This window comes from Streptomyces longisporoflavus (assembly GCF_014649775.1).
GTDB lineage: Bacteria > Actinomycetota > Actinomycetes > Streptomycetales > Streptomycetaceae > Streptomyces > Streptomyces longisporoflavus.
This window is the reverse complement of record NZ_BMTR01000004.1, coordinates 57377-288062: the sequence shown is the minus strand read 5'-3', so window position 1 is coordinate 288062 and position 230686 is coordinate 57377. Positions and strand designations below refer to the sequence as shown.

Here is a 230686-nt window from a genome sequence, read left to right as displayed (position 1 = left end):
GTCTGTCGACTGGAGCGCGCCCTGGGCCTGGCGCTCTGGCCCGGATCGAATGCGACTCATTGTGCTCATGACTGATCCCCAGTTGCCTATGTGAGGTCAGTCGTGCACGTTCAAGGGCGGGATGACGCAGACGCCCTATAGCGCCACCCGTGGGGGCGCTAGAGTGAACGTGCGTGACGGACCAGAACCCTGCTAGGAGAAGCGTCCGTTCGCGTGTTTGGCGGCCTCCCTCGACCGCTAATCGAGGGAGGCCTGCTTGTTGGGTTAGGGTCGTTCTCGGGTGGATCAAGCAGCCCGGGATGAAAGCACGGCCCGGAACATTCCCGGTGCTACGTTTTCCACCTCGCCAAGTTGCTTCATGCGGTTGAGGGTTTTTCCTACGGATGAGCGGACCGTCGCGTCCGCTCCCGGGCGCACCGCCGCCGCGATATCGGTGATGGACATTGCCTCTTGAGCGGCGCACAGGAGTGTGAGGATCGCATCGCGCATGCTTCCGTTACGCGGTGGCCCCAGGGTCCGAGCGCCCATGCCCGGGTGCGCATCTTCGGACGAAGGATCCTCGTCGGCGACAGAACCTTCAGGCGGAGCCTCCCGGGAGGGTTGGGCGGTTCCCGCGTCCTCGCCAGTGTCCGGCGGCTCTTCGCGAACATCGGTGGATTCGACGCCCTGGCACATCATCGCGTACACAGCTTCCAATGTCGCCAACTCGCCGCGCAGTGAAGTGATCAGCTCCTTCACGGCATGCCGGGCCTGGCCGATGTAGACACCCTTGTCTGACGCAGGTGGGCTGGTCCGGTATCCCGCCATAGCGAACTCCTAAGGAAGGCCGCTGCCAGTGTAGGGACGGCACACTGTGGCACGCACGCCATTCCTGTGAGGCGCTATCAAACGGTCAGCAGTGCGCTCAAGCAGGGCAAGTCCTGTCGGGGTTATCGCAGGAATCGACCTGCCTTGACGCAGAGTTGGCTCGCTGGGTTCGAGCGATGCCGCACCGGAACTGTGAGACGTGCCATCGCAGAATTCTGACGTGTGGATTCTGTCCAAGCTCCCGGTCTCCGGGAACGTTTGAGCGTTACGGTTCCTTCATGGTGGATGGCAAGCATCTGTCGGCGACGGAGGCCTTGGCGTCGGTGACGAAGGCCCTGGATGTTCTAGTCCTGGCGTATGACCGGGGGGAAGTCGGTGTTACCGAAACTGCCCGGGAGCTCGGCATCTCACGTTCCACCGCACACCGCATCCTGGTCACCCTGCAGCGCACGGGTTTCCTCCGCCACGATCCTGGCCAGCACGGATACTCAGCGGGGCCGCAGCTCGTACGCATGGGACTGGCCGCGATCGCCCAGCTGGACGTCCGACGACAGGCGCGCAGGCCCCTGGAGGAGCTCTCCGAGAAGGTGCAGGAGACGGTGTTCCTGTACTCCCTGGATGCGGCCGTCGTCCGACTACTCGACGGAATCGAGTGCCGGCATGTCCTGCGCGTCAGCGTTCCGCTCGGACAGGAGCTCCCCGCCCACGTCACAGCGGCGGGCAAGGCCCTGCTCGCACTGCGTGACCCGGCAGATGTACGCGCGACACTGCCGGCCGCGCTACCTGCCACGGCGGCAGGAAGCATCACTGAATGGCCGCTGCTTGAGGTGGAGTTGGAGGAAGTCAGAGTCCGGGGATGGGCGGCAGACCTCGAGGAAAGTGCACACGACCTGCACGGCGTAGGCGTGGCCATCCGCAACCGCATCGGGGAACCGCTCGCCGCGATCTCCGTGTACGCACCCGCCGTGCGCCTGCGTGAACAGGACATGCCAGCGGTTGCCACGGCTCTGCAGGAGACCGCCGCCACGATCGCCAGGGCACGGTGACAGAGGGTGCCGAGGTGCCGGGGCTCAAGGCCCCAATGTGATCCGCCCGTCCGGGATCCACCCCTCCAGGTATCCCGTCAACAGCCCATCCACATCTGGCAGATCGCACCGTGTGCACAACTCCTGCCACTGTTCAGGCCCCGCCCAGCGTGTCGCTCCACTCCAGGACAGATGCTCCGGCGGAGCACCAGCCTCAGCGAGACGAAAGATGAACACGTGTGCCTCTCGACGGCTCCGGCCTATGGGCACAGGCACCTGAGCCCAACGGCATCCTTCAACGGCGCCCCCGTGCACCGGCATCGCGCCGATCGCATCGCGGAGTACGCGCACTGCCGCCTCACGGTAGGGCTCTGCGGCTCGGACCGATCCTGACGGGAGCACCCACCGGGGAACAGCTCCAGGCAGGTCGTCTGCCACCAGGGCACGCCGCCCGTCCGAGCTCAGCAACGCGACGAACACCACCCGCCGCATCCTTGGAGGCGGCACGGTAGGGCACCTCGAACTTTCAGCGGCGTCCAGGAAAGCAGGCACAGTCCGATCCTGACATGCGGCCGCTTAACCGGCCACTCGTGTCCTGGGAGAAGCAGGTTTCATCTCGGAGCTCAATGCGGCGAATCTGATCTATGTCTGGGGAGCAGCAAGCCGCACGGATACTTCAGGGACCGTTACCCGAGTGCAGCCTGCCACTTCGGTGATGTCACCGATCGCCGAGCTCAGCTTCACGGCGGTGTCCTCCCATTCTCTCGGGGGAAGCCTCCAGCGAGAACGTGCTTGCGCAGGTCGCTGACCTAGCAGGTGCCCAGCAGCCCGGTACGGATCACCGGATCGCGCAGCAGAGCGAGGGTGTCGGACTCGTCCGTGAAGATGTCTTCGGCGCCCGGGACGACTGCTTGGTGGAACATGGCATGAACAACGTCGGCGGTGGGCTGCTCCCAGATGGTTGCTGCACAGGCTGCCACCTCCTCCAGGTCGTCCTTTTCGAAGGCAGTACGCCACTTGTTCAGCAGAAGCGGGGTGATCCGGTAAGCATTGAGCCGTCCCCGGACGAGGATTCTCCGGTTGAGGCCGAAGACCTTGATCGTGGCGGTGCCCCTGTCGGTGAGATCGATGTATTCGCCGGCAGCGAGCGAGAGGTGCAGATGCGGAGCGGGATCCTCACTGCTCGGGTCGATGAGCAGGGGCGTGCCGTCGTTGGCGAGGGGGAAGAGGTCACGTTTGAGGTGGCTGTTGCACAGGGAGCACGCCAGCAGGTGGTTGTTCCAGTCGAAGGTCCGTAACGGATTGACCCGGACGGGCTCGAAGTGGTCAATGTCCGTTCCCTGGTTGTCCCCGCAGTACATGCACCGCTCCAGCCCGGGTGCCATCTCCGCGAGGGCGCTTTTCAGCACGGGGTGTATGTGCCTGCGGACGGACGTGTGCTTCCATAACTGCCCCGCTCGCGTCTTGGGTGCAGCGGCCTGCCCGATGTCACCGGTGTAGCCGGCCATGGAAGTCAGCGTCGTCTGCGGGAGTGACACCCTCGTCACTCGGATCATGAATCGTGCCCTGGACGGCGGGAGTGGAGCCCGGCTGCGATTTCGTCGACGCGGGTTGCCGGTGAACTGGCCAGCTTGCGTTTCAGGTGACGGTAGCGGTTTTTTTCCTCTTCGCTGGCCCGGCCTCGCACGACGTCCAGTTCCAGGGCGAGGAGCTCCTCCCGCTTCTGTTCGGCCTGGTCCGAGTAGGGGGTGTCGAGCCCGAACAGGTCCGAGAGTACGGCGTCGTCGCCGCTGCCGAAGATGATGCGGTCGTAGAGGTGCTGGGGCACGACCTCCACAGGGCTCTCCTCGTCCGGGCCCGGCAGCCGGATCAGTCCGCCCGGGTCCGCTGCCTGGCAGACGTAGGGGCTGTGGGTGGTGACGATGAACTGGATGTTCGGGAAGTGCGCCTTCAGCCAGCCACCGATGCGCTTCTGCCAGGACACGTGCAGATGGGCGTCGATCTCGTCGATGATGACGACCCCGGAACTCGGAACGTAAGGCGTGCCATCCGTCGTTTCCAGGACGAGTTCGCCGTAGGCGTCATGAATCTGCTTGAGGATGTCCACGACCAGGGCCGCCACCGTACGGTAGCCGTCGCTCATCTCCCGCAGCGGGAATCGGTGGTTTCGGTTGACGACCCACAGGCCCTCGGAGTCGACGTTGTCGATCCGGTAATCGTCGGGCAGCAGGTCGTCGCCCAGGATGGCTAGGGCGGCCGCCTTGAGGTCCCGGGCGCCGTCCTTGTCCTCGAATGCGCGCAGGTGCTGCTCGATAAGCCAGCTCACGCCTTCCGCCAGCGACGCGTCCTCGTGGAAGAGGCTCGTCAGCCGGGCGACCGCGCCTGAGCTGGACATCAGCCGCTGGATGTCGCTCGAGCCCCCGGCGAGCCTGCGGAAGGGACCGTACCCCGCGCAGAACCATCCCACCGGATTGTCCGCCCATGGGCCGCGCTGGGCGACGGGGCGTTCCTTCTGGTAGCCGATGGCGTTCAGCGCCGGCTGCCCGGCCCTGCTGGAACCCGGCTTGCCGGAGAGAGACGTCTGCTCCGCCGCGGTCCAGCGCAGCCCGGCCCAGATCGGGCGGACCGGACGCCGCCCGGTGGTGAACTGGTCCTGCTCCGGGTCATGGACCAGGCACACTTCGGCCTTCGCCACCGTCTCGTCCCGCGAGACCCAGGTGTCGAACCCGGGGACGAGACTGCGGGCAACGGCGGGTCCGCTGATCGTCAGGGCGACCGCGCGCAGCAGGGTCGTTTTCCCCGAGCCGTTGCGGCCAGCCAGGACCGTCCAGCCGGCGTATGAGCCGTCGGGCCTCGTCAGGTCCAGGTCCACGTGGCGTGCACCGTGGAACGACCTGATGTTCCGTAGGCGAAGGTTCTTCAGGTACATGTCTCGTCCGCCCGGATCCCGTTCTGAGGTTAGAGCCGGACGACGGCCGGCTCCGTGGTGACTCTAACGCGGCGGCGTTGTGTCGCGTCACCGCAGGTCAGTGGCTTCCCTCCAGGAACGGGCTGCGTGGTCCGGCCCAGGTGATGGAGAGTTGTTCGCGGGCCCTGGTGGCCGCGACGAACAGCAGCGAGCGCTCACGCTGCAGGTCACGGTCGTGCTGGGTACGATCCTCGGAGGCCGGGGTGACGGCGCCGGGCTGCGGCACGTGATCCGCGCCCACTCCGATGATGGCGACCGCCCGGTACTCCAGGCCCTTGATCCGGTGCATCGTCATCACGTGCACCCCGGAACCGATCGCCGGAGTCTGCCGCGGTTTCACCCTGACGGCCTTGATCCCCGCGTTGTGCAACGCCTCCACCGCCGCGTCCGCGAGCTTGTTGGTCCGGGCGGTGACGACGATCTCGTCCTCCTTCAGCCCTTCGCCCAGCCACTCCTCGACCCGTCGGGCCAGGCCCGCGAGTTCGGCGGCCGTGCTCGGGTACTCGGTCAACTCGGGCTTCGCCCCGCCGAGAACAGACCGGTACCCGCCCAGGTCCTCGGTCGCGTCGTCGAGGTCGTCGAAGCTCGCGTCGCCCAGCAGGCTCAGCGACGTTCCGAGAATCTGACGGGTCGTGCGGTAGTTCAGGGTCAGCCGCCTGGAGCGTCGCCCTCGCACGTTGATGCCGTGGGCGCTCAGCGCGGTCCGGTTGTCGTAGATCCGCTGGTGGGCGTCGCCGACGATGAAGAGGTCGTCCTCGCCGACCGGGACGAGCGCCCGCAGCAGCTTCCAGTGCGCGGCGTGCAGGTCCTGGGCCTCGTCCACGACGATGTGCCGGTACGGGCGGGTCTCGTCGCTCCAGCCCGAGGCGATCCGGGCGGCCTGCGCCGCGAGTTGGGTGACGCCGACCTCACCGGCAGCGTCCAGCCGGTGCTCGAAGGCCTCGATCAGCCCCCACACCTGCGCCCGTTCCGGGCGGTTGAGGCGCCGGCCGCGACCGGCCCGGCTGGCGACGAGGTACTCGTCGCGGCTGCGTACGTCCTGGGCGAGCACGACCTGCTTCCACTCGGCCTCCAGGAAACGCGCGTCCCAACGGTGCGGCTGCTGTTCCTCGGCCAGGTCCTCCCAGCGCCTGCGGATCTCGTCGTCACCGAGGGATTTGGGGGTCTTCGCGCCGAAGACCTCCTTGGCGATGCCGTAGGCGACCTTGTCGATGTTGCGGACGTCCACCTTGGCGGTGAGCTGGGTGCCGCCGAGGTCCTCAAGCAGCGAGCGCAGCAGTTCGGCGAGCGTGGTGGTGTAGGTGGTGAGCAGGATCGCCTGGCCAGGCGGCAGCCGTTCGGCCAGGGCCTTGACCCGGTGCAGGGCGACGACGGTCTTGCCCGTACCGGGGCCGCCGGTGACCCGTACCGAGCCCTTGTTGGGGGTCTTGCGCTCGGCCAGGGCGCGCTGGGCCGGGTGCAGGAAGATCCGCCAGGCCGACAGCGGCTCGGACATGATCCGGCCGAACTCGGCGACGTCGCCGGTGACGACGAAGGACTCCTTGGTCGCGGGGCGCTCGTTGGCGGCCTCGTAGTCGTCCGGGTCGACGGTGTCACTGGTCGCGGCGACCGAACTGACGTGCTCCCAGACGTCCTCGACGGTCATGCCGTCGGCGAGGCAGAGGATCACGTCCCTGGCGAGCTTGGGCAGATGCTCCACGAAGCCGAGTATCGCGTCGATGCTGCGGATCTCCCGCAACGCCGGTACGACCGAGGGGTGCACGCCGAGCCGGTCGAAGTCGGCGTCGGAGACGTGGGCGAAGACGGACGGTTGCTCGGTGGCGGGTGCCTGGGCGGGCTGTCCGCTCAGGGTGCCGTGGAGGCTGGCGAGGTTGATCAGCTCGACGCCGCCGGTGACCTTGTTGATGTCGAAGATGATGTGGGACGCGAGGGTGTAGGCGTCGTCGTGCGGCAGTACCGCGACCAGGTAGTAGATGCGGTCGGCGTAGTGCATCAGCACCGCACGGAAGTTGTCGTTGATCCTGGCGGTGCGCACCCGCTTGTCCTCGGCGCCCTTCGGCGGCTTGAGGTTCAGCCCGTTGGCGTCCGGGTCCCGCTGCATCTTCATGATGAACTGCAGGACCTGTGCCTGGACCGACCCGTCGAGCTTGTCGTAGTACTTGCCGAAGACGTCCGCCATGACGACCTGGGCCTTGGACATCACACATTCTCCAAACGCTCGGCCAACTCGGCCACATCAACTGTCCCGGCGTGTACGACGTGCCAGCCGGCCTCCGCGAACGCGGCGTCACGGTGCTCGCCCACGTCGAGGAACACCGCCACCCTGGCGTCTGGCCAGGCGAGTTCCGCCTGCTGCGCGACCCTGTCGTCGAGCTCGAAGCCGACCTCCGGGGCGCCGAAGTGACGGGTGCGAGCTTCCCGGCACAGGGCGAACAGCAGTTCCTCGGCCTGCGAGGAAGCCCACTCGACCGCCTCCGCCCAGGGTTCCGGCAGTTCGTCGGGCAGGCCCGTGGTGGTGGGCAGCGCACCCGCGAGGAGGGCGACCGTGTGCGGGTCGAGCTGCCCGGCCGTGGACATCGCGATCTGGTGGAACGAACGCGGTAGTGCCGAACCCCGGTCGCCCGTCAGCAGCTGCAGCAGATTGGACCACCGCAGCCAGTCGGCCCACCGTGCCCGGTGGCCCGGCTCGGCGACCGCCTCGTCGCGGTCGTCCAGCACGGTGAAGGCCGACCAGGCGGACATCCCGGGCTGCCCGGTCGCGGGCTCGGCCCGCCGGTCGAGCAGCCCGATGACGCGCAGCCCGCCCAGGGTGCGGACGTCCATCGCGATGGCGTCGGCGGCGGCCGGGTTGCCGGCGACCGGCAGGGGGCCGCCCGCGAGCACGTCCGGCAGCCGCTCGCCCACCGAACGCCGCTCGATCGGCTGCCGCGCCGCTCCGCCCCCGGCGAAACCGCTGATCAGCGCCGCCGCCCTACGGGACCACTTCTCCGCGTCGGGATCGGCGAGCACCGCGAGCAGCGTCTCGATCGGGTTGCGCAGTGCCGGGTCCAGGGTGTCGTCGGGGCGTGGGCCGCCCGTCAGCATCTGGTGGATCTGCCGGGCGGTCCGCAGCGCGCCCTCCCCGAGGAGCGGTTCGGCAGGGGTGCGCACCTCGCGGCCGTCCGCGGTCCCCTCCACCGCCGCCTTCCAGGCCATGACGTCCGCGTGCGTGAACTGCCACACCTGCACGCCCTCGGCCCGCAGTGCCTCGCGCTTGGCGTCGTCGTCGGCGATCCGGTTGATGCCGGTGCTGGCGTGGAAGGCGTAGCCGTCGAGGAAGACCGCGATGCGCGTCGACGGCCCGTCGATCCGGGTCAGCAGATAGTCCGGTTCACTGGGCGCGGACGTCAGCTGCCGCACATGGTCCTGGAAGAGCCAGCGGGTGCCGCTCCCGTCCGGGCGGGTGAAGCGCAGCTCGTACTCCATGCCGCGCTCCCCGGCGCGGGGCGTCACCGAGCCGGACTCCGGACGGCGGCTGCCCCAGTCGACGAGGGTGCGGACGAACTGCTTCTCCAGCTCGCTCTCGGCGAGCTGGTCGATGCGCACCCCGGACAGGGTGTCGACCTGCTCCGTGTCCCAGCCCGTGAGGATCTCGTCCAGGAGCTCCCTGGCGACCCGCAGCGAAGCGAAGGGGTGTTCGTTGCTGCTGACATGCGGCAGCAGGCAGCGGTGGCAGGGAGTGCGCAGGTTCTCCTTGCCACAGGGGCAGTCCCGCAGGGCGGTCTGGGCGAGGGTGAGCACTCGGTGCAGCACGGTCGCATCGGCGAGGTGCTCCAGGTAGCCGGTGCCGCCCGGCATGGAGTCGTGCAGCACCAGGAAGCGGCGGCGCAGTTCCCGGGTGCCGCCCGGCATGGTCGCGGGTACGACGCGCAGGTGGTCGGGAGCGCCACCGAAGTGCTTGGTGATGCCCAGCAGCAGCGCGGCCTTGAACGACACCAGCCGGGTCTGCAGTTCCATCGTGGAGACGGGCAGCAGGATCCGCAGTGCCTGTGTGGTCAGCTCGTGCGCGAGGACGAGTCGCTGCATCGACGCCGTCTCGGCGTCGATCCCGTCGTCCTTGTGGCCGCACCAGTACGCGTGCCGGGTACCGATCCGCTGGGCGGACCGATCCCATGCCTGGGGGTGCACGCCGCGTACGGCCCCGCACTCCAGGCACGTATCGAAGCCGGGCACCTGGACGTCGTCGCCGGCGATCTGATGCTCGGGGCCCGCGGCGGCGGCCGGGCCGAGGTTGAGGGTGCGGATGGTGGCCACCCGGGCGAACTCCACACCGAACGGCAGCTCTCCCACCCGCTTCCAGGCGCGCAGTCCCTGCGGCTGTTCCGGGTCGATGTCCACCAGCGTGATGTCGTTGAACCGGCGCCGCTCCCGCTCGTCGCGCTCGTCGGTGAGCCGTGCGTCCTCGCGCCGCTCGCGGGCGGTGACCCGTTCGGGCACGAGCACGGTGTGGAGTGCGCCGGGATCGGCGATCTGCGGCGTCAGGCAGCGCGGGCAGGCGGTGAGGTCCAGGCCGGCCTCGGCGGTGGCGACGTAGCCGCACTCGGGGCACAGCCGCCACTTGGCGTAGGCGGTGTCGCCCTCACCGGCGCCCAGGTCCAGGCCGTTGACGATGTATTTGTAGCCGTCGGTGTGGAAGGTGTTGCCGGGCGCGAGTTCCAGCAGGCCCATGCGTGAGCCCCGCCCGTACTCGGTCAGCTGGTCCTGGAACTCGCCGTCGGCGTCCTTCCACCACAGCGTCGCGTCCAGAAGGGTGGCGTCGTCGTGGAGGGTGTAGTTGGGCAGCAGGCCCAGACGGACCATGGCGTTGACGGAGTTCTCGCCGACCAGGGCGTCCCTGCGCCGGTTGACTGACCTGCGCTCGGCGTAGAGCTGGCGGCGCTGCTCGTCGCGTTCGCGGTCCCCGGAGGCGGTGGACAGGGCGTCGAAGGCCCGGCCGATCTGCCGGGACCGGGAGCGCAGTGCCTCCAGGCGTTTGCGCCATGCGGTGGCGGCCTGGCCGACGGTCTGCTCCAACTCCAGCTGCGCGAACTGCCGCAGGCCCTGCTCGGCCTCGGCCGACATGCCGGGGAAGAGCTGGACGAAGGAGGACGCGAGTTCGGCGTGGCGGGCGTGGGCGACGTCCAGGAAGCGGCGGAACCAGCCGTCCTCGGCCAGCCCCCGGGTGAAGAGGGCGCCAATGCGATGCGGCATGGGCTCCTCGGGCATCATCGTCCCCCGCCACAGGCTGCGGTCGGCGGCCCGGTCCAGCAGGTAGGCCAGGTACTGGCGGCGCAGGATCTCGGAGGCGTCGAGGTAGCAGTCCGGCGGGATGATCCGGCCCGCGAGCATCTGCTCGGGTGCGTGCAGGTAGTACTGGTTGCGGGCGCCGCGCGGTACGAAGGTGACGGTGAGCGAGTTGCCTGTGCTGCGGCCGGCGCGGCCGATGCGCTGCGCGTAGTTGGCGGGCGCGGGCGGCAGGGAGGCGAGCAGCACGGCGGACAGGTCGCCGATGTCGATGCCGAGTTCGAGGGTGGGCGTGCAGGTCAGCACGTTCGGGTCGAACGGCGAGGGGCGGTTCTTGAAGGCCTGCTCGACCTCCTCGCGGCGGGCCCGGCTGAGCGCGCCCGTGTGCTCGGCGGTGAGGACGTCACCGGGCCGGTCGACCGTGTAGAGACGGCGGTAGTAGTCGTCGCTGTAGTCGCGGTCGTCGGTGGTGAACGTGCCGCCGCACTGGAAGCGCAGGCAGGGCGTGCCGAGCCAGTCCTCGCGCCGGCCGGGCGGGACGGTCTGCCGCCAGGTGCAGCTGTCGCAGCGGACGCCGTGGTCGTTGACGCCCGTTCCGTCGGCCCCGGCCACGTCCGCCCCGCTGCCGTCGTCGGAAGACGACGGGCCGGTGGCGAGGCTGTGCACCATGATGGTGCGCGGCCTGAGAGCGAAGACGGTCGAGCCGCCTTCCGCCGGGTAGGTCGCCAGTACCTCGCGCTGCGCGAGCAGCTTCATGGCCTGTTCGGCGAGGGCACGGGCCTCGCGTCGCTCGCAGCCGAGGGTGCGGTGCCCCCAGTCGGCGAACCAGGTGTTGTCGCGGGCCAGCGAGTCGAATTCGGACGTGCCGAGGCGCCCGAGGACCGGAAAGGTCGGTGCGGCCAGGCCGCGCGGGAAGGCGGGCATGCCCGTCGGCCGCCCGCCCCAAATCGGCCAGCGACGGGCGCCGGCCTGCGCGATGTACTCCTTGAGCCAGGGGTGGAACAGCGCCCCGCGCAGGCGCATGCGCTCCAGCAGGCCACGCAGGTAGACGATGTAGTCGGCGTCGTTGGTGGGGAGGGTGATCTGTCCTGGGAGGCGCTGGTGGGCTTCCCGCAGCAGAGTCGCGACGGCGGCGGCGTCGGGGAGGTGCACCTCGGCGGCGGCGGTCCGGGTCAGTTCGAGGGTACGGCCCAGGCGGGAGCGCAGGCCGAACTCCAGCAGCGTCTGGAAGACCATGCGGTCCTGCAGCATGTAAGCGCCCGCGTCGCTGAACCCGTCGCCGCTGAGGAGCGTACGGATCTCCGGGTTGTCGCGCAGGTCGGGCGGCACGATGGAGGCGAGCTTGCTCATCTCGCCCTTCTCGGCCGCCGTCACTACGGCTTCGGCGGCGTCGGTGGCCAGGTCGTGCACGGCGACGGGGGTGCCCGGCTTGAGTTGCTCGGCGAGCAGTCCGCGGAAGGTGAAGCCGAAGCTGCGGTTGGCGATGAACGCGGCCCGGTGGGTGGCGTCCTGCACGGAGTCGGTGAAGACCAGCAGCTTGCGTTCGTCGTCGGTCAGGCCGCGGTCGGAGAAGAGCTGGGTGGTGGTGACGGAGGCGAGGGTGGCGGTGCCCGCACCGAGAAAGCGCATGCCGTCGGTCAGGTCGCAGGAGGGGCACTTGTCGCCCGCGTTGGCGGGGATGGGCCCGGCGACGGTGATGACGGGCACGGTGTCATTGCTCGGCACAGTGCGCAGTTCGGCCTCCTCGGCGTGGAGGAAGACGGGGGTGTGCTCGCCAGGCCTGGCGCGGATCATCCAGCGGACGGCGCGGTTGCCCTGGGCGGAGGCTCGGTAGATCTCCAGCGGCTTGGTCTTCAGCTGCTGCCACTCCAGATCCGTGGAGAGCGCGGCCCAGCCGGAGCGCCCGCAGTGTCGGCAGTACACGGCGGGGAGGTGGGCGCGGTAGGCCGGGCCAACGGGGCGGACGAACGGGACGGGGCTGTCCGGGGTGAGGGCGGAGGCGCCGTCGCCGGGGGCATACGGGTCTGCGTCGGCGTCGGCTGTGCTGTCCACCTCGGCGGAGGGGTAGACGGCGAGGTTGGCCGGGTTGGGGCGGGTGTCCCCGGTGGGGCCGTCGTCGTCGAACCAGCGGAAGTGCGGCGTCGGCGTCGCGGCGCGGATCACGCGGCGCACCTCGCGGACCCAGAGCTGGGCCTCGACGCGGAGGAAGGGGATGGTGCGGTCGGCGATCGGGTCGTAAGCGCGGGCGGTCGAGACCAGCGCGAGGAGCCGCGCGAGGCCGGTCGCGACCAGGTCGATGTCGGTCCGGGCCGCCTCGTCCCAGGCCGCGCCGCCGCCGCGCTTCGCGAACTCGCGAGCGATCTCCGGGACGGTGACGGGAGTGTCGCCCGCGACGTCGAGGAGGGCACGGATCAGGTTGTGCTGGCGGAGCTTCTCGCCGAGTTGGATCGGGTCGGCGAAGTCCATGCCGACGACGAGTTCGGCGAGTCGGTGGATGGCCGACGGGTCGTCGAGGGGGTCGGGGACGGCGGCGAGGGCGGCCGGGGAGGGCACGGGCAGGAGGAAGTCGGGCTCGGCGACGAACTCGCCCGGCGTCTGGCGGTCCTCACCGATGAGGGCAGCGTCCGGGAAGGGGGTGCCGAAGACCTTCTCGGCGAATTCGAGGAGGAGTTCGCGGTCGGACTTCTGGGGGCCGTCGGGGGTGGGGGCCGCTTCGGCGGAGGGGGTGCCGCTGGTGGCTGCGGTGCGGCCGACGGCGCCGGTTCCGCCGGTTCCGCTGGTTCCGCCGCCGAGGGTGGCGGAGGTGGCGACGGGGGTGATCGTGCCGAGGGGGCGGCCCGGCTCGGCCTTGCCGGTGGCCGCGCCCAGGCGGCGCAGCAGCATCGCCACATCGGTGCCCTGGGCGCCGTCGTAGGTGTGGAACTCGTCCAGGACGACGTACGTCAGCCCGCCGTCCTGCCAGAGGGGGACGTCCGGGATGCGTTGGAGGAGGAGGTCCAGCATCTTGTAGTTGGTGAGCAGCAAGTCCGGCGGGTTGGCGCGGATGGCCTCGCGGTCGGTGATCAGGCGGCTGCCCGGGGACAGTTGCGCGGGGGTGATGGTGCTTGCGCCGGACTCGCGGGCGTAGGAGCCGGGGGCGTTCTCGTCCTCGTCGTCCGGGGGGCGGTTGCCGGAGGCGCCGCCGATGTAGATGCCGGCGGTGACGGAGGAGAGGGCGGCGTTCTTGGCGAGAAGGTCGTCGATACGGCGGGCCTGGTCGTCGGCCAGCGCGTTCATCGGGTAGAGCAGCAGCGCCTTGACGCCCTTCACCCCGGCGGCGCGGGCACGGGCGCAGTGGTCGAGGATCGGGATGAGGAACGACTCGGTCTTTCCGGAGCCGGTGCCGGTGGTGACGATCGTCGGCTCGGGGACGTGGCCCGACTTGCTGGACAGCCGCTGCCAGGCGTTCGCCTGGTGGGTGTAGGGGCGGAGGCTGGGCGACCAGTCCAGAGCCTTCTCCCAGCCGGGAGGCGCGTACCGGAAGGGCGTACGGACGCGGAGGTACGGGCCCCGGAAGAGCCGGCTCTCCGGCCGCTCAAGAAACGCCTCGAGCTCCTCGCGGACGTCGTCGTCGGCGAGCGCGAAGCTCGTCGTCAGGTACGCGGCGAGGGCACGGCGCAGATCCTCGGCGGCCAGGGAGGGAAGCATGGCTGGGTGCTACCTGCTTTCCGGGGCGGGGGCGGGGGCGGGCGTGGGTTCGGTGGGCGTGGGGGTGGTGAGGGGGTGCTCGGCGAGGTAGGCGGCGTAGTCGCCGTACTCGCCGGCGTGGAGGCGGGCGGTGAAGTCCGCGTGGGCGCGGGTCATTTCGGCCTCGCGGTTCGGCTTGACCCAGCCCTCGGGGATGGCGGGGGTGGGGTCGCCTGCGCGGGCGGCTTTGGCCCATGCCTTGACGAAGGCGGTCTCTTCGGGGGTCTGGCGGATGCCGACGTTGTGCGTTGCCGCGCCGATCTTGTGTCCGTCGGGCGCGAAGAACATCTCCCACTCGTACTTGCGGAGTACGGCGAACTGGGAGCGGTACATGGCGCAGAGTTGCTCGGCGGTTAGGCCGAGCATGACGGCTACGAGCGCGTCAATCTCGACTAGGGCCATGCGGCGGTCGCACTCCGTGCGGAGGGGAGTCGCCATGGACCAGGTGGGTTCGACGGCCTGGATCGGTGGCCGAGGGGATTCGGGGTCGGTCCAGCGGTCAGCAAGCCAGGCGGGCTCGAAGAGTTCGTCCCACAAGGGGGCGTAGTCGCGGGTCAGGCAGTTCAGGCGGAGGGTGCGCAGTAGGAGCGGAGTGCTGAGGAGGTGTTGCAGCGGTGCAGGGAAGCGGCGAGCCAGCTCAAAGTTGACCGCAGTCGTCCCTGATACTTTGACCAAGTAATCAAGTGCGACTGAAGCCCACAGGCCACCGACAATGGCAGTCTTCCGGTTGTTCTCCAATGCCATGGTGTGCACCGCGTGAACATGCGTTGGTCCGGGCGGCAAGAGCGCGGCATGCAATGACCGCTCGGTATTCGAAGTGACCATGCGACGCCACGCGAGCCGAAAATTCTCACGCGAAGGGGTTCCATCCCAGACACGCTGCGCTGCAACAAATTCATCCGGAGTACATGATCTCCTATAGTTAACTCGAGGGATGACTGTCGTCGGCAGGGATTCTAGTTGCCAGACCGAATAGTCCTTATTGGACTTGCACTCGACATTCGGCTGCTTTGCGAATGGAGTAGCCACAGAGAAATGTGGCCCCTGCAGCACAACTTCATCCCATGAGCTTGGCGTATGCGTATGCCACTCAATCACCCGCTCCCTTTTGGCCTTCCCTTCATCGAGCTCCAAAGACCACCAATATTTGTTATCTTGGATTCGCTCCGGGAAGCGCGACAGGGTCCGGAGAACTTGATTTTCAGCCGTCGTTACAGGACGCAGCGCACGCGCTTCTGACGCTGGCGTCCCCGGCGGGTCCACGAGCGCCGCCCAGTCGGCGAGGGTTTCGAGTGTTACCTTTACGATCCTTCCCACGTGCGGTCTAGTGTCCCAGCCGCCCTCAGGAAATTGAATTCCTGGCAGCTCGCCCCGGCCGTCATGGTTGAAAGAGTGATCTACCAGAGATGGGTGGACCACTCGCGCGACCTGCTCGAACTGGATGCCCCTTTCGGCCCCATAGACACTAATGCCGAAATTCTTATTATTGTCTACGTCCTCAAATAGTAGGATGTTGTTGCCGAACTGAAAGTGGCGCCGGAGTCTTGCGTATGTTGCCGCACGAAACGCGCCTCCAGTTGGAAACGAGAAGTGATTCTCCTCGTGAATTAGGGCCGCGGATCCATTTTGCGCAGTGTTGCGCCAAACCTGTTCCATGAAACTCATGTACAGGTTCGTCTTCATTCCAGAAAGCAATGGATGAGTTGCCGGTGACCCCAGATGCTCGCTAACCCCTGCCCAAGAAGTCAAGTCAAGAAGATACTCTTCCATCGCGGATTGTTCGAGAAGTGCTTTCTCCTTACGATCTGCCTTTACTTGCACTGGCGCGTTCTCGATCAAGCCAAACCAAGCGTCATGTTCCGCGACAGCGAGTTCGTCATCCCACTCGAACTTGACCCAGGGCGGGTTTCCTACCTGAAGGTCGAACCCACCCTGCTCGAAGGTGTGCGCGAACTCCAGCTCCCAGTGAAAGAACCCCTCCCGCCAGGAGATCGCATCGACCTCGCCCAGCCACGGGAACCGCACCATCACCGACGGCAGGTCAACGCATTGGCTCATGACCCGGTCAAACTCGTCATCCATCGCGAGCTTCTCGAACTCGCCGGTGTCGGCGAACAGCCCGAACTCGTCATCCAGCCCGGCCGCGCCGCCACCGACCCGGCCGGAGGGCCTCGCCTTCGCCTTGGCGGCCGGAACGCCCAACACTGCTTCACAGAAGGACAGCCACTCCTCCATGCTTGGCGGTGTAGGGGTGTCGGCCTGCCCAACCGGCCAGAACCACAGGGCGCACCAAGCATCCATGACCAGCTTCAGCCGGCCGCGCGGTGAGCCCGGCTCGTTCAGCGCGCTCTCGATCTGCTCACGCGTAACGTCTCCCGACGCCTTCTCCAGTGGCTGGTCGGGGTCGACCTCCCACACGTCGATCTGGCGCCGCACCTCCCGCTCACTCACGATCAAGCGGCGCCGGGTCAGCTCCCACAGCCGCTCGACTCGCGTTGCCAGCGACAGCAGTCGCTTGCCCTGCGCCACCGACGGCGTCGACGTGACGGCCGTCCGCCACTTCGCCAGCGCGTCGCGCTCGTCTTTGGCCAGTTCCTTGGCCTGCTTGGCGTCGGCGACCGCGCCCCACCCCTTGGCCGGTAGCAGGAAGTGGTGGATCTCCGTGCCCGCCTGAAATTGGCCTTCGTCGGCTCCTGCCCGCAGCGGCCGGTCCGTCGGGACCGTCGTCAGCCATGCCTTTCGCTTCAGCGCCTCCGTCGCGTACACGGCCCGTCGCGCCCCGATCAACGAGTTGCCGCGACGCAGGTGCAGGCCGAACCAGGGAGCCTTCAGGCCCTCGTGCATCGAGTTGAGCCACAGCGAGACCTCGGCTAGCTCAACAGCGGTCTGGTTGAGGTCGACGCCGTAGCAGTTGTGCAGTGCGAGGTACGCCTTGACCTTCTGGAGCTCCGCCTCGTACCGGTCGGGAGGCAGTTGCTCACCGCCGAGCTCCGCCATCCTGCGCTTCAGGTACTCCGCCGCCAGCTGGTTGATGGCCTCGTTGAGGAACGCGCCCGAGCCGAGGGCGGGCTCGCACACCTTCAGGTCGAGAATCGCCCGCGCGGGCGTCGTGACGCCGTCCTGGTCCAGCAGCTCCGCGAGCGCGTGCTTGACCGTGCTGCGGGTCAGTACCTCCGGCGTGTAGTACGACGCCGATCGCTGCCGCTCCCGACCGGACAGGCGGTAGACGAACCTGCCCTTCTTGTGTTCGACCCGCTTGAAAGCGCCCGTCAGCTCGTCCCGCCGCTTGACGAAGACTTCCTCGTCGTAGTTGTCGGCGTCCTTGAAGGGCACGACCCAGGTGCCGCTCAGCCCGTCCGAATCCGGCTTGGCAACCTCGTACAGGTCATCCCAAGCGAAGAAACCGGTGTACGACATCAGGCCCTCGTACACTGCACCGAGCTGGTTGATGCCGAGCTGCGCGTACGAGATGAAGCCCTTGCCCGTGCCGCCGCCGGCCTTGCCGCGGCCACTGCGCCGGCCCTGGGTGAGCATCAGCAGGTTGAGCACCCGCCATAGCACCCGGTTCCGAAGCTTTGTCTCGATCCGCTCGCCCTCTACCGACACCGAGCCGATCAGCGGGGTCGCGTCGGCCTTGAACAGGTCGCTGCGCAGGGCCTCGAAGCGCAGGCCGTCCGCGTCGAGGATGGTCACTCCGTCCTCGGTCGGCGCGGCGTCCGTGCCCATAGGGCGGTGTCCCTGGTCCACCAGCCGGAACAGCAGGTCCAGCGAATCGGCGAAGTGGGTGCCGTCCTGAGCCTCCTCCGGAAGGTCGTAGGAGACCAACTCGCCGATCCGGGCCAGGCCATAGCCGTCCTGATAGGCGTCGTCCTTACTGGGCAGGATGCCAAGCTCGGGCCGGGCCTCCGCGTAAAGCAGGAACAGGATCCGGTACAGATACCGCAGCGACTCCCGAGTGAGCCGACTTGCGAGGTCGGCGGGGTCACCCAGCTCCGCCGGATCGGCGCCGCCCTCCTGGAGCCGGTCCAGGATCTCCTGGGCGATGAGCTCGACCGACTGCCGCAGCCCCTCCCGCAGCTCCTTTGAAACGCCCACCGCGTGCTTGCGGCCCTTGTCGACCAGGCCATCCAAGTACCCGGCGACGCCACCCTCCGTCAGCAGTGACTCCGCGCCGAACAGCGCGGCCACCGCCTCCAGTTCCTCGCCGTCCGCGCTGAGGTTGCGGTCCAGGGCCTCGTCCACGCTCACCGCGAGGAACCGGCCCTCGTGCCAGGCCGTGCGGTCGGCGAGCAGTACCGCGCCGCCCGCGAGGAGCAGGACGTAGCGCGGGGCGTAGCCGTCCTCGCAGCCGAAGAGGAAGGTGACGGCGTCGGCCGCACTGGTGATGAGCTGCTTGCCGTCGAGCTGGATCGGGTCGAGGAGTTGTGCGCCGCCGTCCTCGACGTCCGCGACGACGAGTTCGCCGTCCACCTGCCAGGTGACGTCCAGGGCGACGAGTTCCAGGCCGCCTGGGCCCGTGACGGCGAGCGCGACCGGCACCGACCGTTCCTTGTCGCCCTGCATCACGTCGAAGTCGCCCCGGCGGAGTCGGGTGTGGGTGGAACCCTCGGGCTCCACAGCCGCAGCATCCGCGTCCTTGCCCTCGGCCTCCGGCTCGACATACGCCAGTGCCGCCAACAGGCGGTCGTTGAGCTCCCGTACCTCGGGACCGTCGAAGGTCTTGTTCTCAGTGATGCGGACCTTGGCCTTGAAGTACTCGCGGCGCAGGCCCTTCACGCCCGACCGGGACGACGGGGCGCCCGCCCGGTCGGCGGAGGTCCAGCGCTTGCGCAGTTCGGTGAGGTCCTTGGCGAACAGCTCGGCGAGGTAGTGGGCGGAGATGTACTCACCGCGGTTGGTGATCGCTTCGAATGCCACGGTGTCACGCACCCCTCTGCTGCTGAATTACCTTGCCGCCGGCGGTCGAGGCCGGCGCCAGGACTCCGATCACCCGCACCATCGCCTCGCCCTGTGTGGCCAGCTGCTCGATGAGCTGCTCGACCTCCACCGCGGTCTTCTGCACGCGCGTCTCCTCGTGCTTCCGCCGCATGCCGCTGAAGCTCAGTTGCTCGAACGTCGACAGGCTGGCCTTCCGCCATGCCTCCAACCGCTGTTCGTACTCGATGAGTTGCTCCACCAGCGGAGTCTCCTGCTCGTTGCGCAGCCCGCCGATGTGGTCGCGGCTCGCCTGTACCGCCGCCGGGACCAGTGCCTGGAGGGCAGCCCTGTCGCCGGTGAAGGGGCGGTTGAGCATTCCCGGCTTGACTCCGGCCCGTTCGAGTACGCCCACCAGGTCGTCGTCGAAGGTGGGTGTGCCGCCCGCCAAGCCCGTCACGCAAGTCCACGCCAGGACGGTCGGGTGGCCCTTGGCATTGGAGTACATGCCCTGGGTGAGGAACACCGGTTCGGTGACGTCCGCCGTGATGATCGGGGCGGTGTTGCGGGTGAGTCTGACGAGGACCTTGTCGGTGAGCCACTCCACGACCGGGTGCTGGTCCGTGAGGTAGCTGACGTCGGGCCAGCCGGAAGTCTCGGTGCGCTCCTGCTTGGTGATCGCGCCCTTGGCCCGGTTGCCGCTGCGCTCACGGGCACGGTCCAGCCGGTCCTGGCCGAACTGCTTGTCGAAGGTGACCCGGAGCTGGTCCAGGACCTGCCGTTCGTCCAGGTACGACTTGGGGAGGACCAGCAGGCGGCGCTGGAGTTCCCGGTCCGGGGTGAAGACCATCATCTTGGGGTGGTCGGCGTCCCAGTGCTTGCCGATGCGCTGCTCCGGGTTGTCGTAGACCTCCTCCAGGGCCTCTTCGACGAACGCGCGGGTGGAGGCGAACAGTTGCGGCACCCGATAGCCCGGTGAGTCGCCGTCCGGGGTGTGGTCGGCGAGGAACGCCTCGAAGGGGTCCAGCGGGACCGACGGAACGGCAGCGTCGAACGGTTCTTCGTTCGCCAGGAGCCGTTCCATGATGGCGTTCGTCTCAGCGTCCTCGTCGCGCAGGCCCAGGATGGAGGCGGCCTCGCCGAGGGTGCGGTGGACCTCGTCCTCACGCCTGAGCAGGCGCTCGGAGACCGCTCGGTCGGCCGAGGGGCGGTCGGGGTCCTCGTCGGCGGTGAGCAACAGCAGTGCGCGGATCTCCGGGGAGTGCTGCTGGCCGTAGCGGTCAATGCGGCCGTTGCGCTGCTCGATGGTGATCAGCGACCAGGGCAGGTCGTAATGGATCATCTGGTGGCACTGGCGGTGCAGGTTGACGCCCTCGGCGGCGATGTCGCCGGTGAGCAGGACCCGCAGTTCGCTGCTCGCCAGGCCGAAGTCCTTGACGGTGCGCTGCTGTTCGTCGTCGGAGAGGCCGCCGTGGAGCTGGCGGACGGCGCCGCTGGTCTTTCCCTTGCTCGGTGCGAAGCCGAGGGCCGAGGGCAGGGTGTCCTGCAGTATCTGGAGGGTGGCGCGGCGCTCGGAGAAGATGACGACGCGGGTGTCGGAGCCGGGGCCGACCTCGATCTCGTCCTTGAGGACCTTCACCAGCTGCCGGAACTTGGCGGCGTCCTCGATGTCTATGGCCTCGGCGATGGTGCCGAGGTTGACCAGTGCGTCGCGTTCGGCCTGGCGTTCTTGTGCGTTGGTGCTCCGGTCGATGCTGTCGATCCGGTTGTCGACCGTTTCGACGAGCGCGGAGTGGGAGGAGAGGAAGGACTTCAGCAGGGTGTAGGGGAAGAGCCGGGCGCCCTTGCCGGAGACAGGGGCCTTGCGGCCGTCCTTCGGGTTGATCCAGACGTCGTACAGCTCGTCGAAGACCCGCTGCTCGGCCGGGGTCGCCGTGCAGTCGATGGCGACGGGCGGCCTGCGGGTGGCCCACATGTGGCCGATCTCGGCGGAGACGTCGGGGGACATCTTGTGGCGCCGGATGTAGAGGTGCTGGAGCTGCGTCTCGTCGTAGTCGCTGGTGTTGGGGATGGCCGTCGGGTCGAGGAGGCTCAGCAGCTCGCCGAAGGACTCCCGCTGGCCGTTGTGCGGTGTGGCGCTCGCCAGGATCAGGGCGTCGGTCTTCGGCGCGAGGAGCTGCGCGAGGCGGTTGTTCTTCGTCCCGGTGTTGATGAGCTTGTGCGACTCGTCGATGACGACGGCGTCCCAGGTGACCTGCATGAGGTGGCTGCGCCAGCGGTCGGAGCGCAGGGTGTCGATCGAGATGATCGCGCGCTTGTAGTAGGAGAAGGGGTTGCGGCCGGCGGGGATGTCGTTCTTGATCCGCTCGATACCGGCCGAGTCCAGCCGCACCACCGGGATCGCGAACCGCGTCCACAGCTCGTGCTGGAACTGTTCCAGGATGTGCTTCGGCGTCACCACCAGGATGCGCTCGCCGCGTCCGCGCCTGATCAGTTCGGACAGCAGCAGCCCGACCTCAAGCGTCTTGCCGAGGCCGACCGCGTCCGCGATCAGCAGTCGGGGGCGGAGGGCGCGCAGGGCGGCCTTGGCGGGTTCACGCTGGTAGGCGAGGTCGTCGACGAGGTGGGTGCCCACGGTGGCGAGGCGCTGCTCGGAGAGGGGCAGCGGGGTCTTGCGGATCAACGCGTCGATGAACAGGCGCGAACGGCGGCACTCGGGGGAGTCGTCGGGGACGAGCTCGGTGTCCTCGGGACGCAGCGGGGTCACCTGGTCGAGGCCTTCGTGCGCGAAGAAGACCGCCCGCTGGTCGCGGACCAGGGGCGAGATGCCCCGTACGTCCAGGCGGGTGCCATCCTTGGCGGTCTCGGCGGCCTCCACGACCAGCCAGTCCTCGTCGCGGGCGCGGACCTGCATCCCGGCGGCGAACCGGACGCCACCGGACGCATCGCCCGGGACGTTGCCTGACGCACTGTCGGCGACGGTGGTCATCGGCGGGTCTCCTTCGATTGCTGCTCTGCTGCTCTGCTGCTCTGCTGCTGTGCCGCTGTGCCGTTCAAGCACTGGGCGTTTGTGGTTTGTGCGCGGGCTTGACGGGGTCAGCCGCCGTAGTCGCCGCGGCGGTCCTCGATACGGCTGCGCCATCGTGCGGCCCAGCGGTCCGGCATGGCGTCCGGCTGGGGCCCGGGATCGAGCGGCTCCGCGGGCCTGGGGAACGGCGCGGCCTCGGGCACCGGCTCAGGGGCGATGTCCGGAACGCCGTCCGGCTCGTCGGCAACCGCGGCATCGGGATCCGGTACGGCATCCGGTGCCTCGACCGGTGTGGCCTGCCGCTCCAGCACCGCCGCGAGGAACGCCTCAGGCAGCGGCGGGTACGCCTGCGCCTCCGTCGGCACGCCGAAGTCGAGCAGGCGTCCCATCGCCTCCTCCAGCACGTTCTGTGCCGTCGGCCGGTCCTCGGCGTCGAAGGCCAGCGTGTGGGTGACCAGGTCGAGCAGCGCGGGCGGGAGGCCGGTCAGGTCGGGCTGGATGTCCAGCGTCCGCTGTGCCGGCATCTGTGCGTAGAAGGGGACGTGGCCGGTCGCCGCGTGCGCCAGCGTCGCGCCGAGGCTGTAGACGTCCGACGCCTCGCTGGCCTTACGGGAGTCCGCCGCCTGTTCCGGTGCCATGTAGGAGAGGGTGCCGAGGGCCGCGCTCGCCGTGGTCAGGCCGGTACCGCCGCTGACGTGGGAGATGCCGAAGTCTATGACCCGGACGCCGTCCGTAGCGACCAGGACGTTGCCGGGCTTGAGGTCCCGGTGCAGTAAACGCACCGAGTGGATGTGCATCAGGGCGTCCGCGAGACCCGCTGCCAGCCACCACGCACCCAGCTCGCTGACCGGGCCGTGCTGCTCCACCAACTCCAGCAGTGAGGGCGCGTTGATGTACTGGGTCGCGATCCACGGCGTCGCCGCTTGCGGGTCGGCGTCCACCAGAGCGGCGGTGTGGAAGCCGCCGACGCGGCGGATCGCCTCCAGCTCCAGGGCGAAACGCTTGCGGAAGTACTCGTCCTCCGCGAGCTGAGGTCTGACGACCTTCACCGCGACCGGGCGGGTCGAACGGTAGCCCAGGTACACGACACCCATCGCGCCCTGCCCCAGTCGGCCGACCAGTCGGAAGTTCCCGACTGCCGTCGGGTCGCCCGCTCTGAGCGGCTGCAGCACCTTTGCCCCCGTACTGTCCTGACCTGGCTGGACGAGAGCGAGGTTATCAGCGGGTCGGTTCACTGATCCTTCGCCTCCTGGGACTCGCTCTTCCCCGAAGAGGCACTGATGGCCGACGGCGGCAGCAGGGCACCGTTGGTCAGCCCGTCGTACGCGAGTGCAACGACCCGGTCGCCGATGGCGGCGGCCTCGCGCAGCAGTTCCTCGAAGGCGCCCAGACGCCGGAAGGCCTCGCCGTACTCCCGCTGGCGCCCGATGTCCATCTGCGGAACCTGCGCACCCGAGGCGCTCAGGCGGAGGGTGCCACTGCCGGTGGTGCTGCGGCGGGTGTTGGCGGCGCTGCGCAGGAAACCGCGCAGGTAGTCGGTGTCGAGCTGGTCGGTCCGGGAGGTCGGCTCGGTGCCGTCCAGGTTGACCAGACCGCCCCGGACGAGATCGCCGAGTCCCATCGGCGCGGCCTCGATGCGGCCGGGGCCGGCAGGGAGCTCGGGGAGCAGGTCGAGCAGGTCCCTGGCGAGGCTCTGGACGCGGTCGCGCAGGGCGGCGTACTCGACGGGATAGTCGCCGTGATGGGGGGTGACGTAGCGGCTGGGGCTCAGGTCGACGTCGTCGTCCAGGATGTCGACGGGCGGAACGTCCTCGATCTGCTCCGCCGTCGGTGCGCAGTCCTTCATGCCGATGCCGATGCCGTCCGGGTCGGCGGTGCTGAGGTCGATCATGCGGATGTGTGTCGGGGTGGGGTCGCCTTGGGCCGGTCGCCGCAGGATCCACAGGTGCACGGGCAGTGAGTGGCCGGACATCAGACCGGGCGGCAGTGCCACCATGGAGGCCAGCAGTCCTCGGCGGACCAGTTCGGCCCGGATACGGCGACCGGCCTTGCGGTAGGCGACGGACGAGGGCAGCACCAGCAGCGCCCGGCCGCCGGGGGCGGTGTGGGCGTAACAGTGCTGGACCCAGGCGAGTTCGCTCTCCGAGCGCGGGGGTACGCCCAGCTCCCAGCGGGGGTCGAGCAGCAGGTCGTCCCGCCCCCAGTCGGCCACGCCCACCGGGGGATCGCAGACGACCAGATCGGCGCGGAGGTCGGGGAAGGCGTCCTTGCGCAGCGAGTCTCCACAGGCCAGCGTGGCGGTCCTGCCGTCGAGCCGGGCGCGGAACTCCGCGATGGCGGCGGTCGCCGGATTGAGTTCCTGGCCGTACCGGTGGGCACCCGGGACCGCGGTGAGCAACAGCGTCCCGATGCCGCACGCCGGGTCGTAGACCGTGCTGACTGTGCCGTCCGATGCTCCGGCTGCCTCGCCGGCCGTCCTGGCGAACGCCGCGACGATCCGCTCCAGCGCGAGGGTGGTCATCGGCTCACCGCCGCTGCGGGTGGTGGAGGCGATACAGCGCTCGACAAGGTCGGCGTAGAGGGCGTGTGCGTCACGCTCTGCAGACAAGGCGGTGAGGGCCGTCGCGGCGGGCTCGGCCAGCGGCTGCTCGACGGCGGTTCCGAGCAACTGCGCGCCGACCGCGCCGAGTGCGGTGAGCAGGTCGTCGCCGTACTGAGCGCGCAGTTCGTGCCACAGGTCGACCTCAGCGGAGGTTTCCCGGCCCTTGCCCTGTTGGTCCAGCCACTGCTGGACTTCCGTGAGCGTGAAGAGGGGGCTGGTCGCGGTGCCGGCGGCGGGGCGCGGGAAGTCGGGGTGACGGCGGCGCCAGTTGGAGACGGCGGCACGGGTCACCCCGGCGAGGCGGGCGATCTCGGCAGCCGTGACGACCGCCGCGGGAGCGGATTCGTCGGCGGCCATGACTGGACCGTACACACCTCAAAGGACATAGACAAGATGCCTGCGTTAACACCGCTAACAGCGCGGTGACATTCCTGCCCATTTCGGAATCCAGGGGGCGAGGAACCGCACCTCAAGGGGGACAAACAGTCAGCCGACGAGTGAGAGGGTCACCCCTCGCTGTCGTGGCACGCGGCGAAGCCGATGAAGGCCGCCCATGCGGTGCGGTCCATGGTGAGTGCGGGGCCGGTGACCGCCTTCGAGTCCCGGATGTGGACGGTTCCTGGCGAAGTCGCCACTTCCACGCACTGGCCGCCCTCAGCGCCGCTGTAACTGCTCTTGAACCACCGCAGATCCTGAGCGACGGCAGTGATCTTTCGGGTGTTCATAGCTCCCCCAGCAACTTCTCGATGTAGGCCAGCGACTCACACGGGGTGAGGGCCTGCGCACGGATGATCCCATAGCGTGCGGCGAGTGCGCGGACCTCTTCGCGATCGGTCACCAGTGTGCTACGTCCTTGCGCCTCCGTGTAACCGATCTGCTCCCCTCCCTTGCGTGTGAACAACGTGAACCCGCCGTCCACACCGGCGTTGTCCTCCCGGTCGAGCGGCATCACCTGCACCTCGACGTTCCGTTTTCTGGCCGATGAGGAGGATCTGCTCCAACTGCCCCCGCAGCACCGAGGCTCCGCCGAGCCGCCGTAGCAGTACGGACTCCTCCATGACGAAACTGAACAGGGGCGCGGGCCACTTGTTGAAGATCTCCTGGCGGGCCAGACGCGCCGCGACCCGCTGCTCGATCGTCTCCTCGTTCAGGAGCGGCCGACGCATGGTCAGCAGCGCCCGCGTGTACTCCTCGGTCTGCAACAGGCCGTTGACCACATGGGTGTCGTACGTCTGAAGCTCGACCGCCTCGGCTTCCAGTCGCGCCGCATCCCGGAAGAACGCCGGATAACGCGCCCGCGCCACCTCTTCCTTCATCGCCCGCAGGACGCCGCCCGCGTTCAGTACCTCGTCCGCCCTGTCGATCAGCTCCGGCTTGGGGATGCGTCGGCCGAGCTCGACCGACGTGATCTGGTCCTCCCCGTAACCGAGCCGGGAACCCAACTCGGCCCGGGTCAGCCCGGCCCGCTCCCGAAGCAGCTTCAACTGCTGCCCCAAGCACCGCAGGAAGCCCGCCCCGTCGTCCTGCTCCGCCATGCCCGCCACCTCCGGCAACCTGTCCGCCCACGGCTCTGATACGCGGCTGTACACGGTGAGGCCACCGCACGCAGCGCGAAGGGCACGCTACGCGCGGTGGCGAAAGAGTCGAACCTGAACGTTCGCGAGTTCCCCCGTACGAGGACTTGCCCCTGCCTGTACGTCCATCGCGACGATCTGTACAGACCAGCCCCGTACAGGCGTCGTAGCTGGTCAGCGCCGTGTGGCCTCCGGCAGGCTCGCCGCCATGGAATCCTCCGACACCGCCATCGCGCCGACGCCCCAACCGCCGGCTGCCCTCCACGAGTTCGCCATGTGTTTCACCTCCACACCGCGCGGTGCCCGCCTCGCCCGCCGTCTCGTCTCGCATTGGCTGGACCAGTGGGGATACGCCTACGACTCCGCAGCGAACGAGACCCACCCTCATCGCGGCCGAACTCGCCGCCAACGCCGTGCGGCACGGCCACGTGCCCGGCCGGGACTTCCACCTCCGGCTGACGGCAACCAGCGACACCCTCCGCGTCGAGGTGATGGACACCCGCACTGAGCGGGTGCCGCCCCGGTCCGTTCCCGAAGCGCCCGGCGACGCGGAGTCCGGCCGGGGACTGCTGCTCGTGGCCCGGCTGGCGACCCGCTGGGGCACCGACCCGCGCCCCGCCGCACCCGGGAAGACCGTGTGGGCGGAGCTGACTCCACGACGGAGCGGAACGGCGATGCGCTGAGCCGGCGGGTCAGCGGGCCGGCTTCTCCGGACGCACGGTCCTGCGCTCCGGCGCCCGGAACTCCGCCTGCTCCCGGCGCATGTCCGCGTAGAGGTCGGTGATCCGGGACTTGGCCGCGTCCACCCGGGCGAGGTCTCCTTGCCGAGCCGCCTCGGTCAGCATGTCGCCGGTCTGCTGGATGCGTTGCTGCAACCTGGCGTTGACCCCGTTGTGCGAGGCGAACGCCAGAGCGCTCATCACCTTGTACAGGTCCTCGCCGAGGCGGCGCCGGATGCTCAGCACCTCCTCGGCGATCTTGTGTCCGCGGTCGAAGTCCGCCGCCTCGCGCATCGACTTCAGCGCGCTGCGGTGGCGCAGCATCGCCTCAAGGTCCTCGTCCGGCATCAGCTCGGCCACGTGATGCGGGTAGCGGTAGGCGAGAGCCGTGGCCCAGCGCACGCTCTGCTGACGTTCCAGCAGGACATCCGCGTCTTCCAGGAGCGTGTCCAGGGAACGCCCGGGAGCCTCGCCCCTGACGACCTGCTCCAGGGCGGTCGCCGTCTCTGCCAGGACCGCGGATTCCGCCGGGGTGAGCTCATGACGCCAGTCGGCGAGGAACCTCTGGAACCGTCCGTGTGTCTCCCGCGCCCGCCTGCGGAACTCCGGGGGCAGCGGGTTGCGTCGGAAGACGGCCGGGGTGAACGAGGATCCGTCGAGCCGGGTCTCCAGCCGGATCGAGCGGTCCCCGTCCAGGTGCACGGCGATGGTGAGGGCTTTGGTGCCCGTGCTTCCCTCGGGCAGTTCGTACATGGAGACGCCGCAGAGGTCGTTGCGCTCCGCAGGCTGGAGGTCTCCCTCGTGCAGGGCGATCTCCAGCATGTCCCCGGGATTGGCGGTGAGCTGGAAATCGTGCCGGATCGGCTGCTCTGTCGGGTAGCGGGTGCCCGCCTCGACCAGAACCACCAGACTGCCGTCGCTGGTACGGACGCCGATGGGACGAGGGGTCACATCGGACGGGGCCGCGACGGGCAGCTCCGCTTTGCAGAGTGAGCAGCAGGCGAGGCCCGACTGGTTCACGAATGCGCAGCTCGGGCATTTCAGACCGCCGCTGTCGCGCAGTTTCGCCCCGCACAGGTCGCACTCCATCGCGTCTGGACCGTTCTCCTCTCCGCACTCACCGCAGACGGACGGGGCGGGCGGTGCGGGTTGCTGGGCCGAGAGCGCGGAGAGGTCCGTCGCGCAGACGGGGCACGAGCCGGTGTTCTCGGGCGCAGGGACGTAGCAGACCGGGCATGCGACTGTCGGAGTGCCGACGAGCGGGGTGGCGCAGTCGGAGCAGGTGTCGGAGTCCAGCGGGCAGGTCGCGCGGCAGTCGGGGCAGTCGAGGGTGTCGACGAGCGCCGACTGGACGGCCGCACCGAGGGCGACGCATGTCATCGGGTCCACGTCCGTGCGCAGTTTTTCGCGGCCGAAGAGCTCCGCGAGTCGTTCCGCCACCAGGGGGATGGCGCTCGAGCCACCGACCAGGAGGACCTGGTTGATGTCCTCCGGTAGCAGGGACGCCTCCGTCACGGTCCGCCGGGTCAGGTCGACGGTCTCCTCGATCCGCTCGGCGATCAGGTTCTCGAAGTGCTTCCGGTCGACGGTCTCCGAGAGGACGGCGCCCGACTCGCCGAGCGGAGACACGATCACCTCGGTCGAGGACGCCGCCGACAGGAGGATCTTGGCGTGCTCCGCGGCCTTCCGGATCTTTGAGGCGTCACCCGGCAGGGGTTCGTGTCCGGGGCTGCGCTCGTTGAGGAGTCCCTGCAGGTGATCGGCCAGGCTGCCGTCGAAGTCCGTACCGCCGAGCAGGTTGTCCCCGCCCACGCCGAGCACATCGACGAACCCGGGCATCAGCGTCAGGATCGAGACGTCGAAGGTGCCACCGCCGAGGTCGTAGACGAGGACGGTTGCCTGGTCGGCATCATGAGCGCGTCCGAGGCCGTGCGCGAGCGCTGCCGACGTGGGTTCCATGAGCACCCGTACCACGTGATACCCGGCCAGTCTGCCCGCCTCACGGGTGGCCGCGATCTGCCGTTCGCCGAAGTACGCGGGCGCGGTGATCACGGCGCGGGTGAACGCCGTACCGAGGCGTTTCTCGGCGTCCCGCTTAAGCCGCCTGAGGATGATCGCGGAGATCTGGACCGGGGTGTAGTCGTGGTCTCCGAGTCTGATCAGGATTCCGCCGTCCGGCCCCTCGGTGATCTCCGGACCGCCCTGCCCCATACGGAGGACGGCCTGCTGCACCTTCGGGTCCTTGAACTGGCGGCCCATGAGGCGCTTGACCGTGGCGATCACCCGCGAGGCGTCCCGCTCCAGCCAGTTCAGTGCCTCCCGCCCGACCAGGAGGGTTCCGTCCCCGGAGAGGCCCACGACCGACGGAGTCCCGCTCTCGTCCGGTGCGGTCGCGATGACCTCCGGTTCGCCGTCCTTGATCCAGGCCATGACCGAATTGGTGGTGCCGAGGTCGATTCCGAGTGTCCTGTGCACTTCAGGCTTCCTGTTCTTGGAGTGGGCGGGCTGTGCGGTACCGGGCAGTGGAGGGGTTCCGCAGTGGGCGGGTCAGGAACGGCGGCGAGTACGGCGCTTGTGCCGCGGCAGCCGCCGAGGCTGCCGTCGTGCCGTCGTCGACCGGCCGGGCTGCTCCGGCTCCTTCACCGGTTCCTGAGACGGTTCCGGGCCAGGGCCGATGTCACGGTCGGAGCCGGGGACGGCGACCACGACCTCGGCTGTCCGCAGCACCTGCTGCCCCAGGTAGAAGCCTGGTACGCGTTCCTCCAGTACCAGGTTGGCGGGGTGTCTGGATGTGGGTCGGGCACCCACGACCCGTGCGATCCCGGGTTCGGCGCGCTGGTGCACGAGGTCCATCGGCCTGACATCGGCGGCCAGCAGCTGGCGGCGCAGCAGCCTGTGCGCGGCGGACACCTGTTCCGTCAGGCTCGCCAGGTCCGCGGCGGCGTGGTGCGGCACCGTGGAGTGCCGGCGTGCCGTCCAGCGCAGGGACTCCGCGAGCGCGTCGTCGACGTCGAGCAGGCCGGTGAGCAGGCGGCGGAGCGACGTCTCCCACTCGGCGTCCTTCCGCGCCAGTTCGTCCTCGTACTGGGCACGCCGCCGCTCCAACGCCTCGCACCGTCTGCGCAGTTGCGCTATCAGACGTTCGGAGTCGGAGTCGGGCTGTGCGGAGGACGGTGCGGTCAACGCGGGCTCCCGGAACGTTTGAAGGGGCGTGAGGCGTATAGAGGCGGATGACCGAGCGGTCGTGGGGCGTCAGTCGGACGGCGGGGCGAAGCTCGCCGGGTTGGGCATCAGGGGGGCGACTCGGGACATGTGCCGACGGGCCTCGGCGAGCAGCGCACCGCTCGCATCGGACGGCAGTGCGCCGGGCAGCGGTGTCAGCAGCTCCGCCACCCGACGTTCTCCGGGGCGGGAGAGGGCGTTGCGCGCCCGGGAGAGGCGGTCGCGCAGTTCACGATCGCGCCGGGCGGCCTTCGAGCACCGTTGGTAGGCGGCGAGGACGTCTGTCCTGGACGCGCCGACCTCCAGACCCAGCACCTCGTAAGGAGAATCGCCGAACATGGACATGGTCACCCCGTGTCTTCCTCTCACCACAGCTGATCGGCATCGCCCGGCCCGAAAAGAGCCAGCGGATGCGTCGGGTCGTACTTGCGAACCGCCCGTACGTCGGAGTGGGCGGCGGCGTCGCCCTCGGAGAGGCGTCGACGGGCGCGTCCGGCGTAGGCCTCGGCGAGGGCCCTGTCGAGTCCGCTGCGGTCCTCGGCGTCTCGTGGGCACCGGCGGACGAGCTGTATGGCCTCGTCGTAGTCCTCGTTCCGGCACAACAGTCCGATGAGGTGGGACAGGAGCCACGCCTGTTCGTCGGCGATACCCGGGAGGACTTCGTAGGTGCGGGCGACGGCGATCACGTCGAGCGCGTTCCGCAGCTCGTCCTCGTCGGACACGTCGACCGGAAACGCTCGTTCGCAGAGTCCGTTCGCGACGGCCCCTTTCGGCCCTCGCCCCGGAGCCCAGTCGTCCGAGCCCGGCTCCAGGAGGCCGCCGGCCTCCCTCATCAGACCCATGGCCTCGGCGCGGGCGCCGGTCAGGGCCACATCGAGGGAGTGCTCGTATAGAGCTGTTGCCAAGGCCTTGCGGACGGGCCGGAGGGTCGCGTCGCGGTCAAGGATCCTGCGCAGCTCCGTGATGGCACGTGTGAGCACGGACACGGGCTGTTTCTGGAGGAGGTCTTCGGCCCACCGGGTGTCGGATTCGTTCAGCGCTGCGACGACGGATTCGTTCGAAGGATCCAGCTCGTACGCCTGAGCGAAGCGGGCACGTGCCCTGTCCTGGTCCCCCTGCTGCTGGGCCTGCCGGCCCAGGTGCACGCACCCGACAGCCAGGTTCCGCTTCAGTTCCTCGTCTTCCGGTGCCAGGTCGAGGGCGCGCTGGAGAAGGCCGGTATACGCCTGCCAGTCCGGCCTGACACGGTTCTGCACCAGAGCGAGTCCGGCCTGCCGGCCTGCCCGACCGATCTCCTCCTCGTGGAGGGTGAGCGAGGCGCCAGCGCTCGCCGCGTCCTCGAAGTCCCGTACTGCGTCGGACCAGCGCTTGGCCTTCAGATGGTCGAGCGCCCGAGCGACCAGTGCCGCGCCGAGGACGCGCTGCGGGCCGTGCGGAGGGCCGGCGTCCCCCGGGGCCCGGGGTTCCGTCGCCGTCCCGGCCTCGAGTGCGGCGATGACCTGGTCGAACCTGCCGGTCCCCAGGAGCACCGTGTAGCGCCCCTCGGGTGACATCAGATCACGGAGCCGATCGCCGCTCGCCGCACCCGAGCGGCCCGCGTCCGACACCCAGCCGTCGACCTCCTCGGCCAGGGCCTTCCATGGGGCTCCGGCCGACCGCAGGAGGTCGAGGAAGCCGGGGCCGAAAGCGAGGTCGCCGCCGGCTTGAACGGGCCATCCGCAGTCCGTCGTGGCCAGGACCCCGGCCAGGCAACGGGCAGCGGCGAGCTCGACATCCCAGGCCAGCTCCAGGCTGTCCACCACCGGCCGTTCCGCAGCCCTGTCGTCGTCCCGCAGGACCTGGCGGATACGCTCGGCTACCTGGTCCGAGGCGTCCTTCCGCTCGGCGGGCGTCCATGGGTGCCCGGAGCGCCGTGCCAGTTCCTGCCAGTAAGAGGCGGAGTGCAGAACCATCGCCCAGCAGGCCATGGCCTGCCGTACGGACGCCAGACGCCTCCGGCTGTCCGTCTCGGTGTCGTCCGCGAAGACCCGGAGAGCCTCGACGGCCAGGGCGTGCACGACCACGGTGTCGACCGGTCTCGCCAGCCAGTCCTCGTACCGGACCTGCCACGCCTCGGCGTGCCGACCCGCACGGCTCAGCCCCCGGGCTCTCCAGGGGCGCAGCCACCCGTACCGCGCCGGGAACGACGAGGACGCCGTGTCAGGCACCGGGGCACTCAGCCGTTCCAGGTCCACGCCGGCGAGCGTCACGGACGCGCGGAACAGCGCAAGCGCCTTGCGCCGCTCCGGAGCGAACGCCTCGAGCACGTCGGTCTGTTCACCGAAGCCCACGGTATGTTCCGGGGCGAGGCACGCCAGCAGTGCCTGCGCTGTGGCCGAGTTCGCAGCGCCGGCCCATTGAGCGAGCGCCTCTGCGGCGGCCTTGACACGGTCGGCCAGAATCGCCGCATGCACCAGGTTGTGCACTGCCACATCGAGGCACGGGCCGCAGCGGGAGACCTCGTCCATGCTTTCGGCGCCGTGCGCCGCGCAGAACCAGCGGGAGCACTGGCCACACCGGTTGTCGGCAGGTGAGGTGCAGTCGTCGTTGTGGCAGGGCTCGGTCGACTCGGGCGGACGGGCACCGACGGTTCCTGAAGGAACCAGCGACCGGATGTACCAGTCACAGCACTCCGTCCAGTTGCCGGCGCGAGCCGCGAGTGCCCCGCGCAAGGCAGCGTGGCGGGCGTCGATCACCGCGTGGCCGGTGTCGGCGTCGCGTTCCAACAGCCGCAGATGGCTGACGGCAAGCGCGAAGTTTCCGTGGGCGTAGGCGGCAACGGCCCGCTCGAACGCAGCGGATGGCCTCTCGGCCGTTCCCCCGTTTACCCCGCCCTCGTTCGGCGCGGAGTGTGACACCACCGTTCCCCTCCGGTTTTGCCGTCGGCACGGACGCCGTCGCCCAAGGCCCCCTGTTGACTCTGCATATGCCTGTGCAGCATAGAGTCTCAGGTGGCGTCCTCGAACAACTGCCGCATCAACTCCGTCTGGAAAAGGCCCACTTCGGCCCGGACTTCCATCAGTCCGCAGATGGCCCGCCGAGGCGATGTCGGGCACCGGTGAGAGATCTCGCTGGCTGAGACAAGCGCCGACCGGCGCGAGTTCCGACGGCGCAGTGGCGAGCGGTACGGGCGGCGGAGTGCGATCGCGCCTGCCCGCCTTGCGCAGCGGCGTGACGGTGGGACGAGGTCGACCGAGGGAAATCAGCCGCTCGACGGTCCGTCACCGGTGGCGTCACGGCACTGATCGCTTCCCTCCCCGTCACGTGTCGAGTGTGAACAGGCGACTGACCAAATCCGGGTAACTGAGGCCTGCTTCGGCGAGAATCTTCCTGAGAGCTTCCGGCGGGCCCTTCTGCAGCGGGGCCGGGGAACCGACGCGGCCGGGTACCGCGGAAAGGTCGCCGCCGCTGAACCGTGATTCCGGTGTGGCGGGGAGTCGTACCTGGTAGGTGCGCCAGACGCGTGCCGGGGGATTCAGCAGGACCAGGTAGGGGTCCGCCCATGCCATGAAGGCCCAGCGGTTCTTGCTGCGGGCCCGTACAAGCACGCCGTCGGCGTGGTGCCGCCCGAGTCGTTCGGCGGCCTTGGCCACGACCGGAAGCGGATTGCCGAAGGAGCCCGTGATCTCCCAGAGCCCGTCCTCGCACACGACCGACCAGCCGGCCGCGGTGAGCCCCTCGATCGCCTCCGCGTAGGGGTCGTCCTCCTGCGCCAGCGCGATGAGTCCGTCCACCTCGCTCCAGGGCGCGACGCGGGCGAGCGCCCGCTCCGGCGGGATCATCAGGTCCTCCGCCTCGGCGGGCTCGGCACGCGCGATCATCGTCTTGCTGCCGTGCCAGGCGCGGGCCGCCAGTACGTCGTGCTCGGCGCCGCCGGTGAAGGTGGCGTCCTGGGCGAGCAGTGTCATCACCACGGCCGCCACCGCGTCCAGCCGTCGCCGGGTCTCGGGCGGATCATCGTGGTCCGCCTCGGCCGTCAGGTCTTCGGAACCGAGTGCTTCGAGGAGGCGGCTGAGCCCGTCGCGCCAGCTCTGGTCCTGCTCGTCCCAGACTCCGGCGGCCAGGAGCTGGACGTACAGGCCGGCCACGAGCAGCCGGACCGGAACCGGTGCTGCGGCTGAATCGTCAGGGCCCGTGAGCGCCGCGACCCAGCGCTGGGCCCAGGCGCGGAAACGGGCACGCTGCTCCGGCGCGACGTACGGGGCGACCGGCACGCTCGTGGTGGGGAGGTCCACCTCCTCCGTCTCGTCCTCGTGCTCTTCGTCGTCCTCCTCGCGCACGCCAAGAGTGACCGCCGACACGATCCACCGCGACGACGGTGCCTGCGGCAGGTCGAGCGGCGAGGTGCCGAACGCCAGATCCGTCAACGGTGCCCCGATCATCCGGCGGCAGTCGGCGAGGTAGGCGTCCCAGCGGTCGACGCCGCTCGATGTCACCGAGCCCGCTGTCGTCTCTCCCGCCGGGCTCACCCGGGGAGCGGACGTTCCGGCGGTGAGTTCGCGCAGGCGCAGCAGATCGGCTTCGAAACGGCGTGCGGCACGCTCGTCGGCGAACAGGGTCTGCACCGTGTAGTCGTATCTCAGCCGGGGACCGCTGTCGGCGCTGTGGCGCCGTGCGCAGTGCACGGGGCTGTAGACGAAGACGACGGCGGATTCGGCAGTGGTGCCGTCAGGACGAGCGCACGTGGCGCGAACCGCCGCACCAGGAACCTCGGGCAGCGGGAAGGAGCAGGCCGCCGCCCCCGCCGGAATGGTTCCGGTCCGTGTCCAGGAACCCGGTGAACCGTCCGGAGACGTGCTGATCACCACGGGCAGGGGCTGGGGGTGCGCCAGAGAGACGTGCAGGCCTTCGCTGTCCGCCTTCGCGCCCAGCAGGACGAGCGTGTGACCGGTGGACTGGAAGGGCCGGATGGTGCGGCCCGTCAGGCTCGCGAGTGAGGTGACGCGCCCCTGTTCGGGAAGCAGCGGCGCGGTGTCGGCGGCGAGTACGGCGAGCTCGCAGTTGCCGCCGTCCCGGGTGCTGGTGCACAGCGCGGCGCGGGTCAGATTCGGGCTCCCGGTGAGAGCGTATCGGCGGCCGCCGGCCTGCCACTCGACGAACTTGCCGTGCCGCATCCGAGTCTCCTCGAGAAAACGGATCTGCGCGTCGAAGCCGCCGAGTGCCCTCTTGATCGCTCCGGCGTCATAGCTGGACCAGCGAGGCTGGAGCCCGAGGATGGTGCGGCGGGGTGTCAGACGGCCGACCAGCTCGCTGAGGGCATGACTGGCCTCGTCGACGAACGGGGCGTACGCGTGCAGTTCGTCGACAGGACCGAGCGGCAGTTGGTCCAACAGACTCTCCTGGAGATTGTGCAGAAGCCGGGCACCGGATTCCGGTCCGGCCGGGGCGTTGACATGCCGTTCGGTCAGAAGGGCAGCCAGTTCCGCCAGATGACTCGCCGACCAGGGGGCCAGTTCCACGGCGGAGGGCAGTGCGTCCAACCAGTCGGCGAGGTCGGCCAGGAGGGCGTGGGAGTCGTCGTCCTCGGTCTCCACCACCGTCCACAGCTCGTCGTTGGCGCCCCAGCCGGACAGCGTCGGGTTCCCCGAACCCACCGCGAGCCGGCAGGCGTGTTCTCCGATCAGAAGGACGACCTTGGGATGGAACGCACGCCGGCAGGAGGCTAGGCCGTGCAGATAACTGCGGCCGGCCATGCGCACATCCACCGGGTCGTACAGCCCTTGGGCCGCATCACCGATCACCGCGGTGCGGGCACCCAGACCACGGGCGACGGGTATGGCGACCTTCTCCAGGAAGGGAAGATCAACTGTGAAACCGAGGAAGAGCGCTTCGTGCAGCGCCTGCTGATCGCTGCGTTCGCTCCAATCCCTCAGCAGCGTGACGGGAGATGCGAACCGGGTGTGCTGTGCCGCGCTCATGGGTTTGTCTCCAGGATTCGCCGTCCCTCCGCGGTGACGGTGTGGCAATTGTCGCGGACGGCGAAAAGCCCCAGCTGCGCCGCCAAAGAGCCCAGTTGGGGGATGCGGGTGCCGATGTCGGAGTCTCCTTCGTCACCGGTCTTGAAATAGCGCTCGTTGCGAAGGTGCAGACGGGAGAAGATCTTCAGCCCGCCGGTCGCGGGGTCGGTGCGCAGCTTCGCGAGGGCGACTCTGCGGGACTGGGCGAGCATGCCGTCCACCAGCCGCGCGGCCAGGTCGCGGACCGGCCGGTCGGCGTAGTCGTCGATGAGGCCGTCGACCCACGTCGGGTCGAGGAACTCGGCCCAGCGCCGCTGACGGCCCAGGAAGACGGCCCGTACGTCGTCCGGCAGATGACCCTCCCGGGAGCGCAGCGCACCCACCATCAGGAGCAGCACATTGGTCATCGGGGCATCGGCACCCTGCGTCAGGAGTTGCCGTTCGGCCGGCAACAACTGACCTGCCGCGTCCTTGAGCGGAGGCAGGTCGTCCAGGACCCGCCGTACATTCGCGTCCGGGGCCTGTTGCGCCAGCCAGTCGCGCAGTTCCTCGGCCGTCCGGTCGGCCTCGCCGTCCTTGGAGCCCACATCGGCCACCAGCGCCGCCCACAGCCGACGCCAGGCGCCGACGGAGTAATGGCGCAGCAGCACTCCCCGCCAACCGGCCGTCTCGGGAATCGCCGCCAGAACGGGATCCGTTGTCGCCTCGCCACCGAAGGCCACCGCGGAGCGCAGCGTCTCCTGATACCCGTCGCCCTCATGACCGTGGAGATCGATAGCCCGGCCGAGGATACGGAGGGTCGCAGGCCGAGTGCGGTCGGACGCCTCCCAGTCCCCGTGCGCGTCGATACCTCCGCCACGGGTTGCGGTCAGGACGTCCGTCAGCCATTCCCGCTCGGCCGGACACGGGACACCAAGAGCCGCCTGCCCCGTTGTCTCCAGGTCGGCGAAGGACACGACGTCCCGCTCCGCGAGAGACAGCAGAGGGGCGAACAGCTCCTTGACCGCGGGCGGGCACGGATGCCGGCCGGGTCTGAGCACTCCGTCCCGGACGTCCACCGTGCCGAGCACCGTGGCGGGTCCGCCGTACTGGTCCCAAAAGCCCCAGCGGCGGGGTGAGTACGACTGGCTCAGCTGCTCCTCGTCGGCGGCTCGCGCGAGTTCCAGTTCCTCTGTGCAGAAACGCCGCACCCCATCGACCCCGTGGGCAAGCCACGCCGGATCCGTCTCCCTGTGGTGCTGGAGCGCCGCCAGCAGGACCTCGCTGCGGCGGACCGCCCGGCGGCACGCGGTGATGTCCCACGCCTTCCGTTCCGCGTGCGCCGCGATCGCCGCATACAGCGAGTGGTAACGGATGTAGCGGGTCACCGTGGACACTCCAGGAATCAACCGGTCCACCGCCCGCATCACCGGGCCCTCCACCGCCAGGGGATAGCGCCCGGACCGCAAGCCCAAGCCCTCGAGTGCCCATGCCGGCCCACGGACATCCGCTGTCACTTGCCACTCCTTGTCGGCTGCCGGAGCGTTGCATCGGCAGAAACTACCTGACCCTGCTTCAGGGTAGGTGCTGATTTCGGACGAGAGGCCAGTACGGTCGACTGGATTATGGAAGGCGCCAGGACACGCCCGATCCACCCTCAAGGCGGTCCACGACTGGACTTTCCGCAACGCCCGGGTTAAGTGTGGCGCTGGCGCAGGCGCCCGCTGTACCAACCCCCTGGGGCAGCGCCGACAGACAGCGCATCAACGGACTCCCCCCCCCGTGTTCTCCCCACCAGGGCGGCTGCGAGTTCCCAGAGCACATGAGGTCTGGCCGAGTTGGTGCGGCGCCATCGGGACGGCACTGGTCCTGCTCCGGAGTGCGCCGCCTATTATCACCGATCTGGGGCCGTGGGCCGCGAGGCCCGACGCCAAGGAACTGCGCCTCGAACGCTCTGACATCGAGGCCTGCCTCAGGCGCCGGTAACCGGGGTCAGAAGGCTCGCAGCCTCTCGATGTGCTGTCTCTGTTCTTTTTCGTCCTGTTCGATGTGCACACTGACAAGCACCCTTTGACCGTCCGGCTTGTAGTAGATGCGGCCAAGTCGCTCGCTTCCCGCGATGCCCGTCGCCAATTCCGTCACCTCAAACCAGCCACGCATTTCCGAAAGTTCATTCCCGGCAAGGCGCCCAGAGTCGATTTCAGCAAGTGCTTTCATCGTGGACGCTAACGAGTCGAGGTTGGCGATCACATCGACTGCATCGAGAATGAACTCGAGGCGGCTGAACGCCCGAGGCAGGAAGTCAATGGCACCCCCGCGCCGCGGCCGTTGCGCGGTCGCGGCGCGAAGTCGTTCCGTCTCCAGGCTCTCAAGTTCTGACACTCTCCCAAGGAGTGTGTCTACCTGCACCGCCAAGTTGTCAGCGCGTGCTCCGCTTTCTGCCGCTTCCGAGTCGGCCGCTCGCACACGCTCCAGCAGCAAGGAGTTCTCGGCAAGAGCGAGTTCTCGAAGTTCCTCGGCGTCAGCGAGGTTCTTCACCAGTTCCGCCGTGTCAGCCATGCCTCCCAGGCCTTGTCGAAGCACGGCGAGTTGCTCTTGCAGATCTGAATGACGGCGTTCTGCGAGGGCAACGGATTCTCGGTATCGATGCTCGCTCGCTTCCGCGTTCGCAAGATCGTGACGGAGCTGCGCGACCTCACGCTCAGCCGCCTCGCCCTTGCATGTCGCGACGTACAGTTGGTTGAGCAGCTCCTCGATCCGAGCCTCGGCATCAGCAAGGCGAGCTGTGGTCGGATTCGTGACTGGCACCGTCGGCGCGAGAGACGACGGCGGTGCGATGACATCCCCGACGAGCGCAAGTGCTTCGGCCTGGCTGCCCTTGAACCGAAGGCGCGCGAACCAGTCGTAGAAGGTGCCGTTATCTGCTGGACGATGGCTGACGTCCCAGCGCTGGATGCTGAGACCCGCGTCCTCAAGCGCTGACACCAAGCTGCTGGCAACGTGCTCCGACGCGTTGAAGACGACGGTATGCCCGTACTGGTTGGATTCGAGGTGCCACTCGATGTCGACACCGCTGGTCTTCTCCAGCGGTTTACCGGTAATGGGAGCGTACGGAACCTCTGCTCCGATAAACAGGAACCGATCGCAGTCCGCGAGTTCCCAGCTCGTTCCGTCCAAGTCGATCAGATCACCCTGCCGGAGTGGGTAGACAGAGCCCGCATACGCGACGCCCGCGTATCCATCGGGAGTCAGACGAATCGGACGGCGGACTCCAGACTCGACTTCCGTTCCGTGGTCAAGCACTCGCACGAGTGCCTTGGCGCTCGCCATGTCACGCCGTTCCGCATCGACACTCCGGGTGCCCCCACTGGCGCTTGCAGGCGGCACACGGCTTGTAGTAAAGGTGTTCCCGCAACTGGGCCTCTGTCGCACCGTCGCGCACGTGCCGGGTGAAGGCCCTTAAATTGTGCCGATACAGCACGTCGCCGGGAACGGTCGCCTGGTCCTTGTCCCTCGCCACATTCGCACGGACGACCAGTCCCGCCTGTGGCACGACCACGGACTCCTCAGGTGCTTTTGGGTGCGCGGCTGCACCTCCGGGCATAGCGGAAGCCGGGAGGCCAAGACCGAACTCCAGGTCGTAGTACGACGCCGTGACTCGATCGTGCTTCTGGCTTGATGACGCCTCGACCGACAACACCAAGTCGTCGTCGAGAACGACCTTCAGCTCGAGGCGCTCGTGCAGTGGCGGCGCGGTCTCGTCGACGCCGAGTGTGATCATTCCCAGCGACGTTCGCCGCTCGCTCGCCTGCGGGTGTGATGACAACGCGGTCGGAGTGGCGATCGGAAATTTCGCCTTCCCATCCGTCGGATCCGCGCAGTACAGGTGGAGGGTTTCGTGCTTGACGTCTCCACCGAGAGGCATTTCAGTGCCCGCAGCGAGGAGTGGCATCAACGACCCACGGGCGAGCTCGAGTTCGATGGGCTTTGCCAGTCGGAGCCTCTGCCTGTCATGCGCGATCCACGCAGCTCCTTGTGAGATCAACGTGGCACAATTCGTCGGCACCTCAACTCGGTCCGGACCGAACAGCTCGTGCAGCCGGCTCCGAATCGCGGGCATGGCCGCCATGCCACCGACCACTACGACCAGCGAGACCTGCCCGGGCGCCATCGACAAGCTGCCGAGCAGCGACTCGATCTCATCAATACCTGCCGTCACGAGCGGCCGCGTGATCTCCTCCAGCTCCTGACGAGTGAGCCGGTACTGCAACGTGGCACCTGATTGGAAGTAACTTGGCCGGTAGAACGTCACGTCAACACGGTCAGCCGAGAGCTCGATCTTGTTGCGCTCCGCGTCCTGGAGGAGCCGGAGCTCGGCCTCAGGGATCGCAAGGTCGTCGTCAGTGGCACTTCCGCGAGCCCGAGCGCGCTTCACGACCTCGTCGCGAATTACCTTGTCGAACTCGTCGCCGCCGACCTGGGTCGAGCCACCGTTACGAAGTTGTCGAACCTGGTCTTCGTCGACTCGGCAGAGAGTCAGGTCCAGCGTTCCGCCGCCCCAGTCGACAACCAGGACGTTTCGTCGTGCAAGCCGCCGTGCCATCTCTTCTGGGTCGGTTGCTCCCCGGATGAATCCGTACAGGGCGGCGAGCGGCTCGTGGACGAACTGGGCTATACGCATCCCGGCCCCGGCGAACGCCTCTCGCAGCGCCGCGCGGCGGTGCCCATTCATGGTCACGGGGATCGTGACCACAGCGTTGTCGAGGCTGCCGAGCACCTTCCGCTGCGGACTGCGCAGGGACTCCGACCGGACGTGCCGCACGACGTCCGCAACGATGTCCACAGGGCTCCGGTCGACGCCTCCGACTGCGATCGCCTCCTCGCCGAGGAGGAACTTCGGCGATTTCACCGTGTTGCCGTGCACCCCAATGCCCGCGGCACCCAACGCGTCCTTGGCATCGCGGCCGACGACTACCTGCTCGCCCTCGTACCGGACGATCGAGGGATGTGGCCGGCCAGTCTCGACGTCCATCACGTCGATCACGCGGTCACCAACTACCACCGAAACAAGGCTATTGGTCGTTCCGAAGTCGAACCCGACGATCACGCGAAGCCTCCAGCCGCGTCCTTCAGCTGCTCGACCTCACGCGTGAGGGCAAGCAGAGAACGGTCGAGGAACTCCTCCGCGACGTCGGGCGCACGGTTCCGGAGTGCGTGCAGACCATCGGTAAGCAGATCGATCTCACCCCCGAGACGCCGGATGATGCGCGTTCGCAGCGTTTCGTAGTCGTCCGCCATATGGCTCTTGTCGACCACTCTGTTATCGCGCTCGGCCGCGAGCTCCTTCTGCAGTCGCACCACGTCGGCAGAGAACGCGTCGGCGCGAGCCAGCGCAGATTGCTCACGCTCCTCGACGGTCGAAAGCTCATTGCGGAGCCGAGTCTCGCGATTCCGAGCAGCGGCAGCCTCACTCTCGAGATGTGTGACCTGCCGTTCCAAGCGGGCGATCCGGGCGAGGTAGTTCGCGCCGACGATCCCGAGCACCTTGTGATCGCTGCTTGCCCCGACCTGGCTGGCGGCTCGCTCCAGCCCTGCTGCCTCCGGGGCCTCGTACCTCCAGAGGGAGTCGTACGACGCATCGATGAACTGATCCAGGGTCCACTCACGTTGGAGTGCGCGGAGGAGTCCGTAGCACGCGATCGCATGCCTGACGAGGCGCTCACTGTCTGCGGCTTTGAACTGCTTCGGGGCCGCTCCAAGTTCGTCGGCGACCCGCTGAGCCGCGGCACGCACGTGTTCGATCGAGAGCTGCGGATCCTTGCGGGGATCGACCAGCTGGTCCACCCTGCCCCCGAACACCGGGCTGTGGCCCAGTGCGACTACCGCGAGGTCAACGAGCCGGTTCAACGCCGGTGCGAGGCCACCGTCCTCGGCGCGCTTGAGCGGGACCCCTTGGCGCGCCGCGTACTGAAGCAGCTTGAACGGGGCCGACAACGTTGGGTCTGTCGGCGCGAGAGACTCGACCAGCGCACTCTGTGACGCGATGCCCTCATCGGTAATCGCCAGCTTCTTGAGGTCCTCCCTCGAGATCTCAAGCAGTCGAGCGTTCGACTCGTAGGCGAACGTCAGCAACTCCTCGATCGAGGTAATGATCGGCTTCGGTTTCGTCTTGGACTTGGCCCGCTGTGTCCCCTTCTCCGCAGCGGGTGCCGCTGACGCATTGTCAGTAGGCGCGGCCGAGCCGGTGCCATCGCCGATAGCGGTAGCCGATGCGGGGTCGCTCGGCCCCGACTCCGCGCCGGGCTCTGGAATGGTCTCGTTGCTCAACGTCCTACCTCTTGCAATCGGGTCCGAAATCCTGCGTACCAGGCGCCGGTCTCCTTGGAGTGCCTGAGCGCCTCGCCGTGTCGTGATGCACCATCGATGTCTCCCACAGCGAGCAGCGCCTCAGCCGCGATGAGTCGGACCTTGAATTGGTCCTGGGGCCGGAGCTCGCCCAGCGAGGGCAGTAGCTGGGTGACCATGGATGACTGTGTCCCGTCCAAAGCCGTCGCACCGAGGTCCAGGAGGTCCTCGGTAACGGAATCGCTCAAGGCCCGATCGAAGCTTCCGTGCGACCGGTCGGCCAGGCTTGTCGTGACGAATGCGCCGCCTGCGAGGAGGGATCGGAACCGCGCCGCGACATCGGAGACACGGTGGCTGTTGGTCTTGCGCACCGCAAGTTCGAACTGGTTGTAGTGCAACGCGACCAACCCGCAGATCGCCTCCGCTGCGGGGCGGTCGAAGGTCGACAGCAGAGAGACCGCACTGTTGTACCGCTGCTCGTAGATCGTCGCGCCCGACGCATCTACCCGGCCGGGGTCCTCAACCGCTTCACGCGCGAGTACGCCGTACAGGTATGCCGCCACACCTTCGCGGTAACGGCGGGCCGTCACCCCGCGGCCGGCACGCATGATGAAGGTGTCGATTGCGTTGAGACTCAACTCGCGGCTGGAGATGAGCTTCTCCAAGGCCTGGTCGACGAGGCAGAGGTCCTCTTCCTCGGCAAGGCAGAAATCGAACTCAAACGTCCGCTCCAGCGGGCCATTGGAGACGGCCACTGTCTGGACGCCGACCTTCACCGACGCGAGGAAGCCGGCGGCTTCAGATGTGGAGGTTTCGCGGCCGTTGACGGTGATGGATTCGACATCCGATGTCACCCAATCGGCGGAGCTGCTGGAGCTCGTGACCATCAAGCGCGTGCGCCCGCACTCTCGTCCCCTGAAGAGGAGGATCGGCCGCTTGGTCGCATGACCGTCGAAGCGGTGTGCTCGGCGGGCGCGCTCGGACGAGAAGACGAGTCCACACTCAGCGCAGGGAAACCGAGGGGGCTTTGGCGGGGCTGGCGGTCCGGCCGATTCGAGTCCGGTCGGCTCATGGAACTCCATGTAGCCGGTGTGCCAGAACCCCACGTACCCCCCTGTCACTTGCTGATCCGCGTCCCCTACACCTTCGGAAGGCTAGTCCGAGCGCACGAACTTTGCGAGGTCGCCGGTTGAGTGAGACCGACCTGTGATGGGCGGTCATGTCGCGTTTGTGTGGGTGTAGATGCCGGTGCGAGGCCCCTGCACCGTCACAACGGCCGATGATCCGCGGGTACCTGGCCAGCCAGTCCGATGCGATGTGCTTGCTGGTGCGGTCCTGCTAGTCCGGCCGGAAGGCGTACGAGTCTGCCGAGATGTGGGCGGCTTCCGCCAGCAGCAGTTCCTCGTAGGCGTACCGGCATACGACAGTGCGCGGACGGCGCCCGTGCACCTTGACCAGCGCCCGGCCGGTGGGGCCCGCGAGGATATCCCGCCCCTGAACGTACACAAGATCCTCAACGGCGAGCCCCCAGCCGACACCGAGACAGAGCAGCAGGCAGCACCTGAGGATTCGGGTCTGAGCCAGCTGACTGGCGCAATGTCCGGATTATGTATCGGCCGAGGATCTCGGCCGTCCGTTCGGGAACAGTGATCAGGCCCCGTTTCGACTCTCACGCCTCCAGCGCGGGCGCTCCGAGTTGATCGAGCATTGACTGGGCTTCGATCTGGATCGCGCTGATTTTGCGGTCCAGGTCGGTACGGAAAGCCCTAGAGTCGCGAACTGACCGGTTCACCTCGTCGATCGCGCGGAGCGCCTTGCCGAACTCGTCGTCGAGTTCAAGACGCACCTGGATAAGCGTCTTGCTCGAGATGTCATCGCACTGCGCAAGGACGCGGCCGACCAGGGCGTTCCGGCGGCGCATCTTTTCCTTTGCAGCATGCACCTCCTGACGCTCCTCTTTGACGACCGCATAGGCTTCAAGGGCAACAGGGAGTACAGCGCCGCCGATTTTGGCAACCTTTCCGATGTTGTTCGCCCAGCGCACGGCCTGGTACGGCTTGAACTTGATGTCGACGAGCTTTCCAGCCTTGTAGACGATCTTGTGCCCCGCGCTGCCTGCCGACTTCTTAATGCCGTCGCCTGCGCCCCAGACTTTCTGGAAGGCCTTCAGATGCTCGATCGACTTCGGACCCCAGGCGGGGACGCGGGGTTGCTTCCGACCTGGCTGGCGTGCCAGGCCTGGGTCTACCGGGATGTTCTGCGTCTCGATGTCCCCTTGGACATCAAGGGCGAGCAACTGGCAGGCGTACGGCGACGCCTCGATCTCCCGTACCTCGGAGGTCAAGTCGGCAAGCTGAGAGGCCAGGACGGCGCGTACCCCGTCCAGGAACCTCTGGTTCGCCGAGCTCAGCTCGTCGTTCAGAGTCACGGAGGCGGCGTCGACCCTAGACCAGTCGCGGTTCGGCGACTCCTGGATCGACTCCACCGTGTCGGCGAGGTGCTCGGCTGCCCGGATACACGCTGTGCGGAACTCGGTTGCCTGCCGTTCGAGGGCCGAGTCCAAGAGCCCGCGGCGCGTTGTGAGCGCACTGCGCTGGCGTGCGAGGACAGTCAAGACTGCTTCCTCGTCGGGGTCGTCTGTGAGCGCGGCGAGTGCCTCGCCCGCGACGAGGGCGACCCGCTGGAGCGCCACACGGAAGCTGGCCAAGTCGCCGCGGGCCCGCGCGATCCGGTTGATCGCGTCCGTGACCTTGTCCATCCGGGACGCCGCGATGCGGCGGGCGGCCCGCGACGGGTCCACCTCTAGCGCTTCCAGGTAGGTTTTGGCGTCGCACTCGACCCATGGCACCTGGTCGGCGAAGCTGCCGAGAGCTTCACGGACCTCGGCCTCCCGCACTCCTTCGGCCGCGCGAAGGCTGCGGCACTTGGTGAGCACCACAAGCAACTGCGGCGCCTTTCGCAGATCCTCGGTGACGTGCCGCAGGTGTTCGACCAAGCGATCATCGAACAAGTCAACAGTGACGGTGAACAACACAAGATCTGCGGAGCGCAGAGCCTCCTCCGCGCGTTCGTCGTGCTCCGGCCGGCCCGCCTGCACGCCCGGGGTGTCGACCAGGTCGACCATGCCGTCCCAGTTGAAGACCTCGACCCTGTCCGTCGTGACCGCCGAGCCCCTCGGAACCTGATACTTGCCATCCGTGAGTGCCTCGATCAAGGTCGACTTGCCGCTGCTGTACTGCCCGGTGAGGACCATCTGGGGACGATGGTGTTCATCCACTGCCAGCATCCGCTGGAGCCTCGACGCATCATCGGGTCGAAGGTTTCGGATCAGCTCGACGAGCCGCTCCGAGAGGTCGCGCGTCACCGCGGGGGCGGAGTGATACAGAAGGTCATTCACGTTGGCACGCTCCTCGGTGCGCTTGGTCGGACAATCTTCACCGGGGTGCCCAGGTGGTCAGACAGGGTTGCGGACCATGCCTCCAGTACCTGGTTTGGCGCTGGAGCAGTGGTGGTAACGATGGTGCCGTCGGGGCGACAGCGAATGAAGGCCGGTACCCCTTCGGTCAGGCCGAGGACGTATGACATCGCGGACGCGCCCGGCAGGTCAGGTGACGGTGTGCGCCCGAAGGCCAGGAATTCGGGCGAGGACGGCGGGAACAGCCGTGTATCTGCTAGAGCCTCATCAGGCACCTCGACCAAGATGCAGACCCCGGGAAGCCGGGTCACCTTCCCAACGGACGCAGCTAGGCGAGGCCGGCCGTCTACGCGCAGCAGGCAGCGGACTGTCTCGTGGTCGAGGGTGGAGACCGCGGAGTCAATCACCTGCTGCTGACTAGCCAGAAGGTCGGCCACGACCAACGCGGCGGCCTCGGCCTCTGCGCGTCGCACGTGGGAAGTGGTGAGTGTCTCCAGAACCCGCGCGATGGTCCCAGACACCTCGGCCAGCACCTGGGCCTCCAGCTCATTGAGGACCTTGCTGATCTCGGTCCGCAGCAGATCGCGGTTCGCCTCCAAGATTTCCGCTCTGCTCGTGAAAAGTGACTGGACCTTCTTGCGCACCGGAGTGACGAGGAACGAACCGAGGCTCATGACAACGGCGCCGACGACTGTGCCGGCTGGACCTGCCAAAGAACCCACGTACGCGCCAAGCGCCATGGAGGCGAGCGCTCCGCCTGCCCCAACCACAACCCCGGCTGCTTTCTGCTTCCACAGCCCCCTGAAGTCACGCATTCCGCTGACCTTAAGGTGCGGGCGGACAGCCGTCGTCCATTCGTGCTCGACGGCGACAGACGCTTCCTCGATCGCTCGCGCGAGGTTGCTGAGCCGTGCTTCCAGCCTCTCGTCGAGTTCGGCGACCAAAGCGGCCTGTTCCGTGTCCCATTGCTCGACGATCTGCGGGCCGAAGTCAGTGACATTCTGGGGCCACCCCTGCCGTCGGCCGACGAGGCGAACAACGTCGTCCTCCATCCTCTGCATGCAGGCATCGACCAGGCGTACGGTCCGTCGTTCCTGGTCTTCGCGCATCCTCCGGCCGACATCGACGATCTCTCGGGTCTCCCGCTCCACAGCGGCGAGAGCTTCGCTCAACGCCTGTGCCTGCGAGCGAACCTCGTCGGCCTCGCGCAGTACCCGCCGGGCGGTGCGGCGCTTGCGGCTTTCCTGTTCCAGGACGGCGAGCAGGGCGCTAAGGCGGCTCGCTTCCCAAAGGTCGGCACCGTAGTCGCCGTCCGCCCGCGCCTGGCGGGCGGCCTCGGCATGGAGCATTACCTCGGCGACGGGGCGTACGGCGGCAGCGGATAGATGGGAACGGATCATCTTGAAGTGACCCTCGTGCTCGGCGAAGACTGAATCCGGTTCCTCCAGGAACTCCTCGTGGTCCAGATCGTCCACGAGTGGTTTGCGGCAGTTCAATGCCACAACGACAGGCTTACCGCGCGATGCCACGGCACGTAGCGCCTGTGCAGTCTCCTCCTGAAAGGAATCGTTGCTCGCAACCCACAGCACGAGGTAGGCACCGGGGACCTCAGCCATCGCTTGGGCGACGTCATCCATACTGTCCCTGGCACCCACTCCAGGGGTGTCGACGATCTCAACGTCGTGCAGGTCCACCGCCGGGGCCGCGAAGACGTCGCGCGAGTACCGCTGCCGGCCGTCCCCAATCCGCTCCACAGACCCGCCGGTGAGCGCCGCAAGGAGGGTACTCTTGCCGGCCATCGTCCGCCCCATCAGGACGATCCTCATCGGCGCGCCGACTGGCGGTGCGTCGGTGACCTCCACTGACATAAGGAAGTCGACAAACTGCCTAGTCGTCTTCTCTGCCGAGGCCCCGTCCCGAGACAGCCGGTGAACCCTTGCCAGGGTCGCTCGGCAGGCAGCGACTGCCTCCGCATGCGCGGGAGAGGGGTTATCGCAAGGCGGTTCGGGACCGCGCAACTGGTCCCGAGCGGCAGGACTCCAGCCGTGCCTGTTCTTGCTCGTCAATCGCCCCCCTTGAAGCGCACCTGTCCCCTCGAAGGGTGTCGTGCCAGCGTCATGTTAGGCCGTATGAAGTGCGGTACTTGCGGTGCCGGGCCTGCCCGGCCGGGGAGGTTCCCGGTTTCGCGGGTGGTGTCAAGGTCGGCCGCTGCGCGGTCGCTTCGCAAGCCTTAACACCGCCCGTTTGAACCGAGAGTGATCGGCCTTCTCTCCGGGCGGGCCCGGGGAGAAGGCTGCGGGACCGGGAACGAAAGACCGGGGCCTTGCACGCAAGTTACTGCGGATTGCCGCCACGGAGGACCGTGAGCGGTAGTGCCGCAATCGCGGGTACTGCGGTTGGGCTGGACGTTCACGACCGATCGACCGTGGCCTGGGCCCTGGACGGCCTCATCGGCGAGGTCGTCGCCGAACACTTGGTCCCCGACACTGCGGCGGTGGTGGGCTGGCTGGAGCGGTTGCCGGGCCCGGTGGCCGTGGCCTACGAGGCCGGCTCGAAAGGGTTCGGCCGGGTAGCTGGTGGAACGCTTTTGAGGATCTTCGTCTTTTCGACTTCGAAGACGGCATAAAAGGACGACCGTACTTGCCGTCGCGGTCGCGAAACTCCCAGGTCAGGGGGTGCAGGTCGCGGGATCACCGCGACGCTCATGCATGCATGCGCATATTGCTGGGGAGTGATCTTGAGTCCGACGGGATGTTCGTGAGTATTTAGGCACGCTGTGCCTGGCCAGGGGATTTCGTGAACGACCCACCAGTTGGTCAGCTGAAACCCCTGTTCATCAGGGGTTTTCTGCATTTCTGGGCGCAATTCCAAGCAGCCCTGATACGGGCGTGTCAGCGGGCTGCAAGCCCGGGGTGCCATCGTCTTCACGTCGGTCGGCGGATCGTGCGGCGCGGATCGCGGAGGCCGACGAGGAGAGATACCCATAGCGGCCCAATGGGGGCCGGGGCCCGTCTCCGGTCAGGGGTGCACGCCCCGCGCAGGTTCGAATCCTGCTCTCTCCGCCCACCACCACAGCATTCAGCCGTCACAGCACCACCCATCACGGCATCCTCCAGCAGGGCCCCGCTCCTCGGGGCGACTCCCGGCGAAGGGAGCACGGCATGAGTCACTGGGCACGCACCGCGGTGATGGTGGCGAACGGCCGGGCCGGAGGTGCCGCTTCCGTTCCGGTCCGGGAGGTCGCCGAGACCTGTCGGGGGCTCGTCGGAGAGGTCAGTGTGGTCCGGACCGGCTACCCCGGGCACGCACGGACGCTCGCCGCGAAGGCCACAAGGGACGGCGCGGACGTCGTGCTCTCGGTCGGCGGAGACGGCACCGCCGGTGAGGTGGCCGGCGGCATCGTGACGGCCGTGGAGGCCGACTCGCGACTCGTCGGCCCGGCCCTGCTCGGCGTTCCGGCGGGTACGGGCAACTCCTTCTACAAGGAGATCTGGCAGGACCGCCCCTGGTACGAGTCGATCGCCACCGCCCTCGGCGGGACGCGACCGCACATCCGGCAGCTGGATCTGGCACGCGTCGAGGAGACGCGGGACACGGTCTTGCTGGGCGCCTGCTCCGGCCTCGTCGCCGAAGCGCTGGACGCGGCGGCGGACCTCACGCGGCTCACCGGCCGAGTTCGCTACCAGGAGGCCGTGGCCACCACCCTGCGTGACTTCGTGCCGCATCCGGCCAGGATCGTGGTCGACGGTGAGGTCGTCCACGACGGCAGCGTGATCCTCGCCAACGTGGGCGGGGGCCGCTACCGGGGCGGCGGGTTCCTCCTGCTGCCCCGATCGGTCCTGGACGACGGGCTGCTCGACGTCTGTGTGGTGACGGGCGACCTCGATCCCCGCGAACTCCCGGGGCTGACCCGGAACGGGCGGCATCTCGAACGGTCCGAGGTGCTCTACCGGCGCGGTCGGCGCATCGAGATCGAGCGCACCGACGGCGCCCCCCTGACCTTCGAGTGGGACGGCGAGGTGCAGCGCGGGCGGGCCCGCTACGCGCTGGACGTCCTGCCTGCAGTGCTGCCCGTGCTGTCTCCGACCGGCCCGCCTTAACCACATGCGGGGCCGCGCGGGGCCATCATCCGTCCTACGTAAAGGGAGTGCTCATGAGCGGAACCGCCGACGACCGGCAGGCGGACACCGGCGCAGCCTGGTCGTTCCCGATGCGGGGGCGGAACACGTTCACCTGGGAGTACGACACGGACCGGGAGCGATTGCTCGCCCTCTACCAGAAGGGCAAGGACAAGCAGTGGGACAGCACGAAACGGATCGACTGGTCCCTGGAAGTCGATCCGTACGACGTCCTCGGCACGCCGGAGAACACCCTCGCCCTGTACGGCTCCCGGCAGTACTCCCGGCTGAACGAGCGGGAGAGGCGGGAGCTGCGCCGGCACATGGCCGCCTGGGAGTTCAGTCAGTTCCTGCACGGGGAGCAGGGCGCGATGATCTGCTCGGCCCGGATCGTCGAGTCGGTGCCGCACATCGACTCCAAGTTCTACGCGGCGACCCAGGTCATGGACGAGGCGCGGCACGCGGAGCTGTTCACGCGCTTCGTGCACGACAAGATCGGCATGAGTTATCCGATCAGCCCGCATCTGAAGTCACTGCTTGGGCAGGCCCTGAGCGACTCCCGCTGGGACATGCCGTACCTCGGCATGCAGGTGCTCATCGAGGGTCTCGCGCTTGCGGCGTTCGGCATCCTGCGCGACAGGACGGACAAGCCCCTGCCCAAGCAGATCCTCTCCTACATCATGCAGGACGAGGCGCGGCACGTGGCCTTCGGGCGCCTGGCGCTGCGGGACTACTACAAGGAGCTGACCCGCCGGGAGATCGCGGAGCGCGAGGACTTCATCGTCGAGGGCTGCTATCTCATGCGGGACCGGCTGCGCATGCAGGAAGTGTGGGAGACGCTCGGCTTCGACATGAAGGAGTGCATGGAGTACATGAACCGGGGCCCTCGTATGCGGGCCTTCCGGTCACGTCTCTTCACCCGGATCGTGCCCTGCGTCAAGGACATCGGACTGTGGGGGCCGAGGGTCCAGCAGGCCTACGCCGACATGGGCGTGCTCGAGATGGCCGATCGTGACCTGCTCAAGCTTATGGAAGCGGACGAGGCACAGGCGGAGGCGCTGGACGCCGAGCGCCGGGAACTCCGAGAGCGGCAGAACGAGGTCCATGGCGCGATCGCCGAGGGTCGGCTCACCGCCGCCGCCGACGACGACCGGACTCGGTGAGTGATGGTGCTCAGTTGGAGGCAGGGGGCGGACGGCATTGGACTCTGCCGGCCCCCTCACAAGGGTCGGCAGAGTCCATTGCCGTCGTGACTCAGGGACGGGTGAGCAGCACCACCGCGTTCTGTCCGCCGAATCCGAAGGAATGGCTGACGACCACCTCCACATCGGCGGGGCGTGCCTCCTTGGTGACGACATCCAGGTCGATCTCCGGGTCCTGGCTGTCCAGGTTGGCGGTCGGCGGGATGATCCCCTGCTCCACGGTGAGGACCGCGACGGCCGCTTCGACGGCGCCCGAAGCCCCCAGCGAGTGGCCCGTCACGCCCTTCACCGAGGTCACGGCGGGCCGGTCGCCGAGCACCCGGCGGATCAGGCGGGCCTCCATCAGGTCGTTGAGGGGGGTCGAGGTGCCGTGCGCGTTGACATGGTCCACCGAACGCGGATCGACCCCGGCGTCCTTGAGCGCGGCCCGCAGCGCCAACTCTGCCCCGGCACCCGAGGGTTCGGGTGCGGTGGCGTTGTAGGCGTCGGCCGAAGCCCCGTATCCGCTGACGTGGGCCCGCACGCGTGCCCCGCGGGCCCGTGCGCTCTCCGGGCGTTCCAGGATCAGGACGGCGGCGCCCTCGGCGGGCACGAACCCGTCGCGGTCGACGTCGAACGGACGTGACGCCGCCGTGGGTTCCCCGCGGCGCACGGAGAGCGCGCCCATCTGCTGGAAGCCGGAGATGATCGAGGGGACGAGACAGGCCTCGGCGCCGCCCGTGATGACCACGTCGCAGTGCCCGCCCCGCAGCAGTTCACGCGCCGCTCCCACGGCCGTGCTGCCCGAGGCGCAGGCCGTGGCGGTCACGAAGTTGGGTCCGCGGGCCCCGAACTCCATGGCGACGTAGCCCGCCGACATGTTCACCGCGAGCATGGGGATCAGCAGGGCGGACACCTTCTCCGAGCCTTGTCCGAGCAGTACGTTGTGCTGCTTCTCCCAGGTCGCGGCCCCGCCGATGCCGCTGCCGAGGACCACGCCCACCCGGGCGCCGTCCCATGCAGCCGGGTCGAGGCCCGCGTCCGCGAGCGCTTCGGCCGCCGCGGCCACCGCGAACTGGCTGCTGCGGTCCAGGCGCCAGGCCTTGCGTTTGCCGACCGTGGCGGCCGGATCGAAGCCGGGTATCCAGCAGCCGATGTCGGCAGGGATCCCGGAGAGCGCGGGCACCCGCTGCGCGGCCGTGCCGTTCGCGGACTTGATGCGGTCCCAGGACGCGGCGGTGCCGAGACCAGCGGGGGTCACCATGCCGATGCCCGTGACCGCCGCGTCGTAACGGCCACCGGCCGCTGTCATCGGACGGTCACCTGCTTGGCGTCGAGTACCCCGGCCGCCTCGGTCATGGTGTTCTTGGCGTGCAGGTCGTCGTCGGTGAGGGGGATGCCGAACTCCTCCTGTGCCGCCAGGGTCAGCTCCACAAGGGCCAGCGAGTCCAGTTCCAGGTCCTCGAAGGTGTTCTCCGGTGCGACCTCGTCGGCCTCGACGCCGAATCCCTTGGTCAGCAGGCCTACGAGACGGTCGTACGTGCTGCTCATGTCGTGCTCCTCAGTGGTGAGTGCGGTGGGTCAAGTGGGCGTCGGGAAGCGGTGGTCGGGCTCACATGGGGGTGAGTGCCGGCCAGCGGAGGGCGCAGGCGCCCCAGGTGAGGCCGCCGCCGAACGCCGTGAGCAGGGTGCGGTGCCCCGGCGTCAGGCGGCCCGTCGCCGCGGCGTGCGAGAGGGCCAGCGGGATGGAGGCGGCAGCGGTGTTGCCGACCTGGTCGAGGTGGACCGGGCAGCGGTGGCGGGGCAGCCGCATGCGGTCCGCGACCGCGTGCAGGATGCGCAGGTTGGCCTGGTGCGCGACGAGCCGGTCGATGTCGGCCACCTCCCAGCCCGCCCGCCGCGCCGCCGTCAGCGAGGCATCGGCCATGCGCTCGACGGCATTGCGGAAAACGGCCTTGCCCGCCATCCGGAAGTACGGGTCCGGCTGCGGCGCGTCGCCTGCGTCGTTCGTGTCACCCGCGTCGCCCCCATCACCCGTGCCGATCGGGCCGGTCGTGTGCAGCGGTTCGCGCGAGCCGCCCGAGCGGACGGTGATGAGATCGCTGCCGGTGCCGTCACTGCCGAGCACGGGCGGACCGAGCGCGCCGGGTTCGTCCGCGCCGCCGGATCGCAGCACCACCGCGCCGGCCCCGTCGCCGAAGATGGCGCGGGTCGAGCGGTCGGCCGGGTCGAGGATGCGCGAGTACGTGTCGGCGCCGATGACGAGGACGCTGCCCGCCGTACCCGTGGCGATCAGTCCGGCGCCGGTGGCCAGGGCGTAGAGGAACCCGGTGCAGACCGCGCCGACGTCGAAGGCGGGCACGGTTCCGAGTCCGAGCTGGGCCGCCACCAGGGGCGCGGTGGCCGGACAGGGGTGGTCCGGCGTGGTGGTGGCCAGCACGACGGCGTCCACGGAATCGGCCTCCGCGGACTTCAGCGCACGCCGGCCCGCCTCCACCGCGAGGTCCGACGTGGCCGTGGACGGGGCGGCGATGAAGCGCGTCCCGATGCCCGTACGGCTGCGGATCCACGCGTCGGAGGTGTCCAGTTCCCGCGCGAGGTCGTCGTTGGTGACCGCGTGCGGCGGAAGCCACGTACCAAGGCCGCACAGCACGGCGGCGGTGCCGCTCACCCGACGTACGGCGGCGCCGCTCATCGCGTTCCCCCGGTCGCCGCGCCGCTCTCCAGCGTGGCCACCTCCCGGCTGACCTCGCCGAGGTGGTCGGCCACGCTGAGGTAGGACCGCAGCAGCCGTTCCTCGGCGTACGGAAGTCCGCCCCGCAGCAGGTACTCCTTCACCAGCGGCTGGGCTCGGCGCAGATTCACGCGGGGCATGGACGGGAACAGGTGGTGCTCGATCTGGTAGTTGAGCCCACCGAAGAAGAAGTCGGTGAGCCGGCCCGGCGCCAGATTGCGCGAGGTGATCACCTGGCGCGTGAGCCAGTCGAGGGGCTCGTCCTCGCCGTCCCGCACGGGAAGGCCCTTGTGGTTGGGCGCGAACATCACGCCCATGTAGAAGCCGAAGAGAGCCTGGTGGACGACGAGGAAGGCCACGGCGACACCGGGGGAGAGAACGGTGAACACCGCGGTCAGGTACACCGCCAGATGGAGCGTCAGCAGGCTGAGGTCGAGGGTCGCGTAGCGCTTGAGTGCTCCCTTGCGGGCCGCCACGTAGCCGGAGATGTGCAGGCGCAGGCCTTCCAGCAGGATGAGCACGTAGAACATCCACGCCTGGTGGCGCACGATGAACCGGCCGACGGGTCCGGTGCGTTTCGTCCGGTCCGCGGCGTCGAAGATCACCTGCCGGCGGAGGATGTCCGGGTCGAGCGAGAGGTGATTGGGGTAGTTGTGGTGCTTGGTGTGGTGACCGACCCACCAGCCGAAGCTCACGCCCGTGAGGAGATTGCCGTGGGTGTATCCGAGCACGTCGCCGGGGCGTCGCGTACGGAAGATCTGGCGGTGGCCCGCGTCGTGTCCGATGAGGTCGGTCTGGCCGAAGCAGACCGCTAGGAACGCCGCCACGGCCAGCTGCCACCAGCTGTCGCCGACGAGCGCGAACAGGGTCCAGCCCGCGGCTAGGAGCAGCAGGTTCGTGGTGATCTTGAACGTGTAGTAGACGGGTCGGGAGTCCAGGAGACCGGCGCACCGCACCAGTCGCGTGAGCTCCTGCATGGTGGCACCGCGTTCGTTCATGTCGCTTCCTCCAGGCCCATGTGGGCGAGCCGGGTCCGCTGCAGGCGCGCCGCCCACTCCTGTCCGGTCTCCATGCGCTCGCGCGCGGTGGTGTCCGCGAGGCGGCGGCCGGGCCAGATCTCGTAGTCGCCCAGGAGGTCTGCGTGCCGCTCGACGCCCTGCTGGAAGAGCTCTTCGCGGCGCGTCAGCTGCTCCGTGGTCGGCAGCTTGTTCCACAGGGCGTATCCCTCCCCGATCAGATCGAGGAGGCGTTCCTTCTCGTGGGGGTTCGCGCGCAGGTGATCGCGGATGATGGCGCTGCCGACCGTCAGATGCCGGATCTCGTCGATCGCGGCGCCCCGCTCGATGTCGGCGGCGGCCGGGTCGAAGACCCGCCACTTGCGCTCGCTGAGCTCGGCGGCAGGTGCCAGTACGCCTTCGACAAGCACCGTGAGGACCAGTACGCCGCCGATGAAGTCGCGCTCGTCGCGCAGCACCCGAAGGCCCAGGTTCTCCAGGGGTTCGAGGATCTGCTCCCGGTCGGTGGCCGCCAGGCGGGCCACTGTGGTGGGTAACTGCGCTCCCGATACGCCAAGTTGGAGCAGGTGAGTGCGGAAAACCATCGCGTGCCGGGCCTCGTCGATCAACTGGGTGGCGTAGAACTCCATGCAGTCGTTGTCGGGCGCGAGCGCCGTCAGGTAGCCGATGGCCCGGGTCGCCTTCTCCTCGGCGACGGAACGGTAGGCGAGCTCCTGCGTCAGTGCGCTGTTGAGCGGTCCGGGCTCCCTCACCACGTCCAGCGGCCGTACGTCCGCCGCGTGGCCGAGGACGTCGCCGCGCAGGGTGCCCCGCGGTACGGCATTGAGCCAGTACCGCAGATCGCAGACGGCTGGGGTGAGTTCAAGGTTCTCCGCGCCGTCCAGGAGCCAGGGGGCCTTGTCGGGGTCGGCCTCGACGGGAATGTCCGCCGGCGCGGTCGTCGATGCCGTCGGGGTCCTCGATGCCGTTGCAGTCGTCGTTGTGGTCGATGTCGTCATGGGGACGTCCTTTCTGTGGAGGGAGCGGAGGCAGCGGAAATCGCGGGGCCGGAGTGCAGGTCGTAGGCGAACGTGAGCAGAGGGGTGCCGCCCGTGTGGCATGCCGAGACGACCTCCGCCACCACCAGTTCGTGATCGCTGAGCGGAACGATGAGTTCCGGCTTGCACTCCAGCCACGCCACCGCGCCGCTGAGCCGCGGTACGCCGTCGCCCGGGTCGCCGGACCAGGCGTCCGGCGGCAGCTGTGCCAGGCCGCGGGGCCTGCCGCGCCGGGCGAAGTGCCGGGCCAGCGGTTCCTGCGCCGCCGCGAGGCCGTTGGCGACGAAGAGCGGGCAGTTCGCCAGGGCGCGCAGCCCCCGACTGCCGCGGCGCAGCGCCACGCAGGCCATCGGGGGATCGCCCGGCACGGTGCTGAACGTGCTGACCGTCACGCCCTCGGCCGCCTCGCCCGTCCCGCAGGTGAGCACCGTGACCCCGGCGACGAAGTGACGCATCGCGGCGGCGACGGCGGTGTCACCGAGCGCGCGGCCCGCCGCGCCGCCCGCCGCCCCGCCCGCCGCACCGCCAGCCGCGCCTTCCGCCGGGCGTGTGCGTCGGGTGGCTAGGGCCATGGCAGCCGGCCCGGACTCGCGGGATCGCGCCCGGCGGCCGTCGCGCTCGCCGCCTCGAACTCGCTGCGGAAGCGGCGGTACGCCCGGTGCGTCTCGGGCTCGAAGCGCAGACCGAACGGCTTGAGATAGTTGCCGAACAGAGCCCTGTCGCCGAAGAGGTGAATGGGCAGGGCGAGCAACGCCCACTCGAAGCCCCACAGCCAGATCCAGCCGATGGTCAGCAGTCCCTGGGTGACCAGGGAGTGCATGACGTTGTAGGCGACGTAATAGCCCTTGTGGATCTGGCCCTTGTGGAGCCTGCCCTTGTGGCGGCGGTACTGAACGGCCCCCGGCAGATAGCCGATCAGGTCGATGTAGACGAACAGCACCAGGGCGGTCTGCCAGTGCACCTGGCCGAGGTGTGTGAAGAAGAGGACGAGGGCGACGACGAGGCCGAGCCCGTACTCCGCCCGGACGAGCCATGAGGTCACCGGTGTCATGAACAGGTTCTTGGTGTCCATCAGGCGACCTGCGCGGGGGAGTCGGGCGCCGCCGGCCCGGCGGGTACGGCTTCGACCGCGCGGGCCAGGGACTCGTCGCCCACCACCCGGCCCGAGGCGAACAGTCCGAGCACCACGCGGGCGATCGTCTCCTTGATGACCCGCTCGGCGACCGGCTCCAGGATCCCCGCGAGACTGGGAATGCCGAAGTCGAACTCGGCGTGGAAGCCGACCCGTACCTCGTGTCCCGAGCCGGTGATGTGCCAGGCCCCCCGGAACACCTCGAAGTCGCCGTCGAGCTGGACGAAGGTGATGGTGAGCGCGGCCCGGTCGAAGTGGTCGGACTCGGTCCAGCGCAGGATGCCGTTGCGGAAGTACACCTCCCAGGAGCTCGTCTCCCGGTCCTCGCCGATGTCGTGCACGGTGACCGAGCGGACCACCTCGGCGAGTTCGGGGTAGCGGGCGAAATCCGTCACCCGGTCGTACACCGCTTCGGCGGCGATGCCGGGTACACCGATGGTCACGTCAACGCTGCGCACGGGCGGCGCCACCTTCCTGCGTCGGGACATGGCGGGCTGCCTGCACGCGGCAGGCACGTTCGAAGGCCGCAAGGAGGAAGTCCACCTCCGGAGGGCTGAGGACGGCGGGCGGGGTGAAGCGAAGGACCATGTGGGAGTTGAGCGAGTGATTCGCCACCACGCCCTCCCTGATCAGCTCGACGAGGAGGTCACCGGCCACCCCCGGCTCGGCGAACTCCACACCGATGAGCAGCCCCCGGCCCCGCACCTCCCGTACGAGAGAGCCGAGCCGCCGCTCGGCGATCCGGCGGATGCCGTCGAGCAGTTCGGCACCCAGCTCGCGGGCCCGGCGCACCAGGTCCTCCTCCTCGATGGCTTCGAGGGCCCCGCGCACGGCGGCCATCGCCAGGGGCATGCCGGAGAAGGTCGAGGTGTGCAGATACGGGTCCCGGTCGAGGGCGCCGAACACCTCCGGGGTCGCGATGACCGCGGAGACGGGCATGATGCCGCCGCCAAGGCCCTTGCCGGTCAGGAGCATGTCCGGGGTCAGCCGATCCTCGTCCGCGCCCCACCAGGAGCCGAGGCGGCCCAGTCCGGTCTGGATCTCGTCGAGGACGAAATGCGCGTCGTGGGCGCGGCACAGCTCCTGGACCGCCCGCAGGTAGCCCGGCGGCGGGATGATCACGCCCGCCTCGCCTTGGACCGGCTCGATCACCACACAGGCGCGGCCTGCCGCCACCCGCAATTGCTCGGCCAGCGCGTCGGCGTCGCCGTAGGGCACGTGGGCCGTGTGGGGGAGCAGCGGGCGGAACGGCTCCTTGAACAGGTCCTTGCCGGTGAGGCCGAGCGCGCCCATGGTCTTGCCGTGGTAGCCGCCGTGGGTCGCGATCAGCCGGTCCTTGCCGCGGGTGCGCGCGATCTTGATGGCGGTCTCCACGGCCTCCGCACCCGAGCAGGCGAAGTGCACCCGCTCGAGTCCGGCCGGGGCCCTGGCCACCAGGGCATCGGCGGCCAGGGCCGTCAGGGGTTCGAGCAGGACACGGGTGGCCACCGGGTTGCGGTGCAACTGTTCTTCGACGTGGCGTACGACGGTGGGGTGCCGCGCGCCCATGAGGAGGACGCCGTAGCCGCTGCAGTTGAGCAGTCGTCGGCCGGTCGCGGTGGTCACCCGGGCGCCTTGCGACTCCGTCTCGATCTCACCCCCGAGCAGCTCGCCGAGGGTGGCGCGGCCCCTGCTCAGGCGCGTGCGGTAGAGCCGGCCGATGTATTCGCGGCCGAAGTGTTCGCGGCCGGGGTCCGCCGGGTCGGGGTCTGCTGGGCCAGGCACTGCTGGGCCGGTCGGTGCACGGCCGGTGTCTTGAAAGCCGATGTCAGGACGGCCGGCCTCTTCTCGGCCCGGGGTCTGCGAAGTCGTGCCAGTGGTCATGACGCTCCTCATGCAAGGCTCCTCACGCAAGGCGCAGCGGATGGCCGTCGACGTGGTCCAGGAAGGGTTCGGCGAAGCTGGAGCGCGACGGCGGGTGGAAGGACAGGGCGTGCGAGGCGGCGGCCAGATAGGCGATGTCGCCCGAGCCGATGAAGGCCATCCCGCCGAGCAACTCCACCGCTCGGCCCACGGCGTCGCGGATCGCGTCCTGCGCCCCGTACCGCGCGACCAGCGCCCGCCCGAGCCCTTCGTTGCCCACCGACCCGTCCATGATCATGCGGGCCGTGCCCTCGGTGAGGAGCGTGGCCGTCTCGTAGCGGGCGAGCAGTTCGGCCCGCTCGGTCTTCGTGCCGCGCCCGGAGTCCAGGACGCGTTCGACCAGCGCGCCGGTCATTCCGACGTAGGAGGCGGTGATGAACAGTTCGAACCAGATGAGGCCGACCGTCTGGAGCTCGTCCAGTTCGCCCGCGTCGCCGAGCTCCGTGCGCATCACCTGCTGCTCGTCGACGAACACGTCATCGAGCCGCACCTCGTCGCTCTCCGCCCCGGCCAGTGCCCAGCTCGACCAGAACGGCCGCACGGTCAGGCCCTCCGTCTGCCGCGGTACGAGAAGCACCGCCATGTCGCTCGTGCCGTCCGCGTTCGGCAGGGAGGCGCTCGCGGTGAGCAGGTCCATGGAGCGCGCGAGGCTGCAGGGCTTCTTCGATCCGCTGACGTGGTAGCCCTTCTCCGCCGGCCTGGCCTCGACCGTGGGGCTGAGGATGCCGCGGCCGGGGCGTCCCTCGGCGAAACCGGAGGCCACCAGGAGCCGCTGCCCGACGATCCCTTCGAGCAGCGCCCACTCCACTCCGCCGCTCCGCTGTCCGTCGGCCAGCGAGAACAGCGTGGCCACGGAGAAGTGGTGCATGGTGGTGGCCACCGCGAGGGACGGTGCGGCGGCGGCCAGGGCGCGGGTGACGGCCACCGCCTGGAGGGGCGTGGCGCCGCTTCCCGAGTAGGCCAGGGGGATGACGAGGCCGGGGCCGCCGTGCGTGCGGAAGAGTTCGACGGCCGGGCTGCCCGGCTTCTCCAGGTCGGCCAGTGGGACCTTTCCGAGCTCCCCGAGGAGTCCGGGCAAAAACTCCTCGCAGGTGTGTCGGGCCGCGGTCATCGAGCGCATGGCGTCGTCTCCTTGTGCGCGTTCAGCTTCTGCCAGGCGCCGAAGACCGCGTCCCCTGGCCGGGACCCGGGGCTGATGCTCACGCCCTGGAGGTGCGAGGTCCGCAGGATGGGGTAGTTGGCCTCGCCGAAGATGCCGCCGGTGAGCCCGGTCCCGCCGTGCGTGGGCAGATAGGGCAGGAAACCGATGTGCGAGTCGTTCACCTTGAACAGGCCGCCGGTACGGACACGGGCCACGAACTCGTCGATGACACCGGGGGCCTTGGCCCACAGGGAGTTGCGCAACCCGTAGGGATTGGAGTTCACGAAGGCGATGAACTGCGCCGTCAACGCGGCATCCGTACCGGATTCGGCGACGATCAGGGGCAGCAGCGGGAAGAACGTCTCGTGCCGTACGGCTTCGAGCTCGCGGGCCCCCTCGACGCCGTGCACCTTGATCACGGTCGGTTCGAGGAAGATGCCGTGGGGATCGCGGGTCTCGTCGAGCCGCATGGCGTGTCCGCCGCACACCACTTCGGCGCCCTTGGCGCGTGCGTCCTTCAGACAGTCGAAGAACTTCTCGTTGCGCAGTACGGGAGTCAGCAGCACATCGGGTTCCCACGGGTGGCCGGGCCGGATGTGGCCGATCTGCTGGACCAGGGACACCACGAGCGCGTCCGCGACATCGGGGTGCACGAGCACCTGATTGGGGATCATGCACAGCTGCCCGGAGCCGTAGAAGCTCTCCGTGAGCGCCTCGGCGGCGAGGGCGATGTCGGCGTCCTTCCATACGACGACGACGTCGTTCCCGGCCAGCTCCAGGATCGGCTTCTTGCCCGCCGCGATGCAGCGCGTCTCGAATTTCCGGCCGTTGTCGCTGCTGCCGAAGTAGATGATGTCGTCCACCGCGGGATGTTCGAGCCAGCAGTTCAGCATCGGCGCGGGGTCGCCGCAGACGACGTTCAGCGTGCCGGGCGGGGCGCCGACCTCGGCCAGGACGGGCGCCACGATCTCCTGCATGACGTACATGACGCCCAGCGGGGCGCTGCGCGGGGCCCGCACCACGAGCGCGTTGCCGCCCATGAGGGCCGTCACGCCGAGGAGGGCACTGGAGAGGGGCGCGTTCTGCGGGGGGTTGAGGCAGACCACGCCGTCGGGCCGGCGGCGCACCTGGAGGCGGCGCTCGTCGCGCCGGAACTCCTGGAGCATCTGGGAGCGGTAGAAGCTGATCGACTCCGGGCCGAAGCACTCCAGCATGCCCGACACCTGCCATCTGGCCAGGGCCAGCGGGTGACCCTCCTCGACCAGGATCTCGGCGATGTCATCGGCGTGCCGGGCGAGGCGCTCGTGCAGGAGCCGCCCCACGGTGTCGATGCGGGTGCGCGGATGGACGGCGCCCCAGGCGGGGGCCGCGTCGGCAGCGGCCTCCACGGCTTGTTCCACCGTGGCGCGATCGGCCTTGGCGACCCGCCCGACGACGGTCGCCGGCAGGTCGTCGGGGGCCGCGCACCCCTGTTCCAGTTTCCGTTTGAGGGTGAGGTTCGCGAATACGTCGTCGAGGAGGGAATCCGCGTCGAGTACGTAGACCCAGTCCTCGCCGGGTATGTGTCGCGCGTTGACGTAGGACTGATAAGAACGCAGGCGCGGAGGAACCTGGCGCGTGCCGTCCCGGGACCGGCGTCGTGAATTCGCTCGGGCCATATGCGTACTTCCCACGCTCACTCCTTGGCTCCTTCGGAACGAACCGGATCCGGACGGCCGGTGAAGGTCACGTCGGGGAGCATTACAGCGCCGACTGAAAGCCCGCTGAAAATCGACTGACACGTTGTCTTCAGTCGAACGCGGCGGGTTGCGGGCACATTGCGGGAGATGTGGTCGGCCGTTGTGTTCAGCCGACGTGTTCAGTCGATCGGGAGCGAGCGTGCGCAGCATGAGCCGAGTTCGGGAGACATCGCAAAAGAGCGCGGCGGCCGCACTGGCCGCGGTGCAGCGGTACGCGGACAACCCGAGCGCCTTCTTGGCCCTCAATACCGGCAACGAACTGTTCCTCGGCAGCGGCGGTGAACTCATCGCATACCGGGAAGCAGGCCGGTTCCTCGTTCAGTTCGGCGGGATATTCGGGCCCGAGGACCGCCAGGAGGCGGTGTTACGTGAATTCAGGAAGTACGCGCGCGACCGACGGCGTACGATCACCGGGATCCAGTTGCAGCGAGCCGATGCCGAGTTGTACGAGGCGGCGGGGTTCGTGCTCAACCAGGTGGGCTCCTCCTACGCGGTCCACCTCCCCGAATTCACGCTGCGGGGACCGCGGTTCATGAAGCTGCGCAACAAGATCTCCCGGGCCACGCGCAGCGGCCTTGATGTCCGGGAGGTCGCGTACACCGATCACCGGACCGGCATCGAGGAGATCGACGCCGCCTGGCTGCGCGCCAAGGGCCGGCACGTGAAGGAGATCGAGTTCCTGGTCGGAGAGATCGGCGGCCCCGCCCAGCGATATCGGCGGCTCTTCCTGGGAATGCTCGACGGCCGTCCGGTGGCCTACATCTCCTACTCTCCCGCATACGGAGCGCGCCCCGGCTGGCTGCACGATCTCAGCCGGCGCCGGCCGGACGCCGGGCCCGGTGTGATGGAGGCCGTCAACGCCACGGCCATACAGGCCTTTTCGCGAGAAGGAGCCGAGTGGCTGCACTTTGGCTTCACGCCCTTCACCGGTCTGGATACTTCCCATGAGTTGGCGTCCAGGAGCGCCCTGACGGGGAAGTTCCTGCGCTTCCTCGCGGAAAAGGGGGAGGCCGTCTATCCGGCCGGCAGCCAGCTCGCGTACAAGGAGAAGTGGGGTCCGCAGCTGGTGCTGCCCGAGTATCTCGCCTTCGAGGGGTCAGCAAGTTTGCGCGCTGTGTGGCACATTCTGCGGGTGACCAAATCCATTTAGGCCCGTCGCGGTGTGTGCGGCCGCGGTGGTGAGACCGGTGGGGGCATCGCCCGAGGGTCCACGCAGTAGATTCTCCGCCTGCTGGAGGACTTCCCTGAACTTCCGCTGCGTGCCGGGGCCCGGATCGATCCCCAGCTCCGTGGAGAGATTGTGCTGAACCCTGCGATAGGCGCTGATGGCGTCCGCCTGCCGGCCGGAGCGGTAGAGCGCCGTCATCAATTGCTCGCAGAAACGCTCGCGCAAAGGGTGCTGCGTCAGGAGCTGTTCGAGTTCGGGAATGACCTGTTGATGCCGGCCCAGTTGCAGGTGCGCCTCGATGAAAAGCTCCCGGCCGATCAGCCTGGTTTCCTCCAGGCGGGCATAGGCGATCCGGCAGATCAGGCCGTCCCCCGCATCGAGCAGCGCGGGGCCGCGCCAGACGGCGAACGCGTCGGTGAGCAGCTTGATGGCCAGCGCGTGATCCACGCCCATGTGCCGGCCGGCCGTGTCCACGGCTCGGGTGAACCAGAGGGCGTCGACGTCCGCGGGGTCGACGTCCAGGAGGTATCCGGAGTGCGAAGTGCGTATGAGCCCGCGGGCGCTCGGCTTCCCGGTCTGCTGGGCGAGAATGCGGCGCAGCCGCGCGATATGCGACTGCAGCGAATTCCCCGCGGTTTTCGGGAGCTTGTCCCCCCAGAGTTCGTCCAGGAGGTCGACGGCCGGTACGGGGGTGCGGGGCGTGAGAGCCAGGGCCGCCATGATCGTTCTGAGCTTCTCTCCCGGCAGGACGACGGGAACGTTCTCCTCGATCAACTGAATCGGACCGAGCAGCCTGATCTGCATGCGAGTCCCCCGTCTCTCCGACGCGTCGGAGGCTTACGTGACGATATCCGCCTGTTCTTCGTAAGCGGGGCGCATCCGGATTGCTTCTGCCGCACACCGCTCATGTCGGCGGGTTTCCGTGTTTGCGGGAAGGCAGCGAAGTGTTCTTGGTGCGGAGCATCTCCAGGGAGCGGACCAGCGCGGATCGCGTGTGCGCCGGGTCGATCACCTCGTCGACCAGACCCCGCTCGGCGGCGTAGTACGGGTGCATCAGTTCACCCTCGTACTCCTTGATCTTCTGGGCCCGGAAAGCCTCCGGGTCCGCGGCGGCGGCTATCTCACGGCGGTGGATCACGTTCGCGGCGCCTTCGGCACCCATCACCGCGATCTCGTTCGTCGGCCAGGCCAGTGAGATGTCGGCGCCGATCGACCGGGAGTCCATCACGATGTACGCGCCGCCGTAGGCCTTGCGCAGGATCAATTGCACGCGGGGGACCGTGGCGTTGCAGTAGGCGTACAGCAGTTTCGCGCCGTGCCGGATGATTCCCTGGTGTTCCTGCTCGACACCCGGCAGAAAGCCCGGCACATCGACCAGGGTGACCAAGGGAATGTTGAAGGCGTCGCAGAACTGCACGAACCTGCCGGCCTTTTCGCTCGCGTGGATGTCGAGCACTCCCGCCATGACCGCGGGCTGATTTCCGACTACGCCGACGACATGCCCGTCCAGACGGCTGAGCGCACAGATGACATTGGTGGCCCAGGAAGGCTGGATCTCGAAGTAATCCCCCTCGTCGACGATTTCCGCAAGTACCGCGCGCATGTCGTACGAATGGTTGGAGCCGGCCGGGACCAGCTCCAGAAGCCGGTGCGTCCCGCGATCGGCGCGGTCCGTCGGCGGCTCCCACGGGGGCGGCTCCTGATTGTTCGAGGGGAGCAGCGTCAACAGGAAACGGAGGTCTTCCAAACAGCTCTCCTCGTCGTCGTACGAGAGAGAAGCAACCCCGGAAGCCGACGCGTGCACATCGGCGCCCCCGAGCCCGTCATGTGTGATCTCGGCTCCGGTGACGGCCTGTACGACGTCCGGGCCCGTGACGAACATCTGCGACGTGCCGCGCACCATCAGGACGAAATCGGTCAGTGCGGGGGAGTACGCGGCGCCTCCGGCGCAAGGGCCCAGGATGACGCTGATCTGCGGGATCACACCGGAGTTCCGGGCGTTGCGCCGGAAGATGCCGCCGTAACCGGCCAGCGCCGACACGCCTTCCTGGATTCGCGCGCCGGCTCCGTCGTTGAGGCTGATCAGCGGGGCTCCGGTGGCGGCGGCCAGGTCCATCAGTTTGTGGATCTTCTCGGCGTGCGCCTCGCCGAGAGCCCCGCCGAAAATGCGGAAGTCATGGGCGTACACGAAGACTTTCCGGCCGTACACCTTTCCCCAGCCGGTGACCACCCCGTCCGTGTGCGGTCGTTTGTCCTCCATTCCGAAACCCGTCGCGCGGTGCCGCCGAAACGCCTCGATCTCGGTGAAGGTACCCGGGTCCAGGAACAAGTCGATGCGCTCGCGCACCGTGAGTTTTCCTTTGGCGTGCTGCGCCCGGGCCGCACGCTCGCCGGGACCCGATTCGAGCTGCTTCACCAGGTCTCGAAGTTCGGAGACTTTCGCGTGGACGTTGCTGCTGCCGTCCACGGCTTCCCCGTCCGGAATTGCCATGAGTCATCCGTCCGACCGTCGGCAGTAATTGCCCGCAACTTCGCACGGCGTACTGGTGGCCCGCTGAAACGGAGTCAGCCGAGGACTGTGCTAAGCGGCGGACTCCGTCGCGTCGAGGTGGTTCGCGAGGCGGCGGATGACGGTGGCGGCTGCTGCGGTCGGCGTCGTCATGTCGACGTACAACGCGCCGTGCCGCAGGGCCAGTTCGCGGATGCGCCGCGAGAGGAGCCGCAGCCGCTGCTGAGGGTCGCTCCTGTGCTGCGGGCCGTTCCTGTGCTGTTCGGCCGCCGATGTCAGGAGGCCGGGGCCGAACGGGCCCAGGGCGAGCACGTCGGCGCCGGAAGCCCGCAGCGGTCCCACGATCCTGCTCAGCTCCGCCTCGGTGGCGTCCACGTCGAAGGGGTCGCGCAGTGCTTCCCGGCCTCCGGCGACGACCGCGGCCAGATCGCCCCGGAACGCCAGGGCCTTGGCCAGCTGCCCCGCCCTGACCCGGGCCGCCGAGTGATCACGCCGGCCCAGATTGAGATAGGCCAGCTCGGGGCGGACCGTACGCAGCACCTCGGCCACGTGGTCCGCCCAGGGGCGGCAGCCGGGACTGCTCCCGGGCTGCGGGCACTTGGCCCCGCTGTCACCCAGGACGACGAACCGCCGCCACGGTGCGCGGACGAGGGCGGGGACGGGGGCGGGGGCCAGGGCGCGGGAGTCGTCGCTCCCGGCGTCGCGATGGCGGTGGTGCGGCTCGTTCTGCTCGTGCTGGGCGGTGGCGTTCACGTTGGTCTCCTGAACAAGGGCAGCCGGCGCGAGGGAAGTGGTTCGGCGGCGGCCGGAGTCTCGGGCAGGGCCGCCCCCTGGCCCCGATCCCCATCCAGACCCCGGTTCCGGCCCCGGCGCTGTGAGAAGCCGAGTCCGAGCAGGCCCGCGACGGCCGCCGCGGCGCAGCTGAAGAACACCACGTGGCTGTAGGGGCCGGGCTCGGACGCGGTCCGGGCGGGCAGGATCGCGGCCAGTACCGCGACACCGAGGGCGCCGCCGATCTGCCGTACCGCCATGTTGAGGCCCGTGGCGCCCGCGAAGTCCGCCGGTTTCACGGACAGGGCCGCCGCGCTGTTCACCCCGGTGCTGATGGCGCCGATCCCGGCACCGCCGAGCAGCCCCACCGGAATCCACATGCTCCACAGGGCGGCCTGCGAGGAGAGCGTGATGCCCAGCCAGAGTTCGGCCGCCACCAGGGCCGTAGCGCCGCAGAACACCGCGATGTGCGGACTGCGCCTGCCCAGGGACCTGCCGACCAGGGCCGCGACGGCCGCGGAGAGCAGCGCCGACGGGATCATCGACACACCGGCCGCCATCCGCGAGTACTGCCAGACCTCCACCAGGAAGAACGCCCCGACCAGGAGCCAGGAGTACAGCGCCGCACCGAAGAAGAACGAGACGAGGTTGGCCAGCGCGAAATCCCTGCTGCGCCACAGTCTGGTCTGCAGAGCGGGACGCGGGTGCCGCCCCGCCCGTACCAGTGCCGCCGCAAGCAGACCGAGACCACCGACGAGGCACCCCACTACGCGCGGGCCGCCCCAACCCCACTCCTGCCCTTGGGTGATGCCGAGCACGACGAGCCCGGTGCCTGCCGCGAGAAGAGCCGTGCCGAGCACGTCCGGAAGGCCTTGCTTGCGGGGGACCGATCGGCGGACGGCCCTGATCCCCAGGAGCAGGGCGATGCCGAGGGGGAGATTGATGAAGAACACGGAGCGCCAGCCGACCGTGTCGATGAGAATGCCGCCGACGCTCGGCCCGACCGCCGCCGCGGCGGACGCGGCGGCGCTCCACAGTCCGATCGCCGCCCCTCTGCGCAGCGGGTTCACATCGACCAGGAGCACGGCGAGCGACGCCGGAATCATGGCCGCGGCCCCCAGCCCCTGAAGTCCGCGCGCGACAAGGAGCGTGGGGAGGCCGGGGGCCACGGCGCACAGCAGCGAGGCGGCGGTGAACAGGCCCATGCCGAGGGTGTAGAGACGACGTCGCCCCAGCACGTCCGCGAGACGGCCCGCGGGTGCGAGGAAAGAGGCGAACACGATGGCGTACAACGAGATGACCCAGGTCAGATCGGTCACCGAGGCATCGGGAAAGCTGGCGTGCATGTCCGTCACCGCGAGGTTCGCCACGGTGGCGTCGAGGATCGAGAGGAAGATGGCACCCGCGGCGAGCGTCACCACCACCGGGTAACTGGGCGGCGCAGGGTGACTCGGCTCCACACCCACACCAACAGCTGCCGGGTCTCGTACCATTGGCCCACCAATCCTTCGCCGTAGGGACGTCCCTCACTCTCGCGAGGTCCGGGGGCGCGCGCTGGCAGGAATACGACGAGGCCGCGGAGTGCCGGTACGGGTGCCGGGGCCGGGGCCGGTGCCGGCTTCAGCGCCGGGCAGCCGCCGCCAGCCGCCGGCCTCGGCATGCCGGAGCAGCACCGGATCCGTGCCCACCACCACGGGGTGGCCCACGGCGCGCAGCATCGCCAGGTCGGACGCGTGGTCGCCGTACGCATGACAGCGCTGACCGGAAATCCCGCGCTCTCGGAGCAGCGCGCGCACCGCGACGGCCTTCTCCTCGCCGGTCATCGTGCCGTCGACCACGCCGGTCATGACGCCGTCGACCGTCTCCGGCCGGGCGCAGAACACCGCGCCCGCATCGACGCCGAGCCGTTCCGCGACGGGGTCCAGGCAGGGCGCGAAAGACCCCGAGACGAGAACGACCGCCTCGCCCCTGCGCCGGTGCTCGCGCAGTGCCGCCACGCTGTCCGCAAGGAAAAGCCCCTCGGCGGAACTGAGTTCCTCGGCGAACCAAGCCCTGCCCAGGGCTGCGAGCTCCTGTTCGTCGCAGCCCGCGTAGAGGCGGTAGTAGGCGCGCGCCACCTCGGCCCGCGACGCACCGCGCTCCCCGAGGGCCCGCAGCCCGTGCACCGCCTCGTCGAAGGCGGCGCGCGGCAGCCCGCGGGCCCGCATCTGGTGGCGCAGGAACCGGGCCATGCCGTTGACCGAGATCAGCGTCTCGTCGACGTCGAAGAACGCGACCGCGGGCGGGATCGTGGAAGGGATCGCGGGAGGCGCCGATGAGGAGAGTGTCACGCTCGCTCACCCCCACGCGACAGGCACTTCTTCCCAGCCCCCGAGAGCCGCGAAGTCCTTCCAGCGCAGCTGCTGCTCCGGCACCGTGAGCCGCAGCCTCGGGAGCCGGTCGAAGAGGGCGCGCAGTCCGATGGCCAGTTCGGCACGGGCGAGATTCGCGCCGATACAGAAGTGCGGGCCCTGCCCGAAGGCCACCTGCGTGCGGTTCTCGCGCCGGATCACGAAGCGGTCGGGATCGGGGTAGACCTCGGGGTCACGGCTCGCGGTGCCCACCGACGCGAGCACCGCCGAGCCCTCGGGGATGACCGTGGCGCCAAGGCGCACGTCGCTCGTCGTGATCCGGATGGAGGTGCCGCCGCCGGGGCCGTTGAGGCGTACGACCTCTTCGACGGCGTCGGGGTAGAGCCCGGGGTCCTCACGCAGCAGCGCGAGCTGGTCGGGATGGCCGAGCAGGGTCACGGTGCCGCCGCAGAGCACCGTCACCGTGGTGTCGTGGCCCGCGAGCAGCAACAGCGCCCCCAGGCCCACGATCTCGGGCTCGGACGGCTCGCCCTCCGCGTCGTGGATGCGTACGAGAGCGCTCATGAGATCGTCGCCGGGTTCCTCGCGCCGCAGACGGACGAGGCGCGCGAAGTAGGCCCGCATCTCCTCGTTGGCACGGTTGATCTCCTCGGGCGGGTACTTGGTGAGCGACATGAAGCGGTCCGTCCAGGCGCCGAACTCGTCGTGGTCCTCGAACGGCACCCCGAGCGTGCGGCAGATGACGCGCAGCGCGAACGGGCGCGCGTACCTCTCGGCGAGGTCACCCTCGCAGGGCCCGGCCTCCATGGCGTCGAGCAGGTCCGCGGCGACCTGCTCGATGTACGGCCGCAGGCGCTCGACGCGCTGCGCACCAAAGGCCCGGTTGGCGAGCTTGCGCAGCCGGGTGTGTCGCGGGGGGTCCATGGTGAGCATGCTGTGCGGATCGGGCTCGACCACCTGCGCGCGGGCGGCGCCGGGGCGGAACAGTGCCTCCCTGCTGAAACGCCGGTCGGACAGCGCGGTCCGTACGTCGTCGTGGCGGGCCACGAACCAGGCGGGGTCGCCGGTGGCGAGGGTGATGGGACACACCGGCTCCTCGCGCAGCGCCTGCGCGTACTCGGCGGGCGGCACCAGCGGGTCCTTCCGCCGGGTCGGATAGGTGAACCTGGGCGCGTGGTCGGACATGGTGGGGTGTCCCCTTCCTCCGACCGCCTTGTCCTGTACGGCAGTCGGAGTCGGATCGGGTGTCGTCCGGGCCGCTCAGGAACTTCGCGGCAGACCGGACTCCAGCAAGGGACCGGAACCGGGCGGCGGTTCGGTCGCGGGCAGCGGCTCGGACAGCGCCCTGTTCACGAGGGCGTCGACCTGCCGTGCGTCCAGCGAGGCGAGACGGTCGAGGCCGTCGATCACCTCGCCCGATGTCCCGGACGAGGCGAGCTTGTCCCGGACGAGTTCGCGGTGCGTGCGCCGGGTTTCGGGTCCGGCGGCCCCTTTGGGCCGTTCGCACGAGGCGTCGAGCACCCGGCCGTCGCACAGGGTCACCCGCAGCCGGGCCCCCACCGCCTTGTCGGCCTCGCGGAACGTGGTGCTCGGCGGCCCCGTGACCCCGGCGGCGGCCGTGTTCTCGCCGGTGAAATCCGCGAGCCACTGCCGGCCCCTCGCCCCGGCCTGCCGCAGTGCCTCGCCCAACGGGGCGGTGGCGCGCAGGACGTCGCGGCTGAGACCGGCGTCGTACTCAAGCCGGACCCGGTCCGCGAGGGACCAGCGCACGGGGTCCGCGGTGGCCGGTTCGGCGAGGTCAGAGGGGGTGACAGTGCCGGTGGTGAGGGCGGTGGCGACGTTGTAGGCGACGGAGACGTTGAGCGCCATGATCGCCGACCGCTCCCGGTCGACGTACGGGGAGCCCTGCTGGTCCATGGCGATGGTCAGCCGGGGCGCCGAGACGACGATCTCCGCGATGCCGCGGATGTCCTCGCGGGAGAGCCGGGTGTGCAGTTGGGCGGCGCAGTCGACGGCCGCGTCCACGTACGCGCCGGCCGGGCGCGTCTTGAAGGTCAGTGTCTCGGTGTGCCAGCGGGTGCCGAGCCCGGACGTGACCGCTTCGGGCGACGGCACGTGGGAGAACTTGGCCAGCAGTCCGCCCGGATGCTCCAGGATGTCCTCGGCGCCCCGCAGTCCCGCGACCGCCGCGTCGCACGCGTCGAGCGCGGTCCGCACCGGGACCGCCGCCGAGAGCACCTTGGCCTCGCTGCCGAGGAGCGCCCGCCGCAGCGGCCACGGCGGCATCGCGAGGGCGAGCCCCCAGGCATCCGGCCACAGCCCGGCCGGGGACCCCGCGCCGTGCAGCCGGGCCGCCACGGCGCCCACGAGCTGGGTGTACGAGGTGCCCTGCCCGCTCAGCGGACCCAGCGCGCCCGCCGCGGTGACCCGGGCGGCGCACTCGTTCGCGGCGACGACCGCGGTCAACAGGGCCCTGCCGTCCAGGCGTTGGTAGCGCCGGAAGGCCAGCGGGACCCCGACGGAGGCGTGCGTGACGTGGCCCGCGTACATGCTGTCCTCGTAGTAGAGGCACGAGGACAGTGCGGCCATCACCTGCGCCGCCCGGCACGGGTCGTGCGAGAGCGGACTGCCGAACGCCCGGACCAGCTTGCGGCCCAGGGGGTGGCCGAGGCTCGCCCGCAGCACCGCGAGGTGCGACATGACCGCACTGGTCGCGTACGCCTCGATCCGTTCGGGCAGGTCCGGATGGCGCAGGCCCGCCGCCCACTCGGCGAGGTGCCGGGTGAGTGAGGCGCCGGGCTCCCGGCGGTGGTCAGTCGTGTCAGCCGTGTCCGCCGCGGTCATGCCCGGCCTCCCGGGAGGCCGCGCCGCCTGTCCTCGATGGACCGGACCGCGCAGGTGGCGGCGACGACCGAGGCGCGGGCGGCGGCCAGGGCCTCGCGCGCCTCGCGGCCGAGCGTCTCGTCGTCCGGCACGTGCCCCGCCCGCTCGGCGATCGCCGCGAGTTGCAGTGCGCACTCGACGGAGGCGATGCAGGCCTCCGCCAGCGGGGCCTCGCGGCCGGGCGTGCGGGTCAGCCCGGAAAGGGCCGCTTCGAGCAGGGTGCCCACGGAGTGGCGGCCCGTCCCGTCCTGCTGTGTCCTGTCGGCGTCCGTCATTTCTTGACGACCAGGAAGCGACCGAGGACCAGGCAGTCGATCTCGGTGTGCAGGAAACAGGCCAGCGCGTCGGCGGGCGAGCAGACGATCGGCTCGCCCGCGATGTTGAACGACGTGTTCACCAGACACGGCACGCCGGTCAACTCCGTGAAGGCGGAGAGAAGTTCGGCCAGTCTCGGGTTCGAGTCCGCGGTGACGGTCTGGGCCCTGGACGTGCCGTCGACGTGCATGGCGCCGGGGATGACGTCGTGGAACTCGGGCCGCACCGCGAAGACGAACGTCATGTACGGGGACGACGCCTTCTTGCCCATGTCGAAGACGCGCGGCGCCTCGGATTCCAGGACGACCGGTGCGAAGGGGCGGAACGGCTCGCGGTGCTTGACCCGGGTGTTGATGATGTCCTTGATGTCGGCGAATCCGGGGTTCGCCAGGATGCTGCGGTTGCCCAGGGCGCGCGGGCCGTACTCGGCGCGCCCCTGGAACCACCCGACGACGGTCTTCTCGCTGAGCAGCTTGGCGGTCTGCCCGGCCACCGCGTCCTCGTCGAGCTCGGTCCACTCCACCCGGTCGGCGTGCTCGTGCAGGGCGCGCAGCAGCTGCCCGTCGTCGTACGAGGGTCCGAGGTAGGGGGTCGCGGGGGCCGGGCGCGGTCGCGGCTCGAGGCGGGCCGCGTAGACGGCGGCGCCGATGGCCACGCCCGGGTCGCTCGCGCCGAAGCTGACGTGGATGTCGGTGAAGCGGGAGTTCTCCAGGAGCTTGGAGTTGTTGACGCAGTTGAGGGCGAGGCCGCCCTCGTAGACGAGCCGGGTCAGGTCGGTGCCGCGCTCCAGGGCGCGCAACTGGTGCGCGGTGACCACCTCGACCATCTGCTGTGCGGCGGCGGCCACCGTCGCCCGGAACTCCGTCTTCTCGCGGAGCTCTTCGTCGCCGCCGAAGAGCTGGTCCAGAAGGGGGTAGTAACCGCGGGTGCCGCTGGGGTCGTTGGCGAGCGCGAGGGCGTAGCGGCCCTCCTCGCGCAGTTCGACCACGTGCCGCAGCAGGGGGTTGTCCGCGGGGGACGGAGGCGGGGCGAACGCCGCGAGGCCCATCACCTTGTACTCGTCGTTGTTGGGCATGAAGCCGAGGTAACGGGTGATCTCCCCGAAGAGCAGGGCGAGGGAGTTGTCGACGCCGATGGCCGACCTCTCGAAGAGCCGGACCTGCCCGTCACGCACCTCGCCCGTGACGGAGGAGAGCCGTTCGGCGCGGCCGTCGCTCACCATGAACGCCGTGTCCCGCTCGCCGGAGAGGTGGTAGCCGCACATCAGATGGGCCATGTGGTGCGGCACGAGGAGAAGCTTCTCCGCGGGCAGGTCGTGGCCGGTGCGCTGTCTGAAATCGGCGTGGATGGCTTCCTTGCTGACCAGGCCCGCGTGGAGCTCGCCGAACCGCCTGAGCCGGTCGAACTTCTGCTCCACGGACAGTTCGCTGCGACCGACGTCCTGGATCATCGTGTGCACCAGGCCGGGGGTGAACGCCCAGGGGAACGCGACGGCGTCCACCTGGTCGAGCCGTACGCCGGCGGTGTCCAGACACCAATCGAGGGAACGGGCGGGGAAGGCGGAGGTCTTCTTCTCCCGGTTCAGCCGCTCCTCCTCGACGGCGGCCACCAACTCCCCGTCGACCAGGAGGGCGACGGCCGCGTCGTGGCCCAGGATGCTGTGTCGGTCGATCCCGGTCGCTCCGTAGAGCCGCCCGAATGTGTCGGCGCCGTGGGTGAAGCCGTTGTAGCCGAGGACGATCACACCGGGCTCCTTCGATGGCTGGGTGACTGGGGAAGCGCACGCTCATCGTTCAAGTCCCGCCTTGCACGGCGCTGAGACGGTGCTGACATGAGCTGAGATGACGGACCCCCGCGAGGGCGCGGTGCGGATGCCGCGGTGATGTCGTATTCCCGCCAGCGCGGCGCCGCGGGCGGGTGCCAGTGTCGGGCGGCATGACACGCGGCTCACGGAAGGACACGGGCATGGGAACGATCGACGTGGCGGAGTACAAGGACCCGTACACGGAAAAGAACGACCCCTACGTGGCATTACCGGCCGAGGGAGCGGCGCTGCTCAGGGGCGCCCCCTGGTCCCGCCTGGTGATCGTCGGGGACAGCGTCGCGCAGGGCATCAGCGAGCCCCGCCCCGGCTACCGCGACGAGCCCTGGTCGACCCTGGTCGTCGACGCCCTCCGCGCGGTGCGGCCGGACCTGGTGCACCTCAACCTGGGTCGGCGCGACCTGATGACCGCGCAGGTGCGCGAGAGCCAGCTGCGGCCCGCGCTGGACTTCCGGCCCGATCTGGTGATCGCGCTGTGCGGGGCCAACGACGGCCTGCGCAAGGCCTTCGATCCCGAGGCGGCGCAGAGCGAATTCGAGGCGCTCTTCACGCCGTTGAGCGCGGTCGGCACGCTGGTGACCTCCGGCTTCTTCGACGTCATCGGCAACCCGCACTTCGACCCGCGCTACCGGGACGTGGTCCGTGAGCGCCTGGCCGTCCTGTCGCGGCGCATGCGGACCGTGGCCCAGCGCCTCGACGCGGTCCACATCGACATGCAGAGCCACCCGACGGGCCGCGAGGAGTCGATCTGGAGCACCGACGGCATGCATCTCAACGCCCGGGGCCAGGCGGTCCTCGGCACCGAGATCATCCGCGCCCTGGCCGCACGGCTCGTCAGGGACAGCGCCTCGCTCGATCTCGGCGGGGAGTGAACGGCCTCGCCCGGGAGTGAACGGCGTGGTCGCGCCTGCGGATCCGAGCTATGCGCCATGCACATAAAGTGCATTATGCATATACCGCGTAGAATGGCTCCATGGAAAAGCCCGGTCGCCGCAAGGACAAGCCCGCTGGCCGCACGGAGAAGCCCGTCGGCCGCGTCGAATTCGAGACGATGCTGCTCGGACGGCATTCGCATCTCTTCAATCCCCGCACGCGCTCCTCCGGCGGGCGCCTCGACCGCAGCGCGTACATCCTGCTCAGCCGCATCCAGATGGACGGCCCGATGTCCATCGGCCAGCTCACCGAAGCCTTCGGCCTGGACGCCTCCACCCTCAACCGGCAGACCGCGGCGATGATGCGCTCCGGACTCGTCGAGCGCATCCCCGACCCCGACGGCGGCATGGCCCGCAAGTTCCGCATCTCCGCCGAGGGCGCGCGGCTGCTCGACGCCGACCGCTCCGAATACGTCCAGGGCCTGGAGAAGGTCATGGACAACTGGTCGGCGCAGGACGTCGAGACGTTCGCCGGCTTCCTCCAGCGCTTCAACAGCGACATCGAAACCCTGGAGGGACACCCGTGGCCGCGCCCCTGAACCGCCCGGCGCGACCCCGCCCCGGGATCAGCCCTTCTTGAGCCCGGCCATCTCCGCGCGAACGTCGGTCTTGAGCATCTCCTCGACCTCCGCGGCGGTCGGCGGCTCGATCTTGTCGTCCGGGCCGCCCCCGTAGAAGCTCCAGCGCATCTCGACGGTGAACCAGCCCTCGCGCACGGCGAGGGTCATGCCGTTGAGGGACTTCTCGTCGGTGCCGCTCGTGTCGGTCACCAGGTACGCCTCGTCGCCGATGCCGCTCACGGCCTTGGTCTTGTAGGTGTACGTCTTCTGGGACTGGTCCTCGTAGGCCTTCTGCTCCGAGGCGAACTCGCCCGCGGGGTCGGTCGCCTTGTGCCAGCGGGCCGTCGAATAGACGTAGATGCTCGTGTAGGAGTCGGCGGTCTCCTCCGGGTCCTTGAGCTTGCGGCTGCAATAGCTCAGGTCGAAACCCTTCTGCCGCGAGCCGTAGTGCGTGGTCGACGTGGAGTCCGTGTCGACCTCGTACTTCTTCTTGAAACCGTCGAGCGGGGAGACGTCGCAGAGGTTCTCCTTGTACTGATATCCGGCGAGGTCCGCCTTCGCGTCGTCGTCCGAGCCGAGGTTCCCGGTGGCGAACAGGCCGCCCGCCCACAGGGCCGACGCGACGACGACACCGCCGATCCCCCACACCCAGCCCGGCGTGGGCTTGCGCGGTCCCGCCGGGGGAGCGGGCGGGGCGGGCGGCTGGCCGTAGGGGCCCGGCTGCTGTCCGTACGGGCCCGGCGGCTGGCCGTAGGGCTGGGGGGCCGTCGCGCCCGGCGGCTGCTGATAGGGATTCGGGGTCTGCTGATACGGATTGGGCTGGCCGGGCTGGTTGGGCTGGGGATTCGGTATCGACATAGGCGGCAATGTACCGGTGGCCCCCGCGCGTGAGGAGGTGGCCCGCCCCTGGTCATCACAGGGGTGGCCGACTCAAGTAAGGTCACCCTTATCTATACGTACGCAGTAACCCCCGGAGGCCCCCGATGCCGCACACCGCTCCTCCCGCCGGAGCGACCCGCAGGCCGCCCCGCATCCCGCGGCCACGACCCGTCGAGCGTGCGGACAGTGCGTGGCTGGCGCGGGCCGCGCGCGGCGGCGACTTCTGGGGCGCCGTGCGGGCAGCGGGCGGCACACCGCTCGTCGAGCCCGATCCGCTGGGCGACGAGAAGCAGCGGGTGGTCACCTTCCTGTGGCGCGGCACGGAGGCGACCCGCGCCGTCCTGGTGATGCCGAACAAGATCGTCGACCCGCGTGACCTGTCCGGCAATCTGATGGAGCGGGTGCCGGGCACGGACATCTGGCACTGGTCGATCCGGATGCGCGCGGACTGGCGGGCCACCTACGGCCTGTGCGTGGACGAGGGGGACGGGCCGCGGACGGACGAGGCCGCCTACTGGCCCTGGCTGCGGCGCCAACACCGGACCGACCCGCTCAACTCACGTACGCTCGCCCGCCGTTGGGGCGGCGAACCGGTCTCGTGCGTAGAGCTGCCGCAGGCCCCGACCGGCGACGACTGGCGGCGCCGTGACGGAGTGGCGCGCGGCACGGTCAGCACCCACACCGTCCGCAGCGAACTGCTCGGCAACGAACGGCGGGTGCATCTCTACGAGCCGCCGGGCGGCGGTCGCGACCTGCCGGTCCTGGTGCTCATGGACGGCGAGATGTGGCAGCCGGGCCTGGATGTCGCCGCACTCCTCGACAACCTCATCGCCGACGGCCGCGTCCCGCCCCTCGCCGCCCTGCTGCCCGAATCCCTCGGCGCCGACCAGCGCTGGGAGGAACTCGCCTGCAACGAACGCTTCGTCGGCTTCCTGGAGACCGAGCTGCTGCCCTGGGCGGGCGAACGGCTTTCGCTGACCGCCGATCCGGCGCGGACCGTCGTCGCGGGCCAGAGCCTAGGCGGCCTCACCGCCGCGTTCGCCGGTGTGACCGCGCCGGGACGGTTCGGCCGCGTCCTCGCGCAGTCGGGTTCCTTCTGGTGGCCCGACGGGCCCGACCTCGAACGCTCCGAGTGGCTGACCGGGCGCATCGCCGCGAGCGAGAGGCTGCCCGTGCGGTTCTGGCTGTCGGCGGGCGAGCAGGAGTGGGTCGCGCTGCCCGCCATGCGCAGGCTGCGCGCCACGCTGCGGGAGAAGGGGTACGAGGACGCCGTGTACCGCGAGTTCAACGGCGGGCACGACTACCTGTGCTGGCGCACCGAGCTCGCGGACGGGCTCGTCGGGCTGCTCGGCGACCGGTCCCCTCGATCCGCGACGGCGACCGCCGCCGCGTAGCCGTCCGGGACGGCCACGTCCCGCACCGCCCAGCCCGGGACGTCGAGGGGCACGGGCCCCGTTCCCACCAGGAGCGCCGCCATCCCGCCACCGGCGAGGCCCTCGCCGGTCCCCTTGAGGCACGCCTCCTTGCGCGTCCAGCAGCGGGCGAAGGCCAGGGGTCGCTCCGCTACGGGGAGTCCGGCAAGTTCGTCCTGCTCCCGCGGGTGCAGGGACGCCGCCACGTCGGTCATGACCTCGGCGGACGGCAGCCTCTCGACGTCGGCGCCTACCGGCCGGTCCGCGAAGGCGAGCAGGGCGAGGCCGTCCGTGTGCGAGAGCGAGAAGTGCGGGCCCGACCCTCCTGCGACGGCGGGGCGACCGTGCGGGCCGCCGCACAGCGGGCACGGAAGACGCACCAGCTCCACCGCCGCCGGATCGACGGACAGACACGCGCCGAGGTGACGACGCAGCGCCGAGTGCGCCGCCGCGTACAGCTCCTGGTCCGCGGGGCGCCGCAACGCCGCCGCCCGGCGCCGCTCGTCCGTGTCGAGGAGCGACACGTCGAGCGGGGCCGGGCGGACGAGCTTGATCTCCGTCACGCGGGCGGATCCTGGAGGCGGGCCACGCAGCGACCGTACGTCTGCGGTCCGTACACCGTGTGCCAACCCTCGGGCACGCGGCGGAAGAGCGGCCACAGGGAGTACTCGCCGAGCGCGTTCTCCAGGACCAGATGGGTCGGCTCGGTGTCGTCGACGGCCGGGTCGAAGGGGCCGGGCGTGGTCGTCATGCGTGGTCCAGCTCCTTGAGGCGGGCGGCGAGTACGGCACAGACCTCGTCGAGACGGCGCGGCTGGGTCAGCTCAGGATGCAGGCAGTCCACGTCGTGATTGCTGATCGAGCCGCTGACGTACGGTGCCCAGGCCTCCCTCGTCAGCCAGTCCTCGGCGCGCGGCGCGGCCGCCGTGAAGAACAGGGCGTCGCCCTCGAAGGGACGGTGGTCGTGCTCGCGCATCAGACGGGCGTTGTTGACCACGATGTCGAGGACCGCCGTCAGCGTCCGGTCGGGCAGGCCGGCCAGGGCGCTGCCCTCACGCTGGAGCGTGGCCAGGACGTCCTCGCGGGTGAGTTCGTCGGTGCGGTCGTAGCCGGCCATCCGCAGGAGGGCCCCCAGGGCGTCCGCCTCCTCCGGGACCGCGGCGTCGCGCCACTGGTCGGACGGATAGGCGTCGAGCAGTGCGAGCAGCTCGACCTCCTCGCCCGCTTCCTGGAGCAGTACGGCGACCGTGTGGGCCAGTACACCGCCGACCGACCAGCCGAGCAGCCGGTAGGGGCCGTGCGGCCTCACCGCGCGCAGTGCCTCGACGTATTCGGCCGCCATCTCCTCCATGGTGGAGGGGAGCTCGCCCTCGCCGTGCAGGCCGCGCGCCTGGAGCCCGTACACCGGCTGGCCGGGGTCGAGCCGCGAGAGCAGCCCCGAGTAGCACCAGCTCATGCCGCCCGCCGGATGGAAGGCGAACAGCGGGGTGCGGTCGCCGCCCGCGCGCAGCGGAAGCAGCACGTCCAGGGCGTGGTCGGCCTCGCTGTGGTCCGCGTCCAGGTGGGCGGCGAGCGCCGCCGGGGTCTGCGCCTGGAACAGCGTGCCGATGGTGAGCTCGGCGCCCAGCGTGTCGCGGACCCTGGAGACGAGGCGGGCCGCCAGGAGCGACGTGCCGCCGAGGTCGAAGAACGCGTCGTCGACGCCGAGTTGGGGCACGCCGAGAATCTCGGCGAAGAGCCGCGTGAGTGTCTCCTCGCGGTGGCCGCTGGGCACCCGGCCGCCGTCGCCCGAGCCCTCGAAGGAGGGGGCGGGCAGCGCGCGCCGGTCCAGCTTGCCGTTCGGGCTGAGCGGGAAGTCGTCAAGGACGAGGATCGCGCCCGGCACCATGTAGTCGGGCAGTGTTCCGGCGAGCCGCGCACGCAGCTCCTCGGGGTCGGGGACGGACCCGGTGTCGGAGGGCGTCACGTACCCCACGAGCCGCTGGTCGCCGGGCCGGTCCTCGCGGACCAGGACGCTGGCCGCGCCCACTGCCGCGTCGGCGGCCAACTCGGCCTCTATCTCGCCGAGTTCGATGCGCAGGCCGCGCAGTTTCACCTGGTGGTCGGTGCGGCCCAGATACTCGATCTCGCCGTGCTCGGTCCAGCGCGCCAGGTCGCCCGTGCGGTACATGCGGGTACCGGGCGGGCCGTAGGGGTCGGCGACGAAACGGGCGGCGGTCAGCTCGGGCCTGCCCAGGTACTCGGCTGCCAGCTGGGTGCCCGCGAGGTACAACTCGCCCTGTACGCCGGGCGGGCAGGGCTGGAGCGCCGCGTCCAGGACGTACAGACGGGTGTTCCAGACGGGCTTGCCGATCGGCACCGGGCCCGTCGCGTCGGTGGCGCACGGGTGGTACGTCACGTCGACGGCGGCCTCGGTCGGACCGTACAGATTGTGCAGCGGTACGCCGTCGAGGACGCGCCCGAACTCCCGCACCGTCTCGCGCGGCAGGGCCTCGCCGCTGCAGAAGACGTGCCGCAGACCCTTGCAGCCGGCGGCGGCCGGCTCGGACAGGAACACCTGGAGCATCGACGGCACGAAGTGGCAGACGGTGACGTCCTGTTCGCGGATGACGCGCGCCAGATACGCCGGGTCCTTGTGGCCGCCGGGCTCGGCGACGACGAGCGTCGCGCCCACCCGCAGGGCCCAGAAGAACTCCCAGACCGACACGTCGAACCCGGACGGAGTCTTCTGCAACACCCGGTCACCGGGAGCGAGTTCGTACTCGGCCTGCATCCAGCGCAGCCGGTTGTCGATCGCCGCGTGCGGCACGACGACGCCCTTGGGGCGGCCGGTCGACCCTGAGGTGTAGATGACGTACGCGGGGTGGTGCGGGGTGAGCGCGCGCGGCGGGTCGTACGTGCCGTACGGCGTCGTGTCCAGGCTGTCCAGGGCGACGAGCGGGACACCCGACGCGGGCACCCGGTCGGCGCGGTCGGCGATCACACAGGCCGGACCGGCGTCCTGGAGCATGTACGCGAGACGGTCCGCCGGATAGTCCGGGTCGAGGGGCAGGTAGGCGCCGCCCGCCTTCAGCACCGCGAGGAGCGTGATCACCAGGTCCAGGGAGCGGGGCACGGCGACCGCCGCGAGCGCGCCCGGATGCACGCCGATCTCGACGAGGTGGTGGGCGAGCCGGTTGGCGCGGGCGTTCAGCTCGGCGTACGTAAGGTCCTGGTCGCCGAAGACCAGGGCGGTGGCGTCCGGGGTGCGGACCGTCTGGCCTTCGATCGGGCCGATCAGCGTGGTGGGCGGTACCGGGTGCGCGGTGGCGTTGAACTCGTCGACCACCAGCGTGAGTTCGGCGTGGCGGGCGATCGTGTGCTCGGCGAGCGGCGTGTGCGGCTCCGTCTCGGCGATGCGCTCCAGAAGCTCCATGAACCGCGCCTGGTGGGCGCCGAGTTCGTCGGGCTCGTACAGGGCGGGGTTGCCGTCGTAGTCGATGCGCAGGCCGCTGCCGTCGGCGCGGTCGTAGACGTTGACCGTGAGGTCGTCGACCGGGCCGGCGGACAGGTTGTGGGCCTCGGTGCGGGCGCCCGCGAAGGTCAGGCCGTAGTCGAACGGCATGACGTTGACCAGCGGCCCGACCAGGGACCGGCCCTCGCCGAGGAGGCCCAGGTCGCGGCGGATGTCCTCGTAGCGGTAGCGCTGGTGGCGGCGGGCGGCGCGGATGCCGAGCACCACCTGCCGGGTCAGCTCGGCGAACGTCGCCTGCGGGGTCACGGTGAGCCGCAGCGGCAGCACGTTCATCACCATGCCGGGCACGCGGAGCGCGACCGAACCCATGCGGCCCATCATCGGCAGGCCGAGCACCACCTCGGCGGAGCCGGTGGCCCGCGAGACGTACAGCGCCTGCGCGGCGACGAGCACCTCCGGCCAGGTCGCCCGCATCGAGGACGCAGACTCCCGCAGCCGCGCGGTCGCCTCGGGGGAGAGGCGGGCGCTGCGCCGGTGGAAGGTGCGGGAGGGCAGCGCGGTGCGCCCGGCCAGGTTGGGGGCGTCGGGGCGGTCGGCGAAGGCGCCGTCCCAGAAGCGCCGGTCCGTCTCGTACGTCTCCGACGCGCGGTACGCGGTGTCCTCGGCGACCAGGTCCGCGAGCCGACCGAAGGGGCTCTCGCCGGGCTCCTCGCCCGCGGCGAGCGCGGTGTAGACCTCGGCGGTGCGGCGGGCGAGGAGCGAGTAGCCGAACCCGTCCATCACGATGTGGTGCACCCGCTGGTACCACAGCCAGCGCTCGTCGCCGACGCGGAACAGTGCGTGCGCGAACAGCGGCCCGGCCGCCAGGTCGAACGGCGTGGCCAGGTCCTCGCGCATCCACGCCCGCGCCTCGGCGTCCGGGTCGGACGCGGCGCGCAGGTCACGCACCTTCAGCGGGAGCGTCGGTTCGACGACCTCCAACTGCTGCGGCCCGTCGGCCCCTTCGATGATCCGTACGCGCAGGGCATCGGCCTCCGACACCACCTGGCGCAGCGTCCGCGCGAACAGGGACGGGTCGACGGGACCGTGGATCTCCAGGCACTCGGCCGTGTTCTGGGCCGGACTGCCGGGGTCGAGCGCCTGCGCGAACCACATGCCCGACTGGGCAGCGGTGAGCCTCATGCCGAGGCCCCTAGGATCTTCACCCAGGCCTCGATGGCGGGCTGTTCGGCCAGGTCCACGAAGGTCGCGGCGATGTCGTGCTCGCGGCGCCAGCGCTCGATGAGCGACATGATGCGCACCGAGTCCAGGCCGTAGTCCACGAGGTTCTCGTCGACGGGGATGTCGGCCGGGTCCTCGCCCAGGACATCGGCGACGTCGGCCCGTATCAGTTCCACGCTGAGCGCCATGTCAGATCCCCTTCAGAACCGTGTCGGTGGTGGTGACGACCGCGCAGCGGCCGGCCGCGTAGCGCAGCGCCATGTCGTGGTCCTCGCGGGAGAAGTCGGCCACGGCGTCCGCGACGACGAACGCCTGCACGTCCCGCATCCACGCGTCGGCGGCCGTCATCAGGACGCCGATGTGCGCGTACACGCCGACGATGACGATCTGGTCCCGGCCCGCCGCGCGCATGCGCTCTTCGAGGTCGGTGCGGACGTACGCGCTGTACTTCCACTTGGTGAGCACGGTGTCGCCGGGCTCCGGCGCGACCGGGCCCGCGATCGCCTTCGCGTGCTCGTCGTCCGGCAGCCCCGGGCCCCAGAAGTCCTGCTGCAGGCCGCGCTCGGCAGGCGACTGGCCGCCGGGCTGCGCGGAGTACAGGACGGGGATGCCGGCCGCGCGGGCCGACTTCGCCAACTCGCCGACGTTGGCGAGCAGTTCCGTGGTGGGCGAGGTGTCGGGGGTGTAGGCGGTCAGGAAGTGGTTCTGCAGGTCGTGGACGAGCAGCACCGCCCGCTGCGGGTCGATGGTCCACGCGACCCGGTTGGCGGGCAGCTCGTCGGACGAGGGCATCGGGTAGGGCGTGACGGCGGGGAGCGCCATGGTGGGGGCCTTTCGGGTAACTCAGGAATGCGGGGGTGGACCGGAGGGCCGTCGCACACGGACAGGGGTAGCTGCGCGGAGGTCAGCTGCCGGGAGCGGCGGCGGTCGTCCGCTGGTCCTTCTTGCTGATCTTGCCGATGCCGGTCTGCGGGAAGGCGGTGACGAACTCGACGCGGTCGGGCACCTTGTACGCGGCGAGGCCGCGCTCCCGTACGAATTTCTTGATCACGACGGGCTTCAGCGGTTCGGCGTCCGCGCGCAGGATCACGTACGCGAGAGTCCGCTCGCCGAGGTACTCGTCGGGGACGGCGACGACCGACACGTCGTGGACGTGGGGGTGGCCGAGGATGATGTTCTCGACCTCCTCCGGCGCGATCTTCTCGCCGCCGCGGTTGATCTGGTCCTTCGCCCGGCCCTCCACCACCAGATGCCCGGTGGGGGTGCGGCGCACGATGTCGCCGGTGCGGTAGAAGCCGTCCGCGGTGAACGAGCGGGCGTTGTGCTCGGGCGCGCGCCAGTAGCCGCGGATGGTGTACGGGCCGCGGGTCAGCAGGTGGCCCGCCTCGCCGTCCGGCACCTCCTCGTCGAGGTCGTCGACGATGCGGATCTCGTCGTCCGGGGAGATGGGGCGGCCCTGCGTGGTGACGATGGTCTCCGCCGGGTCGTCGAGCCGCGTGTAGTTGACCAGGCCCTCGGCCATCCCGAAGACCTGCTGGAGGGTGCAGCCGAGCGCCGGGGCGACCCGCCGGGCCGCCGACTCGCTGAACTTCGCGCCGCCCACCAGGAGCACTTCGAGGCTGGAGATGTCGTACGGCGTGGTGCGGCCCGCGTCCGTCCACACCAGCGCGAGCGGCGGGACGAGACCGGTGATGGTCACGCGCTCCCGCTCGATGAGGGGGAACGCGGTGTCCGGGTCGGGCTGCGGGCACATCACGACACGGCCGCCCGCGTAGAGCAGACCGAGCGAACCGGGCGACGAGAGCGGGAAGTTGTGCGCCGCGGGCAGCGCCACGAGGTAGACGGAGTCCTCCGTCACCCCGCAGAGCTCGTTCGAGCCCCACAGCGAGTACATGTAGTCGTCGTGGGTGCGCGGGATCAGCTTGGGCACGCCGGTGCTGCCGCCCGACAGCTGGAGGAAGGCGAGGTCGGACGGCTCGGGTCCGTCGATCTCGATCGGCTCGCGCGGCACGTCGGCGAGCGCGGTGTGCTCGCCCGGGTCGCCCACCACGAACACGTCGCGCAGGGTGGGCACTTCGGCGCGCACCTTGGACGCCAGATCGCGGTGGTCGAAGCCGCCGGTCTTGTCCGGGATGACGTAGGCGACGGCCTCGGTGAACTCGCAGAAGTAGTGGATCTCAGTCTCGCGGTGCGCGGGCAGCGCGAAGACCGGCAGGGCGCCGATCCGGAAGAGCGCGAAGATCACCTCGAAGAACTCGGCGATGTTCGGCAGCTGGACGACCACCCGGTCACCCTTGGAGATGCCGCGGGCGGCGAACCCGGCCGCCAACTGGTCGGCGCGCACGTCGAGTTCGCCGTACGTCCAGTTCCGGTCCCCGTCCGTGATCGCGACCCGGGCGGGGTGCGCGTCGGCGCGCTCGCGGAGCATGCCGCCGAACGTCTCGCCGCGCCAGTACCCGGCGGCGCGATACCGCTCGGCGAAGGCCTCGGGTATCGGTGGCGCGTCCGTGCGGCTGTCCGCCTGACCCTCTGCCGTCGTCATCGGTCGACCCCCACCGCGTCCAGGAACGTACGGAACTTGGCGCCCGTCTCGGCGCGTTCGGCCTCCGGCGACGAGTCGGCGACGACGCCCGCGCCCGCGAAGAGCCGAAGGCGTCCGCCGTCGTCCGTCTCCTCGGCCTCCGCGCAGCGGATCGTGACGACCCACTCGCCGTCGCCGCGCGCGTCGCTCCATCCCACCATGCCGGTGTAGTGACCGCGGCCGAACGGCTCCAGTTCGCCGATGACGCCACGGGCGTGCCCGGTAGGGGTACCGCAGACCGCCGGGGTCGGGTGCAGGGCGGTGGCGAGCTCCAGGGCGGAGGTGGCGGGGTCGGCGAGTTCGCCGGTGACGGTCGTCGACAGGTGCCACATGGTGGCGGTGCGGACCAGAGTGGGCCGCTCCGGCACGTCGAGGTCGCCGCAGAACGGGGCGAGCGCCTTGTGCACGGCCTCCACCACGACGGCGTGCTCGTGCAGGTCCTTGGCCGATTCGAGCAGCGCGGCGGCCCGGCGCACGTCCTCGGCGAGGTCCGCCGAACGGGGCGTCGAACCCGCCAGGGGGTTGGCCGTCAGGCGGTTGCCGTGCCGGGAGACGAGCAGCTCCGGGCTCGCGCCCAGGAGAGTGCGGCCCGCGCCCGTGGGCACGGCGAAGGAGTAACCGCGCGGGTCGCGCCGTGCCAGGCGCTGAAGCATCGCGGGCAGGTCGAGCGGGCCGTCGGTGGACAGTTCCAGGGTGCGGGCGAGGACGACCTTGTCGAACTCGCCGCTCTTCATGCGCGCCACGGCGGCCTCGACCGACGCGGCGTACTCCTCGCCCGAGGGAACCTCGCGCAGCTGCCAGCCGCCCGCGGTGGCGGGCGGCGGCGTGGGCAGGGCGACGAGCGGGTCGGTGCGCAGGGCGGGCGCCCAGCGCGCCGCCTCGGGCACGGTGAGCACGGCGGGCTCGGCGGGGTCGAAGGGGATGGAGCCGACCACGACGGGGGCCTGGTTTCCCGCGCGCAGCTGGGCGTCCAGGGTCGCGGCGACACGCTCCGCCAACGGCCGCTCGCCGTGCGGCACTTCGGCGGCCGTGCCGTGGGCGAGGAGGGTGCGGGTGGGCGACGCGAAGAACCTGGTGTCGCCGGGTCGGTAGGCGTCGAGCAGCGCGGTCGCCGCGCCGACGGCCCCGGGGGTGGTGGGGGCGTCGAGTGCGACCACGTCGTTGGGGGGTGTCACGGATGACTCCTCGTCAAGTAGGGGAGAGCGGCGCGGGTTTCAGGCGCGCAGGGTGGCGCCGCCGTCCACGTACAGGTCGTGCATGGTGATGTGCCGGGCCCGGTCGGAGACCAGGAAGGCGACCGCTTCGGCGATGTCGGAGGGGTCGGCGATCCGGCCGAGCGGAATGCCGACCCGGTACGAGGCCGGGTCGCCGCCGATGACGCGGGCCTCGGCCTGCTCGTGATCGTCCGTCCACAGCTGCCGCTGCATGTCGGTGTGGGTGGAGCCGGGCGAGACGACGTTGCAGCGCACGCCGTCGCGGGCCACCTCAAGGCCGAGGCATTTGGTGAACATGGTGGCGGCGGCCTTGGAGGCGGCGTACGCGGCCATCTGCGTGCGGGGCACGCCCGCGGCGTTCGAGCCGACCGTCACGATGGAGCCCTTGCCCCGCGCGGTCATGCGGCGGGCCGCGGCGCGCGAGGTGTGGAAGACGCCGTTCGTGTTGACGGCGAAGGTCTCCGCCCAGTCGGTGTCGGTGAGTTCGACGACCGGGGCGGGCCGCAGGATGCCCGCCACGTTCACGACGATGTCCAACGGCCCCACGGTGCGCTCGACTTCCTTGAACGCGGCGTCCACGGCAGCCGCGTCGGTGACGTCGAGGACCATGCCGGTGACGCGGCCGCCGCCCGCGGGCCGCTCTTCGGCGCCCTGCTCCTTGACCTCGGGCGACCGGTCGGCGGCCACGACCCGCGCGCCGCGCTCGGCGAGCGCGCGGGCCACTGCCTGGCCGATGCCCCGGCCCGCGCCGGTGACCAGGGCCACCCGGCCCGCGAGCTCGGGGTCGGTTATGCCGGAAGTCACTTGCCCATCGCCTTCTCGACGTCCTCCAGGACGGAGACGGCGGCCTGCGCGCCACCGAGGCTGGTCCACTTCGATCCGTCGATCTCGGTGGTGTGGTCCTTCTTGACGGCGTCGAGCTGCTTGTACGCGGCCTTGCCCTTCAGCTCCTTGAAGAGGTCGGCGTCCGGGCCCTTGGAGCCGAGCGTGCCGATGAACAGCCAGTCGGCGTCGATCTGCTTGAGGTCCTCGTCGCTGAGCGGCGTCGAGTGGCCCTCGCCCTTCTTGTTCTGGATGCCGGGCCGCTTGAAGCCGAGGTCCTTCAGGACGTCGGAGATGAACACGCCCTGCTGCATGACGGCGGTGCCCTTGGCGGAGTAGCGCGCCACGGAGACGCTCGCCCCGGCGTTGTCGCCGAGGTTCTTCTTCACGTCGGCGGCCTTGGTGTCGTAGTCCTTCAGGAACGCGCTCGCCTCGTTCGACTTGCCGAGCACCTTGCCGGTGAGCTCCAGGGACTTCTTCCAGTCCTTGGTCCGGTCGATCGTGACGACCGTCGGGGCTATCGCCTGCAGCTGCTTGAGCACCTGCTGGTCGGCGAGCTGGCCGGCGAGGATGACGTCCGGCTTGGCCTGGAGGACCTTCTCGATGTCCGGCCCGGTGACCGCGCCCACGACCGGGATGCCCTTGGCCTGGTCGGCCAGATACTCGGGGGCACCCTTCTGGCCTCTGCCCGCCGAGAGCCCGACGGGCTTGACCTTGAGGGCGAGGGCGGAGTCCAGGTCCATCTCGCTCAGCGCGACGACCTTCTCGGGATTGGCCGGAATCTTGACCTTCGCACCGGAGGCGTCGGTGACGGTCACGCTCTTGCCCGCGTTTTTGGCCTTGTCGCTGGAGCCGGAGTCGTCGGACGAGTCGGAACCGCAGGCGGAGAGGGCGAGCGCGGAGGCCAGAGTGAGGGCCGCTACCGCGGTCAGCCGGGTGCGCGGGGAGTGGTTCGAGGACATGTCCGTGATCTCCATGCTTCTGTCGTCCGGGGGTCAGACCGGACATAAGGGTTATCCCTGGCCGTGTCGGGGCATGACGAAATCCCCCTGAGGGAACAGGGAGTTCGCCCGCACCCCGACTCGGGGCTCCAGGTCAAGGTTAGGTTAGGCTAACTTCATGTTGGTTGCGCAAGGGGGGCCGGTCCCAACGTCCGGATCCAGACCTCCGATACCGGACTTGGCGAAGATGCATCGCCCCACCCTGTGGGCGGCCGCCGGCCTCGTCGTCCTGCTCCTTCTGCTTGGCCTCCTCTCGCTCCTGGTCGGGTCCGGGTCGACGCCGATGGGCCGGGCCTGGGACTTCATCGTCGGAGACTCCTCCGCGCGGGCCGACGCCCAGATACGGCTCGCCGTCTTGGACGTACGCCTGCCGCGTACGCTCGCCGGCGTCCTGGTCGGCGTCGCCCTCGGCGCCGCGGGCTGCCTCCTCCAGGCCGTCACCCGCAACCCGCTCGCCGAGACGGGCCTCCTCGGGGTCAACTCGGGGGCGGCGCTCGGCGTTGTGATCGGTCTCACGTATTTCGAAGTGACCTCGGCCTACGGCGTGTTGGTTTGGGCCCTCGTCGGCGGCATGGCCGCGAGCGGGGTGGTGCTGCTGCTCGCCGCGTCCGGGCGGGCCGCCGGCTCACCGCTGCGGCTCGTCCTCGCCGGATCGGCGCTCGGCGCCACCTTCCACGGCATGACCTCGTACGTCCTGCTCGGCGAGCAGGCCACCTTCGACACCTACCGCTACTGGACCATCGGTTCACTGGCCGGCATCAAGACCTCCGAGACCTACCCCCTGATCCCGCTGATCGCGCTCGGCCTCCTGATCGCCTTCTGCTGCGTACGGCCCCTTGCCGCCCTCGCGCTCGGCGACGACAGCGCACGCTCCCTGGGCCACCACCCGGGGCGCATCCGCCTGATCGTCGCGGCGGCGGTGACACTCCTCGCGGGCTCGGCGGTCGCCCTCGCGGGACCCATCGCCTTCCTCGGCCTGCTCGCCCCGTACGCCGCCCGCGCGGTCACAGGACCCCGGATGGCGGGCCAGCTGGTGCTCTCCGCGCTGGTCGCGGCGAACGTGATGATCGCCGCCGACCTCCTCGCCAGGATCGTCATCCGCCCCTGGGAGACCCCCGTGAGCGTGCTTCTCGCCTTCATCGGCGGCCCGTTGCTGATCTGGATCGCGCGATCGCAGCGGATGTCCACGGCGGGGGTCGCCTCGTGAGTGCTCCAGAGATACCGGAGGCCGGGGCCCCGGAGGCTTTGAAAGCGGCGCAGGCCGACATCACCCCGCCCGACTCCACCGCCGTGCGCGCCGGGGCGTTCTCCTGGCTCTTCCCCTATCGCAGCGCCCTCGCCGCGGTCGGCCTCACGCTGGTGATCGGAGTGGTCGTCGCGCTCGCCACCTTCGCGAGCTCCACCGGGATGAGCTTCTCCGACAGCCTCTCCGGCCTGCTCGGAACCGGCGACTACGCCACCGTGATGCTGGTGCAGGACTTCCGGCTCCCGCGGATCGCCGTGGGGCTCATGGTCGGCGCGGCGCTCGGCATCGCCGGGTGCCTGACCCAGACGCTCGCGGGCAACCGCCTCGCCACCCCCGACATCATCGGCGTCAACGAGGGCGCCACCGCTGCCGTCGTCGCCTCCGTCGTCGGCTCGTCCACCGGCATGATCGGCGACTGGTGGCTCGGACCGCTCGGCGCCGCCGCGGCGGCCATGGTCGTCGTCGCCTGCGCGGGCGGGGCGGGCAGCGGGGGATACCGCATCCTCGTCGTCGGCATCGGCGTCTCCACCGTCATCGGCGCCGTCACCGACCTCGTCATGTCCCGCGAGAACGACAACACCGCGGGCGGCGTCTTCCTCTGGACCGTCGGCTCGCTCAGCGGCCGTGACTGGAGCGTCGGCACGCCCCTGTCCTTCGTCCTGCTCGTCCTCGTACCGCTCTCCCTCGTCGCGGGCAGCCGCCTGCAACTCCTGCGCTTCGACGACGACATGGCGGCCACGCTCGGCGTCAACGTCCGCCGCGTGCGCGCCCTGACCCTCGCGCTCGCCGTCGCCCTGTCCGGCGTGGCCGTCGGCATCGGCGGCCCGATCACGTTCGTCGCGCTCGCCGCGCCCGTCGTCGCAGGCCGGCTCAGCGGCCCGACCCGCGTCCCGGTCATCGGCTCGGCCCTGGTCGGCGCGGCCCTCGTGGGCGCCGCCGACGCACTGGGCCGAGTCGTCGCCCCCGTGGAGATCCCGGTCGGCGTCATCACCAGCGTGCTTGGCGGACCCTTCCTCCTATGGGTCCTCTTCGGCAAGAACTCCGAGCAGACCGGAAAGGCCTGACCCCGTGCAACTGACCGTCGAGGCGCTCACCTCCGGCTACCCCGGCCACACGGCCGCCGTGGACGGCGTCGACCTGACCATCCCCAGCGGACAGGTCGCCGCCATCGTCGGCCCCAACGGCTGCGGCAAGTCGACGCTCCTGCGCTCCATCTCCCGGCTGCACAAGCCGAGTTCGGGCACGGTGCGCGCCGGTGACGAGGACGTGTGGCAGCTCACCCAGCGCCGCGCGGCCCACCGCATCGCGCTGCTCGCCCAGTCCCCGCAGGCCCCGGAAGCGGTCACCGTCGCCGGACTCGTCCGCTACGGCCGCCACCCCCACCAGGGCCTGTTCCGCCAGTGGTCGCGCGAGGACGAGGCCGCCGTACGCGAAGCCCTCGAAGCCACCGGCACCACCGACCTCGCCACGCGCCGCCTCGACCACCTCTCCGGCGGTCAGCGCCAGCGCTGCTGGCTCGCGATGGTCCTCGCGCAGCAGACGCCGATCGTGCTCCTCGATGAGCCGACCAGTGCGCTCGACCTCGGCCACGCCGTCGAAGTCCTGTCCCTGGTGCGGGAGGTGGCCGCGGCGGGCCGCACCGTCGTCATGGTCCTGCACGATCTCGCGAGCGCCGCCCGTTACGCCGACACCGTCATCGCCATGAACGCGGGCAAGATCGTGGCGAACGGCCCGGCCCGCGATGTGGTGACGGCCGAGCTGGTCAAGGAGCTGTACGGGATCGACGCGGACATTCTCCGGGCACCGGGCGACGGCTCCCCGGTGGTCGTACCGTCCGCGAAGGCGAGGTCTGTGCGGGCTCCCGAAAAGACCGCGCAGGCCGCCGAGGAGACCGTGCAGGCTCCCGGGGAGACCGCGCAGGCCCCCGAGAAGACCGTTCAGGCCGCCGAGGAGACCGCGCAGCCCCCCGAGAAGCCGGTCAAGCAGTCCGGCTGACCGCGAAGTCCGCCGCCGTCCACGCGAGCCCCACCGCCCCGTCGATCATGGTCTGCTCGGCGACCGGCGTGGCGGCAGCGGCGGCGAACTCAGGCTGGTGCGGGCCGCAACCGCCCCCGCTGACGTCGAGCACGGGGTGGATGGACGGCACCACGTGCGAGACGTTGCCCATGTCCGTGGAGGCGAAGGGCCCGCGCCGCTGCGGCTCGGGCCGCCCGAGGGCGCGCGCGTTCGCCTCCCACAGCGCGACGAGACCGGCGTCGGACCGGAAGTCGAGATAGTCGGGCGCGGGCTGCTCGAGCTCCACCGCGCACCCGGCGGCGAGCGCCCCCGCCCGGAAACAGTCGGCCACGCGCTCCCGCAACTCGCGCAGCTCTTCGACGGAAGGCGTCCGCAAGGCGTAGGCGGCACTCGCCCGCTCGGGGATCGCGTTGAGCGCGGTCCCGGCCTCGGTGGTGATCCCGTGCACCTTCCACTCACCGGGCAGCTGCTGCCGGAGCAGCCCGAGAGCGACCTGCGCGACGGTCAGCGCGTCGGCAGCGTTCCGCCCGTCCTGCGGGGCGAGCGCGGCGTGCGCGGACTTGCCCGTGTACGTCACCGACAGCGCCGCCATCGCGTACGAGTGGAAGTCGGCCACCTCGAACGGGCACGGATGGATCATCATCGCCGCGTCGACACCCTTGAAGGCCCCGGCATCGAGCAGCAGCGCCTTCCCGGCGCCGCTCTCCTCGGCGGGAGTCCCAAGGACGCGCACGGTGAGCCCCAGCCGATCCGCGTACGGCGCGAGCCCGAGCGCGGCCCCCACGCCCGCCGCCGCGATCAGATTGTGCCCGCAGGCGTGCCCCATGCCGGGCAGCGCGTCGTACTCACAGGCGAGCGCCACGGTCACGGGACCCGAACCCAGGGTCGCCTCGAAGGCGGTGTCGAGCCCGTACGCCGGAGCGGTCACCGCGAAACCGTGCCCGCGCAACACGTCCGCGCACCACCCGGCGGCCCGCCGCTCCTCGAAGGCGATCTCCGGATGCGAGTGAATGCGCCGACTGAGCCCGACAAGCTCGTCCCGCACCTCACCGATCCGAGCCCGGATCTCCTCCTTGAGCCCGTCGCCTGCCACGCGTCCTCCTCGCCACTGCCGCCGACCCCCCGCCCGGACAGCTTACGGTCGACCGTCCGGCGGGTTCGGAGCGGCGATCAGATCGGCAACAACCGCCCGATCAACGCGCTGAGCTGCCGCGCATTGCGGCACTCGTACATGTCCACGAACTCGGCGTACGTGCCGGCCGCCGAGTCGCCCGTCTGCCACTGGGCGCGGTTCTCCGGGTTGAGCCAGTACAGCTTGCGGGCGCGGGAGGCGATGGTGCGCAGGGCGGGGAGGTTCGGGTCGCTCATGTTCGTGCGGGCGTCTCCGAGCACGAAGACCGTCGAGCGTGGCGTGACCGCTTCGGCGTACCGCTCGGCGAACTCGCCCAGGGAGGTGCCGTAGTCGCTGCTGCCGTGGTAGCCGGTGACCGCCGCCCCCGAGATGATGCGGCTGCCCAGGCCCTCGGGGTCGGCCGTGCCGCGCGCGATCAGGTCGGTCACCTCGTCGACGCGGTTGACGAAGGCGAAGACCCGCACCTTGCTGAACTGGTCGTGCAGTGCCTGGACGAGCAGCATCGTGAAGTTGGCGAAGCCCGCGACCGAACCGGACACGTCGCAGAGCAGGACCAGATCGGGGCGCGCGGGGCGGCGTCGGCGCAGGACGGGGCGCATCGGGATGCCGCCCGTCGAGAGGGAGCCGCGCAGGGTTCTGCGCAGGTCGATGTGGCCACGGGCGGCACGGCGGCGGCGTGCGGCGAGGCGCGTCGCCAGTTTGCGGGCCAGCGGCTGGACCGTCCTGCGCAGTTCGTCGAGCTGGGCTCGGCCCGCGACGAGGAAGTCGACCCGGTCGGCGGTCGTGGCGACGGCGCGCCGCGCGATCACGTCCGCGCCGCGCCGCTCGGCGACCCGGCGGCGCGCCTCGGCGCCCACCTGGCCGCGGAAGTTCTCGATGCGGCGGCGGATCTCGTCGGCGGTGAGACGGTCGGTGAACTCGCCTTCGGCCGTGCCCTGGCGGATACCGGCCAGGATGCGGGCGAGCAGGGTCTCCGGGCGTAGCCGCGACAGGGTCTGGTGCGACGACCAGCCGTCCGAACCGCCGCTGCCGGACCCGGACCCGGGCCGCGTTCCGTATCCGCCCAGGGCGTCGACCGCCTCGGCGGCCAACCGGGCTAGCAACGCCTGGTCGTCAGCGGCGAGCGCGGCGGCAAGGCGGTCCCGGAGGTCGTCCCTGTCGAACTCCCGCTCCGGGCCGGAGCCGGACACTGAGCCGTCGAGCAGGTCAGGAGCGCCGACCCCGCGCGGAAAGTACAGGTCGAAGACGGGGTCGAACACCGGCCGCTGCCCCTCGCCGTGCAGCAGGGCTGCCGCAAGGCCCTCCCGTATCCGCTCCCGGTCGTCGAGCCCGAGCGCCTCGAGCGCCTGGCCGGCGTCCACCGTCTCGCCCGTACCGATCCGGATGCCGTGCGAGCGCAGCGCCTGCACGAGTGCGGTGAGCCGTTCCGGAACCCCGGCCTGGTCCGGAGCCTCGGCTCGCTCAGGGACCCCGGCCCGGTCCGGGACCCCGGCCTGCTCGGGGACCCCGGTGGACGGCGCGTTCACACCGCGTCCAGGTCCAGTTTGGCCGCCGCCTTCAGAACGTCCTCCTGGTGCTTGAGTACGACGCCGAGGCTGTCGCGTACGACGTTCTCGTCGAGGGAGCCGGCGCCGAGCGCGAGCAGCGTACGGGCCCAGTCGATGGTCTCCGCGACCGACGGCGCCTTGCGCAGGTCCATCGCGCGCAGCGCACCGACCACGCGGACGACGGAGCGGGCGAGCTCCTCGTCGAGTCCGGGCACCTTCAGGCGCACGATGCGGCGCTCCAACTCCTCGTCGGGGAAGCCGATGTGCAGGAAGAGGCAGCGGCGGCGCAGCGCCTCGGAGAGCTCGCGGCTCGCGTTCGACGTGAGGACGGTGAAGGGGCGGGTCTCCGCCGTGATGGTGCCCAGTTCGGGGACGGTGACCTGGAAGTCGCTCAGGACTTCCAGGAGCAGCCCTTCCACCTCGACGTCCGCCTTGTCGGTCTCGTCGATCAGGAGCACCTTCGGATCGCTGCCGCGGATCGCGGTGAGCAGCGGGCGCGGGAGCAGGAACTCCTCGCTGAAGATGTCCGTACGCGTCTCGTCCCACGACTCGTCGCGGCCCGCGGTGATGCGCAGGAGTTGCTTGGCGTGGTTCCACTCGTAGAGCGCGCGGGACTCGTCCACGCCCTCGTAGCACTGGAGGCGGACCAGGCGCGCGTCGGCGACCTCGGCGACCGCCTTGGCGAGCTCGGTCTTGCCGACACCCGCGGGGCCCTCCACGAGCAGCGGCTTGCCCAGGCGGTCGGCCAGGAAGACGGTGGTGGCGACTGCCGTCGAGGCCAGATAGCCCGTCTCGGCGAGCCGCGTGGCGACATCGTCCACGGATGTGAAGAGCAACAGGGCCTCCGGCTTGTGCGGGCGAGCGGTCTGAGCTGTCTGGGCGGTCTGAGGGGTCTGAGGGGTCTGACGGGTCTGGGCGGTCTGGGCGCATGAGCCTGCGCGGGTCGTGCGGGTAAGCGGCTGCTTATGCCACCTGATCAGTCCGCCGGGCCGCTCCACAACGGTGCCGCCGCGTTTGCGTCGAACGTCACGTACGGCGTGATGCCGGGGCCCCCGGACCGGCCGCGGCCTGCTGGGTCCAGTTCCGAGACCCACCGGGCTCCGCGGCGTCCTCTCGTATCCTTACGGCATGAGGCGGACCTCCTTTGCCGACTGGCCCTGCTCCATCGCCCGCACCATGGATCTGCTGGGCGACTGGTGGACGCCCCTCGTGCTGCGCGAGGCGTTCTACGGGATCAAGCGGTTCGACGTCTTCCAGCAGGAGCTCGGCATCGCGCGCAACACCCTGACCGACCGGCTCCGCCGCCTGGTCGACGAGGGTCTGATGGAGAAGCGCGCCTATCAGAGCGAGCCCGTGCGCTACGACTACGTGCTCACCGAGAAGGGGCGTGACTTCTTCGGCGTGCTCGCGGTGATGAACAGCTGGGGCAACCGCTGGCTGAGCGGCGACGAAGGCGCGCCGGTCGTCTTCGAGCACGACCGCTGCGGGCACGAGGCCGAGGCCGAGGTCGTCTGCGGCCACTGCAAGGAGCCGATGTCGGCGGCGGACACACACGCGCGCCTCGGGCCCGGCTACCCGGCGAGGCTGGCCGAACGACCTGACATCCGAAACCGCTTCAACCGCTGAACCGCCGCCGCTCCCTCTGCTCCCTCCGCTCCCTCCGCGCGCCTGCCTCACCCGGCCCTTGACGAGTGAGTCTATCTACGCAACTCTCGTGGTCAGCGACCATAAGAGCTGCTGATAGAAGCTGCTACGTGCTGCTACAGAGAGGCGAACCCACGATGGAGTGGACAGGCGCGCGCTACGCGGACGGGCCGACGGCCGAGACACACACCCGGATCGCCGCGTCACCGGAACGCGTGTGGGAGCTCGTCTCCGACATCGGCCTGATGCCGGAGCTGAGCACGGAGCTCCGGTCCGTCGAATGGCTGGACGGGGCGGCAGGACCCGCGCTCGGCGCCCGGTTCGCCGGCCGCAGCGAGCACCCGTCGTTCGGCGCCTGGCAGACCACGTCGTACGTCGTCGAGTGCGAAGCCCCGCGCGTCTTCGCGTGGGCGGTCGAGGACCCCGAACAGCCCAGCGCGCTCTGGCGGTTCAGCCTCGCGGCCACGGACGACGGCTGTACAGAACTCACCCAGTGGGTGCGGATGGGGCCGGGCCGCTCGGGCCTCTCGCACGCGATCGACCGGATGCCGGAGAAGGAGCAGAAGATCGTGTACGTACGGATGAGGGAGTTCGAGCAGAACATGGCGGCCACGCTGGAGGCGATCAGGAAGCTGGCAGAGGGCGCGGCCTCCGGGGAGGCGGACGCGTGATGCGTACGTCGACGACCATCGAGGCGTCCGAGGCGAACTGGCGGGAGACCGTCGACTTCGTCACCGAGGCCGAGAAGCTGGGGATGGACATCTGCTGGGTCGCCGAGGCGTGGGGCTCCGAAGCGCCCTCGCCCCTCGGCTACTTGGCCGCGCGCACCGAACGCATGCTCCTCGGCTCCGGCATCATCCAACTCGCGACCCGCACCCCGGCGGCCATCGCCCGCGCGGCGATCACCCTCTCCAACATCTCCGAGGGCCGCTTCATCCTCGGGCTCGGCCCCTCCGGGCCGCAGGTGATCGAGGGCCTGCACGGAGTGCCCTTCGCGAGGCCGCTCACCCGGATGCGGGAGACCGTGGAGATCATTCGCATGGCGGCCACCGGCGAGAAGATCGCCTACGAGGGGCGGGAGTTCACCCTTCCGCTGCCCGGCGGTGACGCGAAGCCCATGCGTCTTTCCATGCGCGCCGAGCACGAACTGCCCGTCTACCTGGCCACCCTCTCGCCCATGATGCTGCGTCTGACCGGCGAGATCGCCGACGGCTGGCTCGGCACCTCCTTCGTGCCCGAGGGCGCCAAGGAGGCCTACTTCGACCACCTCGACGCGGGCCTGGCCGCCTCCGGCCGCTCCCGCGGCGACCTGGACATCTGCCAGGGCGCCGAAGTGGCCTTCGCCGACGACGAGGACGCCCTGCGCGCGATGGTCGCGGGCCGCAAGAAGGAACTCGCCTTCAGCCTGGGCGGCATGGGCTCCGCCTCCACCAACTACTACAACAGTGCCTACAGCAGGCAGGGTTGGGCCGATGTCGCGGCCGAGGTCCGCACCCGCTGGCAGTCCGGCGACCGCGACGGCGCCGCGGCCCTGGTCACCGACGACATGGTCCTCGCCACCACCCTCATCGGCACCGAGGACATGGTCCGCGAGCGGCTGGGGGTGTGGCGCGACGCGGGCGTGGACACGGTCCGTTTCTATCCGGCGGGCGAGACCCTGGACGCGCGGCTCACGACTCTGGGGCGGGCGATCGCTCTCGTACGGGAAGTCGAGCGGGGGGAGAGCGCTCCGCAGGCCCGGCCGTCGGGTGCCACAGTGATGTGACCTGCGTCCGACCCCGCGGGCCCCTGCCCGCGGAGATCCGTAAAGGCCCTGACCAGCGGGCCCGATGATCGTCAACTACCCATGTACGAGGCGCTGTTGGCTCGGGGAGTCCTCTGATCTAACCTGATAGCCGCCTGAGGGGGTAGCCGGATGAGGAAAGACTTCGAGCACACCCGGGACAGCAAGCGGCCGGCTCCGGCCGGCAAGGGGGAGCGGGTCGCCGACTGGGCCGACGGCCGCCTCGGTATCCACACGCTGGCCAAGAGCCAGATGCGCAAGATCTTTCCGGACCACTGGTCCTTCATGTTCGGGGAGATCTGCCTCTACAGCTTCCTGATCCTGATCCTCACCGGCGTCTGGCTGACGCTCTTCTTCGAGCCGAGCGGCTCCGAAGTCGTCTACGACGGCGTCTACACGCCCCTCAAGGGCATCCAGATGACCCGGGCGTTCGAGTCCACCGTCGACATCAGCATGGAAGTGCGCGGCGGACTGCTGATCCGGCAGATCCACCACTGGGCCGCGCTCGTCTTCGTCGCCGCCATGCTCGTGCACATGATGCGGGTGTTCTTCACCGGGGCGTTCCGCAAGCCGCGCGAGGTCAACTGGCTGTTCGGCTGGACGCTGCTGTTCCTCGGGATCATCACCGGCCTCACCGGCTACTCGCTCCCCGACGACCTGCTCTCGGGCACCGGCATCCGTTTCGCGCAGGGCGCGATCCTGGCCATCCCGATCGTCGGGACGTACATCTCCTTCTTCCTCTTCGGCGGGGAGTTCCCGGGAGACGCCATCATTCCGCGGCTCTTCAGCGTCCATGTGCTGCTGTTGCCGGGGATCATGCTGGGGCTCGTCGTCGCCCACCTGATCCTGGTCTTCTACCACAAGCACACCCAGTTCGCCGGGCCAGGGAAGACCGAGAAGAACGTGGTCGGGGCGCCCTTCCTGCCCATCTACGTCGCCAAGGCCGGCGGCTTCTTCTTCCTCGTCTTCGGCGTCCTCGCGCTCATGGGCGCGGTCGCCACCATCAACCCCGTGTGGGTGATCGGGCCCTACCGGCCGGACCTCGTCTCCACCGGCGCTCAACCCGACTGGTATCTGGGCTTCTCCGAGGGCCTGATCCGGGTGATGCCGACCTGGGAGATCAACGTCGGGGGGTACACGGCCGAACTGGGCGTCTTCATCCCGTTCATGCTCTTCCCGCTGATCCTGGCGGCGATCGCCGTCTATCCGTTCATCGAGGCCTGGGTCACCGGCGACAAACGCGAGCACCACATCGCCGAACGGCCGCGCAACGCCCCGGTGCGCACCGGACTCGGCGTGGCGTGGCTGACGCTGTTCGGCGTCCTGATGGTCGGCGGCGGCAACGACATCTGGGCCACGCAGTTCCATCTCTCCATCAACGCGATCACCTGGTTCGTGCGGGGCGCCGTCTTCGTCGGGCCGGTGCTCGCCTTCTTCGTGACCCATCGATGGTGCATGGGGCTGCAACGCCGTGACCGCGAGAAGGTGCTGCACGGCCGGGAGAGCGGCACGATCAAACGGTTGCCGCACGGTGAGTACGTGGAGGTGCATATGCCGCTCGAGCAGGGCGAGTTGTACCGCCTCACCGCACACGAGCAGCCCAAGCCGTACGAGATCGGCCCGCTGGTCGACGAGCACGGCGTGGCGCGCAAGGTCACGCGCGGCGAGCGGCTTCGGGCGCGCCTCGGGCGCGCCATGTTCGGACCGTCGGCGCAGATCCCCAAGGCGACACCCGAGGAGTACCTGGAGATCCAGCGCGGCGGCAGCGAAACGCACCACTGACGACAGTCCTGCGGTTAGCCTCACGGAGTGACACAAGTACGCGCGAAGAAACCGAAGTTGTACGCCATCAGCGATCTGCACGTCGCCTACGACGACAACCGGAAGTTCCTCGAGTCCCTGCACCCGGAGACCGACGAGGACTGGCTGATCGTCGCGGGCGACACCGCCGAGCGCATGGCCGACATCGAATGGGCGCTGCGCACCCTCACCGAACGCTTCGCCAAGGTGGTGTGGGCGCCGGGCAACCACGAACTGTGGACGCCTCGCGACGACCCGATCCAGCTGCGCGGCGAGGAGCGCTACCGCCATCTCGTGGACCTGTGCCGCTCCCTGGGCGCCGCGACCCCGGAGGACCCCTATCCCGTGTGGCGCGGCGAGGGCGGCCCGGTCACCGTGGCACCGCTCTTCCTGCTCTACGACTACACGTTCCGCCCCGAGGGCACGTACGCGAAGAAGGACGCCCTGGAGGCGGCCCACGAGGCGGGCATCGTCTGCACCGACGAAGTGCTCCTGCACCCCGAACCCCACCCCGGCATCGACGACTGGTGCCGCGCCCGCGTGACGGCCACCGAGGAGATGCTCGCCCGGCGGACACCCGGCATCCCCACCATCCTGGTCAACCACTGGCCGCTGGTGCGCGACCCCACCCGGATCCTGACCTACCCGGAGTTCGCCCTGTGGTGCGGCACAGAGCTGACCGCCGACTGGCACGTGAAGTACGACGCGACGGCGGTCGTCTACGGCCATCTGCACATCCCCCGCACCACCTGGCACGACGGAGTCCGCTTCCAGGAGGTCTCGGTCGGCTACCCACGCGAGTGGCGCCGCGAGCGGCATCCGGACCCCCGACTGCGCCAAATCCTGCCGGAGCCACGGAACACCGGGTGATCAGCCGGTCCGGGGGGCGTCGAGGCGGTGGGCGAGTTCGGTGAGATCGGCGAGGCGCAGCGTCCGGCCGGGCTCCGCGGCGCCGGGAAGGGGGACGTGCAGGGGAGCGGTCCAGCCGGCGGGTATGGCGGCGATACCGTGGCGGGCACCGGCCAGGGCGCCGGTGACCGCGGCCACGGTGTCGGTGTCGCCGCCCAGGTCGACCGCCGCGCGCACGGCTTCCTCGTACGAAGCCGTGGTGCGCAGGGCCCAGACGGCCGAGCCGAGGCAGGGCCAGACGGCGCCGTTGAACTCGGTGGCGTCGTCGGGGTGCCAGCCGGGGGCGAGGACGGTGGCGTAGCGCTCGCGGTGGTCGGGGTGGACCAGGGCGAGGGCCCGGGGGATACCGGCCAGTGGGTCGGCGCCCTCCAGCGCCAGGCGCAGCAACTCGTGGAAGAGCGCCGTGCCTTCCCAGGCGGCGCGGTCGCCGTGGGTGAGGGCGGCGATGCCGCGGGCCGCGTCCATCGTGGCCGCCCGGCCGTCGCGGGCGAAGTAGAGGGCCGCGGTGGTGGCCCGCATCAGCGAACCATAGCCCGCGGCACGGTGGTTGACCTGGAAATGGAGCTGGGCGGCGCGGTCCCACGGCATGCCGTTCGTGAGAACGTCCTCGGTCTGGAGACCGATGTCCTTGGGCTCGGCCGCCGCCCACCGCTGGAACCGTCGGAAGATGTCGGGCAGGTCAAGGCCCGCGTTCGCCAGCAGGGAGTCGGCGACATGCAGGGCCATCTGCGTGTCGTCCGTCGCCTCCCCCGTGTCCCAGCCGGCGCCCCCGCACATCTCCTCGCCCCGGCCGGGCACCGGGAATCGCGCGGAGAAGTCGCCCGCGAGCCCGAACTCGAAGGGCGCCCCCAGCGCGTCACCTACGGCGGACCCGACGAGGGCGCCCGCGGCGCGCTGGGCACGGTCGGGGTCGGAATGCATGCGGGCAGGCTAGCGGGGCGGCGTTCAGCTCAGTCGGGCGGCCTCGCCGAACTGCCGCAGCCAGTGCGGGCGTACGGCCGCCGTGCCGAAGCCCGACGGCGGGGGGCGCAGCGGGCCGTGCGACAGGTGCTCCTCGCGGTAGCGGCGGCAGTCGCGGTGCCAGGTGTAGATACCCGCCATCCAGTTCTCCAGCTCGCGCACATAGCCGTCGAGGATGTCCCGCGTCTCCTGCGGGAGGTCGAAGTCGTCGTACAGAACGGGCAGTTCATGGGTGACGACGTGCTGGAACTGGCTCAGCCGCGACTTCATCAGGTCGTCGATGATGCCGAGGGCCGTCGGGTAGTCGCAGCCGAAGAAGTTCTGGACGACGAGGATGCCGTTGTGGATCTCGCCCTCGTACTCGATCTCCTTCTGGTACGAGAAGACGTCGTTCATCAGCGCGGAGTAGTCGCCGGCCGAGTTCTCCAGGCTCCGCATGGGCCCCGTGCGGTAGATCTCCTGCGGGACCTGCGGGCCGTGGCCGAGGCGGCACAGGCTCATCGTCAGCGGGGCGCCGAAGGTCAGGCGCCGCATCTCGATGTAGTCGACGGGGTCGGGGATACGGTTCAGCGCCTGGTTGTCCAGCTCCCAGAGCCATGCGGCCGTCATGACTTCGATGGCGGTGCGCAGCGTGCGGCGCGCCGCACGGTCCATCGGCTCCGCCGTGCGGACCCACAGGTCGGCCAGGCCCCGCTCCAGGGCGTTCACCGGCACCGGCATCTCGGCGAAGTCCAGCGGCATGAAGAGCGAGAGCCGCTCGTTGCAGAGCTTGGCGCCCGCGAGATCACGGGGCCTGCCGAAGACCACGGGGAAGTAGTCGTCCCCGTACGTCCCCCAGGTCAGCCACTGCGAGCTCAGGTCGAGCGCCGCGAGATCCGCGTCCGGGTCGATGCCCGCCGCGCAGAGCGGGAGGTCGTAGCCGTACAGCTTGTGCGCGTCCCAGACGTCCGAGGCCGGCACCCCGGGCTGCGGCCCGAGCATGCCCATCCGGTCCGCCCACTCCACGGTGCGGGGGCGGGCCGCCGCCAGGTGGGGCGAGAGTGTCGTCTTGAACGGCAGCTCGAAGTCGGGTAGTTGGGACGGGCCCACCCGCTGGTAGGGCACGTGCGTGTGGCTGCGCAGCCGCTTCGCTCCCGTGGCGGCGATCAGCGCCTTGATCCCGGCGGCAGACGTGCCGGGGCCGGTGGGTCCCGCGAGCGGCGAGGGGGCGGCGCCGCCCTTGTTCATGTACCGGCTGGAGACCATGTGCCACTCGTGCCCGCCGGACTGCCAGTCCTGAAGGCCCTTGGCGTACGCGAGAACGTCCGCGCACTCCTCGGGCGGCAGCCCGGTCTCCGCGAACAGTGGTGCGAGCTCGGTGAGGGCCGTGTTCTCGAACTGCTGCATCCGCGAGGTCAGCAGGTCGTTCACGGCGTCCGCCGCCTCCTGCGTGGTGCAGCGGAGGAACTTCTCGAGGACCAGCACGCCGTTGGAGAGCTCACCCTCGTCCTCGATCTCCCGCTGGTACGAGAAGAGGTCGTTGCGCAGGTGGACGGCGTCGGAGAACGACTCCTTCAGGACACGCAGCGGCCTGGAACCGGCGACGGCCGGGGGGACCTCCGCGCCCGTCGCGTACTCGACGAGCCCCGCCGACCAGGGCGCTCCGCCCACCTTGCGACGCATCTCGATGTACTCGACGGGGTTGGCGATCCGCCCCTCGTTGATGTTCGAAAGCTCCCACAGCGATTCGTTGAGCAGATTCTCGGTGCTCTCGGCGAACCGGGCCCGCCAGTCCTTGGACATGTGCGGCACCGTGCGCGCCCAGAGGTCCGCGAGTCCGGCCTCGACCGGATTCTCGGGCTCCGGCACGGGCGCGGCCAGATCCATCGGCATGAAGGCGGGCAGCCGCTCCAGATAGGCCTTCCCGCCCACGCGGTCCCGGGTCCGTTTGAACAGTTCGAGGAAGTGGTCGTCGAAGAAGAACACCCACACGTACCAGTCGGTGACCAGGGACAGGGTGGGGCCGTCGCAGTCGGGGTGGGTGTACGCGCACAGCAGCGCGTAATCGTGGGCGTCCAGGTCGCGCTGCTCCCAGACGCCCGATCCCTCCAGCATCCCCATGTCACGTGCCCACTTCCCGGAGTGCTCCCGCGCCTCTTCCAGATGGGGGTTGAGGCTCGCGGGGTGCGCAAGGTAGAAGGCGGGCAGTTCGAAGGGCTGCGGCATACGGCGGTCTCCTAGCGCGGCGGCTTTCGGGCAGCGGAGCACTACCCGCGCGAGGACGGCCGATGCGGAAACCGCCGCAGCGTCACACCATCGCGTGACACCGACGCCCCCTTGTACATGACATCTTTCTCGATCTAGCCTGCTCGCGGCTCAAACGCTTCTGCCCGGACGACGTTGTCTGACGGACCGGCTCCCGGGCAACGTCGTCGACCGGACACACGTCGAGGAGCACCGCCTGTGATTCAGCCGTGGTTCACGGACTCCAAGCTCGGCATCTTCCTCCACTGGGGCATCTACAGCGTGGACGGAGTGGCCGAGTCCTGGTCCTTCTTCGACGACCGGGTGCCCTACGACCGCTACATGGCGCAGCTCGAAGGCTTCACCGCCTCCGCGTACGACCCCGACGCGTGGGCCGACCTCTTCGTCCGCGCCGGCGCGCGCTACGCCGTCCTCACCGCCAAGCACCACGACGGAGTCGCCCTCTGGGACACCGCGGCGAACGACCTCTCCGTCGTCAAGCGCACCCCCGCGGGCCGCGACCTCATCACCCCGTACGTCACCGCCCTGCGCGCCCGTGGCATCAAGGTCGGCCTGTACTACTCGCACCTGGACTGGTCCCACCCCGACTACGCCTCCGTGCGCCCCGAAGGGCAGGACCCCGCCGAACGCGGCAACCCCTACTCGATGCCCGCCGCCGACGAGGAATCCGAGGAGAGATGGGCGGACTTCCTCGCCTTCCACCGCGCACAGGTGCGGGAACTGCTCGAACGGTTCGAACCGGATCTGCTGTGGTTCGACGGCGAGTGGGAACGCAGCCCGGCGCAGTGGCGGATGGCGGAACTCGCCGAGGAGATCCGGGAGCTCTCCCCGCACACCGTCGTCAACGGCCGCCTCACCGGACACGGCGACTACGCGACGCCCGAACAGGGCGTACCGATCGAACCACCCGCCCAGCCATGGGAGTTGTGCCTCACCGTCAACGACTCCTGGGGCTACCAACCGCAGGACACCCACCACAAGTCACCGCGTCAGCTCGTCCGCATCTTCGCCGAGACCATCGGAGGCGGCGGCAACCTGCTCCTCGACGTGGGCCCGAAGGAGGACGGCACGCTGCTCCCCGAACAGACCGAGCGCATCGAAGCGTTGGGGGAGTGGACGTCACGGCACTCCGAAGCGGTCTACGGGACGGTGCGGGGACTGCCGCACGGCCACTTCTACGGCCCGACGACGCTCTCCGCCGACCGCCGCACCCTGTATCTGTTCCTCTTCGACCGGCCCAACGAGTACGTGGTGCTGCGCGGCGTACGCAACGGCGTGACGTCCGCCCGCGTGCTCGGCACGGACACCGCCGCCCGGCACGAGCGGGTCGGCGGCCTCGGTGACGTACCCGGCTGGGAGTACGTGCGTCTCGCCGACGACCAGCTCGATCCGCTGTGCACGGTCATCGCCCTGGAACTAGACGGCGACCTCGACCTGTACCGGGAGCACACGCGGGACTAGCCCTCCACACGCATCAGCGTGCACACCCGCCCGCACCCATGACCCCACCCCGGGCTCGCGGCGCTGTCCCTCGCGGGGGAGGGGGATGACGCCGGGGCGGCGCGGGAGCGCGCGGCGATGGAGTCCCTGGCGGGACAGGCGCGGGCGATCTCCGTGGACCCGGCCGAGCATCACCAGCTCGGTCAGGTGAAGATCGCCGCCCCGTTCCTGGGCGAGTTCGTCAAGGGGGTCCAGGACAGGACCTGACCCGACCTGGCCGCCGACCGCAGTGCAGGGGCGTTGCGGTGACTGAGGCGTCAGTCAGGATCGCAACACCTGTCTCTTACTGCGTAGATCCCGCACATCCCGGCCCTGAAGATTGCGATCAGCGCAATGCTCGGGTAGCGTCACCGCCCATGCAGCAAGACCCCGAGGTCGCGGACAGGGTCCGCAAGGTCATCGCCGACGCGGGAGTGACCCAGCGCGAATTCGCCCGCCGCGTCGTGATGGACCCCTCCAAGCTCTCCCGCTCCCTCGGCGGCACCCGCCGCTTCACCGCGGCGGAGCTGGCCCGCATCGCCGACACCGGCGGGGTGGACGCGGGCTGGCTCCTGGGCGCCGGCGGCCGGGCCGAGGCCCGTGACGTGACCTCACCGCCCCGCCGGGAACGCGCCCCCGCCGCCGCGGCGGAAGGCGGGCGCCCCCTCCAGATCGTCCGCGAAACCGTACGGCTCGTGGCCGAGCGCGGTTTTCATGCCGTACGCGTCGCGGACATCGCCGAAGCCTGCGCCACCAGCACCGCCGCCATCCACTACCACTTCCCCGGCCGCGACGACCTCCTGGAGGCCGCCGTCCGCTGGTGCATGGACGAGGACACCGCCCGCCGCGCGGCCCGCGTCGCCGACGCGGCCGACGCCGCCGACGAGCTGCGCCAGCTGATCGAGCTCCAGATTCCCCGCACCCCGCAGCAGCGCTGGCAGTGGAGCGTCTGGCTCGACCTGTGGGCAGAGGCGGCCCGCTCCACCGCCGTGGGCCGGCTGCACGCCGACTACTACCGGCAGTGGCGGGCAACCGTCGCCGACGTCATCCGGCGCGGCGTCGACCAGGGCGTCTTCCGCCCCGTGGACCCGCAGTCCGCGGCGCTGCGGCTCACAGCGCTGATCGACGGCCTCGCCACCCAAGTGCTCGCCACCACCCCCGGTACGGACGGCGCCGCCCCCGGCACCGACAGCACCACCTCCGACGACATGCACGAGGCGCTGCTCGTGTACGTGGACGCGACGCTCACCGCCTAGCCCCGTACGTCCGACCCCGTACAGCTGACCCCGTACGCCCGGCCCCGTACGCCCAGTCCCATAGCAGTCCCATTGCGAAGCAACAACACATCAACACCCCACCCCAGAGGGAGAGTTCAGCATGCCCGTAAATCAAGACGTCATCATCACCGCGGCCCTGACCGGCGCGGGCGACACCGTGCGCAAGAGCCCGCATGTCCCGGTCACCCCCGAGCAGATAGCCACCTCCGCGGTGGAGGCCGCCGAGGCCGGCGCGGCCGTCGTGCACATCCACGTGCGGGACCCCGAGACCGGCGACCCCTCGCGCGACCCCCGGCTGTACCGCGAGGTCGTCGAGCGCATCAAGGAGACCGGCACCGACGTCGTCATCAACCTGACGGCCGGCATGGGCGGCGACCTGGTCATAGATCCGGTCCAGCCGCTGAAGGAGCTCGGCGAGCTGCCCGGCACCGACCTCGTCGGCGGCATCGACCGGCTGCCGCACGTCGAGGACCTGCTGCCCGACATCTGCACCCTGGACTGCGGCTCCCTCAACTTCGGGGACAACCTCTACATCTCCACGCCCGACATGCTCCGGCAGGGCGCCAAGCGCATCCAGGAGTTGGGCGTACGGCCCGAGCTGGAGATCTTCGACACCGGCCAGCTGTGGTTCGCCAAGCAGCTCCTCGCGGAAGGGCTGCTCGACAACCCCACCGTCTTCCAGCTCTGCATGGGCATCCCGTGGGGCGCCCCGGCCGATCCGGGCGTGCTCCAGTCGATGGTCAACATGCTGCCCGACGGTGCCCAGTGGGCCAGCTTCGCGCTCGGCCGCATGCAGATGCCGTGGGTCGCCCAGTCCATCCTGCTCGGCGGCCAGGTCCGCGTCGGGCTCGAGGACAACCTCTACCTCGGCAAGGGCAACAAGGTCAGCAACGCCCAACTCGTCGAGCGCGCCGTGCAGATCACCGAGAACCTCGGCTCGCGCGTCGCCACGCCGGACGAGGCGCGCCAGAAGCTCGGCCTCAAGCCCCGCTCCTGAACTCCCCCCACCCCCCCCACATACAAGGACCTGCACCCTCATGACTGACACCGTCACCACACCCCCATCCCCCTGCGCCCCCGAAGACGTACGCCGTATCGCCTGTGTCGGCGCCGGAGTGATCGGCGGCGGCTGGGTCGCCCACTACCTCGCCCGCGGCTACGACGTCACCGCCTGGGACCCGGCCCCCGACGCCGAGCAGAAGCTGCGCCGCCTGGTCGACGCCGCCTGGCCCGCGCTGACGCAGCTCGGCCTCGCCGAAGGTGCGTCGCCCGACCGCCTCACCGTCACGCCCACCCTCGAAGAGGCCGTCGCCGACGCGCAGTTCGTGCAGGAGAGCGCTCCCGAGAAGCTGGAACTGAAGCGCGACCTGCTGGCTCAGCTGGACGCGGCCGCGCCCGCCGGAGTCGTCATCGCCTCCTCCACCTCCGGCTACCCCATGACCGACATGCAGACCGAGGCAGCCGACCCCGGCCGCCTCGTCGTCGGCCACCCCTTCAACCCGCCCTACCTGATCCCGCTCGTAGAGGTGGTCGGCGGCGACAAGACGGCGGCGCACGCGGTCACGTGGACCTCCCGCTTCTACGAGGTCGCGGGCAAGTCCGTGATCACCATGGCGAGCGAGGTCCCCGGCTTCATAGCCAACCGCCTCCAGGAAGCCCTCTGGCGCGAGGCCCTGCACATGGTGGCCAACGGCGAGGCCACGGTGAAGGAGATCGACGACTCGATCACCGAAGGCCCCGGCCTGCGCTGGGCGTTCATGGGCCCCATGCTCACCTTCGCGCTCGCCGGCGGTGAGGGCGGCATGGCCCACATGCTCGACCACTTCGGCCCGTCCCTGAAGTCGCCGTGGACGCGCCTCGAAGCCCCCGAGCTCGACAAGAAGCTGTACGACGCGGTGGTCGCCGGTTGCGACGACGCGGCGGACGGCCGGACCATCGCCGACCTGGTGGCCGAGCGCGACCAGGGAGTCATCGACGTACTGCGGGCCACGGGCCGCCTGCCGCAGCAGCGCGCGAAGGAGGACACCAAGTGAGCGAGTCCGTGCCCACCGAGCCGCTGCCCCTCCTCCACCGGACCGTACGACCCGAGTGGATCGACTACAACGGCCACATGAGCGAGGCGTTCTACGTCCTCGTCTTCGGCTACGCCACCGACGCGATGATGATCGAGACCGGCCTGCACGCGGGCTACCGCGAGTCCACCGGCTGCTCCCTCTACACGGTCGAGGCGCACATCCGCTACCTGGACGACGTGGCGGAAGGCGCCCACCTGGCCGTCCGCACCCGGATCCTGGGCGCGGACACCAAGAAGGCCCGCTTCACCCACGAGCTGTACGTGGTGGAGGAGACCGACACGGAACTCCCGCCGAACGCGACCCCCGCGGCAACCACGGAACTCCTCGCCATCCACGTCGACCAGAACGCGGGCAAGTCGGCCCCCTTCCCGGACGAGATCCGCGAGCACCTCACGTCGCTCGCGGAAACCGCCCCGGAGTGGGCGGGCCGCTCGATCGCCGAGGTGCCGAAGAGGAGTTAGCGCTCCAGCTCCTTGTGGGCGGTTTCCGGAAGCCTGAGATACACCGCCGAAGACGCGAGGCAGAGCACGGCCACGTACCAGGGGAAGAGGCCAGCGTGGCCGATTTCCTTGAAGAGGGTGCCCATGTACGGGGCCGTGCCGCCGAAGAGTGCGACGGTGAGGGAGTACGGGAAGCCGATGCCGGCGGCTCGTACGCGGGCCGGGAACACCTCCGCGTTCACCGCCGCCGAGATCGACGTGAAGCCGGTGAGCAGCACCATGCCCGCGCACTGCACCAGCAGGAGCGAGCCGAACGAGCCGTTCAGGGAGCGGAGGAGCGGCACGCTCAGTACGGCGAAGCCCAGGCCGAAGAAGAGCAGGAGCGGCCTGCGGCCGAAGCGGTCGGAGAGCAGTCCGCCGACCGGCTGGAGCAGTGCGAAGAACGCGAGCGAGAGGGTGCCGGACAGCAGGGCCTGGCTCTTGCTGATGTCGGTGTTGAGCTCGGCGTAGGTCGGAAGGTACGACGTCCACGTGTAGTACGCGATCGTGCCGCCCGCCGTGATGCCGCAGATCAGCAGGGACTGGCGCGGGTGCTTGCGCAGCGCGTCGAACAGGCCGGGACGCTCCGACTCGTCCCGCGGTGCCTGATGGGTCTCGTACGCGCCCTGCCTGATCCAGAAGCCGACCAGGCTGAGCACCGCGCCGACGACGAACGGCAGCCGCCAGCCCCAGCCGTCCATCTGCCCGTCGGACAACGTGCTGACCAGCAGCGCCGCGACGCCGGACGCGGCGAGTTGGCCGGCGCTCGTCGACACGTACTGGAAGCTGGAGAAGAGACCGCGGCGGCCGGGCCCGGCGGACTCGACGAGGAACGTCGTCGACGCCGCGAACTCACCGCCCACTGACAGACCCTGGAGCAGCCGCGCCAGGACCAGGACGACCGGCGCGAGCACCCCCGCGGACGCGTACGTCGGCGTCAGACCGACCAGCAGACTGCTGCCGCCCATCAGCAGGATGGTGACCGTGAGCGCCGCACGCCGCCCGCGCCGGTCGGCGACAGCGCCCATGAGCAGACCGCCGACCGGCCGCATGAAGAAGCCGACCGCGAAGACGGCGAACGTGGAGAGGAGCGGTACGAGGGAGTTGTCGGCGCCCTTGGGAAAGACCTGGTCGGCGATGTACGTCGCGAGAAACGTGTACGCGTACCAGTCGTACCACTCCACGGCGTTGCCCACCGACGCGGCGAGCAGCTGCCGGACGGGCCGGCGGGTCCCGGCGGGGAGGGTGTCGGGCACGGAATCGTGCCGGTGTTGCTGTGTCATGATCACGACCATCCCCCGCAGGGCCCGCCCGCACACGTCGGGTGCGCCGGAGCCGCCCGGGGGTCAGCCTGTCGTCGGCTTGTACGAGTAGACCGACGTCGTCACCAGGCACGGCACCGGCGGCACGACCTCGGCGCGCAGCGTGCGCCGCCCGGCGTCGTAGTCGACGCCCTCCGTCTCGAAGGTGCCCGCGCAGATGCTCCGTTGCGGGACGGCGAACAGGCTCGTGACCTTGCCCGTGACCGGCTTCCCGTCGAGCGCGTGCTCCAGGTCCACCTGGAGGACGGGACGGTCCTCGGGCCACAGCTGCCTCGACCCGTCGTTGGACGCACACACGAGGCGGGTCCCGGAGACGAAGTCGCAGCCCTGGATGTCGCGCACCGGCTTGTCGAGCGAGATCTGACCTGCCTGGGGGAGCGCTCCCCCGGTGGGCGGGGTCGAGGAGTTCAGGAGCGGGGCGGGGAAGACCTGGAGGCGGTTCTGATCGCCCCACTCGCCCGACACCAGCCACTGCTTGTCCGGCGATACCGCCGCGAAAGAGTTGTTGAGCTTCTCGCCCGCGTCGAGCTTGTGCTCGTAGAGGTAGCGCTTCCCGGCGGGGGTGGTGACCGCGAACATCTTGGACTTCGCGTCGTCGCCGCCCTGATAGGCGTCGACGGTGTGGCCGTCGGCTATGTCCGGGTCGCCTATGTGGGTCCAGCCCTTCACCCGCAGGTCCAGCGGGATCGAGGCGAGACCCCGGTAGAGGAGGCTGCCGTCGGCGCGGCTCGCCAGGCCCTGGCTGCCGGTCAGGGAATTGACGGACGAGACGCCGGACTCCTGCCAGCCGCCGGGCGATCTCGGGGCGCTGTCGGCCGCCGCGCCGGTGCCGGTCGCCAGCGCGAGCGCGAGGGCGCCGAGCAGGGCGGTGGACGCCTTCGCGGTCGTCTTGAGGGGTGTCATCGGTGCGCTACCTCCGTGGGGGGTCGATCGCTGCCGGGCAATCGTACGTAACGTGGCCTCTGTCCACGGGTGAGTTCTGACAGGTCGACAGGTGCGGGTGAGGGCGGCCGCAGATGTTCCGACAGAAGGTGGTTGAGACGTGAAGCTGGTCATTCTCGGTGGCGGCGGATTCCGTGTTCCGCTCGTGTACGGCGCGCTGCTCGGCGACCACGCCGAAGGCCGGGTCACCGAGGTCGTACTGCACGACCTGGACGCGGGCCGCCTCGGCGCGGTCGCCCGGGTCCTCGCCGAGCAGGCGGAGGCGGCCGGGGTGCCGGACGCGCCCGCCGTCACGGCCACCACCGACCTCGACGAAGCCCTGCGCGGCGCGGACTTCGTCTTCTCCGCGATCCGGGTGGGGGGTCTGGAGGGGCGCGCGGCCGACGAGCGGGTGGCCCTCGCGCAGGGGGTCCTCGGCCAGGAGACCGTGGGCGCGGGCGGCATCGCGTACGGTCTGCGGACCGTGCCCGTGGCCGTCGACATCGCCCGCCGGGTCCGGCGGCACGCCCCGGACGCGTGGGTCATCAACTTCACCAACCCCGCGGGCCTGGTCACCGAGGCGATGTCCCGGCACATCGGCGACCGCGTCATCGGCATCTGCGACTCGCCGGTGGGCCTGGGGCGCCGGGTGGCGCGCATCCTCGGCGGCAACCCCGACGAGGCGTTCATCGACTACGTCGGGCTCAACCACCTGGGCTGGCTGCGGGGCCTGCGGATCGCGGGCCGTGACGAGCTGCCTCGGCTCCTGGGGGACGCGGAACTCCTCGGCTCGTTCGAGGAGGGGCGGCTGTTCGGCGCGGAGTGGCTCCAGTCCCTGGGCGCCGTCCCGAACGAGTACTTGCACTACTACTACTTCAACCGCGAGGCGGTACGGGCCTACCAGGAGGCGGAACAGACGCGGGGCGCGTTCCTCCGCGACCAACAGGCGCGTTTCTACTCGGAGTTGAGCAAGCCGGCGGCCGGCGTATCCGCGCTTGCGGCGTGGGACGCGACGCGGGCGGAGCGTGAGGCCACGTACATGGCCGAGAACCGGGAGGCCGCGGGCGTCGGCGAGCGGGCCGCCGAGGACCTCGAATCCGGCGGCTACGAGAAGGTCGCCCTTGCCCTGATGCGGGCGATCGCACGGGACGAACGGACGACGCTGATCCTCAACGTCCGCAACCGCACCACGCTCTCGGCCCTGGACGCCGACGCGGTGATCGAGGTCCCGTGCTCCGTCGACGCCAACGGCGCCCACCCCATGGCCGTCGACCCGCTGCCGGGGCATGCGACGGGGCTCGTCTGCGCGGTAAAGGCGGTGGAACGAGAAGTCCTGTCCGCCGCGGAGAGCGGCTCACGCGCGACCGCGGCCAAGGCGTTCGCGCTGCATCCGCTGGTGGACTCGGTGGCGGTGGCGAGGCGGCTGGTGGAGGGGTACCGGGAGGTGCATCCGGGGCTTGCGTATTTGGGCTGAGGCGGGTGCGCGAGGCGGGGGCGTCCGTGTGCGCGGGGCGGCGTCGGTATGCCCTTTCCGTCCTCGCCTCCTCGCTTCCTCGTCTCCTCGCCCTCAGCTCCCGGGGGCTGCGTTGTTCCGGCTCCGGAGTTCTGCGGACCGTGCTCCGGGCGTCGACGGTCCGCACAGCACGTTCGGTCCGCACAGCACGTTCGGTCCGCTTCGCACCGAACGTGCTGTGCGGAGCCGGATGCGGTGCTGCGATGATCAACGGATGAGTCCCGTCATTTCCATCGGAGCCACCGCCGCCCGTCCCTGCACGCTCGTCGTGTGCCGGGGCTGCTGCTGCGGCGACGCACGCAAGCACCCCGGCGTCGACCACGACTGGCAGCTGGCGCGGATGCGGGCCGCAGCCGCGGCGTCGGCGGGGAAGTTCGCGGTGCGTACGAGCGAGTGCCTCGGGCCCTGCGGGCAGGCGAACATCGTCGTCGTGCAGCCCTCGCGAGAAGGCCGCAGGAGAGGCGGCCGGGCCGTCTGGGTCGGCTTCGCCATGGACGACGAGTCCATCGACGACATACTCGCGTGGGCCGAGGCCGGCGGCCCCGGCATCGCGGAGCCAGCGGCGGCACTCACGCTGCAGGTGGTCGACCCCCGGGCGACCTGAGTCTCAGGCCGCCGACTGCGAACCTTCGAGGACCTTGTCGATGAAGCCGTGCAGATTCGCCACGGTGCGCGCGTTCTGCTCCTCCAGGGTGAGACTCTCCTCGAAGCGGCGGGCCAGCGCCGTGGTCTTTTTGCCCCGTACGTAGAGGGAGCAGGCGAGGTCCGCGCAGATGTAGATGCCGACCGAGTTGCCCTGCCGGCCCGCCGGGCCGGAGAGGGGCGCCACGAGCAGCGTGATGCCCGAGCCGGACTGCGGGGTCACGCAGACCGAGCAGATGCTGGACTTGAGCAGGCTCTTGCGCGCGCCGGTCGACGCGCGCAGCGCGATGCCCACGTACTTCCCGTCCCGCTCCGTCACGATGTAGCCGCGGTCCGGGGCCTTGGGGTCACGCCAGCCGAGAAAGTCCAGGTCGGACCAGGGGGTCTCCGGGAAGCCCGCAGGGAGAGTGAGCCTGCGGGCCTCGCCCTTGGAGCAGTTGACGAAGGCCGCGCGGATCTCTGTCTCGCCGATAGGTTCCATGATCCGAAATTACCAACGCAACCTGAGCCCCGTCCTCCCATTTTGCGCGGGCCCGGGACGCAGTGGCTCACTCCGCCGCCGGAGCAGAACCGCACCGCTCACCCCGCCGCCGGAACCCGAGCTTTCAGAAAGCGAACTCTGTGGCGGGCTTGAAGGCCGGCCCCCGCGCCGCCCCGGCCCCCAAGACCACCCCCCGCCCTCACGCCCCCACCTCGATCACGACCTTGCCCCGTGCATGCCCGCCCTCCACCGCGCGCAGCGCCTCATCCGCCCGCTCCAGCGGATACGTCGCCGTCACCTGCGGCCGCAGCACCCCGTCAGCGGCGAGTCGCGCCACCGCGTCCAGGACCTCACTCGTCCGTGCCCGCGCAACCGCGGCCCCGCCCAGCTCAGCCACCGTCTCCTTGGCCGCGGCGGTGATCAGCTTCCCCCGGCGGTCGGGGAGGAGCGAGGCCACCGCCGCCAGATCCTCGCCGCCCACCAGATCGAAGACCGCGTCGACCCGCCCGCCCGGCGCAGCCGCCCGCACCCGGTCCGCCAGGGCCGGCAGGTCAGCCACCCCCGACTCGGGCACCCCCGACTCCGCCACCCCCCGTCCCGCCGGCACATGCACCGCCCCCAGAGCCTCGACAAAGTCCTTCTTGCCGGCGCTCGCCGTACCCACGACCCGCACTCCGTAATGCCGCGCCAACTGCGCCGCCGCCACGCCCACACCGCCACCGACCCCGGTGATGAGCAGCGTCGCCCCGGCAGGCAGATCCAGCTGCCGCACCCCGTCGTACGCGGTCGCCGCCGCCACCGGCAGCGCGGCGGCCTCCGTGAAGCTCAGGCCCGCCGGCTTGTGCGCGGTGAGGGAGGCGGGCAGCAGGGTGTGCTCGGCGTAGCCGCCGGTGTCCGGGTTGCCGAACACCTCGTCGCCGACCGCGAACCCGTCGACGCCCGCGCCGACCGCCTCGACCACGCCCGCGACCTCGCTGCCGAGCACCTCGGGGAACTCGGCGGGCGGCGCTCCCGGCCTCCGCTTGCCCGCCCGCAGCTTCCAGTCGACGGGGTTGACCCCTGCCGCCCGGACCGCGACGAGGAGCTGACCCGGCCCGGGCTCCGGCGGGTCCTGTTCGACGAAGGCTTCCACTTCAGGGCCGCCGAACCGGGTGAATACGTACGCCTTTGACATGTGCTCCCTCACTTCTGACCGTGATCCGCGCTGCAATCTCCGCCGTGCCTCGTCGTGCCTCGCCGTACAACCTCCTGCCCCGCCCCGCCCCGCATCGCCGTGGCCGTCACCATGCACGACCCTCATGATCGCCCCGCTATTCCCCGTACTCCGCAGCGTTCACATGGCCGCAACGACCGGCCCGTCCAGAGAGCGCGGGAGTACTCGGACCAAAAACTGAACGCCCCACAAAGTTTTGCCGACGCGAGCCTTGACCTTGCGTGTTCAACCAATCAAGACTCAGGCCCCGTAACACCGCACTGGCGCGGATGACGCATTCAGCTCTTGGCGTCGTCGACCCAGTTCGGCATGCCCAGAGCCGCGTTCGGAGGCCATTTCGCCATGCCTGCCACCACACGTCGTGAACTCATGAAGCAATTGGGCGGCACCGCAGCCGCCTTCGCCTTCGTGGCCGCCGCAGGGCCGATCGCCGCGGCGACGCCCGCCGCCGCCACAGGTGCCGCCGCCACAGGCACAGCCACCGGCACAAACCCCCCGGCCGCGGCCGCCGCCACGCGCCGCGTCCGGGGGCTCATCGCCCGCCTTACCCTCGACGAGAAGATCAGCCTCGTCCACGGCGCCACCGACCCGCGCAGACTGGGCCAGGCGGGATATCTGCCGGGCGTCAAGCGCCTGGGCATACCGGAGTTGCGCCTGAGCGACGGCCCCGCGGGCGTGAACGTCACCCGGTCAGCGACCGGCCTCCCGCCGGTCGCCACCCTCGGCGCCTCCTTCAACCTCGGACTCGCCCGCGAGTACGGCGAGGTCATGGGCCGCGAGGGCCGCACCCTCGACATGGACGTGCTGCTCGCCCCGCAGATCGAGCTCTCCCGCACGCCCTTCTTCAGCCGCAACAAGGACCAGTCCGGCGAGGACCCTTACCTCAACGGCCTGATCGGCGCCGCCCAGGTCGAGGGCATCCAGGCGCAGGGCATGCTCGCCCAGGCCAAGCACTTCCTCGCCAACAACCAGCGCCTGCACGAGTTCGACCGGGAGAATCCGGAGAACTCCTACGACTTCGTCGTCGACGACCGGACGCTTCACGAGCTGTATCTGCCCGCCTTCGAGGCCGTCGTCCGCGCCGGGGTCGCCTCGGTCATGTCGGCGTACAACCACCTCAACGGCGAGTGGAACTCCGAGCAGAGCACCACCCTCACCGGCATCCTCCGCGGCGAACTCGGCTTCCAGGGCTTCGTCACCTCCGACTGGGGCGCCACCCACTCCACGGCCGCGCTCGAAGCGGGCCAGGACATGCAGATGTGGGACGGCTCGTTCTACGGGGAGCCCCTGAAGAAGGCGATCAAGGACGGTTCCATCCCCGAGTCGGCCCTGGACACCGCCGTCTCCCGCATCCTCGGCCGGTACGACGCCTTCGGCATGCTCGACGGCAGCCGCGTCCCCGCGCGCAAGAAGATCGACGTCAGGGCCGGCGCCCGGGTCGCCCGCGAAGTCGCCGTCCAGGGCGCCGTGTTGCTCGCCAACGACGGCGGGCTCCCGCTGTCGCACGCCGCGCTGCGCGACCTCGCGCTCATCGGCCCGACAGCCGGCCAGGTCGCCACATCGGTCTCGGGCGAGCGGGCGTACGGCTTCGAGGAGCGCCTGGTCAGCCCGCTCGACGCGCTGCGCCGCAGCACCAAGCGGAAGATCGCCTACGAGGTCGGCGTGGACCTCACGGGCACGGCCGTCCCCGCGTCCGCGTTCCCCGAGGGCCTGGCGCGCGGGAGCGGCGGCGCGGGCACCCCCGTCCGCACGGACAGGACAGTCGACTTCGTCGGCGACAAGGCCCTCCCCGTGGGGACGACGGCCGAGTGGACCGGCACCTTCGTGCCGCCCGCCACCGGCGAGTACGCGCTCAAGATCCAGGGCTGGGGCGCGGCGGTCTCGCTGAGCCTCGACGGCAAGGAGCTGACGACGGCAGGCGGCGCCCGCGACAGCTTCGCCCGCAAGTGGTCCTCCATCGTCCCGACCACGGACGGCCTCGACAACGGGCAGGCCGACCCCGTCGAGCTCACCGGCGGCAAGTCCTACCAGGTCGTCGTCAAGGCCACGGGGTGGGCCGCCACCATCGCCGAACGCGGCCCGGTCCAGGTGCGGTTCGCCTGGGTGACACCGGAGCAGCGCAGCGCTTCGATCGCCGCCGCCGCGAAGCTGGCCCGGCGCGTCCACACCCCGGTCGTCTTCGCCTTCAACGGCTCGGGCGGCTCGGTGGGCGGCAGCGGCGACTTCACCACGCTGACGCTCCCCGCCCAGCAGGACGAGCTGATCACGGCGGTCGCCCGGGCCAATCCGCGTACGGTCGTCGTCCTGACCACCGGCTGCCCGGCGACCATGCCGTGGCGCCGCGAGGTCGGCACGATCCTGCACACCGGTTACGTCGGCCAGGAGGGCGGCTGGGCCACCGCCGACCTCCTCACCGGCCGCGCCAACCCCGGCGGCAAGACCACGGTGACCTGGCCGAAGAAGGACACGGACCACCCCACCCTGGACCCGGCACACCCCGAGCGCTACTACGGCGTCGACGGCGTGGTCACGTACAGCGAGGGCATCTTCACCGGCTACCGGGGCTTCGACAAGGCGGGCACCGAGCCCCTCTTCCCCTTCGGACACGGCCTGTCCTACACGGAGTTCGGCTACCGCGATCTGTCCGTGCGGCGGGCGGGGGAGGGGTACGAGGTGTCGTTCACCGTGACCAATCGGGGTCGGCGCCGGGGCGCGGAGGTCCCGCAGGTGTACGTGGGCGCACCGCGCGGCGCCGACGTGGAGATGGCCCCGAAGACGCTGGCCGGCTTCGACCGCGTGGAACTCCGCGCGGGGGAATCGCGCCGGGTCACGGTACGAGTCGCCGAGCGGCAGCTGTCGTACTGGGACACGGACCGAAGCCGCTGGGTGCGGCCCGAGGGGCGGCGCGCCGTGTACGTCGGTTCGTCGTCGCGCGACATCCGGCTGACGGGGGTGGCGCGCTAGCCGGCGACGGGGGAGGGAGACGCACGTCACTTCCGGGCGTGTCACAGTCGGCGGGAGCAGTTCCGTCGTAGGGGTGTAACCCGTACCCACGACACAGGAGCACATCATGGAAGCCCGGCTGAACCTCATGAGCAACCCCGTCGCGGGCAAGGCCCTGAAGCACATCGTCGCCGCGGGCAAGGCGCTCGGGGAGTCGACCCTGTCGGACACGACGCGCCATCTGGTGATGCTCCGTGCCAGCCAGATCAACGGCTGTGCCGGATGCATCGACATGCACACCAAGGACGCCGAGCACGCGGGCGAGACCTCGGTGCGCCTCAACCTCGTCGCCGCCTGGCGCGAGGCGACGGTGTTCACCGAGGCCGAGCGTGCGGCCCTGGAGGTGGCGGAGGAGGGCACCCGCATCGCCGACGCGGCCGGCGGGGTCTCGGACCAGGTGTGGGCGAACGCCGCCAAGCACTACGACGAGGACCAGCTCGCGGCGCTGTTGATCCAGGTCGCCGTCATCAACGCCTTCAACCGCCTCAACGTCATCAACCAGCAGCCCGCGGGCAGCTACCAGGTCGGCCAGTTCGACTGACACCGGCTGACACCGGCGCCTAGGGGCACTGCTCTTCCCCGGCCGGCTCGTCCAGGCCCTTTCCGTCCACGGTCAGGGCCCGGGTGAGCCGGTCCAGGTGTGTGCGGTACAACCCGACGAAGTCCAGCCGCCCGTCGGTCACGGCCCACTGGACCTGGAGCCCGTCGGAGACGGCGAGGATCTCCCTGGCGATGCTCTCCGGGTCGATACCGGCCCGCAACTGCCCGCGATCGACGGAGCGTTGCAGCGCCGAGGCAAGATGGCGCGCGACGCGTTCGTACCGCTCGGCGAAGTAGGTGTGCGCCGGGTGCGCGGGGTCGCCGGCCTCCGCGGACAGCTTGGTGTAGAGCTGGATGAGCCCCGGCTGGGTGAGGTTGTACGCGGCGAGGGCGAGCACCTCGCGGAAGAGCGCGCGCACGTCGTCGCCGGAGTCGCCCCCGGAGTCCGGCCCGAGCCGCCCGAACGTCCGGACCGTGCGGTCCTCGCGCGCTTCTAGGACCGCCATCAGGAGGCGCTGCTTCGACCCGAAGTGATGGGTGATGACGGTGGCGGAGGTGCCCGCCTCCTCGGCGATCTTCGCCAGCGAGGAGTTCAGATAGCCCGCCTTGGCGAAGAACAGGAGAGCGGCGTCGATGATGGCCGCTCTACGGGAGTCGGCGGCGGCGTACTGCCCTGACGGGCGGTGGCGGGGGGTGTGCTGCTCCATGGGGGCAGACTACGTTTCCCCGTCGCCAAGCCCGCATCGCCAAGCCCCCGTCGCCATGCCGTCGTTGTCCCGGCCCCGCTGCCCCCTGCCCCAGCCCTCATCGCTCCCTACCCCAGTCCCCGGTACAGCGCCCCCACCAGATGCACGCTCCGCAGATCCTCCCCGGAGGTCCCGCCGCCCATCCGGTTCATCACGTACGCGTAGGAGACCCGGTTCTCGGGGTCGGCGAACGCGTAGGACCCGCCGGCGCCCCCGTGCCCGAAGGCCCGCGGGTTGGGCCCGGCCTGCCCGTACCGGTTCAGCATGTAGCCGAGCCCCCAGTCCCATTTCTCGCCCCACGCCGTCCCCGCCGCGAGCATCAGGTCGGGCTCGTCGGGCTCCCCCTGGCGCGTCCGCAGCCGTTCGAGGGCCGCGGAGCTCAGCAGTTCCCCGCCGCCGAGCGCCGCGTACACCTTCGCGAGGCCCCGTGCCGACGCGTGCCCGTTGGCCGCGGGGATCTCGGCGGACCGGTAGGCCGCGCTGTTCACGTTGCCGACGGGCAGGTACCGCAGGGCGAGCGTGACGACGGCCATCGGGTGGTCGTCGATCGACCGCACCGGCGGCTCGGGCGGGGGCGCTGAGCCGAGCGCGCTGCGCGGCCCGTCCGAGGCGAGCGGCCTTGCCATGTCCGCGCACCGGCCGTGCTCGCTCTGCGGTGTGCCCACGAATACGTCGGCGTCCAGCGGGCCCGTGACCTCGCTGCGCAGGAACGTACCGAGGGAGACTCCCGTGATCCGCCGGACCACCTCACCGACCAGATAGCCGTAGCTCAGCGCGTGGTAGCCCTGCGCCGATCCGGGCTTCCACCACGGCGCCGTCGCGGCCAGCGCATCGCAGACCTTCTCCCAGTCGTAGAGATCGTCCGACGTCATGGGCTCGCTCGGCGCGATCACACCGGAGCGATGGCTCAGCAGCCAGCGCACCGGGATGTCCGCCTTGCCCTGCCGGGCGAACTCCGGCCAGTAGCGGGCGACCGGTGCGTCCAGGTCGAGTTCGCCCCGGTCGGCGAGCAGATGCGCGCACAGCGCGGTCATGCCCTTGGTCGTGGAGTACACGTTCACCAGCGAATCGGGCTGCCACGCGCGCGTGCCCCTCTTGTCCGCGTCGCCGCCCCACAGGTCGACGACGAACTCCCCGTCGACCGTGGCCGCGACGGACGCCCCGAGGTCGCCGCGCTCGGCGAAGTTCCGCTCGAACTCCTCGCGTACGCCCTCGAACCCGGGGGCACAGGTGCCGTGGATACGTTCGGTCATGACTCTCCTCGATCGCCGGAAGCGCGGGCCCGGCACATCCTCGCGCATGGTTGCCCGCGGCACCTAGAGTGCGGCGGCAGGAGAGACCTCGGAAGAGAAGGCCGGAAGAGAACCTCGGAGGAGAAGCCCGGAGGAGAAAAAGAAGAGGCAAGGAGGTGTTCCCACTCCTTGCCACTCTTAACTTATAGCGCACGGGGGGCCTTGCGGCAAGGCCCCGGTCTTGCCGCACAATCGCAGGCCGAAGCCACTGCCTGCGGAAACAGGAGATCCACCACGTGCCTGCGTTGCTCTCTGCGTTCGACCTTCCCGCCAACCTCGCCGCCAAGGCCGACCCGACACTGATCGCCCACGACGAGAAGCACTTCGCGGCCATCGCACAGAGCCTCGAGCAGACGATCGCCGAGGTCTCGGAGCGCCTCGACGTCCGGCGCAAGGCACCCGGCGGCATCGGCCGCGAGGCGATGGACCGGGACCTGGAGATCCACCGCCTGACCGGCCGCCTGCGCGCCCTGAGCCGCTTCGGCCTCGACCTGTGCCTCGGGCACATCGTCACCGAGGACGACCCCGAGCCCGTGTACATCGGACGGCTCGGTCTCACCGACAGCGAGGGGCGCCGGCTGCTGCTCGACTGGCGCGCCCCGGCGGCCGAGCCGTTCTTCGCGGCGACCCACGCCGACCCGATGGGCCTGGCGAGCCGCCGCAGATACCGCTGGACCCGCGGCCGTATCAGCGACTACTGGGACGAGGTGTTCACCGCCGACGGGCTCGAAGGGCACGCCGCGCTCGACGACCAGTCCGCGTTCATCGCCAGCCTGGGCGGCAACCGGTCCTCGCGGATGCGGGACGTGCTCTCCACCATCCAGGCCGACCAGGACGCCATCATCCGGGCGGGCTCCCGGGGCGCCCTCGTCGTCGACGGCGGTCCGGGTACGGGCAAGACCGTCGTGGCCCTGCACCGTTCCGCCTACCTCCTCTACTCCGACCCGCGCTTGGGCCACAGCAGGGGCGGCGTCCTGTTCGTCGGCCCGCACCGGCCCTATCTGAACTACGTCGCCGACGTCCTGCCGAGCCTCGGAGAGGAGGGCGTGCAGACCTGCATCATCCAGGACCTCGTCGAAGAGGGAGCCGACGCGCCGGCCGAGACCGACCCGGAGGTGGCCCGCCTCAAGTCGTCCGCGGACATGGTCAGGGCGATCGAGAAGGCCGTCGGGTTCTACGAGGAGCCGCCCGCCAAGGGGATGAAGGTCTCTACCGACTGGGCCGACGTCTGGCTGAGCGCCGACGACTGGGCCGAGGCGTTCGGGGCGGCGGGGCACGGCACCCCGCACAACGAGGCGCGCGAGCAGATCTGGGAGGAGCTCGTCGCGATCCTCCTCGACAAGCTCGACGGCGACGTTCCCGGCGAGCTCTTCGAGAGGTCGCTGCGGCACGACGAGGATCTGGTCACCACCCTGCACCGCGCGTGGCCACTGCTCGAAGCGGCGGAACTCGTGGGAGACCTGTGGTCGAACTCCGCCTACCTGCGGATGTGCGCGCCCTGGCTCACCCCGGACGAGGTGCGCGCCCTCATGCGCAAGGACGCGCCCCGGGCCTGGACGGTCTCCGATCTGCCGCTGCTCGACGCGGCGCGCCGACGGCTCGGTGACCCGGAGGCCGCCCGGCAGAAGCGACGCCACGAGGCCATCCTCGCCGCCCAGCGCGAGCAGATGGCGCAGGTCGTCGACAACCTGATCGACGCCGCGTCCGCCTCGGGCGCCGACGGTGACGACGGTGAGGGTCTGGTGACGATGTTGCGCGGTCAGGACGCCGCGGTCAGCCTGGTCGACGAGTCCGAACTGCCGCCGGCCGCCCCGGACCGGCTGGCAGGGCCGTTCGCGCACATCGTCGTGGACGAGGCGCAGGAGCTGACCGACGCGGAGTGGCAGATGCTGCTCCTCCGCTGCCCGTCGCGGAGCTTCACCATCGTCGGGGACCGCGCCCAGGCCAGGCACGGCTTCACGGAGTCGTGGCAGGAGCGGCTGGAGCGGGTCGGGCTCGACCGCATCGGCGTGGAGTCCCTGAGCATCAACTACCGGACGCCGGAAGAGGTCATGACAGAGGCGGAGCCGGTCATCCGGGCCGCACTGCCGGACGCCAACGTCCCGACGTCCATCCGCAGCAGCGGCATTCCGGTCGTGCACGGGCCGGTGGCGGAGCTGGACTCGATCCTCGACACGTGGCTCGCCGCCAACGCCGACGGGATCGCCTGTGTCATCGGTGCTCCCGCCTTCGCCGGGACGCCGCGCGTGCGGTCGCTGACCCCGGAGCTCGCGAAGGGGCTCGAGTTCGACCTGGTCGTCCTCATCGACCCCGACAACTTCGGCGAAGGGATCGAGGGAGCGGTCGACCGCTATGTCGCGATGACCCGCGCGACCCGGCAGCTGGTCGTCCTCACGAGCTGAACGGAGGGTGCGGGGACAAGAGCGGAGACGGCGGTCGGGAAGGGCAAGGCGGGCACAGCGCAACATATATGCCGAGTTCAGGACTTAAGGCCTCATAGGCTCGGGCTTGTGTCTTGCCCACCAGGGGTTGGACTTCTCTTCACGTCCAGGTCACAGACCCTTCCCTGATCCTTGCTCCCCTTGACACACTGCACCCGCTCACGTCCCCCACACCACATCACGAGGTCGAAAACACTCATGCCAGAACTCAATCGGCGCCGGTTCATGCAACTCGCCGGCGGCACCGCAGCCTTCGCGACGCTCTCCCAGAGCATCGCCCGCGCCGCCGCCCTGCCCGCACAGCGCCGCTCCGGCTCCATCGAGGACGTCGAGCACGTCGTCGTCCTGATGCAGGAGAACCGCTCCTTCGACCACTACTTCGGGACCATGAAGGGGGTACGCGGCTTCGGCGACCCGCGCCCCGTGACCCTGCCCAGCGGGAAACCCGTCTGGAACCAGTCGGGCGGCGGCAAGGAAGTGCTGCCCTTCCACCCCGACGCCGAAGACCTGGGCATGCAGTTCATCGCGGGCCTGGACCACGACTGGGCCGGCGGCCACAGCGCCTTCGCGGGCGGGAAGTACGACAACTGGATCGCCGCCAAGTCCGAGCGGACGATGGCGTACCTGACGCGTGACGACATCCCGTTCCACTACGCACTCGCCGACGCGTTCACCGTCTGCGACGACTACCACTGCTCGTTCATGGGGGCCACCGACCCCAACCGCTACTACATGCTGACGGGGCACGTCGGCAACGACGGCAAGGGCGGCGGCCCCGTCCTCGGCAACCAGGAGGCGGGCTACGACTGGACGACGTACGCCGAGCGCCTTGAGCAGGCCGGGGTCTCCTGGAAGGTCTACCAGGACATCGGCGACGGCCTGGACAAGGACGGGCACTGGGGCTGGATAGACGACGCCTACCGTGGGAACTACGGCGACAACTCGCTGCTCTACTTCAACAAGTACCGCAACGCCAAGCCCGGCGACCCCCTCTACGACAAGGCCCGCACCGGCACGAACGTCAAGGCGGGCGACGGCTACTTCGACCTTCTCAAGGCCGACGTGAAGGCCGGCAAACTGCCGCAGGTCTCCTACATCGCCGCCCCCGAGGCGTTCTGCGAGCACCCGAACTGGCCGGTGAACTACGGCGCCTGGTACATCGCCCAGGTCCTCGACGCGCTCACCTCCAACCCCGAGGTGTGGGCCAAGACGGCGCTGTTCATCACGTACGACGAGAACGACGGCTACTTCGACCACGTCGTCCCGCCGTACGTCCCCAAGGACGCCAATCAGGGCAAGTCCACCGTCGACACGGCCCTCGACTACTTCCCGGGCAACGCGCAGTACGCCGCCGGACACTACGGGCTCGGGCAGCGCGTCCCGATGGTCGTCGTCTCGCCGTGGAGCACCGGCGGCTACGTGAACTCCGAGGTCTTCGACCACACCTCGATCATCCGGTTCATGGAGAAGCGCTTCGGCGTGCGCGAGCCCAACATCTCGCCGTGGCGCCGCGCCATCTGCGGCGACCTGACCTCCGCGTTCGACTTCAGCGGCAGGGACATGGACCCCGACGAGATGCCGGACACCTCCGCCTACGAGCCGCCGGACAAGGAGCGGCACCCCGACTACGTGCCCAAGGCGCCCGCGAAGGCGAACCTGCCCAAGCAGGAGTCCGGCTCCCGGCCCGCGCGCCCGCTGCCGTACGCCCCCCTGGTGGACGGTAAGGCAGTGCCCGCCGACGGCAAGTTCACGCTCACCTTCAGCGGCGGTGACGCGGCGGGCGCCTGCTTCCACGTCCGCTCCGGCAACCGCACGGACGGCCCCTGGACGTACACGACGGAGGCGGGCAAGCAGATCTCCGACACCTGGAACACGGCGTACTCGAAGGGCGCGTACGACCTGTCGGTGTTCGGCCCGAACGGTTTCCTGCGGGTGTTCAAGGGACCCGGCAAGACCGCGGGACCCGAGGTCACCGCCCGCCACGACAAGACGACGGGCAACCTCAGGCTGACCCTGCGGAACGCGGGCAGCGCCGACGTGAACCTCAGCGTGTCCAACGCCTACGGCGGCGGCGCCCAGACGTTCAAGGTGAAGGCGGGCAGCACCGTCGAGCACACCGTCGACCTGCGCGCGAGCAAGCGCTGGTACGACGTGACGGTGAAGTCCGACGCGGACACCGGCTTCTTGCGGCGCTTCGCCGGGCACGTGGAGAACGGCCGGGCCGGGGTCAGTGACCCGGCGATCATCTCCGCCTGACCGTGTGACGAGGCCGCCGCCGGACTACAGCTCCGGCGGCGGCCCCCACGCGCCGAGGTCCGGCCGCCCCCACGGCAGCCCGGTCCGCTCGCAGGCGAGCCGCAATTCCTCGGCGTCGGGGACGTTCAGGCTCTCCTTGCGGATGACCTGGCCGGTCGGCGACCAGACGAGGAGCGTCTCGACGCTGTCGTCGTGGTCGTCGACGCCCACCCCGCCGATCGTCGCCCGCGCGTGCTGCCACTCCGCCTTGCCCTGGCCGCCGCCTGCCGCCATCCGGATGCCGTGCCCGCCGAGCACGAGCGCGGGGCGGCGCCGGTCGTACACCCACCCGCCGAGCGCGCCGGCCGCGGCGCCCGCGGGGACGCCCCAGGCCGCCCAGCTCAGGCCGCTGTCGAAGAGATAGCGCAGCTTGAAGGCGAGCACACCCATGACGATGACTCCGGCGACCACACCGGTGATGTAGTACCACTTGCGGGTGCCGCCCGGCATGCCCACGGTCACCTCGGAGGCGGGCGCAGCCGGTGCCGGGGGAGCGGTCGGCGCGTACGCGGGGTGGGGCGACGCAGGCGGGGCCGGAGGTGCCGAGAGGCCTGCGAACGCCGCCGACTCGTACGCGTCCCGCTCCGGGTCGCTCACCGGGTAGCCCAATGCCCTTGCTTGGTCCCGCAGTTCAGTGCGCGAGATCCGCAGCGCGCCGAGCGGTGCGTGCAGCAGTTCCCCGCCCCGTGTGTCGCGCAGCCGCAGCCACGGATGCCCGGACACGGTGTGCAGTTCCAGGCCGCCGATCTCCGTGCGCGGGATGCGGATCGCGCCGTGCTCGCCCTCCCAGCCCACGTGGTCGACGCCGAGCGTGAAGCGCGCCTCGGGCAGCATCCGGTGCGGCAGGAAGTTCGGGTCCACGTCGTAGGCGTTGCTGCGCGGCTGGTCCTGGATCACGCGGTAGCCGCGCGAGCGGAGCACGGCGAGCAGCTCGTCCGGCGGGATGTCCCCCGAGTACGAAGTGCCGATCAGCGCCAGGTCGTGGCCGTAGAACTGCAGGATGAGCGAGACGCTGACCTTGCCGTCGCCCGTCTCGCGGGTCAGTTCCGTGGGCACGATCCCGGCGATCGCGGACGCGGGCAGCTCCGTCGTGCCGAACCACGGGTCGCGTGCGGTGATGCCCTGTGGGCTGACGGTCCAGTGCGCCGGAGGGGTGCGCAGGACGCGGTAGAAGGAACCGGCGGCCCACACCACGACCATCGTGGCGAGCGACGCGATCAGGGTCACGCGCCCTTCGATGCTGTCGTCCGACGGCACGAGGACCGCGCCGAGACCGACGAGCCCCACGACGCAGAAGCCGATCCGGCGGCCCAGCTTGCGTGACCGGACCTCCGGTTCGGGCCGGGAGAGCTCGACCGGGCCGGCCGCCCGGGCGGGCAGCGGTCCCTCGGCCGATGCCGCGAGCAGCGCCGCCTCGCGCCGGGAGAAGCCCGCCTCACGCGCGGCCGCGTTGCCCTCCGGTTCGCCGGGCCCGTCGAAGAGCCGCAGCGGGGCGCCGATCCGGCGGGTGGTGACCCAGAAGGGGAACATGGCGATGGCCATGTCCTCCAGGCCCATCGCGCAGAGGTTGCCGACCTTCGTCGAGCCGTAGTCGGTGGGCGCGCGCACTTCGAGGGCCATCGCGCTGAGCAGCAGGGGGCGCTCCCGAGAGAAGGGATACGTCGCCGTGGCCCGGCCGCCGCGCAGCCGCTGAAGGCCCGCGCCGCTCAACCGCCAGACCGTGCGCACGCTCAGGCGCGGCCAGGCGGCGCCGAGCAGCCAGCACAGGAAGGCGACGGCGAGCGGGAGCAGCGTACGGACGAGGGTGTCGTCGGCGCACACGTAGGCGAGCACGCCCGCGACGACGCCTGTCAGCGGCGGCATCCACCAGGGAGCGAAGACGGACCGCGGCCGGTTCGACTCGATGTACGGTCCCGCGACCTGGCTCGTCGGATCCTGCCGTGCCGCGGACGCGCGTGCTGATTCCATTGTCATGCCCTCTCCGAGATCCGCACGAGCCTGCCGCCGGAAACAGGAAGGCGTCAAATTCCCCGCGCGCTTAGCATGCACAGGCATGACGCTCCCTTCCTCTCCCCGTCGCGCGAGCGCGGACGGCGTTCCCGAGAAGCCCGTTCTCGACGGCCTCGAAGAGAAATGGTCGAGGCGATGGGACGAGTCGGGCGTATACGCCTTCGACCGGTCGAAGACGCGTGAGGAGATCTTCTCCGTCGACACCCCGCCGCCCACGGTCAGCGGCTCCCTGCACGTCGGCCATGTCTTCTCGTACACGCACACCGACGCCGTCGCCCGCTATCAGCGCATGCGCGGCAAGGAAGTCTTCTACCCGATGGGCTGGGACGACAACGGCCTGCCGACCGAACGCCGTGTCCAGATCCACTTCGGCGTGCGGTGCGATCCGGCACTGCCGTACGACCCTTCCTTCGAGCCACCGGAATCAGGAACGGGCCAACTGCCCGTCTCCAGGCGGAACTTCATCGAGTTGTGCGAGCGCCTCACCGTCGAGGACGAGAAGGTCTTCGAGGAGTTGTGGAGGACACTCGGCCTCTCCGTCGACTGGTCGCGCACGTACCGCACGATCGGCACGGAAGCACGCGCGACCGCGCAGCTCGCCTTCCTGGGCAACCTGGCGCGTGGCGAGGCGTACATCGCCGAGGCGCCCACGCTGTGGGACATCACCTACCGCACGGCCGTCGCGCAGGCGGAACTGGAGGACAGGGAGCGGCCCGGCGCCTACCACCGGCTCGCCTTCCACGGCCCGGACGGATCGCCGGTCGAGATCGACACGACCCGGCCCGAACTGCTCCCGGCCTGCGTCGCCCTGGTCGTCCACCCCGACGACGAGCGCCACACGAACCTGATCGGAGCGACGGTCCGCACCCCGCTCTTCGGCGTCAAGGTGCCTGTCGTGGCCCACCGTGCCGCGGTCCCGGACAAGGGCACGGGCATCGCGATGATCTGCACGTTCGGTGACACGGCCGACGTCACCTGGTGGCGTGAGCTGCGGCTCGCCACGCGCCCGGTGATCGGCTGGGACGGGCGCTTCCTCGCGCAGCCGCCGAGCGGGATCGAGACGCCGGCGGCCGTCGCGGCGTACGCGAAGCTCGCGGGCGCCACGGCACACACCGCGCGGGAGCGTGTCGTGGAGCTGCTGCGGGCGAGCGGTGAACTCCGGGGCGAGCCGCGGCCCGTCACGCACGCCGTGAAGTTCTACGAGAAGGGCGAGCGGCCCCTGGAGATCGTCACGACCCGGCAGTGGTACCTGCGCAACGGCGGCCGTGACGAGCGGCTGCGGGACGAACTCATGTCACGCGGCGGCGAGTTGATCTGGCACCCGCCGCACATGCGGGTGCGCTACGAGAACTGGGTCGGCGGCCTCAACGGCGACTGGCTGGTCAGCCGGCAGCGCTTCTTCGGCGTGCCGATCCCCGTCTGGTACCCGCTGGACGGCCACGGCGAGCCGGACCACGAGCGGCCGATCGTCCCGGACGCGTCCGCCCTGCCCGTCGACCCGAGCGCGGAGGCGCCGCCCGGCTACGAGGAGGACCGGCGCGGGGCGCCGCACGGATTCACGGGCGACCCGGACGTCATGGACACCTGGGCCACCTCCTCGCTCACCCCGCAGATCGCGGGCGGCTGGCGCTCGGACCCGGACCTGTTCGCGCGGGTCTTCCCCATGGACGTCAGGCCGCAGGCCCACGAGATCATCCGGACCTGGCTGTTCTCGACGGTGGTGCGCGCGCACGCCGAGCAGGGGGAGCTGCCGTGGCGGCATGCCGCGATCTCCGGCTGGATCCTCGATCCCCACCGCAAGAAGATGTCGAAGTCCAAGGCGAACGCGGTCACGCCGGGGGACCTCCTGCGACAGCACGGCTCGGACGCGGTCCGCTACTGGGCGGCGAGCGGACGGCCCGGCACGGACACGGCGTTCGACGTCGGGCAGATGAAGGTCGGCCGCCGCCTGGCCATGAAGGTCCTGAACGTCGGCAAATTCGTGCTGAGCCTCGCGGGTGCTGCCGGGCCCGCGGACCAGGACGCCGTCACCGAGCCGCTGGACCGGGCGGTGCTCGCCGAACTGGCCGCGACCGTCGAGGAGGCGACGGCGGCCTTCGACGACTTCGACTACGCGCGGGCCCTGGAGCGCACGGAACGGTTCTTCTGGCGCTTCTGCGACGACTACGTGGAGCTGGTCAAGGCGCGGGCGTACGGCAACCAGGGCGAGGGAGCGGGAACGGAGTCGGCGCGCGTGACGCTGCGGACCGTGCTCGACGCGCTGCTCCGCCTCCTCGCGCCGGTCCTTCCCTTCGTGACGGAGGAGGTGTGGTCCTGGTACGCGCCGGGGTCGGTCCACCGTGCGGCATGGCCCGTCCCGGAGAGTCCCGCCGGGGCGGATGCCGGGGTCCTTACGACGGCCTCGGAGGTCATCGCGGCGATCCGCGGCGCGAAGTCCCGGGCGCGGCTCTCCATGCGGGCGGAGGTGGCCGGGGTGGTCGTCTCGGGGCCGCGTGCGAGCCTTGACCGTTTCGAGCTCGCGGGGGCCGATGTGCGGGCGGCCGGGCGGGTCGGCGCGGTGGAACTGAGGGAGGCGGAGGGGCCGTTGGGGATCGAGGTCCGCTGGTAGGCGCGGCCCGTGCGGCGTCTGCGGCAGGAGTGACCGGTGAGTCCGACGTCACAGGTCCCGCCAAACGCTGGCGAACCTCCCGACCCATCGGGGTAGTGTGCCCGGGTGACAACGCATTCGAACACTCCTGCAGGCTGGTATCCGGACCCCCAGGGCGCACCCCAGCTGCTGCGCTGGTGGGACGGTTCCCAGTGGACCCAGCACACCAGCCCGGACCAGCAGGCCGGCGGCCAGCAGGCCGGCGGTCGGCCCGCGCAGGCCCAGCAGGTCCCGCAGCAGGTCCCGGCGGCTCAGCCGCAGCAGGCCGCCCAACAGCAGGCGGTCCAGCAGCAGGCGCAGGCCCCGTACGGCCAGCAGCAAGGGCAGTTCGGCCAGCAGCAGGGCCAGTTCGGTCAGCAGCAGGGCCAGTTCGGTCAGCAGCAGGCCCCGCAGCAGGGCTCGTACGGTCACCCCCAGCAGGCGGCCCCGCAGGCCGACCCGGCCAAGGTGCAGCGGCAGGTCCAGCAGCAGGCGGGCGTCGCGACCGCGGCCCAGGGCGGCGGCACGCTCTTCACCGAGCCGGTCCTCGTGGTCAACCAGAAGGCCAAGCTCATCGAGCTGACCAACGAGTACAGCGTCATGGACCAGTCGGGCAACACGCTCGGCTCGGTCGTCCAGGTCGGCCAGAGCACGCTGAAGAAGGTCGCGCGCTTCGTCTCAAGCATCGACCAGTTCATGACGCACAAGCTCGAGATCCGCGACGCTTACGGCCAGCCGGTGCTCCAGCTGACCCGGCCGCGGAAGTTCATGAAGTCGCGGGTCATCGTCGAGCGGGCCGACGGCCAGCCGATCGGCGAGATCGTCCAGCAGAACGTGATCGGCAAGATCAACTTCGCGATCATGGTCAACGGCCAGCAGGCCGGCGCGATCAAGGCCGAGAACTGGCGCGCCTGGAACTTCTCGATCGTCGACCACGCGGACAACGAGGTCGCCCGGATCACGAAGACCTGGGAAGGCCTCGCCAAGACGATGTTCACCACCGCGGACAACTACGTCCTGCAGATCCACTACCAGCTGCCCGAGCCGCTCCTGAGCCTCGTGGTGGCGACGGCCCTGACGGTCGACACGGCGCTCAAGCAGGACTCGCGCGGCTTCGGGTGAGGTTGTTCCTCCCGGAAACGGCATCGGCGGCGCCCCAAATCCGGGGCGCCGCCGATGCCGTTTCCCTTACGGGGCGCCCACGTTCAGCGGCCCGAGAGGTGTAGGGCGGCGGGTTCCGGTTGGCCGGGGACGGAGGGCATGAAGTCCTCCGGAGACAGCCCCGAGGGCAGGTCCGGAGACAGCTCGGAAGACAGCTCCGAAGGGACCTTCACGTCCGCCTCGTCCCCGGGCGACCGGGTGAGGACCACCACGCCGTACGCCGCGATCGCCGCGCCCCCGGCCGCCAGGAAGAAGCCGGCCACGCCTCCCTGCAGGCGCTCGCCGAGCAGCGCGAGGCCGATGGCCGCGGCGGCCACCGGGTTGGCCAGGGTGACGACGGCCAGCGGGGCGCCCAGGCCCCCGCGGTACGCGGTCTGGGAGAGGGCGAGGCCGCCCACGGCGAACGCGGCGACGAGCACCGCCACGACGAGCACCTGCGGGCTGAGCAGCGGACCCGAGCGGTCCGTCGCGGCGACCGTCACGGTCTGCGTGAGCGCGGACGCGACACCGGACGCGAACCCGGAAGCCGTCGCGTGCCGCAGCCCCGGCCGCGTACCCGGACGGGAGAGCACGCCGATGACGGCCATCGTGGTGCCCGCGACGGCGAGGGCCTCCGTCAGGGTCAGCGTGTCCTCGGGGGCGGGCCCGGACGCGGTGAGGAGCAGGGCGCCGAGGCCGATGAGCGTCAGGCCCGTACCGCGCCACTCCAGCCGCGTGACCCGGCGCCCCGCGAGCCGCGCGCCCAGCGGCACGGCGGCGACCAGGGTGAGCGCGCCGAGCGGCTGGACCAGGGTGAGCGGACCGTACTTCAGGGCCGCCACGTGCAGCAGCGCCGCGGAGGCGTTGAGCCCCACGGACGACCACCAGGCGCCGCTGCCGAGCAGCCGCAGGAAGCCGTTGCCGCTGACACGCGACGCGAGACGTTCCTGGGCCACGGCGGCACAGGCGTACGCGGCGGCCGACACGAGGGAGAGTGCGACGGCGAGGAGCGTGGAGTTCATCGTCGTACCCCCGGGGCGGCCAGCTGGTGTGCGGGAGCGTGCCGTCGTACGACGCGGGAGCGCGCGGGGTCCGGCAGCTTGATCACGGCGAGCGCGATGCCGAGCAGCGCGGTCACCGCGATGGCGTCGAGCCAGTAGTGGTTGGCGGTCCCGACGACCACGAGCAGGGTGATCAGCGGGTGCAGCAGCCACAGCCACCGCCAGCGCGACGAGGTCGCGACGATGAGCCCGACGGCGATCATCAGCGCCCAGCCGAAGTGCAGGGACGGCATCGCGGCGAACTGGTTGGCCATCGTGTCCGTCTGAGGGGCAGCGCCGTAGACACTGGGCCCGTACACCTGCCCGGTGTCCACGAGCCCCGCCGCGTGCAGCATCCGGGGCGGCGCGAGCGGGAAGGTCAGGTGCAGCACGAGGGCCGCCGCGGTCAGCGCGGCGAGCACCCGCCTGCTCCATACGTAGTGCCGGGGCCTGCGCAGATAGAGCCAGACCAGGAACAGGACGGTGGCCGGGAAGTGCACGGTCGCGTAGTAGGTGTTCGCGATGTGCACGAGGGTGTCGCTGCCGAGCAGCACGTCCTGTACGGCTCCCTCGCCCGGCAGCCGCAGGGTGCGCTCGGCGTCCCACACGTGGTGGGCGTTGCGGAAGGCCTCGCCGGTGTGGCCGTTGGCCAGCTGCCTGCCGAGTTTGTAGACGAGGAAGAGTCCTACGACGAGGAGAAGCTCGCGGACGAGGGGCGGTCGGGCAGATGTGTCCGGCTCCCGGACGGATATGTCCGGTTCCCTTTCTGCGGGCTCGGTTCGGGATTTCATCCCCCGGCCCCTTTACGTGACGACTGGGTGGTGCGGGTGTGTGGTGGGAGTGCGTGGTGCGAGGTGGAAGTGCGTGGTGCGGGTGCGTGGTGCGGATATCGAGCGGGGGAGCGAGCGCTCCGTTCATCGATACGCCAGTGTACCGATACGCCAGTGTACCGATACGGAGCCGTACCGGTACACTGGCGTATCGATAGCGCCGGTCGAAGCCGCCGCACCGAGGAGAAGAGTCATGACGTCGCCGGAGCAGGCACCGGACCAGGCAGTGGACACAGCGGCAGTGGACGCAGGGGCAACGGACTCCGTGGGCTCGTCGCGCCGCTCCAAGATCACGCCCGAGCGTGAGCAGGAGTTCTACGACGCGGTCCTCGACCAGCTCCGCGAGTGCGGTTACGACGCCGTGACCATGGAGGGCGTGGCCGCGACCACCCGGTGCAGCAAGTCCACGCTCTACCGCCAGTGGAAGACGAAGCCCCAGTTCGTGGCTGCGGCACTGCGGGCCAACCGCTGCGTGCGTTTCGCGGGCATCGACACCGGCACGCTCGCCGGGGATCTGCGCGAGGCGGCGAAGGCCGCGGGCGAGTGGTCGACGCGTGACAGCATGCTCGTGCAGGCGCTCAGCCACGCGGTGCTGCAGGACGAGGACCTGCGCAGTGCGCTGCGCGAGGCGCTGGTGGAGCCGGAGACCAAGGCGCTCGACGACCTCGTGGAGCGCGGAGTGGCCCGGGGCGAGATCGCGGCGGACCATCCGGCCACGAAGTTCATCACGGCCCAGCTCATGGGCGTGGTCCGGGCCCGGCCGGTGCTCGAGGGCAAGGCCGCGGACGAGGAGTACCTGTCCGACTTCGTGGAGGCGTGCGTACTGCCCGCGCTGGGTCTGACCAGACCCACCTGATCGTGGACCGGGGTCCCATGGATGACGGGCCCCGATCTGCCTGCGCCGCGTCGCACCGTGGGGACGGGGGTGGCGTGGCCGCTCCGGGCCGGGCGGGCGGAACCCCTGAGGTTCCGTCCCGCCCGGCTCCGACGTTTCCGGCCCTCGGCGGAATCCCGCCGGCGCCCGTCCTCGGGGCGGCCCGTCGGACTGCTCGCGGTTCCGTCAGACTCCTTGCGGTTCCGTCAGACTTCCTTGCCGTTACCGCCTCCGCCGCCCGACGCGACCTTGATCCCCTTGGATATCTCGTCCATCACGGACAGCTTCGGTGACTTGTCGTTGACGTCGATGCCGAAGCGGACGATGACGAGCTCGGACTTCATGACGGGGGACGGGAAGGCCAGCGACTGGACATAGCCGTCGTCGCTCTTCTCGGTGACGGCCTTCCAGCGGACGAGGTAGCCCTTCTGCCCCGCGACGGTCACCGCCTTGGACTCCAGCTCCTTGTGCGAGGTGATCTTGCCGTACGTCTTGCCGCCGTAGGACTCCTTGGCGTTGGCGGCTATGTCGGCCTTGGCGGCTGCCTCCGCCGTCTTCTCGTCGTTCTCGAAGCCCTTGGCGAGCCCGAGGTACGCGCCGCCGCGGGAGCAGGTCTTGTCCGTCTCCCCGGGGCACGGGTAGGGGCCCGTGGTGACCGCCGCCCCGCCCTGCTCGCCGCTCGACCCGGTCCAGTCGTCCGGTACGGGGAGGCTGAGGCCGCTGAGCCTGTCGGGGACGTACTTGCCGTCCCCGCCCGGTATGTCGGAGGGGCCGCCGCCGGGCGGCTGGGACTGCTCGGGGTCCTGCGGGTTCTGGGGGTCCTGCGGGTCACCGGGCTTCGCCGGGGCCGAGGACGACGGGGGCTTGGCGGCGTTGTCGCTGCCACCGTCACCGTCCCCGTCGTCGTCGGAGGTCAGGAAGTAGACGCCGCCGCCTATCCCGGCCAGGACCACGAGGGCGGCGCCGATGGCTATGCCGGTACGAAGGCCGCGCTTGGGGGCGGTGGGCTGCCCCGGGTAGGAGGGGTAGTCCGGATACGCGCCCGGGTACGAGCCAGGGGCGCCGGCCGGGACGCCCGTGGGGACGCCCATGGGAGCGGTGGGCGGATAGGCGGGGGGAGTCGTCGGGGCCGCCGGAGTCGTCGTGGGCGCCGGAGCCGTCGGAGTTGTCGGACCGGAGCCCCACCCGGCGGCGGAACCCACCGCGCGGACCTGGTCCGTCCATACGTTCCCGTCCCACCAGCGCTCGGTACGGGGACCGTCATTTGTCTGGCCGGGGTCGGGATACCAGCCGGGAGGGGTTACCTGGGTCATGGGCGCCAGGGTATGAGCATTCGGTGAAAGAGGGATGAGAGGGGGCGGCTACTGGGCGACTACGGCACGGCTACGGAGGTCCCGGTTCATTTGGCGGGCCCGCAAGGCGAGTGGCGCGCCCGCAAGGCGAGTTCTGGGTTCACCCCAGTCCGTCCACCACCAGGCGCGTCGGCCCGGCGCCCGCCGGGGCGGGCACCTGGATTCCGGCCCGGCCCGGAGTGATCGACCCCAGCACGCTCGCATGCCGGGCCCCCGTGCTCTGCGGCACCGTCCCCGGCAGTCCGTGTGCGCTCAGGAAGCCGAGTACCGCGAAGGCGTACGCCTCTTTCGCGGCGGACGGCAGTCCGAGCTCGTCTGAGGTGCGCACCGGGATGCCGTCCCCCAACTCGGCCCGCAGGAAGGCCATCAGCGTCGGGTTGCGCGTGCCGCCGCCGGATGCGATGACCTCGGAGGCGCCGACCGTCCGGACGGCGTCGGCGACCGTGCGGGCGGTGAGCCGGGTCAGCGTGGCGACGACATCCTGCGGGGCGAGGGCCTCGTGCCCGGTGAGCGCGGCCCGGAGATAGGGCAGATGGAAGAGCTCCTTGCCGGTGGTCTTCGGTGCGGGCCTGGCGTAGTACGGCTCGCCGAGCAGTTTCGCGAGCAGCCCGTCGTCGACCGTGCCGCGCGCGGCCATCTCGCCCTCGGAGTCGTACGTGAGCCGTCCGCGCGTCAGTTCGCGTACGGCGGCGTCGATGAGGGCGTTCGCCGGGCCCGTGTCGAAGGCGGTGCCGTCCGGGGCGGTGATGTTGGCGATGCCGCCGAGGTTCAGCGCGGCGGGGGAGCCGGGCCTGCCGCGCAGCCACATCCTGTCGACGATGCTGACCAGAGGGGCGCCCTGGCCGCCCGCGGCGATGTCGCGTGGCCGGAAGTCGGAGACCACCGGGAGTCCCGTCCGCTCGGCGATCCACGCGGGTTGCCCGATCTGCAGGGTGCCGTGCGCCTGTCCGTCCTCCACCCAGTGGTAGACCGTCTGCCCGTGCGAGGCCACCAACTCGGCGCGTCCGTCGCACAGTTCGCGGTCCGCCTCGGCCGCCGCCGCGGCGAAGGCCTGGCCGATGCGGGTGTCGAGGCGGCAGACGTCCGCCAGCGTGGTGGCGGCGGGCGGCAGCGCGGCGCCGAGCGCCGTCCGCAGCGTCTCGTCGTAGCCCCTGGTGATGAGACCCAGCGGAGAGAGCAGCAGCCGGTCGCCGTCCAACGTCAGGTCGGCCGCCGCGGCATCGATGGCGTCGTACGAAGTCCCCGACATGAGCCCGATTACGCGCACGTGCTTGCCCCTCTCGCTCTCCTGGCCAGTCCCGCTCCTGGCCAGCCCGCTCTCCTGGCCTGGTCGGTGTGTTTGATCATCGCAGCGATGACGCGGCACGCGCACTCGCACGTACGATCCAGTTTCCATGGCGGGGGAGCAAGGGAGGTGACTGGTCCATGTCTCCTGCGGGCACATCCGCCGGGGGAGCGTCCGGTCCGCGCAACGGAGCGCGACGCACGAACCTCACCCGATCCGGCGGCACCTGGAACGGCTTGCTCCTGGAGGTACGGGACCGGCCGCGGCCCGGGCTGTGCCTGCGGACCGCGGACCACCGGCTGCTCCTGACGCAGGGAGCCGCCGCGGACCCGCTGCTCCTCGCCTCGGTCGACCCGAACCGGCAGGGCGTCGACTTCTACCGGACCGGCCGCTACCGACCCCCTGTGCCACCTCTGCGTGCGCAGACGGCCCGCGAGTACGCGGGCTCGGCGCAGCGCTGGGCCCACCGTTTCGCGACCGCACTCACCACATCACCCGACAGCCCTCTGCATGACGGGCGCTGGGTGCTGGCTCCGGACCCACTGCTGCTCCTCCGGCCGAATCACCGCGGGTGGCCGCACGGAGAGTACTGGCGCTCGCTGCTCGTGGAGGGCGACCCCGACGGATACATCGACTGGTGGATCCACAACGGCTCGTGGGAGATCTTTCCGCTGCGGGCCATGCCGGAGGCGGCCGACCCCCGGGTCAAGGCGTACCGCAAGCAGGCGAGGGACGGCACGCTGCCGCCCGTTCTGCTCTGGTGGGTGAGCGGGCTCGACAGCCACGTGATCCTGGACGGCCACGCCCGGCTGGCAGCGGCGATCGCCGAGTCCGTGGAACCGGCCGTCCTGGAACTGCGGCGGGTCGCCCCGCAGGACGAGGTGGACACGGGCACGGAACGGGCCGTGCGGACGTACGAGGCAGAACTGGCGAGGTTCACCGAACTGCGCGCCGCGCAGGGCCCGCACGTCCCCGACGGCGCCGAATTCGCGGGCCCGGCCTTGGCCCGCCGCCTCGGACAACTCCGCACGGCCCGCCGCCCCACCTGGGCCTGGCCGCTCACGGGCGGCACCCCGGAGTGGCGCCGGATCGCCCGCGAGCAGGTGGGGGACGGGGGTTGGGAGTACGCGTGAGGGGCAGGGCAGGGCAGGGGTCGGGGAACATGGGTGAGAGAAAGGCCGGGTCGGGAGTGAGCGTGAGGGGCAGGGCGGGGCTTCCGGCGCGCGTCAGTCGCCCCCGAAACCCCCTGCCAGCACCAGCCGCCGGCACTCCGCAGGACTGCCCCAGGCAGTTCGCAGCGCCCGGGCCTTCGTCAGCCACAGGGACAGGTCGTTCTCCGCGGTGTAGCCGATCGCGCCGTGGAGTTGCAGTGCCGCCCGCGCGGCGGCGTACGCGGCCTCGCCTGCCGCTGCTTTCGCCGCCGCGATGTCTGCCGTCCTCAGGGTCAGCGCCGCCCCGTACAGCAGGGGCCGGGCGAACTCCAGGCCTGTCAGGACGTCCGCCAGGCGGTGCTTGACCGCCTGGAAGCCGCCGATCGGCGTGCCGAACTGGGTGCGTTGTTTCACGTACGCGACCGTCCTGTCCAGCAACGCGAGCCCGGCCCCCAGCGCCTGCGCGGCCGTCGCGAGCGCGGCCCAGTCGGCCGCGCACCGCGATGCCCCGGCCACCGAAGGGCCCGAGGCGAGGAGTTCGCCGGGCCCGAGCCGGGCGAGGCGCCGCACCGGGTCCAGCGAACGCTCCACGCGCGCGTGCCCGGCAGCCAGGCGCAGTTCGCCGTCCGTGGCGGTTAGCCGCACTGTCGCCACGTCCGCATCCAGCGCGAATGGCCCCCCTTCGGGGAGAGCGAGCGTCGCGAGGGTCTCCCCGGTGGCCAGCGGTGCGAGGAGCCGCTTGGCCGGGGCCGCCTCGCCCAGTTCGGCGAGGCGGGCGAGCAGCGCACCCGCCGCCACCGTCTCGACCACAGGGCCCGGCACCGCATGCCGCCCCAGCTCCACGAAGGCGACGGCCACCTCTACGGGGAGCAGCCCCGCCCCCTCGTACTCCTCGGGAACGGCCAGCGCGAACACGCCCGCATCCGCGAGGCGCCCCCATACGGCACGCCCCGGCGCGTGGTCGCCTGCGGCCCACGCCCTCGCGACCGCCGGAGTGTCGGCCGCCGACAGCATTGCGTCGAGCGAGCGCGCGAACTCCCTCTGCTCGACATCGAGGAGGAACCTCATCAGCGGCGTCCCTTCGGCAGTCCGAGCAGCCGCTCGGCGATGATGTCGCGCTGGATCTCGTTGGTGCCCGCGTAGATCGGTCCTGCGAGCGAGAAGACGTACCCCTCCGCCCATTCGCCGCCGTCCGCCAACTCGCCCTCGGCTCCGAGCAGATCGAGCGCTGTCTCGTGCAGCGCGATGTCGTACTCGGACCAGAAGACCTTGTTCAGGCTCGACTCCGCGCCGATCGTCTCGCCCGCGGCGAAGCGCGACGCGTTGGCCCAGGTGAACAGCTGATAGGCGCGTGCCCCGATCACGGCGTCGGCCACGCGGTCGCGCAGCGCGGTGTCCGCGGGGTCGCCGTGTGTGCGCCACTGCCGCGTCAGGCGCTCGGCCGCGGCGACGAAACGGCCGGGGGAGCGCAGCGTCAGACCGCGTTCGTCGCCCGTCGTCGACATGGCGATCCGCCAGCCCTGGCCCGGCTCGCCGATCACGTCCTCGTCCGGCACGAAGACGTCGTCGAGGAAGAGCTCGGCGAAGGCGGGCTTGCCGTCCAGGCGCCCGATGGGGCGGACGGTCACGCCGTCCGCGTCGAGCGGGAACATCAGGTACGTCAGGCCCCGGTGCGGTTTGGCGGAGTCGACGACGGGCTCGCTGCGGAACAGGCCGAACGCGCGGTCGGCGAACGCGGCCCGCGACGACCAGGTCTTCTGCCCGCTGATCAGCCAACCGCCTTCCGTGCGGCGCGCGGCGGAGCGCAGTGACGCCAGGTCGGAGCCGGAATCCGGCTCGGACCAGGCCTGCGCCCAGATCACTTCGCCGCTCGCCATCGGGGGCAGCACCCGCGCGCGCTGCTCGGCGGTCCCGAAGTCGAAGAGGGTCGGCGCGAGGAGGTTGATGCCGTTCTGCGAGACCCGGCCGGGGCCGCCCGCCGCGAAGTACTCCTCCTCGAACACCAGCCACTTGACGATGTCGACGCCCTGCCCGCCGTACTCCTCGGGCCAGGAGACGACCGACCAGCGGTCGGCCGCGAGCTCGCCCTCCCAGGCGCGGTGGGCCGCGAAACCCTGCCGGGTCTCCAGCGAGGGCAGCGGCCGGGCGGGCACATGCCCGGCGAGCCAGTCGCGTGCCCGCCGCCTGAACTCCTCTTCCCCGGCGGTGAAGTCGAGGTCCATCAGTGGCCCACCTCTTCGGTCGGTTTCGGTCGGTCTGCCGTGGCTTCTCCGCCGGCTCTTCTCCTGCGGCCTTCCCTAACAAGTGTTTGGTAGATTACCCTGAGTTCGAGTCAGTCGTCGAGAGCGAGTCGAGAGCTGAGGGGGCCGAGCATGGACGCACCCGCGTATGTGCCGGGGCACGGTCTGCTCGCGGGCCGCACCGCCGTCATCACCGCCGCGGCCGGAGCCGGCATCGGCGGCGCCACCGCCCGGCGCTTCCTGGAAGAGGGCGCGCGCGTCGTCATAGGCGACGCCCACCCGCGCCGCACGAAGGAGACGGTGGAGGCGCTGGCCGGGGAGTTCGGCGCCGACCGGGTCGACGGGACGCCGTGCGACGTCACGGACGAGGCCGCGGTCCAGGGGCTCTACGACTTGGCGGAGCACTGCCACGGCGGCCTGGACGTCGTCGTGAACAACGCGGGACTCGGCGGCACCGCCGAGCTCGCCGAGATGACCGACGAGCAGTGGGACAAGGTCATCGACGTGACATTGAACGGCACGTTCCGCTCCACCAGAGCCGCCCTGCGCCGCATGCGGGCCGCCGGCCGGGGCGGCGTGATCGTGAACAACGCCTCGGTGCTCGGCTGGCGCGCCCAGGCGGGCCAGGCGCACTACGCCGCCGCGAAGGCCGGCGTCATGGCCCTCACCCGCTGCGCCGCCGTTGAGTCCGCCCCCCATGGCATACGGATCAACGCGGTGTCGCCCAGCCTCGCCATGCACCCGCACCTCGCCAAGGTCACCTCGCCGGAGCTGCTCGAAGAGCTCACCGCGCGCGAGGCGTTCGGGCGCTGTGCCGAGCCCTGGGAGATAGCCAACGTCATCGTCTTCCTCGCCAGTGAGTACTCCTCGTACATGACGGGGGAGACGGTCTCGGTCAGCAATCAGCACGCCTAGGCGGAGAATGACCGTGTGTCGAAACCGAACCAGAACAGCACGAGCACCGGCCCCACCACCAGCACGCAGAAGGCACCCGCCAAGAAGTCACCGGCCAAGCAGGCTCCCGCCACTAAGGCCGCCGTCAAGCAGGCTCCCGCCAAGAAGGCCGCGGTGAGTCCCTCGCCGGAGCGCCGCGGTGAACTCCTCGCCATCGCGGCCGACGTCTTCGCCGAGCAGGGGTACAACGCGACCACGGTCCGCAAGATCGCGGACGCCGCCGGCATGCTCGCCGGCAGCCTCTACTACCACTTCGACTCCAAGGAGTCGATGCTCGAAGAGATCCTCTCGACCTTCCTCACCGAGCTGTGGGACGGGTACGACACCGTGCTCCAGTCGCGCCTCGGCCCCCGCGAGACCCTGGAGGCGCTCGTCACCGAGTCCTTCCGGGAGATCGACCGGCATCGCTCCGCCGTCGCCATCTACCAGAAGGAGTCCAGGCACCTGGTCGCCCAGGCCCGCTTCCAGTACCTGACGGACTCGCAGCAGCGCTTCGAGAAGACGTGGCTGACGACACTGGAGCGCGGAGTGGCGGAACATGTCTTCCGCGAGGACCTGGACATCCGGCTCGCCTACCGCTTCGTCCGCGACACCGTCTGGGTCGCCGCGTCCTGGTACCGCCCCGGCGGCGGCCACAGCCCCGAGGAGATCGCCCGCCAGTACCTCTCGATGGTCCTGGACGGCATCGCCGTACGCACCACGTAGAGCGCGCGTCGTCGACCGGCGACCGCACCGACCGAGGAGCACGAGGAGTACGCAGTCATGGCCGAGGCCTACATCGTCGAAGCGGTCCGTACGCCCGTCGGCAGGCGCAAGGGCGGTCTCTCGGCCGTCCACCCCGCCGACCTGGGGGCCCATGTCCTCACGGCACTCGTCGAGCGCACCGGAATCGACCCCGCCGCCGTCGAGGACGTCGTCTTCGGCTGCCTGGACACGGTCGGCCCGCAGGCCGGGGACATCGCCCGGACCTCCTGGCTCGCGGCAGGGCTACCCGAAGAGGTGCCCGGCGTGACGATCGACCGGCAGTGCGGTTCCTCCCAGCAGGCCGTGCACTTCGCGGCGCAGGGCGTCCTGTCCGGCACACAGGACCTCGTCGTCGCGGGCGGCACCCAGAACATGTCGATGATCCCCATCGCCTTCGCCTCCCGGCAGGCCGCCGAACCGCTCGGCCTCACCGAAGGCCCTTACACGGGCAGCGAGGGCTGGCGCGCTCGCTACGGAGACCGGCCCGTCAACCAGTTCCACGGCGCCCAGCTGATCGCCGAGAAGTGGGGCATAACCCGCCGTGACATGGAGGAGTTCGCGCTCCGCTCGCACCAGCGGGCCGTCCGCGCCATCGACGAAGGCCGCTTCGACCGCGAACTCACCGCCTATGGGCAGGTGGCCACCGACGAGGGCCCGCGCCGCGACACGACCCTGGAGAAGATGGCGGGCCTCAAACCGGTCCTGGACGAAGGCACCATCACCGCCGCCTGCTCCTCACAGGTCTCGGACGGCGCCGCCGCGCTGCTCGTCGCGAGCGAACGGGCCGTGCGCGAACACGGGTTGACGCCCCGCGCCCGCATCCACCACCTCTCCGTGCGCGGCGAGGACCCGATCCGGATGCTGTCCGCCCCCATCCCCGCCACCGCATACGCCCTCAAGAAGACCGGCATGAGCATCGGGGACATCGACCTCGTCGAGATCAACGAAGCCTTCGCACCCGTCGTCCTGGCCTGGCTCAAGGAGACCGGTGCCGACCCGGAGAAGGTCAACGTCAACGGCGGAGCGATCGCTCTCGGCCATCCGCTCGGCGCGACCGGCGTCAAACTGATGACCACGCTCCTGCACGAACTGGAGCGCACCGGAGGCCGGTTCGGGCTCCAGACCATGTGCGAAGGCGGCGGCCAGGCGAACGTGACCATCATCGAGCGCCTCTGACCGGGCCCCGCTCCACGGGCCCGCCCCCGGCCACTTCCCGGCTCTTCCCTCACTCGTTGCGGGAGTTGCCTGCCGGACCCCGCACCGTGAGGCGCCATCCCCAGCTAGTCTCGATGTCTGTACGTCGATTGAGCGACCTCGGGAGGTAGCGCGATGACACAGGGACGGCCCGGAGGTGCCACCTGGGCCCCGCTGTGGGAGCGCGACGCGGAGCTTGCCGCGGTCGCACGCGCCGTTGACGAGCTGTGTTCCGACTCGACGACCGCGGGCGGGCTGCTGGTCTTCCAGGGCGAGGCGGGCATCGGCAAGACGGCCCTGCTCGCCGAGGTGCGACGCATCGCACAGGGGAGGGCCACCGTGTGGTCCGCGCGGGGCGGTGAGACCGTGACCTCCGTCCCCTTCAATGTCGTACGACAACTGCTGCAGTCGGTGCTCGTCGCCCTCACGCCCGAAGAGGCCAGGGAGTATCTCGGCGACTGGTACGCCATCGCGGGCCCCGCGCTCGGCATAGCCGAGCCGGGCGGCACGCAGGCCGATCCGCAGGGAGTGTGCGACGGCCTCGTCGAGGCGGTCGTGCGGCTCGCGGGACTGCACTGGCCGCTCGTCCTGCTCATCGACGACGCGCACTGGGCCGACCAGGAGACCCTGCACTGGCTGGCCGCGTTCGCCCAGCGCCTGGGCGAACTGCCCGTCCTCGTGGTGGTCGCCCACCGCCCGGACGAAGCCACCGGCGAAAGCGCCCGCCACCTCGCGGCGGTCGGCGCGGCGGCCCGCCCCTCGCCGCCCCTGCGCGCGCTCACCCCGGACGCGGCGGCCGGGCTCACCCGCGCCACCCTCGGCGAGCACGCCGACGCCCCGTTCTGCCGCGAGGTATGGGCGGTCACCGGCGGCAACCCGTACGAATCCGTGGAACTGCTCGCCAAGGTGCAGGACAGCGAGCTGGAGCCGGTGGAGAGCTCCGCAGGCGAACTGCGCGCCCTGAACCGAACGGCGCGCGGCCGCGGCCTCGTCGCCCGCCTCGAAGGACTCGGCACGGACGTCACGCGGTTCGCGTGGGCGGCGGCGATCCTGGGCACCGCCATCTCGCACGACCTCGCCGCCTCGCTCGCGGGGCTGCCCCGCGAGAAGGCCGAGCGGTGTGCGGAGCGGCTGCGCGCCGCGCGCATCCTGCTCGGCGGGGAAGAGGGCCTTGAGTTCGTCCACCCGCTCATCGCCAGCACCGTCTACCGCTCGATCCCGCCCGCCACCCGCACCGCCATGCACGGCCAGGCCGCCTGGGCCGTCACGCTGTCGGGGCGTGGCCCGGCGGCCGCGTCCCGGCACCTCCTCGAAGTCCACCCGGACGACGACCCCGAACTGGTCGACCAGCTGCGCGAGGCGGCGGCCGAGCATCTCGCCGTCGGTGCGCCGGACGCGGCCCGGCGCTGCCTCGAACGCGCCCTGCGGGAACCGCCGCTGCCCGAGCTCCACGCGCGCGTGCTCTATGAGCTGGGCTGCGCCACGCTCCTGACCTCACCCGCCACGACCATCGGCCACCTGCGCGAGGCCCTCCAGGCGGCAGGGAACGACCGCAGGCTGAGAGTGGACGCCGTCTGCCGCCTGTCCCAGGCACTGGTGCACAACGACCAGCTGGAGGAGGCCTTGCGCGTCGTGGACGCCGAGGCTGCGCGACTCGAGCCAGGGCCTGACCGGATGCGTCTACAGGGCGTCCACTACATGTGGGAGGGCATCCACCCGCGCGAGGAGGACGCGACGGGACGCTCACGCCGCCTTGCCGCACTCGCGGGGCCGCTGCAAGGACGTGACAACTCCGAGCGTGCGCTGTTGATCCTGCGTGCCTTCGACGCCATGACCCGCGGGGAGAACGCGGAGGAGATCGTCGAACTCTGTGACCGCGTCCTCGTCAACGGCCGCCTCGCGCCCGGCCTCGGCTGGACCGACACGGAGTGGGGCTTCGAGCTCCTGACCATGCTCGGCGGCTCGTACATCTTCACCGACCGCCTCGACCGCGCCGAGAGCGTCTTCGCCGAAGGGGTCCGCGCCTACGAGGCCGCGGGCTGGAGCGGCGGTCATCTGGCCGTCGCCAAGGCCTGGCTGGGCCTGGTGCACCGCAGGCGCGGCCGTCTCAACGAGGCGGAGGCCTCGCTGCGGGAGAGCCTGCGCCTGTCCGACCGTGTGGGCAGCGGGCTCCCGATGCACTGGGACGCCGCGTGCAAGCTCATCGAGACGCTGCTCGCCCGCGGCAAGGTCGGCGAGGCGCAGGAGATCGCCGATCACTACGGCATCGCGCCGCCCTACCCCTCGACGATCTTCCTGCCCGACATCCACTCCGTGCGAGGCCGGCTGCTGATCGCCACGGGACGGCGGGCGGAGGGCGTCGCCGAACTGGAGGTGGCGGCGAAGACGGCGAACGAACGCGGTCGCTACAACACGATCGTCGCCCCCTGGGCGAACGACCTCTCCCGCGTTCTCGCCCTGGAGGACCCGCGGCGTGCCGCCGAGCTGGTCAAGGACGTACGGATCCAGGCGGAACTCTTCGGTACGGAAACCGCGATCGGAGAAGCGCTGCGGTGCGCGGCGGCCCTGGAGAGCGGGCCGCGTGCGGTCGAACTGTACGCACGCGCCGTCGCCTGCCTGGAGGCGTCGCCGTGCGCCTACGAGCACGCGGTCGCCAGGGTCGAGTACGGAATAGCGGCGGGGGCCGCGAGCGAACTGGCGCGGGGCCTGGCCCTGGCCGAATCCTGCGGCGCGGACGGCCTGGCCGCCAGAGCGCGGGCGTCCCTGGAAATGGTGGGGGTGTAAGCAGCGCAGCCTTACCCCACGCGCACGCGATTCGGACGCGGCCGCTCCTGGGTTTCCGGGGCGGGCACTCAGCTCTTCTCGCGGGCGAGGCGAGGCGAGGCTCGGCGCCGGGGACGGGGATTCGGTGCTGGGAACGGGGATTCAGCGCTGGAGAGGGCGTTCGCTGGAGAGGGTGAGGGATGGCAGGCGGGCCAGCACCTCGATGGCCTCTGCCATCACGCCCGAGATCAGCTCCTCGCACGAGGGCAAGTCCTCGATGATCCCCGCCACCTGGCCGGAGGCCATGACTCCCGCCTCCGGGAGCCCGTCCACCATCGCGGACTTCAACATCATGGGCGTATTCGCGGCAAGCAGGACCTGACTCCACGTCATCCCCTTGCCGTGCCGCATCGCGAGGCCGTCCCGGATCATCTCCCGTCGGCTCATCCCGGACAGCTTCCGGAACGCGGCGGCATGCCGGACGGCCCGCGCGAGGGACGCCGCGCGCCCCGACTTCTCCAGGGAAGCGACCAGCTCCGTCCGCAGCATCCGGTGCGGGAGGCCGTCCACCCGCGTGGTCACCGTGACGTCCTTGACCGAAGCGGCCAGATAGCGCGCCTTGACCGCGTCCGGAACCGTCGAGTCCGACGTCAGCAGGAAACGCGTGCCCATCGCGACCCCCGCCGCACCATAAGCGAGCGCGGCGACGAGGCCCCGTCCGTCGAAGAAGCCGCCCGCCGCGATCACCGGAATGTCCACGGCGTCCACGACCTGCGGCAACAGCACGGTCGTCGCGACCTCGCCCGTATGCCCGCCGCCCTCACCGCCCTGCACGACGACCGCGTCCGCACCCCAGGCTGCGACCTTCTCGGCATGCCGGCGCGCGCCGATGGACGGGATGACGACCACCCCGGCGTCCTTCAGCTCCGCGATCAGTTCCTCGGAGGGGGCGAGCGCGAAGGACGCGACGCGCACTCCCTCGTCGACTATGACCCGCACCCGCTCACGGGCGTCGCCCGCGTCGGCCCGGAGGTTGACCCCGAAGGGCTCTCCCGTACGGGACTTGACCTCTCGGACGGCGGAACGCAGCTGCTCCACGGTCATCGTGGCGGAGGCCAGGACGCCGAGGGCGCCCGCGTTCGCCGTCGCGGAGACCAGGCGGGGGCCCGCCACCCAGCCCATGCCGGTCTGCACGATCGGGTGCCGGACGCCGACAAGACGCGTCAGCGCCGTCTCCATGCGTGCCGCAGCCGACGTCATGAACGCACCTCGCGCTCGCGCAGGCCCTTCGGGTCCACCACCTCACGGATCAGCCGCAGTTCCCGCGGGGTCGGCTCGCGGGTGCAGGGCACGTCGTCCGCCGCGACTAGCGGGAATCCGGTCGCCGCGCGTACTTGCTCGGCCCGCACGCCCGGATGCAGGGACACCAGGCGCATCGCGTGATCCGGCGCCCCGAAGTCGAAGACGCCGAGGTCCGAGACGACCCGGCGCAGATCGTGGAAGCGGGTCGCGGAGGGGCCGGCCGCCGCGGCACTGTCGTATCCGACGCCGCTGATCATGTCGACCTTCTCGACGAACACACGCTTCGAGTGCCGCGGTATCCAGTAACTCACCGGGTTGTTGATCGTGTTGACCGGCGCCCCGCGCACCCCGAGCAGCTGGCGCGCGGGTCGCTCCCAGTCGCCGATGCAGGAGATGTTCTGGTTCCCGAAGCGGTCTATCTGGCTCGCGCCCATCATCACGTGACGCCTGCCGCCCATGACCATCGTCAGATGCCTGCGGTACGGCAGCCAGCCCTCCGTCACCGCCGATGGCGCCCCCACTGGGGGCACGTCGCCGATCAGCAGCGCCTCCCCGTCCGTGAGCAGCAGGTCCGGCGAGAAGGTCAGCTTGGCCAGGCGGGCGGCGATCGACGGGACCGTGCCCATGGGAGACGCGAGGATCTCACCGGCGTCCCGCCAGGCCTCGGCGCAGGCGATCACGCAGTACTCGGCGCGGGTGACGGCGGTCGCGTCGGAAGTCGCGTCAGAAGGCGCATCAGAAGCGGTGCTCGCCGCCGTCGGGTCGGTCTGCGTCATAGCTGCTCCTTGTGCCAGGTCTGCACAGCCGCTTGGTAGTCCTGCTCGGTGCCGAGCAGGAAGCGTTCCTCGAATTCCTTCCAGGCATCCGGGTCACCCGCCGCGGTCGCGTATGCCTTCTGGAAGGCTTCGTCGCGGTCGTAGTCCGGCACGCACGAGGTGAAGTGCGCGCCCTTGGGTGTCTCGGCCACGCCCGTCACGGCGTGCCGGGATATCAGCATGCTCTGCGGCGGCGCTTGCCCGGTGAGCTCGCTCGTCTCGACGACGCGCTCGCACGACACGTACGCCGTGTCGGCCGCCTCGCAGAACAAGTCGTCGAAGTACGGATCGGGGCCCAGGTACCGGGCGTTGCCCAGGCGGTCGGCGCGGTTCAGGTGGACCAGTGCCGCGTCAAGGCGCAGGGCGGGTACCGCGACCAGCTCCTCCCCGTCCTCGTACGGCGAAGTGATCGTGCGCAGCCGGGGGTTGACCCGCAGGACGTCCGAGCCGAGGCCCGCGCGGATGGGCAGGAACGGCAGCCGCTGGGCGCCGGCCGTCAGGCCCTGCATGAACATCGCCTCGTCCAGCTCGACGAGTTCGAAGGCGCCACGCTCGCGTGCCGCGCGGAAGTGCGGCTCCAGGGGGATCGAGTCGAGCGTCGTGAACGCCGTGACCAGTTTGCGGATCTTGCCGGCCGCGGCGAGCAGGCCGACGTCCGGGCCGCCGTACGAAACGACGGTGAGGTCCGTGATCCCGGACCGCAGCAGGGCCCGCACCAGCGCCATGGGCTTGCGGCGCGACCCCCAGCCGCCGATGCCGAGCGTCATCCCGCTCCGCAGCCGCCCCACGATCGCGTCGGGCGTCATGGTCTTGTCCCTCATGCCCTGCCCTTCGCTTCCTCGCGCTCTTCCTTGAGGGATTCCTGCTCCTTACGGGGGTCCTGCTCCTGACCGGGTTCTTGCTCCTTGCCGGGGCCCTGTCCGAAGTCCTCGCGGATGCGGTCGGCCAGGCCGCTCAGGTTCGCCTCGAAGGTGAAGCCCTGCTCGAAGCGGTAGCTGCGGTGTACGTCGACGGGGTCGATGCCGTTGATCGCCGCCTTGGCCAACCTCAGCAGCGTCCCATCCTTCCGGGCGATCTCGCGGGCCAGCTCCAGTGCCGCGTGGCGCAGTTCCGCCCGAGGAACGACCTGCCACACCGAGCCGTGTGCGTGCAGCTCGGCTGCCGTGGCGGTGCGCGAGGTGTAGTACAGGGCGCGCATCAGATGTTGCGGCACCAAGCGGGCGAGGTGCGTCGCGGCGCCGAGCGCGCCGCGGTCGAGCTCGGGCAGGCCGAAGGTCGCGTCCTCGCTCGCCACGATCGCGTCCGCGTTGCCCACCAGGCCGATGCCGCCGCCCAGGCAGAAGCCGTGCACCGCGGCCACGACCGGCACCTCGCAGTCATACACCGCCGAAAACGCCTCATAACAACCGCGGTTGGCGCCTATCAGCGCGCTGTGGCCGCTGTCGCGCTGCATCTCCTTGATGTCGACGCCCGCGTTGAAACCGCGGCCCTCGGCGGCGAGGACGACGCAGCGCGTGCCGGGATCGCGGCCCGCCTCGCGCACCGCGGCCGCCAGGTCATACCACCCCTGCACCGGCAGGGCGTTGACGGGCGGGAAGTCGACCGTGACGACGGCGACGCCCTTGTCCGGGGTTGAGGTGGAGACAGACATCAGCAGATCCGCTACCTTTCAACCAGGCCCTTCAACCAAACATTTGTTAGTTGGAAAGGTAGCAGCGATGACTGACACCCGACAGGTGGTCGTCGTCACCGGCGGCACCCGAGGCGTGGGCGCCGGCATAGCCCGCAGCTTTCTCGCCGTTGGGGCGCGAGTCGTCGTCTGTGCCCGCAGACCGCCGGAGCGCCCGGTCGAAGCGGCGGGAGCAGTAGCCGAGTTCCGGCCCGTCGACCTGCGTGACGCGGAGGCGGCGCACGCGTTCTTCGCCGGGGTGGCCGCCGATCACGGGCGCCTCGACGCGCTGGTGAACAACGCGGGAGGCACGCCCTTCGGACTGCTCGCCGAGTCCGCGCCCGCCCGCCAGGCCAAGATCGTCGAACTCAACCTGCTGGCCCCGCTGTACGCGTCCCTGGCGGCGTACGAGGTGATGAGGGGTCAGAAGACGGGACCGGAAACCGGCCGGGGGGCTGGCGCGGGTGCGGGCGTGGGCGCAGGCGCGGCCAGCATCACCATGATCGGGAGCGTCAGCGGCTCCCGGCCCTCACCCGGCACCGGCGCCTATGGCGCGGCCAAGGCGGGCCTGGAGAACCTCGCGCGCACGATGGCCGTCGAATGGGCGCCGGAGGTGCGGGTGAACACCGTCGTGCTGGGCCTGGCCCGCACCGAGAGCGCCCATCTGCACTACGGCGACGAGGACGGCGTCGCGGCGGTCGCCCGCACTGTTCCGCTGGGGCGCCTCGCCGATCCGTCGGACGTCGGGGACGCCTGCGTCTTCCTCGCCTCCGAGGGCGCGCGCTACATCAGCGGGGCCGCGCTGCATCTGCACGGAGGCGGCGAGCGCCCCGCGTTCCTGGACGCCGCGCCCGCCAACCACTGAACCACCGCACGCATCCGAGAAGAGCGTCACGACCGAGAAGTTCCGCACGACCGAGAAGATCCGCACGGCCGAGGAGTGGAGTTCTGCATGACCGCAGCCAACAAGCCGGGCACGGGCATCTGTGCGGGCCGCGTCGTGATCGTCACGGGGGCGGGCCGGGGCCTCGGCCGTGCGCACGCGCGCGCGTACGCCGCCGAGGGCGCCAAGGTCGTCGTCAACGACCTCGGCGTGGGGCCCGACGGATCCGGTGCGTCCGGCGGGCCCGCGCACGACGTCGTCGGGGAGATCCACGCGGCGGGCGGCGAAGCCGTCGCGCACGGCGGTGACATCGCCACCTCCGAAGGCGCGGCATCCCTGGTCCGGGCCGCGATCGACACGTACGGCCATCTGGACACCCTGGTCAACAACGCGGGGTTCCTGCGGGACCGCATGCTGGTCAACCTCGACGAGGACGACTGGGACGCGGTGATGCGCGTACATCTGAAGGGTCACTTCCTGCCGCTCAAGCATGCGGCGGCGTACTGGCGCGGGGAGGCGAAGACGGGGCGCGCGCGGCACGCGTGCGTGGTCAACACCAGCTCCGGTGCGGGCCTTCTGGGGAGCGTCGGGCAGGGGAACTACAGCGCGGCCAAAGCCGGGATTCTCGGCCTCACCATGGTCGCCTCCGCCGAATTCGCCTCCTACGGAGTGCGGGTCAACGCGATCGCGCCCGCCGCGCGGACACGGATGACGGAGCAGACCTTCGCACAGACCATGGCCGCGCCCGAGGACGGCGGCTTCGACGCGATGGCTCCGGAGAACGTGTCACCGGTCGTGGTGTGGCTCGGCTCCGAGGCGTCCGCCGGTGTCACGGGCCGTGTCTTCGAGGCCGAAGCGGGCCGCATCACCGTCATGGAGGGCTGGCGGCCGGGCCCGACGGCCGACAAGGGGGCACGCTGGACCCCCGCCGAGGCGGGCGACACGGCGCTGAAACTCCTGACAGAAGCGGAGGCACCGCAGCGCGTATACGGGGCCAGGTGAGGGGGAGCGCCGCAGGAGGGCCCCGCTACCGCAAAGAGGCCCCCACCCAGAAGGCCCCCGTCAAACCCCGGTCCTCACCCACACCGGCGCCGTACCCGCCGCGCTGTGCCGCGCAGTCCACGTCTCCAGGGACGTCCGGCAGGCGTGGTCCAGATGTCGTAGTCCCGCGAGGTCGAGTTCGATAGGGCGGTCCCGGGGCAGGGATTCGAGTGCGTCCAGGAGCTTGGGGAGGCAGAGGAACGTGGCGTGGCCCGTCAGGGATACGCGGATCGGGCCCGTCCCCTTGTCGGCGACCTCCACGCGCGCGTGCGGCGTCTCCCAGGCAATCTTCATGACGGCGAGGACAAGGCCGATCAGGACCCCCTCGAACATGTTCACCGAAACGATCGCCACGGCCGTGACGACCAGGACGACGGCCTCGCCGCGGTGCTCGCGCCACAGCTTCGCCAACTGCCGTACGGGGACCAGCTTGCTTCCGGCGTGCACGAGAACGCCCGCGAGGGCCGCGACGGGGATGAGGCCGAGCGCGCCGGGCAGCAGCGCGGCGAACAGGAGCAGCCAGACTCCGTGCAGGACGCGGGACGCCTTCGTGCGTGCGCCCGCCCGCACGTTGGCCGAGCTGCGGACGATGACGGCGGTCATCGGCAGGGCGCCGAGCAGCCCGCTCACCGTGTTGCCCGCGCCCTGCGCGATCAGCTCCTTGTCGTACGAGGTCTGCGGACCGCCGTGCATACGGTCCACCGCCGCCGCGCTGAACAGGCTCTCCGCCGACGCGATCAGGGCGAAGGCGAGGACGGTGCCGATGGCGCCGGGGCTCAGGAGGCCCCCGAACGCGGCGGCGTCCGGAGGCTGTACGGCCGCGACGAGCCCCTGCACGTCGACCGTGGCCACCGGCAGGGAGAAGAGCAGCGAGGCGGCCATGGCGAGCGCCACCGCGGCGAGCGGCGCCGGCACCACGCGGACCTTCGCGGGGAGCCTGCCCCAGAACACGAGCACGGCGATGGTGCCGGCGCCCAGCCCGAAGGCGGTCAGGGCGCGCTCCGAGCCGATGATCCCGGTGAGCATCCCCGGCAGCCCCGCGATCTTTGCGAGGCCGCTCGCCGGCGCCTCGCGGTCGGCCATGGCGTACAACTGCCCGGCGATCAGGAGCAGCCCGATCCCGGCCAGCATGCCCTCCACGACGGCCACGGAGATGGCGCGGAAGAAGCGGCCGAGCCGGAGGGCGCCCATGGCGAGCTGGAGAATCCCGGCGGTGAACACGAGGGCGCCGAGGGCCGCGAGCCCGTACTCCCGTACGGCTTCGTGGACCAGGACGGTCAGTCCCGCGGCGGGACCGCTGACCTGGAGGCTGCTGCCGGGCAGCAGGCCGGTGACGAGCCCCCCGACGATGCCGGTGACCAGGCCGAGTTCGGCGGGCACCCCGGAGGCGACGGCCACGCCGAGACAGAGGGGCAGGGCGACGAGGAAGACGACGACGGAGGCGATGAAATCGGGCCGTGCGCTGTCGCGTGCCCTGAACACGGAGCGGGCGCGGTCGAGTACGGAGGCAGGGAAAGGCTGCATGTCGGTGACTCCTGAGCGCCGTGGGGGCGCATCGGTGTGACGTGGACCGGTGTCCGGGTCCGGCATGGCGTACGCGTCGGGCGGGATGGCCTGACGGAACGGACGTGCCGGAGGAGCCGATCAGCAGCGGAAGACCTGGAGGAGGGCCGGCAGCTCGCGGCCCGCGGGTCTCGTCTCGCGGTGGGCGACGGCAACGGGGCGCCACGCGCGCGTGCCGTCGTCCGGGGCCGTGACCGTGTCCGCGCGCAACTGCGGTGCCGTATCGGGCGCGAGGTCGCGGCAGTGCGGCCGGCCGCGGGTCCGGAAGCGCTCGGAGGTCTCGCCGGGGTGGGTGTCCTCGCCGCACTGCGCGTACGGAGCCGTGGCCGGCGGTGTACGGGACTGCGCGCCGTACGCGGGTTCGCTGACCCCGTACGCGAAGCGCTGGACGACCACCAGAAGCACGGCGATCAGCGTCAGGGGCAGCGCCCGTCCGGGTGCTCCGGCTCCCGTCACAGTGGCAGAGTCCTCACTGGCCGCGTAACTCGATACATCGCATGGTCACCGGGCAACTTAACCGGCCAAACCGGGCAGGATGCGCACGCCCCGCCCGGACAGCCGCCCCCGGACAGCCGTGCGACGGCGGCGCACACCATGAACGCGTCGGAGAACCCGCCGCTTGTCCCGCCGCCGATCCCCGCGGCGGCGACCGTCGAGACCACGGCGACCCCCACCGAGCCGCCCACCGCAGGTCTTCCCGCACTTGGTCTTCGGCTCGTACGGAACGGACATCGGCGACGACCTGACGGAGCGTCTGGTCGTCGCCGATATCGTCATGTCCCTGGGGTTCTACGAGGCCGCATAGTCTCTTTCGCGGTTACGTCCGTATTGCGCCACCCGAAACCCATCCGAAACCACTCATCGGCGCCGTCCGCCTACACTCCGGCCCATGGCGCGGATCCTGCCCTTCCAGCCCAGGCGGCTTCCCACCGGCGACGAGAGCGAGGCCGCCCTGCGGTTCTGCACCGTGCACGGCTACCGGCGGGCGTACCGCATCGCCGGTGAGGGGCCCGCGATTCTGCTGCTCCACGGCATCGGCGACTCGTCGGCGACGTGGTCCCGGCTGATTCCCCAACTCGCCCGCAACCACACGGTCATCGCCCCCGACCTGCTCGGGCACGGCGCATCGGAGAAGCCGCGCGCCGACTACTCGGTGGCCGCGTACGCCAACGGCGTCCGGGATCTGCTCGGCGTCCTCGGCGTCGACCGGGTCACCCTGGTCGGGCACTCGTTCGGCGGCGGCGTCGCGATGCAGTTCGCCTACCAGTTCCCCGAGCGCGTCGACCGGCTCGTCCTGGTGAGCACGGGCGGCGTGGGACCGCAGGTTTCCCCCGTACTGCGGGGTGTCTCGCTGCCCGGTGCCGCGCTGCTGCTCTCGCTGCTCGGACTGCCCGGCGCCGGACTGCCGGTACGGGCGGTCGTCGCGCTGCTCCGGCTGCTCGACACCAGCCTGGGGCAGGACGCGCCCGAACTCATGGGCTTGGTCGACGCGCTGCCCGACGTATGGGCGCGGGCCGCGTTCATCCGCACGCTGCGGTCCGTCGTCGACTGGCGCGGCCAGGTGGTCACCATGCTGGACCGCTGCTACCTCGCCCAGGGCATGCCCACGCTCCTCGTCTGGGGCGACCGGGACGGCGTCCTGCCGGTGGACCACGCGTTCACCGCGCACGAGGCGATGCCCGACAGCCGCCTCGAAATCTTCGAGGGCGCCGGGCACTTCCCTTTTCACGCCGACCCGGCGCGCTTCCTCTCGCTCGTGGAGGAATTCATCGGCGCGACGGAACCGGCCAATTGGAGCATCGACCAGTGGTGGCGTCTGTTAAGGGCGGGCCGGCCGGGCGACGACCCGTTCGTCGACGCGATGGAGCGGCGGTTCCGCGAGGCGAGCGAGCGAAGCGCCACCTAGGTGCGGGCGGGGCCGGGCACCCGGTCGCCGGACCCCGCCGGCGTCCGGCTAGCGCGCCCGCCAGACCGTCATGTCCGCGGTCAGGAAGCCGACCCCGTCCTGCGGCATCGCGGTCGACTTCACCTGGACCACGAGCAGCGCGATGTCGCCCGCGGGGTTGCGCACGCAGATCTCGCTGCCGGCCGCCACCGCGGCCAGCGGCAGGTCGTGGCTGTCGGCGCCCTCGAGGAGGGTGCGGCAGGAATCGAAGGTGGCTCCCGGCTTGCCGAACAGCGGGGTGATCAGGCTCTTGTCGCTCTCCAGCGAGCAGCTGTCCTGGCCGCACGTGAAGCGGATGTCGCCCTTGCGATCCTTGCGGTTGACCGGCTCTCGCAGGCTCACCGAGTTCTTCTCGTCGAACCATTGCTGGGGGTACGCGACGGCCTGCGGCTTCGTGGACGCGCTCGACGAGTCGTCGGAGGAGCTTCCGGAGGTGCCGTCGGAGGATTCGTCCGAGGAGGAGCGCGATCCGTCCGCCGCCCGGCCGCCCTTGTCGCCGGAGCCTGAACTCCCGCCGCCGGACGAGGAGTTCTCGCCCTCTCCGGAAGTCCCCCCGGACGCGGAGCCAGACGTCGACGACCGGTCGGACGACCCGGAACCGGACTCCGAGGACGCGCCCTGCTTGCGCAGTACGTCCGTCGCGTCCACGACCGTCCACGTCATGCCCGCGAGCAGCAGCGCGCCCGCCGTCACGCCGGCCGTGATGAACGCGTTGCGTCTTCGGCGGGCCCGCCGCTTGTCCGACTCCGTCGGGAGCGTCGGCTGCGGCGGCGCGAACAGCAGAGGCGCGGACAGCGGCGGTGCTGACAGCGGCGGCGCGTACGGCGACGGTGGGGCCATCGGCTGCGTGTGCGGCCGGGTCGGGTGGGGGACCGGCGCCGGGACCCGCACCTCCGGGCCGGTTATCTGACGCCAGACGGCGGGCCCCGCGCCCGCGGCGGTGTCCCCGCCGAGCCGCTTCCCGCACCAGTCGACGATCTCCGCCAGGGTCGCCCGCTGTGCCGGATCGGCGGCCAGGCAGCGGGCGAACAGCGGGCGGAGCTGCGCCGGCAGCAGCGAGAGATCGGGCTCCGAGTGCACGATCCGGTACAGCACGCTCACCGAGGGGCCGTCCCCGTACAGCGGCTCGCCCAGCGCGGCGAACGCCGCCGTCTGGCCGAGCGCGAAGACGTCGGTGGCTGCTGTGACCTCGCCCACGGATGCCTGCTCGGGGGCCATGAACTGGGGCGTTCCCGCGGCGGTGCCCGTCACCGTGTGCGGCGATGTGGCACTTGAGGTCAACGAGATGCCGAAGTCGATGACGCGCGGTCCGTCGGAGGCGAGGAGCACGTTCGACGGCTTCAGGTCCCGGTGCACGATGCCCGCACCGTGGATCGCTTGCAGCGCCTCGGCGACGCCCGCCATCAGCCACAGCACCGCGGGCACCGGCAGCGGACCGCTCCGGGCGACGGCGTCCGAGAGGGAGGGGCCGGGCACGTACAGGGTGGCAAGCCAGGGCGGTACACCGTCCGCGTCGGCGTCGATCAGCTCGGCCGTGTAGGCGCCGCGGACCCGCTGGGCCGCCTTGATCTCCCGGCTGAACCGCCGCCGGAAGGCTGGATCGTCGGCCAGCTCGGGTCGCACCACCTTGATCGCGACCGGCCGGCCGCCCTGCGTGTGCGAGAGATAGACCCGGCCCATGCCTCCCGCGCCGATCCGGGCGGCGAGGCGGTAACCGGCCACCATGGGCGGATCGTCCGCCTGCAACGGCTGGAACACCTCAGACGCGTGATTCATCGGCTTTCGTCCCCCCTGCTCCCCTGATCCCCTTGCCCCCTGATCAGCAGCAGCCTAAACGGTGCCCGTGACAGCTACTCCTCGGCGAGCACCCGCTGCGCCACAGCGAACGCCGAATTGGCCGCGGGAACGCCGCAGTAGACCGCCGTCTGGAGCAGCACCGCGCCGATCTCCTCCGGGGTGAGGCCATTGCGGCGGGCCGCCCGGACGTGCATGACCAGCTCGTCGTAGTGGCCGTGCGCGACGAGGGCGGTCATCGTGATCATGCTGCGTTCGCGGTGCGCGAGGGTCGGGTCGGTCCAGATCTCGCCCCAGGCATAGCGCGAGATGAAGTCCTGGAAGCGGGCCGTGAAGGGCGTGGTGTTCCCCTGCGCGCGGTCCACGTGCGCGTCGCCAAGGACCGCGCGCCGTACGGCCATCCCGCTCGCGGCCGCCCCCGTCAGATGCGTGCGCAGCGCGGCGGTCACGGCCTCAGGTCGCTCCGCCGGGGCCAGATGGGAGGCGCCCGCGAGTTCGGTGAGGGAGGCGCCGGGCACCGCGTCGGCGATCTCGCGGGCGTGGGCGGGCGGCGTCGCCGGGTCCTCGCGGCCCGCGACGACGAGCGTCGGCGCGGTGATCGTCGCGAGGGCGTCCCTGATGTCGTACGCCGCCAGCGCGTCGCAGCACGCGGCGTACGCGCCGGGATCGGTGTTCCGGTGGTCGTCCACCAGTCGCGGGACGGTGAAACCGGACGTGAACCAGCGGTCGGGCGCGCTCTCCGCCAGGGTGGCGAGGCCTTCGCGGCGCACGAGCGCGGCGCGCTCCTCCCAGCGGGCGCTGCCGCCGAAGTGTGCCGACGAGCAGATCACGGCGAGGCTCTCCACCCGCTCCGGATGGTGCGCGGCCAGGTGCAGGCCGACGGCGCCGCCGAGGGATACGCCGGCGTAGGCGAAGCGGTCGATGCCCAGGGAGTCGGCGAGCGCGAGGACGAGTGCGGCCAGGTCGGCGACGGTCGCCCCGGGGGCGATCAGATCGGCGGGGGACTTGCCGTGACCGGGCAGGTCCCACCGTACGACCCGGTGGGTGGCGGCGAGTTCGGGTGCCACCGCGTCCCACAGGGCGGTGGAGGTGCCGACCGAGGAGCCGAGAAGGAGAGCGGGCGCGGCCGGTGCGCCCTCGGTGGTGTGGTGCGGCAGCTTGGCGGTCATCGTCGCTCCAGGGCTCGGTCCGTGAGGGTTCCGGCGGAGCCGGTGTATCGGGCGGGGTCGGTGAGTTCGGTGAGGTCGAGGGCCGCGAGGCCGGGCTCCTCGGCGAGGACTTCCGCGAGGGAGCGGCCCTCGTCGCGGGTGCGGCGGGCCGCCGTGGTGAGCAGTTCCTTCGCGCGGGCCCGGCCCAGGAGCGGGGTCAGCTCGGCCGTGAGCCGTTCGGAGACGATCAACCCGTGGGTGAGGCCGAGGTGTTCGAGCATCGCCTCCGGGCGGACCCGGAGATCCCCGGCGAGCTCCGCCGCGTGGTGGCTCGCGCCGCCCGCGATGCGCAGGAGGTCGCGCAGGGCCTCCCACTCGGCGTGCCAGGCGCCCGCCGGGCGTTCGTCCTCGGCGACCATCGACGCGTGGAGCGTCGCCGCGAGGGCCGGGGCGCGGCGGGCGGCGGCCACGACCAGGGTGGATCGGACGGGGTTCGCCTTGTGCGGCATGGCGGACGAGCCGCCCCCCGCACCCTCGACGAGCTCGGCGATCTCGGTGCGGCTCAGGGTGAGGACATCCACGGCCACCTTGCCGAGCGCCCCGGCGGTGAAGGCGAGAGCGGCGGCGAGGTCGGCGATGGGGGTACGAAGGGTGTGCCAGGGGAGGACAGGCGCGACAAGGCCAAGCTCGCGGGCATAGGCAGACACGAGCCTGTCCCCGAGCATGCCGTCGGAGCCGTCGGAGCCGTCGGAGCCGTCGGAGCCGTCGGAGCCGTCGGAGCCGTCGGAGCCGTCGGAGCCGTCGGAGCCGTCGGAGCCGTCGGAGGGGTGCGCCCGGTACGCCCCGAAAGCCGCCAACGTGCCCGCCGCTCCCCCCAGTTGAGCCGGGAGCGTCTCATGTACCCGCCGTACCCTGTCCCGCGCGTCGAGCACCACGGACCGCCAGCCCGCCGCCTTGAGGCCGAACGTCGTCGGGACCGCGTGCTGGGTCAGGGTACGGCCCGGCATCGCCGTGTCGCGGTGTTCCGCCGCGAGGCGGGCGAGTGCTGACTCCGTGCGGGTCAGGTCCGCGAGGATCAGGTCCAGCGTGCGCCGGGCGACCAGCATCATCGCCGTGTCCATGATGTCCTGGCTGGTGGCGCCCCGATGGACGTACGGCGCCGCGTCCGCGGACACCGCGGCCGTGAGGTCCGCGACCAGCGGGATCACCGGATTGCCGCCGGCCCGCGCGCGCAGGGCGAGATCGCGTACGTCGAAGCGATCGGCGTCGGCAGCGGCGGAGACGGCCGCTGCCGCCGCTGCCGGGGCCAGGCCCACCGCCGCCTGAGCCCGTGTCAGCGCCGACTCCGCGTCCAGCATCGCCCGCAGGAACGCGGTGTCGCCCGTCGCCGCCTCGGCCGGTGAGCCCGCTCGCCCGGGGGAGAGCAGGCCCGCGTCCGTAACTTCACCACTCACTTGAACTCCAGGAACACCGTTTCGCCCTCGCCCTGAAGGCGGATGTCGAAACGGTACGTGCGGTCCGCCTCGGGGCGGGTGACGAGCGTCGCGCGCCGCGCCGGGTCGAGGGCGCCGAGGAGCGCGTCGCCCGGCTCGTCGACCAGGTAGGCCCGGGTGTACAGGTGGTGGAGCAGGCCGCGCGCGAACACGGCCACCGCGATGTACGAGACGCCGCCCGGCGGCAGCGTACGCACCGCCCAGTGGCCGTCCGCGTCGGTCGGGACACGCCCGAAGCCGGTGAACGCGACTCCGTCACGGCCGATGACCTCGCCCGTCACGGGATCGTGCCGCAGCGAACCCGGCGCCCCCGCGCGGGAGCCGTCGGGCGCGGGCTGCCAGGTCTCGACGAGGGCGTCGGGCACGGGGTTTCCCGCGCCGTCGTACACGTACCCGTGCAGGGTGATCGTGTCCGGATGGCCGGCCGGGGCGACCTCGCCGCCCCGCGGGAAGGGCAGCGCGTAGCCGTAGAACGGGCCGACGGTCTGGGAGGGGGTGGGAGCGTACGACATCAGAGCTGGTCGCCTTCCTCGAAGAGCGTCGCGGACGGGCCGTCGAGCACGATGTCCCAGCGGTAGCCGAGCGACCACTCGGGGGCGGAGAGATCGTGGTCGTAGGCGCAGACGAGGCGCTGACGCGCCGACTCGTCGGTGACCGAGCGCAGGACGGGGTCGTAGGCGAACAGCGGGTCGCCGGGGAAGTACATCTGCGTCACCAGGCGCTGTGTGAACGCCGTGCCGAAGAGCGAGAAGTGGATGTGCGCGGGACGCCAGGCGTTGACGTGGTTGCGCCACGGGTACGCGCCCGGCTTGATCGTCGTGAAGGAGTATCCGCCTTCGTCGTCGGTCAGGCAGCGGCCGAAGCCCGTGAAGTTCGGGTCGAGCGGCGCCGGGTGCTGGTCCAGCTGGTGGGCGTACCTGCCGGACGCGTTGGCCTGCCACAGCTCGACCAACTGCCCGCGCACGGGCCGCCCTTCGCGGTCGAGGACACGGCCGGACACGGTGATCCGCTCGCCGAGCGGCTCGCCGATGTGCTGGCGGGTCAGGTCGCGGTCGAGGGCCGTGACGTCGGTGACGCCGAACGCCGGACCGCTCAGCTCCACCGCCTCCGGGTCGCTCAGCGGGATCAGCGGTTGCCGGGGGAAACGGAAGTGACTGCTGCGGTACGGGGGATAGTCACGCGGCGGGTGATCGGACGGGGCGGCCGAGGCCTGCGCCTTGGCGACCTCCGTGTCTATCTCCTGCTGGCTCAGCCCGTCGGGCAGGGGTTCGGTGAGGGGCATGTCTCTCGGCTCCGTGAGTACGGTGTGCTGCGGGGGAAGAGGTGGTGATGGGCGACGGTTCGAGCGCGACGTGCCAAGCGCCACGCGTCAGCGTTCGAGCACCAGGGCCAGGCCCTGGCCGACGCCGATGCAGAGGGTGGCGACGCCCGTGCCCGAACCGCGCCGGGCGAGCTGGTGGGCGACGGTTCCGGCGAGTCGCGCGCCGGACGCGCCGAGCGGGTGCCCGATCGCGATGGCGCCGCCCTGCGGGTTCAGGACGTCCGGGTCGAGGTCGGGCCATTCGGCCACGCATCCCAGCACCTGCGCCGCGAAAGCCTCGTTCAGCTCCATCGTGCTCAGGTCGCCGTAGGACCTGCCGGCCTTGGCGAGGGCGCGGTTGACGGCCTCGACCGGCGCGAGCCCGAAGTAGTGCGGCTCGATCGCGGACACGGCGGACGCCGAGACGCGGGCCAGCGGCTCGCGACCGGTCGCGCGCAGCCCCTCCTCGTCGACCAGGAGCAGTGCGGCGGCCCCGTCGTTGAGCGGCGAGGCGTTGCCCGGCGTGACCGATCCGTCGACGACGCGGAAGGACGGCTTGAGCTTGGCCATCGCTTCGAGCGACGCGTCGGCGCGCACGGACTCGTCGCGCTCGAAGCTGACGGGATCGCCCTTGCGCCGCGGGACGGCGACCGGCGCCACCTCCGCGTCGAACAGGCCGTCCTGCCAGGCCTGCGCCGCCTTGCGGTGCGAGGCGAGTGCGTACGCGTCCTGCTGCTCACGCGTGATCCCGTGCTTGTCGGCGATGAGTTCGGCGCTCTCGCCCAGCGGGACCGTCCACTGCGGCTCCATCCTCGGGTTGACCATGCGCCAGCCCAGAGTGGTGGAGTACAGCTCGGTGTGCCCGGCGGGGAAGGGGCGGTCGCTCTTCGGCAGGACGTAGGGGGCGCGGGTCATCGACTCGACCCCGCCGGCCAGGGCGATGGAGACGTCGCCGAGCGCGATGGCCCGCGCCGCCTGGATGACGGCTTCGAGCCCGGAGGCGCAGAGCCGGTTGACGGTCACGCCCGGCACCGTCACGGGGAGACCGGCGAGCAGGGCGGCCATGCGGCCGACGTTGCGGTTCTCCTCACCGGCGCCGTTGGCGTTGCCGAAGTAGACGTCGCCGATCCGGGACGGGTCCAGGTCCGGTGTGCGGGCGAGCAGTTCGCGGATGGCGTGGGCGCCGAGGTCGTCCGGGCGGACGCCCGCGAGCGCGCCGTTGTACTTGCCGACGGGGGTGCGTACGGCGTCGACGATGTAGACGTCACGCAGGCTCATGAGGAGGCTCCTCCAGGGGCGGCGTCGGAGGCGGGGACTGAGGCGGAAGCGGAGACGGAAACGGAGTCGACCGCGGAGACGGAGACCGCTTCGGGTACGCGCACCTGTGCGGCGGTCCTGGCGATGACCTCGTCCGCGCCGACGCCGGGAGCCAACTCGACCAGTTCCAGGCCGGTTTCGGTGACGTCCAGGACGCAGAGGTCCGTGATGATCCGGTTCACGCAGGCCCGGCCCGTCAGCGGCAGCGCGCACTCGTCGAGGATCTTGGGGGAGCCGTCCTTGGCGGTGTGGGTCATCGCCACGATCACCGTGCGCGCCCCGTGCACCAGGTCCATGGCCCCGCCGATCCCCGTGATCATCTTGCCCGGGATCGCCCAGTTGGCCAGGTCCCCGCGCGCGGAGACCTGCATCGCGCCGAGCACCGCGACATCGATGTGCCCGCCGCGGATCATCCCGAAGGACAGCGCGGAGTCGAAGTAGGAGGCGCCGGCCAGGACGGTGACCGTCTCCTTGCCCGCGTTGATCAAGTCCGGGTCCACCTCGGCTTCCGTGGGGTACGGGCCCACGCCGAGGATGCCGTTCTCGGACTCCAGGACCACCTCGACGCCCTCGGGGAGGTAGTTGGGGATCAGTGTGGGCAGTCCGATGCCCAGGTTCACGTACTGGCCGTCGCGCAGCTCGCGGGCGGCGCGTGCGGCCATCTGCTCCCGGGTCCAGGCCATCAGCCGCTCACCGTCCCCTGTCCGGCGGCCGCCGCGGAGACCGTGCGCCGCTCGATTCCCTTGTCCGCCGCCTGCTCCGGGGTCAGCTCGACGACCCGCTGGACGTAGATCCCCGGCAGGTGCACCGCGTCGGGGTCGATCTCGCCCGGCTCCACGAGCTCCTCCACCTCGGCGATCGTGACCCGGCCCGCCATCGCGGCGAGCGGGTTGAAGTTGCGGGAGGACTTGTTGAAGACGAGGTTCCCGTGCCGGTCGCCCCTGGCGGCCCGTACGAGCGCGAAGTCGGTACGGATGCCGTGCTCCAGGACGTACTCCTCGCCGTCGAACTCGCGCACCTCCTTGGCGGGCGAGGCGAGCGCGACGCCGCCCGAGCCGTCGTAGCGCCACGGAAGGCCGCCGTCGGCGACCTGGGTGCCGACCCCGGCCGGTGTGTAGAACGCGGGGATACCGCATCCTCCGGCCCGCAGCCGCTCGGCGAGCGTGCCCTGCGGGATCATCTCCACCTCCAGCTCACCGCCGAGGTACTGACGGGCGAACTCCTTGTTGGCGCCGATGTACGACCCGGTCACCCGGGCGATGCGGCCCGCCGAGAGCAGTACCGCGAGCCCGGACTCCATCGCCCCGCAGTTGTTGGACACCACCCGCAGGTCCGAGACACCGGTCTCGTGCAATGCCTCGATCAGCACGCCGGGCACGCCGCTGAGACCGAACCCGCCCACCGCGAGCGACGCGCCGTCCGGCACGTCCGCCACCGCGTCGGCGGCCGAGGCCACCACCTTGTCCATCCGTCGAGCCCCATCTCTTCCAGGCCTTCGATGCCCCACCCATTAATCAGGACACTGACTATTTATTCGAGGTTCTTGCGAGGTGGAACTTACGCTGCCACTCGTTCCCCGGGCCGTCAAGGGCGAGTACTGTTCAGTGCACCTACGAAAAATCTGCCGCACTCGGCGGCGAAGGCAGTGGAGGAAATCATGGCCGCGGTGGACCTGACCACCCACCCCGGGCACCTGGCCCGGCGTCTGCAGCAGGCGCACCACCTGCTGTGGAACACGATGGTCTCCGAGGAGATCACCTCGCCCCAGTTCGCCGTCCTGAACACGCTCGTCGCCGAGCCCGGCCTCGACCAGCGCACCGTCGGCGAGCGGGTCGGTCTCGACAGGTCCACCATCGCGGAGGTCATCAGCCGCCTCATCCGCCGCGAGCTGCTCGACAAGGTGCGCGACCCGCAGGACGGCCGCCGGTATCTGCTGCACCTCACGGACGAGGGCAAGCGCACGCACCGCAAGCTGACCGTACGGACGGCCCGGATGAACCAGGTCTTCCTCGGGCCGCTCTCCGCGGCCGAGCAGAGCGTCTTCTTCGACCTGATCCAGCGGGTCTCGGACGCGGCGGAAGGCCTGCGCAATCCCGCGGAGGCCGTCGGCGCGGCGGGCGGCTGACCCGCCCGGCCGGGCTCACGCCTTCGCGTACACCACCCACACCTGCCCCTTCGCGAACGGCAGCCGCTTGCCGCCGTCCGCCGTGGTGAACTCCGTGCCGTCGTCCGGGGACGGACGCTGCCAGCGCGCCTTGTAGGCCCGGCCGTCCCGCAGGACCCGTGCCTCGCCCGAGCCGACGGTCTCGGTGAACGGCGTGATGTTGCCCGAGCGGTCGTGGAAGCGGGACTGGCGCACCTGCACGTACTGCACGACGACCGTCGACGCGGCCAGCGGCTTGCCGTCGGACGTGCGGGACCGCTGACCGTCCATGGACACCAGCCAGCGCTCCTGCCCGGCCGACCAGGTGAAGGTGAACCGCGCCGCGGGGAAGCGGACCGTGCGTTCACGTTCCGGGGTGCCGCCCTTCGGACGGGGGCCGAAGACGAAGCCGGTGCTCTCCAGGCCGCCCCCGCCCGGACGGGCGTCCAGGGCCTTCGGGCGTACGAAGAGGTTGTGCGGTGCCGGCTTGGCGCCGCCGCGGAAGTAGGCGTCGCCCGGCGCCTTGCCAGGCGACAGCGGGCGCAGGGGAGCGTCCGAGATCAGCGGCAGGAGCTTGGACTGCGCCCCGGAGAAGGCGAGAGCCGGATCGTCGAACTGCCTCAGCAGCTCCAGATCGGTCTCCCGCGCACTGCGCACCGGGCCGATGACCGGCGGCAGCCGGCCGGCGTACACCGCCATCAGGCGGCTCAGGCCCGCCTCGACCTGTTCCGCGTACACCACGTCGGCCGCGTCCAGGCCCGTCTGCGGGCGTGCCGGGCCTACGTTGTCGATCTTCACGGCCAGTACGCGTCCGCCGGCGGAGGGCGCCTTGCCGTCCCCTGCGCCGGTGATGGTGCAGCCGGGCGCCAGGCCCAGGACGGCGGCGACGGCCGCCACCGCCGCCACCGTCGTGTGTCGTGTCCGTACCCGTACCCGCGTCCGCGTTCCCATACGGACTCCCTACCCCGTCCGTTCCCCTTCCGCCCCTGCCCTCATCGCGCCCCTCAGCCCAGATCGAGGGCGTTGCGCAGGCCGAGCCGGTAGCGGGTGCGGTCGTGGCGCTTGAGGAGTTCGATCGCGGGAGCACGGAACAACGAGGTCACCTTGCACGGTTCGGCATCCGAACCGGCCCTCTCCAGCAGGGCGTTCACCGCCTGGCGAGCCGAGGTGTTGGCGCCCTCCATCGTTGCGAGGTCGATCGGCACGGCCACGTAGTCGCCCGCGAGATAGAGGTTGGGGATCTTCGTGGCGGCCGACGGGCGGTTGTGGAGGGTGCCGACCGGGTGGATGAGCAGCTCGTCCTCGTTGGTCGGGTTCGGCGTCCCGATGCCGTCGACACCGGGGTCCAGGAACCACGAATGCAGCTTGCCGTCACTCAGGACGACCTTGCCGGTGTCGTTGAGCGCGGCCTTGAGCTGCGCCCACACCTCCTTGGCCACCTCCTCGCGCGTGCACTGCTTGGCCGTCTTGCCGTACAGGATTCCCGGCTTGTCCCACTCGGAGATGTCCACGGAGAGGCACTCGACCGCGACGCCGTCCCCGTACTCCGCCGGGAAGTCGCGGCCCCGCCAGTGGCCCGCCTGCGCGATGCCCGTGAGCGACCAGGGAGAGTCGATGCAGTTGAAGTGTCCCTTCACCAGGGGCGGGCGCTCCGTCAGATAGAACTGGATGCCCGTCATCCAGTCGGTCTCCAACTTGTCGCAGCGCGCCAACTGCGGGTCAGCTCGCTTCAGTTCGGCGCCCCATGTCCTGCGGGCGTGCTCCACCGGCATGGCCTGGACGTAGTGGTCGGCGGTGACGTCGCGGCGCACCCCGTCGGGATCCTCGATGACGGCCTTGGTGATGCGCCCGGCTGCGAAGCCCAGCTGCCGCACGGTCCAGCCGATGCGGAACTCCACGCCCAGGGACTCCAGATGGGTCACCCAGGGGTCGATCCACGCCTCGTTCGTCGGCGCGTCGAGCAGCCGGTCCGGCGGGCCGTCCGCGCCCTGGCCGAGCGCGTTGAACACGAAGGCCTCACCGAGGGTGCCGACGGTGCGGGTGCTCGCCTCCTCCGCCTTGGTGGCGACGATGTTGCGGGTGACGCCTATCGCGAGGATGCGCTGGTAGTCCTCCGACATCCGCGCGGCGCGCACGAACTCCCACCAGGGCGTCGACTCCCAGGTGTCGTCGCGGCGCTCGTCGCAGCTGGTGAGGAAGACCAGGGCGCGGTTCACGAAGTACGCGACCTCGTGCGCGGGCAGGTTGAAGGCGGTGTCCAGGAGTGCGGTGAGCGCGCGTGCGATGTCGTCGAGGGTGAGCTTCTCCGGCTCGCTGCCCGGCCAGGGGATCGGCATCCGGATGTCCTCGCGGCCCGTCCGAGCGAAGGACATCTCGCGCGGCGCCGCGAGGTTGTCCCAGACGCCGTTCGCGTTGCCGGGGAAGGGGATGCGGCGCATCGTGTCGGGGAGGTTGTGGTAGATCCCCGGGATGAACCGGAACCCGTGTTCGCCGGGCAGCGGCCTGCGGTTGCCCTTCGCGCTGTTCGGTACGTCCATGCTGCGGGCCTTGCCGCCGAGCGCCCTGCGCTCGTAGACCGTCACGGCGAAGCCGCGCTCGGCCAGCTCGTGCGCGGCGGTCAGGCCCGCGACGCCGCCTCCCAGCACGGCGACGGACTGCCCGGCCGGGCCCACTCGCACGCGTTCACCGGCCGCCGCCGGCAGCGCTCCCGCTCCGAGGGCCGCCATGCCGCCTGCCGTGGCCGCCCCTGCGACAAACGTCCGCCTCGTACTGCCCGCGGCTCCCGAGTACCCCACGCACCCGCCCCCTTACCGTAAGTAACTCCCGTGTCGGGCGCTGGAGCTTACGTTCACCGCCGATGACCCGGAAGCGGCGCGGGGCCGCGAGCGGGAACATTGGCGTGAATGCGATCGGCGGGGAGCCGCGGCGTGGTGTGTCGTGCGTGTGGCCGGAGTACGAAGGCTGCGTTTCCTGAAAGCCCGGCAATGCGAGATGGCTTGACCCTCTCTTGTAGGCGTGGCTAGTTTCGACGCCATGCGAATATCCCGGCGGTTCAAGCAGCGGCGCGCTGTCGATCTGATGCGCGTCGCCGCCGCTCTGTGTAGCTGACCTTCTCCTGACGCGTTCCGTGTCGTGTCGTGCGACGTCGCCGGGAATTCCTGCTCCGCCGGTCTTCCCGCCCCCTCCTCGAAGGTCCACACTCCGGGAAAGAACCCATGCCCACACATGTACGGGCGGCGCTCGGCGCTGCCCTCATCGCTCCGCTGCTCCTCGCAGGCTGCGCGGGGAACACCTCGTCGACCACGACCGTCGACGCCAAGCAGGTCTCCGCGAAGATCCCGGAGAAAGTGGATCCGGACACCACCCTCACCATCGGGGCACCGGACGCCCGGATCGCCCTGAAACTCTCCGGGCAGCTCGACAAGCTGCCCTTCAAGGTGAAATGGGCCAACATCAGCGGCGGCCCCCAGTGCTCCGAAGCTTTCCGGGCCAATTCCCTCGACGTGTGCTCGGCGGCCGAAATACCGTCCATTCACGCGCATTGGACGGGACTCGACACGAAATTGGTGGCGGCGAAATACCGCAAGGACCCGCTGAATCATCCCGTGTACGAACTCGGCATCGCACCCGGCGCGGACATCGACACGCTGAAGGACCTGCGCGGCAAGAAGATCGCCTACAGCCCGGGGCAGGCGCAGGGCGCCCTCGTCCTGCGCATCCTCGCCAAGGCCGGGCTCACCAAGGACGACGTGCGGCTCGTCGAACTGCCGAGCACCGGCGACGTCTACCCGTCCGCGCTCGGCAACGGCCAGGTCGACGCGGCGCCGCTGGGCGGGGTCAACATCAAGCGCTACCCCGCGAAGTACGGCAAGGACGGTGCGAAGACCATCCAGCACGGGCTGCGTGACGACCCCGCACATCTGTGGGTGCCGACCGAGGCGGTGGAGGACCCGCAGAAGGCCGCGGCCATCCGGGAGTTCGTGAAGTACTGGGCGCGCGCCTCCAAATGGGCCGACACGCACCCCGACGAGTGGATCGCCGGCTGGTACGTCAAGGACCAGGGCCTGACCCGCGAGGACGGCGAGTACCTGGTCAAGGGGGTCGGCCACCCCGACTTCCCGGCCGACTGGACCTCCGCCGTCGCGCGCCAGCAGAAGACCGTCGACCTGCTGGCCAAGGAGACCGGGAAGAAGACCTTCGACGCGGAGCTGCTCTTCGACCGGCGCTACGAGTCGGTCGCCGCCGACGCACTCAAGTCCGGGACGGGGGAGGGGGCATGAGCGCCGAGGCAACCACCTTGACCAAGGCCGCCACCGCCCGTCCCGAGCCTGCGGCGCCCCGCGCGACGCGGCGCCGCAGGCTCGGACCGGGCAGGGCCATTCCGTACGGCCGGGCGATCGGTCCCCTGCTGCTCCTCGCGGTCTGGTCGGCGGGGTCGGCCGCCGGGTTCATCGACGCCCGTAACCTCTCCGCGCCCTGGACCGTGGTGAGCACCGCGGGAGACCTGATCGCCGAGGGGCGGCTCCAGTCGAACCTCGCCACCTCCGCCGAACGCGCCCTCCTGGGGCTGCTGTTCGGCACCGCGGCCGGAGTGCTCCTCGCGATCGCGGCCGGGCTCAGCAGGATCGGCGAGGGCGTCATCGACGGCCCCGTGCAGATCAAACGGGCCATTCCCTCGCTCGCACTGATCCCGCTCCTGATCCTCTGGTTCGGCATCGGCGAGTCGATGAAGGTCATCACCATCGCGCTCGGCGTGTTCGTGCCCGTCTACATCCACACGCACAACGGGCTGCGCACGATCGACGGCCGTTACGCCGAACTGGCCGAGACGGTGGGCCTTTCGCGCACCGGGTTCGTGCGGCACGTCGTCCTGCCGGGAGCACTGCCGGGCTTCCTGCTCGGCATGCGGTTCGCGGTCACCGCGGCGTGGCTCTCGCTCGTCGTGGTCGAGCAGGTCAACGCGACGAGCGGCATCGGCTACATGATGGAGCTCGCCCGCACCTACGGGCAGACCGACATCATCATCGTCGGCCTCGTCGTGTACGGCCTCCTCGGTCTCGTCTCCGACGCACTCGTCCGGCTCGTGGAGAGGAAGACGCTGTCATGGCGACGCACACTGGCGGGCTGACGCACGCGCGCCTCGCGGACGAGGGGCCCGCGGTTCGTATCGAGGGTCTCGTCCGCTCTTTCGGGGACCGGGAAATCCTGGCAGGACTCGAACTGGACATCGCGGCAGGCGAGTTCGTGGCACTCCTCGGCCGCAGCGGATCAGGGAAATCCACACTCCTGCGGGCCCTCGCGGGGCTCGACCACGAGGTCGCGGGCAGCGGGCACCTTTCGGCGCCCGCCGATGTCTCCGTGGTCTTCCAGGATGCCCGGCTGCTGCCCTGGAAGCGGGTCCTGGACAATGTCGTACTGGGCCTGACCGGGCCAGGGGCGCGGGACCGCGGCCGGGCCGCCCTCGACGAGGTGGGCCTCGCGGGCCGCGAGGACGCCTGGCCGGCGGACCTGTCCGGCGGTGAACAGCAGCGGGTCTCGCTCGCCCGCTCCCTGGTGCGCGAACCCCGGCTCCTGCTGGCGGACGAACCGTTCGGCGCTCTCGACGCGCTCACGCGCATCCGGATGCACGCCCTGCTGCGACGCCTCTGCGAGGCACACCGGCCCGCCGTGCTCCTGGTCACCCACGACGTCGACGAGGCGATCGCGCTCGCCGACCGGGTGGTCGTCCTGGACGAGGGGCGCATCGCCGCCGACGTACGGGTGGACCTTCCCGCGCCGCGGGGCCAGGGGACTCAGCGGTACGCGGCACTGCGGGCCGGGCTGCTGCGACAGCTGGGGGTCGATCAGGACGGGGGCGCTCCCGTACGTGCCGATGACGTGGTGACGCCGGTCGGGGGTTAGCGCAGCACGTCCGCCAGGTCGTACCGGACCGGCTCCTCCAGCTGGGCGAACGTGCAGCTGTCCGGAGTGCGGTCCGGTCGCCAGGTGCGAAACCGTGCCGTGTGCCGGAAGCGCTGCCCGTTCTCCATGTGGTCGTACGCCACCTCGCAGACGCGCTCCGGGCGCAGTGGCACCCAGGACATGTCCTTCTTGCCCGACCAGCGGCTCGGCGCGCCCGGCATCCGGGACTCCTCGTGCGCGGCCTCGTCGCCCCAGGCCGCCCAGGGGTGGCCCGCGGCCGACTCCATCAGGAGTGGTGCGAGCTCCTCCACCAGCTCCGCGCGCCGCCGCATGGAGAACGCGGCGCAGACTCCGACGTGCTGCAGGACGCCCCCGTCGTCGTACAGGCCCAGGAGCAGCGAGCCGACGATCGGGCCGCTCTTGTGCAAGCGGTAGCCCGCGACCACGCAGTCCGCCGTGCGCTCGTGCTTGATCTTGAACATGAGGCGTTCGTTCTGCCGGTAGCGCAGGTCGAGCGGTTTGGCGATGACGCCGTCGAGCCCCGCGCCCTCGTACTGCTGGAACCACGTTTGCGCCAGCTCCGCGTCCGTGGTGGCGGGCGCGAGATGTACGGGGGCGCGCACGCCCTCCAGGGCCGCGGTGAGCAGCTTGCGGCGTTCGGTGAGGGGCGTGTCGACGAGAGGGACGTCGGCCAGGGCGAGGAGGTCGAAGGCCACGAAGGAGGCGGGCGTCCGCTCGGCGAGCGTCCGCACGCGCGATGCGGCGGGGTGGATCCGCTCGCTGAGCGCGTCGAAGTCGAGCCGCCCGTTCCGTGCGATGACGACCTCGCCGTCCACGACGCAGCGGGCGGGCAGCCGGTCGAGCAGGGCCGCGGCCAGCTCCGGAAAATACCTGGTCAGCGGCTTGCCCGTGCGGCTGCCGATCTCCAGCTCCGGGCCGTCACGAAAGACGATCGCGCGAAAGCCGTCCCACTTGGCCTCGTACTGCATGCCCGCCGGGATCCTCGCCACGGGTTTGGCGAGCATGGGCTTGACGGGGGGCATCACCGGCAGATCCATGACTCGATTCTGATCCCATACGCTACTCTCTGCCCGGTATGCGCCTCTCGTCCGTTGCGCCTAGCGTGGCCGCATGGGTGGAAAAACGGTCGAGCTCGACGCGGGCGGGCGGGCGGTGCGGCTGTCCAGTCCGGACAAGGTCGTCTTTCCGGAGCGTGGGTTCACCAAGCTGGACGTCGCCCGGTACTTCCTCGCGGTCGGCGACGGGATCGTCCGCGCCCTGCGGGACCGGCCCACGGCGCTGCAGCGCTTCCCGGACGGGGTCGCCGGCGAGTTCTTCTACCAGAAGCGCGTCCCCAAGAATCACCCCGACTGGATCCCCACGGCCACCATCGCCTTCCCCAGCGGCCGCACGGCCGACGAGATGTGCCCCACGGAGATCGCCGCGGTCATCTGGGCGGCGCAGTACAACACGCTGACCTTTCACCCCTGGCCCGTACGGCGTGCCGACCTCGACCATCCCGACGAACTCCGCATCGACCTGGACCCGCAGCCCGGCACGGACTACGCGGACGCGGTGCGGGTCGCGCACGAACTCCGCGCGCTCCTGGACGAGTACGGGATCCAGGGCTGGCCCAAGACGTCCGGCGGGCGCGGCCTGCATGTCTTCGTGCCGATCGAACCGCGGTGGGACTTCACGGGGGTACGGCGGGCGGCGATCGCCTGCGGCCGCGAGCTGGAGCGGCGCATGCCGGACGCGGTCACGACCGCGTGGTGGAAGGAGGAGCGGGGCGAGCGGATCTTCGTCGACTACAACCAGACCGCGCGTGACCGGACCATCGCCTCCGCCTACTCGGTGCGACCCCGGCCGAACGCCTCCGTCTCGGCGCCGCTGCGCTGGGACGAGGTCGACGACGCGGTGCCGGAGGACTTCGACATCGCGACGATGCCGGAGCGGTTCGCCCGGGTCGGCGACGTGCACGCGGACATGGAGGAGCACGCCTTCACCCTGGACCCGCTCCTCGAACTCGCCGCCAGGGACGAACGAGACCACGGCATGGGCGACCTGCCCTACCCACCCGAGTACCCGAAAATGCCGGGCGAGCCGAAGAGGGTGCAACCGAGCCGGGCAAAACACGAGAAGTAAGAGGCCGCCGATCTCCACCGGATCGGGAATCTCCTCGCCCGCGATGCTCCGCAGCAGACCGACGACCGTGCCTCGACCCCGTTGATCAAAAGCATGCCGCACGCCACTGACAACAGCCCCCGCGCCCCTGGTCGGGGTGCGGGGGCCGCAGCGGGGCCGCTCAGAAAGGGGCTGAAGCCGTGACTACAGCTCCTTGATCCTGATGTCCCGGTACGAGATCACGTCAGTGACCCCGTGCACCTGCACCCCGACATAGCCGGACGAGTAACGCCGCCCGTCCGTGCCCGGATCGTCGCCACGCGGCGGCGTGAACTCCTGGCCGCCGGTGTTGTCGAACTCGTTGATCAGGACGCCGTTGCGGTAGATCGAGTAGTGCTGGTCCACCACCTTGATCTCGTAGTCGTTCCATGTGCCCTTCGGGGTGACGCCGGCGCCGGCGAGACCCACCCGGTCGAAGCCGTAGACCGACCCCGTCTTGTACATGTCGCCGTCAGGCCGGTCGAGCGCCTGGATCTCGTGCCCGTACTTGATGGCGACCCACTCCGGACGAGACTCCTCCGGGTGGTCGTGGACCTGCGGGAAGCGCACGAAGACACCGCCGTTGGCGTTGCCGTTGCCCGGCGCGTCGTCCCGCCACTGGAGCTTCAGCGAGAAGTCGCCGTACTTGCGCTCGGGGAACCACAGCATGCCCATGCCCTCGACGGTGGTGCTGCTGGTGATCGAACCATCCGCGTTCAGGCCGAACTTGCCGCCGCCGACCTGCTCCCACTTGTCCAGGGACGCCTGGGTGCCGTCGAAGATCTTGCGGTAGCCGTCCGTCTGGCCGGGCTTGCCGATGCCGGACTGCTTGGCAGCCTTGTTGATCTTGTTGTACTCGCGCTTGTCGATCTCACCGGCCGCGAGGAGCTTGTCCGTGACGTTCTTGACGTGCTTCAGGAAGAGCGCGTGGGACGTCCACTCCTTCTCGTCCTCGATCAACTCGTTGATGCGGCAACGGTTGTTGGTGACGCGGTTCGGGATGCCCGTGTCGACCGTGCCGACGATGACCGTGAGGCGCTCGTCGAACTCGGCGCAGTTGGGCGACGGGACGCCGCCGCCCTGGGCGACGGTGAACGAGACGTCCTCGGCCGCCGAGACGTTGCCCGCCTTGTCGCTCGCGCGGTAGGCCACCGTGTGCCGGCCCACGCGATCGACGACGACCGGATCGGCGTACGCGAGATACGGACCGCCGTCGAGCGAGTACTCGACCTTGTCGACACCGGAGTCGGCGTCGGTCGCGGTGACCGTCACCTTCGCCTTGCCGACGTACGCGCCGTCCGAGTTCTTGTCGCCCTCGACCTTCGCGGTGGTCTCCGGCGGTGTCTTGTCCTCGACCGGCGGCGTGACCACGGTGAACTCGACGGCCTTCTCGGCCGCCTGGTTGCCCGCCTTGTCGGCGGCCCGGTAGCGGATCTTGTGGGCGCCCGCCGCGTGGACCATGACCGGCGCGGTGTACGCCGTCCACTCGCCGCCGTCGCCGACCGCGTACTCGATCTTGTTGACGCCGGAGCCGGTGTCGGACGCCGTCACGGTGACGGTCGCCATCCCGACGTACTCGCCCTTGTCGTTCTTCTCGCCGGTCACCGTCGCCGAGGTCTCCGGCGGCGTCTTGTCGTCGGTCGACGGCGGTACCACCGTGAAGTCGACGGCCTTCTCCGCCGCCACGTTGCCCGCCTTGTCGCTCGCGCGATAGCGGATCTTGTGGGTGCCGACCTGGTCGACGACCACGGGCGCCGTGTACGGCTGCCAGGCGCCGTCCGCCCCGACCGCGAACTCCGTCTTGTCGACGCCCGAACCCTCGTCGGTCGCCGTCACCGCGACGGTGGCGGAACCGACGTACGCGCCGTCCGCGTTGGTCTGCCCCTCGACCTTGGCGGCCGTCACGGGAGCGGTGGTGTCCTCGCCGCCGCCCTCGGTCACCACGAGGATGCCCTGCATCGAGCCGTGGCCGGGGATCGTGCAGTGGTAGCGGTACCGGCCGGGCGTCAGGGTGACCTCGGCCGTGTGCTTGCCGCCCTGGTCGTCGTTCGGGTTGGCCAGGATGTTCAGCGGTACGTCGTTGTTGTACTCGGGGTCCGAGACGTCGAACGTCAGCGTGTGCGGCATGCCGGTGGTGTTGCCGGTCGCCTCACTGTTCTCGAAGACGATCGTCGTCGCGCCCGCGACCGCCGTGGTGGGCGCGGAGGCGTACTTGTCGATCGCGTTGTCGGCGGTCCAGGTCAGGGTCTGGGCCGCGGCGGCGCCCGGCCGGTCGGGCTGGCTCGCCGCCGTCGACGTCAGGCCGAGCACCATCAGGAGCGACGCGAACAGCGCCGTCCAGAGTCTTCGCTTGTTCACGGTGGGCATCATCCGGTCTTCCTTGCCAGGTCCTTGGCGGCCGGTGTGGCCTCGCCGCCCGAGTAAGTGACGCGCCAGAGCGCCGACTTGGAGTCCGAGGTGAAGAAACCGCGGCCGTAGTCGAGGACGTAGAGCGAACCGTCGGCGGCGAACTTCCAGTCCATGAGGTTCTTGATGCCGTCGTTGCCGATCGGAATGATCTTCTTCAGGGACTCGGCGTGCACGGGCAGACCGCCGCTGCCGACCGTCTTCGGGTCGGTCAGGACCGCGTGCCGGGGCTGGTCGGCGTCGTAGAAGTCACCGACGAACCACTTGCCGTCCCAGTACGAGGGCCACTTGTCCGCACTGGTGCTCGCGGCGTCGTAGCGGTAGACCGGGCCGTTCATCGTGGCTTGGCCGCCGCCCTTGAGCCACGGCAGGAGGATCTTCTGCTCCTCCGTCTTGTAGCTCGGCACGCCCTTCGCGTCGCGCGGGTAGTCGACGCCGCCGCCCTGCGGCGAGTACCAGATGTTGTTCGGCTCGGCCGGCGGGATGTTCACCAGACCGTCGTTGTTGGGCGACTCGTTCTTGAGGTTCTTGCAGTCGTACCAGCCGAGCGGCTTCGTCGGGTCCGGCAGATTGCGGTCGCGGTAGGGCTGGTTGTTGCCCATGCAGTACGGCCAGCCGCGGTTGGAGGCGTGGGTGATCGCCGCGAACGTGTCGTACTTGGCGGGCCCCCACGTCGTCGACGGAGCGCCCGCGTCCGGGCCGACCCAGCCCGCGTACAGCGTGTCCGTCTTCTTGTCGATGCTGATGCGCGCCGGGTTCCTGACGCCCATCACATAGATCTCGCCGCGCGTCTTGCCGCCGCCCTCGTCCGGCTCCTTGCCGGTGAAGAGGTTGCCCGAGGGGAGGGTGTACGTGCCGTCGTCCTCGGGGTGGATGCGCAGGATCTTGCCGTTGAGGTTGTTGGTGTTGCCCGCGGTGCGGCGCGCGTCGGCGAAGGAGACACCCTTGAAGTTGGGCTGCGGGTTGTTGCCCGAGTAGCCGTCGCTGAACTGCGAGGAGTTGTTGTCACCGGTCGCGATGTAGAGGTTGCCCTTGGAGTCCCAGGCCATCCCGCCGCCCGCGTGACAGCAGCTGTGGATCTGCACCGGCCACTTCAGGAGCACCTTCTCGCTGGCCATGTCCAGCTTGTCGGTGGCGCGGTCGAGCGTGAAGCGCGATACGTGGCGCTCGGCCATGTGCGTCTCGCGGTTGATCTTCGAGTGGGGTGTGTAGTGCAGGTAGACCCACCCGTTCTGCTCGAACTTCGGGTCCAGCTCGATACCGAGCAGACCCTCCTCGACCTTGATCAGCTCGTCGCCGCCGCCCTTGTTGCCGAAGACGGTCAGCGCGCCCGCGAGGGTCGACTTCTTGGTCTTGGGGTCGTAGACGTGGATCTCGCCCTTGCCCTTGCCGATGTCCGGGTTGTTCCAGTCGGTGATGACCGGCTGCGAGGAGTCGGCGCCGCCGCGGCCGATGTAGAAGACCTTGCCGTCGGGCGCGGTGACCAGGCCGTGCGGCTCGCCGATCTGGTCGTTCTTGCCCGGCTGGTTGGCCTGGGTCAGGCGCTGCGCCTTGTAGTTGGCGGTGATAGTCGACTTGCAGTCGGCGCGCGAGATGCGGGTCGTCCAGTTCAGGGCGCCGCGCAGGTGCTGGCGGAAGTCGGTCTCGTCGTACGAGGCCGCCGTGCCGCCCATGCCGGTGTAGAAAGAGCGTCCGCCGTCGTAGTCACGGCACCAGGAGACCGGGTGGTCGGCGCCGTTCTTGCTCTCGCCCGGCTGGTACGTCGACTCGCGGACGCGGGCCACGGTGTGGACCTCGCCGGACGGATTCTTGGTCCAGTTCAGCCACTGGTCGGGGCGCTTCCACTGCAGGGGCAGGTCCTTGGTGGCCGGGTGCTCCCGGTCGCCGACCTCGACGGTGGCGCGCTGCACGTTCGTCGGGCTGGAGTCGGCGGGACGGGCGCCGACCAGGCCGGTGAACCAGTTCGAGTACGGCTCGGCGCGGGCCGCGTCATGGATGCCGAGGAAGCCGCCACCCGCCTCCATGTAGGCCTCTAGGCCCGCTTCCTGCTCGGGGTCGAGGATGTCGCCGCCGCCGGTCAGGAAGGCGACGGCGTTGAACTTGCCGAGCTTGGCCTCGTTCGTGAAGACCGCAGGGTCGTCGGTCGCCACGATCTTGAACCGCTGGTCGGCAGGACCGGTCTGGCCGATCTTCTCGATGGCTTCGATACCGGCGTTCACGACCGGTGACTCGTCGCCGCCCGCCGCCGATCCGTGGAAGACGAGGACGCGTACGTTCGCCTGGCCGGGCGGCGAGGGAAGGGACATCGTTGTCATCGGCGGTTCGGGATAGGGCCGCGCGGTCGCGGACTGTGTGGACAGCGCGCCGGTGACCATGGCTCCGGAGAGCAGGGCGGCGGCCCAGGCCCGGCGCGAGCCGGTCCGGTTACGGTTCCGGTCCGGGCCGCTGCCCTGGTCCCGGGGGTTCGATCTGCGTCTGACTCTGCTCAACCCTCGTACAGCCAAGGGCTCTTGATGCGGTGTGAGCCGCATGAGTACACCCACCCCTCGTCGGTCACAGCAACAGGCGCGGACGAAGCTAGACCTCTTTTTGCCACTCGCCAATAGGTACGGACGGAATTCCGCGAACTTTGTCCTGCGTGTGGATAAACGAAGATCCCCCCGATACCGTGTGGCCGTCTCGGGGGCCACCTGCGCCCCGTCAGTCTCCGTACCGCAGTGGGGAGTTCGGCATGGACCGACGCAGCTTCAACCGGCGGATGCTCGTGGGCGGCGTGGCCGCGACGGCCGGGGTGACATCGTTGTCGCTGGCCGCCGCGCCCGAGGCGAGCACGGCCGAAGGGCCGAAGACCGCGCCGGCCGGTGGCGAGGTCCGCCGCATCAAGATGTACGCCGAGAAGCTGCCGGACGGGCAGATGGGCTACGGCCTGGAGAAGGGCAAGGCGTCCATCCCCGGCCCGCTCATCGAGCTGAACGAGGGCGACACCCTGCACATCGAGTTCGAGAACCTGATGGACGTCGACGCCAGTCTGCACGTGCACGGCATGGACTACGAGATATCCAGCGACGGCACCAGACACACCAAGAGCCACGTCGAGCCGGGCGGCAAGCGCACCTACACCTGGCGCACGCACGCGCCGGGCCGCCGCAAGGACGGTACCTGGCGGCCGGGCACGGCGGGCTACTGGCACTACCACGACCATGTCGTCGGCACCGACCACGGCACGGGCGGCGTGCGCAAGGGCCTCTACGGCGCGCTGATCGTGCGCCGCAAGGGCGACCTGCTGCCCGACAAGACCTTCACGATCGTCTTCAACGACATGACGATCAACAACAAGGCGGGCCACGACGCCCCCGACTTCGAGGCCACGGTGGGCGATCGGGTCGAGTTCGTCTCGATCACGCACGGCGAGTACTACCACACGTTCCACGTGCACGGTCACCGCTGGGCGGACAACCGCACGGGCCTGCTGACCGGCCCCGACGACCCCAGCCAGATCCTCGACGACAAGATCTGCGGTCCGGGCGACTCCTTCGGCTTCCAGGTCATCGCGGGGGAGGGGGTGGGCGCGGGCGCCTGGATGTACCACTGCCATGTGCAGAGCCATTCCGACATGGGAATGGCGGGCCTCTTCCTGGTGAAGAAGGCGGACGGCACGATCCCGGACTACGAGGCGCACCATGCTTCTTCGGCGAAGAAGTCTTCCGGGGACGCGAAGAAGTCTTCCGGGGACACGGAGAAGTCTTCGGGAGACGCGAAGACGTCTTCCGGCCATGAGCATCACGGCTAGGCGTTGCGCGGGGTCTTCAGGAGCGCGGCGAGCAGCTCTGCCCGGTCGTCCGCCGTGAAGTCCGCGTCCGCGTCCGCGTCGCGCTCGGCCCAGCCCGTGGCGCGCAGGGCTTCGAGGCGCTCGATGAGCGCCTCGCGCTGGGCGCGTGACGGCAGGACGAACCCGTGCCCGCCGGGTACGTTCATCAGCCCGAGCAGCAACTGCCGGTGCGCGCCCGGGGGTTCGGGTGCGGCCAGCAGGCGTTCGTACGCGTCGGGGGCGCCGCGGCGCAGGGCGTCGGCGACGCTGTGCGCCCGGATCTCCGGATCGGGCGATCTGGCCTGGCGCTCCAGGGCGTCGGCGGCGATCCCGGCGTGGTGTTCCTCTTCATACCGGAGCCACCGCAGCGTGGTGGCGGCCTGACGGCGGACGCTGATCTCCGGGTCGTGTTCCAGGAGGCCGACGAGGCCCTCGACGGCACGGCCCTCCACCGGCGAGCCCGTAGCGACCGGGTCGAGGGCGTCGGCAGCGGAGGCGCGGACGGCGGGGTCGGGGTGGCGCCGTCCAGGAGGAGGCCGCCCCGGCGCTCGGCGGGCCGTTGCCGTCATCCGCCGACCGCGCTGATGTCGAGCACCGTCCAGGCGGTGTACGGCTTCTCCTGTACGTAGATGCGCGGACCGCGGCTGACCGTTCTGCAGCGGCCGAGCGGGGCGCCGTCGGGGCCGGTGAGCCGGCCGGAGGCGTACGGCCGGACCTCCTGGTGGCGGAGCTCGGCGTCGACCAGCCGGTCGTGGTCGTCGCCGTAGCCGCCGAGGAAGGTCACCCGGCCCTGGTGCACGGCCAGGGCGGTGGCTGCCTTCGTGCCGTTCGCGCGCTGCCGCACCGAGCCGTCGGGGCGGACCTCCAGGAGGGTGAAGTCGCCGTAGGCGCAGACCCAGACGGACTCCTCGGCGACGTTGAGCGCATAGCAGTCCCAGATCTCGCTGCCGCCCTCCGCCGCCTTGTAGGCCCACAGCGGTTCGCCGCCCGCGGACCAGGACCGCAGACCCGGATGGCTGAGCTCGTCGTCCCCGAAGACGCCTTCGTCGAAGTAGCCGACCCACAGGCGGCCCGCTCGGTCGGTAAGGAGGTCCTCGACGGCGTCCCCGACGCGGAACGCCCATGACTCCCGTCCGAGTACGTCGAAGACCTGGACATGCTGCTCGGACCGGCGGCTGCGACTGTCCGCCACGACGAAGCCGCCGTCGGGCAGTGCGTCGATGCGCGGATACCTTGCTCGCAGCGCGTTCAGCTCCGTGGCGTGGTCACGGCCGTCGGTGTCGACGGTGACCACCAGCGCGTCGTAAGGCTTCATCGCGCCGCGTCCGCGCCCCGGCTCGCGTGCGGTGAGCAGCCAGTGGGCCTGCCCGAAGGCGTCGACCGTGCTGTGCGCGATGTGACGGTCGTGGTGGCGGCGCGGCAGCCGGGCGTACGGGGTGAGGTGTGTCTCCGGCGTGCTGCTCTGCTGCGTGTGCTGGGTGAGCTGGGTGTGCTGCGTGGGCTGTGGCGCGGGCGGCTGGACGGCGTGTTCGGCATCGGCCTTTCTGGTCGTCATGTGGAGATCCTGTAGGACACTCCGCTCCACGCGCCATCCCTTTACCCAGAGGTCCACGTCGGGTGTATTTCTGGTACGGCTCATCCACGCGCAACGCCCCCACGTCCCCTGTGAGCATCCTCCGCGAACAGCCATTCAAGGGAGTCGAGTTGAGCAAGGACAGCGTGTACGACTACGTCATCGTCGGTGCCGGCTCCGCCGGATGTGTCCTCGCCGCCCGGCTCTCCGAGGACCCCGCGGTGCGGGTGGCCCTCGTCGAGTCGGGGCCGCGCGACCGGAAGCCCGAGATCCGTATTCCGGCGGCGTTCCCGAAGCTGTTCAAGACGCGCTACGACTGGGACTACTCCACCACGAAGCAGTCCGCGCTCGGGGGCCGTGAGCTGTACTGGCCGCGCGGCCACACCCTGGGCGGCTCGTCCTCGCTCAACGCCATGATGTGGGTGCGCGGTCACCGCGACGACTACGACGCCTGGGGCGAGGCCGCGGGGCCCGAGTGGTCCTACGAAGCGCTCGTGCCCTACTTCCGGCGTGCGGAACGGTGGACGGGCGGGCCCGGCGGAGCAGGTGCGCGGGGCACGGCGGGTATGGCAGGTACGGCGGGTATGGCAGGTACGGCGGGCACTGCGGGCATGGCGGGCATGGCGGGCACGGACAGCGTGTACGGGAGCGAAGGGCCGCTCTGGATCTCCCCGCCCCGCGCCGCCAACCCGTCCACCGCCGCGTTCCTGGACGCCTGCCGCGAGGCGGGTCTGCGCGAGCTGGCGGAGCTGAACGAACCCGATCACAGCGGCTTCGCGCTCACGCCGGTCAACCAGCGCCGCGGGCGCCGCTGGAGCGCCGCCGACGGGTATCTGAAACCGGCGAGGCGCCGCCGCAACCTGCACATCCTCACCGAAGCACGCGTGCGCAGACTGGAGTTCGACGGGACGCGCGTGGCCGGCGTCATCGCCGACGGTGTTCCCGGCAGGCTGATCGCCCGCCGCGAGGTGATCCTCAGCGCGGGCGCCATCGGCTCCCCGCAGCTCCTGCAGGCCTCCGGAGTCGGCGACCCGGACGATCTGTCGAAGGCGGGCATCGAACCACGCATCGAATCCCGAGGCGTGGGCCGCCACCTCCAGGACCACCTCTCCTACGTGGTCACCATGCGCTGCCCGCAGCCCGTCACACTGACCGGCGCGGACTCCCTCGCCAACGTCGGCCGCTTCCTGCTCGGCGGGCGCGGCCCGCTCACCTCGAACGTCGGTGAGGCTGTCGCCTTCATCAAGACGAGGCCCGAACTGGCCGCCCCCGACATCGAGTTGATCTTCGCCCCCGTCCCCTTCATCAATCACGGCCTGACCCCGCCCACCGAACACGGCATCACCATCGGTGTGGTGCTGCTCCAGCCGGAGAGCGAGGGCCGCATCACCCCGAAGGGCCCGGGCGTCGGCTCCGCGCCCTACATAGACCCCGGCTATCTGACGGCGGAGGCCGACCTCAGCACCCTTGTCGCCGGGGTGCGCCGCGCTGAGGAACTGCTCGCGGGCCGCGCGCTGGCCCCGTACACCGCCGGTCCGATGGGCCCGCATCCCGGCACGGTCGACGACGCGGCGCTCGCCCGGACGATCCGAGGGGCGTCCGAGACGCTGTACCACCCGGTCGGCACCTGCCGGATGGGCAGCGACGAGGGCTCGGTCACCGACCCGGAGCTGCGGCTGCGGGGCGTGACGGCGCTGCGGGTCGTGGACGCGTCGGTCATGCCGCGCATCACGCGCGGCCACACGCACGCCCCCACGGTGGCGCTCGCGGAGAAGGCGGCCGAGCTGATCAGGGCGGATGCCCGGAGGTGACGCGGGCGGGGGGTGCCTTCCCGCCACGCCCGCCGGCCGTATCCTGACCGGCGCACACCCGCAGGACCGCCCCGAGGAGCCCCACGTGACCGAGCCGAGCGCCGCACCGCGCCCCACCCTGGAGGCCGTGGCCGCCCGGGCCGGGGTCTCCAGGGCCACGGTGTCCCGCGTGGTCAACGGCGACGCGGGCGTGCGCGAGGTGCTCGCCGAGAAGGTCAGGGAAGCGGTCGACCAGCTCGGCTACGTGCCGAATCGCGCCGCCCGGAGCCTGGTGACCCGCCGGCACGACGCGGTGGCCGTAGTGATCGCCGAGCCGGAGACGCGGGTCTTCGCGGACCCCTTCTTCGCCTTGCAGCTGCGAGGCATCAGCAAGGAGCTGACGTCACGCGACGTGCAGCTGGTGCTGCTGCTCACGGAGGGGCGTGACGATCATGAGCGGGTCGGCCGCTATCTGTCGGGGGGCCATGTGGATGGCGCCCTTGTCTTCTCCCTGCACCTGGACGATCCGCTGCCCGGCATCATCCAGGGCGCGGGGGTGCCGACGGTGTTCGGCGGCCGTCCGGGGTGGCCGGAGGGGACGGTGACCTCTCCGTACGTCGACTGCGACAACCGCGGCGGAGCGCGGGACGCGGTGCGCCACCTGGTCTCGCTCGGCCGCACTCGCATCGCGCACATCACCGGAGAGCTCGACCAGACGTCGGCGGTGGACCGCCTCGACGGCTTCCGCGACGTCCTGCCGGACGCGGGGGAGAGGTTCGTCGCGCAGGGCGACTTCACCCCGGCGGGCGGGGAGCGCGCGATGCGCGAGCTGCTCGACCGCGTTCCCGACATCGACGCGGTCTTCGCGGCCAACGACCTGACGGCGTCGGGGGCGCTGCGGGTGCTGCGGGAGCGGGGGCGCCGCGTGCCTGAGGACGTCGCGGTGGTGGGCTTCGACGACATGCTGGCGGTCGCCGAGCAGGTGGACCCGCCGCTGACCACGGTGCGCCAGGACATCGAGGAGATGGGCCGCCTGATGGCCCGCATGCTCCTCGCCAAGGGCGAGCTCCCGACGGAAAGCGTGGTCCTGCCGACGAAACTGGTACGCCGGGGCTCGGCGTAACCGCCTCACGGGCTTCCCGCCCGCCTGCTTCCCCGCTTCCCCGGCTTCCCCCGGGTCTCCCGCTTCCCCGCTCGCCGGCTCCTCGCTCGACCGCCTCCCCGTTTGTCCGCCCGTCCGCTTCCCGCTCCCCGCCTCCCTCCTCCCTGCTCCCCGGCCCGCCTGCGCGGCCGGGTCCCGGCGGCCTCTGCTGTGCCGGACGGCTCCCTGGCGTCTGCTCGGGCGGGTCCGGGGCGGGAGCCCCGCGTCTGCCTCGGCGGCTTCGGAGCGGGGCCTCGCGTGTGCCCGGGCGGGTTCGGGGGTGGGTGGCTTGCGTCTGTCCAGGCGGGTTCGGAGCGGGAGCCCGCGTCTGCCTGGACGGGTCCGGAGCGGGGGCCCCGCGTTTGCTCGGGTGGGCCGGAGGTCAGGGGGCGCCGTTCCGCGGATGTGGCGGTTCTGGCCCGCCCCGCGCGGCTCCCCGCTAACCCGATTCAGCTGTTTATCCCACTAACGGGTGTCCTCGTTCCCCCGCCCGGGTCACCCGCGTTTCTGTCCTGCGGTGACCGGGTGAGGCTCGGTGCAGCACTTCTCCCCATACGGAGGTATCACCATGCGCAAGCGCGCAATCCTGGCAACAGCGGCCTTCGCCGCGGTCACCGTCATCGGCGGGGCGAGCACCGCCGCCGCCGCCGACCCCGACCCCGGCGCCAACGCCGACGGAACGGCCGCGAACTCGCCCGGCGTCCTCAGCGGAAACCTCCTGCAGGTGCCTGTGCACGTCCCCATCAACGTGTGCGGCGACTCCGTGAACATCGTCGGCCTGCTCAACCCCGCATCGAACAACACCTGCGAGTAGGTCCCGCCGAAACGGCACACCGCCCCGTCGCGACCAGTGCGCGACGGGGCGGTCCGGGTCCGGGTCCGGGCGGACGAGGCCGCGGCTAGGAGCCCACGCTCACCGTGAACCTGCGCGGGTTGCCGTCATGCGCCGCGCCGGAGACATCGGGCTCCCCGTCCGGGCGGACATCGTCGTACGGGAACGCGTACCCGATGGGCGAGTTCGCGTGGACCACCCGGGCCCAGTGATTGGTCACGTCGCCCTTGTAGTAGTCCCCGGCGCCGGCTCCGTTCGGCTGCTCCGGGTGCGACAGCATGATGCTCCGGTTGAACCCCGCCGCGAGCCGCGCGAGCAGCCCCTTCTTGTCGTCGTTGTCGCCGGGGTTGTTGGTGAAGGGGCCGTGGTTGCAGGTGAAGATGTCCTTCGACGTCGGCTTCGGGAACGTGTGCCCGCCGTTGAAGGTCAGCGTGTCGCCGCTCACCCGGCCGGTGAAGACGCCCCGGCCGCCCTGGAGGTCGATCTTCAGGTCGGTGCCGCGGTACTTCTCCCACGTCTCGTCGATGTAGCTGTTGAACACGTCCCTGAACGGCATCTCGTTCGGACGGTCGAAGTACGGGGCCATGAGGTTCTGCGGCGAGATGACCCGCAGCACCTTGCCGTCGTCACCGCGGATCACCAGGTCTCCCCAGGGCTGCCCGTCCTTGCCCTGCTGGGCGACGAGATCGGAGGCGATCTTGTCGACGGCTCCGTCCGGCAGCGGAGCCACCGTATGCGTGCCGTCCCCCTCCAGGGTCAGGCCGATGGGCAGGGCCGTGACGAGATCGACGTAGCTGATGTTGGCGTACAACTGCTGGGTGTTGAAGGTGAATTCGCAGAACGACCAGGTGCGCCCGTAGTTGGGGTCCTCCTCGGTCGCGAAGGCGGGCTCCACCAGAGAGGGGCCGGGGTTGAGGAAGAAGTCGAGCTTGTCGTCGCGGACGAAGTAGACGCGGGCGCCGTACATCTGAGGCAGCGTCAGGATTTTGGGGGCCGACCCCGCCGCGCCGAGGGGAATCGCGCAGTCGACGGGCAGCGGGGTCTCCGGGGCCGACGGCGAGTCGGGACGGTAGACGCCGCCGTCCGGCTTCAGCAGGACCCAGCGGTCGGTGCCCTGCTCGTGCCCGGTGACATAGGCGTTCACCTTGCCCGGCAACGACTTGTTCTGCAGGGCGAGTTCGCAGGTCGCCGGGGCGGCCTTCGCGCGGGGGCTGAGGGCGCTTCCCCAGACGGGGTAGGTGAGGGCTCCGGCGGCAGCGGTGGCGGTGGACAGGAACACTCGACGCGATATCACGGAAGGTCTCCCGGGATGTGTGGGGGGATGTCGTGCAGCCGTGGGGGGTGGCTGGCGTTGTGGTGCGACCACTGTTGCGTCGGCCAATTGGGGCGTCAAGAGTTGTGGCTGAGAGCGCTCTCAAATTCCTGCTTCTTTCACAAGGTGGCAGCAGGCGCGCACTGTCAGTGCCGGGTGCCAGACTCAAGGGGACGGAAGAGAGTTGCGACAAAGGAGTCGATCATGCTCAATACCCGTTATGTCGCAGGAGCCCCCGCGTGGGTCGAGCTCGGCACCCCGGACCCGGAAGGTGCCCATGCCTTCTACCGCGCGCTGTTCGGCTGGGAGTTCCAGCCTGGCGGAGCCGAATTCGGTGGTTATGGCATGTATCAGGCGGGCGGGAAGACCGTGGCGGGCGTCATGACCGTCACCGCCGATCAGGCACCTCCTGCCTGGACGCTCTACTTCAAGACGCCGGACGCCGCCGCCACGGCCAAGACGGTCGAGCAGGCCGGCGGCACCACGGTGTACGAGGCGATGGACGTCGGCGACCTCGGACGCATGGCGGTTTTCAATGACGCCCAAGGGGTCGGCTTCGCCGTATGGCAGTCCGGCACGCTGAAGGGCCTCGACCTGGTCGACGCCCCCGGCAGCCTGTGCTGGACCGAGCTCTACACCCCGGACATCAAGGGCGCCCGGGAGTTCTACGGCTCGGTGTTCGGCTGGGGCGCCTCCACCCAGGCCTTCGAGGGCGGTTCGTACACGATGGTGCACCCCGCGGGCGGCACCGAGAACGACATGTTCGCCGGCCTGTGGCCGCTGTCCGACGCCCCGGAGGAAGCCGAGGCCGGTCCGTACTGGACTCCGTACTTCCAGGTGACCGACATAGACGCGGTGCTCGCCAAGGTCGAGCCGGCCGGGGGCGCGGTGCGGGTGGCCCGCATGGACCTCGCGGGCGTCGGCAGCTTCGCCAAGCTCGCGGACCCGGCGGGGGTGCGGTTCGCCCTGATGCAGCCGGAGGCGCCGAGCGCGGGCTGAGCGCGGACTGAGGGGGGCGTTACCGAACGGGACGGAACGGAATGCGGGGCGCCGCAAACGAAACCGTCCCGTCCGGCAACCGCGCCTGCACCCGCATCTGCGCCCGCAACCGCAACCGCAACCGCAACCGCGCCCGCATCCGCACCCCCGCCCGCGTTTCGCCGAGCCCCTCCAGGGCAAGCAGCAGGAGCCCGAAACAGCGCACGTAGTAGCGTTGATCGTTCGTTGATCCCTTGTTTCGCGCGCCCTGCAAGCATCGGTGACATGCAGATCCACACGACAGCCGAGCCGGAACTCGCCTGGCAGGAGCAGGCCCTGTGTGCCCAGACGGGATCCGATTTCTTCTTTCCCGAGCCGGGCAGCTCCGTGCGTGAGGCCAAGTACATCTGCCGGCTCTGCGAAATGCGTCCGGCCTGCCTCGAGTACGCCCTGACCCACGACGAGCGGTTCGGCGTCTGGGGTGGACTCTCCGAGAAAGAGCGGCTTCAGCTCAGGCGTACATGACCGTCGGCCTCCTCAGGCGTACGTGACCGTGAACCTCCTCGTCCCCGCCGGGATGTGCACGTCGTCCCCCGCCACCGTCAGGTCGCGGCCGTCAGCCGTCACCGCCTGCACGGGGCCGAAGCGGCACGGATAGACGTACCGCACGCGCTCCGGCGCCCGCGTGATCTCCACGGTGACCTTGCGGTCGTCCGCGTCATGGGTGAGCCGGTAGCCGAACGGCGTGCCGAACAGGTTCGGGGCGTCGGCGACGGCCACCGAAGCGCCGTCCGGCACCCAGTGCGGACGTACGCCCGGAGCGATGTAGAGATGCGGGTCGCGGTCCTCGTCGGCCTCGAAGAAGAGGATGTCGCGGATCAGGAGCAGGTACTCGGCCGCCGCCCAGCCGTGCGGGATGTCCCCCATGTACCAATGGCGCGAGGGGACTTCGTGGTAGTCGGAGGCGATGGGAAAAGCGTGCTGCTCGTTCCACGCGCCGAGCGCCGCCGCCCGCTCGTCGGACCGCGGCAGCGAAGCGCCCATGATCCAGCCGAGCAGCGCGTCCATCCGGACGGTGTCGCCGGCGAGCAGGTAGGCGTGCGCCAGCTGCGTGGTGAGGTAGGGGCCGTAGGCGTTCCAGGCCGCCTCGTGCCGGTAGCCGCCGGTCACGAAGTGCGCGTACATCGTGTCGAGTGTCCAGCGGGCCGCCCGGTCGATGTCCTCGCCCAGTTTGCTGCCCATATGCAGCCGCAGCGGATGGAAGAACGCCGCCGTGCCGATCATCGTCGAGTCGAGCCGGCCGACGTCACCGGGCCCGGTCGGGATGTACGTCTCCCAGGCGCCGCGCCTGCGCTGCTCCTCCAACACCCAACGCACCGATGCCGCCGTGGCCCGCTTCAAGTCGTCGAAGGCACCCCAGAGTTCCGGCACGTCGGGCGAGCCGATCCGCTCCGCGAGGCGCGCCGCCTCGTACAGACCCGCGAGCCCCCACAGGTCGTCCCAGTAGTGCGGCTTGTCGCGCTCGCCCAGGTGCTCGGCGCTCCAGCCGCTGTGCAGCAGGCCGTACTGATCGCGATTGTCACGCAGCCACCGGGCGCCGTCGATGACGTACGGCGTGTAGAGCTTCGCGCCGAACGCGGTGGCGCGGCCGTGCGTCCGGTCGAAGCGGCCGATCGCCCACAGAGCCTGGCCGTTGCTGTCCCACTCCCGGTCGTCCTTCTCGTGCGGCCCGCCGTAGAAGCCGTACTCGGCGCACGGCCCGATGCGGCCCGAACCGCGGTTGAACTTGAGCGGATAGTGCGTGCCCAACTGGCGCTCGGCCAGAGCCGCGTCGCCGACCAGCGAGCATGCCGTGGCCTCGACGGACGAGTCACGGATCCAGAAGGAGTCGTACACCGTCGGGCCCGGGTGGATCTCGCCGTGATCGGAGAGAATCAGGAGCTGCGAGCGGCACTGACGGAACTGGTCCGCCAAGTGTGAGACAGAGCGCGGCAGTTCGGGCTGCACTCCCTGCGCGATCAGCTTTTCCGTCCAGAAGACGCGGTTGGCCTCCTCCAGAGCCGTGGCGGGAGTGGCCCTGATCTCCGCCAGATCGGCGGCACCGCTGTAGAGGTCGACGGGAAGCCGTACGTCGAGCTCGAACAGCTCGTCGTCCACGACGCGATAGGGCCAGGCGAACGCCGCGCTGCACAGCCCGGCGATCTGGTCCTGCGCCTGCGGAGCACCGTTCAGCTTGCCGCCCGTGACCAGGTCGTGGAACGGATTGCGGGTCAGATAGGAGCCAGGGTCGTACGTGAAGTCCGGATTGCCGTACACGCCGTACTGCTCGGGAGGCGTGTCGAACACCGGGCCCCAGCCACTGTTGGTCTCCACCCGCCCCTCGTCCGGCAGATGCCGCAGATAGGTCAGCCGCCGGTCCGTGATCTGACGGCCGTTGCGGTCATGCCGCTGGAAGCCGCTCGGCCCGGCGGGCATGACGGCCGCGCACAGCCAGCCCTCGCGCGGCTGCCCGGTCGCGCTGCCCACGGTCAGGCGGGTCACGACGAGGTCCCGCTGCCGCGGGCCGATGGCCGTTCCGAAGGTCCGCTGCACGAACTCGGTGCCGTCGGCGGTGCGGAACGTCGTCAGGACCACCGGAAGATGCGGCGCCTCCATACGCTGGCCGACGGCCCCGGCGTCCGTCAGCTGCGGCAGGCGCACGGCGCCGGTCGACGGCGAGTAGAAGAAGAAGGACAGGCAGTACTTGTCGTAGACCGGCTCGATCTCACCCGCCTGTCCGATCAGGGACTCCTGGCGGTGGTCCTTGACGCCCACCATGTGCCAGTAGCGGTACAGGGCGTTCGAGGCGAAGGCCGCCTCCTTCGACTCGTACGTTCCCCGGTCGAAGTCGTCGCTCCAGCGCCGGAAGGCCGCCTGCGCCCACCACGGGACGGGGTAGGGGATCCGCGCCCGCCCCGCCCAGCCTCGCCACATGACCTCGTAGAACATCCACTCATGGGTCTGTGCCATCTGTGCCATGGGTTCCACCCCCGTGCCCACCGTTGCACCGGGGCGGGCGGTCGTAAATCGGTTCGGCACGGCGGTCCTGCCGTGGTTAAGATCCGGGAGCGCGGGCGGACCGAAATCTCCTGGTCCACGCGTGTGCGCGGTCCTGTAGAGCAGAGGCAGACTCGCCGCTATGCCATGGCGGATACGCCGGTTCGAATCCGGCCGGGACCACGAGCGGACGGCACGGGTGGGGCGGGACGGATGAGCGAGGGCGGCGGTATCAGCGAGGCGGACCTCGCGGTCTTCCACGACATGGTCGGCAAACTCCGCGAGCTGCCGGTCGACGACCCGGTGCGGCTGCGGGCCGAGCAGGTCGCCGCGTCCTTCGCCCGCGACGGCCGGCTGCGCAGGCGCAAGGCGCGCGGCGCCGAACTCTCCGCCGCCGACGCGGCCGTGATGGCCGCGACCGCCACCGGCTCCGGCGACCGCCGTGAGGACGCGCCGCTGGTCGCCGAGGGGGCCGGCGCTTCTGCCGGGGTGTTCCGCAAGCCGCGGCCCTGCTATGTCTGCAAGACGTCGTATCGACAGGTCGACTCCTTCTACCACCGGCTCTGTCCCGACTGCGCCGCCGACAATCGCGCTCGGCGCGCGCTGCGCACGGATCTGGGCGGACGGCGCGCGCTGCTCACCGGGGGCCGGGTGAAGATCGGCTTCCAGCTGGCCCTGATGATGCTGCGCGACGGCGCCGAGCTCCTGGTCACCAGCCGCTTCCCGCACGACACCCGGCGCCGCTTCCGTGCGGTGCCGGGCAGCGAGAAGTGGCTCGACCGGCTTACGGTGCTCGCCGTCGACCTGCGTGATCCGCGTCAAGTGCTCGGCCTGTGCGAGGAGTTGCGGCAGGAGGGCGAGCCGCTGGACATCCTGGTCAACAACGCGGCGCAGACGGTACGGAGGCCGCCGGAGTCGTACGCGGCGCTCACGGCGGGGGAGTCGGCGGAACTGCCCGCGGGTTCCCGTGGCGCGCCCGGGTTCCGGCCCATGCGGGCGCTTGACGCTCCCGCCGCCGGGGGCGCGCTCGCCCTTGTCCTGCCTGAGTCCGATGTCCCGCGCGACTCCGATCTGCTCCGTGCCGCCGACGAGGCTGGTCTGCTGCGTGATCCCTCGCCGGAGAACTCCTGGTCAGCCCGGCTCGGGGACCTCGACCCCGCCGAGGTCCTGGAGACCCAGCTGGTCAACGCGCTGGCCCCGGCCCTGCTCTGCGACCGGCTGCTGCCGCTGCTCCTCGCCTCGCCGCGTCCCCGTACGTACATCGTCAATGTCACGGCGGTCGAGGGCCGCTTCGCGGTGCGCAACAAGATGGCAGGGCATCCGCACACGAACATGGCCAAGGCAGCCCTGAACATGCTCACCCGCACCAGCGCGGCCGAACTCGCCGAGCGGGGCGTGCACATGTGCGCCGTCGACACCGGCTGGATCACCGACGAGAATCCCGCCCCCAAGAAGGACCGCATCGCCGACGCGGGCTTTCGTACACCGCTCGACGTGGTGGACGGCGCGGCCCGGATCTACGACCCGATCGTGCGGGGCGAGGCGGGCGCGCCGGTCTCGGGGGTCTTTCTCAAGGACTATCGGGAGGCGGAGTGGTAGGCGTGGAGCCCGGCAGCGGGCCGTTCGCGGGGGTACCCCCGGTCGTGCCGCGTCCCGCGGCCGAACTGGGGCCGCTGCTCGACTGGTTGCGTGGCGGGCGACCGGCGGGGGAGCGGCTCGACTTCGCGGCAGGGACGGTGCTTCCGGACGGGCGGCTCGACCTGTGCAAGCAGTCCCTCGGAGCAGAGGGCGCCGCGCTGGTCGCCGAGGCACTCCGGGGTGACGGAGCTGCCGGGGCGGAAGGCCGTTCTCCTGTACGGCACTTGCTGCTCGGCACGGACGGGCTCGGGGACGAGGGGGCGGCCGTCGCGGCGCAGGCGGCAAGCGGCGACGCGGGCCCCACCGGCGTCGAGACGCTCTATCTGGGCTGTAACGGCATCACCGCCGGTGGCGCCTGCCGCATCGCCGACCAGTTGCGGGCCTCGCCGCAGGTCGTGACCGGCGTCTGGCTGAAACGGAACCCGCTGGGGGCGCAGGGGGGCGCCGCTGCCGGCGAACTCATCGAATCCGTACGGGCGTTGCGCACGCTCGACCTGGTGCAGACCGGGCTCGACGCGGCCGGGACGGCGGTCCTCGTCGACGCGCTGCTCGCGGCGGCGGATGCCGGGCGGCGTGTCGAGCGGGTCTTCCTGGGCGGCAACGCGCTCGGGCCGCGGGGCGCGGTGCCGCTCGGCGAGCTGATCGCCCGGGGCGGAGTGCGTGAACTGTACGTATCGGCGGCGGGGCTTGGTGACGGGGGAGCGCTGCTGATCGCCGAGGCGCTGGAGCGTGCGCCATGGGGGGCGCTCGAACGCCTCTCCCTCGCGAGCAACGGCGTCGGGCCGCGGGCCGCCGCCCGGCTGGTCGCGGGGGCCGTGACCGCCGGCGTGGAGTTGCTGGACCTCGGCAGGGTGCGGGCCGCGGGGGCGCTTGGTGCGGCGGACAATCGCCTCGACGAGGCGGGGGCTGCTTCCGTCGCGGAGAGCCTTGCCGCGGTCGAGCACCGCCTGGCCCACCTGGTGCTCAGCCATACCGGTCTGCGCAGCCGGGGGGCCCACCGGCTCCTGGACACCGCCGGGCGGGCACTTACGCCCACGCGGTTCGTGCTCGGGCAGGGGATCGCGGCGAGCGTCAAGCGACGGCTTGCCGCGTTCAGCGCGGGGGTCGCGGTGCTTTCGGTGCCGGGGGATGTTGCTGCTGTGCGCAGCGTGCATCGCTGAGGGGGGGGAGGGCGAGGGCTGGGGCTTACGGGGCTTGGGGGTGCGCTCATCGACCTGCGGGCCGGTGGGGGCTTGTCGCGCAGTTCCCCGCGCCCCTTACGGGGCCCAGCTTCGCGCGTCGGCCCGCAGCGCCTGCCCATGTGCTGTGGGGCGCGGGTACGATTCTTTGCAAGGCGGGGTGTAGCGCAGAGGCTGTCGCGTCGGTCTCCAAAACCGGAACACGCTGGTTCGAATCCAGTCGCCCCGCCCCTTCTCGCCTCATCGTTCTCACGTCATCAATTCGCTGTCCTCGGACGGCGAACCCTGCTCAATTCCCGGGTGATCGGGCGGGTGGGCGGGAGAGGATCTGCCGCGTAACGGCGGTCCAGTTCCCGCCCACCCGCACCGCACCCCGCAGGGAACCCCCTGCTACTTCCCCCGCGCCGCCATCCGCGCCTTCCGCGCCGCCAGCTTCTCGTCGAACTTGGACGCCTCGGTGTCGAGCCCGTTCATGTACAGGCCGAGCTCCTCCTGTGCCTTGAGACCCTCGGGGCCGAGCCCGCCGATCTCCATGACCTTCAGGTAGCGCAGGACGGGCTGGATCACGTCGTCGTGGTGGATGCGCATGTTGTAGATCTCGCCGATCGCCATCTGCGCGGCGGCCCGCTCGAAGCCGGGCATGCCGTGTCCGGGCATCCGGAAGTTGACGACGACGTCGCGCACGGACTGCATGGTCAGGTCGGGGGCGAGTTCGAAGGCCGCGCCCAGGAGGTTGCGGTAGAAGACCATGTGCAGGTTCTCGTCGGTGGCGATACGCGCCAGCATGCGGTCGCAGACCGGGTCGCCCGACTGGTGACCGGTGTTGCGGTGCGAGACGCGGGTCGCGAGCTCCTGGAAGGCCACGTACGCCACGGAGTGCAGCATCGAGTGGCGGTTGTCGGACTCGAAGCCCTCGGCCATGTGCGCCATGCGGAATTCTTCGAGCTTGTCCGGGTCCACGGCGCGCGAGGCCAGGAGGTAGTCGCGCATCACGATGCCGTGGCGGCCCTCCTCGGCGGTCCAGCGGTGCACCCAGGTGCCCCAGGCGCCGTCGCGGCCGAAGAGCGAGGCGATCTCGTGGTGGTAGCTGGGGAGGTTGTCCTCGGTCAGGAGGTTCACGACCAGGGCGATCTTGCCGATGTCGGTCACCTTGGACTGCTCGGGCTCCCAGGCCTCGCCGTCCTCGAAGTAGCCGGGGAAGTTGCGGGCGTCGGAGAACGGGACGTACTCGTGCGGCATCCAGTCCTTCGCCACCTTCAGGTGGCGGTTGAGCTCCTTCTCGACCACTTCTTCCAGGGCGAACAGCAACCGGGCATCGGTCCAGTCGTCCGTGCTGCCGAGATGCGGAGAGGTGATCGTCACGGGGGCTCCAGGGGGACGGGAGTTTTTTTGCGGATTACGTGCGTAGGGGTTACGCGGAAGCACGAGCGAGTGCTACCTACCTACGGTGTCGTAGGTTACGTTGCCGTAGGTTAAGCCCTCCGTAAAGTGGTCGAGTCGCCGGGCCCCAAGAGCCCCTCGCGCCCCACCCGCCCCAGGACTGGTCAGGCGTACAGCTCCCTGAGGCGTACTGAGAGGCATGTCACACAGCCTTCGAGCTTCTCGAACTCGCTGATGTCCACTGCCACCGGATCGAAACCGAGGTCCGCGAACAGTTCCGCGCTCTTGGGCGCGCTCGCCGCCAGGAGCAGTTTCGCGCCGCCGAGCAGCACCACGTGCGCCCCGGACTCCTCGGGCACCGGCAGGAAGCGCGGGAAGAGCGAGGGAGTGTCCACGAGCGGCGGGTACCCGATGACGGTGCCGTCCGGCAGGGCCGTCACCGCCGATTTCAGGTGCAGGACCTTGCTGACGGGAACGGCCGTGATCCGCGCCCCCAGCGGCTCGAACGCGGCCCGCAGTTGCCGGACCCCGTCGGCGTTCGTCCGGCCGCCGCGCCCCACGTAGATCGTGTCGCCGACCTTCAGGATGTCGCCGCCGTCGAGCGTGCCGGGCTCCCACACCCAGTTGACGGAGGCGCCGAGCCGGGCCACCGCCTCTTCCACGGCCGCCGTCTCCGCGCGCCGGGACTCGGCGCCGGGCCGCGCGATCAGCGCCACGTTGCGGAAGACGACGACCGCGTCCTCGACGAAGACCGAGTCGGGGCAGTCGTCGGCGGGCTCCACCTCGACGGTCTCCCAGCCGTGCGCACGCAGCGCCTCGGCGTACGCCACCCACTGGTCGAAGGCCAGACCCGCGTCGACCGGGGTCCGCTCCACGTGGGTGACCAGGCCTTCCGCGAGACGTGGTCCTGGCCGGCGGATCAGCGCTTTCCTGCTGGGCACGGGATGTTCTCCGTAAGGGTGCAGCGGCGGGGGCGCCCCCGCCCGGCACACGCCGGGCCGGGGTGTTGCCGCACATCATGCAGCGTGCAAGGGGTCCAGGCCCAGGTCTCGGCGCAGATGAGCGGCGGTGAACGAGCCTTCGGCGTCGAGCAACGCGCCCGGAGTGCCCTCGAAGACGACGCGGCCGCCGTGCTTGCCGCCGTCGGGACCGAGGTCGATCACCCAGTCGGCGTGCTTGACGACCTCCAGATTGTGCTCGACGACGACCACGGTGTTCCCCGCGTCGACGAGCCGGTCCAGGAGGGCGAGCAGGCCGTCCACGTCGGCCATGTGCAGGCCGGTCGTCGGCTCGTCCAGGACGTACGTCGTGCCGGTGCGGTGCAGTTGCGTGGCCAGCTTGATGCGCTGCCGTTCGCCGCCCGACAGGGTGCTCAGCGGCTGCCCGAGGGTCAGATAGGTGAGCCCCACCTCGTGCAGCGCCCGCAGCCGGCGGCGCACGCCTGTGTCGTCGGCGGCGTCGACCGCGGCGAGGAAGTCCAGGGCGCGCTCGGCCGTCATGTCGAGCACATCGGCGATGGAGTCGGAGCCGACGGTCAGCCGGAGCACCTCCTCCTTGAAGCGGCGCCCCTCGCACGCCTCGCAGGTCGTCGTCACCGGGTCCATGAACGCGAGGTCGCTGTAGATGATCCCGCGGCCCTGGCAGCTCTCGCACGCGCCGGCGGAGTTGAAGCTGAAGAGCCCCGCCTCCCGGCCGGTCTCGCGCGCGAACAGCTTGCGCAGCGAGTCCATGATCCCGAGGTACGTCGCCGGGGTCGACCGGCCCGAGATGCCGATGCCCGACTGGTCGACGACGACGGCGTCCGGGTGTTCGGCGACGAACACCCGCGACACCAGCGTGCTCTTGCCCGAGCCCGCGACGCCCGTCACCGCCGTCAGCACACCGGTCGGCACGCGCACGCTGACGTCCTTGAGGTTGTGCAGGTCGGCGCCCTTGACCCAGCGGCCGCCGATGGCCTCGCGCGGGCTCTCCTTGACGCCCGTGGAGCGCCGCAGGTGGCGGCCGGTGAGCGTGTCCGCACGGCGCAGCTCCCGCGGTGTTCCCTCGAAGACGACCAGGCCGCCGCCCGTGCCCGCACCGGGGCCCATGTCGACGACGTGGTCGGCGACGGCGATCACGTCCGGGTCGTGCTCGACGACCAGGACGGTGTTGCCCTTGTCGCGCAGCCGAAGCAGCAGATCGTTGAGCCGCCCCACGTCGCGCGGGTGCAGGCCGACGCTCGGCTCGTCGAAGATGTACGTCATGCCGGTCAGGCTGGAGCCCAGGTGCCGCACCGTCTTCAGGCGCTGGCCCTCGCCGCCGGACAGCGTGGACGTCTCGCGGCCGAGGCTGAGGTAGCCGAGGCCGATCGCCTCGATCCGTTCGAGCGCCGCCACGGCCGCCGCCGCGATCGGCCCCGCCACCGGGTCGTCGATCGGTTTCAGGGCGGCGATGAGGTCGGTGACCTCCATGCGGGCGCAGTCGGCGATGTTCATGCCGCCGATCCGGGTGGCGAGCGCGGCCTCGTTGAGCCGCGCACCGTGGCAGACGCCGCACTTGCCCTCGACGAGGAAGCGCTGCACCAGATCGCGGGTCTTCTGGCTGAGCGTCGACAGGTCGCGGTTGAGGTAGAGCCGCTCGAAGCGGTCGGCGAGCCCTTCGTAGTCGATGTCCCGTGCGCCACCGGTGTTGTCGACGCTGACCTTGCCGCCGTGCTTCCCGCCGCGCATGAGGAACTCCCGCTCCCGCGCGCTGAATCGCCCCACCGGCTTGTGCGTGTCCAGGTCGGGGGTGTTGGTGTACGTCTGGCCCTGCCAGGTCCCCGCGGCGAACGGCGGGAAGAGGATCGCGCCGTCCGCCAGGGACTTGGCCGGGTCCAGGATGCGGTCGTAGTCGGGCCGCACGGTCTTGCCGAGGCCGTGGCACTCGGGGCACATGCCCGACGGGTCGTTGAACGAGTACGCGGTGGCCGGACCGGCACTGGGTGTGCCGTGCCGTGAGAACAGCACGCGCATCACCGAGTAGATGTCCGTCATCGTGCCCACCGTCGAGCGGGAGTGACCGCCGATCGGCCGCTGGTCGACGACGATCGCGGGCGAGAGATCCTCGATGGTGTCCGCGTGCGGCCGCTCGTACTTCGGCAGCCGGTTGCGGACGAACCACGTGAAGGTCTCGTTCAGCTGGCGCTGCGACTCGACCGCGATCGTGTCGAACACGACCGACGACTTCCCCGACCCCGAGACGCCGGTGAAGACCGTGAGCCGGTCCTTCGGAATGCGCAGGCTCACCTCCTTGAGGTTGTTCTCACGGGCTCCGGTGATGGTGATGTATTGGTGCATACACGCGAAGCTAGCCGGAATACCGGACACCTTCTGTCGTGATTTCCTTCATCTCGCCGTCGAGGAGCAGCCAGCGTGTGATGCCGATCGACTCCAGGAACGGCACGTCGTGACTGGCCACGATCAGCGCCCCCTCGTACGACTCCAGGGCCGTGGCCAGCTGCTTGACGCTGGCCATGTCGAGGTTGTTCGTCGGCTCGTCGAGCATCAGGAGCTGCGGGGCGGGCTCCGCGAGCAGCAGCGCGGCCAGGGCCGCCCGGAACCGCTCGCCGCCCGACAGGGTCGCCGCCCGCTGGTCGGCCCGCGCACCCTTGAACAGGAAGCGGGCCAGGCGGGCCCGGATCCGGTTGTTGGTGGCGTCGGGCGCGAAGCGCGCCACGTTCTCGGCGACGGTCAGTTCCTCGTCGAGCACGTCGAGCCGCTGCGGCAGGAAGCGCAGCGGTACGTGCGCGAGCGCCTCTCCTTCCTCGGCGTCGAGCTCCCCGGCGATGGTGCGCAGGAGAGTGGTCTTGCCCGCGCCGTTGCGGCCGACCAGCGCGATCCGTTCGGGGCCGCGCAGCTCGAACTCGCCCCGCACGCGCGCTCCGTGGCGCAGGGAGAGCTCCCGCAGCGTGAGCACGGTGCGGCCCGGCGGCACCGCGGTGAACGGCAGATCGACGCGGATCTCGTCGTCGTCCCGCACCGCCTCGACGGCGTCGTCCAGGCGCTCCTTCGCCTCGGTGAGTTTCTCCTCGTGCATGACGCGGTGCTTGCCCGCGGACACCTGCGCCTGCCGCTTGCGCTCGGCCATGACGGCCTTCGGCTCGCGCTTGGTGTCCCACATCTTCTGGCCGTAGCGCTTGCGCCGGGACAACTTCACGTGCGCGTCGGCCAGTTCGCGCTTCTGCTTCTTCAGGTCGGACTCGGCGACACGCACCATGCGCTCGGCCGCCTCCTGTTCGGCGGCCAGTGCCTCCTCGTACGCGGTGAAGTTGCCGCCGTACCACTTGACCTCACCGTCCCGCAGATCGGCGATCTGGTCGACCAGGTCAAGGAGTTCACGGTCGTGGCTGACCACGACCAGGACCCCGGACCAGGCGTCGACGGCCGCGTACAGACGCCGACGGGCGTACAGGTCGAGGTTGTTGGTGGGTTCGTCGAGCAGGAGCACGTCGGGGCGGCGCAGCAGCAGCGCGGCGAGGCGCAGCAGCACGGACTCGCCGCCCGACACCTCCCCGGTGGTGCGGTCCAGGCCGATATGGCCGAGGCCGAGCTGATCGAGGGTCGCCAGAGCGCGCTCCTCGACGTCCCAGTCGTCGCCGACCGCCGTGAAGTGCTCCTCGGCCACGTCACCCGCCTCAATGGCGTGCAGGGCGGAGCGAGTCATGCTGATGCCGAGCACCTCGTCGACGCGCAGAGTGGTGTCGAGGGTGACGTTCTGCGGCAGATATCCGATGTCGCCCGCGACGCGGACGGCGCCGTCGCTCGGGCCGAGTTCACCGGCGATCAGCTTCAACAGGGTTGATTTCCCTGATCCGTTGACCCCGATGAGACCCGTCCTGCCCGGTCCGAAGGCCACCTGGAGTCCGTCGAAGACGCCGGTGCCGTCGGGCCAGGAGAAGTCGAGCGACGTGCACGTGATGGAGGTGGGGGTAAGAGACATGTGGTCCTCGCGGTTGCGTGAGATGAAGCGCGGTCAGGGGCAACGCGTTTCGGGACACCGCGGGGCACGACAGGAGGACGGGAGCAGCGTCGTCAGGGGGCGAGGGCAGAAAAAAGGGCCCTGTGCCGGGGGACGGCTCGTACGCCGAGGTCGCACGCTACGCACACGGCAGAACCGTGAGACGCGGTGACACCAGACCTCAGACGAGCAACGTCCTACTCCTATCGGCGACAACAGAACCTTATACACCGTAGGTTGCGGTCTCGGGACTGTCAACGCTTTATCGTGACCGCGGACGCCGCAGACGAGGAGGACCCATGTCCTATGGCTCGCTCTCATTGCCGACGCGGATCTACCTGCTGGCCTGGGACACCGGTCGCAGCAGGATCATCGGCGCCCCCGACCTGCACTACGCGGTACGGGCCTGCGCGCTCGCGGAGCTGGCCCAGCGCGGGCTCCTCTCCGACGCGGGCGGCATCGTCACGCCGGTCTTCGGCGCGCGCACCGGCGACGCGACCCTGGACAGCGTCCTCGAACTCATCGAGGAGTCCCGGCCCCGCAGATGGCGCGGCTGGATCACGCACAAGGCCCGCCACACCCTGGACCGGGCGCGCGACCAACTGGTGGCCGAGGGCTATCTGCGCACGGAGCGCACCCGGGTGTTCCGGATCTTCCCCTCCCGGCGGTACGAGCTGGAGCGCACCGGGTACGTCGAGGTCCTGCACGCCGAGGCGCTCGCCGTCCTGCGCGGTCCGGTGCCGGTGTCCGAGGTGCCCGCGGGCGACGCGGCCCTGGTCGTCTGCGCGGCGGCGGGCAAGCTGCGCGGCATCATCTCGGGCAAGGACCGCAGACAGCACAAGGACCGCCTCGACGAGCTCACCGAGCGCAGCGGGGCGCCGGCGCCAGGACTGCCCGAGCTGATGTGGGGCCTGCGCAAGGCGCTGGCCTCGGCGGTCACGGCCGCGGAGGCGGCGAGGTCCAGCGGCAGCGGGGGCGGCTGACAGGCCCCGCCTAGAGGGCCGGTGGAGGGGCCGCGCGGCGCGGACGTACCTGTCGGATTCTCGCCGGAACCGGGCCGTGCGGCGCTGATTGAGTGTGCGCATGACGACGACGAACCTCCGCGATCACGCTCTCTCCTTCCGCGCCCTGCACGTCGCGGGCCGACCGCTCGTGCTGCCGAACGCGTGGGACGCGGCGAGCGCCCGCCTCATCGAGGCCGCCGGCGCCGCGGCCGTCGCCACCACGAGCGCCGGTGTGGCGTGGGACCTCGGAGCGGCGGACGGCGACCGGCTCGGCGGGGACCGCGCGCTCGGCGCGGTCGCCCGGATCGCGGCGGCGGTCGCAGTGCCGGTGACCGCCGACATCGAGAGCGGCTACGCGGCGGACCCGGCGGGAGTCGCCCGCACGGTGCGCGGGGTGCTCGCCGCGGGCGCCGTCGGCGTGAACATCGAGGACGCGCTGTACGAAGGGGACGCCGAGTACGAGGGACCCGCGTCGCTGCGCACGGTCGCCGGGCAGGCGGAGCGCATCGCGGCGGCCCGTGCCGCCGCCGACGCGGCGGGCGTGCCGCTGTTCGTCAACGCCCGTATCGACACGTATCTGCGGGGCGTGGGGAAGCCGGCCGACCGGGCGGGCGTCACCCTGGAGCGGGCCGCGGCCTTCCTTGCCGCCGGAGCGGACGGGATCTTCGTGCCGGGGGCCGTGGACTCCGGCACGGTCAGCACACTCGTCGAGGGCATCGACGCACCGCTCAACGTGATGGCGGGCCCCGGTGCGCCGACGGTCGCCGAGTTCGCCGGTCTCGGGGTCGCGCGGATCAGCGTGGGTTCGGGCATCGCACAGGCCGCGCACGCGGTCGTGCGCGAGGCCGCGCGTGAGCTGCTCGCCGAGGGCACGTACGCGTCGCCGGCGGGCGGCCTCGACTACGGGGAGCTGAACACGCTGTTCGCCGGGTGATGCCGGGTGATGCCGGGTGATGCAGGGGTGCCGGAAAGCCGAGTGTGCTGCCGGGGGTGTCGCGGGGGACGGCTCAGCAGGCGTCCCGCATCAGCTCGGCGAGGTCATGGTCAAGGTCGACGTGCAGATGCTCGTCGCCCACGGGGACCAGGGCAAGCGTGCGGTGCAGGAAGCTGCGCAGCTCGCCGGTGCGGATGTGGACGATCGCGGTGCCCTCGGGCGCGTGGAACTCCACGACCGTGCGGTCGAAGCCGTACGGCCGCACGCGGACGTCGCCGTCGCCCACCGGCTGCTCCATGCCGCGGGTGAGCAGTTCGCGGGCAAAGGTCCAGAAGACCTCGATGCCCTCCAGGGTCGCCGGGGCGGGGAAGCTCATGCGGACGGCGAACGGATCACTCCGGTCGTAGTGCAGCGACGCGGGGATCGTCGACATCCGCGGCGCGGCGGCGACAAGGCGGGCCTCTACGGCTTGATCGATGCTGGTGGACAAGGCCTGCTCCCTCAACTACAGCTGGACGACTCGGGCCGACACTTGGATAGACGTCGGAATGACGGAATCCGTGCACGCGAACACAGAGTGACCTCGGTCACCGTGTGCTCTTCACCGTCTTCACAGAAATCTCGGAAGGAATCATGCGTTCCGGTGGTAACTTCGCCGGCCATGAAGTCCTTGGGGAAGACGAAACGGTCGCGGCCCGTGGGTCGAATGGTGTCGGCGGGGCTGTGCGGGGCCGCTCTCGCCGCGACGGCGCCGGCCGCGCCGGAGGCCGCCGGAGCAGTCCCCGCAAGCCCTGTAGGCCCTTCGCAGCATCGCGGCGGCTGGGAACTCAAGGACAGCGGCACCGACGCGCGCCTCCGCGGTCTCGCCGCCGTCAGCCGCGAAACGGCCTGGGCGGCGGGCTCGAAAGGCACCGTGCTGCGTACCTCGAACGGGGGCGGCAAATGGCGTAACGTCTCGCCGCCCGGAGCCGGGGAACTGGAGTTCCGCGACATCGAGGCGTTCGACGGGCGCCGCGCGGTGGTCCTCGCGATCGGCGAGGGGGAGGCCTCGCGGGTCTTCCGCACGGCGGACGGTGGGGCCACCTGGACGGAGTCCTTCCGTAACACCGACCCCAAGGCCTTCTACGACTGCATGACGTTCTTCGACCGGCGCCACGGCCTGGCGATGAGCGACCCGGTGGACGGCAGGTTCCGCATCCTGTCCACCGCCGACGGCGGCCGCTCCTGGAAGGTCCTGCCCGACAAGGGCATGCCCGCCGCGCAACAGGGCGAGGCGGGCTTCGCCGCGAGCGGCCAGTGCCTGGTGAGCAACGGCTCCCGTGACGTATGGCTGGCCACCGGCGGCGCGGCACGCGCGCGTGTCCTGCACTCCGCCGACCGCGGCCGCACCTGGAAGGCCGCCGACGCCCCGATCCCCGCGGGCGACCCGGCGCGCGGAGTCTTCGGCCTCGCCTTCCGCGACCGTACGCACGGCATCGCGGTCGGTGGCGACTACCGCGCCGACCAGCCCTCCCCGAAGGCCGCGGCCACCACCGGCGACGCCGGGCGCACCTGGACCACGGCCGGGCAGCCCCCGCCCGCCTACCGCTCCGGGGCGGCCTGGCTGCCGGGCAGCCGCGGGGGAGCGCTCGCGGTCGGGCCGACCGGCACGGACGTCACGTCGGACGGCGGGCGCACCTGGCGGACGGTCGACACGGGGTCGTACGACACCGTGGACTGCACCCGGGACCGGGCCTGCTGGGCGTCCGGCGAGAAGGGCAGGATCGCGCGCTGGGAGCGGGACTAGGCAGCCCTCGGCGGGGCGCCTAGGGCAGTTCCTGCCGGTAGGGGGCGAGGGCCGGGGCGGTCTTCGTGGCGTAGAACTCGGTGATGCGGTACTCGCAGACCTCCGCGATGACGAAGGGGTCGCTCGCGGCGATCTCCTCGACCGCCGCCCGGTCATCGGCCACGGCGAGGATCACGCCGCCGTCGCGCGGGTTCTTGCGACCCGACGCGATCACGACGCCCTGCGCGTAGAGCTGGTCGAGCCAGGCGACGTGGGCGTCGAGCTCCTTGTCGACGGCGGACACGGGGGCGGTATAGGTCAGCTCCAGAACGAACATGATCGCGAGGCTACCGCCGCGGCCCGCAAGGCGTCGCGGCGGCCCGGTGCGGGCGCTTTATCCTGAACGTTCAACCGGTCGCTCCATGGGGCGACTTCGTGACGCGTGGCCGCCCCATTTCTGCCGGGAGTTCGCTTTGCTGTACAGGAAGACCGCTTTGCGCGTCGCCGCGCCCGTGGCCGTGCTCGCCCTCGCGCTGACCGCCTGCGGGGGCGACGAGGGCAAGAAGGAGGCCACGGGCAAGGCGAAGCCCGGCGCGCGCGCCACCGGCGAGAGCGCGACCGGTGAGTCGAAGGAGGGCCTCGTCTCCGCCACCTACGACGTCACCGCGCAGAAGGTCGAACTGGGCACCGAGGCCGAGACCGCGAAGATGGTGTCGGACCCCAAGGCGGCCAAGGGCCTGATCCCGGCGGTCGCCCACGTGAAGTACACCTACAAGTCCGCCACGGCCCTCGCACAGAGTCCGCGCGTCAGCTACTCCACCCGGATCTGGGCGGACGGCAGGCGCGGCACCCTGATCGTCGGCGCCGCCGACGGCAAACAGGGCTGCGAGAACCCCCGGTCCATCAAGGGCTGGAAGAAGGGCGAGTCCCACGTCCTGTGCGAGACCTATCTGGTCCCCGAGGACACGAAGAAGCTCGAGGTCCACTGGTCCGATCAGGCCGGCGAGGCCTTCGTCTGGAAGTTCGCGGCGGACAAGTGACGACGAACAGGCCCGCCCCCGCGCACATACCCGCCGACTGGCCCGCCGACGAGCCCGCCGCACGCGCCGTCCAGGACGAACTCCGCGCCCGGACCGTGCTCGACGAGACGGGCCCGCCGCCGGGCACGGGACAGGTCACGGGAGTCGACGTCGCCTACGACGACGAGCGCGACATCGTCGCCGCGGCGGTCGTCGTCCTGGACGCCGCGACGCTCGACGTCGTCGAGGAGGCGACCGCGGTGGGCCGCGTCGCCTTCCCGTACGTGCCGGGGCTGCTCGCCTTCCGGGAGATCCCCGCCGTCCTCGCCGCCCTGGGGCAGCTCGCGGCCGATCCGGGCCTTGTCGTCTGCGACGGCTACGGCATCGCTCACCCCCGCGGGTTCGGCCTCGCGAGCCACCTCGGTGTCCTCACCGGTCTGCCCACGATCGGCGTCGCCAAGAACCCCTTCACGTTCACGTACGAGGCTCCCGGCGCACCGCGGGGAAGCGCGGCCTCCCTCCTCGACGGAGCGCGGGAGGTCGGCCGCGCCCTGCGCACCCGCGACGACGTCAAGCCGGTGTTCGTCTCCGTCGGCCACCGCGTGAGCCTGGACAACGCCTGCGCCCACACGCTCCGCCTGACGCCGCGCTACCGCCTCCCGGAGTCGACGCGGCGCGCGGACGCCCTGTGCCGTGCGGCGCTGCGCGAGGCGACGGCTAGCGCTCCGCCGCCACCCGGAACCTGATTCCCGCGGCCTGCAGCCGGGCCGTCAGCGCATCGCCCATGGCTACGGCGCTGGTCACCTGCCCGGCCACCGGCGGCAGGTCGTCGACCGCCAGGCACAGCGCCGCCTCACCCAGCATCTTCGCCGTCTCGTCGTATCCCGGGTCGCCGCCCGAGACCTCCGTGAACACCCGCTTGCCGCCGCCCTCGCCGACGAACCGCACGGAGAACCAGCTCCTGGCCCGCCGCTGCTCGCTCGGCCCGTCACCCGGCTTAAGGCGCGAGGACAACCACCGCCGCGCGGGCGGCACTTGCGCCACGGCCGCCAGGCCGCCGACGGCCGTCGCGCCGCCCACGGCGAACGGCAGGGTCTTCACGGCGGCGTAGTGGCGGTAGCGGAAGTCGGGTCCGTAGCGATCGAGGGCCCGCGCCGAGCGCTGCACCACCTGCGGGTCGATCGTCGGCAGGGGCAGGGCCCAGGCGCCGACCTCGCCCGCGTACCGGGGTGCGGCCGGCGGCGCGTACGCCTTGCGGCCCACCACGCGCGGCTCGTGCCGGCGGCGGTCCCGCGCGGCGGCCATCATCTGCGGCCCGCGTGCGAACTGGTTGAGCGCGGAGGCGAAGGTGCCGCCGGAGAACGTCGCGTTGGTGCGCACGAAACCGTCCACGCGCAGCGGCACGCCCTCCGGGAGCTGCCGCACGGTGAAGTACGCGCCCAGGTCGTGCGGGATGGAGTCGAAGCCGCAGGAGTGCACCAGGCGTGCGCCCGTCTCCCGGGCCGTGGCGTCGTGGCGCACGTACATGAGGTCGACGAACTCGGGCTCACCGGTGAGGTCCACGTAGTCCGTGCCCGCCTCGGCGCACGCGGCGACGAGTTCCTGGCCGTACGTGAGATAGGGACCGACGGTCGTGGCCACCACGCGCGCGTGACCGGCCATCTCGCGCAGGGACTTCGGGTCCGCCACGTCCGCGCTCACGAGGGGGAGCTCCGCGCACGCCGGGTGGTCGGCGGCGAGCTTCTCCCGCAGCCGCTCCAGCTTCCCCGTGTCACGCCCCGCGATCGCCCAGCGCAGCCCTTCGGGCGCGTGCGCGGCGAGGTACTGCGCGGTGAGCACGCCGACGAAACCGGTCGCTCCGAAGAGGACGATGTCGTACGTGCGGTCCGCCGCACGCTTCTTGCCGTTGCCGTTGCCGTTGCCGTTGCCGTTCTGACTGGTCATGGCACCTCTCTGCCGTGGGCCCCACGTCGATGTCGGACGCCGAGGCTAGCGCGCGACGCGGGGACGGCCGCACGGCCCGTCCCCAATTTGTCTAAGCGCTTGCTTGCTAGGGTCTTGTGCGGAGTGGAACACGTTCTTAGCATCACTGGTGTTACATCAGTTGTGTCATAACGCTGGGGGCTCAATGGCAGTTCCGGACAAGGGCGTTCTCGGGCCGCTCGCAGGGGTGCGCGTGGTCGAGCTGGCGGGGATCGGTCCCGGCCCGTTCGCGGCCATGCTCCTCGCCGACCTCGGCGCCGACGTCGTACGCGTCGACAGGCCGGGCGGCAGCGGTCTGGCGATCAATCCCGAGTACGACGTCACCAACCGCAACAAACGCTCCGTGATCGTCGACCTCAAGGCGGCGGACGGCGCGGACCGCGTCCTCGACCTGGTGGACCGCGCCGACGTGCTCATCGAGGGCTACCGCCCCGGCGTCGCCGAACGCCTCGGCGTCGGCCCCGGCGCCTGTCACGCCCGCAACCCGAAGCTCGTCTACGGCCGGATGACCGGCTGGGGCCAGGAGGGGCCGCTCGCCCAGCGCGCCGGGCACGACATCGCGTACATCGCGATCACCGGCACTCTCGGCATGATCGGCAATCCCGGCGAGCCGCCCACGGTCCCCGCGAACCTCGTCGGCGACTACGCGGGCGGCTCGCTCTATCTCGTCGTCGGCATCCTCGCGGCCCTGCACCACGCGCGCGAGAACGGCATCGGCCAGGTCGTGGACGCCGCGATCGTGGACGGCACCGCCCACCTCACGTCGATGATCCACGGCATGCTCGCGGGCGGCGGCTGGCAGGACCGGCGCGGCGCCAACCTCCTGGACGGCGGCTGCCCCTTCTACGGCAACTACGAGACGTCCGACGGCGGTTACATGGCCGTCGGTGCCCTGGAGCAGCAGTTCTACGACGAGTTCATCGCGCTGCTCGGCCTGGCCGACGAGGCGCCCGCGCGTAAGGACCTCGCGCGCTGGGGCGAGCTGCGCGAGGCGGTCGCCGCCCGCTTCAGGACGCGGACACGCGAGGAGTGGACGGCCGTCTTCGAGGGCTCCGACGCGTGCGTCGCGCCCGTCCTCTCGCTGTCCGAGGCCCCCGGCCACCCCCACCTCGCGGCCCGCGGCACCTTCGTCCGCCACGGCGGCATCACCCAGCCCGCACCCGCGCCCCGCTTCTCCGCGACTCCGACGCACGTCCGCGGCGGCCCCGCCCAACCGGGCGCGGACACCGAGGCCGTGGCCCGCGACTGGGACGTGCCGGCGCTCGTCCGGCATTGCGACACCACCACGAAGGAAGACAGCTGATGGAGATCTCCGCACCTCTCGCCTACGCGGGCGACCCGCGGCAGGCCGCCGACGATCTGGCCGTCCTGGAGTCCGCGGGCCTGGACGCCGTCTGGGTGGCGGAGGCGTACGGCTTCGACTCGCCCACCATCATGGGCTACCTGGCCGCGCGCACCGAGCGTATGAAGATCGGCGCCGCGATCCTGAACGTCTACTCGCGCACCCCCGCCCTCATCGCCCAGACGGCGGCCGGACTGGACGCGATCTCCGGCGGCCGGGCGATCATCGGACTCGGCGCCTCGGGCCCGCAGGTCGTCGAGGGCTGGCACGGAAAGCCGTACGACAAACCCCTGGCGCGCACCCGCGAGGCCATCGAGCTGACCCGCCGCATCCTGCGCCGCGAGGTCATCGACCACCACGGCGTCACGGACATGCCGCTGCCCGCGGAGAAGGGCGGCAAGCTGGGCAAGCCGCTGAAGATCCTCACCAAGCCGGTCCGCTCCGAAGTGCCGCTGTACGTCGCCTCCCTGGGCCCGGCCAACGTCCGCATGACCGCCGAGATCGCCGACGGCTGGCTGCCCACCCTGTTCATCCCGGAGAAGGCCCACCAGGTGTGGGGCGCCCCGCTCGCCGAGGGCAAGGAGAAGCGCGATCCGGCGCTCGGCCCGTTGCAGACGGTCGCCGGCGGACTCCTGTCCATCGGTGACGACGCGGCCGCCGTACGGGATCTGGCCCGGCCCCAGATCGCCCTCTACGTAGGCGGCATGGGCGCACCGGGGAAGAACTTCTACAACGACCTCGCGGTCGCGTACGGCTACGAGAAGGAAGCAAAGCTCATCCAGGAGCTGTATCTCTCGGGCAGGAAGAAGGAAGCCGAGGCCGCCGTCCCGGACGAGTTCTGCGAGCTCATGACGCTGTGCGGGCCCGAGAGCTACGTCCGCGAGCGCGTCGAGGCCTTCCGTGAGGCGGGCGTCACCATGCTCAACGTCATTCCCGTCGGCCCCGAGCCGGCCAAGTCGATCGAAACCGTCAAGGGCTGGCTCTAGGGCTCCAGGAGGCCGTACGTGAAGCGTCAGATCTTTACCGCCGAACACGAGGCGTTCCGCGAGACCGTCCGCACCTTCCTGGCCAAGGAGGTGCTGCCCCACTACGAAGAGTGGGAGAAGGACGGGATCGTCAGCCGTGACGCGTGGCTCGCCGCGGGCAAGCAGGGGCTGCTCGGGCTCGCCGTGCCCGAGGAGTACGGCGGCGGCGGGAACACCGACTTCCGCTACAGCGCCGTACTCGCCGAGGAGTTCACGCGTGCGGGCGCCTCCGGGCTCGCACTCGGCCTGCACAACGACATCATCGGCCCGTACCTCACCTCCCTGGCCACCGAGGACCAGAAGCGGCGCTGGCTGCCCGGCTTCTGTTCCGGCGAGATCATCACGGCCATCGCGATGACCGAACCGGGCGCGGGCTCCGACCTCCAGGGCATCCGCACCACCGCCACCGATCAGGGCGACCACTGGCTGCTCAACGGCTCCAAGACGTTCATCTCGAACGGCATCCTCGCCGACCTGGTGATCGTCGTCGCCAAGACCTCCCCGGAGGGCGGCGCCAAGGGCCTTTCCCTCCTCGTCGTCGAGCGCGGCATGGACGGCTTCGAGCGCGGGCGCAACCTCGACAAGATTGGCCAGAAGTCCCAGGACACCGCCGAGCTGTTCTTCAACGACGTACGCGTCCCCAAGGAGAACCTCCTCGGCGAGCTCGACGGCGCCTTCATCCACCTGATGACGAACCTCGCGCAGGAGCGCATGGGCATCGCCGTCGCGGGGATCGCCGCCGCCGAACACCTCCTGGAGATCACCACGACGTACGTCAAGGAGCGCGAGGCCTTCGGGCGCCCGCTCTCCAAGCTCCAGCACATCCGCTTCGAGATCGCCGAGATGGCCACCGAGTGCGCGGTCACCCGCACCTTCCTCGACCGCTGCATCGTCGATCACTCCAACGGCGAACTCGACGCCGTGCACGCCTCGATGGCCAAGTGGTGGGCCACCGAACTCCAAAAGCGCGTCGCCGACCGCTGCCTGCAACTTCACGGCGGATACGGCTACATGACCGAGTACCGCGTCGCCAAGGCCTTTACCGACGGCCGCATCCAGACGATCTACGGAGGCACGACCGAGATCATGAAGGAGATCATCGGCCGCTCCCTGCTCGCCTGAGTCCGCCCCACCCTCACCTGCACAGTTCTTTGCGAAAGGCTGCTGTCTTGACCACCGAAGCGTACGTATACGACGCGATCCGCACCCCGCGCGGACGCGGCAAGGCCAATGGCGCCCTGCACGGCACCAAGCCGATCGACCTCGTCGTCGGCCTGATCCACGAGATCCGGGCGCGGTTCCCCGACCTGGACCCGGCGGCCGTCGACGACATCGTCCTCGGCGTCGTCGGCCCCGTCGGCGACCAGGGCTCCGACATCGCGCGCATCGCGGCCATCGCGGCCGGTCTTCCCGACACCGTCGCGGGCGTCCAGGAGAACCGCTTCTGCGCCTCGGGCCTCGAAGCGGTCAACATGGCGGCGATGAAGGTGCGTTCGGGCTGGGAGGACCTCGTCCTCGCGGGCGGCGTCGAGTCGATGTCGCGTGTCCCGATGGCCTCGGACGGCGGCGCCTGGTTCGCCGACCCGATGACCAACTACGAGACGGGCTTCGTGCCGCAGGGCATCGGCGCCGACCTCATCGCCACGGTGGAGGGCTACTCCCGGCGTGACGTCGACGAGTACGCGGCCCTGTCCCAGGAGCGTGCCGCGGCGGCCTGGAAGGACAACCGCTTCGAGAAGTCCGTCGTGCCGGTCAAGGACCGCAGCGGCCTGGTCGTCCTGGACCACGACGAGTACATGCGGCCCGGCACCACCGCCGACTCGCTCGCCAAGCTGAAGCCGTCCTTCAAGGACATCGGCGACCTCGGCGGCTTCGACGCGGTCGCGCTGCAGAAGTACCACTGGGTCGAGAAGATCGACCACGTCCACCACGCGGGCAACTCCTCCGGCATCGTGGACGGCGCGGCTCTTGTGGCCATCGGCACCAAGGAGGTCGGCGAGCGGTACGGTCTCGCGCCGCGCGCCCGGATCGTCTCCGCGGCCGTCTCGGGCTCCGAGCCGACCATCATGCTCACCGGTCCGGCGCCGGCCGCGCGCAAGGCTCTCGCCAAGGCGGGGCTGACCATCGACGACATCGACCTCGTCGAGATCAATGAGGCCTTCGCGGCGGTGGTGCTGCGGTTCGTCAAGGACATGGGCCTGTCCCTGGACAAGGTGAACGTCAACGGCGGCGCGATCGCGTTGGGCCATCCCTTGGGCGCCACGGGGGCGATGATCCTGGGCACGCTCGTGGACGAGCTTGAGCGTCAGGACAAGCGGTACGGCCTGGCCACCCTGTGCGTCGGCGGCGGAATGGGCATCGCCACGATCGTGGAACGGGTCTCCGGCTAAGCGCCGCCGGGGCTGTCGTCCGTCGCCGACCGCGGGTGCGTCGTGGCTGGTCGCGCAGTTCCCCGCGACCCTGAGGCAGCGGCTTCCCCGCGCCTCATGAAGGCGCGCACGAAGTGCGCCCTTCAGGGGCGCGGGGAACTGCGCGACCAGCCCCCACCGGCGTTCAGTCGGCCATGTGCCGCAGCCACCCTCCCCGGGCCCCGCCCGCCCCGCCCCGCCCACAACAGACTTCACGGAGAACGTCATGACGCAAGAAAGCACCACCATCCGCTGGGAAATGGACGCCACCGGCATCCTCACCCTCGTCCTCGACGACCCCAACCAGTCCGCGAACACCATGAACCAGGCCTTCAAGGCCTCCATCGCGGCGATCGCCGAGCGCGCGGAGGCCGAGAAGGACTCCATTCGCGGCATCATCTACACCTCCGCCAAGAAGACCTTCTTCGCGGGCGGTGACCTGAAGGACATGATGCAGGCGGGCCCCGAGAACGCGCAGGACGCGTTCGAGGCGGGCGTGGCCATCAAGGCCTCCCTGCGCCGCATCGAGACCCTGGGCAAGCCGGTCGTCGCCGCCATCAACGGCGCGGCCCTCGGCGGCGGTTACGAGATCGCCCTCGCCAGTCACCACCGCGTCGCGCTCGACGCGCCCGGCTCCAAGATCGGCCTCCCCGAGGTCACCCTCGGCCTGCTCCCGGCGGGCGGCGGCGTGACCCGCACCGTACGCCTCATGGGCATCGCCGACGCGCTCCTGAAGGTGCTGCTCCAGGGCACCCAGTACAACCCGCGGCGCGCCCTGGAGAACGGCCTCGTGCACGAAGTGGCCGCCACCCGCGAGGAGATGATCGAGAAGGCCCGCGCCTTCATCGACGCCAACCCCGAGTCGGCGCAGCCCTGGGACAAGCCCGGCTACCGCATCCCCGGCGGCACCCCGGCCAACCCGAAGTTCGCGGCGAACCTGCCCGCCTTCCCGGCCAACCTCAAGAAGCAGATCAACGGCGCCCCCTACCCGGCCCCGCGCAACATCCTCGCGGCCGCCGTCGAGGGCTCCCAGGTCGACTTCGAGACCGCGCTGACCATCGAGGCCCGGTACTTCACCGAGCTGGTCACGGGCCAGACCGCGAAGAACATGATCCAGGCGTTCTTCTTCGACCTCCAGGCCGTCAACTCCGGCGCCAACCGCCCCAAGGGCATCGAGCCGCGCCAGGTCCGCAAGGCCGCCGTCCTGGGTGCCGGGATGATGGGCGCGGGCATCGCCTACTCCTGCGCCCGTGCCGGTATCGAGGTCGTCCTCAAGGACGTCTCCGCCGAGGCCGCCGCCAAGGGCAAGGCCTACTCCGAGAAGCTGTGCGCCAAGGCGGTGCAGCGGGGGCGTACGACGCAGGAGAAGGCCGACGCGCTGCTCGCCCGCATCACGCCGACCGCGGACGCGCAGGACCTCGCGGGCTGCGACGCCGTGATCGAGGCGGTCTTCGAGGACACCGCGCTCAAGCACAAGGTGTTCCAGGAGATCCAGGACGTCATCGAGCCGGACGCGCTGCTGTGCTCCAACACCTCGACACTGCCGATCACCCAGCTCGCCGAGGGCGTCACACGGCCCGTCGACTTCATCGGCCTGCACTTCTTCTCGCCCGTCGACAAGATGCCGCTCGTCGAGATCATCAAGGGCGAGCGGACCGGTGACGAGGCACTGGCCCGCGCCTTCGACCTCGTACGCCAGATCAACAAGACGCCGATCGTCGTCAACGACTCGCGCGGCTTCTTCACCTCGCGCGTGATCGGGCACTTCATCAACGAGGGCGTCGCGATGGTCGGCGAGGGCATCGAGCCCGCCTCCGTCGAGCAGGCCGCGGCCCAGGCGGGCTACCCCGCCAAGGTCCTCTCCCTGATGGACGAGCTGACCCTCACCCTGCCGCGCAAGATCCGCAACGAGACGAAGCGCGCCGTCGAGGAGGCCGGCGGCACCTGGGCCGGGCACCCCTCGGACTCCGTCATCGACCGCATGGTCGACGAGTTCGAGCGCCCCGGCCGCAGCGGCGGAGCGGGCTTCTACGACTACGTGGACGGCAAGCGCGCCGGGCTCTGGCCCGGCCTGCGCGAGCACTTCACCAAGCCGGGCACCCAGATCCCGTTCAAGGACATGCAGGAGCGGATGCTCTTCGCGGAGTCGCTCGACACCGTGCGCCTTCTCGAGGAGGGTGTCCTGACCTCCGTCGCGGACGCCAACATCGGCTCCATCTTCGGCATCGGCTTCCCAGGCTGGACCGGCGGCGTGCTCCAGTACATCAACGGCTACGAAGGCGGCCTGCCCGGATTCGTGGCCCGCGCCCGTGAGCTGGCCGACCGCTACGGCGAGCGGTTCACGCCGCCCGCGCTGCTCGTCGAGAAGGCCGACAAGGGCGAGAAGTTCAGCGACAACTGATCTGTCGCCCGTCCGCGGGAGTGGCTCAGCTCTCCTTGAGCCACTCCCGCAGCTCCTCCTTGAGGGAGCGCTGGAACGCCGTCACCAGGGCCTGCACCACCATCGGCTGCATATGGGCCGACAGGGACCGCATCGCCGCCACGTGCTCCGGGTCCGACTCCCGCTCCCGGTAGGGGCCCCACACCTCGTCGCGGAAGAGCCGGGACAGCTCGACGGCCGCCGAGCGCGTGTGTTCCACCAGAACCGTGCGCGCCGCCAGGATGGTCTCGTGCGCGATGGGCACGCCGAGCAACTGCACACCGAGGCGCAGCAGGCCCGGATCGACGCTGTAGACCCCCGCGGACTCCGCGGGCGCGACGACGCCCATCGCCGAGAGCCGGTCCAGATCCGCGTCGCTCAGCGGCCGGCCCGCCCTGCGCTCCAGCTCCGCGCGGTCGGTCTCCTCGGCCGAGTCGGGGGCCCAGGAAGCCACCACCGCGCGGTGAATGGCGAGGTCGTGGGCGCTCAGGTCGGGCGGCAACTGCTCCAGATACCGCTCGATCGCGGCCAGCGTCATGCCCTGGTGCTGGAGCTCCTCGATGAGCCCGAGCCGGGACAGATGCTCCTGGCCGTAGTGACCGACACGGCGCGGCCCGATCACCGGCGGCGGCAGCAGTCCCTTGGTGCTGTAGAAGCGGATGGTGCGGACGGTGACGCCCGCGCGCGCGGCCAGTTCGTCGACCGTGAGCGTCGGCTCGTCGGTGTCCGACGTCTTCGTCATCGTCATGGCAGCAGTTCGCCTTCCCGTTCGCGCACCGGCAGTTGTGCACCGATCCAGTGCAACAGTATTGCTGTCTCACCACTGTTGTGAAAGCGTCCCGCCCAGTCACTTGAAAGCGTCCGGACCGGTCACGTGCTTCGTCGATGACGCCAGGAGGCGGTCATGACCACGATCCTGCGACTTCCCGGGGAACCCGCCGACATCACGCTCCCCGCCCTGCTGCTCCGCAACGCCGAGGACCACGGCGACCGCCCCGCACTCTCCTGGCGCACCACCCCCGAGGGCGAGTGGACGACACTGACCTGGAGCGAAGCCCGCCGCAAGGTCGCCGTACTCGCCGCCGGATACGCGGCGCTCGGCGTGCGGCGCGGCGAGCACGTCCTGATGATGATGGGCAACCGCCCCGAACACTGGCTCAGCGACCTCGCCCTCGTGCACCTCGGCGCGGTCCCCGTCACGGTGTACGGCACATCGGCCCCCGAGCAGATCGCGCACATCGCCCGGCACAGCCGCGCCCGCTTCGCGATCGTCGAGGGCGCCGGCGAGCTGGCCCGCTGGGAGCCCCTCCTGCCGGACGTCACGGTCCCGCTGGAGCGCCTGGTGGTCGTCGAGCCCGCCGACGCGGGGACGCACCGTACGTACGGCTCCCTGCACGCGTCGGGAAGCCTCCTCTTCGACCAGGACGGCTTCGAGAAGGCGTGGCGGGAGTCCCGCGCCGGGGATCCGCTCACCGTCGTCTACACCTCGGGCACCACCGGCGACCCCAAAGGCGTCCGCATCAGCCACCGCAACGTCGTCCTCAACGCCGTCGCCCTGGACGGCGTCGTCGAGGTCCCGGACTTCGTGGAGCACATCAGCTACCTCCCCTTCGCGCACGTCGCCGAGCGCATGCTGGGCATCTACCTGCCGGTCTTCCGCGCCGCACACGTATACCTCTGCGCGGATCCGGCCGCCGTCGCCGCGACCGCGCGTGAGCTGCGGCCCGCGCAGTTCTTCGGGGTCCCGCGCGTGTGGGAGAAGCTCGCCGCGTCCGTACGGGCCGCCCTCGCGGGGCTGCCGCAGGAGCAGCGCGAGACGATCGAGGCGGCGAACGAGACGACACGCGCGCGCGTGGCGTACGTCGAGCGCGGCGAGGACCCGCCGGCCGACCTGGAGAGGGCGTACCGCGAGGCCAAGGAGAAGGTCCTCGACCCGCTGCTCTCCCTGGCCGGGTTCGACCGCCTGGTGTGGACCGCGAGCGCGGCGGCGTCGATGCCGCAGGACGTCGTGCGCTTCTGGGCCGGCTTCGGCATCGTGATCATGGACGCGTGGGGTCTGACGGAGACGACCGGGGTCGTCACCATCAACACCCCGGCCTCCTTCCGGCTCGGCTCGGTGGGCAAGACCCTGGACGGCCTGGAGATCCGCACCACCGACGACGGCGAGATCCTGGTGCGCGGCGCGACGGTCTTCGACGGCTATCTCACGCCGGACGGCGGCGTCGAACCGGCCCGTGACGCCGACGGCTGGTTCGCCACCGGCGACGTCGGACGGATCGACGAGGACGGCTTCCTGTGGCTGACCGACCGCAAGAAGGAACTGATCGTGACCTCGACGGGCAAGAACATCTCGCCCGCGCTCGTGGAGAACACGCTCAAGGAGCACCCCCTCATCGGACAGGCCCTCGTCCACGGCGACGGCCGCTCCTACCTGGTGGCGCTGCTGGTCCTTGACCCCGAGATGGCCCCCGCCTGGGCCGCCGCACGGGGGATCACCGGCGACCTGCTGGCCGGCGAGGCCGTACGGGAAGAGGTCGCGCGGGCCGTGGAGGCGGCCAACGCGCGCCTCAACCGCACCGAGCAGATCAAGCGGTACCGGCTCCTGGGGGAGGAGTGGAGCCCGGAGACGGGAGAACTCACCCCGTCCCTGAAGCTGCGCCGCAGGGTCATCAGGGAGAAGTACGGGGACGCCATCGACAGCCTGTACACGCAGTGACGCACCCGGTGATCCACAGGCCGTACACCCTGCGATCATTGTGTGTACACCCCCTGCCCACCATGTGAGAAGTGCCGCTATGTGACGTGCGCCACCGCATGTCCGGCGATCCCCGGGGGAAGGTGTCGCGTCGGTCCACGCACGTCAGGGGTGTCGTGGGCCGGAGCACATCCGGACACCGGAGCTTTCCGGGCACCAGAGAGTAGACCCCCCACGTGAGCAAGGAAGCCGTAGACACGGCCGCTGCGGACGCATCCCGCACAGATGCGTCCCAGGCCCCCGCGGACGCGGGCGACGCCGGTTACAGCAAGGACCTCAAGGCCCGTCACGTCAACATGATCGCGATCGGCGGCGCGATCGGAACCGGACTCTTTCTCGGTGCGGGCGGTCGCCTGCACTCCGCGGGCCCCGCGCTCGCCGTCGCGTACCTCGTGTGCGGCATCTTCGCCTTCTTCGTCGTACGCGCCCTCGGCGAGATGGTCATCTACCGGCCGTCGTCGGGTTCGTTCGTCAGTTACGCGCGTGAGTTCCTCGGCGAGAAGGGCGCCTACGTCGCCGGCTGGATGTACTTCCTCAACTGGTCGACCACCGGCATCGCCGACATCACCGCGATCGCGCTCTACACGCACTACTGGAGCCTCTTCACCGACATCCCCCAGTGGGTGCTCGCGCTGATCGCCCTCGCCGTCGTCCTCGTGATCAACATGATCTCGGTGAAGTACTTCGGCGAGATGGAGTTCTGGTTCGCGATCGTCAAGGTAGCGGCCCTGGTCGCCTTCATGCTGATCGGCATCTTCCTGCTGGTCACGCAGCAGGACGTGGGCGGGCAGACGCCGGGCCTGAGCGTCATCACCGACAACGGCGGCTTCCTGCCGAACGGCATCATGCCGGTCGTGATCGTCATGCAGGGTGTCGTCTTCGCGTACGCGTCGCTCGAACTGGTCGGCGTCGCGGCGGGCGAGACCGCCGATCCGCAGAAGGTCGTCCCGCGCGCGGTGAACTCCATCATGTGGCGCGTCGGCCTCTTCTACGTCGGCTCGGTCGTCCTGCTCGCGCTGCTCCTGCCGGGATCGGTGTATTCGGCCGACCAGAGCCCGTTCGTGACGGTCCTCTCCAAGATCGGCGTCCCCGCGGCCGGTGACGTGATGAACCTGGTCGTCCTCACGGCGGCGCTGTCGTCGCTGAACTCGGGCTTGTACTCCACCGGCCGCATCCTGCGCTCCATGGCGATGGCGGGATCGGCGCCGAAGTTCACCGCAAGGATGAACAAGAGCCAGGTCCCCTACGGCGGCATCCTGCTCACCTCCGCGGTGTGCGTGCTCGGCGTCGGCCTGAACTTCCTCATGCCGAGCCAGGCCTTCGAGATCGTCCTGAACGTGGCGTCCCTCGGCATCATCAGCACCTGGGTGATCATCATGATCTGTCACCTGGCGTTCGTCCGCCGTGCCAAGGAGGGCGTGATCACCCGGCCCGGCTTCCGGCTCCCCGGCAGCCCGGTCACCGAGATCGTCACGATCGTCTTCCTGCTCTCCGTGCTCGGCCTGATGTGGAAGGACCCGGAGATCGGCCGCAAGACGCTCTACCTCATCCCGATCATCGCCGCCGCGCTGGTCGCGGGCTGGTACGGGATCCGCCGCCGGGTGGACCACGAGGCGGCAGGCCTCACGAAGTAGCGGCTGAACGGCCACTGTCGGTGGCAGCGTCTACGGTGGCGTCATGTCGGAGATCTCTTATGTCCGGGGTGACGCCACCGCTCCGTCGGGCAAGGGCGTCAAGCTGATCGCCCATGTCTGCAACGACCTCGGGGGCTGGGGCAAGGGCTTCGTCGTCGCGGTCTCACGCCGCTGGCCCGAGCCGGAGGCCGCGTACCGCCGGTGGCACCGCGAGCGCGCCAAGAACGACTTCGGCCTGGGCGCGGTCCAGTTCGTCGAGGTCGACCGGTACACATGGGTGGCCAACATGATCGGCCAGCACGGCATGCGCACGGGCAGCAAGGGCGTCCCCGTGAGGTACGAGGCCATCGACACCGCCCTGGCCGCGGTCGCCGACAAGGCGGCCGAACTCGACGCCTCCGTGCACATGCCGCGCATCGGCTGCGGTCTCGCGGGCGGCAAGTGGTCCCGCGTCGAGCCGCTGATCACCCGGCGCCTGGTGGAGCGCGGCATCGCGGTGACGGTGTACGACTTCGGGGACTGAGCGACGCCGGGCCATGCTGAGCGGCGCGTGTGCCGGGTGCCGGGAAGTGGCGGGAATCACCCAACTGTCGCGCTGATGTGCGTTGTTGTGCACGCATGAGCGGGTAGATCGGCGGCATGCAGCTCATTCCCATGCCATTAGGGCCCATCAACCCGGACGTCGAGCACATGGTCGTCGGAGCCGTGCTGTTCGGCCCCCTCTACTTCTTCGTCAGGCGCATGGTCCTCCGCCTCAACCGCGTACTCGAAGATCGCGCCACGATCCTCGAAGAGGTGACCGGCGGACGGTCGGCGGAACTGCGCCGCGAGGCCGAGGAGATACGCGCCGCGCGGGAGGCGATGCTGTCCGAGGCGCGCCGCGAAGCCGCCCGGGTGCGGCAGCAGGCCCTGGAGGAAGGGGCCGCCCTGATCGCCGCCGCCCGCGAGGACGGCGTACGCGAACGCGACGAGGTGCTGGCGGACGGGAAGGCCGGGATCGCGGCCGAGCGCTTGGCGGCGGACACCGAACTGCGCGGCCACGTGCCGGAGTTGGCGTCCAAGCTGGCGAGCAGGATCGTGGGGGAGCCGGTCGCGGCGACGACGGGTTCCGGCCGCTAGGGACATTTTCGCGTCTCACGGGGCACCGGGCGGAGCACTGGCCTGGCGCCCCGTGTGGTGTCGCGCCACGCTCGGACCATGGAACTCATGGTGCCGGTCAAGGACGGCGAGGTCTGGGCCGAGGACTCGGGAGAGCCCGGCGGCCGGGCAGGTACGGGCGGCCCGGGCGGCGACGTGCCGCCGCTGGTTGCGTACGCGGCGGCGCGCTGACGCCGGACGGGCTGTTTCCAGCCCGCCCACCCGTCCTTCCCGGCAACTCGACGCCGGGAAATCGGGCGGGTGGGCGGAGAGATCCAACGGGTGGGCGGGACGGTTCCGTCGCGAAGCGGCGGCCCATGCCGGTGGTCAGTGCTCGTGCACACCGTTCGTCGCGGCGATGGACTTCCAGGACTTCGGCGCGGCCGGAGCCGAAGCCGCCGAGGAGGACCGGGCGATGCCCGCGCTCTTGGCGGCGGGAGCGTCCGGTCGCGAGGGCGTGAACAGCCACGCGTCGAACAGGGAGGCCAGCGGCTTGCCGGACACCTTCTCCGCGTACTTCACGAAGTCGCTCACCTTCGCGTTCCCGTAGGCGTGCTCCTTCGGCCACCCCTTCAGAATCGCCGAGAAGGACTTCTCGCCGATCTCGTTGCGCAGTGCCTGGAGGGCCAGCGCCCCGCGGTCGTAAACGGCGATGTCGAACTGGTTATCCGGGCCCGGGTCGCCCGGCTTGACCTCCCAGAAGGGGTCGTCGGCCGGGTGCTGGGCGTACACGTGGTCCGCCAGCTCCTGCGCCGTCCCCTCACCCTCCTTCTCCGACCACAGCCACTGGCTGTACCGCGCGAAGCCCTCGTTGATCCAGATGTCCTTCCAGCCGTCGACGGACACGCTGTCGCCGTACCACTGGTGGGCCAGCTCATGGACCACGACGGACACGTTCGACCCGTTCGCGAACTGCTTCGGGCTGTAGAACGGCCGCGTCTGCGTCTCCAGGGCGAAGCCGCTGGTCACGTTCGGCACGTACCCGCCAAGGGCGTTGAAGGGGTACTTGCCGAAGAGCGTCTCCAGCCACTCGGCGACCTCGGCCGACCGCTCGATGCTGGCCCGCGCGGCCCCCGCGTTGTCGCCGAGGTCCTTGCTGTAGGCGTTCAGGACGGGCAGTCCGTCCGCGGTCTTGTCCGTCGTGATGTCGAACTTGCCGACGGCGAGCGTCGTCAGATAGCTGGCCTGCGGCTTGTTCGAGCGCCAGTTGAAGCGCGTCCAGCCCAGCTTCGAACTCTGCGACTGCAGCACGCCGTTGGAGATGGCCTGCGAGCCGTCCGGCACGGAGACCGAGACGTCGTACGTCGCCTTGTCGAGCGGGTGGTCGTTGGACGGGTACCACCACGCGGCCGACTCCGGCTCCTGCGCGGCGACGCCGCCGTCCGGCGTCCGCGCCCACGCCGTATAGCCGTTGATCTTCACCTCGGACGGCTTGCCCGCGTAGCGCACGACGACGGTGATCGGCGTGCCCTTGGGCAGGCCGGCCGCCGGAGTGATCTCAAGCTCCTGCTCGCCGGACTTCGTGAAGGCCGCCTTCTTGCCGTTGACGCGTACCTCGCTGACCTTCAGACCGAGGTCGAGGTTCAAGCGGGAGAGGTTCTGCGTCGTGGTGGCGTTGATGGTCGCCGTGCCTTCGAGCAGGTCGGTCTTCGGCTGGTACTTCAGCCGCAGGTCGTAGTGCGAGACGTCGTATCCGCCGTTGCCGCTCGCCGGGTAATAGGGATCGCCGATACCCGGCGCCCCGGGGGTGAAGTCGGCCGCCGATGCCGGGATCGCCAGCAGCAGAGAGGCCGCGAGCGCGCCCGGGGCGATGAGTCTGCGGTGCACGAGAGCTCCAAGTGGTGGGGTCACGTCGGTAGGTGGGTCCGACCATATTGAGCCCGCCTGCCACGCGTCATGTCCATGGTCGCTACTGTCACACGATCGCCATTCGGCCGACATGTGCCAAAACGCCCCAAGAGCCTGTCGCCGGTGCCTGCTGCCCTCTGTCGCGCGGGAGTTGACCGGTGTACCTTCCGCGCCATGCCGATACGTGCGCGCCGCACACGCTTGATCCGGAGCTCTCTGGTGACGGGGGCCATGGCCGCCCTGCTCGCCACGCTCGTGGCCCCGGGAGCCGCCCGAGGGGCGCCGGGCGCCCCGCGCGAGAGTAAACCCGTCTACTCCTACGAGAGCGCGATCCGCGAATCCGTCTGGGTCGACACGAAGATCGACGGTGACGGCGACGGGAAGTCCGACCGTGTCGCCGTCGACGTCGTCCGGCCCCGCGAACCGGCCGAGCAGGGCCGGAAGATACCCGTGATCATGGATGCCAGCCCGTACTACTCCTGCTGCGGGCGCGGCAACGAGAGCCAGAAGAAGACGTACGACGCGGACGGCAACCCCGTCCGGTTCCCGCTGTACTACGACAACTACTTCGTCCCCCGCGGCTATGGATTCGTCGCCGTCGACCTCGCCGGAACGAACCGCTCCGACGGCTGCGTGGACGTCGGCGGCCGCTCGGACGTCCAGTCCGCCAAGGCCGTCGTCGACTGGCTGAACGGCCGGGCCCGCGGCTACACCACCCGCACCGGGGACAAGGGCGCCAAGGCGTCCTGGACCACCGGCGCCACCGGCATGATCGGCAAGAGCTACGACGGCACCGTCGCCAACGGCGTGGCCGCCACCGGCGTCAAGGGCCTGAAGACGATCGTCCCGATCGGCGCCATCTCCTCCTGGTACGACTACTACTTCGCCAAGGGCGCCCCGCTCTACGACAGCGGCCCCGAGTGGCTCTCGGACTACGTGGAGAGCCCCGAGGCACGCGCCCGCTGCGGTGCCGTACAGAAGCGACTCGTCGACGAAGCGCCCCGCACCGGTGACTGGACCCGGCTGTGGAGCGAGCGCGACCACACCCCGGACGCGGACAAGGTGCGGGCCAGCGTCTTCGCCGTACACGGGATGCAGGACCTGAACGTGCGCATGAAGCACTTCGGCCAGTGGTGGGACGCCCTCGCCGACGCGGGAGTCGACCGCAAGGTGTGGCTCAGCCAGACCGGCCACGTCGACCCCTTCGACTTCCGCCGCGCCGACTGGGTGCGCACCCTGCACCGCTGGTTCGACCACGAACTCCTCGGCTACGACAACGGCATCGACCGCGAGCCGATGGCCGACATCGAGCGCGCCCCCGGGCAGTGGGCCACCGACCGCGTCTGGCCTCCGCGCGCCACGGACACGGTGAAGCTGCGCCCCGGCAAGGGAACGTCACCCGGCGTCGGCACCCTGGGCACGCGCCCCGGCACCGGCAGCGAGACCTTCACCGACGACCCGAAGCTGAGCGAGACCGACTGGGCCGCGCAGATCGACACCTCCACCCCGTCGAAGGCCGGGTTCGTCAGCAAGCCCCTGAGCCGCGACCTGCGCCTGTCGGGCTCCTCCGAGGTGACCGTCACCGCGACCCCGACGACCCGCACCGCCCACCTCTCCGCGGTCCTCGTCGACCTGGGCCCCGACACCATCCGTGACTACGCGAGCGCGGGCGAGGGCATCACCACGCTCCCCGAACGCACCTGCTGGGGCGCGAGCACGGGCGGCGACAGCTCCTGCTTCAAGGAGACGGCGGCGAAGACCGCAGACGTCGACTACACGATCTTCAGCCGCGGCTGGGCCGACCTCGGCAACTGGGCCGACGAGCACAAGGGCCGCCCCCTCACGCCGGGCAAGAAGCACACCATCACCCTCGACCTGGCCGCGAGCGACCACGTCGTCCCGAAGGGGCACCGCCTCGCCCTGATCGTCGCGGGCACCGACAAGGACCTCATCGATCCCCCCGCGGACACCCCGACGCTCGCCATCGACCTGGCCCGTACGTCGGCGAAGGTCCCGCTGGTCGGCGGCGCCGACGCGTTCCGCACCTCCGGGAGCGTCGCCCCCCGCGAATCCCGTCTCGACGGCGTGGCCCCGCCGCGTCCGTTCCACCGCATACCGGGAGGCAGCACCTCATGAGACCCCGCACCGGCCGCATACCCCGCATACGCACCCTGGCGCTCGCCTGCGTCACCGCCGCACTCGCCGCGCCCCTTCTCTCCGCGCCCGCGCAGGCGACGCCCACCCCGCCCCGTACCGGATTCGAGAAGACCGACGGAGCGCGCTGGACCAGCCAGCCCGAAGAGCAGAAGCTCCTCGCCACCGTCGACAAGGCGAGCGACCGGGTATCGGTCTCGCGCATCGGCACCACCAAGCAGAACCGGCCCTTGCAGCTGGTCCGCATCGGTGAACGCCCCTCGAAGAACACGGTGTTGCTGATCTGCAGCCAGCACGGCGACGAGCCGTCCGGTCGCGACGCCTGTCTGTCGACCATCCGCGACCTGGCGTACGCGAAGGACAAGCAGACCCAGAGGTTCCTCTCCCGCACCACGCTCCTGGTCGTCCCCACCGCCAACCCGGACGGCCGCGCCGCCGACACCCGCGGCAACTCCGACGGCGTGGACATCAACCGCGACCACATCTCCCTGCAGACCGCCGAGGCCCGCGCCATGGCCGCCGTCATCCGCGACCGGCAGCCGGACTCCATCTACGACCTGCACGAATACGGAGCGACCCCGAAGTACTACGACAAAGACCTGTTCGACCTGTGGCCGCGCAACCTCAACACCGACGAGGCGGTGCACGAGGAGGCACAGACCCTCTCCGAGGCATATGTCAGGCCTGCCGCCAACAAGTCCGGATACACGACAGGAACGTACGGAATCTGGACCGATCCCGTGACCGGCGAGCCGATCAAGCAGACGGCGGGCGACGGCCAGGAACGCATCCTGCGCAACGTCTCCGGCATCAAGCACGCGGCGGGCCTGCTCATCGAGAGCCGCGTCGACCCCCTCACCGAGGCCGAGCAGAAGGACGAGGCGCTGAACAACCGGCGCCGCGTGAAGTCCCAACTCTCGGCCCTCGACGGCCTGTTCGCATATGCCAATGAGCGGCGCGGTCAACTGGAGGCGGCCACCTCGGCGGCCCGCGCCGAAGGCTTCCGCGACCGCGGCCCGGTCTATGTCGGCGGCGCGGACAACGACCCGGCCGAGCCGTCCGAAGTGATCCAGGACCCGCCCTGCGGCTACCGGCTGGACGCCGCGCAGTACGACGGCGTCAAGGACGAACTCGCCCTGCACGGAGTCAAGGTCAGGCGAGACGGAGCCGGCGCCTACGTACCGATGCGGCAGTCCGCCAGGGCGCTCGTGCCGCTGCTTCTCGACGAGCGTGCCACCTACCACCTCGTGACAGGTTCACCCGACACCGACTGTTGAGTAGTTGATAGGTGCGTCACATGTGGTACTGGGTAGCGGACCACAGAGTTTGTACGAATGCGAAACCGTGAGAGGTGTACTTGTGACGCAAGACCAACAGAAAGCGGACGGCGGGGGAGGGGACGGACACCTCATGCATGCCGCCCACGGCGGCGCCCACCCCCAGACCGACCGCATCGTGTTCGGCGTGACCGCGGTGCTCACCCTGGCCTTCGTGGTCTGGGGCGCCGTCGCCACGGACTCGCTGGAGAGCGCCTCCACGAAGATGCTCAACGGCCTCATCCACAACGGTGGCTGGGCCTTCATGCTGGCGGCGAGCGGGTTCGTGGTGTTCGCGCTCTGGCTCGCCATCAGCCGGTACGGAAAGATCACGCTGGGCGAGGAAGGCGAGGACCCGGAGTTCCGCACCGTCTCCTGGGTCGCGATGATGTTCAGCGCCGGTATGGGCATCGGCCTGATGTTCTACGGCGTGAGCGAGCCCCTCGCCCACTTCACCACGCCCCCGCCGGGCACCGATCCCGCCGATTCCGCGGCGAAGATGGAAACGGCGATGTCCACCACCCTCTTCCACTGGACGCTCCACCCGTGGGCGATCTACGCGGTCGTGGGTCTCGCCATCGCGTACAGCACCTTCCGGCGCAAGCGCAGGCAGACCATCAGCGCCGTCTTCACGCCGCTCATCGGCGAGAAGCACGCGAACGGCGCCTGGGGCCGGGTCATCGACATCATCGCGATCTTCGCGACGCTCTTCGGCTCGGCGGCATCGCTCGGCCTCGGCGCGCTGCAGATCGGCAGCGGGTTCGAGGTGCTCGACTGGAGCAGCGACGTCCCCACCAGCCTGCTCGTGGCCATCATCGCCGTCCTGACCGTGGCGTTCGTGGCCTCCGCCATCTCCGGTGTGGAGAAGGGGGTGCAGTGGCTCTCCAACATCAACATGGTGCTCGCGCTGCTGCTCGTGGTGTTCGTCTTCATCGCGGGCCCGACCGTCATCGTCCTCGACATGCTGCCGACCTCCATCGGCTCCTACCTCGGTGATCTGCCCCAGCTCATCGGGCGCACCGAGGCGTCGAGCGGCAAGGGCGTCTCGGACTGGCTGGGCAGCTGGACGGTCTTCTACTGGGCCTGGTGGATCTCCTGGACGCCCTTCGTGGGCATGTTCATCGCCCGGATCAGCCGGGGCCGCACGATCCGGCAGTTCGTGGGCGGCGTCATCCTGGTGCCGAGCACCGTCAGCCTCATCTGGTTCGCCGTCTTCGGCAGCAGCGCCATGAAGGTGGCCGAGGGCGGCGGGCTCGCCGACGAGTCCACCGCCGAGGGCCAGCTCTTCGGACTGCTGCACGAGTACCCCATCGCCACCGTGACGAGCCTGCTCGTGATGATCCTCGTGGGCATCTTCTTCGTCTCGGGCGCCGACGCCGCGTCGATCGTGATGGGCACGCTCTCGCAGAAGGGCGCACTCGAACCCGGCAAGCTCGTGGTCGTGTTCTGGGGCGTCGTGACCGGCGCCGTCGCGGCGATCATGCTGCTCATCGGCGACGGGTCCGGCAACGCCCTCACGGGCCTGCAGAACCTGACCATCCTCGTCGCCGCGCCGTTCGTCCTCGTGATGATCGGGATGTGCGTGGCGCTCATGCGGGACCTGCGCCACGACCCGCTCATCGTCCGGGGCGAGCACGGCACGGAGGCCGTGGAGAAGGCCGTGATCGCGGGCCACGAGCAGTACGACGGCGACTTCGAGATCCGCATCGGTCCGACCGACAACACGGACGAGGAGGACACCGGGGCCACCAAGGTCTGAGTCCGCTCCGTCCGCGGGAGGCGGCCGCCCCGACAGCGGGGCGGCCGCCTCCCGCGCGTGTCGTCCAGCCCGGAACCGCCCTGTACGCCATCGACCACGCGTACGCCCGTCCGAGCGGCGTGCGCCGCCAACAGCTGGTGCGTGCGCGGTAATCGGGGCGCACGGCCGTCAACACATCGCCTTCACGCGCCCCGCCCGCCCCGGGCAGGCAGCGGAATGCCTCATGCCGTGCTCACATCAGCTTCCGGGTGGGGATACTCACAGCATGTCTGCCGAGTACGCGACCTTCGGTCTGGCACCGGCCATGCGCGCCGGTGGAGTCCTCGCCAACGGTGAATACCAAGTCCACCGGGATTTCCTCGACTTCATTGTGAACGGGCGCCCCCTGCTGTTCCACCTCTCCGACCTCGACGCCGTCTCCCCCCTGGCCTCCGACGTACCCCCAGCGATCTTCACCCACCATGTGCGCGGGCTCCTCCTGGAGGCGGAGGCACCCCTGCGCGACGACCGCCACGTCATCTACGGCTGCCCCGAATGCGAAGGCCTGGAATGCGGAGCGGTCACGGCGGTCATCGAGCGGGCGCCGGACGGCTCCGACACCTACGTATGGCGGGACTTCGCCTGGCAGACGGCCGAGCAGGCCGACCTGGAACTCAACGGCTACCACGGCATAGGGCCCTTCCGCTTCGACGGCGCCCAATACCGCGCCGCCCTGGGCCAGTTGCTGACCCGCGGCGAACCGGCGGCGCGGCGCAGGGTGCTCCTGATCGGGGCCCGGGTCGCCGTGCCGGCCAAGCTCGCGGCGGCGCTGCGCACCATCGGCATCGGCGCCGAGATCGCGGCGGACGCGACGGGCGTGCCGCCGGACGAGCTGCGGACCTACGGGGCGGTGGTCTTCGGGCGCGGGGTGCCGGCGGCGACGCGCGAAGGGGTACGCGCCGCATTCGACGGGGCGGGGATCCAGGTCGCGTACGTCGACGGCCTGGCCCCGATCATCCCGCTCCTGGTCGCGCAGATCGAGGACGCCCTCGACCCCAGCCCGCCGGAGCAGCGCCGCCTGACCCGGCTCGCGGCGGCGCACGGCACGGCGGACGTCGAGATCACCTCGACCTGCCGGGTCCAGCTCATCGCGTACCGCCTCGACCGGCTCTCCCGCACCCGGACCCACCAGGTCTTCGACGGCGTTCTGGAGCCGGGGGAGCACCGCGTGACGCTGGACGCGAAGGCGACGAAGGGCCATTCGTTCGTGGTGGCACGGACGACGGACAGCGTCCTGGCGGCCCCGATAGCGCGCTAGCCGGCGGCTCGGGTGCACCGTGCCCCCGCTGCCGGGAGAGCGGCCCGCGGCCTCGCCTAAACTCGACCCCCTGATGACCGCAACCCTCGTCGCCAAGAACCTCGCCGCCGGCCACGGCGACCGCTCCCTCTTCTCCGCCCTGGAGCTGGTCGTCGCCCCCGGCGACGTCATCGGCCTGGTCGGCGCCAACGGCGCCGGCAAGTCGACCCTGCTCCGTCTCCTGGCGGGCCTGGACACCCCGGAGAGCGGCGAACTGCGCCTCTCCCCGCCCACCGCCGCAGTGGGCCACCTGCCGCAGGAGCCCGAGCGCCGCCCCGGCGAGTCGATCCGCGGCTTCCTGGCCCGGCGCACCGGCGTCGAGGAAGCCCAGCGGACCATGGACGAGGCCACGCAGGGCCTGGTCGACGGCACACCGGGCGCGGACGACGCGTACGCGCTGAGCCTGGAACGCTGGCTGGCGCTCGGCGGCGCCGACCTGGACGAGCGGGCCGAGGAGGTCGCCGCGTCCCTGGGCCTCGACATCAGCCTCGACCAGCCGATGACCTCCCTCTCCGGCGGCCAGGCCGCCCGCGCGGGCCTCGCCTCGCTCCTCCTCTCCCGCTACGACGTGTTCCTCCTGGACGAGCCGACCAACGACCTCGACCTGGCGGGCCTCGAACGCCTGGAGAGCTTCGTACGGGGACTGCGCGCCGGCACGGTCGTCGTCAGCCACGACCGCGAGTTCCTCACCCGCACCGTCACCAAGGTCCTCGAACTCGACCTCGCCCAGCAGCAGATCAACCTCTACGGCGGCGGCTACGAGGCGTATCTGGAGGAGCGTGACGTCGCCCGCCGCCACGCCCGCGACGAGTTCGAGGAGTACGCCGACAAGAAGTCCGCCCTGGAGAGCCGCGCCCAGATGCAGCGCGGCTGGATGGACAAGGGCGTCAAGAACGCCCGGCGCAAGGCGGGCGACAACGACAAGATCGGCCGGAACTTCCGCAGCGAGGCCAGCGAGAAGCAGGCCGCGAAGGCGCGCCAGACGCAGCGCATGATCGAGCGGCTCGACACCGTCGAGGAGCCCCGCAAGGAGTGGGAGCTGCGCATGGAGATCGCCTCCGCGCCGCGCTCCGGCAGCGTCGTCGCCACCCTGCGCGACGCCGAGGTGCACCGCGGCGACTTCACCCTCGGACCAGTGACGCTGCAGCTCGACTGGGCGGACCGGGTGGCGATCACCGGCGCGAACGGCTCGGGCAAGTCGACCCTGCTCGGCACCCTGCTGACCCGCATCCCCACGGACGCGGGCCACGCGGCTCTCGGCTCCGGGGTGCTCGTGGGCGAGGTGGACCAGGCCCGCGCGCTGTTCCACGGCCCGGAGTCGCTCCTGGACGCGTTCTGCGCGGCCGTCCCCGACACCGAACCGGCCGAGGTGCGCACGCTGCTGGCCAAGTTCGGCCTGAAGGCGGCACACGTCCTGCGCCCGGCGGCCACCCTCTCGCCGGGCGAACGCACCCGCGCGGGCCTGGCGCTGCTCCAGGGCCGGGGGGTCAACCTCCTGGTCCTCGACGAGCCGACGAACCACCTCGACCTGCCGGCGATCGAGCAGCTGGAGTCGGCCCTCGACGCCTACCAGGGCACGCTGCTCCTCGTGACGCACGACCGCAGGATGCTGGACGCCGTACGGGTCACGCGCCGTCTTGAGGTGGCGGAGGGCAAGGTGAACGAGCTGTCACCCTGACCTCCGCCGGCGCTGCGCGGGTCAGCGCTTCTTGGGGTCCAGAAGCCCGGCCCGGCGCAGCGCGTCCGCCATCGCGTCGTTGGCCGGGGGCGGGCCCTGCCGCTCCTTGCGCTGGCCCCGGCCCTGACCGCCCTGGCTGCCCTGGCCGCCCTCCTTGCGCGGGGGCCGCTGGCCCCGCTGCTGCGGCGGACGCCCGCCGCGCTTGGGCTGCTCGCCGCCCGCCGGGGTCGCCTCGTCGTCCAGGCGCAGCGTCAGCGAGATCCGCTTGCGCGGGATGTCGACGTCCATCACCTTCACCTTGACGATGTCGCCCGGCTTCACCACGTCCCGCGGGTCCTTGACGAACGTCCTGGACATCGCGGAGACGTGCACGAGCCCGTCCTGGTGGACGCCGATGTCCACGAAGGCGCCGAACGCCGCCACGTTCGTGACGACGCCCTCAAGGACCATCCCGGACGCGAGGTCGGAGATCTTCTCGACGCCGTCCTTGAAGGTCGCCGTCTTGAACGCCGGACGCGGGTCGCGCCCGGGCTTCTCCAGCTCCTTGAGGATGTCGGTCACGGTCGGCAGGCCGAAGGACTCGTCCACGAACTCGTCCGGCCGCAGCGAGCGCAGCGTCGCCGTGTCCCCGACGAGCGAGGCGACCTCGCCGCCCGTCTTCTTCGCCATCCTGCGCACCACCGGATAGGCCTCGGGGTGCACGGCGGAGGCGTCCAGCGGGTCGTCGCCGCCGCGGATGCGCAGGAAGCCCGCACACTGCTCGTACGCCTTGGGGCCGAGCCGGGCCACGTCTTTGAGGCCCTTGCGGGACGTGAAGGGGCCGTTCGCGTCGCGGTGCGACACGATGTTCTCGGCGAGTCCGGCGCCGATGCCGGAGACCCGGGCGAGCAGCGGGGCGGACGCGGTGTTCACGTCCACGCCCACGCCGTTCACACAGTCCTCCACGACCGCGTCGAGGGAGCGGGACAGCTTCACCTCGGAGAGGTCGTGCTGGTACTGGCCGACGCCGATGGACTTCGGGTCGATCTTCACCAGTTCGGCGAGCGGGTCCTGGAGGCGGCGCGCGATGGACACGGCGCCGCGCAGCGACACGTCCATGTCGGGCAGCTCCTGCGAGGCGAAGGCCGACGCGGAGTACACCGAGGCGCCCGCCTCGGAGACCATCACCTTCGTGAGGTTCAACTCCGGGTGCTTCGCGATGAGTTCGCCGGCGAGCTTGTCCGTCTCGCGGGACGCCGTGCCGTTCCCGATCGCGATCAGGTCGACCGAGTGCTCCTTGGCGAGCTTCGCGAGCGTGGCCAGGGACTGGTCCCACTTGTTCGCCGGGACGTGCGGGTTGATGACGTCGGTGGCGACGACCTTGCCGGTCGCGTCGACCACGGCGACCTTCACGCCCGTACGGAAACCGGGGTCGAGCCCCAGCGTCGCGCGCGTGCCCGCCGGTGCGGCGAGCAGCAGGTCGCGCAGGTTCGACGCGAAGACCCGCACGGCCTCGTCCTCGGCGGCCGTACGCAGGCGCAGGCGCAGGTCGATCCCCAGGTGCACCAGGATGCGGGTCCGCCAGGACCAGCGCACCGTGTCCTGCAGCCACTTGTCCGCGGGGCGGCCCCGGTCCTGGATGCCGAAGCGGTGGGCGACCATCCCCTCGTACGAGGACGGGCCCTCCGTGGCCTCCTCCGGTTCGAGGACGAGGTCGAGCACGTCCTCCTTCTCGCCGCGCAGCATCGCGAGGACGCGGTGCGAGGGCAGCTCCTTGAAGGGCTCGGCGAAGTCGAAGTAGTCGGCGAACTTGGCGCCGGCCTCCTCCTTGCCGTCGCGGACCTTCGCGACGAGACGGCCGCGCACCCACATGCGCTCGCGCAGCTCGCCGATCAGGTCGGCGTCCTCGGAGAACCGCTCGGCGAGGATCGCGCGGGCGCCGTCCAGGGCGGCCTGCGGCTCCGCGACGCCCTTGTCGGCGTCCACGAAGGCCGTGGCCGCGGCGAGCGGCTCCACCGAGGGGTCGCCGAGCAGTCCGTCGGCCAGCGGTTCGAGGCCTGCCTCGCGGGCGATCTGCGCCTTCGTGCGGCGCTTCGGCTTGAACGGCAGGTAGATGTCCTCGAGCCGCGCCTTGGTGTCGGCGGCGCGGATCTGCGCCTCGAGTTCGTCGGTGAGCTTGCCCTGCTCGCGCACCGATTCGAGGATCGCCGTGCGCCGCTCCTCGAGCTCCCGCAGATAGCGCAGGCGCTCCTCGAGCGTGCGCAGCTGCGCGTCGTCGAGCATCTCGGTCGCTTCCTTGCGGTAGCGAGCGATGAAGGGCACCGTCGAGCCGCCGTCGAGCAGGTCGACGGCGGCCTTCACCTGCCGCTCCCGTACGCCGAGTTCTTCGGCGATCCTGCCTTCGATCGATGCTGGAGTGGACGTCTGCAGAGGTGCCACGTTTCCCGCCTTCTCACTGGGGTTGCCGGGCAATTGTGGCAGGTGGCACCGACAGCGGGGGGATCAGACCCGGCGTGCCCGCGCCGGCCGGCGTCCCGTCCGGCCTGCGGAGCGTGAGGCTTTGCCGAAGAGGCGGGCCAGAGCGCGGAAGGGCCAGGTCACCAGGAGGGCGAGCGCCGTGCCGATCGTGCGCAGGATGTCCCAGATCGCACGGAACACGGGATTCCCCTTTCGTCGCCAGGTCCCGCACACAGCGCGCGGGACCGGAGACGGACGGGTACCTCGTACGGCCCCGGACAATCCCCGGCCGCCGCGTGCCCCGCCTGTCCGCTCCTCGTGGTCCCGGCTACTCCTTGCCGAGCAGGTCCGCCGGGAACGCCCCGGCCTGCAGCGCGGCGCCCGCGAAGACCGTCCCCAGCTCCGTCAGGCGCTCGACGCCAGCGGCGCCCAGGTGCTCGTACGGCGCCCGGTCGAGACGGTCCGTGGCCTCCTCGACGTCCCGGCGCAGCTCGACGCCCGCCTCCGTCAACTCGGCGACCCCGTCGTGCAGTCCGCGGGCGTGCAGGCGCTGGACAGCCGCGTCCCATTCCTCCTGGTTCCAGCCGCGCGTGGAGAAGTTCCACTTCGGCCGCATGCCCTTGCCGGTCGCCGTGTGGCTCACCAGGGCCTCCAGGCCGTCGAGTTCCGCGTGCTGGAGGACCGTGAGGTGGCCGTCGCCCCGGTGCTCGCGCAGCAGGGTCGCGGCGTGCCAGAGCGCGAGGTGCGGCTGCTCGGGGACGGGCAGGTCCGCGTGGGCGGCGTAGAGAGGGCGTGCGGAACGGGAGCAGGCCTCGGTGGCGCGCAGCGCGAGCTCGGCCGCCTCCGCCACCTCGGGGGACGCGAGGGCGTCCTCGCCGAGGAGGCGCCGCAGCGTCGCGTCGACGGCGCGCAGGCGTGCGGCGAGGACGTCCTCGGGGGAGGCGACGCGCCAGATGCCGGGGACGTGCCGGGCGACGGCCTCGTGCTTGTAGTTGTAGAACGCGGCCGTGACCACTCCCGCCCCGACCGGTCCCATGGCCGCCGTACGCACGGCGAAATTGACGGCCCTGGGGTCGGTGATCCCGGTCTCGGCCAGCACGCGGCCCGTGTCGGGCGAGAAGTAGTGCGTCGAGTGCAGCGAATTGAGCACGTTGTGACACCGACGTCCCGCGCGAGGGTGCAGTGACGCGGCCGGGGAGGGGGGCGAGAGAGAAGTCATGGACGCACGTTACCGACTGGTTGGTATGAGGTGAAGGCCGGGGCGCTCACGCGGGGCGTACCGTCCTCCCGGCCGCCGTGGTCGTCCCGGGCGGCCGGTCCGCCGAGGACAGCCGATGGCAGGTGAGGGGCAGCCGAGAGCAGCCGAGGACAGCCGATGGCAGGAAAAGAGGGCCATACGTCATTGCGGCCATCAGGTGCGGGACCAAGAATCAGGGGCATGGAGCAGCGAACCGTACTGGTCGTCCTCTTCGACGGGGTGCAGAGTCTCGACGTCACGGGGCCGGTGGAAGTCTTCGCGGGCGCCGCCG

At 70.5% G+C, this 230686-nt stretch carries 179 protein-coding genes, 3 tRNA genes and 3 pseudogenes (2 of these 185 cut by a window edge); 78 read left to right on the top strand and 107 right to left on the bottom strand.

Annotated elements, in window-relative coordinates; translation table 11 throughout:
• Positions 1-75 carry the 3' portion of a helix-turn-helix domain-containing protein gene (locus IE226_RS10345; RefSeq protein ID WP_190080780.1) on the top strand. It extends 246 nt beyond the left edge of the window, so 75 of the gene's 321 nt are visible here — the last part of the coding sequence; the start codon falls outside the window, past its left edge; its stop codon occupies positions 73-75.
• A 210-nt stretch (positions 76-285) separates the two neighbouring features.
• Here the strand turns inward: IE226_RS10345 and IE226_RS10340 are convergent, their stop codons facing one another.
• Complete coding sequence (locus IE226_RS10340; RefSeq protein ID WP_190080779.1) at positions 286-807, bottom strand: hypothetical protein; 522 nt, start codon at positions 805-807, stop codon at positions 286-288.
• Positions 808-1085: 278 nt separating this feature from the next.
• On the opposite strand from IE226_RS10340, the gene IE226_RS10335 reads away from it, so the two are divergent.
• Complete coding sequence (locus IE226_RS10335) at positions 1086-1853, top strand: IclR family transcriptional regulator (RefSeq protein ID WP_190080778.1); 768 nt, start codon at positions 1086-1088, stop codon at positions 1851-1853.
• A gap of 788 nt (positions 1854-2641) precedes the next feature.
• On the opposite strand, the gene IE226_RS10330 is transcribed toward IE226_RS10335, so the two are convergent.
• The 10 genes and pseudogenes from IE226_RS10330 to IE226_RS10285 form a co-directional block, all read right to left on the bottom strand.
• Positions 2642-3340: an HNH endonuclease family protein gene (locus IE226_RS10330; protein WP_229870725.1), complete on the bottom strand. Its 699-nt coding sequence runs from the start codon at positions 3338-3340 to the stop codon at positions 2642-2644.
• Positions 3341-3384: 44 nt separating this feature from the next.
• Positions 3385-4761, bottom strand: coding sequence for an AAA family ATPase (locus IE226_RS10325; protein WP_190080777.1), 1377 nt, complete (start codon positions 4759-4761; stop codon positions 3385-3387).
• 97 nt (positions 4762-4858) lie between these two features.
• Positions 4859-7000 (bottom strand): UvrD-helicase domain-containing protein, encoded by a 2142-nt coding sequence (locus IE226_RS10320; protein WP_190080776.1) that lies wholly within the window; start codon positions 6998-7000, stop codon positions 4859-4861.
• Positions 7000-13749, bottom strand: coding sequence for a DEAD/DEAH box helicase family protein (locus tag IE226_RS10315; protein ID WP_190080775.1), 6750 nt, complete (start codon positions 13747-13749; stop codon positions 7000-7002). Before IE226_RS10315 ends, IE226_RS10320 begins: the two co-directional genes overlap by 1 nt.
• Before the next feature lie 9 nt (positions 13750-13758).
• Positions 13759-18705: an Eco57I restriction-modification methylase domain-containing protein gene (locus tag IE226_RS10310; RefSeq protein ID WP_190080774.1), complete on the bottom strand. Its 4947-nt coding sequence runs from the start codon at positions 18703-18705 to the stop codon at positions 13759-13761.
• Positions 18706-18709: 4 nt separating this feature from the next.
• Positions 18710-21691 carry a DEAD/DEAH box helicase gene (locus tag IE226_RS10305; RefSeq protein WP_190080773.1) on the bottom strand — a complete coding sequence of 994 codons (2982 nt, stop codon included), beginning with the start codon at positions 21689-21691 and terminating at the stop codon, positions 18710-18712.
• Between the two features lie 107 nt (positions 21692-21798).
• Positions 21799-22902 (bottom strand): serine/threonine-protein kinase, encoded by a 1104-nt coding sequence (locus IE226_RS10300; RefSeq protein ID WP_229870724.1) that lies wholly within the window; start codon positions 22900-22902, stop codon positions 21799-21801.
• A gap of 59 nt (positions 22903-22961) precedes the next feature.
• The gene (locus IE226_RS10295; RefSeq protein WP_190080771.1) at positions 22962-24689 is read right to left on the bottom strand and encodes an N-6 DNA methylase; all 1728 of its coding nucleotides are present in this window, start codon (positions 24687-24689) and stop codon (positions 22962-22964) included.
• 149 nt (positions 24690-24838) lie between these two features.
• Entirely contained in the window at positions 24839-25057 is a 219-nt protein-coding gene (locus tag IE226_RS10290; RefSeq protein ID WP_190080770.1) for a DUF397 domain-containing protein, read from the bottom strand.
• Positions 25054-25867 (bottom strand): annotated as a pseudogene (locus tag IE226_RS10285) (helix-turn-helix domain-containing protein). The gene IE226_RS10290 and the pseudogene IE226_RS10285 overlap by 4 nt, the downstream one beginning before the upstream one ends.
• Before the next feature lie 313 nt (positions 25868-26180).
• Between IE226_RS10285 and IE226_RS10280 the strand changes: the two are divergent.
• A pseudogene (locus IE226_RS10280) lies at positions 26181-26589 on the top strand (ATP-binding protein).
• Between the two features lie 9 nt (positions 26590-26598).
• On the opposite strand, the gene IE226_RS10275 reads toward IE226_RS10280, so the two are convergent.
• The 13 genes from IE226_RS10275 to IE226_RS10215 form a co-directional block, all read right to left on the bottom strand.
• The gene (locus IE226_RS10275; protein WP_190080769.1) at positions 26599-29100 is read right to left on the bottom strand and encodes an Hsp70 family protein; all 2502 of its coding nucleotides are present in this window, start codon (positions 29098-29100) and stop codon (positions 26599-26601) included.
• Positions 29101-29172: 72 nt separating this feature from the next.
• Entirely contained in the window at positions 29173-29808 is a 636-nt protein-coding gene (locus tag IE226_RS10270) for a nucleotide exchange factor GrpE (protein WP_190080768.1), read from the bottom strand.
• Between the two features lie 69 nt (positions 29809-29877).
• On the bottom strand, positions 29878-30198 hold the full coding sequence (locus IE226_RS10265; RefSeq protein ID WP_190080767.1) for a hypothetical protein: 321 nt from the start codon (positions 30196-30198) through the stop codon (positions 29878-29880).
• A 14-nt stretch (positions 30199-30212) separates the two neighbouring features.
• Positions 30213-32747, bottom strand: a complete 2535-nt coding sequence (locus IE226_RS10260; protein ID WP_190080766.1) for a tetratricopeptide repeat protein — start codon at positions 32745-32747, stop codon at positions 30213-30215.
• A gap of 399 nt (positions 32748-33146) precedes the next feature.
• On the bottom strand, positions 33147-35804 hold the full coding sequence (locus tag IE226_RS10255; RefSeq protein WP_190080765.1) for a phospholipase D-like domain-containing protein: 2658 nt from the start codon (positions 35802-35804) through the stop codon (positions 33147-33149).
• Positions 35801-37210: a hypothetical protein gene (locus IE226_RS10250; protein WP_229870720.1), complete on the bottom strand. Its 1410-nt coding sequence runs from the start codon at positions 37208-37210 to the stop codon at positions 35801-35803. Before IE226_RS10250 ends, IE226_RS10255 begins: the two co-directional genes overlap by 4 nt.
• 604 nt (positions 37211-37814) lie before the next feature.
• Positions 37815-39152: a hypothetical protein gene (locus IE226_RS10245; protein WP_190080764.1), complete on the bottom strand. Its 1338-nt coding sequence runs from the start codon at positions 39150-39152 to the stop codon at positions 37815-37817.
• Position 39153: 1 nt separating this feature from the next.
• Positions 39154-40929: an Hsp70 family protein gene (locus tag IE226_RS10240; RefSeq protein ID WP_190080763.1), complete on the bottom strand. Its 1776-nt coding sequence runs from the start codon at positions 40927-40929 to the stop codon at positions 39154-39156.
• Positions 40926-42149, bottom strand: coding sequence for a hypothetical protein (locus IE226_RS10235; protein ID WP_190080762.1), 1224 nt, complete (start codon positions 42147-42149; stop codon positions 40926-40928). Before IE226_RS10235 ends, IE226_RS10240 begins: the two co-directional genes overlap by 4 nt.
• Entirely contained in the window at positions 42146-43021 is an 876-nt protein-coding gene (locus IE226_RS10230; protein WP_190080761.1) for a hypothetical protein, read from the bottom strand. Before IE226_RS10230 ends, IE226_RS10235 begins: the two co-directional genes overlap by 4 nt.
• A gap of 484 nt (positions 43022-43505) precedes the next feature.
• Positions 43506-43673 carry a hypothetical protein gene (locus IE226_RS10225; protein WP_190080760.1) on the bottom strand — a complete coding sequence of 56 codons (168 nt, stop codon included), beginning with the start codon at positions 43671-43673 and terminating at the stop codon, positions 43506-43508.
• A gap of 163 nt (positions 43674-43836) precedes the next feature.
• Positions 43837-45564 carry a GTPase domain-containing protein gene (locus IE226_RS10220; RefSeq protein WP_190080759.1) on the bottom strand — a complete coding sequence of 576 codons (1728 nt, stop codon included), beginning with the start codon at positions 45562-45564 and terminating at the stop codon, positions 43837-43839.
• Positions 45561-47444 (bottom strand): GTPase, encoded by a 1884-nt coding sequence (locus tag IE226_RS10215; RefSeq protein WP_190080758.1) that lies wholly within the window; start codon positions 47442-47444, stop codon positions 45561-45563. Before IE226_RS10215 ends, IE226_RS10220 begins: the two co-directional genes overlap by 4 nt.
• Positions 47445-47944: 500 nt before the next feature.
• On the opposite strand from IE226_RS10215, the gene IE226_RS10210 reads away from it, so the two are divergent.
• From IE226_RS10210 to IE226_RS10195, 4 genes are all read left to right on the top strand, one after another.
• Positions 47945-48208 carry a hypothetical protein gene (locus IE226_RS10210; RefSeq protein ID WP_190080757.1) on the top strand — a complete coding sequence of 88 codons (264 nt, stop codon included), beginning with the start codon at positions 47945-47947 and terminating at the stop codon, positions 48206-48208.
• A gap of 345 nt (positions 48209-48553) precedes the next feature.
• A tRNA-OTHER gene (locus IE226_RS10205) sits at positions 48554-48644 on the top strand.
• A 99-nt stretch (positions 48645-48743) separates the two neighbouring features.
• Positions 48744-49682: a diacylglycerol/lipid kinase family protein gene (locus IE226_RS10200; RefSeq protein ID WP_229870716.1), complete on the top strand. Its 939-nt coding sequence runs from the start codon at positions 48744-48746 to the stop codon at positions 49680-49682.
• 53 nt (positions 49683-49735) lie between these two features.
• Positions 49736-50863 carry a ferritin-like domain-containing protein gene (locus tag IE226_RS10195; RefSeq protein ID WP_190080756.1) on the top strand — a complete coding sequence of 376 codons (1128 nt, stop codon included), beginning with the start codon at positions 49736-49738 and terminating at the stop codon, positions 50861-50863.
• 91 nt (positions 50864-50954) lie between these two features.
• Here the strand turns inward: IE226_RS10195 and IE226_RS10190 are convergent, their stop codons facing one another.
• The 11 genes from IE226_RS10190 to IE226_RS10140 all read right to left on the bottom strand — a co-directional run bounded on the left by IE226_RS10190 (position 50955) and on the right by IE226_RS10140 (position 61501).
• A complete protein-coding gene (locus IE226_RS10190) occupies positions 50955-52193 on the bottom strand; it encodes a beta-ketoacyl-[acyl-carrier-protein] synthase family protein (protein ID WP_190080755.1) in 1239 nt (412 codons plus the stop codon).
• Positions 52190-52432 carry a phosphopantetheine-binding protein gene (locus IE226_RS10185; protein ID WP_190080754.1) on the bottom strand — a complete coding sequence of 81 codons (243 nt, stop codon included), beginning with the start codon at positions 52430-52432 and terminating at the stop codon, positions 52190-52192. Before IE226_RS10185 ends, IE226_RS10190 begins: the two co-directional genes overlap by 4 nt.
• A 61-nt stretch (positions 52433-52493) precedes the next feature.
• On the bottom strand, positions 52494-53576 hold the full coding sequence (locus IE226_RS10180) for a beta-ketoacyl-ACP synthase III (RefSeq protein ID WP_190080753.1): 1083 nt from the start codon (positions 53574-53576) through the stop codon (positions 52494-52496).
• The gene (locus IE226_RS10175; protein ID WP_190080752.1) at positions 53573-54613 is read right to left on the bottom strand and encodes a fatty acid desaturase family protein; all 1041 of its coding nucleotides are present in this window, start codon (positions 54611-54613) and stop codon (positions 53573-53575) included. Before IE226_RS10175 ends, IE226_RS10180 begins: the two co-directional genes overlap by 4 nt.
• Positions 54610-55629 (bottom strand): VlmB-like protein, encoded by a 1020-nt coding sequence (locus tag IE226_RS10170; protein WP_229870715.1) that lies wholly within the window; start codon positions 55627-55629, stop codon positions 54610-54612. The genes IE226_RS10175 and IE226_RS10170 overlap by 4 nt, the downstream gene beginning before the upstream one ends.
• Positions 55626-56240 carry a flavin reductase family protein gene (locus tag IE226_RS10165; protein WP_190080751.1) on the bottom strand — a complete coding sequence of 205 codons (615 nt, stop codon included), beginning with the start codon at positions 56238-56240 and terminating at the stop codon, positions 55626-55628. The genes IE226_RS10170 and IE226_RS10165 overlap by 4 nt, the downstream gene beginning before the upstream one ends.
• Positions 56231-56740 (bottom strand): hypothetical protein, encoded by a 510-nt coding sequence (locus IE226_RS10160; RefSeq protein ID WP_190080750.1) that lies wholly within the window; start codon positions 56738-56740, stop codon positions 56231-56233. Before IE226_RS10160 ends, IE226_RS10165 begins: the two co-directional genes overlap by 10 nt.
• The gene (locus tag IE226_RS10155; RefSeq protein ID WP_229870710.1) at positions 56740-57258 is read right to left on the bottom strand and encodes a type II toxin-antitoxin system RatA family toxin; all 519 of its coding nucleotides are present in this window, start codon (positions 57256-57258) and stop codon (positions 56740-56742) included. Before IE226_RS10155 ends, IE226_RS10160 begins: the two co-directional genes overlap by 1 nt.
• Positions 57245-58564 carry an aspartate aminotransferase family protein gene (locus IE226_RS10150; protein WP_229870708.1) on the bottom strand — a complete coding sequence of 440 codons (1320 nt, stop codon included), beginning with the start codon at positions 58562-58564 and terminating at the stop codon, positions 57245-57247. The genes IE226_RS10155 and IE226_RS10150 overlap by 14 nt, the downstream gene beginning before the upstream one ends.
• 121 nt (positions 58565-58685) lie before the next feature.
• On the bottom strand, positions 58686-59822 hold the full coding sequence (locus IE226_RS10145) for an acyl-CoA dehydrogenase family protein (RefSeq protein WP_190080747.1): 1137 nt from the start codon (positions 59820-59822) through the stop codon (positions 58686-58688).
• Positions 59810-61501: an aldehyde dehydrogenase family protein gene (locus tag IE226_RS10140; RefSeq protein WP_190080989.1), complete on the bottom strand. Its 1692-nt coding sequence runs from the start codon at positions 61499-61501 to the stop codon at positions 59810-59812. The genes IE226_RS10145 and IE226_RS10140 overlap by 13 nt, the downstream gene beginning before the upstream one ends.
• Positions 61502-61730: 229 nt before the next feature.
• Between IE226_RS10140 and IE226_RS10135 the strand changes: the two genes are divergently transcribed.
• On the top strand, positions 61731-62732 hold the full coding sequence (locus tag IE226_RS10135) for a bifunctional lysylphosphatidylglycerol flippase/synthetase MprF (RefSeq protein ID WP_190080988.1): 1002 nt from the start codon (positions 61731-61733) through the stop codon (positions 62730-62732).
• On the opposite strand, the gene IE226_RS10130 is transcribed toward IE226_RS10135, so the two are convergent.
• From IE226_RS10130 to IE226_RS10090, 9 genes are all read right to left on the bottom strand, one after another.
• On the bottom strand, positions 62679-63554 hold the full coding sequence (locus tag IE226_RS10130) for an AfsR/SARP family transcriptional regulator (protein WP_190080746.1): 876 nt from the start codon (positions 63552-63554) through the stop codon (positions 62679-62681). The genes IE226_RS10135 and IE226_RS10130 overlap by 54 nt on opposite strands.
• Before the next feature lie 100 nt (positions 63555-63654).
• Positions 63655-65241, bottom strand: coding sequence for an acyl-CoA carboxylase subunit beta (locus tag IE226_RS10125; protein WP_190080745.1), 1587 nt, complete (start codon positions 65239-65241; stop codon positions 63655-63657).
• A 90-nt stretch (positions 65242-65331) separates the two neighbouring features.
• Positions 65332-66012 carry a GDSL-type esterase/lipase family protein gene (locus IE226_RS10120; protein WP_190080744.1) on the bottom strand — a complete coding sequence of 227 codons (681 nt, stop codon included), beginning with the start codon at positions 66010-66012 and terminating at the stop codon, positions 65332-65334.
• Positions 66009-67448, bottom strand: a complete 1440-nt coding sequence (locus IE226_RS10115) for an MFS transporter (RefSeq protein ID WP_190080743.1) — start codon at positions 67446-67448, stop codon at positions 66009-66011. The genes IE226_RS10120 and IE226_RS10115 overlap by 4 nt, the downstream gene beginning before the upstream one ends.
• A 108-nt stretch (positions 67449-67556) precedes the next feature.
• Complete coding sequence (locus IE226_RS10110; RefSeq protein ID WP_190080742.1) at positions 67557-68360, bottom strand: HAD family hydrolase; 804 nt, start codon at positions 68358-68360, stop codon at positions 67557-67559.
• A 6-nt stretch (positions 68361-68366) separates the two neighbouring features.
• On the bottom strand, positions 68367-69566 hold the full coding sequence (locus IE226_RS10105) for a cytochrome P450 (protein ID WP_190080741.1): 1200 nt from the start codon (positions 69564-69566) through the stop codon (positions 68367-68369).
• A 75-nt stretch (positions 69567-69641) separates the two neighbouring features.
• Complete coding sequence (locus IE226_RS10100) at positions 69642-71225, bottom strand: MmgE/PrpD family protein (RefSeq protein ID WP_190080740.1); 1584 nt, start codon at positions 71223-71225, stop codon at positions 69642-69644.
• Positions 71222-71539, bottom strand: a complete 318-nt coding sequence (locus IE226_RS10095; RefSeq protein ID WP_190080739.1) for a hypothetical protein — start codon at positions 71537-71539, stop codon at positions 71222-71224. Before IE226_RS10095 ends, IE226_RS10100 begins: the two co-directional genes overlap by 4 nt.
• Positions 71536-73323, bottom strand: coding sequence for a carbamoyltransferase family protein (locus tag IE226_RS10090; protein ID WP_190080738.1), 1788 nt, complete (start codon positions 73321-73323; stop codon positions 71536-71538). The genes IE226_RS10095 and IE226_RS10090 overlap by 4 nt, the downstream gene beginning before the upstream one ends.
• 221 nt (positions 73324-73544) lie before the next feature.
• Here IE226_RS10090 and IE226_RS10085 point away from each other — a divergent pair, with 221 nt between their 5' ends.
• Together IE226_RS10085 and IE226_RS10080 are read left to right on the top strand one after the other, a co-directional pair.
• Complete coding sequence (locus IE226_RS10085) at positions 73545-74273, top strand: SGNH/GDSL hydrolase family protein (protein ID WP_190080737.1); 729 nt, start codon at positions 73545-73547, stop codon at positions 74271-74273.
• Positions 74274-74374: 101 nt separating this feature from the next.
• Positions 74375-74872: a MarR family winged helix-turn-helix transcriptional regulator gene (locus IE226_RS10080; protein ID WP_190080736.1), complete on the top strand. Its 498-nt coding sequence runs from the start codon at positions 74375-74377 to the stop codon at positions 74870-74872.
• A 27-nt stretch (positions 74873-74899) separates the two neighbouring features.
• On the opposite strand, the gene IE226_RS10075 is transcribed toward IE226_RS10080, so the two are convergent.
• Entirely contained in the window at positions 74900-75751 is an 852-nt protein-coding gene (locus IE226_RS10075; RefSeq protein WP_190080735.1) for a hypothetical protein, read from the bottom strand.
• Between the two features lie 125 nt (positions 75752-75876).
• Here IE226_RS10075 and fes point away from each other — a divergent pair, with 125 nt between their 5' ends.
• Positions 75877-77166, top strand: a complete 1290-nt coding sequence (gene fes, locus IE226_RS10070) for an enterochelin esterase (RefSeq protein WP_190080734.1) — start codon at positions 75877-75879, stop codon at positions 77164-77166.
• Here the strand turns inward: fes and IE226_RS10065 are convergent.
• The 9 genes from IE226_RS10065 to IE226_RS44035 all read right to left on the bottom strand — a co-directional run bounded on the left by IE226_RS10065 (position 77073) and on the right by IE226_RS44035 (position 87452).
• Positions 77073-77747, bottom strand: coding sequence for a 4'-phosphopantetheinyl transferase family protein (locus tag IE226_RS10065; RefSeq protein WP_229870707.1), 675 nt, complete (start codon positions 77745-77747; stop codon positions 77073-77075). The genes fes and IE226_RS10065 overlap by 94 nt on opposite strands.
• Positions 77744-77935 (bottom strand): MbtH family NRPS accessory protein, encoded by a 192-nt coding sequence (locus IE226_RS10060; RefSeq protein ID WP_190080732.1) that lies wholly within the window; start codon positions 77933-77935, stop codon positions 77744-77746. The genes IE226_RS10065 and IE226_RS10060 overlap by 4 nt, the downstream gene beginning before the upstream one ends.
• A complete protein-coding gene (locus tag IE226_RS10055) occupies positions 77932-81819 on the bottom strand; it encodes a non-ribosomal peptide synthetase (RefSeq protein ID WP_190080731.1) in 3888 nt (1295 codons plus the stop codon). The genes IE226_RS10060 and IE226_RS10055 overlap by 4 nt, the downstream gene beginning before the upstream one ends.
• The gene (locus IE226_RS10050) at positions 81816-82046 is read right to left on the bottom strand and encodes a phosphopantetheine-binding protein (RefSeq protein WP_190080730.1); all 231 of its coding nucleotides are present in this window, start codon (positions 82044-82046) and stop codon (positions 81816-81818) included. The genes IE226_RS10055 and IE226_RS10050 overlap by 4 nt, the downstream gene beginning before the upstream one ends.
• Before the next feature lies 1 nt (position 82047).
• Positions 82048-82680, bottom strand: coding sequence for an isochorismatase family protein (locus IE226_RS10045; RefSeq protein ID WP_190080729.1), 633 nt, complete (start codon positions 82678-82680; stop codon positions 82048-82050).
• Between the two features lie 82 nt (positions 82681-82762).
• Positions 82763-84400 carry a (2,3-dihydroxybenzoyl)adenylate synthase gene (locus IE226_RS10040; RefSeq protein ID WP_190080728.1) on the bottom strand — a complete coding sequence of 546 codons (1638 nt, stop codon included), beginning with the start codon at positions 84398-84400 and terminating at the stop codon, positions 82763-82765.
• Positions 84397-85614, bottom strand: coding sequence for an isochorismate synthase DhbC (gene dhbC / locus IE226_RS10035; RefSeq protein WP_190080727.1), 1218 nt, complete (start codon positions 85612-85614; stop codon positions 84397-84399). The genes IE226_RS10040 and dhbC overlap by 4 nt, the downstream gene beginning before the upstream one ends.
• A gap of 39 nt (positions 85615-85653) precedes the next feature.
• A complete protein-coding gene (locus IE226_RS44040) occupies positions 85654-86457 on the bottom strand; it encodes a 2,3-dihydro-2,3-dihydroxybenzoate dehydrogenase (RefSeq protein WP_229870705.1) in 804 nt (267 codons plus the stop codon).
• On the bottom strand, positions 86454-87452 hold the full coding sequence (locus tag IE226_RS44035) for an ABC transporter substrate-binding protein (RefSeq protein WP_229870703.1): 999 nt from the start codon (positions 87450-87452) through the stop codon (positions 86454-86456). Before IE226_RS44035 ends, IE226_RS44040 begins: the two co-directional genes overlap by 4 nt.
• Before the next feature lie 211 nt (positions 87453-87663).
• On the opposite strand from IE226_RS44035, the gene IE226_RS10025 reads away from it, so the two are divergent.
• From IE226_RS10025 to IE226_RS10015, 3 genes and pseudogenes are all read left to right on the top strand, one after another.
• The gene (locus IE226_RS10025; protein ID WP_190080986.1) at positions 87664-88683 is read left to right on the top strand and encodes a FecCD family ABC transporter permease; all 1020 of its coding nucleotides are present in this window, start codon (positions 87664-87666) and stop codon (positions 88681-88683) included.
• On the top strand, positions 88680-89786 hold the full coding sequence (locus tag IE226_RS10020) for a FecCD family ABC transporter permease (RefSeq protein ID WP_373306917.1): 1107 nt from the start codon (positions 88680-88682) through the stop codon (positions 89784-89786). Before IE226_RS10025 ends, IE226_RS10020 begins: the two co-directional genes overlap by 4 nt.
• A gap of 4 nt (positions 89787-89790) precedes the next feature.
• Positions 89791-90576 (top strand): annotated as a pseudogene (locus IE226_RS10015) (ABC transporter ATP-binding protein); the annotation flags it as partial.
• Positions 90577-90700: 124 nt separating this feature from the next.
• Here IE226_RS10015 and IE226_RS10010 read toward each other — a convergent pair.
• From IE226_RS10010 to IE226_RS10000, 3 genes are all read right to left on the bottom strand, one after another.
• Entirely contained in the window at positions 90701-91831 is a 1131-nt protein-coding gene (locus tag IE226_RS10010; protein WP_190080725.1) for a M20 family metallopeptidase, read from the bottom strand.
• A 77-nt stretch (positions 91832-91908) separates the two neighbouring features.
• On the bottom strand, positions 91909-93279 hold the full coding sequence (locus IE226_RS10005; protein WP_229870765.1) for a vWA domain-containing protein: 1371 nt from the start codon (positions 93277-93279) through the stop codon (positions 91909-91911).
• A gap of 113 nt (positions 93280-93392) precedes the next feature.
• A complete protein-coding gene (locus IE226_RS10000) occupies positions 93393-94253 on the bottom strand; it encodes an AAA family ATPase (RefSeq protein WP_190080723.1) in 861 nt (286 codons plus the stop codon).
• A gap of 292 nt (positions 94254-94545) precedes the next feature.
• On the opposite strand from IE226_RS10000, the gene IE226_RS09995 reads away from it, so the two are divergent.
• The 5 genes from IE226_RS09995 to IE226_RS09975 all read left to right on the top strand — a co-directional run bounded on the left by IE226_RS09995 (position 94546) and on the right by IE226_RS09975 (position 99514).
• Positions 94546-95043, top strand: coding sequence for a winged helix-turn-helix transcriptional regulator (locus IE226_RS09995; protein ID WP_190080722.1), 498 nt, complete (start codon positions 94546-94548; stop codon positions 95041-95043).
• A 155-nt stretch (positions 95044-95198) separates the two neighbouring features.
• Positions 95199-95732, top strand: a complete 534-nt coding sequence (locus IE226_RS09990; protein WP_190080984.1) for an SRPBCC family protein — start codon at positions 95199-95201, stop codon at positions 95730-95732.
• A complete protein-coding gene (locus tag IE226_RS09985) occupies positions 95732-96826 on the top strand; it encodes an LLM class flavin-dependent oxidoreductase (RefSeq protein ID WP_190080721.1) in 1095 nt (364 codons plus the stop codon). The genes IE226_RS09990 and IE226_RS09985 overlap by 1 nt, the downstream gene beginning before the upstream one ends.
• Before the next feature lie 150 nt (positions 96827-96976).
• A complete protein-coding gene (qcrB, locus tag IE226_RS09980) occupies positions 96977-98626 on the top strand; it encodes a cytochrome bc1 complex cytochrome b subunit (RefSeq protein ID WP_190080720.1) in 1650 nt (549 codons plus the stop codon).
• A gap of 27 nt (positions 98627-98653) precedes the next feature.
• Positions 98654-99514: a metallophosphoesterase family protein gene (locus tag IE226_RS09975; RefSeq protein WP_190080719.1), complete on the top strand. Its 861-nt coding sequence runs from the start codon at positions 98654-98656 to the stop codon at positions 99512-99514.
• Here IE226_RS09975 and IE226_RS09970 read toward each other — a convergent pair whose 3' ends face one another.
• Positions 99515-100474 (bottom strand): ADP-ribosylglycohydrolase family protein, encoded by a 960-nt coding sequence (locus IE226_RS09970; protein WP_190080718.1) that lies wholly within the window; start codon positions 100472-100474, stop codon positions 99515-99517.
• Positions 100475-100498: 24 nt separating this feature from the next.
• Positions 100499-102718 (bottom strand): terpene synthase family protein, encoded by a 2220-nt coding sequence (locus IE226_RS09965; RefSeq protein WP_190080717.1) that lies wholly within the window; start codon positions 102716-102718, stop codon positions 100499-100501.
• Between the two features lie 240 nt (positions 102719-102958).
• Here IE226_RS09965 and IE226_RS09960 point away from each other — a divergent pair, with 240 nt between their 5' ends.
• The 6 genes from IE226_RS09960 (at position 102959) to IE226_RS09940 (ending at position 108049) form a co-directional block, all read left to right on the top strand.
• Positions 102959-104218 (top strand): alpha-L-fucosidase, encoded by a 1260-nt coding sequence (locus IE226_RS09960; RefSeq protein ID WP_190080983.1) that lies wholly within the window; start codon positions 102959-102961, stop codon positions 104216-104218.
• A gap of 117 nt (positions 104219-104335) precedes the next feature.
• The gene (locus tag IE226_RS44845; RefSeq protein WP_268251280.1) at positions 104336-104464 is read left to right on the top strand and encodes a hypothetical protein; all 129 of its coding nucleotides are present in this window, start codon (positions 104336-104338) and stop codon (positions 104462-104464) included.
• Between the two features lie 149 nt (positions 104465-104613).
• Entirely contained in the window at positions 104614-105492 is an 879-nt protein-coding gene (locus tag IE226_RS09955) for a TetR/AcrR family transcriptional regulator (protein WP_190080716.1), read from the top strand.
• Positions 105493-105613: 121 nt separating this feature from the next.
• Positions 105614-106510, top strand: coding sequence for a beta-keto acid cleavage family enzyme (locus IE226_RS09950; RefSeq protein WP_190080715.1), 897 nt, complete (start codon positions 105614-105616; stop codon positions 106508-106510).
• 40 nt (positions 106511-106550) lie between these two features.
• Complete coding sequence (locus tag IE226_RS09945; protein ID WP_190080714.1) at positions 106551-107546, top strand: 3-hydroxyacyl-CoA dehydrogenase NAD-binding domain-containing protein; 996 nt, start codon at positions 106551-106553, stop codon at positions 107544-107546.
• Positions 107543-108049: a thioesterase family protein gene (locus tag IE226_RS09940; protein ID WP_229870701.1), complete on the top strand. Its 507-nt coding sequence runs from the start codon at positions 107543-107545 to the stop codon at positions 108047-108049. Before IE226_RS09945 ends, IE226_RS09940 begins: the two co-directional genes overlap by 4 nt.
• Here IE226_RS09940 and IE226_RS09935 read toward each other — a convergent pair.
• Both IE226_RS09935 and IE226_RS09930 read right to left on the bottom strand, forming a co-directional pair.
• Positions 108046-109362, bottom strand: coding sequence for an MFS transporter (locus tag IE226_RS09935; RefSeq protein ID WP_373306916.1), 1317 nt, complete (start codon positions 109360-109362; stop codon positions 108046-108048). The genes IE226_RS09940 and IE226_RS09935 overlap by 4 nt on opposite strands.
• Before the next feature lie 51 nt (positions 109363-109413).
• Positions 109414-110292 (bottom strand): hypothetical protein, encoded by an 879-nt coding sequence (locus IE226_RS09930; protein WP_190080712.1) that lies wholly within the window; start codon positions 110290-110292, stop codon positions 109414-109416.
• A gap of 139 nt (positions 110293-110431) precedes the next feature.
• Between IE226_RS09930 and IE226_RS09925 the strand changes: the two genes are divergently transcribed.
• Together IE226_RS09925 and IE226_RS09920 are read left to right on the top strand one after the other, a co-directional pair.
• On the top strand, positions 110432-111784 hold the full coding sequence (locus tag IE226_RS09925; RefSeq protein ID WP_190080711.1) for a 6-phospho-beta-glucosidase: 1353 nt from the start codon (positions 110432-110434) through the stop codon (positions 111782-111784).
• 253 nt (positions 111785-112037) lie between these two features.
• Positions 112038-112427 carry a (2Fe-2S) ferredoxin domain-containing protein gene (locus tag IE226_RS09920; protein WP_190080710.1) on the top strand — a complete coding sequence of 130 codons (390 nt, stop codon included), beginning with the start codon at positions 112038-112040 and terminating at the stop codon, positions 112425-112427.
• A gap of 3 nt (positions 112428-112430) precedes the next feature.
• On the opposite strand, the gene IE226_RS09915 is transcribed toward IE226_RS09920, so the two are convergent.
• Positions 112431-112946, bottom strand: coding sequence for an FBP domain-containing protein (locus tag IE226_RS09915; RefSeq protein WP_190080709.1), 516 nt, complete (start codon positions 112944-112946; stop codon positions 112431-112433).
• Between the two features lie 199 nt (positions 112947-113145).
• A complete protein-coding gene (locus tag IE226_RS09910; protein WP_190080708.1) occupies positions 113146-114120 on the bottom strand; it encodes an NADP-dependent oxidoreductase in 975 nt (324 codons plus the stop codon).
• A 408-nt stretch (positions 114121-114528) separates the two neighbouring features.
• Here IE226_RS09910 and IE226_RS09905 point away from each other — a divergent pair, with 408 nt between their 5' ends.
• Entirely contained in the window at positions 114529-117123 is a 2595-nt protein-coding gene (locus IE226_RS09905) for a glycoside hydrolase family 3 protein (protein ID WP_190080707.1), read from the top strand.
• Positions 117124-117229: 106 nt separating this feature from the next.
• Positions 117230-117703, top strand: a complete 474-nt coding sequence (locus tag IE226_RS09900; protein ID WP_190080706.1) for a carboxymuconolactone decarboxylase family protein — start codon at positions 117230-117232, stop codon at positions 117701-117703.
• Positions 117704-117722: 19 nt separating this feature from the next.
• Here the strand turns inward: IE226_RS09900 and IE226_RS09895 are convergent, their stop codons facing one another.
• Complete coding sequence (locus tag IE226_RS09895) at positions 117723-118409, bottom strand: TetR/AcrR family transcriptional regulator (protein WP_190080705.1); 687 nt, start codon at positions 118407-118409, stop codon at positions 117723-117725.
• 107 nt (positions 118410-118516) lie between these two features.
• Positions 118517-119701 (bottom strand): serine hydrolase domain-containing protein, encoded by a 1185-nt coding sequence (locus tag IE226_RS09890; protein WP_190080704.1) that lies wholly within the window; start codon positions 119699-119701, stop codon positions 118517-118519.
• A gap of 275 nt (positions 119702-119976) precedes the next feature.
• Here IE226_RS09890 and helR point away from each other — a divergent pair, with 275 nt between their 5' ends.
• Both helR and IE226_RS09880 read left to right on the top strand, forming a co-directional pair.
• Complete coding sequence (gene helR, locus IE226_RS09885) at positions 119977-122142, top strand: RNA polymerase recycling motor ATPase HelR (RefSeq protein WP_190080703.1); 2166 nt, start codon at positions 119977-119979, stop codon at positions 122140-122142.
• A gap of 237 nt (positions 122143-122379) precedes the next feature.
• The gene (locus IE226_RS09880) at positions 122380-124437 is read left to right on the top strand and encodes a phosphocholine-specific phospholipase C (protein ID WP_190080702.1); all 2058 of its coding nucleotides are present in this window, start codon (positions 122380-122382) and stop codon (positions 124435-124437) included.
• 24 nt (positions 124438-124461) lie between these two features.
• Here IE226_RS09880 and IE226_RS09875 read toward each other — a convergent pair whose 3' ends face one another.
• A complete protein-coding gene (locus IE226_RS09875; RefSeq protein WP_190080701.1) occupies positions 124462-126450 on the bottom strand; it encodes a hypothetical protein in 1989 nt (662 codons plus the stop codon).
• Positions 126451-126529: 79 nt separating this feature from the next.
• Here IE226_RS09875 and valS point away from each other — a divergent pair, with 79 nt between their 5' ends.
• Positions 126530-129094: a valine--tRNA ligase gene (valS, locus tag IE226_RS09870; protein WP_190080700.1), complete on the top strand. Its 2565-nt coding sequence runs from the start codon at positions 126530-126532 to the stop codon at positions 129092-129094.
• Between the two features lie 105 nt (positions 129095-129199).
• Positions 129200-130234: an LURP-one-related family protein gene (locus IE226_RS09865; protein ID WP_190080699.1), complete on the top strand. Its 1035-nt coding sequence runs from the start codon at positions 129200-129202 to the stop codon at positions 130232-130234.
• 83 nt (positions 130235-130317) lie between these two features.
• On the opposite strand, the gene IE226_RS09860 is transcribed toward IE226_RS09865, so the two are convergent.
• Complete coding sequence (locus IE226_RS09860; RefSeq protein ID WP_190080698.1) at positions 130318-131274, bottom strand: DMT family transporter; 957 nt, start codon at positions 131272-131274, stop codon at positions 130318-130320.
• Positions 131271-132083 (bottom strand): phosphatase PAP2 family protein, encoded by an 813-nt coding sequence (locus IE226_RS09855; protein WP_190080697.1) that lies wholly within the window; start codon positions 132081-132083, stop codon positions 131271-131273. Before IE226_RS09855 ends, IE226_RS09860 begins: the two co-directional genes overlap by 4 nt.
• Before the next feature lie 232 nt (positions 132084-132315).
• On the opposite strand from IE226_RS09855, the gene IE226_RS09850 reads away from it, so the two are divergent.
• On the top strand, positions 132316-132978 hold the full coding sequence (locus IE226_RS09850; protein ID WP_190080696.1) for a TetR/AcrR family transcriptional regulator: 663 nt from the start codon (positions 132316-132318) through the stop codon (positions 132976-132978).
• A gap of 224 nt (positions 132979-133202) precedes the next feature.
• On the opposite strand, the gene IE226_RS09845 is transcribed toward IE226_RS09850, so the two are convergent.
• Entirely contained in the window at positions 133203-134309 is a 1107-nt protein-coding gene (locus IE226_RS09845) for a DUF2510 domain-containing protein (protein WP_190080695.1), read from the bottom strand.
• Positions 134310-134448: 139 nt separating this feature from the next.
• A complete protein-coding gene (locus tag IE226_RS09840; RefSeq protein ID WP_190080694.1) occupies positions 134449-135615 on the bottom strand; it encodes an anhydro-N-acetylmuramic acid kinase in 1167 nt (388 codons plus the stop codon).
• Between the two features lie 158 nt (positions 135616-135773).
• Between IE226_RS09840 and IE226_RS09835 the strand changes: the two genes are divergently transcribed.
• Positions 135774-136766 carry a hypothetical protein gene (locus IE226_RS09835; RefSeq protein WP_190080693.1) on the top strand — a complete coding sequence of 331 codons (993 nt, stop codon included), beginning with the start codon at positions 135774-135776 and terminating at the stop codon, positions 136764-136766.
• A gap of 93 nt (positions 136767-136859) precedes the next feature.
• Here IE226_RS09835 and IE226_RS09830 read toward each other — a convergent pair whose 3' ends face one another.
• A complete protein-coding gene (locus IE226_RS09830) occupies positions 136860-137852 on the bottom strand; it encodes an acyl-CoA dehydrogenase family protein (RefSeq protein ID WP_190080692.1) in 993 nt (330 codons plus the stop codon).
• The gene (locus IE226_RS09825) at positions 137852-139006 is read right to left on the bottom strand and encodes an acyl-CoA dehydrogenase family protein (RefSeq protein WP_190080691.1); all 1155 of its coding nucleotides are present in this window, start codon (positions 139004-139006) and stop codon (positions 137852-137854) included. The genes IE226_RS09830 and IE226_RS09825 overlap by 1 nt, the downstream gene beginning before the upstream one ends.
• A 150-nt stretch (positions 139007-139156) precedes the next feature.
• Here IE226_RS09825 and IE226_RS09820 point away from each other — a divergent pair, with 150 nt between their 5' ends.
• The 4 genes from IE226_RS09820 to IE226_RS09805 all read left to right on the top strand — a co-directional run bounded on the left by IE226_RS09820 (position 139157) and on the right by IE226_RS09805 (position 144700).
• Complete coding sequence (locus tag IE226_RS09820) at positions 139157-139939, top strand: SDR family oxidoreductase (RefSeq protein ID WP_190080690.1); 783 nt, start codon at positions 139157-139159, stop codon at positions 139937-139939.
• Positions 139940-140092: 153 nt separating this feature from the next.
• A complete protein-coding gene (locus IE226_RS09815) occupies positions 140093-140683 on the top strand; it encodes a TetR/AcrR family transcriptional regulator (RefSeq protein WP_190080981.1) in 591 nt (196 codons plus the stop codon).
• A 57-nt stretch (positions 140684-140740) separates the two neighbouring features.
• Positions 140741-141898 (top strand): acetyl-CoA C-acetyltransferase, encoded by a 1158-nt coding sequence (locus tag IE226_RS09810; protein ID WP_190080689.1) that lies wholly within the window; start codon positions 140741-140743, stop codon positions 141896-141898.
• 153 nt (positions 141899-142051) lie between these two features.
• Complete coding sequence (locus tag IE226_RS09805) at positions 142052-144700, top strand: ATP-binding protein (protein ID WP_190080688.1); 2649 nt, start codon at positions 142052-142054, stop codon at positions 144698-144700.
• Positions 144701-144841: 141 nt separating this feature from the next.
• On the opposite strand, the gene IE226_RS09800 is transcribed toward IE226_RS09805, so the two are convergent.
• From IE226_RS09800 to IE226_RS09785, 4 genes are read right to left on the bottom strand one after another with little or no spacing between them, the layout of a single operon-like run.
• A complete protein-coding gene (locus tag IE226_RS09800) occupies positions 144842-145918 on the bottom strand; it encodes an NAD(P)H-dependent flavin oxidoreductase (protein WP_229870763.1) in 1077 nt (358 codons plus the stop codon).
• Positions 145919-145935: 17 nt separating this feature from the next.
• Positions 145936-146757, bottom strand: coding sequence for a CoA-transferase subunit beta (locus IE226_RS09795; protein WP_190080686.1), 822 nt, complete (start codon positions 146755-146757; stop codon positions 145936-145938).
• Complete coding sequence (locus tag IE226_RS09790; protein ID WP_190080685.1) at positions 146754-147617, bottom strand: CoA transferase subunit A; 864 nt, start codon at positions 147615-147617, stop codon at positions 146754-146756. Before IE226_RS09790 ends, IE226_RS09795 begins: the two co-directional genes overlap by 4 nt.
• Positions 147614-148447: an enoyl-CoA hydratase family protein gene (locus IE226_RS09785; protein ID WP_190080684.1), complete on the bottom strand. Its 834-nt coding sequence runs from the start codon at positions 148445-148447 to the stop codon at positions 147614-147616. Before IE226_RS09785 ends, IE226_RS09790 begins: the two co-directional genes overlap by 4 nt.
• 67 nt (positions 148448-148514) lie before the next feature.
• Here IE226_RS09785 and IE226_RS09780 point away from each other — a divergent pair, with 67 nt between their 5' ends.
• Entirely contained in the window at positions 148515-149330 is an 816-nt protein-coding gene (locus IE226_RS09780; protein ID WP_190080683.1) for an SDR family oxidoreductase, read from the top strand.
• An 87-nt stretch (positions 149331-149417) separates the two neighbouring features.
• Entirely contained in the window at positions 149418-150350 is a 933-nt protein-coding gene (locus tag IE226_RS09775; protein WP_190080682.1) for an SDR family oxidoreductase, read from the top strand.
• 60 nt (positions 150351-150410) lie between these two features.
• On the opposite strand, the gene IE226_RS09770 is transcribed toward IE226_RS09775, so the two are convergent.
• Positions 150411-151913, bottom strand: coding sequence for a SulP family inorganic anion transporter (locus tag IE226_RS09770; protein WP_190080681.1), 1503 nt, complete (start codon positions 151911-151913; stop codon positions 150411-150413).
• Positions 151914-152033: 120 nt separating this feature from the next.
• Positions 152034-152408 (bottom strand): hypothetical protein, encoded by a 375-nt coding sequence (locus IE226_RS09765; RefSeq protein WP_190080680.1) that lies wholly within the window; start codon positions 152406-152408, stop codon positions 152034-152036.
• Between the two features lie 433 nt (positions 152409-152841).
• Here IE226_RS09765 and IE226_RS09760 point away from each other — a divergent pair, with 433 nt between their 5' ends.
• On the top strand, positions 152842-153858 hold the full coding sequence (locus IE226_RS09760; RefSeq protein WP_190080679.1) for an alpha/beta fold hydrolase: 1017 nt from the start codon (positions 152842-152844) through the stop codon (positions 153856-153858).
• A 48-nt stretch (positions 153859-153906) separates the two neighbouring features.
• On the opposite strand, the gene IE226_RS09755 is transcribed toward IE226_RS09760, so the two are convergent.
• The 8 genes from IE226_RS09755 to IE226_RS09720 form a co-directional block, all read right to left on the bottom strand.
• Entirely contained in the window at positions 153907-155673 is a 1767-nt protein-coding gene (locus IE226_RS09755; protein ID WP_190080678.1) for a serine/threonine-protein kinase, read from the bottom strand.
• Between the two features lie 74 nt (positions 155674-155747).
• Positions 155748-156860, bottom strand: coding sequence for a bifunctional 3-oxoadipate enol-lactonase/4-carboxymuconolactone decarboxylase PcaDC (pcaDC, locus tag IE226_RS09750; RefSeq protein ID WP_190080677.1), 1113 nt, complete (start codon positions 156858-156860; stop codon positions 155748-155750).
• Complete coding sequence (locus tag IE226_RS09745) at positions 156857-158293, bottom strand: lyase family protein (RefSeq protein ID WP_190080676.1); 1437 nt, start codon at positions 158291-158293, stop codon at positions 156857-156859. Before IE226_RS09745 ends, pcaDC begins: the two co-directional genes overlap by 4 nt.
• A complete protein-coding gene (gene pcaG / locus IE226_RS09740; protein ID WP_190080675.1) occupies positions 158290-158844 on the bottom strand; it encodes a protocatechuate 3,4-dioxygenase subunit alpha in 555 nt (184 codons plus the stop codon). The genes IE226_RS09745 and pcaG overlap by 4 nt, the downstream gene beginning before the upstream one ends.
• Positions 158844-159614, bottom strand: a complete 771-nt coding sequence (pcaH, locus tag IE226_RS09735) for a protocatechuate 3,4-dioxygenase subunit beta (RefSeq protein ID WP_190080674.1) — start codon at positions 159612-159614, stop codon at positions 158844-158846. The genes pcaG and pcaH overlap by 1 nt, the downstream gene beginning before the upstream one ends.
• An 87-nt stretch (positions 159615-159701) precedes the next feature.
• The gene (locus IE226_RS09730; RefSeq protein ID WP_190080980.1) at positions 159702-160904 is read right to left on the bottom strand and encodes a thiolase family protein; all 1203 of its coding nucleotides are present in this window, start codon (positions 160902-160904) and stop codon (positions 159702-159704) included.
• A gap of 2 nt (positions 160905-160906) precedes the next feature.
• Positions 160907-161632: a CoA transferase subunit B gene (locus IE226_RS09725; RefSeq protein ID WP_190080673.1), complete on the bottom strand. Its 726-nt coding sequence runs from the start codon at positions 161630-161632 to the stop codon at positions 160907-160909.
• Positions 161632-162417, bottom strand: a complete 786-nt coding sequence (locus tag IE226_RS09720) for a CoA transferase subunit A (protein WP_190080672.1) — start codon at positions 162415-162417, stop codon at positions 161632-161634. Before IE226_RS09720 ends, IE226_RS09725 begins: the two co-directional genes overlap by 1 nt.
• Before the next feature lie 189 nt (positions 162418-162606).
• On the opposite strand from IE226_RS09720, the gene IE226_RS09715 reads away from it, so the two are divergent.
• Positions 162607-163074 carry a MarR family winged helix-turn-helix transcriptional regulator gene (locus IE226_RS09715; RefSeq protein ID WP_190080671.1) on the top strand — a complete coding sequence of 156 codons (468 nt, stop codon included), beginning with the start codon at positions 162607-162609 and terminating at the stop codon, positions 163072-163074.
• Between the two features lie 15 nt (positions 163075-163089).
• On the opposite strand, the gene IE226_RS09710 is transcribed toward IE226_RS09715, so the two are convergent.
• Together IE226_RS09710 and IE226_RS09705 are read right to left on the bottom strand one after the other, a co-directional pair.
• Positions 163090-164043 (bottom strand): DUF3048 domain-containing protein, encoded by a 954-nt coding sequence (locus IE226_RS09710; protein WP_190080670.1) that lies wholly within the window; start codon positions 164041-164043, stop codon positions 163090-163092.
• Positions 164044-164096: 53 nt separating this feature from the next.
• The gene (locus IE226_RS09705; RefSeq protein ID WP_190080669.1) at positions 164097-165818 is read right to left on the bottom strand and encodes a hydroxysqualene dehydroxylase; all 1722 of its coding nucleotides are present in this window, start codon (positions 165816-165818) and stop codon (positions 164097-164099) included.
• A 489-nt stretch (positions 165819-166307) separates the two neighbouring features.
• Here IE226_RS09705 and IE226_RS09700 point away from each other — a divergent pair, with 489 nt between their 5' ends.
• The 3 genes from IE226_RS09700 to IE226_RS09690 are packed head-to-tail and all read left to right on the top strand — an operon-like array spanning position 166308 to position 168993.
• Positions 166308-167372, top strand: a complete 1065-nt coding sequence (locus tag IE226_RS09700; RefSeq protein WP_190080668.1) for an ABC transporter substrate-binding protein — start codon at positions 166308-166310, stop codon at positions 167370-167372.
• A complete protein-coding gene (locus tag IE226_RS09695) occupies positions 167369-168220 on the top strand; it encodes an ABC transporter permease (protein ID WP_190080667.1) in 852 nt (283 codons plus the stop codon). Before IE226_RS09700 ends, IE226_RS09695 begins: the two co-directional genes overlap by 4 nt.
• Positions 168196-168993, top strand: coding sequence for an ABC transporter ATP-binding protein (locus IE226_RS09690; RefSeq protein WP_190080666.1), 798 nt, complete (start codon positions 168196-168198; stop codon positions 168991-168993). The genes IE226_RS09695 and IE226_RS09690 overlap by 25 nt, the downstream gene beginning before the upstream one ends.
• Here the strand turns inward: IE226_RS09690 and IE226_RS09685 are convergent.
• Positions 168990-170051 (bottom strand): ATP-dependent DNA ligase, encoded by a 1062-nt coding sequence (locus tag IE226_RS09685; RefSeq protein ID WP_190080665.1) that lies wholly within the window; start codon positions 170049-170051, stop codon positions 168990-168992. The two genes, IE226_RS09690 and IE226_RS09685, sit on opposite strands and share 4 nt — an antisense overlap.
• A gap of 73 nt (positions 170052-170124) precedes the next feature.
• Here IE226_RS09685 and ligD point away from each other — a divergent pair, with 73 nt between their 5' ends.
• Complete coding sequence (gene ligD / locus IE226_RS09680; RefSeq protein ID WP_190080664.1) at positions 170125-171138, top strand: non-homologous end-joining DNA ligase; 1014 nt, start codon at positions 170125-170127, stop codon at positions 171136-171138.
• 183 nt (positions 171139-171321) lie between these two features.
• Here the strand turns inward: ligD and IE226_RS09675 are convergent, their stop codons facing one another.
• Together IE226_RS09675 and IE226_RS09670 are read right to left on the bottom strand one after the other, a co-directional pair.
• On the bottom strand, positions 171322-173469 hold the full coding sequence (locus IE226_RS09675; RefSeq protein ID WP_373306927.1) for an OmpL47-type beta-barrel domain-containing protein: 2148 nt from the start codon (positions 173467-173469) through the stop codon (positions 171322-171324).
• A 53-nt stretch (positions 173470-173522) separates the two neighbouring features.
• Positions 173523-176093: a ThuA domain-containing protein gene (locus tag IE226_RS09670; RefSeq protein WP_190080662.1), complete on the bottom strand. Its 2571-nt coding sequence runs from the start codon at positions 176091-176093 to the stop codon at positions 173523-173525.
• Positions 176094-176293: 200 nt separating this feature from the next.
• Between IE226_RS09670 and IE226_RS09665 the strand changes: the two genes are divergently transcribed.
• The gene (locus IE226_RS09665) at positions 176294-177352 is read left to right on the top strand and encodes a multicopper oxidase domain-containing protein (protein WP_190080661.1); all 1059 of its coding nucleotides are present in this window, start codon (positions 176294-176296) and stop codon (positions 177350-177352) included.
• Here IE226_RS09665 and IE226_RS09660 read toward each other — a convergent pair.
• Together IE226_RS09660 and IE226_RS09655 are read right to left on the bottom strand one after the other, a co-directional pair.
• Positions 177349-177939, bottom strand: a complete 591-nt coding sequence (locus IE226_RS09660) for a HEAT repeat domain-containing protein (RefSeq protein WP_190080660.1) — start codon at positions 177937-177939, stop codon at positions 177349-177351. The genes IE226_RS09665 and IE226_RS09660 overlap by 4 nt on opposite strands.
• Positions 177936-178925: a hypothetical protein gene (locus IE226_RS09655; RefSeq protein WP_229870699.1), complete on the bottom strand. Its 990-nt coding sequence runs from the start codon at positions 178923-178925 to the stop codon at positions 177936-177938. The genes IE226_RS09660 and IE226_RS09655 overlap by 4 nt, the downstream gene beginning before the upstream one ends.
• A 149-nt stretch (positions 178926-179074) precedes the next feature.
• Here IE226_RS09655 and IE226_RS09650 point away from each other — a divergent pair, with 149 nt between their 5' ends.
• From IE226_RS09650 to IE226_RS09640, 3 genes are all read left to right on the top strand, one after another.
• Entirely contained in the window at positions 179075-180754 is a 1680-nt protein-coding gene (locus IE226_RS09650) for a GMC family oxidoreductase (protein WP_190080659.1), read from the top strand.
• A gap of 127 nt (positions 180755-180881) precedes the next feature.
• Positions 180882-181856 (top strand): LacI family DNA-binding transcriptional regulator, encoded by a 975-nt coding sequence (locus tag IE226_RS09645; protein ID WP_373306926.1) that lies wholly within the window; start codon positions 180882-180884, stop codon positions 181854-181856.
• A 586-nt stretch (positions 181857-182442) separates the two neighbouring features.
• Complete coding sequence (locus tag IE226_RS09640) at positions 182443-182688, top strand: chaplin (protein WP_190080657.1); 246 nt, start codon at positions 182443-182445, stop codon at positions 182686-182688.
• Positions 182689-182773: 85 nt separating this feature from the next.
• On the opposite strand, the gene IE226_RS09635 is transcribed toward IE226_RS09640, so the two are convergent.
• Positions 182774-184000, bottom strand: a complete 1227-nt coding sequence (locus tag IE226_RS09635) for a glycoside hydrolase family 64 protein (RefSeq protein ID WP_190080656.1) — start codon at positions 183998-184000, stop codon at positions 182774-182776.
• 222 nt (positions 184001-184222) lie between these two features.
• Here IE226_RS09635 and IE226_RS09630 point away from each other — a divergent pair, with 222 nt between their 5' ends.
• Together IE226_RS09630 and IE226_RS09625 are read left to right on the top strand one after the other, a co-directional pair.
• Complete coding sequence (locus tag IE226_RS09630) at positions 184223-185017, top strand: VOC family protein (protein ID WP_190080655.1); 795 nt, start codon at positions 184223-184225, stop codon at positions 185015-185017.
• 264 nt (positions 185018-185281) lie between these two features.
• The gene (locus IE226_RS09625) at positions 185282-185521 is read left to right on the top strand and encodes a WhiB family transcriptional regulator (protein WP_190080654.1); all 240 of its coding nucleotides are present in this window, start codon (positions 185282-185284) and stop codon (positions 185519-185521) included.
• A gap of 12 nt (positions 185522-185533) precedes the next feature.
• Here the strand turns inward: IE226_RS09625 and IE226_RS09620 are convergent, their stop codons facing one another.
• Positions 185534-188014 carry a hypothetical protein gene (locus IE226_RS09620; RefSeq protein WP_190080653.1) on the bottom strand — a complete coding sequence of 827 codons (2481 nt, stop codon included), beginning with the start codon at positions 188012-188014 and terminating at the stop codon, positions 185534-185536.
• Positions 188015-188143: 129 nt separating this feature from the next.
• Here IE226_RS09620 and IE226_RS09615 point away from each other — a divergent pair.
• The 4 genes from IE226_RS09615 (at position 188144) to IE226_RS09600 (ending at position 191077) form a co-directional block, all read left to right on the top strand.
• Positions 188144-188215, top strand: a tRNA-Gly gene (locus IE226_RS09615).
• A 30-nt stretch (positions 188216-188245) separates the two neighbouring features.
• Positions 188246-189631 carry an SDR family NAD(P)-dependent oxidoreductase gene (locus IE226_RS09610; protein ID WP_190080652.1) on the top strand — a complete coding sequence of 462 codons (1386 nt, stop codon included), beginning with the start codon at positions 188246-188248 and terminating at the stop codon, positions 189629-189631.
• 2 nt (positions 189632-189633) lie between these two features.
• Positions 189634-190830, top strand: a complete 1197-nt coding sequence (locus tag IE226_RS09605; RefSeq protein ID WP_190080651.1) for a leucine-rich repeat domain-containing protein — start codon at positions 189634-189636, stop codon at positions 190828-190830.
• Positions 190831-191004: 174 nt separating this feature from the next.
• Positions 191005-191077, top strand: a tRNA-Trp gene (locus IE226_RS09600).
• A 161-nt stretch (positions 191078-191238) separates the two neighbouring features.
• Here IE226_RS09600 and IE226_RS09595 read toward each other — a convergent pair.
• The 4 genes from IE226_RS09595 to IE226_RS09580 all read right to left on the bottom strand — a co-directional run bounded on the left by IE226_RS09595 (position 191239) and on the right by IE226_RS09580 (position 197187).
• Positions 191239-192210, bottom strand: a complete 972-nt coding sequence (locus tag IE226_RS09595) for an acyl-ACP desaturase (RefSeq protein ID WP_190080650.1) — start codon at positions 192208-192210, stop codon at positions 191239-191241.
• Positions 192211-192392: 182 nt separating this feature from the next.
• Positions 192393-193169, bottom strand: a complete 777-nt coding sequence (gene ddaH, locus IE226_RS09590) for a dimethylargininase (protein WP_190080649.1) — start codon at positions 193167-193169, stop codon at positions 192393-192395.
• A 75-nt stretch (positions 193170-193244) separates the two neighbouring features.
• Positions 193245-195545: an ATP-binding cassette domain-containing protein gene (locus IE226_RS09585; RefSeq protein ID WP_190080648.1), complete on the bottom strand. Its 2301-nt coding sequence runs from the start codon at positions 195543-195545 to the stop codon at positions 193245-193247.
• A 10-nt stretch (positions 195546-195555) separates the two neighbouring features.
• Positions 195556-197187, bottom strand: a complete 1632-nt coding sequence (locus tag IE226_RS09580) for an ABC-F family ATP-binding cassette domain-containing protein (protein ID WP_190080647.1) — start codon at positions 197185-197187, stop codon at positions 195556-195558.
• A gap of 317 nt (positions 197188-197504) precedes the next feature.
• On the opposite strand from IE226_RS09580, the gene IE226_RS09575 reads away from it, so the two are divergent.
• Together IE226_RS09575 and IE226_RS09570 are read left to right on the top strand one after the other, a co-directional pair.
• The gene (locus tag IE226_RS09575; RefSeq protein WP_190080646.1) at positions 197505-198188 is read left to right on the top strand and encodes a GOLPH3/VPS74 family protein; all 684 of its coding nucleotides are present in this window, start codon (positions 197505-197507) and stop codon (positions 198186-198188) included.
• A gap of 100 nt (positions 198189-198288) precedes the next feature.
• Positions 198289-199143, top strand: coding sequence for an isocitrate lyase/PEP mutase family protein (locus IE226_RS09570; RefSeq protein WP_190080645.1), 855 nt, complete (start codon positions 198289-198291; stop codon positions 199141-199143).
• 73 nt (positions 199144-199216) lie between these two features.
• Here IE226_RS09570 and ssgD read toward each other — a convergent pair whose 3' ends face one another.
• A complete protein-coding gene (ssgD, locus tag IE226_RS09565) occupies positions 199217-199633 on the bottom strand; it encodes a spore wall synthesis regulator SsgD (protein ID WP_190080644.1) in 417 nt (138 codons plus the stop codon).
• Positions 199634-199849: 216 nt separating this feature from the next.
• Here ssgD and IE226_RS09560 point away from each other — a divergent pair, with 216 nt between their 5' ends.
• Complete coding sequence (locus IE226_RS09560) at positions 199850-200929, top strand: WD40/YVTN/BNR-like repeat-containing protein (protein ID WP_190080978.1); 1080 nt, start codon at positions 199850-199852, stop codon at positions 200927-200929.
• A 19-nt stretch (positions 200930-200948) separates the two neighbouring features.
• Here the strand turns inward: IE226_RS09560 and IE226_RS09555 are convergent, their stop codons facing one another.
• Complete coding sequence (locus IE226_RS09555) at positions 200949-201245, bottom strand: YciI family protein (protein ID WP_190080643.1); 297 nt, start codon at positions 201243-201245, stop codon at positions 200949-200951.
• A 136-nt stretch (positions 201246-201381) separates the two neighbouring features.
• Between IE226_RS09555 and IE226_RS09550 the strand changes: the two genes are divergently transcribed.
• Complete coding sequence (locus IE226_RS09550; RefSeq protein ID WP_190080642.1) at positions 201382-201948, top strand: hypothetical protein; 567 nt, start codon at positions 201382-201384, stop codon at positions 201946-201948.
• Positions 201945-202673 (top strand): endonuclease V, encoded by a 729-nt coding sequence (locus IE226_RS09545; protein ID WP_229870697.1) that lies wholly within the window; start codon positions 201945-201947, stop codon positions 202671-202673. Before IE226_RS09550 ends, IE226_RS09545 begins: the two co-directional genes overlap by 4 nt.
• Here the strand turns inward: IE226_RS09545 and IE226_RS09540 are convergent.
• Entirely contained in the window at positions 202645-203871 is a 1227-nt protein-coding gene (locus tag IE226_RS09540; RefSeq protein WP_190080641.1) for a saccharopine dehydrogenase family protein, read from the bottom strand. The two genes, IE226_RS09545 and IE226_RS09540, sit on opposite strands and share 29 nt — an antisense overlap.
• 184 nt (positions 203872-204055) lie before the next feature.
• On the opposite strand from IE226_RS09540, the gene IE226_RS09535 reads away from it, so the two are divergent.
• The 5 genes from IE226_RS09535 (at position 204056) to IE226_RS09515 (ending at position 211086) form a co-directional block, all read left to right on the top strand.
• Positions 204056-205213 (top strand): CaiB/BaiF CoA transferase family protein, encoded by a 1158-nt coding sequence (locus IE226_RS09535; protein ID WP_190080640.1) that lies wholly within the window; start codon positions 204056-204058, stop codon positions 205211-205213.
• Positions 205213-206238 (top strand): LLM class F420-dependent oxidoreductase, encoded by a 1026-nt coding sequence (locus tag IE226_RS09530; protein ID WP_190080639.1) that lies wholly within the window; start codon positions 205213-205215, stop codon positions 206236-206238. The genes IE226_RS09535 and IE226_RS09530 overlap by 1 nt, the downstream gene beginning before the upstream one ends.
• An 18-nt stretch (positions 206239-206256) precedes the next feature.
• A complete protein-coding gene (locus tag IE226_RS09525; RefSeq protein ID WP_190080638.1) occupies positions 206257-207399 on the top strand; it encodes an acyl-CoA dehydrogenase family protein in 1143 nt (380 codons plus the stop codon).
• A 47-nt stretch (positions 207400-207446) separates the two neighbouring features.
• Positions 207447-208667 carry an acetyl-CoA C-acetyltransferase gene (locus tag IE226_RS09520; protein ID WP_190080637.1) on the top strand — a complete coding sequence of 407 codons (1221 nt, stop codon included), beginning with the start codon at positions 207447-207449 and terminating at the stop codon, positions 208665-208667.
• A gap of 244 nt (positions 208668-208911) precedes the next feature.
• Positions 208912-211086: a 3-hydroxyacyl-CoA dehydrogenase NAD-binding domain-containing protein gene (locus IE226_RS09515; protein ID WP_190080636.1), complete on the top strand. Its 2175-nt coding sequence runs from the start codon at positions 208912-208914 to the stop codon at positions 211084-211086.
• A gap of 25 nt (positions 211087-211111) precedes the next feature.
• Here the strand turns inward: IE226_RS09515 and IE226_RS09510 are convergent, their stop codons facing one another.
• Positions 211112-211846, bottom strand: coding sequence for a MerR family transcriptional regulator (locus IE226_RS09510; RefSeq protein ID WP_373306925.1), 735 nt, complete (start codon positions 211844-211846; stop codon positions 211112-211114).
• 162 nt (positions 211847-212008) lie between these two features.
• On the opposite strand from IE226_RS09510, the gene IE226_RS09505 reads away from it, so the two are divergent.
• From IE226_RS09505 to IE226_RS44840, 5 genes are all read left to right on the top strand, one after another.
• Positions 212009-213820: an AMP-dependent synthetase/ligase gene (locus IE226_RS09505; protein ID WP_190080634.1), complete on the top strand. Its 1812-nt coding sequence runs from the start codon at positions 212009-212011 to the stop codon at positions 213818-213820.
• A 215-nt stretch (positions 213821-214035) separates the two neighbouring features.
• The gene (locus tag IE226_RS09500; protein WP_190080633.1) at positions 214036-215493 is read left to right on the top strand and encodes an amino acid permease; all 1458 of its coding nucleotides are present in this window, start codon (positions 214036-214038) and stop codon (positions 215491-215493) included.
• Positions 215494-215536: 43 nt separating this feature from the next.
• Positions 215537-216016 carry a macro domain-containing protein gene (locus tag IE226_RS09495; protein WP_190080632.1) on the top strand — a complete coding sequence of 160 codons (480 nt, stop codon included), beginning with the start codon at positions 215537-215539 and terminating at the stop codon, positions 216014-216016.
• A 116-nt stretch (positions 216017-216132) separates the two neighbouring features.
• Complete coding sequence (locus IE226_RS09490) at positions 216133-216612, top strand: F0F1 ATP synthase subunit B family protein (protein WP_190080631.1); 480 nt, start codon at positions 216133-216135, stop codon at positions 216610-216612.
• Positions 216613-216690: 78 nt separating this feature from the next.
• Positions 216691-216822, top strand: coding sequence for a hypothetical protein (locus tag IE226_RS44840; RefSeq protein ID WP_268251279.1), 132 nt, complete (start codon positions 216691-216693; stop codon positions 216820-216822).
• A gap of 135 nt (positions 216823-216957) precedes the next feature.
• On the opposite strand, the gene IE226_RS09485 is transcribed toward IE226_RS44840, so the two are convergent.
• Positions 216958-218457, bottom strand: a complete 1500-nt coding sequence (locus IE226_RS09485) for a M1 family metallopeptidase (protein WP_190080630.1) — start codon at positions 218455-218457, stop codon at positions 216958-216960.
• Positions 218458-218652: 195 nt separating this feature from the next.
• Between IE226_RS09485 and IE226_RS09480 the strand changes: the two genes are divergently transcribed.
• The 5 genes from IE226_RS09480 to IE226_RS09460 all read left to right on the top strand — a co-directional run bounded on the left by IE226_RS09480 (position 218653) and on the right by IE226_RS09460 (position 226721).
• On the top strand, positions 218653-220614 hold the full coding sequence (locus IE226_RS09480) for a Xaa-Pro dipeptidyl-peptidase (protein ID WP_190080629.1): 1962 nt from the start codon (positions 218653-218655) through the stop codon (positions 220612-220614).
• Complete coding sequence (locus IE226_RS09475) at positions 220611-221909, top strand: M14 family metallopeptidase (RefSeq protein WP_190080628.1); 1299 nt, start codon at positions 220611-220613, stop codon at positions 221907-221909. Before IE226_RS09480 ends, IE226_RS09475 begins: the two co-directional genes overlap by 4 nt.
• 133 nt (positions 221910-222042) lie before the next feature.
• Positions 222043-223707 carry a BCCT family transporter gene (locus IE226_RS09470; RefSeq protein ID WP_190080627.1) on the top strand — a complete coding sequence of 555 codons (1665 nt, stop codon included), beginning with the start codon at positions 222043-222045 and terminating at the stop codon, positions 223705-223707.
• Between the two features lie 265 nt (positions 223708-223972).
• Positions 223973-225004 carry an oxidoreductase gene (locus tag IE226_RS09465; protein ID WP_190080626.1) on the top strand — a complete coding sequence of 344 codons (1032 nt, stop codon included), beginning with the start codon at positions 223973-223975 and terminating at the stop codon, positions 225002-225004.
• A 73-nt stretch (positions 225005-225077) separates the two neighbouring features.
• The gene (locus IE226_RS09460) at positions 225078-226721 is read left to right on the top strand and encodes an ABC-F family ATP-binding cassette domain-containing protein (protein ID WP_190080625.1); all 1644 of its coding nucleotides are present in this window, start codon (positions 225078-225080) and stop codon (positions 226719-226721) included.
• A gap of 21 nt (positions 226722-226742) precedes the next feature.
• On the opposite strand, the gene IE226_RS09455 is transcribed toward IE226_RS09460, so the two are convergent.
• The 3 genes from IE226_RS09455 to IE226_RS09445 form a co-directional block, all read right to left on the bottom strand.
• Positions 226743-229139 carry a Tex family protein gene (locus tag IE226_RS09455; RefSeq protein ID WP_229870695.1) on the bottom strand — a complete coding sequence of 799 codons (2397 nt, stop codon included), beginning with the start codon at positions 229137-229139 and terminating at the stop codon, positions 226743-226745.
• Between the two features lie 63 nt (positions 229140-229202).
• A complete protein-coding gene (locus tag IE226_RS09450) occupies positions 229203-229358 on the bottom strand; it encodes an LPFR motif small protein (RefSeq protein ID WP_190080624.1) in 156 nt (51 codons plus the stop codon).
• A 127-nt stretch (positions 229359-229485) separates the two neighbouring features.
• Positions 229486-230376 (bottom strand): SCO6745 family protein, encoded by an 891-nt coding sequence (locus IE226_RS09445; protein ID WP_190080623.1) that lies wholly within the window; start codon positions 230374-230376, stop codon positions 229486-229488.
• A 219-nt stretch (positions 230377-230595) separates the two neighbouring features.
• Here IE226_RS09445 and IE226_RS09440 point away from each other — a divergent pair, with 219 nt between their 5' ends.
• Positions 230596-230686: the start of a GlxA family transcriptional regulator gene (locus IE226_RS09440; RefSeq protein ID WP_190080622.1), read on the top strand. It continues 929 nt past the right edge of the window; the window shows 91 of its 1020 coding nt (coding positions 1-91); it begins with the start codon at positions 230596-230598; the stop codon falls past the right edge of the window.

Coding starts and splice junctions, on each gene's coding strand:
- IE226_RS10340 (WP_190080779.1), bottom strand. CDS start 807: ATGGCGGGATACCGGACCAGCCCACCTGCGTCAGACAAGGGTGTCTAC.
- IE226_RS10335 (WP_190080778.1), top strand. CDS start 1,086: ATGGTGGATGGCAAGCATCTGTCGGCGACGGAGGCCTTGGCGTCGGTG.
- IE226_RS10330 (WP_229870725.1), bottom strand. CDS start 3,340: ATGGCCGGCTACACCGGTGACATCGGGCAGGCCGCTGCACCCAAGACG.
- IE226_RS10325 (WP_190080777.1), bottom strand. CDS start 4,761: ATGTACCTGAAGAACCTTCGCCTACGGAACATCAGGTCGTTCCACGGT.
- IE226_RS10320 (WP_190080776.1), bottom strand. CDS start 7,000: ATGTCCAAGGCCCAGGTCGTCATGGCGGACGTCTTCGGCAAGTACTAC.
- IE226_RS10315 (WP_190080775.1), bottom strand. CDS start 13,749: ATGCTTCCCTCCCTGGCCGCCGAGGATCTGCGCCGTGCCCTCGCCGCG.
- IE226_RS10305 (WP_190080773.1), bottom strand. CDS start 21,691: ATGACCACCGTCGCCGACAGTGCGTCAGGCAACGTCCCGGGCGATGCG.
- IE226_RS10295 (WP_190080771.1), bottom strand. CDS start 24,689: ATGGCCGCCGACGAATCCGCTCCCGCGGCGGTCGTCACGGCTGCCGAG.
- IE226_RS10290 (WP_190080770.1), bottom strand. CDS start 25,057: ATGAACACCCGAAAGATCACTGCCGTCGCTCAGGATCTGCGGTGGTTC.
- IE226_RS10255 (WP_190080765.1), bottom strand. CDS start 35,804: ATGAGCGCGGCACAGCACACCCGGTTCGCATCTCCCGTCACGCTGCTG.
- IE226_RS10245 (WP_190080764.1), bottom strand. CDS start 39,152: ATGGCGAGCGCCAAGGCACTCGTGCGAGTGCTTGACCACGGAACGGAA.
- IE226_RS10200 (WP_229870716.1), top strand. CDS start 48,744: ATGAGTCACTGGGCACGCACCGCGGTGATGGTGGCGAACGGCCGGGCC.
- IE226_RS10195 (WP_190080756.1), top strand. CDS start 49,736: ATGAGCGGAACCGCCGACGACCGGCAGGCGGACACCGGCGCAGCCTGG.
- IE226_RS10190 (WP_190080755.1), bottom strand. CDS start 52,193: ATGACAGCGGCCGGTGGCCGTTACGACGCGGCGGTCACGGGCATCGGC.
- IE226_RS10185 (WP_190080754.1), bottom strand. CDS start 52,432: ATGAGCAGCACGTACGACCGTCTCGTAGGCCTGCTGACCAAGGGATTC.
- IE226_RS10180 (WP_190080753.1), bottom strand. CDS start 53,576: ATGAGCGGCGCCGCCGTACGTCGGGTGAGCGGCACCGCCGCCGTGCTG.
- IE226_RS10175 (WP_190080752.1), bottom strand. CDS start 54,613: ATGAACGAACGCGGTGCCACCATGCAGGAGCTCACGCGACTGGTGCGG.
- IE226_RS10170 (WP_229870715.1), bottom strand. CDS start 55,629: ATGACGACATCGACCACAACGACGACTGCAACGGCATCGAGGACCCCG.
- IE226_RS10165 (WP_190080751.1), bottom strand. CDS start 56,240: ATGGCCCTAGCCACCCGACGCACACGCCCGGCGGAAGGCGCGGCTGGC.
- IE226_RS10160 (WP_190080750.1), bottom strand. CDS start 56,740: ATGGACACCAAGAACCTGTTCATGACACCGGTGACCTCATGGCTCGTC.
- IE226_RS10145 (WP_190080747.1), bottom strand. CDS start 59,822: ATGCGCTCGATGACCGCGGCCCGACACACCTGCGAGGAGTTTTTGCCC.
- IE226_RS10140 (WP_190080989.1), bottom strand. CDS start 61,501: ATGGCCCGAGCGAATTCACGACGCCGGTCCCGGGACGGCACGCGCCAG.
- IE226_RS10135 (WP_190080988.1), top strand. CDS start 61,731: ATGAGCCGAGTTCGGGAGACATCGCAAAAGAGCGCGGCGGCCGCACTG.
- IE226_RS10130 (WP_190080746.1), bottom strand. CDS start 63,554: ATGCAGATCAGGCTGCTCGGTCCGATTCAGTTGATCGAGGAGAACGTT.
- IE226_RS10125 (WP_190080745.1), bottom strand. CDS start 65,241: ATGGCAATTCCGGACGGGGAAGCCGTGGACGGCAGCAGCAACGTCCAC.
- IE226_RS10105 (WP_190080741.1), bottom strand. CDS start 69,566: ATGTCCGACCACGCGCCCAGGTTCACCTATCCGACCCGGCGGAAGGAC.
- IE226_RS10100 (WP_190080740.1), bottom strand. CDS start 71,225: ATGACCGCGGCGGACACGGCTGACACGACTGACCACCGCCGGGAGCCC.
- IE226_RS10095 (WP_190080739.1), bottom strand. CDS start 71,539: ATGACGGACGCCGACAGGACACAGCAGGACGGGACGGGCCGCCACTCC.
- IE226_RS10085 (WP_190080737.1), top strand. CDS start 73,545: ATGGGAACGATCGACGTGGCGGAGTACAAGGACCCGTACACGGAAAAG.
- IE226_RS10080 (WP_190080736.1), top strand. CDS start 74,375: ATGGAAAAGCCCGGTCGCCGCAAGGACAAGCCCGCTGGCCGCACGGAG.
- IE226_RS10075 (WP_190080735.1), bottom strand. CDS start 75,751: ATGTCGATACCGAATCCCCAGCCCAACCAGCCCGGCCAGCCCAATCCG.
- fes (WP_190080734.1), top strand. CDS start 75,877: ATGCCGCACACCGCTCCTCCCGCCGGAGCGACCCGCAGGCCGCCCCGC.
- IE226_RS10060 (WP_190080732.1), bottom strand. CDS start 77,935: ATGACGACCACGCCCGGCCCCTTCGACCCGGCCGTCGACGACACCGAG.
- IE226_RS10055 (WP_190080731.1), bottom strand. CDS start 81,819: ATGAGGCTCACCGCTGCCCAGTCGGGCATGTGGTTCGCGCAGGCGCTC.
- IE226_RS10050 (WP_190080730.1), bottom strand. CDS start 82,046: ATGGCGCTCAGCGTGGAACTGATACGGGCCGACGTCGCCGATGTCCTG.
- IE226_RS10045 (WP_190080729.1), bottom strand. CDS start 82,680: ATGGCGCTCCCCGCCGTCACGCCCTACCCGATGCCCTCGTCCGACGAG.
- IE226_RS10040 (WP_190080728.1), bottom strand. CDS start 84,400: ATGACGACGGCAGAGGGTCAGGCGGACAGCCGCACGGACGCGCCACCG.
- IE226_RS44035 (WP_229870703.1), bottom strand. CDS start 87,452: ATGGAGATCACGGACATGTCCTCGAACCACTCCCCGCGCACCCGGCTG.
- IE226_RS10025 (WP_190080986.1), top strand. CDS start 87,664: ATGCATCGCCCCACCCTGTGGGCGGCCGCCGGCCTCGTCGTCCTGCTC.
- IE226_RS09995 (WP_190080722.1), top strand. CDS start 94,546: ATGAGGCGGACCTCCTTTGCCGACTGGCCCTGCTCCATCGCCCGCACC.
- IE226_RS09990 (WP_190080984.1), top strand. CDS start 95,199: ATGGAGTGGACAGGCGCGCGCTACGCGGACGGGCCGACGGCCGAGACA.
- IE226_RS09985 (WP_190080721.1), top strand. CDS start 95,732: ATGCGTACGTCGACGACCATCGAGGCGTCCGAGGCGAACTGGCGGGAG.
- qcrB (WP_190080720.1), top strand. CDS start 96,977: ATGAGGAAAGACTTCGAGCACACCCGGGACAGCAAGCGGCCGGCTCCG.
- IE226_RS09970 (WP_190080718.1), bottom strand. CDS start 100,474: ATGCATTCCGACCCCGACCGTGCCCAGCGCGCCGCGGGCGCCCTCGTC.
- IE226_RS09965 (WP_190080717.1), bottom strand. CDS start 102,718: ATGCCGCAGCCCTTCGAACTGCCCGCCTTCTACCTTGCGCACCCCGCG.
- IE226_RS44845 (WP_268251280.1), top strand. CDS start 104,336: ATGGAGTCCCTGGCGGGACAGGCGCGGGCGATCTCCGTGGACCCGGCC.
- IE226_RS09955 (WP_190080716.1), top strand. CDS start 104,614: ATGCAGCAAGACCCCGAGGTCGCGGACAGGGTCCGCAAGGTCATCGCC.
- IE226_RS09950 (WP_190080715.1), top strand. CDS start 105,614: ATGCCCGTAAATCAAGACGTCATCATCACCGCGGCCCTGACCGGCGCG.
- IE226_RS09945 (WP_190080714.1), top strand. CDS start 106,551: ATGACTGACACCGTCACCACACCCCCATCCCCCTGCGCCCCCGAAGAC.
- IE226_RS09935 (WP_373306916.1), bottom strand. CDS start 109,362: ATGGTCGTGATCATGACACAGCAACACCGGCACGATTCCGTGCCCGAC.
- IE226_RS09930 (WP_190080712.1), bottom strand. CDS start 110,292: ATGACACCCCTCAAGACGACCGCGAAGGCGTCCACCGCCCTGCTCGGC.
- IE226_RS09920 (WP_190080710.1), top strand. CDS start 112,038: ATGAGTCCCGTCATTTCCATCGGAGCCACCGCCGCCCGTCCCTGCACG.
- IE226_RS09915 (WP_190080709.1), bottom strand. CDS start 112,946: ATGGAACCTATCGGCGAGACAGAGATCCGCGCGGCCTTCGTCAACTGC.
- IE226_RS09910 (WP_190080708.1), bottom strand. CDS start 114,120: ATGTCAAAGGCGTACGTATTCACCCGGTTCGGCGGCCCTGAAGTGGAA.
- IE226_RS09905 (WP_190080707.1), top strand. CDS start 114,529: ATGAAGCAATTGGGCGGCACCGCAGCCGCCTTCGCCTTCGTGGCCGCC.
- IE226_RS09900 (WP_190080706.1), top strand. CDS start 117,230: ATGGAAGCCCGGCTGAACCTCATGAGCAACCCCGTCGCGGGCAAGGCC.
- IE226_RS09895 (WP_190080705.1), bottom strand. CDS start 118,409: ATGGAGCAGCACACCCCCCGCCACCGCCCGTCAGGGCAGTACGCCGCC.
- IE226_RS09890 (WP_190080704.1), bottom strand. CDS start 119,701: ATGACCGAACGTATCCACGGCACCTGTGCCCCCGGGTTCGAGGGCGTA.
- IE226_RS09880 (WP_190080702.1), top strand. CDS start 122,380: ATGCCAGAACTCAATCGGCGCCGGTTCATGCAACTCGCCGGCGGCACC.
- IE226_RS09875 (WP_190080701.1), bottom strand. CDS start 126,450: ATGACAATGGAATCAGCACGCGCGTCCGCGGCACGGCAGGATCCGACG.
- valS (WP_190080700.1), top strand. CDS start 126,530: ATGACGCTCCCTTCCTCTCCCCGTCGCGCGAGCGCGGACGGCGTTCCC.
- IE226_RS09860 (WP_190080698.1), bottom strand. CDS start 131,274: ATGAACTCCACGCTCCTCGCCGTCGCACTCTCCCTCGTGTCGGCCGCC.
- IE226_RS09855 (WP_190080697.1), bottom strand. CDS start 132,083: ATGAAATCCCGAACCGAGCCCGCAGAAAGGGAACCGGACATATCCGTC.
- IE226_RS09850 (WP_190080696.1), top strand. CDS start 132,316: ATGACGTCGCCGGAGCAGGCACCGGACCAGGCAGTGGACACAGCGGCA.
- IE226_RS09845 (WP_190080695.1), bottom strand. CDS start 134,309: ATGACCCAGGTAACCCCTCCCGGCTGGTATCCCGACCCCGGCCAGACA.
- IE226_RS09835 (WP_190080693.1), top strand. CDS start 135,774: ATGTCTCCTGCGGGCACATCCGCCGGGGGAGCGTCCGGTCCGCGCAAC.
- IE226_RS09830 (WP_190080692.1), bottom strand. CDS start 137,852: ATGAGGTTCCTCCTCGATGTCGAGCAGAGGGAGTTCGCGCGCTCGCTC.
- IE226_RS09825 (WP_190080691.1), bottom strand. CDS start 139,006: ATGGACCTCGACTTCACCGCCGGGGAAGAGGAGTTCAGGCGGCGGGCA.
- IE226_RS09820 (WP_190080690.1), top strand. CDS start 139,157: ATGGACGCACCCGCGTATGTGCCGGGGCACGGTCTGCTCGCGGGCCGC.
- IE226_RS09810 (WP_190080689.1), top strand. CDS start 140,741: ATGGCCGAGGCCTACATCGTCGAAGCGGTCCGTACGCCCGTCGGCAGG.
- IE226_RS09805 (WP_190080688.1), top strand. CDS start 142,052: ATGACACAGGGACGGCCCGGAGGTGCCACCTGGGCCCCGCTGTGGGAG.
- IE226_RS09800 (WP_229870763.1), bottom strand. CDS start 145,918: ATGGAGACGGCGCTGACGCGTCTTGTCGGCGTCCGGCACCCGATCGTG.
- IE226_RS09795 (WP_190080686.1), bottom strand. CDS start 146,757: ATGACGCAGACCGACCCGACGGCGGCGAGCACCGCTTCTGATGCGCCT.
- IE226_RS09790 (WP_190080685.1), bottom strand. CDS start 147,617: ATGAGGGACAAGACCATGACGCCCGACGCGATCGTGGGGCGGCTGCGG.
- IE226_RS09785 (WP_190080684.1), bottom strand. CDS start 148,447: ATGTCTGTCTCCACCTCAACCCCGGACAAGGGCGTCGCCGTCGTCACG.
- IE226_RS09780 (WP_190080683.1), top strand. CDS start 148,515: ATGACTGACACCCGACAGGTGGTCGTCGTCACCGGCGGCACCCGAGGC.
- IE226_RS09775 (WP_190080682.1), top strand. CDS start 149,418: ATGACCGCAGCCAACAAGCCGGGCACGGGCATCTGTGCGGGCCGCGTC.
- IE226_RS09770 (WP_190080681.1), bottom strand. CDS start 151,913: ATGCAGCCTTTCCCTGCCTCCGTACTCGACCGCGCCCGCTCCGTGTTC.
- IE226_RS09760 (WP_190080679.1), top strand. CDS start 152,842: ATGGCGCGGATCCTGCCCTTCCAGCCCAGGCGGCTTCCCACCGGCGAC.
- IE226_RS09755 (WP_190080678.1), bottom strand. CDS start 155,673: ATGAATCACGCGTCTGAGGTGTTCCAGCCGTTGCAGGCGGACGATCCG.
- pcaDC (WP_190080677.1), bottom strand. CDS start 156,860: ATGACCGCCAAGCTGCCGCACCACACCACCGAGGGCGCACCGGCCGCG.
- pcaG (WP_190080675.1), bottom strand. CDS start 158,844: ATGTCGTACGCTCCCACCCCCTCCCAGACCGTCGGCCCGTTCTACGGC.
- pcaH (WP_190080674.1), bottom strand. CDS start 159,614: ATGCCCCTCACCGAACCCCTGCCCGACGGGCTGAGCCAGCAGGAGATA.
- IE226_RS09725 (WP_190080673.1), bottom strand. CDS start 161,632: ATGGCCTGGACCCGGGAGCAGATGGCCGCACGCGCCGCCCGCGAGCTG.
- IE226_RS09720 (WP_190080672.1), bottom strand. CDS start 162,417: ATGGACAAGGTGGTGGCCTCGGCCGCCGACGCGGTGGCGGACGTGCCG.
- IE226_RS09715 (WP_190080671.1), top strand. CDS start 162,607: ATGGCCGCGGTGGACCTGACCACCCACCCCGGGCACCTGGCCCGGCGT.
- IE226_RS09710 (WP_190080670.1), bottom strand. CDS start 164,043: ATGGGAACGCGGACGCGGGTACGGGTACGGACACGACACACGACGGTG.
- IE226_RS09705 (WP_190080669.1), bottom strand. CDS start 165,818: ATGGCGGCCCTCGGAGCGGGAGCGCTGCCGGCGGCGGCCGGTGAACGC.
- IE226_RS09700 (WP_190080668.1), top strand. CDS start 166,308: ATGCCCACACATGTACGGGCGGCGCTCGGCGCTGCCCTCATCGCTCCG.
- IE226_RS09695 (WP_190080667.1), top strand. CDS start 167,369: ATGAGCGCCGAGGCAACCACCTTGACCAAGGCCGCCACCGCCCGTCCC.
- IE226_RS09690 (WP_190080666.1), top strand. CDS start 168,196: ATGGCGACGCACACTGGCGGGCTGACGCACGCGCGCCTCGCGGACGAG.
- IE226_RS09685 (WP_190080665.1), bottom strand. CDS start 170,051: ATGGATCTGCCGGTGATGCCCCCCGTCAAGCCCATGCTCGCCAAACCC.
- ligD (WP_190080664.1), top strand. CDS start 170,125: ATGGGTGGAAAAACGGTCGAGCTCGACGCGGGCGGGCGGGCGGTGCGG.
- IE226_RS09675 (WP_373306927.1), bottom strand. CDS start 173,469: ATGGTGCTCGGCCTGACGTCGACGGCGGCGAGCCAGCCCGACCGGCCG.
- IE226_RS09670 (WP_190080662.1), bottom strand. CDS start 176,093: ATGCGGCTCACACCGCATCAAGAGCCCTTGGCTGTACGAGGGTTGAGC.
- IE226_RS09665 (WP_190080661.1), top strand. CDS start 176,294: ATGGACCGACGCAGCTTCAACCGGCGGATGCTCGTGGGCGGCGTGGCC.
- IE226_RS09660 (WP_190080660.1), bottom strand. CDS start 177,939: ATGACGGCAACGGCCCGCCGAGCGCCGGGGCGGCCTCCTCCTGGACGG.
- IE226_RS09655 (WP_229870699.1), bottom strand. CDS start 178,925: ATGACGACCAGAAAGGCCGATGCCGAACACGCCGTCCAGCCGCCCGCG.
- IE226_RS09640 (WP_190080657.1), top strand. CDS start 182,443: ATGCGCAAGCGCGCAATCCTGGCAACAGCGGCCTTCGCCGCGGTCACC.
- IE226_RS09630 (WP_190080655.1), top strand. CDS start 184,223: ATGCTCAATACCCGTTATGTCGCAGGAGCCCCCGCGTGGGTCGAGCTC.
- IE226_RS09625 (WP_190080654.1), top strand. CDS start 185,282: ATGCAGATCCACACGACAGCCGAGCCGGAACTCGCCTGGCAGGAGCAG.
- IE226_RS09620 (WP_190080653.1), bottom strand. CDS start 188,014: ATGGCACAGATGGCACAGACCCATGAGTGGATGTTCTACGAGGTCATG.
- IE226_RS09610 (WP_190080652.1), top strand. CDS start 188,246: ATGAGCGAGGGCGGCGGTATCAGCGAGGCGGACCTCGCGGTCTTCCAC.
- IE226_RS09585 (WP_190080648.1), bottom strand. CDS start 195,545: ATGCACCAATACATCACCATCACCGGAGCCCGTGAGAACAACCTCAAG.
- IE226_RS09580 (WP_190080647.1), bottom strand. CDS start 197,187: ATGTCTCTTACCCCCACCTCCATCACGTGCACGTCGCTCGACTTCTCC.
- IE226_RS09575 (WP_190080646.1), top strand. CDS start 197,505: ATGTCCTATGGCTCGCTCTCATTGCCGACGCGGATCTACCTGCTGGCC.
- IE226_RS09570 (WP_190080645.1), top strand. CDS start 198,289: ATGACGACGACGAACCTCCGCGATCACGCTCTCTCCTTCCGCGCCCTG.
- IE226_RS09560 (WP_190080978.1), top strand. CDS start 199,850: ATGGTGTCGGCGGGGCTGTGCGGGGCCGCTCTCGCCGCGACGGCGCCG.
- IE226_RS09555 (WP_190080643.1), bottom strand. CDS start 201,245: ATGTTCGTTCTGGAGCTGACCTATACCGCCCCCGTGTCCGCCGTCGAC.
- IE226_RS09540 (WP_190080641.1), bottom strand. CDS start 203,871: ATGACCAGTCAGAACGGCAACGGCAACGGCAACGGCAACGGCAAGAAG.
- IE226_RS09535 (WP_190080640.1), top strand. CDS start 204,056: ATGGCAGTTCCGGACAAGGGCGTTCTCGGGCCGCTCGCAGGGGTGCGC.
- IE226_RS09530 (WP_190080639.1), top strand. CDS start 205,213: ATGGAGATCTCCGCACCTCTCGCCTACGCGGGCGACCCGCGGCAGGCC.
- IE226_RS09515 (WP_190080636.1), top strand. CDS start 208,912: ATGACGCAAGAAAGCACCACCATCCGCTGGGAAATGGACGCCACCGGC.
- IE226_RS09510 (WP_373306925.1), bottom strand. CDS start 211,846: ATGACGAAGACGTCGGACACCGACGAGCCGACGCTCACGGTCGACGAA.
- IE226_RS09505 (WP_190080634.1), top strand. CDS start 212,009: ATGACCACGATCCTGCGACTTCCCGGGGAACCCGCCGACATCACGCTC.
- IE226_RS09495 (WP_190080632.1), top strand. CDS start 215,537: ATGTCGGAGATCTCTTATGTCCGGGGTGACGCCACCGCTCCGTCGGGC.
- IE226_RS09490 (WP_190080631.1), top strand. CDS start 216,133: ATGCAGCTCATTCCCATGCCATTAGGGCCCATCAACCCGGACGTCGAG.
- IE226_RS44840 (WP_268251279.1), top strand. CDS start 216,691: ATGGAACTCATGGTGCCGGTCAAGGACGGCGAGGTCTGGGCCGAGGAC.
- IE226_RS09480 (WP_190080629.1), top strand. CDS start 218,653: ATGCCGATACGTGCGCGCCGCACACGCTTGATCCGGAGCTCTCTGGTG.
- IE226_RS09475 (WP_190080628.1), top strand. CDS start 220,611: ATGAGACCCCGCACCGGCCGCATACCCCGCATACGCACCCTGGCGCTC.
- IE226_RS09470 (WP_190080627.1), top strand. CDS start 222,043: ATGCATGCCGCCCACGGCGGCGCCCACCCCCAGACCGACCGCATCGTG.
- IE226_RS09465 (WP_190080626.1), top strand. CDS start 223,973: ATGTCTGCCGAGTACGCGACCTTCGGTCTGGCACCGGCCATGCGCGCC.
- IE226_RS09460 (WP_190080625.1), top strand. CDS start 225,078: ATGACCGCAACCCTCGTCGCCAAGAACCTCGCCGCCGGCCACGGCGAC.
- IE226_RS09445 (WP_190080623.1), bottom strand. CDS start 230,376: ATGACTTCTCTCTCGCCCCCCTCCCCGGCCGCGTCACTGCACCCTCGC.